The organism is Actinacidiphila yanglinensis, assembly GCF_900107965.1.
GTDB classification, from domain to species: Bacteria; Actinomycetota; Actinomycetes; order Streptomycetales; family Streptomycetaceae; genus Actinacidiphila; species Actinacidiphila yanglinensis.
In genome coordinates this window covers 225500-456185 of record NZ_FNVU01000001.1, presented here as the reverse complement: position 1 = coordinate 456185, position 230686 = coordinate 225500, and the positions used below count along the sequence as shown (strand labels likewise).

Sequence of the window (230686 nt, the reverse complement as noted above, 5' to 3'; positions counted from 1 at the left end):
ACCGGATTCGACTTCGCCACCAAGGCGTTCGGGGTGCCGACCGACCTGGAGCTCGGCACCCGCCGGGCGCGGGCCGCCGCCCTGCTGACGCTGGCGCTGCCCGGGTCGGTCTACCTCTACCAGGGCGAGGAGCTGGGGCTGCCCGAGGTCGAGGACATCCCGACCGACCGGTTGCAGGACCCGATGTACCTGCGCTCCCCCGGCACCAACCCCGGCCGCGACGGCTGCCGCGTGCCGCTGCCGTGGTCCGGCGACGCGTCGCCGTTCGGCTTCAGCCCGCCGGAGTCCGCCGAGCCGTGGCTGCCGCAGCCGGCCGGCTGGGCGGCGCGCACCGCGGAGATCCAGTCCGCCGACCCGGCCTCCATGCTCTCGCTCTACCGGGCGGCGATCCGGCTGCGCGGCGAGGAGCCGGCGCTGGCCGGCGACGGCCCGCTGGAGTGGCTCGACACCGCTCCCGAGGTGCTGGCCTTCCGCCGCCCCGACCGGTTCGTCTGCCTGGTGAACCTCGGGGATACCGCCGCGGAACTGCCCGAGCACCAGGAGTTGCTGCTCACGTCGGGTCCGCTCGGCGAGGACAGCGGGGTCCCGCAGGACACGGCGGTGTGGCTGCGGGTGTGAGCGCGGTGGGATCGGGACCGGGGCGCCGCGCAGGGGCGCCCCGGACGCCCGCACCCCTGTTCCCCGTTGGCCGGAAACGGTTACGGTGGTCTCGTGCACCGCAAGCACGTGTGGGGTCGGCTCGCCTTGTCAGGGCCGGCCCCACACGTATGCCCGGGGTCCGCCGGGGACCGGTGTGTGCGGATCTTGTCACAGTCCGACCCATTCGTACCGGGCCGTGCAACCCGCCACCCCCACCCGCCCGTCGCTTCACATACGGATCCCCTAGGGTCGCCTAGGGTTCGGAAGCACCCGTAAGCGGCAGGCAAGGACCTCCATGACCCAGGCGCAGAACAGCACGGACGCGAGCACGGACGGCGAGGACCCGATGGGGTCGGGAGCCGCACCCGGGGCCCGAGCCCGGCTGGGCGCCAGGTTCCTGCGATGGTGGCGGCCGGCGGGGATGTGGCGGCGCGGCATCGCGACGGCGGTGGTCGCCGTCCTGCTGACCCTCCTGCTCGTCTTCCACGCGGACCTGCCGAACCGGGTCGGCAACCTCGGCAGCCTGCTGGAGACGTTCCTGCCGTGGCTGGGACTGGCCGTGCCGGTGCTGCTGGTGGTGGCGGTCCTGCGCCGCTCGGTGACGGCGCTGATCGCGGTGGTGCTGCCGGCCGCGGTGTGGCTCAACCTCTTCGGCGGGCTGCTCACCGACAAGGCCGGCTCCGGCGGCGACCTGACGGTGCTCACCCACAACGTCAACGCGGAGAACCCCGATCCCGACGGCACCGCCCGCGACCTCGTCGCCGCGCACGCCGGCCTCGTCGCCCTGGAGGAGCTGCCCTCCGAGCAGGTCTCCCGCTACAGCCACGACCTCGCGGCCGCCTACCCATACCACTCGGTGCAGGGCACCGTGGGGCTGTGGAGCAAGTACCCGCTCAGCTCGGTGCGTCCGGTCGACATCCGCCTCGGCTGGGTCCGGGCGATGCGCGCCACCGCCTCCACCCCGCACGGCCAGGTCGCGGTGTACGTCGCCCATCTGCCCTCCGTCCGGGTGAAGTTCGACGCCGGGTTCACGGCCGGGCAGCGCGACCAGGCCGCCGACGCGCTCGGCGAGGCGATCGCCGGGGAGCGGCTGCCCGACGTGGTGCTGCTCGGCGATCTGAACGGCACGATGAATGATCGTGCGCTCGCCTCGGTGACGTCGCAGATGCGGTCCACCCAGGGCGCGGCCGGCAACGGCATGGGCTTCAGCTGGCCCGCGTCCTTCCCGATGGCCCGCATCGACCAGATCATGGTGAAGGGGATCGAGCCGGTGTCCTCCTGGACCCTCCCCAGAACCACCAGCGACCACCTCCCCGTCGCGGCCCGCCTTGAGCTCCCCTGATCACCGGGGTGCCCCTGACCCCCCAGGGTGCCCCGTCCTGTGAGTTGCGGGACCTTGCGGTCCGGCCGTGGTTGTTCGCGCAGTTCCCCGCGCCCCTTGGTGGTTGCCCTCTTTTCGCGGAGGGACCCGCACAAACCAGGGGCGCGGGGAACTGCGCGCTCAGCAGGCCACCGACAGGTGGTCCCTCAACCGGCAGAACGGGCCACCCCGGGGGGTCAGGGGCACCCGGGAGGGGCAGGGTCATCCCCCTTCGCGCCACCGGTTGGTGATGGGCAGCCGCCGATCCTTGCCGAACCCCTTCGCCGAGATCTTGGTCCCCGGCGGGTACTGCCGCCGCTTGTACTCCGCCGCGTCAGTCAACTTCAGCACGCGGGTGACCAGCTCCGCGTCGAACCCGGCGGCGACGATCTCCTCGCGGCCCTGGTCCCGGTCCACGTAGAGCTCCAGCACGCGGTCGAGGACGTCGTAGTCCGGCAGGGAGTCCGTGTCGACCTGGCCGGGCCGCAGTTCGGCGCTGGGCGGCTTGGAGATCGAGTTCTCCGGGATCGGCGGGACCTCGCCGCGCGCGGTGGCATCGGCGTTGCGCCAGCGGGCCAGCCGGAAGACGGTGGTCTTGTAGACGTCCTTGATCGGGCCGTACGCCCCGACCGAGTCGCCGTACAGCGTCGAGTAACCCACCGCCAGCTCGCTCTTGTTGCCCGGGGCGAGCACGATCTGGCCCTCCTGGTTGGAGATGCCCATCAGCGTCACGCCGCGCAGCCGCGACTGGAGGTTCTCCTCGGCGAGCCCGGTGAGCTTCAGGGACTCCATGTACGCGTCGAACATCGGGGCGATCGGCACCGTACGGAAGTTGAGCCCGGTGCGGCGGGCCAGCTCGGCCGCGTCGTCCTTGGAGTGCTCCGAGGAGTAGCCCGAGGGCATCGAAACTCCGTACACGTGCTCCGCGCCGAGCGCGTCGCAGGCCACGGCCGCCACGAGCGCGGAGTCGATGCCGCCGGACAGGCCGATCAGCGCGGAGCCGAGGCCGTTCTTGGCGGCGTACGCGCGCAGGCCGGTGACCAGGGCGCCGTAGATCTCCGCCTCGTCGCTCAGTGGCGCCGCCTCGCTGCCGGGGTACTCCGGCCGGTAAGGGGCGACCGGCTCGGCGGACAGCGTGACGTGCCGCAGCTCCAGGCCGTCGGCGACCCGCCCGGCGGGCACCTCGGCGGCGGCCGCGGGCAGGTCCAGGTCGAGCAGCACGCATTCCTCGGCGAACTGCGGCGCCCGGGCGATCACGTCGCCCTCCGGCCCGACCACGATGGTGTCGCCGTCGAAGACCAGCTCGTCCTGCCCGCCGACCATCGCCAGGTAGGCCAGCGTGCAGCCGGCCTCCCGGGCGCGCTTGCGGACCAGCTCCAGCCGGGTGTCGTCCTTGTCCCGTTCGTACGGCGAGGCGTTGATCGACAGCAGCAGGCCCGCGCCGGCCTCCCGGGCGCCGGGCACGCGGCCGCCGTCCTGCCACAGGTCCTCGCAGATCGCCAGCGCCACGTCGACGCCGCCGACCCGGATCACCGGCATGGTGTCGCCCGGCACGAAGTAGCGGAACTCGTCGAAGACCCCGTAGTTCGGCAGGTGGTGCTTGGCGAAGCGCAGCGCGACCTTGCCGTCGTGCAGCACCGCGGCGCAGTTCTGCGGGGCACCGGCGGGCTGGCCGTACTTCGGCTGGGCGTCGGCGCTGCGGCCCAGGTAGCCGACCACGACCGGCAGGCCGCCGAGCCCCGCCGCGGCCAGGTCGCGCGCGAGGTCCACCAGGGCCGTCCGGCTCGCCTGGAGGAAGGACGAGCGCAGGGCCAGGTCCTCCACCGGGTAGCCGGTCAGCATCATCTCGGGGAAGGCGACCAGGTGCGCGCCGTGCTCGGCCGCGTACCGGGTGCGGCGCAGCACCTCCGCGCTGTTCCCGGCGATGTCGCCGACGCGGGAGTCGACCTGGTTCAGTGCGAGGCGTAGTTGAGGCACGTCACCAGTGTAATCGTCAACCCGACGCGATGTCGCTGTCGTCCTCCCCACACCGCGCCGGGCCGCCGGTCAGTCGCGCGGGCGCATGCCCTCCAGGAGGGTGTCCACCACGCGTTCGGCGAGGTCGTCCGGGAGCGGGGCGTCGGGGCGGAGGGTGGCGCGGGCCAGCACCGGGCCGACCACCATGTCCGTGAGGAGGTCGAGGTCGGCGCCGAGCTCGGGCCGGATCTGGCCGCTGGTGACCGCGTCCTCCAGCAGCGAGGTGAGCATCCGGCGGCGAGCGGCCACGACGGTGTCGTGGTAGCGCTTCCACAGCTCGGGGCTGCTCTCCATCTGGGTGACCATGCTCCGCATGAGCGCGGACTCGCGCTTGGCGAGGCTGCGCCGGCGGATGTAGTCGATCGCCAGGATCAGGTCGTGCCGCAGGTCGCCGCTGCGGCAGCCCAGCGGCGGCGGCGAGTCGACGGCGGTGAGCACGTCGAGCAGCAGCGCGTCCTTGCCGGGCCAGCGGCGGTAGACCGTGGCCTTCCCGACGCCGGCCTCGCGGGCGATGCCCTCCATGGTGAGGTCACCGATGGAGGCACCGTCCGCGATCAGCCGCAGCACGGTGTCGATGACCGTACGGTCGACGGCCGCGTTGCGCGGGCGTCCGCGCGGGGCCGCTGTCGCCGGACCGTTGGTCGTCACTTCTCCGCACCCACCATTTCCCGTTCCTCGGAGCCGCCGGCGGCGGGCGCCGGACCGGCCTGCGCCGGCAGGAAGACCAGGGCGATGATGCCACCGAGGATCGCCACCCCGGCGGAGGAGGCGGCCGTGATGTGCATGGCGTGGATGAAGGCGTGGTCGGCGGGCTGCACCAGCACCCGGCCGCGCGGGCCGAGCTTCTGGGCGAAGCCGAGGGTGGCCTCGATCGACTCGGCCGCCGAGCCGCGCTGCGCGGCGGGCAGGCTGCCGAGGTGGCCGTTGATGCCGTTGCGGTAGACCGTCGACATCACCGAGCCGAGCACGGCCACCCCGAGGGCGCCGCCGACCTGCCGGAAGATGTTGTTGACCGCCGACCCGGAGCCGGCCTTCTCCCGCGGCAGCGACGACATGATCATCACCGTGGCGGGCGGCATGACGTGTGCCATCGCCGTGCCCATCAGGAAGAACAGCACTTCCAGCACCCAGATCGGGGTGCTCTCGCCGAGCAGCAGGAAGCCGAGGAAGGACACCCCGGTGAGCATCATGCCGCCGGCGCACACCAGCCGGGCGCCGAACCGGTCGACCAGCAGCCGGGCGCGCGGCGCGAACACCATCTGCGCGGCGGCCAGCGGGAGCAGCAGCAGGCCGGACTGGAGCGGGCTGTAGCCGCGGACGGACTGGGTGTAGAAGATGATGAAGAAGGTCACGCCCAGCAGCGCGAAGAAGACCAGGCCGATCGCGGCGACCGAGGCGGAGAACTCCCGCTTCTTGAAGTAGCTGATGTCCAGGGCCGGATGGTCGCTGCGCCGCTCGTACAGCACGAAGGCGATCAGGATGACCAGGCCGCCGACCGCGGTGGCCCACACCCCGGTGCGGGTGAAGTCGCCGTACTGGCCGCCCTTGATGATGCCGTAGATCAGCAGCACCAGGCCGGCGATGGACAGCAGCACGCCGATCGGGTCGAGCCGGCCGGGCCGCGGGTCCTTGGAGTCGGGCACGATCAGGAACATCGCGATCAGGCCGGCGATCACGATCGGCACGTTGACCAGGAAGACCGAGCCCCACCAGAAGTGCTGGAGCAGCAGGCCGCCGGTGATCGGGCCGACCGCGATGGCCAGGCCGACCACACCGGCCCAGATGCCGATCGCCCGCGGCTGCTCCTCGCGCTCGAAGACGTTCATGATGATGGCGAGCGTGGCGGGCATGATGAGCGCGCCGCCCAGGCCCATCACCCCGCGCCAGGCGATGAGTTCGCCCGCGGATCCGGCGAAGGCCGACAGCGCGGAGCCGCCGCCGAACACGAACATGCCGAGGAGCAGCACCTTCTTGCGGCCGAGCCGGTCACCGAGCAGGCCCGCGGTGAACAGCAGTCCGGCGAAGACCAGGGTGTAGGAGTTGATCGCCCATTCCAGCTCGCTCTGGCTGGCGCCGAGTCCGGTCGGGGCAGGCTGGGCGATGGTCTTCATCGCCACGTTGAGGATCGAGTTGTCCAGCACGACGACGAGCAGGCTGAACAGCAGCACGGTGAGGATCGCCCAGCGGCGGCGGTGGACCGCCTCGGGCACTTTCGCGACTATCGCATCAGCGGCCATACGGATGAGCGTACACGCTTTACGATACGGCCCCGTCTCGTATCGTAAAGCCCCGGCAAAGGCCGCACGTCAAGGGAGATCGGGCCGGCGGGCGCCCGGGCGCGGGGCGGGGCAGCGCCGCCCAGGGGTTTCGGGTCGGCGCCCCGCGTGTCAGCATGGAAGTGGTCCGGGGACGCCGTCGGGGCGCCTCGAGATGACATGAAGGAGCCGTCACCATGACGCAACTTCCGGCTGCCCAGACGTCGGCCGACAACCCCAAGGCCCTCTACGGCGGCAGCGGCACCCGCCGGATCACCGTGCGCGACCTGGGCGCGGCCAAGGAGCGCGGCGAGAAGTGGCCGATGCTCACCGCGTACGACGCGATGACCGCGTCCGTGTTCGACGAGGCCGGCATCCCGGTGCTGCTCGTCGGCGACTCGATGGGCAACTGCCACCTGGGCTACGACTCCACGGTGCCGGTCACCCTCGACCACATGACGATGCTGTCCGCCGCCGTGGTGCGCGGCACCCGGCGGGCGCTGATCGTCGCCGACCTGACCTTCGGCTCCTACCAGGAGGGTCCGGTGCAGGCGCTGCGCAGCGCGACCCGGCTGGTGAAGGAGGCCGGGGTCGGCGCGGTGAAGCTGGAGGGCGGCAGGCGCTCGCTGGCGCAGACCGAGACGCTGGTCGAGGCCGGCATCCCGGTCATGGCCCACATGGGCCTGACCCCGCAGTCCGTGCACACCCTGGGCTACCGCGTGCAGGGCCGCGGCGACGAGGCGGCCCACCGGCTGGTCCAGGACGCCAAGGCGGCCCAGGACGCGGGCGCCTTCGCGCTGGTGCTGGAGCTGGTGCCGGCCGAGGTGGCCGCCGAGATCACCCGCTCGCTGGACATCCCCGTGATCGGCATCGGGGCCGGCCCGGACACCGACGCGCAGGTGCTGGTGTGGACCGACATGGCCGGGATGACCGGCGGGAAGGTGCCGCGCTTCACCAAGCAGTACGCCGACCTGCGCCGCACCCTCGGCGACGCGGCGAAGGCGTACGCGTCGGACGTGGTGGGCGGGGCGTTCCCTGCCGAGGAGCACACCTTCCACTGAGGTCCGGTCCACGGGACGGTCCGGCCCGGTCTGCCGGGTCCGGTCCGGCCCTGATCAGCCTCTGGGACCCCCGCGGGGACACGGGGCGGCGGGGCCCGGTTCGCCGGGTTCCCGCCGCCCTGCGCAGAATGTGGCGCGCACTTTGAGACATTCCGGCCGCGGCTGCGTACGTGGGGATGAGCGCCGCTGAGCGGCGAACTTCCACCCTTCGGGATGTCATCATGACCGTTTCCCCGCGCGGTCGTCACGCGGCAGGCGGCGCCCTCGTGGCGGCGCTGGCACTCACCCTCGCCGCGTGCGGCTCGTCCTCCTCCGGTTCGTCCGGCGCGTCCGGCTCCTCGGCCTCGTCCCCTTCGGCGGGCTCCTCCGCGGGGGCCGCCGCGGGCGCCTCCGCCGCCGGGACGCACACCGTGCGGGACGCCTCGCTCGGCACGATCGTCGTCGACGGCAAGGGCTTCACGCTCTACCGCTTCGACATGGACACCAGCAAGCCGTCGAAGTCGAACTGCACCGGCCAGTGCGCCGCGCTGTGGCCCGCCGTGCCCGCCACCGACGCCACGCACGTCACCGGCATCGACCCGAAGCTGCTCGGCAGCGTGGCCGGTTCCGGCGGTGTGAAGCAACTCACCCTCGACGGCTGGCCGCTGTACACCTACGCCCAGGACAGCAAGGCCGGCGACACCACCGGCCAGGGCGTCCTCGGCACCTGGTGGGCGGTGACCCCGACCGGCGCGAAGGCCAAGGCGGGCGGCGGATCGGGCGCCGCCACCACCTCCGCACCGGCCACGACAGGGACGTCGTCCGGCGGGTCGTACGGCTACTGATGTCCCGATCGGCGATACGCGAACTCGACCGGGAGCCGCGGGTGCGGCAAGATGCGCGCGTGGACGGTCCCTCTCCGGAAACCCCGGACCAGTCCGGCGCGCCGCGGCACGCCGGGCCCGGCGGCCCTGCGCGCGCGGACCGGACCGAGGCCGCCGCCCCCGAGGAAGACCTCATGCGGGCGCTGTACCAGGAGCACGCCGGCGCGCTGTTCGCCTACGTGCTCAAGCTCGTGGCGGGCGACCGCTACCTCGCCGAGGACGTGGTCCAGGAGACGCTGCTGCGGGCCTGGAAGAGCGCGTCCCAGCTCGACCCGGCGGCCAGGTCGCTGCGGCCGTGGCTGGTCACCGTCGCCCGGCGGATCGTGATCGACGGCCACCGCAGCCGGCAGGCCCGGCCGCCCGAGACCTCGCCCGCCGCGCTCGACCTGCTGCCCGCGCGCGACGAGCTGGACCGTACGCTGCGCCTGATGACGATCTCCGACGCGCTGCAGGACCTGTCGGCCGCGCACCGCGAGGCACTCGTCGAGACGTATTTCAAGGGCCGCACCGTCAACGAGGCGGCCGAGGAGCTGGGACTGCCGCCCGGGACGGTGCGGTCGCGGGTGTTCTACGCCCTGCGCGCCGCACGGAACGCGCTGGAGGAGAGAGGGGTGACCACGTCATGACACCGATGACACCTCATGTCGACGTGGGCGCCTACCTGCTCGGGGCCCTGGACGACGCGGAGATGACCGCGTTCGAGGCCCACCTGGCCGAGTGCGAGGCCTGCGGGCAGGAGCTGGACGAGCTGAGCGGCGTGGTGCCGGTCCTCGCGGAGCTGCGCGAGGACGGGATCGGCATCCCCGAACCGCCCGGGGACGCCCTGCTGGACCGGCTGCTGCGGCAGGTCGCGGCCGAGCGCCGGACCCGCCGCCGGCGCCGGCTGCTGGCGGTGGCCGCGGCCGCCGTGCTGGTCGTCGGCGGGCCCACCATCGCGGTGATCGCCACCCAGGACGGCGGCGGCTCGTCCACGTCGGCGAGCGCCTTCCCGTCCGAGCGGCACTCGGCGAGCAACCCGGCGACGGGAGTGTCCGCGGTCGTCGGGGTCACCGACAGGACCTGGGGCACCGCCGTCGACCTGCGGCTCAGCGGGGTGCGCGGCCCGCTGCACTGCCACCTGGACGCCGTCGGCCCCGGCAGCACCCGGGAGACCGTCGCCAACTGGTCGGTGCCGGCGGCCGGGTACGGCACCGGCGAGCAGCCGAAGCCGCTCACCGTGCACGGCGCGACCAGCATGCCGAAGAACTCGATCAGCCGCTTCGAGGTGCGCACCGACGACGGCGCGCTGCTGGTGAGCGTCCCGCAGTCGGGCACCCAGCCCACCGACCGGCCGCGCGGCGCCACCAGCTGACCCGCGCCACCACCCGACGCGCGGCGGCACCGGGCCCGCGGTGCCGGACCGACCCTGCGGCGCGGCGCGCAAACGACCCGCGGCACGGTCCTGACCTGCGGCGCGGACCGCCGATACGCCGCCGACACCTCGCTGTCGGTGGGATATCGGTGGCGTGTCGGTGAGGTCGTGCAGTGTGGTGGACATGACGACGCGACTGACAGAAGACGGTGGGACCACCGCCGTCGAGGTGCGCGGTCTGGTCAAGCACTACGGCCCGACCAAAGCGCTCGACGGGGTGGATCTGGACGTGCGCCGGGGCACGGTTCTCGGTGTGCTCGGCCCGAACGGGGCCGGCAAGACCACGCTGGTGCGGGTGCTGTCCACGCTGGTGCAGCCGGACGCCGGCACCGCCCGCGTGGCGGGGTTCGACGTACTCAAGCAGCCCCGGCAGCTGCGCCGGGTGATCGGCCTGACCGGGCAGTACGCCTCGGTCGACGAGAAGCTGTCCGGCCGGGAGAACCTCTACATGATCGGGCGGCTGCTCGACCTCCCGGCCAAGGCGGCCAGGGCGCGCGCCGACGAGCTGCTGGAGCGGTTCTCGCTCACCGAGGCGGCCAAGCGGCCCGCGATGCAGTACTCCGGCGGGATGCGCCGCCGCCTCGACCTGGCGGCCAGCATGATCGGCCACCCCGCGGTGCTCTACCTCGACGAGCCGACCACCGGCCTCGACCCGCGCACCCGCAACGAGGTGTGGGAGGAGGTGCAGCGGATGGTCGCCGACGGCGCGACCGTGCTGCTCACCACCCAGTACATGGAGGAGGCCGAGCAGCTCGCCCACGAGCTGACGATCATCGACCGCGGCCGGATCATCGCCGGTGGCAAGGTCGCCGAGCTCAAGGCGAAGGTCGGCGGGCGGACCCTGCTGATCCGGCCGAGCCGGTCCTCGGCCGCCCCGGCGATGGTCGCGGCGATCGCCGAGGCCGGTCTCGACGGGGTCGCCGGCGCGCGTGCCGACGACAGCGGCCTGGTCAGCGTGCCGATCCTCAGCGACGACCAGCTCACCGCCGTGGTCGGCATGCTCGGCGGGCGGGGCTTCGGCATCGCCCACATCGAAACGCACCTGCCCAGCCTGGACGAGGTGTTCCTGGCCGTGACCGGCGAGAAGGCGTCGGCACCCCAGGACGCGCAGGACGCGCAGGACCCCGGCAGCAGCGGCCACGCGGCGGACGGCGCGGCGGGCACCGACCAGAAGGTGGAGGTCTCGGTATGAGCGCGGCTACGGCCACACTGACCGGCGCGCCGGCGAAGGCCGCCGGGAGCGAGGGCAGGATCGGCCTGCGGGCCAACATGCGGCACATCGGCGCACTGGCGCGCCGCAACATGCTGCAGATCAAGCAGGACCCGGAGTCGATGTTCGACGTCCTGCTGATGCCGGTGATCTTCACCCTGCTGTTCGTCTACGTCTTCGGCGGCGCGGTCTCCGGCAAGGGGCACCAGCACGATTACGTGGACTACGTGGTGCCCGGGCTGATGGCGATGATGGGCATGAACATCTCCATGGCGGTCGGCACCGGGATCAACGACGACTTCCAGAAGGGGGTCATGGACCGGTTCCGGACGATGCCGATCGCCCGGTCCTCGGTGCTGATCGCGAAGATCCTGGTCGAGGTCGGCCGGATGGTGATCGCCATCGGGATCCTGCTCGGCATGGGCTTCGCGCTCGGCATGAACATCGGCACGGACGTACCGCACCTGCTGATGGCGATCGTGCTGTCGCTGTTCTTCGGTGCCTCACTGATGTGGATCTTCATTCTGTTGGGCCTGACGATGAAGACGGCCCAGGCGGTCCAGGGGGTGGCCATGCTCGTGCTCATGCCGCTGCAGTTCGGCAGCTCGATCTTCGCCAAGCCGACCACGATGCCGGGCTGGCTGGAGAGCTTCACCAAGTTCAACCCGCTGTCCAACCTCGCCGACGCCTCCAGGGCGCTGATCAACGGCGGCGCGGTGGCGCACTCGGTGTGGATGGTGGTGGCCTGGTCGGTCGGCATCACCGTGGTCACGGCGCCGCTGGCGGTCGCCCGGTTCCGCAAGAGGACCTGACCGGCCCTCCCCGCCGCGTCAGTCCACGTCGCGCATCAGGGCGACGGTCTCGGGCACCCCGAGGCCGTCGCCCTTCGCGTACGCGGCGGTGTACCCGTCCTCGCCGAGCAGCGCGCGCAGCCGGTCGCGGACGCCCGCGATGTCGCGGGCCTCCAGCGGCGCGATCGCCAGCGGGCGGAGCCGGTCATGGGCGGAGAGCAGTACCGCGGCGCGGGTCAGCCGCTCCGGCTTGGCGCCGGGCTCGGCCTCGGCCTCGGCGAGCATCACCAGCAGCTCCACCGCGCCGGGCACCATCACGATCGCGATCCGGGGGGTGATCACGTTGGCCAGCGGGTGGCGGCCCAGCTCGGCCATGCCGTCGGCCAGCAGGGCGAGGCCGCCGGCCGGGTCTCCCAGGCGGCCGATCAGGTAGCCCCGCATCCCGTTGAGCATCCCGACCACGAACCCGGGGACGCCGGAACTCGCGGCGATGGTGTCCTCGATCAGCCGGATCGCCTCGGGCACCCGGTCCAGGCGGCTGATCAGCCCCGCGAGCAGCACCTTGCCATAGAAGGCGGCGCCGTCGCCGGACGAGCCGAACCGCTCGGCGTCCGCGATGCCCTCGCGCAGCACCTGCTCGCCCTCCTCCAGCCGGCCGGTGTCGGCCATCGCCTCGCCGAGCCGGACGGTCAGCACCGGCACGTGCTGGTGCGCGCCCATCTTGCGGGCCAGCGCGATGCCCTCCCGGCAGCAGCGGATGGCCCGTTCCCAGTCGCCCGCGTTGCCCGCGGCCTCCGCCTCGGCCGACATCGTCTCGGCGGTGCCCCACTCGTCGCCGAGCTGCTCGAACAGCCGGCGGCTCTCCACGATGTCCGCCATCGACTGGTCGATCCGCTCGCTGACGTCGTTGTTGATCTTCGCGCGCAGTTGCAGGACGTAGGCGAGTTCCCAGGTACGGCCGAAGGTGCGGCAGCACTCGATGGTCTCGTCCACGAGGACGGGCAGCCGCTCGAAGTCACCGGAGAAGAAGGCACCGAAGGGGCGGGAGATGCCCGGCTGCCGGGCGGACTGCGGCAGGTTCCCGGGGTAGGTCGCGATCAGGGCGGCGCCGATCCGGGCCACGTCGGGGTCGTTCCACCAGTCGGACTCGCCTTCGTGGGAGGCCATTTCGATCACCCGGAGGTGCCGGCGCGCCTCGAGCAGCCGCTCGCCCGTCAGCGGCGGCGGGTCGTCCAGCGGGCCGCGCTCCAGCGGCTCCAGGCTCGGCGGCGCCTCGAACGGGTCCGGGCCGAGCGCGGCCACCGCGGCCGGCCAGTGGCGGCGCTCCGAGGCGTAGTCGCGCACCTCCCAGAACCAGGCGCAGCCGATCACGAGCATCAGCCCCTCCTGCTCGTCACCGGCGTCCACCGCCCTTCGCAGCGCCGCCCGCAGGTTGTCGTGCTCGCGCTCCAGCCGCTCGAACCACACCAGTTGGCCGCGCCCGCGCAGCTTCGGGTCGGCGGTGCGGACGTACTCGCGGAAGTAGCCGACGTGGCGGCGCTCGACCCGGGCGCGCTCGCCGGACGCGTCGAGGCGCTCGGCGGCGTACTCGGAGATGGTCTCCAGCATCCGGTAGCGGGAGCCGTCCTCGTCCCGGTCGGCCAGGACGAGCGACTTGTCGACAAGGGAGGCGAGGAGGGCGGCGGCGTCCGGTGACGTTATCCGCTCCGCGGAGGGGGCGCCGTCCGGGGCGCCGGGGGCCGCGGGCTCCTCGGGGTCCGCGGAAGGCGCTGAGTCCTCGGCGTCCCCCGCATTCTCGGTGTCCTCCGGGTCCCCTGGCTCCTCCGGGTCCGCGCAGACCGCCTCGACCGCGTCGAGGGTCCAGCCGCCGCGGAAGACGGCAAGCCGGCGCAGCAGGACGCGCTCCGCGGGGTCGAGCAGGTCCCAGGACCAGTCGACCACGGCGCGCAGGGTCTGCTGCCGGGGCAGCAGGGTGCGGCTGCCCCCGGTGAGCAGGCGGAAGCGGTCGTCGAGGCGGTCGGCGAGCTGCCGGGGCGACAGGCTGCGCAGGCGGGCCGCGGCGAGCTCGATCGCCAGCGGCAGGCCGTCCAGCCGCCGGCACAGCTCGGCGCACGCCACCGGGTCGTCGTCCACGGAGAAGCCGGGGCGGGCCGCGGCGCCCCGGTCGGCGAGCAGGCGCAGCGCGGTCGGGTCCGGCAGCGGGTCCAGCGGCCGCACCAACTCCCCCGGTACGCCGAGCGGTTCGCGGCTGGTGGCCAGCACCGACAGGCCGGGGCAGTTCGCCAGCAGCGACTCCGCGAGGGTCGCCGCGGCGTCGATGACGTGCTCGCAGTTGTCCAGGACGAGCAGCAGTTCGCGGCCGACGCAGTAGTCGGTGAGCTGCCGCGTGGCGTCGCGCGGGCCGGTCTCCGCCGCGATCGCCGCCTCGGCCGCGCTGCCGGAGTGCAGCAGCGTCTCGCGCAGCCCGAGCGAGCTGATCACCGCCTCGGGGAGGGTGCGCGGGTCGCTCACCGGGGCCAGCTCGGCATACCAGACGCCGTCCGCCCAGCGGCCGCCCACCAGGTCCCCGGCCTCCTGGGAGAGCCGGGTCTTCCCGGTGCCGCCCGGGCCGGTGATCGTCACCAGCCGCCCCTGCGCCAGGTCCTGCCGTACCGCCGCGAGGTCCCTCTCGCGCCCGACGAAACTCGTCAGCCGGGCCCGGGCGTTGCCGGCGCCGCGGGCGGGCGCGGCGGCCCGGGGCGGCTCGCGGCCGGTCCGGCCGGGGCCGTCCGCCGGAACGGGCAGCGCGCGGTCGTACCTCCACCCGGCCGGGGCGCCGTCGCCGGCCGGCTGCACGAGGCGGCCGTCCCCGCCGTTCGAGACGGGGGGCGCGGGCTCCGGTGGCGCCGGGCGGAGCAGTTCGGCGTGCAGCCGGCGCAGCTCGCCACCGGGATCGGTGCCGAGCCGGTCGGCGAGGTCGCGGCGGACCGCTTCGTACGCGGTGAGTGCCTCGGCGGTGCGTCCGGCGGCGCGCAGGGCCCGGATGTGCAGGGCGCGAAGCGGCTCGTCCAGCGGGTGGGCGGCGGCCAGTTCGGCGAGTTCGGGCAGCACCTGCGCGGCCCGGCCGAGGGCGAGTTCCGCGGTGAGCCGCTGCCGGCGGGCGTCCAGCCGCAGGGCCTCGCTGCGTACCGCGGCGGTTCCCCGGTCCGGCAGGTCGGACAGGGCGGGGCCGCGCCACAGCGCGAGCGCGTCGCCGAGCAGGCCCACCGCCTTCACCGCGTCGCCGTCGGCCAGCGCCCGGGCACCCTCCTCGGCCAGCCGTTCGAAGCGGTAGAGATCCACGTCGTCGCGGGCGGCCTCCAGCCGGTAGCCGCCCTCGAAGGAGCCGACCGCGTCGTGCCCCAGCGCCCGCCGCAGCCGCCCGACCAGCGCCTGGAGCGCCCCGACGGCCCCCGCGGGCGGTGCGCCGTCCCACACCTCGTCGATGAGGACGTCCGTGCCGACCACCCGGCCGGGCCGCAGCGCCAGCGAGGTCAGCAGCGCGCGCAGGCGTCCGCCGGCCAGGGCGACGGCCCCGCCGTCGTCCCGCAGGGCCTGGGTGGGGCCGAGGATCGTGTATCGCACGGCCCCATTCTTACGGAGTCGGCGTGGCCGGTGTCACGACGTGCGCGGACCGCCCGCCGGGGCCGATGCCGGTGTGCCGCCTGGTGACGGCCGGGACGCCGCGGGTTCTCCGGGGGAGCCGGCCGGTGCTTTCCGTGCGACAGGTGTACGAACGGGGCACGTCCGCCGGTTTCCGGCCCGGCGTGCCGGAACCGATGGCGTGCTCCGTCCGTTTTGCGGTGGTGGAGCGTGTCCGGACCGGGTCCCGGGATGGCATGATCGGGCGGCACCACAGCACACCCGCCCCGCAAGGAGCCCGTTCATGACCGTCACCCCGCTGCGCATGACCCGACGAGGCGAGAACCGCCGGATCAGCCCGGTGTTCCTCGGGATCACCGCGGTGATGCTGGTCTCCGGCTGGGCCGTGTGGACCGGTTACGCGTCCGACGGCGGCTTCGCGGTGTTCCTCTTCGTCGTCTCCGGCTGGCTGTTCTCGCTGTGCCTGCACGAGTACGCGCACGCGCGCACCGCCTGGCACAGCGGCGACACCAGCGTCGAGGCCAAGGGCTACCTCACCCTGAACCCGCTGAAGTACGCCAACGCGGCGCTGTCGATAGTGCTTCCGGTGATCTTCGTGATCATGGGCGGTATCGGCCTGCCCGGCGGCGCCGTCCTCATCGAGCGGCACCGCATCCCCGGCCGGGTCCGGCACAGCCTGATCTCCGCGGCGGGCCCGCTCACCAACGTGCTCTTCGCCGTCGCCCTGATGCTGCCCTTCGCCTTCGGCGTGACCGACTCCTGGCCGCAGGAGTTCCGGGCCGCCTTCGGGTTCCTCGCGCTGCTCCAGGTAACCGCGGCCATCCTGAACTTCCTGCCCATCCCCGGGCTGGACGGCTACGGCGTGATCGAGCCCTGGCTGTCGTACGAGGTGCGCCGCCAGGTCCAGCCGTTCGCGCCGTTCGGCCTGCTCGCCGTCTTCGGGGTGCTCTACATCCACTCGGTGAACGTCAAGTTCTTCAGCGCGATGTACACGGTGATGACGTGGTTCAACGTGCCCGACTGGCTGTCGGGGTACGGCTACTTCCTTTTCCAGTTCTGGAAGCACTGAGCCGGCCCGGGCCCGCCGGTCGAGCCGGTCCGGGCCCGGACCGGGTCAGGCGGCGGGCCGCTGCGCGGCGGCGTCCTGCTTGGCCTTGCGGTAGTAGTACCAGCACATGTTGCTGGTGACCCCGGCCAGCAGGATCCAGACCACGCCGATCCAGCTGCCGTTGACGAAGGAGACCACCGCGGCTGCCACGGCCAGCAGGCACACGATGAGGGCGTAGAGGGCGAGGCGGGGCATCGGGGTGGGGCTCCTGTGCTGGTGGGGATGATCAGGCGGTGCCGCGGAACGATCAGACGTCGGTGACGCGCAGGCCGGCGTGGGCCTTGTAACGGCGGTTCACGGAGATCAGGTTGGCGACCAGGGACTCGACCTGGTGCGCGTTGCGCAGCCGGCCCGCGAAGACGCCGCGCATGCCGGGGATGCGGGAGGCCAGCGCCTGCACCAGGTCGGTGTCCGCGCGGGACTCACCGAGCACCATGACGTCGGTGTCGATCGTCTCGACCTCGGGGTTCTGGAGGAGGACGGCGGACAGGTGGTGGAAGGCGGCGGTCACCCGCGAGTCCGGCAGCAGCGCGGCGGCCTGCTGGGCGGCGCTGCCCTCGTCGGGGACCAGTGCGTAGGCGCCCTGCTTGTCGAAGCCGAGGGGGTTGACGCAGTCCACCACGAGCTTGCCCGCGAGGGGTTCGCGCAGCGATTCCAGGGTCTTCGCGTGGCCCTCCCACGGCACCGCCACGATCACGATGTCGCTGCGGCGGGCGCACTCGTCGTTCGCCGCGCCGCTGATGGTGGCTCCGCCGAGTTCCGCCGCGGCGGCCTCCGCTCGGGCGGCGTCCCGCGAGCCGATCACCACGGACTGGCCGGCCCGGCCCAGACGGTAGGCCAGCCCCCGCCCCTGGTCCCCCGTCCCGCCCAGCACTCCCACGGTCATCCCGGACACGTCCGGCAGCGCCCAAGGGTCCTTCGCAGCGGGCTTCGTCGCATCAGTCATGCGTATATCTTCGCACCCACCCCCCGGCTGCCCCGTCCTCGCCGGTCGAGGGACCACCTCCCGGTGGGGGGTGCCCCCGGGCTGCCCCGCCCTGTGCGCTACGGGACCTTGCGGTCCGGCTGTGGTTGTTCGCGCAGTTCTCCCCCAGCCTGGCGGCTGGGAGGGGCCCCCACGCGCCCCTTGGGGGTGAGCCTCTTTTCGCGGAGGGACCCGCACATACCCAGGGGCGCGGGGAACTGCGCGACAAGCCCACCACCGGCAGGTGGTCCCTCAACCGGCGAACAGGGGCACCCCGGAGGGTCAAGGACGCGAATCCCACTCCTCGTTGCGCTCCGCCACCCTCTCCATCGCGTGCGCCGCCTCCTCCCGGGACGAGTACGGCCCGAAGCGGTCCTTCGCCGGACACTCCGGCCCCTCCTCCACCTTCTTGTGCTTGAGGCAGTAGAACCACTCCCCCGGCTTCCCCGCGGGCTTGTTCGCCTTGTGAAAGGCCATCGCACTCTCCCTCGCTCGTCCCCGGCTCCGGGCCCCCCGCCCGGCCGACCCCGTCCCGTCGCCGGGCGCAGCCCATCCCATCGTGCCCGATCTCCCGCGGATACACTCGTCGGCATGTCTGGTCAGTCGCTGCTCGTGCCCGGCACCCTCTCCCCCACCCGCCAGGTGCCCGGGTCGATCCCGCGCCCGGAGTACGTGGGCAAGCCGGGTCCGGCCCCGTACACAGGCCCCGAAGTGCAGGACGAGGAGACGATCGAGCGGATGCGGATCGCCTCGCGGATCGCCGCGCGGGCGATGGAGGAGGCCGCGAAGGCGGTGGCCCCCGGGGTGACCACGGACGAGCTGGACCGGATCGCCCACACCTACATGGTCGACCACAAGGCGTACCCGTCGGACCTGGGCTACCGCGGCTTCCCGAAGTCCCTGTGCACCTCGGTGAACGAGGTGATCTGCCACGGCATCCCCGACTCGACCGTGCTGCGGGACGGCGACATCGTCAACCTGGACGTGACCGCGTACATCCACGGCGTGCACGGCGACTGCAACGCGACGTACTTCGTCGGGGACGTCGACGAGGAGTCGCGGCTGCTGGTGGAGCGCACCCGCGAGTCCCTGGACCGCGCGATCAAGGCGGTCCGGCCGGGGCGCCGGATCAACGTGATCGGCCGGGTGATCGAGTCGTACGCGAAGCGCTTCGGGTACGGCGTGGTGCGCGACTTCACCGGCCACGGCATCAACACCTCCTTCCACTCGGGCCTGGTGATCCCGCACTACGACGACCCGCGGGCCACCACGATGATGCGGCCGGGGATGACGTTCACCATCGAACCGATGCTGACGCTGGGCACCCACGCGTACGACCTGTGGGAGGACGGCTGGACGGTCGTCACCAAGGACCGCAAGCGCACGGCCCAGTTCGAGCACACGCTGGTCGTCACCACCGACGGAGCAGAGGTCCTCACGCTCCCCTGAGGGGCGGCGCCCGGTAGTGTTTGCGCGATCCCACCGGGTACGAAGGAGAGCCGACGCGCCATGATCCGCCGCAGGTTGTGCCTCGGGGCCGCCGCCATCGCGCTGACCGTGCCGCTGGCCGGTTGCGTGACGGTGCACGGCGAGCGCGCACTCATCCCGTCGATACGGCCCGCCGAGGCGGCCAAGGTGCTGGCGAACTTCGCCACGCAGAACAACAAGGCGACCAAGTCGTACGACCAGCAGGCGATCACGTCGATCGAGGCGGGCCCGCTCGGTGCGATCGACGAGGCCGGGGTGCGGGCCAAGCACGCCAACAACCCCCAGGGGAACCCGAAGTACTCGGCGCTGAAGTTCTCCGACCAGAAGTACTTCATCCCCGAGCAGCGCGGCTGGCCGAAGTTCTTCGTCGCCGAGGCCCTCACCAACCGCAGCACGAACGAGCGGTGGCTGCTCGCCTTCCGCCGCGGCGCCCCCACCGATCCGTGGAAGGCGGACTACCTCGGGGTGGCGGTGCCCGGCTCGCTGCCGGACTTCGCGGTCGACAAGCACGGCCACGCGGAGTCGGTGCCGCTGGCGGGCACCGATCTGCTGGTCCAGCCAGGGCAGTTGAGCGCCCAGTACGCCGACTACCTGGACGGCGGGAAGGACGCGCCGCAGGTGTTCGCCGACGGGCCGGCCACCTCCGGGCTCAGGACGAACCGCGCGAGTGCCGCGCGCACCGCGAACACGGTCACCCAGTACGCCGATCAGCCCGACTCCTCGGGGGACTTCAGCCCGATCGCGCTGCGCACCACCGACGGCGGCGCCGTGGTCTTCTTCGGCTCCCGCCACCAGTCCCGCGCGACCTTCCGCGCGAGCTACCACCTCAGCCTCGACAAGGACACTCAAGCGCTGACCTCGGGCACCCCCAGGACGTCGATCACCCTCGCCCGCGTCTCCCAGAACATGGTGACCGTTCCTCGGAAGACGTCCACGGCGAAGGTGGGCTTTCTGAGCAATCTGACCGGGCTGGTCTCAGCGAAGGGGTCGTAGCCCGGGTGCCCCTGACCCTCCGGGGTGCCCCGTCTCGTTGCTACGGGACCTTGCGGTCCGCGGCGGTTGATCGCGCAGTTCCCGGCGCCCCCCGGTTTGTGACCCTCTTTTCGCGGAAGGAGCCGCACCTACCCAGGGGCGCGTGGGGGCACCTCCCAGCCGCCAGGCTGGGGGAGAACTGCGCGAGCAACCTCCCACCGGCAGGTGGTCCCTCGACCGGCGGAACGGGGCAGGCGGGTGGGTCCGTCAACGCCCCCACGCGAGTGGCGCCTCGGGCTCGTAGCCGAACTGCGCGCACGCGTCGGTGAGGACGGCGAGGACCGGGAGCGGGTCGGGAAGAGGCAGATCGGGGCCGTGGCCGTCGAGCCATTCGACGGAGTGCCCGGAGGGCAGTCGCGCGGGGGGCAGGAGGACGTAGCTGCCGCGGCAGTGCCAGCGGATACCGGGGTGCTCGTCGGCCGTCTCCGGGTGGGAGTCCAGCACGCACGGCCACCACTCGTCCTCGTCGGCGGGCGTGCCCCGGGTGGCCGTGAAGAACAGCAGCCGGTCCTCGCCCAGCGCGGCGACGGGTCCGAGAGTCGCCCCGTCGACGATCAGCCGCTCCAGGGCGAGCCGGCCCGCCTCCGCGGGCACGTCGAGCACATCGTGGTCGATGCCGGTCGCGGTGACGAAGTTGGCCAGCGGATGGGCGCGCAGCCAGTCCTCGACGCGCTGCGGCTCGGTGGACGCCTGGGTCTGCCAGGCGAGCGAGACGGGGTGGAGGCCCGGGATGGGACAGCCGATCCGCTCGCACGAACAGCCGAAACCGTCGGGGTGGGCGGCGGGGACCAGCCGGAAACCGGCCTGCGCGGCGGCCCGGACCAGGTCGTCGCGGCGGGGGTCGTGCACGGACGGGCGCGGGCGCGAACCGCGGGAGGTGCGCGAGGCCCTGGCGGGGCGGGGAGCGGCGTAGGAGGACGATGCGCTGTCCGCGCCGCGGCGCAGCCAACCGGACAACCTTTTCCTGCCTGCCATCGAGCTCCTTCCCTCTCCCCCGGGCCCGCCGCGCGGTACTCGACACGGTACGCGGGCGGTGGAGGCAATCCTGCCTCTTGCCAGGATTGAACGCCCACTCGGGGTGGAAGTCTTCCCGCGCATCCTTTACCGACGGGCTGTCGGCAAAGGATGCGCGTGCCGCGCGGCACGCCAGCTCAGGGACATCCACGACGCCCCAGGAGTTCACCGTGTCCACGCCACCCTCCGTCGCCGCCCCCTTCTCCGCCGTGATCCGCTCCGCGAGCCAGGACCAGCACACCGAGGCGGAGAACTCGCCCTTCATGAGCGACCTCTTCGGCGGCCGCCTCGATGTCGAGGCGTACACCCGCTACACCGAGCAACTGTGGTTCGTGTACCGCGCGTTGGAGGACGGCGCCGCCACCCTCGCGGGTGATCCGGTGGCCGGGCCCTTCCTCCACCCCGCGCTCCTGCGGGTGCCCGCGCTGGAGCGCGACCTCGATCATCTGCGGGGCCCCGGGGCATGGCGGGACGCCGTTCCCCTGCCCGCCACCGCCGCGTACGCCGCGCGGATCCGCGAGGTCGCGGGGACCTGGCCGGCGGGCTATGTCGCACATCACTACACCCGCTACCTCGGCGACCTCTCGGGCGGGCAGGTGATCCGTGACACGGCGGAGAAGAGGTGGGGCTTCGCCCACAAGGGGGACGGCGTCCGCTTCTACGTCTTCGACGCCATCGGCAATCCCGCCGCCTTCAAGCGGGGCTACCGCGCCCTCCTCGACGCGATGCCCCTCAACAGCAGCGAACGCGAGAGGGTCCTCCGCGAGTGCGGTCGCGCTTTCCAGCTCAACACCACGCTCTTCGCCGAGCTCGGCCGCCCCTGACCCCGCGGGCTGCCCCGTCCTGTGGGTTCCGGGACCTTGCGGTCCGGCTGTGGTCGGCCGCGCAGTTCTCCCCCAGCCTGGCGGCTGGGTGGGGGTGCCCCCGGCGAAGCCAGGGGGAGTGCCCCCACGCGCCCCTGGTTTGTGACCCTCCTTTCGCGGGGGGACCCGCACAAACCAGGGGCGGGGGGAACTGCGCGAGCAACCCACCACCGGCAGGTGGTCCCGCACCCCACAGAACGCACCACCCCCGGGGCACCCCCACCGGCAGGTGGTCCCTCAACAGACAAGAACAAGCCACCCGAACGGGTCAGGGACATCCCGCGAAGCGAAGCGCACAATTCTGGTGGAAGACCCCGCGTCCTCCCCCCGGACCGACCGTCCGGCGGGAGGACGCTGCGTTCCGGTCAGGCACTCAACCACCCTTCGAGGAGCCCCCATTGCGCACTGCTTCACCCCGCCGGTACCTGATGTGCCCACCGGCGCACTACCGCGTGACGTACTGCATCAACCCGTGGATGGACCCGAGGAAACCGGTGGACCCGGCGTTCGCCCTGTTCCAGTGGGAGGACCTCCGCGACCGTTACCGCGCGCTCGGCCACACCGTCGAGGTGATGGACGCGCTGCCCGGGCTGCCCGACATGGTCTTCGCGGCGAACGGCGCGACCGTCGTGGACGGCCGGGTGCTGGGCGCGAGGTTCGCCAATCCCGAGCGGGCCGCGGAGGCGCCGGCGCACCTGGAATGGTTCCGCGGGCACGGCCACACCGACATCCAGGAGCCGGACCACGTCAACGAGGGCGAGGGCGACTTCGCGGTGACGTCCTCCTGGCTGCTGGCCGGGCAGGGGTTCCGCAGCAGCCCGCTGGCGCACGACGAGGCGCAGGAGTTCTTCCGGCGCCCGGTGATAAGTCTCGAACTCACCGACCCCCGCTACTACCATCTCGACACCGCGCTGGCCGTGCTCGACGACACGGCCGACGAGATCATGTACTTCCCGGGTGCCTTCTCCCCGGGCAGCCGTGCGGTCCTCCAGCGCCTCTTCCCCCGCGCCCTCCTCGCCACCGAGGAGGATGCCGCCGGCTTCGGGCTCAACGCGGTCAGTGACGGGCTCAACGTCCTGCTGCCGCGTGCCGCCGCCGGCCTCTTCGCGCCCCTCCGCTCCCGCGGGTTCGTCCCCCACGCCGTCGACCTCTCCGAGTTCCACAAAGCCGGCGGCAGCGTCAAGTGCTGCACCCAGGAACTCCGCCCCTGACCCACCCGGCTGCCCCGCCCCGCCCGTTCGAGGGACCACCCGCCGGTGAGGGGCTGGGGGTACCTCCCAGGCGGAGCTCTGGGGGAGCGCAGTTCTCCCCCAGCCTGGCGGCTGGGAGGTGGCCCCACGCGCCCCTGGATTTGTGCGGCTCCCTCCGCGAAAGGAGGGTCACAAACCAGGGGCGCGGGGAACTGCGCGACAAGCCACCGCGGACCGCAAGGTCCCGCAAACCACAGGACGGGGCACCACGGAGGGCACCCCCCACCGGCAGGTGGTCCCGGAACCGGCAGGACGGGGCACCCCGGCGGGTCAGGGGCACCCGTACAGTGCGGGGATGGACGTATCGAGCAGCCCTGCACAGCAGGACGTCGTGGTCGTGGGCGGCGGCCACAACGGCCTGGTCGCCGCGACCTACCTCGCCAAGGCGGGCCGCAGCGTACTGCTGCTGGAACGCCTCCCGGCGACCGGTGGCGCCGCGGTGTCGACGCGGGCGTTCCACGGCGTGGACGCCCGCCTCTCCCGCTACTCCTACCTCGTCAGCCTCCTGCCGAGGAAGATCGTCGACGACCTGGACCTGCGCTTCGCGGTGCGCCGCCGCCGCATCTCCTCGTACACCCCGCACGGCGACGCCGGCCTCCTCGTGGACGCGGAGGACTCCGCCCGCACCCGGGAGCAGTTCGTCCGACTGACCGGTTCGGAGCGGGACTTCGACGCGTGGCAGCGGTTCTACGCGATGACCGGGGAGGTCGCGCGGCGGGTCTTCCCGACGCTCACCGAGCCGCTGCCGACCCGCGCGGAACTGGAACGCAGGGTCGGTGACGCCACGGCGTGGGAAGCGCTGTTCGAGCGGCCGCTCGGCGAGACCGTGGAAGCGACGTTCAGCGACGACGTGGTGCGGGGCGTGGTCCTCACCGACGCGCTGATCGGCACCTTCACGCACGCCCACGACCCGTCGCTGCGGCAGAACCGCTGCTTCGTGTACCACGTGATCGGCGGCGGCACCGGGGACTGGGACGTGCCGATCGGGGGGATGGGCGCGTTCACGGACGCGCTGGCGGCGGCCGCCCGCGCGGCGGGCGTCCGGATCGTCACCGGCGCGGAGGTGACCGCGATCGCCACGGACGGCAAGGTCGCGGAGGTGACGTACGAGGACGTCGAGGGCGGCGGCACCAGGACCGTCGGCGCCCGCGATGTGCTGGTCAACGCCTCCCCGCACGCGCTCGCCGGGCTGCTGGGCGCCGAGCGGCCGCCCCGGCCGGAGGGCGCGCAGCTGAAGGTCAACATGCTGCTGCGCCGCCTGCCGCGGCTGCGGGACACCTCGGTGGACCCGCGGGAGGCGTTCGCGGGCACCTTCCACATCGCCGAGGGCTACCGGCAGTTGCAGACGGCCTACGAGCAGGCGGCGGCCGGGCGGGTGCCGGACGCGCCGCCGTCGGAGATCTACTGCCACTCCCTGACCGACCCGTCGATCCTCTCGCCCGAACTCGCCGCCGCCGGCACGCACACGCTCACCCTGTTCGGGCTGCACGCGCCCGCGCGGCTGTTCGCGACGGACCCGCAGCGCGTGAAGGAGGAGCTGCTCGCGGCGACGCTCGCCCAGCTCGACGCGGTGCTCGCCGAGCCGCTGGCGGACTGCCTGGCCACCGACGCGGACGGGCGGCCGTGCCTGGAGGCGAAGTCCCCGCTCGACCTGGAGCGGGAGGTGGGCCTGCCCGGCGGGCACATCTTCCACCGCGACCTGTCCTGGCCCTACGCAGACGAGGATGCGGACGCGGACAGGGGCGGGAATGCGGACGCGGCGGGCGGGAACGGTGAACGGCTCGCGCACGTCGACGTGACGCAGGCCACGGGACGTTGGGGTGTCGGCACCGGATATGCGAACGTCTTCCTCTGCGGCGCGGGCGCGGTCCGCGGCGGCGGGGTCAGCGGTGTCCCCGGTCACAACGCGGCGCGAGCGGTACTGGAGAGGGCACGATGACGGACAGGTCCGCGGTGGTCCAGCGCAAGGACGGTTCCCGGCGCGGCTTCGGCCGCCAGTGGCGGCGCGGCGGCCGCTGGCACTCGCTGGACGCGGAGGGTCAGGACGTCCCGGAGCAGCGGCGCTGCACCGCCGACGTGGTGGTGGACTGCGCGGTGTACGAGGACGGCTGCCGGGCCGCCTCGCTGCCGCCGCAGCAGGCGCTGGACGAGGCCCGCAAGCGCGGCGGCTTCGCGTGGATCGGGCTGCACGAGCCGGACGCGGAGCACCTGGAGGAGATCGCGCAGGTCTTCGGGCTGCACGCGCTCGCGGTCGAGGACGCGGTGCAGGCGCACCAGCGGCCGAAGCTGGAACGGTACGGCGACACGCTGTTCCTGGTGCTGAAGACGATCGTCTTCGTCGAGCACGAGAAGCTCACCGCGACCAGCGAGGTGGTGGACACCGGCGAGGTGATGATCTTCCTGGGCCCGGACTTCGTGGTCGTGGTCCGGCACGGCAGCGCGCCCGGGCTGGCCCGGGTGCGGCGGGCCCTGGAGTGCCGCCCCGAGATGCTCTCCCACGGCCCGGCCGCGGTGCTGCACGCCATCACCGACCAGGTCGTCGACGACTACCTCGACGTCGCCGACGCGGTCGAACTCGACGTGGACGCCCTGGAGTCCGACGTCTTCTCGGCCGGGCACGGCGACGACGCGGAGCGCATCTACCAGCTCAAGCGCGAGCTGATCGAGTTCAAGCACGCCGTCTACCCGATGGCCCGCCCGCTCGAACGCCTCACGGAGGGCGCCGACGGTCTGGTCAGCGCCGAGATGGGCCGCTACTTCCGGGACGTCTCCGACCACGTCTCGCACGTCCGCGAGCGCCTGGTCGCCTACGGCGAGCTGGTGGACGGCCTGCTTTCGGCCAACCTCAGCCAGCTGGCCGTCCAGCAGAACGTCGACATGCGCCGGATCAGCGCGGCCGCCGCGATCCTCGCCATCCCGACGATGATCGCGGGCTTCTACGGCATGAACTTCGAGCACATGCCCGAGCTGCACTGGACCTTCGGCTATCCCCTCATGCTCGCGGTCACCGCCACGCTCTCCGCCTTCTGCTACCGCGCCTTCCGCCGGGTCGGCTGGCTGTAGCCCGCCACGGCATCCGGCCACCGCGCTCCCTGCGGGCCGACCCGATCAGCGCCGCGCGGCCGGTCGCCGTCCGATCACCCTCCCACCGGCCGGTCGCCGCGCGGTCACTCGCCGTCCGGGCTGCCGCCGGAAGCACCGCCCTGCTCGTCCCGCGGCGGCCACGGGTCGCCCCAACGGGCGTCGCGGACCGCGCGGTACAGCGGCCCCTGGCGCTTGCTGACCGTCGTACGGGTCAGGTCGCCCGAGGCGGCGCACAGGTCGAGGAGCACCTGGCCCTTGCGGGTCTGCGGGTGGCGGACGATGCGCGCGGGGGCGGGGGCCGCCGCGGCGGCGCGGGTCGCGGCGACGTAGCTGAACTTCTCGTCCTCGTACGGGAGGGTGCCGCCCTTGACCTGGCGGTGGAGGGCGGAGCGCGGGACGCGCGCGGCGAAGTGGCACCAGTCGGTGCCGGTGATCGGGCACGTGCCGCTGTGCGGGCAGGGCGCGAGGACGGTCAGCCCGTCCGCGACGAGGCGGTCGCGGGCGGCGATGATCCGGGCGTAGCCGTCGGGGGTGCCGGGTTCGGCGACCAGCAGGACGCCGCCGGGCGAGGTCGCGGCGGTGGCGGCGGCGACCACCGCGGCCCGGTCGGCGGGGGTGAGTTCGCCCAGGACGTAGGAGACGGTGACGAGGTCGGCGGGCGGCAGCGCGGGCCCGCCGGACAGCGGGGACCGGGTCCAGGTGGTGGCGCGGACCGCGGGCGTGACCGCGTCGGCGGCGAGTGCCCGGCCGAGGTCGAGGGCGGCCTGGGACCAGTCGAGTACGGTGCCGGCCGGGCTGTCGTGCGCCGGCCAGGCGTCGGCGACGGCCCACCGCGCGGCGCCGGTGCCGCCGCCGAGGTCGAGATGCGTCGCGGGGGTCCAGGCGCCGGTGCGGTCCCGGAGGGCGGCGAGCGCGGAGCGTACGGCGGCGTAGGTGGCGGGCATCCGGTACGCGGCGTAGGCGGCCGCGTCGGCGGCGTCCCGCAGGACGGGTGCGGCGGTCGGGGTGCTGCCGCGGTACTTCTCGATCAGCCGGTCGACCTGGGCGGATGCCTGGGCCGGGGCGGTCGCGGCGAGCCTGCGGGTGAGCGCCGCGGCGAGATCGTCGGGCAGATGCACGGTGGGAACGAGGGACACGAGGCCCTACTGTAAGGGGCCGTCCTCATGCGTTGCGCCCCTTACCGCGCCCCGGGCGCCGCCCCCGCTACGCCCTACATCCGCAAGCTGACCACACGTGACACACAGGTTAACGGTGTCATGACATCGGCTCGAATATGCGCAATCAGCAGCGCAACGGGCCCCCGGTGGCTTAGCGTTCGCTGGTGTCACGGTGTGCCAGCACTTGGGGAAGTGCTGGGGCGCCAATAGGTCGCGATGTGCCAGGGGGGTCCATGCGGCGTATCGAAACAACCCCGGCAACACCTGCCATACCCGTCATATCCGTCGAGGGCGAACCACGAACGCGATCCGCGCGGGGCAGGGCCCGGCGCGGGGTCGACACCAGGGCATCGGGAACCACCGATGCCCTTGCCATGCCTGGGGTTTCCGGGGTTTCGGGCCGGTCCGGACCGTCCGGCAGGCCCGGACCGTCCGGCGCGCCCGGGCCGTCCGGCGGGCCCGGCGGGTCCTACCGGGCGCGCGCCGCGCACGCCCTGCACGGCTGGCACGGCGTCCACCGGGTGCACAGCACCTACGGCGACAAGGCGCCCTGGTACCTGCCGTTGACCCTGACCGCGGACGCGGTGGGTGCCGCCGTCCCGGTCGCCCTGCTCCTGCACCGCGCCGGGGAGCCGCACGCCACCGCGTGCGGTGCGGTCGCCGCGGCGTCCTGGCTCGCGGTGCGCGCCTACCGCCGCCGCTACGCCGCCGACGTGCTCGGGGAGAGCAGCGGCCCGGCCGCCCTGATCGGCGACTGGCTGGTGCTGCTCGGCGTGCTGGCGGTGCTGCGCACCGCGTTCCAGGAGAGCGCGAGCGCGTCCGTGGCGCTGGCCGGGGTCGCCGTCGCGCCGCTTCTCACCGGCGCCGCGCGGGTGGTCACCCACCAGCACCTGACCGCCGCGCGCCGCTTCGCGCAGGCCGTCCGCAGGGTGCTGGTGATCGGCGAGCCGAGCGCAGCCGACCGCGTGGTGGACCACCTCGCGGCCAGGACCGACCACGCCTACGTGGTGGTCGGGGTGGTCCCGGTGGGCGGCGCGAAGCTGGAGTGCGGGGCGCCGGTCACCTCCCGGCTGGGGCCGGTCGCGCCGAGCGGGCCGGCCGAGGACGCGGGCATCGTGCTGGGCGCGGTCCGCGAGCACCGGGCCGAGCTCGTGCTGGTCGCGCCGGGCGCGCGGATGACCGCGGAGCGGCTGCGCCGCCTCGCGTGGGCGCTGCACGACGCGGGCGTGCCGATGGCGGTGGTCCCCGGTCTGGTCGACGTGGGGGTGCGCCGCATCCAGCTCGACGCGCCGGCCGGACTGGCGATGCTGCACATCGCCCCGCCGACCAGGAACGGCGCCCCGGTCGCGCTGAAGACCGCGGTGGACCGGGCCGGCGCGGCGCTCGGACTGCTCCTGCTCGCGCCGCTGTTCGCGGTACTGGCCACGGCGATCCGGCTCACCTCGCCGGGTCCCGCCTTCCACCGTCAGGTCCGCTACGGGCGGGCCGGCGAGCCGTTCACCATGTGGAAGTTCCGCACGATGGTGGTCGACGCGGAGTCCCGCAAGGCCGAGTTGGAGCGGGCCGGCGGCAACGAGCACGACGGCCTGATGTTCAAGATGCGCCGCGACCCGCGGGTCACCCGGATCGGCCGGGTGCTGCGCCGCTGCTCGCTGGACGAGCTGCCGCAGCTGCTGAACGTGCTGCGCGGCGACATGTCGCTGGTCGGCCCGCGCCCGCCGCTGCCCGACGAGGTGGCGCGCTACGACGAGATGGCCCGCCGCCGGCTGGCGGTACGGCCGGGCATCACCGGGCTGTGGCAGGTCAGCGGGCGCAGCGAGCTGTCCTGGGACGAGACGCTCGCGATCGACCTGCGGTACGTCGACAACTGGTCGCTGGCCGGCGACGTGGACGTGATGGCCCGCACCCTGCGGGCGGTCGTCGACGGACGCGGGGCCTACTGATGGAGCTGCCAAGAACCGGCGGACCGGGCGATCACCGCACCGGTTGCCGCGGCGCGGGCCGCACCCGTGGCCGCGGCTGCGGTCCGGACGGCACCGCCGAGCTCGGCGAGGACCCGCACAGACCCGCCGCGCCGGTCCGCCCGCGCGGCGGCGCGGACGCCGTGCGGAGCGCCGCCCGGGGGCCGCGTTCACGCGGCCGCCGGGCTGCCCTGCCGCCAGTCCGCGTAGACCGCCGCGATGCCGTCCCGCAGCGCGATCCTCGGCTGCCAGCCCAGGGCGCGCAGCCGGGAGATGTCCAGCAGCTTGCGCGGGGTCCCGTCGGGCTTGCCGGTGTCCCAGCCGATGGAGCCGCGGTAGCCGACCACGTCCCGTACCGTCTCGGCGAGTTCACGGATCGTCAGGTCCTCGCCGCAGCCGACGTTGACCGGCTCGTCCGCGTCGTACGCCCGCAGCAGCAGCGCGCAGGCCGAGGCGAGGTCGTCCACGTGCAGGAACTCGCGGCGCGGGGTACCGCTGCCCCACAGCACCAGTTCGGGCAGACCGTCCCGCTCCGCCTCGTGGAAGCGGCGGATCAGCGCCGGCAGCACGTGCGAGGTCGCGAGGTCGAAGTTGTCGCCCGGGCCGTAGAGGTTGGTGGGCATCGCCGAGACGAACCCGGCGCCGTACTGCCGACGGTAGGACTGGACCTGGACGATGCCGGCGATCTTCGCCAGCGCGTAGGCCTCGTTGGTGGGCTCCAACGCGCCGGTGAGCAGGGCCTCTTCGCGGATGGGCTGCGCGGCCAGCCGCGGGTAGATGCAGCTGGAGCCGAGGAAGAGCAGCCGGCGTACGCCCGCCTCGTGGGCGCCGGCGATCACGCTGAGCTGGATTCTGAGGTTGTCCTCGAGGAACTGCACCGGGTAGGTCGAGTTGGCCATGATCCCCCCGACCCGGGCGGCGGCGAGCACCACCGCGTCGGGCCGTGCCGTGCGCAGGTAGGCGGCGGTGCCGGCGGCGTCGCGCAGGTCGAGTTCGGCGCGGGTCCTGGTCAGCACCTGGTGGCCGTCCGCGGTGAGCCTGCGGGCGATCGCGGAGCCGACCAGTCCGCGGTGGCCGGCGACGAATATCCGGGCGCCGGGCGGCAGCAGTTCGGTCATGGCGGCGATTGTGCCAGCCGGTCCGGGCGGCGCGGGGCCGATCCCATCATTCCGTCAATTCCCTGAATTCGGGCGAGTTGTCCTGGCACCCTGACCCGGGTGCCCGCTCGACCCTTCTCCTGACCGTTTCCTGAACGTTCCCGACCACTTGCTCGACCACACCACCCTGGGGGGACACACGTGGCCAAAACCGCTCTCATCACGGGAGTCACCGGGCAGGACGGCTCGTACCTGGCCGAACTGCTGCTGTCGAAGGGCTACACCGTGCACGGCATCGTGCGCCGCTCGTCGTCCTTCAACACCGAGCGGATCGACCACATCTACCAGGACCCGCAGCAGGCGGACCGCTCGCTGGTCCTGCACCACGCCGACCTGTCCGACGGGGTGGCGCTGGTGAACATGCTGCGCGACATCCAGCCGGACGAGATCTACAACCTGGGCGCCCAGTCGCACGTGCGGGTCTCCTTCGACGCGCCGCTGTACACCGGGGACGTGACCGGGCTCGGCTCGCTGCGGCTGCTGGAGGCGGTCCGGGCCAGCGGCACCGACGCCCGCGTCTACCAGGCGTCCTCCTCCGAGATGTTCGGCGCCACCCCGCCGCCGCAGAACGAGCACACGCCCTTCCACCCGCGCAGCCCGTACGCCTGCGCGAAGGTCTTCGGCTACTGGGCGACGGTCAACTACCGTGAGGCGTACGGGATGTACGCCGTCAACGGGATCCTGTTCAACCACGAGTCACCGCGCCGCGGCGAGACCTTCGTGACCCGGAAGATCACCCGCGCGGTGGCCCGGATCAAGGCGGGGCTGCAGGACCGGCTCTACCTCGGCAACCTGGACGCGGTGCGGGACTGGGGCTACGCGCCGGAGTACGTCGAGGCGATGTGGCGGATGCTCCAGCGTGACGAACCCGAGGACTACGTGGTGGCCACCGGACGCGCGGCCACCGTACGGCAGTTCCTCGACACGGCCTTCGCGCACGCCGGCCTCGATTCGGCCCGGTACGTGCGCTACGACCCCAAGTACGAGCGGCCCAGTGAAGTGGACGCGCTCATCGGCGACGCCTCCAAGGCCCGTGACCTGCTCGGCTGGCAGGCCCAGGTCAGGGTGGAGGAGCTCGCCCGGCTCATGGTGGACGCCGACGTCCGGCAGGTCGAGGACCAGCTCGCGGGTGCGGGCGTCCGGATCGACAGGTGATCACGAGTTCCCGCAGTTCCATCACGGTCGGACCCGTCCGGCACGCCGGTATGTCCGGTACGCCGGGCGGCCCGACCGGCACTACTCCGCAGGGGGAGAGCAACACATGCGCACATGGCCGGTGTTGACGGCTGCCTTGGCTTTGGCAGCCGCAGCGTTGGGGGCGGTGGGGTCGCCGTCGGCGACCGCGCTGCAAGCACCTGTCGGCATCACCGCCGACAACCTGTCCACCTATCAGACCAACGGCGTGGTCTGGGCGATGGCCCAGGCCGGCGGCGACGTGTTCGCCGGCGGCACCTTCTCCGCGATCCGCCCGCCCGGGGCGGCCGCGGGCACCAGTGAGACGGCCGTCGCGAACTTCGCGTCGTTCGACGCGGCCACCGGCCAACCGGCCGGCTGCCAGCTGAACTTCACGGTCGGCTCCAACGACGCGACGGTCCGCGCGCTCGCGGTCTCGCCCGACGGCAGGACCCTCTACGCGGGCGGCTTCTTCGGCACGGTCGGCGGCACCGGAGTGAGCAGCCTGGCGGCGATCGACCTGGCCACCTGCACCGTGAGCACCACGTTCCGCCCGGCGGTCAGCGGCACGGTGCGCACCATCGTGGCCACCGACGACGCGGTGTACTTCGGCGGCGACGTCACCTCGGTCGGCGGCACCACCCGGCACCGCTACGCGGCGGTCAGCGCCTCCGACGGCTCGCTGCTGCCGTGGGCGCCGAACGTCGACAACCCGGGCCGGGCGCTCGCGCTCACCCCGGACGGCCAGGACGCCATCCTGGGCGGCGACTTCAACACCGTCGACGGCGTCAACTCGCACTCGCTGGCCGTGGTCGACGCCTCCACCGGCGCGCTGGTGAAGGCGTACCCGACCGGCTTCATCGACGCGACGTCGGTCACCAAGGACATCTACGTCGACCCGGCCAGCAACAGCTTCTACACCGCCAACGAGGGCACCGGCGGCGGCGTGTTCGACGGCCGCATCCGCTTCAGACTCACCGACTTCAACCAGGTCTGGCGCGACACCTGCCTGGGCGCCACCCAGGCCGTGGCGGTCTACCAGACGGTGCTGTACAGCGGCAGCCACGCCCACGACTGCTCCAGCATGGGCGAGTACCCCGACGAGACGCGCAAGCACCTGCTCGCCGAGTCCGTCGACGACCCGCACCTGCTGTCCTTCTTCCCCGACACCAACGACGGGATCGGCGAGAAGATCGGCCCGCGCGTCATGGCGTTCACGTCGGTCGGCAGCACCGAGTACCTGTGGGTCGGCGGGGAGTTCACCACCGTCAACGGCGGGGCGCAGCAGGGCCTGACCCGCTTCGCCAGCGGCCCGGACACCGGGGCGCCCACCCTGCCGCAGACCTCGGTGACCAGCATCGATCCCGGCTCGGTGCAGGTGAGTTGGCAGTCCAGTACCGACAACGACGACGGCACGCTGACCTACCGGGTCTACCGCAACGGCTCCACCACCCCGATCTACACCACCACGGGCGCGTCCCTGCCCTGGGTGCGGCCGCAGATCACCTTCACCGACACCAGCGTCACGCCGGGCGTGAAGTACACCTACCGGGTCTCTGCGAGCGACGGCACCAACACCAGTGCCCTGTCGCCGAACGCGTCCGCGACGGTGCCGACCGCGCCCGAGGCGTACCCGACGCAGGTGCTCGCCGACGGCGCGAGCCTGTACTGGCGGTACGACGCCGCGTCCGGCTCGTACAACGCGGACTCCTCGGCGTCGAACGACAGCGGGATCAGCGTCGGCGGACCCGTGCACGGCGTGACGCCGGGTGCGGTGCCGGGGTCCAAGGCGTACACCTTCAACGGCAGTTCGCAGTGGACCTACAGCGACCGGCTGCACCCGCAGCCGACGCAGTACAGCGTCGAGGCGTGGTTCAGGACCACCAGCACCTCGGGCGGCAAGATCATCGGCTTCGGCAGCAACACCACCGAGGCCAGCGCCAATTACGACAAGCACGTCTACATGACCAACAGCGGCCAGCTGATCTTCGGCGTGTACACCGGCGCCACCCAGACGATCACCGCCCCGGGCTCGTACAACGACGGCGCCTGGCACCAGGTGGTCGCCACCCAGGGCAGCGACGGATCGAAGCTGTACGTTGACGGGGTGCTGAAGGCGTCGAACGCGTTCATGACCAACAACCAAGCGTACTCCGGGTACTGGCGGGTGGGGGGCGACAACCTCAGCGGGTGGCCGTCCCAGCCCAGCAGCGCCTACTTCGGCGGCTCGATCGACGAGGCCGCCGTCTACCCGGGCGTGCTCACCGCAGCGCAGGTCGCCAACCACTACGCGCTGGGGACCGCCGGATGATCCATCCTCTGAGCCTCGTCCGGGAGCCCTCCCGGCGCCGCTCGGCCGTCGCCGCCGCCGTCCTCGTGACGGCGGCGGCGGTGCTGCTCGGCGGCTGCGGCAGCGGTGGCGGTGGCGGGCAGCACCGGCCGAGCGCTTCGGCCGCCGCCCCGAGCACTTCCGGTGCCGCCGGCGCCGGTCCCACCGGCTCGGCCGGCAGCGGCCCGTCGAAGGCGGCCGGCTCCGCGGCCGACGCGCCCAAGGTGCCCGACGCCCAGCTCACCCCGCCCGGCGGCGGCACCTTCACGAAGAAGGAGAAGAAGTACCTGTCCGGCCGGGTGCCGAAGGGCGACGACCCGGTCGCGGTGCTGGAAGGCGGCCAGGAGGTGTGCGAGCGGCTCACCCGCACCTCGGCGATCGACCCGAACGCCTCCGCCAGCGCCATCGTCACCGGCGACATCAGCACGTCCGGCGCCACCGCGGCCGTCCGCGCGCTCTGCCCCGACCAGGAGTACGTCCTGGCCGCGGCAGCCCGCGGCTTCGCCGACGGCAGCTTCACGGTCGCCGCGCGGCCCGTCGCCGGGAAGTCGGTCGCCCCGGGCCGCTACCACGCGCCGAACCCCTCGCCCGGCTGCACCTGGCGGGTGGCCGGCGCGGGCGGGAAGACCCTGGCCTCGGGCAAGGCGGGCGCGGCGGCCAAGGCCACGTTGACGGTTCCGTCCGGCGCCCGCACGGTCACCTCCAGCGGCTGCTACGCGTGGCTGCCGCCGATCGCCGCACCGCCGAAGAAGTCCGCCGGCTCGACGCCGACCCCCTGAGGAGGTCCCCGTGAACAAGCTCCCCCTGGTCGTGGCCATCCCGACCAAGAACGAGGCGGAGAACATCGCCCGTACGGTCTCCTCCGTCATCGACCACGTGGAGGCCGTGGTCGTGGTGGACTCGCACAGCACCGACGACACCTGCAAGATCGCCGCCGAACTCGGCGCGGAGGTGGTCGAGTACACCTGGGACGGCAGGTACCCCAAGAAGAAGCAGTGGTGCCTGGACCGGGTCCGCACCGAGATACCGTGGCTGCTCTTCCTGGACGGCGACGAGACGCCCAGCCCCGAGCTGCTCGCCGAGCTGCGGGGCGTGTTCGCGGCCGGGCCGCCCTCGGTCGCGGCGTTCGACATCCCGCTCGGCTACTGGTTCGCCGGGCGGCGGCTGCGGCACGGCTACACCATCGTCAAGCGCGCCCTGCTCGACCGCACCCGCTGCCACTTCCCGGAACTCGGCGACCTGGACGCCCCGGGCATGGGCGAGCAGGAGGGCCACTACCAGCCGGTCGCCCCGTCCGCGGCGCGGCTGCGCTCGCCCATCGAGCACGAGGACCTCGACCCGGTCCGGACCTGGTTCGACCGCCACAACCGCTACTCCGACTGGGAGGCGTGGCTGGAACTGAACCCCGCGGTCAAGGAGGACATCCGCAAGGTCAAGTCCCGGCAGGGCCAGCTCTTCCACCAGGCCCCCTTCAAGCCGCTCGTCTCCTTCGCCTACGCGTACGTCTACCGTCGCGGCTTCCTCGACGGCCGCGCCGGTCTGGACTACGCGCTGGCAATGAGCTTCTACCGCTGGCAGATCGGCCTGAAGACCCGGGAGAACCAGCGGGAGGGCGGGCTGCGTTGACGCGCGTCGCCCCGGCCGGCCCTGAGGCGGCCGGGGCGACGGGAGCGCGCGGTCCGCCCTCCGGGGGCGGCTCAGGGCAGGGAGACCGGGGCGGCGAGGTAGGACTGGGTGCGGGTCACCCAGTAGCCGAAGTCGCCGGGGCCGGTCTGGTCGGTGCCGACCATCTCCGGGACACCGTAGGTGCCGGTGCCGGTGCCCGCGCCGAACAGGATCGCGACGACCCCGGCCGCGGCGGCCTCCTGAATGTGCGAACCCCAGGTGACCGTGCTGCCGTTGACCGAGACCTTCGGGTCGGCGCCCGGATTGCTGCCGTAGAAGGCCAGGTTGTTGCCGCTGCTGGTGAAGGTGTCGCCGAAGAAGAAGGTGGACGCGGAGTCCTCGTCCTGCTCGGCCGTCACGTCGTCGAGGTCGGGGAACGTACCGGAGGAGTTCCAGTACGTCGGGCTGGGCGTATGTGTGGAGTTGAGGTGGCCGACAGGGATCTGCCAGAGCACCGCGGGCAGTTGCAGGGACTGGCGGACGGTCTGCACGTAGAGCAGGTAGTTGCTCCAGTGCGCCGCGTTCAGGTAGCGGATGTCGGCCGCCGGGTTGGGGTCGCGCAGCACGCCGAAGTCCTGGCCCCACTGGTCGAAGGCGATGAAGTCGGCGTGGTAGCCGATGTCGGCGGTCTTCACGAAGTCGGCGACCTGCGTGGCGACGCTCGCGACCGACTGCCGCCCGGCCGTCCACCCTTGCGTGTCGGTGTCCTTCAACGCGTCCCGCACGCCCCAGGTGTTGACCTGCCAGCCGACGAAGGCCGACGGGTCGTACTTCTTGATGGTGTAGTTGATCGCCTCGGTCAGGCCCTTCAGGTTGTTCCCGAAGGCGGGGTCGCTGCCACTGGCCAGCACTCCGGCGGAGTAGGCGGCGCTCGTCGCGGCGGGCATGTTCGCCGCGTCGTCGCCGTAGCTCGCCGCGTAGTTCTGCTGGAGGTAGCCGAGCATGTCGGGTTCGATCACCCAGCCGACGGGGGCGCCCGGTGCGGCCGCGGCGGCGGCCGAGGCCGCGTTCTTCAGGGCGGTGAAGTAGGTCGTGAGCCAGCCGGAGTTCTGCATGTTGGTGAAGTCGACGCCGGTGCCGTCGACGTTGCCGTTCATGCCGTAGTCGACGAGCACCGGTGTCATGCCGTGCTGCCGGGCGTGGGTGACCATGGTGGTGGTCGTGGCCGCCCAGTTCGAGAAGTCGCCGCCGATCAGGTACTCGTACCCGTAGTCGGGGACCTTGCCGTGCGAGGCGAGCGTGGTGAAGAAGGTGTCGACGGTGCTGCCCGGCGTGTACACGGAGCCGATCGACAGGTAGGAGGGGTGCCAGGCCGCGGTGCCGCCGCTGCCTCCGCCTGAGGGCTGGGTGGTCGCGCTGACGGCGGCCGAACGCGCCGACTCCCCCGCGCTGTTGGTGGCGCTCACCGAGAACGCGTACGACGTGGCGGCCGCGAGCCCGCTGACCGTGGTGGATGTCCCGCTCGCCGAGGCGACCTGGGTGCCGCCCTGGTAGACGCGGTAGCCGGTGGCCCCGGCCGAGGCGTTCCAGCTCAGGGACGCGGTGCTGCTGGTCGTCCCGGTCACCGCGAGCCCGGTCGGCGTGGCGGGAGCGGTGGCGCCGCTGCCGGCCGGGCCGGTCAGCGAGACGTCGTCGGCGTCGTACGTCCCCTCGCCGTACCAGCCGTGCAGGTAGAGCGTGACCGAGGTGGTGGAGGCGCCGGTGGTGAAGGAGGTGGACAGCTGCTGCCAACTCGTGGCGGACGGCGTCCAGGTCGAGCTGTAACCGGTCGCGCCCAGGTACACGTACGCGCCTTCGACGTAAGCCGTCAGCGTGTAGGCCGAGTCGGGCTGCACCGGGACGGTCTGCGTGCACTGCGCGGTGTCCGACGCGGTGGCGGCCGCGGCCAGGGCGTGGGTGCCGGTGTGGACGGGCGAGGTGACCGCGCTCGCGGTCGGGCCGCAGCTCCAGCCGGCCGTGCCGCCCGACTCGAACCCCGGGTTGGCGACCAGGTTCGAGGTGTCGGCCCGCGCGGTGGCCGACAGCGCCACCGAGCCGAACAGTAAGAGGGCGAATGTGACGAATACGGTCCAGAGTCTGCGGGCCATGCGCTTCCCTCGTCTCGTGCGTGACAGCGAACGGGATGGGTGCGGCACGTTCTCCACGAGAATGGTCTGGACGTTTGCGGGGCGTCAATCCCCGGGGAGGCCCGCCGCCGCCCCTCGGACCGTCCGGTCCGGTGCGGGATTCGGCCGCACGCAGGCCCCTGGATGACGGAATCCCGCGTGCGGGACGCCTTTTCGGCGCCGATACGACGCCCGGGCGGCTCCCTCGCGGTCCCGCGCTCCCGGCTGCCGAAGACTGGAGGGGCGGACCGCGGCACCAGGGCGGGTCCGCGGCGCCGCGCAGGGCGGCGCGAGGGAGAAGGAGCACCGATGACCACCGCATCCACACCGCTCGGCCGGGCCCGGGCCGTCCGCTTCGACCGCTACGGCGGGCGCGAGGTCCTGGACGTGCGCGACGTCCCGATGCCGCGTCCCGGCGAGGGCGAGGTACTCGTCGAGGTCCGCGCCGCCGCCATCAACCCGGGCGAGACGACGATCCGTTCGGGCGCGCTGCACGACCTGCTGCCCGCCACCTTCCCCTCCGGCCAAGGCAGCGACCTCGCCGGGATCGTGCGCGAAACCGGCCCCGGCATACGGGAGTTCGGGCCGGGCGACGCGGTCCTCGGCTTCTCCTGGACCCGCTCCAGCCACGCGACGCACACCGTCGTCCCGGCCGCCCAGTTGCTGGCCAAGCCCGAAGCTCTGCCGTGGGAGGTCGCGGGCGCGCTGTCGGTCGCAGGCCCCTCCGCCTACGCCGCGATCCAGGCCGTGGACCCGCACCCGGGCGAGGCCGTCGCCGTCTCGGGCGCGACCGGCGGGGTCGGCACGCTGGTGGTGCAGTTGCTCGCCCGCCGCGGGGTGACGGTGCTCGGCATCGCCTCCGCCGCGAGCGCCGGGTGGCTGAGCGCGCACGGCGCGATCCCGGTCGCCTACGGCGACGGCGTGGGCGACCGGCTGCGCGCGGCGGCGCCGCGGGGGATCGACGCCTTCATCGACCTCTTCGGACCGGAGTACGTCCGCCTCGCCGTCGGCCTCGGGGTGAAGCCCGACCGCGTCGACACCATCGTCCCCTCGTCCGCCGCGGTGGAGTGCGGCGTGCGGCAGGAGGGCGCCGCGGTGGCCGACACCCCGGCGGTGCTGCGGGACCTGTCGGCCCTGCTCGCCTCGGGCGCCGTCGAGCTGCCGATCGCCGCGACCTACCCGCTCGATCGGGTCGCCGACGCGTTCGAGGAGTTGGAGCGCCGGCACACGCGCGGCAAGATCGTGCTGCTCCCCCAGGACCGCGGCTGACGCCTCCGGTCCGCCCGTCCGGGCGGCGGCGCGAGCCGCGCGGGGCACCCTATTGGCGGCGGCGCGGGCTCGGCGGCGGGGTGGCGAGGTGGTCGCCGGACACGCGCGTGCCGGCCTGCTTGACCTGGCGGAAGACCGGGCTGACCTCCATGCCCTCCACGCCCGGGAGGACGCCCACCCGGTCGGAGGTGAAGTCGAACAGCTCGTCGAGGTCGCGGCAGTGCACCGTCGCGTGGACGTTGTCCCGGCCGGTCAGTGCCCCGGAGAACCCCACCTCCGGCATCCGGGCCAGCGCCGTCCCGACCGCCTTGACCTCCGAAGGCCGCACCCGCAGCCACAGGTTGGCCTGGACCCGGTAGCCCAGCGCCGCCGGGGCGACCTCGACGTGGAGGTACACCAGCCCGCTCGCGAGCAGCGCCTGGAGCCGGCGTCCGGCCCGCCCGGCGGTCAGGTCGGCGGCGGCTCCGAGGGCGACCAGGCCGGCCCGCCCGTCGGTGGCAAGCGCGGCGAGCAGCTTCTCGTCCTGCGGGTCGAGCCGGACCGGCTCCCGCGTGGTCATCGGCCCCTCGGTGAAGGGGTTCTCGCTCGAACCGAGCGCCGACTCCTCCGCCGCGGTCAGCACCCCGCTCAGCGCGGCCCAGTAACTCCCCCGCCCGCCCAGGAACTTGCGCAGCACGAGGGATGCCTGGAGGTCGATCACCGAAGCGGCGCGCGGCAGTTTGCGGCCGAGCAGGTCGTCGCGCTGCTCCTGCGACCGCGAGCGGACCGCGCAGGTGACCTCGGAACCGGCGGCGCCCAGCACCACCCAGCTGACGTCCTCGCGATCCGCGAGTGCCTCCGCGAGGGCGGTGCCGCCGCCGGGGCGGCAGCGCAGCCGCACCATCCAGTGGCTCTGCCCGAGCGCTCCCGGGTCCACCACCCCGGTCACGCGCACGACGCCCTGCCGCACCATGCGCCGGTAGCGGCGCCCGACGGTCGCCTCGGACAGCCCGAGCACGGCCGCCATCGCCGCGAACCCGCCGCGGGGGTCGATCTGCAGCGCGCGAAGGATCCGCACGTCGTCCGGCTCCAACGTGACGGAATCCGTTGCTTTCGCCCGCTCCACGGCCCCGACCCTACACACAGCGGCCGCCTGCACCGCCGCTCGGATCTTGCCCGGGCCAGAAGTAAACGGTACGGTAGAGTTTACTTGCAGACCGAGGAGCAGGAGGATCGGCCATGATCGTCGTCACCGCACCGACCGGACACATCGGCAGCCAGGTGGTGGAGGAACTGCTGCGGCAGGGCGAGGAGGTCCGCGTCGTCGTACGCGACCCGGACCGGCTCCCGGCGCATGTGCGCGAGCGGGTGGAGGTCGTCACCGGCTCGCACCGCGACCGCGCCGTGGTCGACGCCGCCTTCGAGGGCGCCGAGTCCGTGTTCTGGCTGGTGCCGTCGGACCCGCGGGCCGAAAGCGTCTACGACGCGTACGTGACGTTCAGCATCCCCGCCGCCGACGCGCTCGTGCGGCACGGCGTGCGCCGGGTCGTCACCGTCTCGGCGCTCGGCCGCGGCCGGCAGCTGTACGCGGGCCACGTCTCGGGGTCGCTCGCGATGGAGGACCTCATCCGCAGCACGGGCGTGGACTTCCGCGCGCTGGCCATGCCGTCGTTCATGGACAACACGCTCTGGCAGGTGGACGCGCTCCGGAAGGACGGCGTCCTCAGCGGCAACCTCCCGGCGGACCGCCGGCTGCCGCTCACCGCCACCCGCGACATCGCCGCGGTCGCCTCCCGGCTGCTGCTCGACCGCACCTGGACCGGGCAGGACACCCTCGACGTCCTCGGCCCGGAGGACCTGTCGGCGAACGACATGGCCGCGATCCTCACCGACGTGCTCGGCACCCCGGTCCGCTACGAGCGGGGCGACCGCGAGGAGCACAGGAAGCACCTCATCGGCTACGGCATGTCGGAGGCGATGGCGGCGAGCATGATCGCGATGGACGTCGCCAAGGAGCGCGGCCTGGACGACGGCGCCGCGCGCGCCTCGGAGCAGACCGCGCCGACCACCTTCCGGCAGTGGGCGGAGGATGTCCTCAAGCCCGCGTTCGACGCCAAGTAGCCGCGGGGAAGCGGGCGCGGGAGTTCACGCGCCGACGCGGGTCAGCGTGCTCGGTCGTAGACGGCCCGCAACCACGGTTCCCTGACGGCGGGCATCCGCGCGAGCGTGTAGCGGAACGCCTCCCTGGACGGCTGGAACGGGTACCCGGGGTGCGGCGGCAGCGGGTCGTCCCGCTCGACGCCTGACGGTAGCCCGCCGACCACCGGCAGCCTGGTCCGGTGGGGCGGGAAGGCCAACTCGGCCCAGAGCGCGGCATCCACCGGTACCGGTACCGCCCCGGCACGTGGCTGCCACATCTCTCCGGTCTGCGGATGGATCGGTACCAGCAGCAGATCAGCGGCCGGCTCGCCGAACTCCGGTCCCGCCAGGTGCAGCCGCTTCGCGCCCTCCCCGGCGGGCAGCAGCGCGCCGAGTGCCCGGCCGAGGAGTTCGGCGACCGGTCCGGGTGCGATCTCGACCGGCGCGCCCCCGGCGGTCACCACTAGCTGCGCGAGGGCCACGCCCGCCGGGATGTCCCGGTACTCGCTCAGCCGGTGCCAGAGCGCGCCGGTGGCCAGCAGTTCCGCCCAATCCATGATCGGGCGCTCCGGCGGGCCGGGCAGCCGCACCACTGCCCGCGGAAGGAGCCGGACGACCTGCCAGCACCCGCAGTCGTCCATCCGCGTGCCGACCGGCAGATCGCAGCCCAGGCAGGCGAGGTTGGGCCCGTCCCTCCCGTCGATCCCCCTGCAGTAGCCCGCGGCCCGCTCCAGGATCAGCCTGGTGCCGCGCATGTCGCCGGGCGCGAGGACGATCGTGTCGGACGGCCCGCCGGACAGCGCGCCGAACGGTGCGAAGCGGCCTCGCTCAGCAGCCTCGTGCGCCCCGACCTCGTCCCACTGCCGCCACGGCGGCCCGTACGGCGCGGGGTCGACGGCGTAACACCCCGCCTCCAGCAGTGGTGGGTGCAGAGTCTCCCAGTGCGCGTCGGCCAGATGGACCGGCAACGCCACCTCCGACACCGCCGCGGTCAGGACCGCACCGCAGCCCGCACACCCGAAGACCGCCAAACCGTCCCCTCCCGCCGTCGAGCCCCTGCATCCCACCAAGCAGGCGGACCGGTGAGCAAGGGGTTTTCAGGAGCGGCCCCGACCGGGCGGTTCGGCTGGGGAACGGCGGCTCCAGGGCGCCCAGATCCTCAGCTGTACTCCGGGCGTTGGAGCTCGGCGCGCACCATCCCGACGACCTGCTCCGTGACCAGCAGGTCATGGGAGTCACGGGAGTTCAGGCAGCACATCCGGTGGAAGGCGAGCCGGAACTCGTCCTGCTCGGACGGCTGAAGCCGGGCGATCACCGCCTTCATCGCCTCGGCGGTCCGCCGCGCCCCGACCTCCGCCTCCCACGGCGGGACGGAGGCCGCCTCGCTGTCCTCCCGTTCCGCCGTCAGGATGACCGGTTCGCACTCCCGCCAGTGGTGCGGGCTCGCGGCCAGCCCTTCCGGCCAGGGGTCGGGGGTGTACCCCCGCATGCTGTCGGCCCGGGGTTCCGGACCGCGCTTCGACCCCCACATGTGGTCGGGCTCGGGTCCCGCCCCGCCACCGGTCAACCGGCGGGCGCGTGCCCCGAGCCGTCCCAGAAATCCCTCACCCACGGTCCCCAGTCCCCTCAGGCGCCGGACCGAGTGTGCCCGGCATCGTCTCCTGTCCGTATCACCTCAACGACGGTGATACGCCATCGGACACGGCGGGAACGGGCCCGGTTTCGGTCAGTCCAGGCGCCCGCTCTTGATGTCCGCGATGAAGGCGGTCCAGGAGGCGGCGGGGAAGAGGAGCGCGGGACCGTGCGGGTCCTTGGAGTCCCGTACCGGGATGTCCCGGTGGCCGTCTGCGACCTCGACGCAACTGCCGTTGTCGTGCCCGCTGTAGCTGGACTTGCGCCAGCCCGTCAATGAAGAGGCGGTGGAGATCGCGACGTCAGTGGTATGCATGTTCGTAATCATTCGCCGTCGCCCTCAAGAGGGCAAGTGACTCTCGCATGGGCAGCGCGTCACCCAGGGCAGCGTCGTACGCGGCCTGCATCCGCTGGACCATCGCCGGGCTGTCATGCAATTTGCCGGTGTACAGCGCTTCGACGTAGGCCGCGGGTGGTTGGTCCTCGAACCACATCAGGGACAGCATGCTGTGGAGGAGCGGATGCATGCCGACGGCGAACGGCAGGATATGCAGCCGAATGCGCTCGGTCTCCACCAAGGCCGCCACATGGGCGAGTTGTACGGCCATGACTTCGGGGCCCCCGATCGGACGGCGCAGAACTCCCTCGTCCAGCAACACCCAGATGATCGGCGTGGTCTCGTTCGCGAGCAGACCGGCCCGCTCCATTCGCGTGACGACCCTCAGGTCACGGTCCGTTCGACTCAGAGGCGGATAGGCCGAGCGAAGTACCGCATGCGTGTACGCCTCCGTCTGGAGGATTCCCGGAACGTAGGACAACGCGAACTCGCGGATGACTGTGGCCTGTTGTTCCAGTTGCCGTGCCGTCTCGAAGTGGTCCGCGACGGGCGCCCCTTTTCCGGTGGGCAGGAAACTCGTCAGCACGTCACCGGTGTTCAGGGCGGCGTCGAGGCGTCGGGCGTCCTCCTCGGAGGGCCAGCGGCGGCCGGCCTCGATGTGGGCGATGTGGGTCCGCGTCATGGTCGCCGCCCGCGCCAGCTCCTCCTGAGTCATCCCGGCTTTCTTGCGCTGCTCGCGCAGCCACTGACCGTAAGCCATGGCCATGACTCAACTCCCTTTCGTGCCGCGTCATTTGTCACTCGCCGCGACTTGTTGCCCGTCCTTCGCGCGCCCCACGCTTGGGCACGGAAAGCAAAGTAGCCGTCACGCAGCGACAGGAACACCCGCGCGGACCGGCCGCACGCTTGTCTCTGAAGCCGGACAACTTCTCGAAGGAGTTCCACCGATGGCCAATCCCGGCCGATTCACCGCGAGGAAACTGGACCCGTCGCTGTCCGCCCGGGCCCTGTACGGGGCGGAGTTGCGGTATTACCGCGAGCGCGGCGGGCTGACGCTGGGCGAGCTGGCGGAGAAGCTGCACATCGAGTTGTCGTTCCTGGCCCGCATCGAGCAGGGCGAGCGGCGCTTCGACCCGGAACTGGCCGCCGCGCTGGACGAGTTGCTGGACACCGGCGGGTTCTTCACCCGGAACATCAGCGCGGGCCGCTCCGCGCCCAACCCCGACCGGCTGACCCCGCTCGCCGACTGGGAACGGCTCGCGGCCACCATCAAGGAGTGGGACGCCGCGCTCGTCCCGGGCCTGCTCCAGACCGACGCGTACGCGGCGGCCGTAGCGGACACGTACGCGCCGCTGCTCTCCGACCGTCCCACCCGCTACCGGTGGGAGGCGCGGCTGTCCCGTACGCCGGTGCTGCACGACCCGCACGGCCCCCGCTACCTCGTCGTGCTGGGCGAGACGGCGCTCCGCCGCGTGCTCGGCAGCCCGGCCACGATGGCCGAGCAACTGCACGGCATCGCCACGCTCGTACGGCGCCAGCGCATCACCGTGCGCGTCCTCCCCCTCGGCGCGACCCCGCACCCGACCGGCACCGACGGCGCCCTGCGCCTGATGACGTACGCGGACGAGACCCCCACGCTCCACTTCACCACCCATGACACCGGGACCCACTACACCGATCCCGGCGCCGTCAACCTCGCCCACCTCACCCACGACCTGCTCTGCGCGGCAGCCCTTCCCCCGGACGCGTCGCTGGCCCTCGTCGAGGCGGCGGCCCTCGGCTTCCGGGCCCAGGCACCGGAGGCGGAGGCGGAGGCGGGCCGCGAGCACGCCCGCCCGCTGCCGGGCGGCGCGTACGACCCGGCGGGCGATCCGCCGCCCGGCCGTGATCGGCGATACTCGCCGCATGACTGACCAGGGCGCGGACAAGGGGTACCTGCTCGACAACCAGCAGTCGGAGGCGGGCATCCGGTTCGCCGCGCTGGCCGAGCTGTTCGATCCCGTGACCTTCCGGCACGTCGACCGGCTCGGCATCACCGCGGGCATGCGGTGCTGGGAGATCGGCGCCGGGGGCGCGAGCGTGCCGCTGGGACTGGCGGCGCGCGTCGGCCCGGGCGGTTCCGTCGTGGCCACCGACATCGACACCTCGTGGACCGAGTCCGCCCGGGACGCCGACGCGGACGGGGTGGTCGAGGTGCTGCGGCACGACGTCGCCGCCGACCCGCCGCCGCCCGGCGGGTTCGACCTGGTCCACGCTCGCCTGGTGCTGGTCCACGTCACCGACCGCGCGGAGGCGCTGCGCCGGATGGTCCAGGCGTTGCGCCCCGGGGGTGTGCTGCTGGTCGAGGACGCCGACCCCGGGCTCCAACCGCTGCTGTGCCCGGACGAGTCGGGGCCCGAGCAGCGGCTCGCCAACCGGCTGCGCACCGGCTTCCGCGAGCTGATGGCCGCGCGCGGCGCCGACCTCGCCTACGGGCGCACCCTCCCGCGCCGCCTGCGCGAGGCCGGCCTCGACGATGTCCGCGCCGACGCGTACTTCCCGATCACGTCGCCCGCCTGCACGACCCTCGAAGCCGCCACCGTGCGCCAGATCCGCACCCGCCTGGTGTCGGCCGGGCTCGCCACCGACCAGGAGATCGACCGGCACCTCGCCAACGTCTCCACCGGCCGCCTCGACCTCGCGACCTCCCCCATGATCTCCGCCTGGGGCCGCCGCCCCCGGTAGGCCCTGTCCGGCGGATCATGTGACGATCGCCTCGCGCGGGGGCCATGGTTCGGTTCATGGGGCGGGGCGATCCGACGAATGACGAGTGGGCGCGGCTTACGCCCCATCTGCCGAAGTCCGGAGGCCGGGGCGGGCGTTGGAACGACCACCGAACAGTGATCAATGGGATCTTGTTCCGGATCCGCACGGGAGTCCCGTGGCGGGATCCGCCGAACCGGTTCGGCAGCTGGAAGACGGTCCATGAGCGTCATCGCCGGTGGTCGGCGGACGTCACCTGGGAGCGGATCCTGCAAGCTGTCCAGGCCGATGCCGGCGCCCGGGGTCGGATCGACTGGCGCATGGTGAGTGTGGACTCCACCTCGTGCCGAGCCCATCAGCACGCACCGAAGGACCAGCGGGCCAACCGCAGGCGCCGAGGAAGTCGAGGAGGCCAGCCTGCGGGCTTCGACAAGGAGAGATACAAGCGCCGGAACGAGGTCGAACGCACGATCAACCGGCTCAAGCACTTCCGCGTCGTGGCTACGCGCTACGGCAAGCGCGCCCACGTCTTCCACGGCACTGTCACCGTGGCCTCCATCCGCCTGTGGCTCAGCCTGTGATCGGGCAGACGAAACGGTGGTCGCCTGATCGGCTTCCCTGCCACGATCTGGTGTGACCACGTTATTCCTGATGGTCGGCCTGCCAGGGGCCGGAAAGACCACGCGGGCTCGGCAACTCGCCGCGGAACACGGCGCGCTGCGTCTGACGCCCGACGACTGGATGATTCCCCTGTTCGGCGAGGCGGAGGCGGACGGGAAGCGCGACGTGCTGGAGGGGCGCATGCTCTGGCTCGCCTTGGAGGCGCTCAGACTGGGCACCAACGTCGTCGTGGACTACGGCTGCTGGTCACGCGACGAACGGTCTGCGATCCGCTGGCTGGCGGAGGCCGAGGAGGCGCGCTTCCACATGGTCTACCTGCCGGTGGACGATGAGACCCAACGCGCTCGTATCGCCCACCGCTGGGCGACCACCCCCCAGGAGACGTTGCCGATGTCCGAGGCCGATGTCCTGCACGGGCGGGCGCATTTTGAGGAGCCCGACGCGGCGGAGCTGGAGGGCCGCAGGGTCGCTGGCCCCCCGCCTGGCTGGGTCGACTGGCGGGAATGGGCCGCCGACCGGTGGCCGTCGTTCGCGTGACTGCTGCGGCCCACGACAACTCATCCGCACCGGGCATGCCTGCAAGCCCGAAATGATCCGCCGGACAGGACCTCGCCCCCGCCCCCGCCCCCGGGCCCACTCCCCGACCCGCCCCCACGTGACCCTCGTCCACGAAGTGACCGCCGCCGGCGTCCGCTCAGAGTTCCTGCGTCCACACCCCGACGGGGTGGTCGTCGGGATGCAGGTCCAGCCTGGGCTGGTGGCTCAGCAGTCCCTCCCCGCCGGGCTGCCAGGGGAAGACTCCGTCGCGGGACCAGACGACTTGGAGGACCGGGAACGGCGGCTTGCGGTAGTAGCCGATCGCGGTTCCGAAGAACGCCTTGTACCAGCGGTAGCCGACGGTCCTGAGCGCGACGGGGACACTCGCGACGTCGTGCCGCTCCTGGCCGGCCTCCAGGGACCGTCCCTCGACGGCTTGCCTGCCGAGGTCGTTGAGCACTGTCTGCATGAGGCCGACGTCCAGGCCGAACATCGCCAGTTCGGGCATCCGGTGGGTGTGCCACAGGCCGATCGTGTAGGCCCAGCCGGGTCCCAGGTCGTCGGCGGGGATCATGACGACCTGCCACCCGTGCTGCCGGATGACGTCGACGGTCGACCGGGTCCGTGGGTCCGGTTCGTCGATGTCCTGGCAGAGGACGCAGTGGCAGGCGGCGCTGTCGGTGGGCACAGTCGCGAGGTTAGGGGACGCGCCGGCCTCACGGGGGAGCCGCCGGGTTCGGCTTCAGCGGGCCGGTGCGAGACGTTCGGTGCCCAGGTGGGTGGTGAGGAAGCGGGCGGCGCGGTCGAGTGCGGCGTCGGCCTCGTCGAGGCGGTCGTAGTGGTGCTGGAAGACGTGGGGCAGGCCGGGCCCGACGTCGAGGGTGACCTCGATGTCGTCGGCGGCGGCGCGGCCGGCCAGCCGGACCGCGTCGTCGAGCAGCACCTCGTTCGCCCCGACCTGCACGAGGAGCGGGGGCAGCCCGGCGAGGTCGGCGAACAGCGGGCTGGCCAGGGGATGCGCCCGGTCGCCCGCGCCGACGTAGAGATCGGCGTAGGCGCGCAGGTCGGCTCCGGTGAAGATCGGGTCGGCGTCGTCCTTGGAATGGATGCTCGCTCCGCCGAGGGTGAGGTCGACCCAGGGGGAGAAGAGGACCACGGCGGCCGGTTGCGGCAGCCCGGCCTCGCGGGCCGCGAGCAGCGTGGCGATGCTCAGGCCGGCGCCGGCGGAGTCGCCGGCCATGACGAGGTTCCGCGGGTCGGTGTCCGCCGCCAGCAGCTCGCGATAGGCGGCGAGTCCGTCGTCGACGGCCGCGGGGAAGGCGTGTTCGGGGGCCAGCCGGTAGTCCACCGACATCGCTCGGAGCCCGGCGCGGCGGGCCAGTTCGCCGGCCAGGCCGGCGTGGGTGTCGGGTGAGCCGATGACGTAACCGCCGCCGTGCAGGTAGAGCAGCCGGCCGCGGCCGGAGGCTCCGGCCGGCTCCAGCTCCAGGGTGGGCCGTCCTCCCAGGAGGGTCCTGCGGGTGGCCACGTCCTGCGGTGCGGGGCGGGTCATGGCTGCGGCGAAGCCGTCGCGCTGCTCCTGGGGCGTGGGCGGGGTCTCCGCGCGGGGCGCGGTGCGGAGCATGGCGTCCAGGGCGTCGCGCTGCTGTCGTGACATGGGGGCCTCCATGGGTCGGGATGCGAGGATGGATTCCGGGGAATCCATCCACCTGGACCCAACCACATTCCACGGAAGATGATTCCCAGGAATCTATTGGAGCAACTGTGAGCCACGTCACCCCGATCTTCGCCGACCTCGTCCGCGTCGAGACCCGGCTGTACAACGCGGTGAGCGCACGACTGCGCGCCGAACAAGGGCTGGGACTCGGGCAGTTCGAGTTCCTGGAGATCATCGACCGGGTGCCGGGATGCCGCGTGCTCGACATCGTCGGCGAGGTCGCGATCACCGTGGGGGCCGTCAGCAAGGCGGTCGACCGGCTGGTGGCCGCGGGCTGGTGCGTGCGAGCGGCGCACCCCCAGGACCGCCGCTCGTCCGTCCTCCGCCTCACACCCGAGGGCGAGAAACAGTTGGCCGCATCCCGCCCCGTCGTCGAAAGCGCACTCGGCTCACTGACCGCGTCGATCCCCCCCGACGACCTGACCCGCATCGCCTCGACCCTGGCCACCCTCCGCGCGACCCTCGAAGCAGGCGCCCAAGGCCACCAACCGGGCTGAGGGGACGAGCGGTCCGCGGCGGAGGTCGGCGGGATCGCTCGGACCGAGGGGCCCCGCGCCTTCGTGCGCCGGGGGCAACCGGGGCCGGGTGCAAGGGGGGTGGAGATGCGGGTTCCACCCGCGTTCCATCCGTGGGTTGAAGGAAGCGGGGCCGTCGAAGCGGATGCTCGTTGCCATGACCACCACCGACTGGATCCTCGACATCGTCCTCGTCCTCATCGTCTTCCGGCAGATGCGCGAGGAGCGGCTGACCGCCCGGACTGTGCTGCTGCCGCTGGCCATCATCGGCTGGGCGGCGACCACCTACCTCCACCACATCCCGACCGCGGGCAACGACCTGGAGCTCGCAGGGACGTTCGCCGCCACCGGCATCGTCTTCGGCCTCTTCGGCGGCCTCCTCACCCGGGTGCGGGTGGCCGACGGCCAGGTCCGCATCCGCGCCTCGCTCAGCGCCGCCGCCCTGTGGGTGGCCAGCATGGGCTTCCGCCTCGGCTTCGCCGTCTGGTCCTCCCACGCCTCCGGCGAGACCCACCTCGCCCACTTCTCCGCCACCCACCACATCACCAGCGCGCAGGCGTGGGTCGTCGCGCTGATCCTGATGGCCTTCGGTGAGGTCGTGGTCCGCCTCGGCACCATCGTCGTCCGCGGACAGCTCCACCTCGCCCGGGCCCGCCGGGACACCGCGGTCGCCCCCGCGCCGCAGCCCCGCCCGCACGCGTACGTGTGATGCCGATCAGGACAACGTCCCCCTGCGGCCGCGAAGGAAGCGGCCCCAGGGGGACGTTCGTGTCCGGGTACGGGCAGCCGCTCCTCAGGTGGCGGCCTGCGCGGGCACGGCCAGCAGATCCGCCTCCCCCGAGCGCCGCAGGAACAAGCGTGCGGCGTACGCCGGTTCGCCCGCCTGGACCTCCCAGGTCAGCCCCGTGACCGTCAGCGCGTCACCTTCCGCGAGCCAGTCCGCGGCAGCCTGGAACACATCCACAGGGTTGTTGGCCGCCAGCAGGAGCGTCGCGTCGTCCTCCACCGCCACCCACAAGCCGACGTGGTTGTTGACGAAGGATCCCGCCCGCTCCCTCAACTCGTCCGCCAGGGTGGGAACCCCGGGACCGTCACTCATGGGACCGTCACTCATCGTCGACCTCCTCGACCGTCGTTCACTACCGCCCGTGTGCCCCCTTCACCCTCTGTCAGTCCTCCTCCCTGGTGTCGTCCCCCACGCGGGTGACGCGTACGGGTCGCGAGCGACGGGGAGTTGCCCGAGCCCGGGGGATGCCGCCCGCGCACCCGCGGCGCATGGCACGCTGCCCCGGTGAGATCCGACCTGTGGCCCTTCCTGCTGAGCTGGGACGAGGTGGACCCCCGGCGGCACGCCTTCTACCCCGCGTCGGTGGCCGAGGTGGTGGGCTCCTCAGGGCCGGCCGGTCGGGTGCCGCCGCGCCCGGCGGTACGTCCGACATCACCTCGGAGGCCGCACCCGACGCCGTGGCCGAGGACATCCGCGACTTCGACGGCGCCCTGGACCCGGCCCGGGCACGGGGCCTGCTCGCGGCGCTGGAACGGGTACGGGCCGACGCGGAACGCGGCGCGACGCTCGACGTCGAGCTGCTGCGCGGCTGGCAGCGGCACGTCCTGGGCACGGCCCGGCCGCCGGAGTTCCGCACGCAGCCCGCCTTCGCCAAGGAAGGGCGCAAGCGCTACGGCATCGGCCCCGACACCCGCGCCCGCCTCGATGCCTGCCTGGCCGAGAGCGCATCGGGCGCCGGGCGGCCCCGGCTGACCGCCCGCGCCGCCCGGGCGTACCTCGACGTCTGCTTCTTCCACCCCTTCGACGACGGCAACGCCCGGGCGGCCTTCCTCACCCTCGTCTTCGTCCTCGCCCGCGAGCGGGTTCCGCTGCGCCACGTCGGCCTGCTGCGCCGGGTCTCCTTCCAGGCCGGCGACCCCGAAGGCGCGCTGGTCTTCGCCCGGTTCGTCGAGAACGCCGCCGGCTGAACGGTTCCCCGCGCGCCCGGCCCGCCGGGGCTACCACTGGGTCCGCAGGTATGCCGCCACGCAGGCCCGGTCGATCCTCGGCGACGTCACCGGCCCTGCAGGACACGATCCAGGGCGGACCGGCCCGCGGGCCCCCAGTTCGACTTGCCGCCGGGCAGCCCGCGGTCCCCGGCCTGACCCATCGACATCAGGAACAGGCTCTTCATCGCGGCCAGTCCGCGCGCCCGTCGCAACGCCGCCTCGTCCGCCTGCGCGTAGCTGTCGAAGAAGCGCGCGGCACCACCCGCGGGAAGCAGCAGCCAGGCGGCTGCGAGGTCCCACGCCGGGTCGCCGGCGAAGACCGCGCCGAAGTCGACGACACCCGCCAATGTCCCGTCCGAGACGACGACGTTCGCGGGATGGAGGTCGCCGTGCACCCACACCGGCGGACCCTCCCACTCCGGGGCGGCCACCGCTTCCCCCCAGACCTCTCGGATCCGGTCGGCGAGGTCGGTGGGGGCAGCGGCCTGGAAGAAGTGGTCGAAGCCTTCCGTGCAGTCCTTGGGGTGCGCGCCGAAGTCCGAAGCGGTCGGTGCGTCGGCGGGCGCCTCCACGTGCAGCGCCCTGAGGAAGCTCGCCAGCGTCTCGGCCGCGTGATCGCCGCGAGTGATCGAACCGTGGTCCAGCGGGGTGCCCTCCACCCATGTCATGACGGTCCAGACCTTGGGAAAGCGCTCGGACGGCGCGCCGTTCCGCAGCGGAACGGGAATCGGCAGCGGCAGGCGCGGGGCCAGCGTCGGCAGCCACCGGCGCTCCTTGAGCTGCAGGTCGGGGCTCGTGTCCATCCGCTGCATCCGGACGGCCAGCTCGCTCCCGAGGCGCCACATCTGGTTGCCCCAGCCGCCCGCCACCTCGCGGATGGGCAACTCGGCCAGATCCGGATGCTGTTCCCGGAGCAGGTCACGGACCAGATCTTCGCTGATCTCGATCTCGGGCTCGATCATGCCGATTCACAGTACCGGTGCGACGCGGATGCCACCGTGCCCCACGGCAACCGGCTCCCGGCCGGATCCCGAGTTCCAGGTCGTCCCGGGCGGGGCTCCTGGGGCTCGGTCGGTCCGTCCTCGCGCCCGCCGTCCCGGGCCGGCCTCAGCGCGACGGGCTCCGCCCCAGGTCGCGCCGGGGGACGTCCCGTCCTCCCCTCATTCGCCGCCCGGCCATGGCACTCCCCCGCCGGGCGCGCCGAGACTCGGTCGTCGTCAGAGCTTCAACGGGGCGCGGGGCCGGGCCGGTCCGCGCCGGAGGGGAACGATCATGACCGCGATGAGAGGGACGGCCCGCGCCGGGGCGCTCGCCGGAGCGCTCCTGGCAGCCGCGTCGATGGCGCTGACGGGAACCGCGCACGCCTCGACCGGTGCCGGCTGGATCGGCTACGGCTATGCGAACACCCACAACGGGGTGCTGTGCGTCCAGGAGGCCATCGACAACTCGCCCGCGCCCTACCACGTCGGCACCGACGGGTTGTTCGGGCCGGAGACCCATGCCGGCATCAAGGCGTTCCAGAGCTGGTGGAACCAGCACTACAGCCCGCATCTGAGCGTGGACGGCGTCGTCGGCCCGCAGACGGGCGACCAGATCCTCGGCTGGGTGGGCGCCGGCTGCTCCCTCTACGTACCCACCACCGACTGAGCCCGGCCGCCGTTCACGCACGCACAGGCCGGCCGAACCCACCCACCCGCGCCGCGCCGCGCGGAACTCCCGCCCGACAGCCCCGTCCCGGGCGGGAGTTCCCCTCCGCGGGGCTCAACCGCCGGAGGGGGCCCGCGCGGCGAAGCACTGGCCCGCGCCCGTGGACGGCCGCAGGCACACGGTCACCTTGCGGTGCGCGTCCACCACTGCCATCGGGGTGTACACGTAGCCCTGCGCGTCGTATCCGTCGGTGACCCGCACGTCCCAACTGCGGCCCGTGCCGGCCGAGACGGTGATCCGGTCGCCGACCCTGGATCGGCTCAGGCGCGCCCAGGCCGTGTCGCAGGACCGGCTGTAGTGGATGTCGATCCGCTCGCGGCCGGTCGCCCGGAAGGTCGTCAGGTTGACGAGGTGGACGCCGCAGAAGGTGCTGGCCGGTGACTTGCCGTCGCAGGCCGGGCCCTGGCAGGTGGCGGCCGGTCCGGGCGCCGGGCCGGAGGACGGCCACAGCGCGTAGCACAGGCCCGCGGCCAGCACGCAGCCCAGCGCGACCACGACGGCGGGCCGCCGGACGCCGCGCCACCGGACGGAGGCCGGGCCGGAGGGTGCGGGCCGCCCGGGGGGACCGGGTGCGCTCGGCGGCGGCACCGTCGTCACCGCCGAAGTGCCGTTGCGCGACACGATGTTCGGCGCGGCGGAGTCCGCCACGGCGCCCGCCCGGGCCGCCGGTGCGCTCGCCCCCACCGGGCCGGCATCCTCCGGCCCGGCCGCGGCATGCGAGGACCGGGTGGCGAGTTGGAGCAGGACCGTCAGGCGCCGCGGCGGCTCGTCCGCCAGCGCGCACAGCTCGGTGACCGCCGAACGCGGGGGCAGCGCCTTGCCATTGAGATAGCGCTCCCAGGACGACTTGCTGTAGGTGGTGCGGGCGGCGAGAGCGGCCAGGGTGAGGCCGGTGCGCTCCCGCAGCCCGCGCAACTCCCGTGCCAGGCGCGCGGCTTCTGGCGACAGGCCGCGGCCGTCGATCATGCCCGTAGCGCCCCCCAGGTCTGCGGGCCGACCATGCCGTCGACGGGCAGCCCGTGCGCGGCCTGGATGCGCTGCACCGCCCGCTGCGTCAACACACCGAAGATGCCGTCGATCTCCCCCGGGGAGAAGCCCGCCCGCCGCAGCAGGCACTGCACCTCGGCGACCTGGGGACCGGCCATGCCCTGCTGGACCAGCGCGGTCCTGGTCCGGGTCATCCCCGCGTACCAGCCGTCGGTGGCCCGGGTGACGTGGCAGGTGTAGGACGGCGCCGCGGCGGCGGTCGACGCGTGGTGCCAGGGCCGTACGACCAGGAGGGTCGTCCCGGCGGCCACCACGAGGACGAGGCACACGCCGGCGGCGTACAGCGGGCGCAGCCGCAGGCGTTTCCGCGGCCCGGCCGCGACGTGCGGTCGGTCGGAGCCGGACTCCCCCGCCGCTGCCTCCGCCTCCGCAGCCGCCTCCGCCTCGGGCGCTGTCTCCGCCCCCTCGGCCGCTGCCTCCGGCTCGGCCGTCCGCGCCCTGGCCCGGGCGTCCGCGGCCACGTCGTAGAGCGCGAGCAGCCGGGTCCCGTCCGCCCCGCACATCCGCACGAACGCCTCGACGGCCTCGCGCGGCGGCAGCGTACGGCCGGCGAAGTACCGCTCCCAGGACGCCCTGCTGTAGCCCGTCTTGGCCGCCACCTGGGGCAGCGTGAACCCGCTCGTGTCCTTCCAGTCCCGTAACTGCGCGACGAACTCGCGCATGCGGGGGTCCGTGTCGGACGGTAGCGGCTTACGACCCGGCATAGCCCACCCCCGCGTGCGTCACAGCGTTCTCACAAGAAGGTACCGAAGCACGGCCCCCCGCACCCCGCCCTGCACGGTATTTCAGTCAGCGCGCGGGCCAAGGGGGCGCATTGGCAAGGCCGTTCACGCCGGGACCGGACGCCCTCCCTCCGCCGGAAACGGTGCGCCACACGTCCCGGGGACACCTCAACGGCATCGGGGTTCCCGCAGGTCACCCGCCGGGACGTCCCGGGTTCCCCTCATCGGCAGGGCGGCCCTGGCCCGGCCGATCGCCCGGCCCGCATGCTCGATCCGCAACCAGGCAGCGCCCACCGAGCAGTGCGGCATCCCGCACCCCCCGTGCCGGCGCCGTCCCCGACCGAGAGGAAGAACCCATGCGCGCCAACCTCCTGACCAGGACGCTCGTCGGCGTCACCGCCCTCGCCGGCATCGCCGCCGGCGCTCTCGCGGGTGCGAGCACCGGCTTCGCGGCGCCGGTGCCCGCCTCGCAGCCGGCCGCGAGCTCCGTCGTGGCCGCCCCGGCCGCGGTGGACAACCTCGGCCTGAACTACCACCGGGCCACCGGCCTCCAGTGCTGGCTGCACAACAACGACTGGGGCTACAACGGCGCCATCGACGGGCAGTTGGGCACCGCCAGCTGGATGGCGATGCAGCGCTACCTGCGCTTCAACGACGGGTACACCGGCCCGATCGACGGGATCGTCGGCAGCGGCACCATCTCGGCGCTGCAGCGCGCCCTGCGCGGCGACTACGGCTACACCGGGGGGATCGACGGCATCGCGGGCTCGGGCACCAAGGCGGCGTTCGCGCGGTTCGCCGACGACATGTGGGAGGAGTGCTGACGCCCCGGCGGCCCGCCCCTCACACGGTGGCGCCCACCTTCGCGTAGACGCCCAGCAGTTCCTCCACCACGGCCTCGATCGAGAAGCGGTCGCGGACGAGCTGCCAGGCCGCCTCCGACGCGACCTCGTTCTCCTCGGGTTCGAGCAGGTCGAGGACGGCCGCGGCGACGAGAGCACCGTTGTCGGCGTCGGGGCGGCTGGGGGTGATCCGGCCGGCGCCGGCGGCCTCGATATCGGGGGAGAGGCCGCCGGTGGCGGTCGCCACGACCGGGACGCCGACGGACATCGCCTCCAGCAGGGAGACCGCGAAGGGCTCCACCACGGAGGGCAGGACGTAGACGTCGGCCTCGCGCAGGCGGCGCAGGACGTCGTCGTGGCCGAGCGGACCGGGGATCTCCAGGGCGTGGTCGACACCGAGTTCGGCCGCGAGCGCCTTCAGCGGCCCGACCAGCCCGCCGGTGTCGGGCCCCGCCAGCACGAAGCGGGCGTCGGGGTGGATGGCGAGCACGGCGGGCATGGCGCTGACGAAGTCCTCGGGGCGCTTCCGCTTCTGGACCCGGGCGAGGTAGAGGACCGTCGGGGGACGGTCGGTGCGCTGCGGGCGGCGGTCCTGGAGGGCGACGCCGTTGACGAGGCGGTGGAAGGTCGTCAGCGGGGTGTCGGGCACCACCGCCTGCACCCCGTCCCGCTCCATCCCGGTGAGGTGCAGGATCGCGTCGGCCCGGCGCAGCACGCGCTTCATGCCAAGCACGTCGACGGCCCGGGCGAAGACCTTCTCGGTGGGGTCGATCATGCCGTGCGTCTGGACCACCAGCGGCACCCCGGCCTCCAGCGCGATGAGCGCGAAGGGCAGCGTGATCAGATCCCGCATCAGGTGGACGTGCACCACGTCCGCGCCCTTGACCATGCGGCGCGCCTTCGCCAGCAGCCCCGGCGAGGTGATCCCGCTGACCTCGAACGCGGGCAGCACGTGCCGCGCCTGGTGGACGAAGGACGGCACCCCTTCGAGTTCGGTCGGCAGCGGACCGGTGAACCCGTCGCCGAGCGTGGCGATCCGGGCGTCGACTCCCTTGGCCCGCAACCCGCGTGACAGGTTCAGCGCGACCCTCGTCGGCCCGCCGAAGTCGTTGGTGGGCGTGTGCAGGGTGACCACATGCAAGACCCTCACGTACGCGACGCCTCCCCCTGTGCTGCTCCCCTGGTACGGCGCCCGCGCGCCGCCCCCGGCACCCCCCGGCACCGTCCGTACAGACTAGCGGCGGGGGGGCTCGTAAGGTGGGGCATCCCGGTGATCGGGGACGCATGGGACAAGGCGGCGAGTTGGTGCGACGCCGTGCCAACACCGTTCGGGCGAGGATCAGTTGTTCCAGGCGAGCCAGGTCTGGACCGCCGCCGCGGGCAGGTTCGCGTCCTGGCCGAACGCCACCAGCGCGTTCCCGACGGCCTGGCTGCCGGCGCTCGGCCCGAACAGCTGCTGGGCGGCGGCCGCCGCGATGCTCATCGCCGGCGCGACGGTGCCGCCGGCCAGGAGCGCGCCGACCCCGCCGGTGGCCCGCACCACCTGCTCCAGCCGCCGGCGGTTCTCCGCCCGGGCCGCCTCGTAGGGGTCGAACCGCACGACCCGTCCCGCGGCCTCGGTGATGACGTCCAGCGGGAGGAACAGGCGGTGGCCGATCCCGATCACGGCGAGCTCCAGCACCCGGTAGTGGTGCGACAGCGGGACGCGCTCCGAGCGGTAGTCGTCCCGCGTCACCCGGGCGAAGTGCTCCCCGCCGCTCCTGGACATGCCCAGCCGCATCAGCAGCGGGCCGATCCGGCGGGCCGCCTCCATCTCGCCGACCGCGTTCGCGTACGCGTGGAAGGCGTACGTCGCCACCGCGTCGCGCGCGGCCTCGCTCAGCGGGGGAACCTGCAGCGCCTGGTAGTCGGCCGGCAACGGCGACGCGGCGAGCTGGTCGCGGGCCCGCACGTTCAGCGCCATCGCGTCCAGCACCCGCCAGCGCAGCGCGTCGTTGTACTCGTTCACCCTTCCCTCGGCCAGCGCCGCGAGGTTGACCACCTGCCACACGAGCCGGCCGACCGCCTCCCGCCGCCTGCGGTCGTCGTAGCGCACCTTCGCCCGGACCAGGGTGCCGCCGACCGCGCCGCCGATCAGGGCGAGGGCCTCGACCACCTCCTGCTCCTCCGCGCGCTTGCGCGCCGACACCCCGAACGTGCGGCCCCAGGGCGACCGGGCCTGCTCGTTGAGCCGCTGGGCGACGATGCCCCCGGTGGTGGTGCCGACCGCCGAACCGTTGTCCACCTGCCGCTGCGCCGCCTGCACCTCCTCCGGCGACCGGTCCAGCATCCGCCGCATCTCGCCGAAGACCGTGGACCCGCGCGTGCTCGGCAGGTAGCTCTCCAGCCGGGTCAGCCCGCGACCCATCGTCCGTACGACCTCGGTCGTCATCACACAGCCCCCTGTCCCTCGATGAAGCCCTGCTCCGGGCCCCGCCCGCCGGCCCCGCCCCCGGGGGCCCGGCGGTCCTCACGATAAGGGCACGAATCATCACCAACCCATCCCAGATCCCTGGGATGTTTCTTACGCTGAGTGCATGTCAGGACACATAACGGAGGGCCCCGGCGGCACGGCCGCGAGCCGTCCCGAGGAGCCGCTGGCCGCCCTCGGCGCCGCCAGCACCGCACTGCTACGGCGCGTCCCCGCCGACGTGTGGTGCGCCGTCATGCTCGACCCCGCCACCCTGCTCGACACCGGCGGGCTGCACGAGCACGGCTTCCCGTCCCACCTCATGCCGCGGCTGTTCGAGATCGAGCACGGCACCCAGGAGGGCACCGAGCACATCCGCGCCCTCGCCGCCCGGCCGGGCACGGCCCACCTCCACGGCCGCCCGCCGCACGGCGCCGCACCGGGCGACGTCTACCACCGCGACATCCTGGCCCCGGCGGGCCTGGCCGACGAGCTGCGGGTGACCCTCAAGGCCGACGGCCACACGTGGGGACTGCTCGTCCTGTGCCGCACACCGGACTCCCGCCCCTTCACCGCGGGCGACGTGCGGGTGGCGGCGGAGCTGAGCGCGCCCGCCGCCACCCGGTTGCGCCGGGCCCTGCTGCTCAGCGGCGTCGACAGCGCCGACGCCCCCGGGGCGCCGGGGCTCGTCGTCACCGACCGGGACGGCGGCATCAGTTCCGTCAGCGCGACGGCGGCCTACTGGCTCGACCAGCTGGCCGAGGACCACCGCTCCGGGCAGAAGTCCGGGTGGTACACGCTCTCCGCGATCCTCCAGCAGGTCCGCCATGCTGGCCCGGATTCCGGCCCGGATTCCGGCCCGGGCTCCGGCCCGGCGACCGCCTCGGCCCGCGTCCGCGCCCGCAACGGCCGCTGGGTCACCCTCAGCGCGTGGCGCCAGGGCCTCGCGGGAGAGGAGCTCAGCTACGCGGCGCTGACGCCCAGCACTCCCAGCGAACTGGCCGCGCTCGTCCTGGACTCCTACGGCCTCACCCAGCGGGAGCGCGACGTGACCCAGCAGGTGCTGCTCGGGCGGTCGGGCGCCGAGATCTCGGCGGCGCTGCACATCACCGAGTACACCGTGCAGGACCACCTGCGGAAGGTGTTCGACAAGATCGGGGTCCGCAGCCGGCGCGAGATCACCGGCACCCTGTTCCTGCGCCACTACCTGCCCGCGCTGCCGCGTCCTTCGCTGTCCACGGACGGGCGGCTGGTGGACGGCGCGGCGGCCCCGCCCCCTCCGCCCGCTCCCCCCGCACGGCCCGCGCGGGGCAATCGGGCGACTGCCGGGACCCGTGCCGCGCGCGCCGATGAGTTTTGCCGGGCCGATCCGTCTTAGTGGAGGGGAGGCGGTGACAGGCGACCGCACCCCACGACGACGACGGAGGACGAGATGACGAGCGGAAGACTCACCACGTGCCTGTGGTTCGACGGGAACGCTGAGGAGGCGGTCGACTTCTACCTGTCGGTGTTCAAGGACGCCTCGCGCGGCCGGATCGGCCGCTACACCGAGGACGGCCCGGGCGAGACCGGCTCGGTGGTCACCGTCGAGTTCACCCTCAACGGCCAGCAGTTCCTCGGGCTCAACGGCGGACCGCAGTTCACCTTCAGCGAGGCGATCTCGTTCCAGATCGACTGCGCCGACCAGGCCGAGGTCGACCTGTACTGGTCGCGGCTGACCGAGGGCGGCGGCGAGGAGGGCCCCTGCGGGTGGCTCAAGGACCGGTTCGGGGTCTCCTGGCAGGTCGTGCCGAGGGTGCTGGGCGAGATGCTCACCGACCCGGACCGCGAGAAGGCCAACCGCGCGATGAAGAAGATGATGACGATGGGCAAGCTCGACATCGCCCCGCTCCAGGAGGCGTACGAGGGCGCCTGAGCCGGGTGGTTACGGCCCCATTCCCCCACCCGCGCGCCTAGACTCGCCGGAGGGGAAGGGGGGCCATGGCGCTCGACGTATCGCGGGGCGTGCCGGGCGGGCCGGGTGCGCCGGACGGGCCCGGTGTGCCGAGAGTGCCCGGGGCGCCGGACCGCGGGAGCCGGGCGCGGCGGGGGTGGCCGCGCGGGGTACCGCGGGCCGTGCTGTCCCGGGCCCTGGCCGTACCCCTGGTCATCTCCCTGGTGGTGCTGCTGCCCGGGTACGTCCTGACGCAGCCGGGCCCAGGCCAGCGGGACGCCGGTTTCTGGCTCCAACTGGCGCTGACCGGCTACGCGGGCGCCCGGCTGTGCGCGATGGCGCTGACCCGGCGGCGGCGCCTGGTGCAGGGCGCGTTCTGGCTGTTCTGCTACGTGGCGATGGGGGTCGCGCCGCTCGCCCAGGAGGTGATCGGGCAGGTGCCGACCCCGGTGGTCGGCGCCCGGTCGGACACCGTGCTGGCGATCTCGCTCACGCTGGTGGGCTGCGTCGCCTACGACGTGGGCGCGCTGGTCGCCAGGTTCCAGCCGCCGGACCGGTCCCGGCGGCCGCGCCCGCAGGCCCAAGTGGCCCGGCGGCGCCTGTGGTTGCTGATCCTCGTTGCCTACGCGGGCAGCGCGCTGTGCATCCTCAAGCTGGGCGGGCCCGCGGTGTTCTTCACCAGCCGGCAGGACATCAGCGAGACCGTGCAGGCCAGCGGGCTGACCGGGAGCAGCGGTGACAGCCACGTCGGTTCGGCGTTCATCCGCGGCTTCGGCACGGTACCGGCGCTGCTGGCGCTGCTGATCCTGATGCGCTGGATGATCACCTCCCGCCGCGCCCGCCGCAACGTGCCCGCGCTGGTCGCGCTCGGCGGCCTGGTGCTCATCAACGTCATCGTCAACAACCCCGTCTCCAACCCGCGGTACTGGTTCCTGACGGTGGTGTTCTCGATCCTGTTCACCGCGTTCCCGCGCAGCCCCGCGGTCTACCGCACCGCGCTGGTCGGCGGCGTCGTGGCGGCCCTGCTGCTCTTCCCGTTCCTCGACCGCTTCCGGTACGACTCCGGCGGCTACCACCCGGTGCAGTCCACGTCCGTGCTGGACCCGTTGACCATCAAGGACTACGACCAGATCGGCATGTTCGCCAACACGCTGACGTACGTGGAGTCCGGCACCGGGCACGCGCACGGCCGCCAACTCGCCGCGGACGTCTTCTTCTTCGTGCCGCGCTCGGTGTGGCACGGCAAGCCGCTGGACTCCGGGGTGCTGGTCGGCCGCTGGATGGGCATGACCAACACGAACCTGTCCTCGCCCCTGTGGGCCGAACTCTGGCTGGACTTCGGCCCGTTGGGCATGACCGGGGGCTTCCTGGTACTCGGGTACGCCTGCGCGCGGGTCGACATCCGCTACGCCCGGCGCACCCTTGAGGGCAGCCGCCCGGGCACGCTGGCGGCCGTCCTGGTCCCCGTGGCCGCGGGCTACTCCTTCATCCTCCTGCGCGGCCCCCTCCTCCAGGCCGCCGGCCGCATCGGCATCACCCTCGTCTGCCTCGCCCTGGTCACGACCTTCACCGCCTCCCCCCGCAAAACGCTGCGCTAGGCCCAGCCGTTCCACGTCCCGCGCCTGCGCCGGGCTCGGGCCGATAGTGTGACGCCACTTTGCGACCGGCGGGTGCACAGGGAACCGGGGGGACGACATGCCGGCGATCAACGGGGACACGGTTCGGATCGTGGGTGCCCACGAGGGAGCCGCCGGGCCGGTGCTCGTGGTGGTCGATCCGGCAGGTGGGGTGCTGCTGTTTTCCAGCAGCACCGGCCAGGACGGTGTGTCCCGTTGGGATGCGGACAGCGGTGCGCTGGTGTGGCGTTCGCAGGATGCCTCGGTGGGCGGAAACGCGCTCGCCGCGGCGCGGCCGGCCGGCGGGCGCTGGGTGCTTGCGGCGGCCGGCGAGGACGGCGTTGTCAGGTGGGACGGGCTCACCGGACAGGTGCTGCCCGGATGCGACTCGGGTGGCGACGCGGTGTGGGGCCTCGCCGCGACGTGTCTGCCTGATGGTCGCGCGGTACTGGTAGGAGCGGGCAACGGGGGTGGGGTGCACCGTTGGGACGCGGAGACCGGCGCCGCCCTGGGGGCACCGCTCGTCGGGCACGGGATCAGCGTCAAATGTGTCGCGGTACAGCCGCTCACCGGCGATACGGTGATGATCGCGTCGGGCGGCGACGACGGATGCGTCCGCCGGTGGGACGCCGCCACCGGCCGGGCCCTGGGGAACCCGCTGGAAGCCTCCGGCGGGGTCGTCGAGGTCGTGATGCTCCCTCTGGGAGGAGGGAGGACCCTCATCGCGGCCGGCGACAACGAGGGCTTCCTGTACCGATGGGACGCCGGGAGCGGGGAGCCCCTGGGGCATCCCGTCGAGATCGGCGCGTACACGGTGCCGGCCTCGGCGGTCCACCTTGCGGGCCGGCCGACTCTGTTCACCTTCGGTGCCGACGAGGTCGTCCGCCAGTGGCACGCGGTCACGGGCGAACCCACCGGCGGCTCCTGGAAGGGCCAGGCCGCCTCCTGTGCGGTGCGGGCGGACGGAACGGTACTGCTCGCCACAGGTACCTTCACCGGGGACATCGTCGTTCGGACGCTTGGCCGTTGACGCCGGGCGGGCGATTCCTGACCCGCGAGTCGCCTGATCGGATCATCCGGCCTCGGGCCGCAGGCGGGCGTGGACGTGGACGTCGTGGCGGCCGTCCAGTTGGAGCCAGGCGCTTCGGTGGATGCCCTCCGTGGCGAAGCCGGTCTTATGGGCCACCCGGCAGGACGCGGCGTTGTCCAGGGCGTGGTGGAGGACGAGCCGCTGGAAGCCCGCGGCGAAGGCCCAGGCCGCCATCGCGTCCATCGCGCGGGGACAGACGCCCCGTCCTCGCGCGGCCGGCACGGTCCAGTAGGCGACCTCGGCCGATCCGTCGGTGAGGTCGAGTCCCTTCAAGGCGGCGCGGCCGAGCAGGAGGTCGCTCGCGGGGTCGACCACCGCCCAGTGGGCCGCCGACTCCTCGGCCCAACCGGCCTGCCAGGCCGCGATCCACTCGGCCGCCTCCGCCACGGAGTCCGCCCGCCGCAGGTGCCAGTGCTGGATCTCCGGGTCCTCGTACGCGTCCCGCACGGCCGGAGCGTCGCGCAGGGCCCAGGGCCGCAGGCGCACGCGATCCCCGGCCGGTAAGGAGGGCTGGGATCGCCCGGCGAGGGAGCCGGGCGGGACCGTCGGCGGAACGAGAAGCGGCATGGCCCCGATGATGCCGCCTACCGGCCGGCGGCGGCCGGGGGTTCGGCGATGCCGACGAAGTTCGCGCCCAGGGTGCGGACGTGGACCGACCAGCCCCGGGCGGTGAGGTCGTCCGCGAGGGTCCGGACGTCGTGGAAGACCTTCACGACGCGGTAGCGGCTGCCGTCATCGAGCCGGCGGACCGCGGTCGGGGTCGGCCCGTCTGCCCGCGCCTCCTCGTGGGCGGCCGCGGCGGGGCCGTCGTCGACGAAGACCGCCTTGCCGCCGGGCGCGAGGGCGGCGGCGACGGTGGTCCAGAAGGCGGGCAGCCGCGCCGGCGGGACGTGGGAGAGCCAGAAGGCGAAGAACACGGTGTCGTAGCGCCGGGGCGGCCGCCACGTGAACAGGTCGGCCTCGACGAACCGGACGGTGGGGGACGCGGTGCGCGCCCGCGCGAGGGCCAGCACCTCCGGGGAGGCGTCGACCGCCGTCACGGACCGGGCCCGGGCGGCGAGTCCGGGGGTCCACTGGCCCGTCCCGCAGGCCAGTTCCAGCACATCGCCGGAGATCGGGAGATCGTCGACGGCGGCCAGCAGGTTCCGCAGGCCCTCGTACTCCGTGTACGGCCGGTCGTACTCCTCCGCGCCGGCCTGGTAGTAGGCCCTCTGCTCGGCCAGGAGAGCGTCGTCGTCCATGCGGGGTCCTCTCGTGCGGGATCGGCCGGCGCCCGGTGCGCCCGGCTCGGCGACCTGGTCGCCACCGACACCGTCGGCCTTCACCCAGGGAGAAGGTCAAGTCCCCCGCGACCGCGCCCCGTCCGGCCCGGGCCGGGTCCACCGCGCTTCTCCGTCGCCCGGTTGGGCCGCGCCGAGCCAGGCGAGAACGACCGCGACGGCCTCGTCGACGTCCGAGGTCGTACGCCGCTCGTCGGCCTCGATCAGGAAGGGCGGCCGGCCGTGGGGCCACGTGTCGAGCCGGACACGGTCCGGGGCCGACGCGTCGCCCAGGAAGTACACGTTGTCGTCGTCGGCGGCGTGCGGGACCGCCAGACGTGCGAGGGCCACCCCGGGCACGGCGCGGCGCACCCGGGCGAAGACCTCGTCCACCGGCCCGCCCGTCGACTCGCCCGGTCCCCACGCACGGGTACGGCTCCTCCCCGTTCTCCCCATGGCACCGAGTATCACAGGGCGCCGACGCTATTGGGGGGCGGCGGCGGGGGTCTCCGCCGGGGAGGGAGCGGGGGCCGCCGCCCCGTGCGGTGCCGCACGGCGCTCCGCGCCGATCCGCAGCCACAGGGCCACCGCCTTGAGCGCGGAACCGAGCGCGAGCCCCCAGGCGGCGCCGAGCACCCCGTCGAGCCGGTACCCGCCCAGCATGAAGAGAACGGAGGCGAGCGAGAAGACCACCTGGATCGGCAGCGTCGCGCGCGGCCTGAGCACGCGCAGCGTCAGCAGCGCGCTGGTGCCGAGCGCGATGCACGCGTACTGGCTCCCCGACGCGGGCAGCAGCGCCGAGGACGCCGCCCAGGTGTCACCGAGCAACGCCCGCCCCGCGTGCGGCGGCAGCAGCATCAGCACGGCCGTCCACGCCACCGCCACCCCGGCCAGCATGACCGCGAGCGCGGCGGTCGCGCGGACCTTCCGGTCGGTGCCGCGCACCCGGTTCAGCAGCGGCGGGCCGAACGCCGTCGCCGAGTTGAACAGCACGTTCATCGGCCCGAACAGGGTGGTCGCCCCGCGCAGCGCGCCCACGGCGAGCGGCGCCGCGAACAACCCGAGCCCGACCACGGCGAGTTGGCTGGTGGCGTTGCCGACGCCGAACTCGACCACGAAGCGCTGCCCGAGGTGGCCGCGCCGCACGTAGGACCGGATGTCGACCGGTGGCCGCACCTCGCCGGGGGCGGGCCGCAGCCGGCGTCGCAGCAGCACGGCCCCCACCAGCAGGGCGGGCACCCCGGACACACCCCACACGGCCACCAGCCGTACCGCCCCGGTGCCGTGCGGCTGCACGGCCAGCGCGGGCACCGCCACCAGCAGCCGGAGGGTGTCGGCGGCCAGCGCGAGGTGGGGCAGGCGCAGCGCGGAGAAGCAGTACCGCATGCCGTCCTGGGTGAGCACCACCGGCAGCACCAGGCCGAGGACGGCCAGGCCGCGCGCGGTGGAGCCGTGCACGAACAGCAGCGCCGCCGCCATGCCCCAGCCCAGCACGGCGGACGCCGTCGCGGTGAACGCCACCGCGGACCGGCAGGCGGCCCGCACCCGGCGCGAGCCGCGCTCCAGCACGAGCGCCTGGCCGACGTAGGAGACGTTCACCCCGAGCAGCACCGTGAAGATCATGTAGACCATCGAGAACACGGAGAAGCCGGCCGCCGAGGAGAGCCGCGCGGCGACCACCAGCACGATGATGTTGGTGAACGCCGCGACGCCCTGGTCGGCGACGGAACTGGCGACGGCGGCCACCCCGCGGCGCTTCCCGTCCGGCCCGTCCGGTTCCATGTCGGCGTCCGGGTCCGAGTGTTGGGATGTATCCGGTGCGTCGGGCGTGCCGGTCGGGTCGGTCGGGTTCAGGTCGGTGTCGGGGCCGGGAGCGGCGTCCGGACCCGGGGGCGGGTCGAGACCGGCGTCCGCGGCGAGGTCGCCGTAGGGATCGGGTCGCAGCACCGGACCGGTCCTGCGGCGGTGCGGGAGGTGGGCCCCGGAAGCCGCGGCGGAGCGCGGGGCGGGGCCGCTCAAGGGACCGGGTGGCGCTCCGGTGCCGTGGTGGTGGCGGGCTCGACGGCCGGCTCGGTACGGGCGTTCGCGGATGTGGGGGTGCGGTGGCCGGTACCGGAGCGGCGCAGCCCGAACCGGGAGCGGCCGGCTTCCGGGGCGGTGCGGTGCAGCACGGTGCCGAGGACCGCGCCCCCGGCTCCCTCGATCAGCTCGCGGACCCGGACCAGGTCGTCGCGGTGCACCTCGGCCGGGTCGCAGACCACGACCACACCGTCCACCCGGTCGGCGAGCGCGAGCGCGTCGGCGTAGGAGAGGACGGCCGGGGCCAGCACGACGACGGCGGTGCCGGGTTCGTCGGCCTCGGCGAAGAGCCGGCCGGCCGGGCCGGAGGTCAGCGCGCGGGCCACGTTGCGCACCCGGCGGCCGGGGACCAGGTCGAACGAGCCGTACTCCCCCGCATCGACCGGCAGTTGGAGCCCTGCGGGCCAGCCGCCGTCGCCCAGCCCGGGGGTGCGGGCCCAGCCGGGACGGCCGGGGTCGGCCGAGCGCAGCCGCCCGGACAGCGACGGGGTGCGCAGGTCGGCCTCGACCAGCAGCACCTCCTTGCCCATCTCGGCGAACGACGCGGACAGGTTGACCGCGACGGCCGCCGCGACGTCGCTGTCGCCGCGCGGCGCCACCACCAGCAGCCGGCGGCGCTCGGAGAACCGCCGGTCGTGGCTGAGCCGGAAGGCGATCGCCCGGTACTCCTCGGCGAGGCGCCCGCCGGACTGGCCCTCGGCGAGCAGCGGTTGGGCCTCCCGCCGGGCCCGCCGGCCGCGCCTGCGCGGCAGGGTGCCGAGCACCGGCGCGTCCATCGCCCGGGTGACCTCGCCCTCCGAGCGCGGGCGCGGATCGAAGACCAGCCGCAGCCACGCGGCAAGCAGGCCGAGCGCCAGCCCGACACCCGTGCCGAGCCCCAGCATGAGCGGCAGCCCCGGGCCGGTCGGCGCCTCCGGCACCGTGCCGGGCTTGATGACCACGCCCGGGGTGGTGTCCAGTGCCCTCAACCCGCTGATGTCGCCGTTGAGTTCGGTGATCCGGCTGAGCAGGTTGGTCTGCACCGACACGAGGGTGCCGATCACCTGGCTGTCGCTGGTGCCGTTGATCTGGTCGAGCAGGTCGTTGCGCTGCTTGACGAGCGGGTTGAGCTGGTCCTGGTAGCCCTTCACCATCTTCTTGATGGTGGTCCTGGTCTCCGACTCCCGGCTGTCCAGGTAGGACTTGGTGAACGCGTTGACCCACGCGGCCGCGTCCTTGCCGTTCGCCGCGCTGCAGGTGAAGCGCAGCACCAGCGTGTTGGGCGGATTGGTCACCTGGATGCAGTGCTGGAGCTTCCTGACCGGCTGCTTCACGGCCTTCGCGGCGCCCGCGGCGACGCTCGTGCTCATCGCGGTCTGCCGCTCGGTGCCGATGTCGATGCCCTTGTCGGGCGTCGCCCCCGCCGCGAACGGGTCCGCGGTCGCCGCCCGCACCATCACCTCGCTGCTCGCGGCATACGTGTCCGAACCGCCGAGGGCGAGGTACGCGCCGCCCAGCAGCCCGACGACCAGCCCGGCCGCGATCAGGCCCTTGTACCGCACGATCTGGCGTACCTGGTCCCGGACGAGGTCGACTTCCTCCCCGTCGTCCCGCAGCTCACCGCTCACTTCTTACCCCCATCCTCCTGCGCGCGCACGGCGCCACCCCCCTCCGGGTCCGCGTCACCGGAGGGCGGTTCCGCCCCTTCGGCGTCGGCCGGAGCTTCTTCCCCCGCCTGACCGGCGTCCGGCTCCCCAACCGGAACGGCCCCCGGGTCAGCGGGAGTTGCTGTGTCAGCGGACTCAGTCGCGCCCTCCGCCGGAGCGCCGCCCGCGGCCTCGCCCGTGTCGGGCTCCTCGGGCGCGACGGGCTCCGTACGGGCAGCCGCTGACGGTTCCGCAGTCGTCGTTCCCTCGATGCCCGCCGCCGGCTCCTCGACCTCGCGCGCTTCCGGCTCCGGGTCGGCCGCCGGCCGGGCACCCTCGGTCCCCTCCGCCGCGCGGGGCGGAGCGGGAGGCAGCGGCGGGGCCGCGGGGCGCGGCGGCGCGGCCGGTTGAGGCGGCGCAACCGGGCGCGGCGGTGAGGGAGTCGCGGTGGCCTTCGGCGGTACGGAGGGGCGGCTCGGCGCGCCCGGAGCGTCCGCCGCGCTTGAAGAGGCGGGAGAGGCGGCCGGTACGGTCGGCGGCTCGGCCGGTGGTTCGGCCGGCACCTTCGGCTCGGCGCTCTCGGGCTCGGGCGCCGCCTCCGTCACGGGCTCGGCACCGGTCACCGCAGGCGGACCCTCGGGGGCCGGCGCGGCCTCGGACTCGGTGGCCGCAGCACCAGGTACCCCCTCGGACGCCGGCTCGGGCGGCTCGGCGGGCGCGCTCGGCGTCTCATCCGGCGCCGTAACCGCTCCCTCGGGCGCGGGGGCCGCGCCGTCGGCCAGCACCTCGGAGAGCAGCGCGTCCATCCGGGCCAGACCGGCCTCGCGGGACAGGTGGGCGTCGACGTAGACGGGCCCGGCGGCGGCGAGCACGGCGGCGCGGGCGGTGTCGGCGGTGAGCGCGCGGACGGCGGCGAGCAACTCCGCCGCGGACTCGGGGGCGACCACGACGCCCGCGCCGGAGCGGACGACCTCCTGGGCGGTGCCGCTGTCCTCGGCCACCGAGGCAATCACGGGACGCCCGGCCGCGAAGTAGGAGGTGAGCTTGGACGGCAGGCTCATGTCGCGGACCGACGCGCGCTGGGTGACCAGGAGGAAGTCCGCGGCGGCCAGCACGTCGGCGAACTCCTCGTCGGCGGCCGGGGCGAGGAAGTCGAGGTTGGGCAGGCCGCCGGCGAGCGTCCGCAGCTGCTCGCGCTGGTTGCCGTCGCCCATCAGGACCACCCGGGTCTCGGGCGACGAACGCGCCGTCTCGACCAGGACCTCCAGTCCCTGTTTGAGCCCCATGTTCCCGGAGTGCAGGAGCACGGTCTGCCCGGGACGCCAGCCCAGCCGGGCCCGCATCTCCTCGCGCGGGCGCGAAGGGCGGCGTACGTGCGACCAGTTCGGCACCACGCGGATGCGCTCGCGCGGCACTCCCATCGCGGCCACCTTCGCGGCGAACGACTCGTGGATCACCCCGACGAGCGCGGCCCGCCGCAAGGCGTACTTCTCGACGAGCCCGGCGGCCAGCGCGGCGGGCCCGCCGCCGCGTATGCCGCTCTGCGCGGCCGCCGCACCCATCAGGTCCTGCACGATCGGCACGAAGGGCACCTGATGGCGCTCCGCCAGCCGCGCGGCGAGCACCCCGCCGGCCAGGCTCGGCATCTGCGCGAACACCGCGTCGGGCCGCCCCATCCCGGCGGGCTCGTCACGCCCGCCGCGCAGCACGCTCGCCTCGAACGCGGCCCGGCTCAGGGCGGTCTGACGCGCCGGCACCGCGTGCCCGCGCCGGTGCAGCCGTACCCCGGCCCGCTCCTCCTCGACGCGCGGCACCCCGACGTACGCGGGGTCGAGCTTCCACGCCGGGTAGTGCGGCATGCCGGTGAGCACGTGCACCTCGGCGCCGCCGGCCGCCCAGTGCTCGGCGATCTGCGTCGCGTACGGCCCTATCCCGGCGTGCTCCGGCGCGTAGTTGGTGGAGACCAGCAGCAGCCGGCGGCGCCGACCCGTCGAAGCCACGAAGCGTTCCTTCCCCCCACGATGAACCCCCGGATCCAGACAAGTGCACACCTTAGTCGTTCACCTGCTCTCCACACCGGCGCTTGCGAAGCGTTGGACTTTCGCAAATCCCGCTTTGACCGCGATACGTCCGGCTATCGTCTAAGACTCCGCGACGCTGGGGAGCGTTGTACGGCTGGGGGGTCGTCTCATGTTGCATCGTGTCGGCTACGCACCGGGGGTCTACGACCTCTTCCACGTGGGCCATCTGAACATCCTGCGGCACGCCCGCAGCCAGTGCGACTACCTGGTGGCGGGGGTGGTCTCGGACGAGATGGCCGAACTCGCCAAGGGGCGCCGCCCGGTGGTGCCGCTGGTGGAGCGGCTGGAGATCGTGCGCAGCGTGCGCTTCGTGGACGCCGCGTTCGTCGAGACCGTGCCGGACAAGCTGGAGACCTGGCACCAGGTGCGGTTCGACGTGCTGTTCAAGGGCGACGACTGGCGCGGCACCGACAAGGGGCGCCGGCTGGAGGAGAAGTTCGCGGCGGTCGGCGTGGAGATCGTCTACTTCCCCTACACCGTGCACACCTCCAGCACCCAGTTGCGCCGCGCACTCGACGTCCTCACCAGCCCCGGCCCGGGCAACGGCGCCAACGCCGGCGCCCCGCAGCTCAGTTCGCCGGAAGCGCGCTGAGCTCGCGGAACCACTTCGTGAGGAAGGCCGCGAGGAAGACGACGTGCACCGCGAACAGCACGGTGTACCCGTAGCGGAACGCCCGCTCGCTGCCGAGCAGCAGGAACACCGCGCACATCACGCCGTAGTCGACCGGCAGCAGCGCCACCGCCCGCACGCGTGACGGGGCGGCCGGCACGGCCTGAGCTGCCGAACTCCGCTTCGGCTTCAGCTTGTCCGTCAGCAGCCCGCCGAAGAAGATCAGCACCGCGGCGAGCTGGAAGCCGAGCGGCAGCAGCAGCCATCCGTCGCCGGGCAGGGCGAAGTGGCGGTAGAACGTGACGAGTACGGCGGCGTGCAGCGCGGTGATCTTCGCGCAGTCCACGACGTGGTCCAGCCACTCCCCCGCGGGGCCGCCCTTCCGCAACAGCCGGGCGAGTTGGCCGTCGGCCGAGTCGAAGGCGAACCCGATGACGAGGGCGGCGTAGACCGCGACGGCCAGTCCCCACGACGGGGGTTCCGTCGCCACCAGGGCGATGGCCGCGCCGCTGAACGCCGCGCTGATCAGGGTCACCTGGTTCGGGCTCAGACCTGCGCGGTAGGCGCCCGCCGCGAGGACCCGGCCCACCGGGCGGTTCACGTACCGCGAGTAGAGGGAGACGCCTTTCGCAGATTTTTGCGCGTCGCGCAGCTCACGGAGTGCTCCGGTGTACGTGAGCGAGCGTGTGAGCGCCTCACCTGTCTCGACCGCCATCCGGCTCCCCCTCACCTACCGGTCCCACCTGCCCCCACCCGTATCCTGCCCGACCTTGCGGTCCGCGGTGGCCGATCGCGCAGTTCCCCGCGCCCCTTGGCTGGTGCGGCTCCTTCCGTGAAAGGAGGGTCAGTAACCAGGGGCGCGGGCAACCGGCCACCGGGGGGTGGTCCGGGAGGAGACAGGAAGGGGCTACCCGGGCGGACCGGCCGCACGCGCCAAGCGCGTGGCCGCGCAAGCGCGGGGAACGCTGCCCTCGCGCCAACTCCGAACGGGGTGAACGGAGTTCGTGAGAAGGACGAGAAACGTGTCGGTCGCGGGGTCGAGGACGACGCTCGTCCCGGTGAACCCGGAGTGCCCGATGGCGCCGCGACCGGCCAACTCCCCCATGAGAGACGGCAGATCACGCTCGAACCCGAGCGGAGCGGCCCCCTCGGTGCCGAGCAGGAGCGCGACCGCGGCGGGTGGGAGGAACGCGTCGTCGGTGCCCGCGGCGGCATCGAGGATCGCGCGGCAGAAGACCGCCAGGTCCCACGCGGTGGAGAAGAGCCCGGCGTGGCCGGCCACCCCGCCCATGGCGTGGGCGTTCTCGTCGTGCACGGCACCGTGCACCATGCCCCGGTCGAGCTTGCCCCACGGCCTGCGCTGGTCCTCGGTGGCGGCGATCCTCGGCAGCCAGGATGCCGGCGGGTTGTAGCGGGTGCCGGTCATGCCCAGCGGTGTGGTGATCCCGTCGGCGATGAGCCGGTCGACGGGGTGGCCGGTGGCGCGTTCGAGGGCGACCTGGAGGAGCAGGAGGTTGAGGTCGGAGTAGATCCGCTGGGTACCGGGCGGGGCGAGCGGGGGCTCGGCGGCGAGCCGGGCGGCCCGGGCGGCGGCGTCGGGCTCGTCGTAGAGCGGGAGTTCCGGTTGCAGCCCGGAGGTGTGGGTGAGCAGGTGCCGCAGGGTGATCCCGTGCACGGCGGCGGCGGTCAGCTCGGGTGCGTACGACGCGACGGGCTCGTCCAGGCGGAGGGTGCCGCGGTCGATCTGCTGGACGGCCGCGACAGCCGTGAAGAGCTTCGTCACCGACGCGAGGTCGAAGACGGTGTCGGGCCGGGCGGGCACCCACCGCTCGCGCGGCAGCTCCACCCCGCGGTCGGCGTGCGCGTCGTACGCCGCGTAGCGGACCGCCCACCCCACGGCTTCGTGCAGGGCGACGGTCCGGCCGCGGCCGGCGAGGACGACGGCGCCCGCGCACCAGGGGTGCGGGCGGTCGGGTTCGGCGCCCGGCTCCAGCCAGGCGGTCAGTTCCGGGACGATCCGGTGCAGCTCGTCGGTGTCGAGGCCCGCCTCACGGCAAGAACCTCTCGACAGCGGCGGGGCCATGTTCCTCCAGTGCCTTGCGGGCCTTCTCGATGAGCTCCGGGGTGCAGTCCTGGCCGGAGGCCATCACCAGGTCCTCCGGGTCCACCGAGTGCTCGGAACCCGTGTGCAGTGTGCTGTCCGCTGTCTTGAACGCCCAGGTCTTCTCCGGATCGTCGGACATCGCAACCTCCCGAGGGTCTACGGTCCCTCCACGGTACGCCGCCCGCGCAGGCACAGCCCAACGAAGCAGCCGACGGCCACCAGCACGCAGCTGAGCTGCGTGATCGCCATCGGGACGGCGGTTCCGTCGCCCGCCACGCCCGACAGCGGGGACAGGGCCGCGCCGATCAGGAAGGACGAGGTGCCGATCAGCGCCGAGGCCGATCCGGCGTGCCGCCGGGTGCGCAGCAGCGCCCTGGTGTTCGCGGTCGGCAGCACCAGGCCCATCGCCGCCATCAGCACGAACAGCGCGGCCGCGATCTCGGGCAGCGTCGCACGGCCGAGGGCGCCGGTGGTGAGCAGCACCAGCGCGGTGGCGGCCAGCGTGATCAGGGCGAGCCCGGCGCCGATCACCTTGTCCATGTCGACCCGGCCGACCAGCACCTTGCCGTTGAGCTGCCCGACGCCGACGATGCCGACCGAGTTCAGGCCGAAGAGCAGGCCGAAGGTCTGCGGGGAGGCACCGTAGATGTCCTGGACGACGAACGACGACGCGGACACGTACGTGAACAGCGCGGCGAAGCCGAAGCTGCCGACGAGGACGTACCCGGCGAAGACCCGGTCGGCGAGCAGTCCGCGCATCGCGCCGAAGGTGGAGAGCAGCGCGCCCTTGTGGCGGCGCTCGGGCGGCAGGGTCTCGTGCAGGCGGCGCCAGGCGACGGCGGTGAGCAGCGCGCCGACGGCGGCGCAGACCACGAAGATCCCGCGCCACTCGGTGAGCCGCAGGATCTGGCCGCCGATCGCGGGCGCGATGATCGGGGCCACCCCGGAGATGAGCTGGAGGGTGGAGAAGAACCGGGCCATCGCCAGGCCGTCGTAGAGGTCGCGGACCACGGCCCGGGCGATCACGATGCCCGCGGAGCCGGCCAGCCCCTGGAGCAGCCGGAAGCCGATCAGCACCGGCGCGGTGGCCGCGAACACGCAGGCCACGGTCGCCACCACGTAGATCATCATGCCGGCGAGCAGCGGGCGGCGGCGGCCCCAGCGGTCACTGAGCGGCCCGACCACGAGCTGGCCGAGCGCCATGCCGCCCAGGCACGCGGTGAGGGTGAGCTGCACGGTCGCGGACGGCGCGTGCAGCGCGCTGGAGACCCGCGGCAGGGCGGGCAGGTACATGTCCATCGACAGCGGCGGGAGCGCGGTGAGCCCGCCCAGGACAAGGGTGACGACGAGGCCGGTACGGGCCTGCGCTTCGCGGGAGCCATGAGGGCCGTACCCGCGGGAAGGAGCTGGAGGAGTGGGGTGGGTCGGGGGGTGAGCGGGGGTGGGGGTGGCGGTGAACTGGGCGGGGGTATCCGGCCCGGCGTCCTGCACGTCGGCACTCTCCATCAGAAGTCGTTGAAGCGTTGCCTATCCTTTCAGTCGGCGGGGAGCACGAGGCACCAATATCCGGGGACCGAGATGTGAGGTCCGCAACGAGCGAGGGCGCAGGCACGATGAGCGAGCACACGACGGGCGCGCACGCGCGCAAGGTCCGCTGGGGCATCCTGGCCACCGGCGGAATAGCCGCCACCTTCACCGAGGCACTGCTGTCACTGCCGGAGGACGCCGAGGTCGTCGCGGTCGGCTCGCGCACCGCCGAGTCCGCGAAGACCTTCGCCGAGCGGTACGGCATCCCGCGCGCCTACGGCACCTGGGCCGAGCTCGCCGCGGACGAGGAGGTGGACGTGGTGTACGTCGCCACGCCGCACTCCGCGCACCGCGCCGCGGCCGGGCTGTGCCTGGAGGCGGGGAAGGCGGTGCTGTGCGAGAAGGCGTTCACCCTCAACTCCCGCGAGGCGCGCGAGCTGGTCGGGCTGGCCCGCGAGCGCGGCCTGTTCCTGATGGAGGCGATGTGGACGTACTGCAACCCGCTGATCCGGCACCTGCTGGCGCTGGTCGAGGGCGGCGTGATCGGTGAAGTGCGGCACGTCGGGGCGAACTTCGGGTTCCACGCCGACTTCCCGCCCGAGCACCGCATGCGCGACCCCGAGCTGGGCGGCGGGGCGCTGCTCGACCTGGGTGTCTACCCGGTGTCCTTCGCGCAACTCCTCCTCGGCGAGCCCGACACGGTCGAGGCGTGGGCGCAGCTCACCCCCGAGCGGGTCGACGCGGCCACCGGGATCGTGCTCGGCTGGAACGACGGTGCGCTCGCCACGCTGGCGTGCGGCTTCACCGCGGACATCGGCGCGGCCGCGTCGATCGCCGGGACCGGCGGGCGGATCGAGATTCCCGACGGGTTCTTCAACGCGGAACGCTTCGTCATCCACCGGGACGGGGTTGAGCCGGTGACGGTGCGGCTCGCGGAGGTCAGCGAGGACCACGACCGCGGGAGCATGCGGCATGAGGCGGCCGAGGTGATGAGGGCGCTCCGCGCCGGGGAGACGGAGTCGCCGCTGGTGCCGCTGGAAGGGTCGCTGTCGATCATGCGGACGTTGGACCGGTTGCGGGAGCGGATCGACGTTCGCTATCCCGGGGTCGACTGACCCGCCCGGCTGCCCCGTCCTGTTGCCACGGGACCTTGCGGTCCGCGGTGGCTTGTCGCGCAGTTCCCCGCGCCCCTGGTTGGTGACCCTCTTTTCGCAGAAAGAGCCGCACACACTCAGGGGCGCGGGACAGTCCGGCGGTGGTGCGGGTTGATCGCGGGGCCCCGGCCCACCCCCGGCACCCTCCACCCTCCGTCATCGCCCGTCACGCGGCGCGGTACGCCGGGACCGATCGTCCCGGCCGGATCGTTTCGCCCGCCGGCGGGCCCGCCAGGTCCCGACCGGGTCCGCGCCCGCGCCCGTCCCCCTCGCGCCCGGCCCGCGCCCTGCGCCTGACGGCGCGCACGCGACGCCCCCGGCCCTTCGCCCTCCCTCGCCCCTCGGTGCGGCCGTCCGGCCGGCACCCCTTCGTTCGCAGGGTCTCCGGCCACCGCCCCGACCTGCCGCGTTGCCGTCCGGCCCGGTGCGCGCGCGGTGGCGCGAACACCTGGACGCGGATGGACGCGGACCGTCGGGCGCGGCCGTCAACAGGCATGCCCGCCGGTCGAAGTGACGATCCGTCATGGCCCGGACCGTTCGAGCGCCCGGCGACAAACTTTGCGCAATGCATTGCGCATTCCTTTGCCCCTGTGGGACACCTGTCTCCCGAGGCGCCGTCACCACCGTCCGGAACCGGCGCCGTCGGCACACCCAACTGGCTGGAGGGCACCATGAAGCGACGTGACTACCTGAAGCTCGGGGCAACGGTGACCAGCGGGGCCCTGCTTCCGACGGTGGTCGGCGGGCAGGCGTCCGCCGACGACGGGACGGCCTCCGGTGGATCCGCTCCCCACCCGCCCGCCGCCGGGCACCACGACCACGCGGCACGTCCGGACCTCGTCGTGGCGGACTTCGAGAACCGGGACTGGGCCGGCTGGACGGTGACGGGCAGCGCCTTCGGTTCCGGGCCCATCCACGGCGCGGCCCAGCTGGCCTCGATGGACGTGGAAGGCTACTTCGGCGACGGCGTGGCCAGCAGCGAGGGCGCCGGCGACGGCCCGACCGGTTCGCTCACCTCGCCGCCCTTCACCATCCAGCGCGACTACCTCGCCTACGGCATCGGCGGCGGCGACTACGAGCGGGTGACCTGCCTCAACCTCCTGGTCGACGGCACGACCGTGCGCAGCGCCACCGGCCGCACCACGGACACGCTGCAGCAGGGCAGTTGGGACGTCAGCGCCTGGACGGGCCGGTCCGCGCGGATCGAGATCGTCGACACCTCGGCCGGCGACGACTGGGGTCACGTCATCGTGGACCGGGTCGTACAGACCGACGTGCCCCTGAAGCCGCCGGAGACCACGCAGCCGCTGTATCAGGAGACCTGGCGCCCCCAGGTGCACTTCACCGCGCGCCAGTGGACCATGGACCGGCTCAACCCCGGCCAGCGGCAGGAAGGCTGGCTCAACGACCTCAACGGCCTCATCTACTACGAGGGCGAGTGGCATCTGTTCGCGCAGCGCTGGAACAAGTGCTGGATCCACGCGATCAGCAAGGACCTGGTGCACTGGACCGAGCAGCAGCCGGCGTTCTGGGAGGAGCACCTGGGCAGCGGCGTCCAGTCCGGCGGATGCGTGATCGACTATCACAACACCTCGGGGCTGGGTTCGGCCTCAAACCCCGCGATGGTCGCGTTGTGGTCGCGCAACGACAACGCGAGCCAGTGCATCACCTACAGCCTCGACCGCGGCCGGACCTGGAGCTTCTACGCCGGCAACCCGGTGCTGACCGAGCCCGAGCGCGACCCGATGGTCTTCTGGTACGCCCCGGACGGCCATTGGGTGATGATGCTCTACGGCAGTGGCACCTACAAGATCCTCACCTCCCCCGACCTCCTGCACTGGACCGACACGGGCAACTCGGTGCCCGACAGCTTCGAGTGCCCCGACTTCTTCCAGCTCCCGCTCGACGGCGACACCTCCCGGATGAAGTGGGTCCTGATCCGGGGCAACGGCAAGTACTCCGTCGGTTCCTTCGACGGGAAGCAGTTCGCCGAGGAGACCCCGCAGTTCCTCTCGGACTCCGGCACGAACTTCTACGCCACCAAGACCTGGGCGAACACCGAGACCGGTGACGGGCGCCGCATCCAGGCCGCCTGGATGCGCGGCGGCGCCTACCCCGAGATGCCCTTCAACCAGCAGGTCACCTTCCCGTGCGAGTTGACCCTTCGCTCCACGGCGAACGGACCCCGCGTCTTCCGGCGGCCGGTCGCCGAACTCGCCCTGCTGCACGGGACGACGTCGCGGCTCGGCCGGATCTCCCTGTCCCCGGGCGGGTCGAAGCTCGTCGACACGGCGTCGGACGCTGCCCGCTACACGTTCGGGGGTGTCTCGGTGGCGGCGGGCGCCACCCTCACCCTGACGGTGCGGGGCGTTCCCGTCACCGTCACGTCCCAGGCGATCGCGTGCGGCGGCGACCCGCAGCCCACCGCGGGGCCGGTGACCGCGATCGACGTGCTCGTGGACCGCACGTCCGTCGAGGTCTTCGCGAACGACGGGGAGGTGTCCCTCTCCCGGTGCTACCTGCCGTCGAACGGCACCACGACCCTCACGGCCGGTGGCGGCGAGGTCGTCATCGGTTCCGCCACCGTCCGTCCCCTCACGTCCATCTGGCCCGCGTGAGCCCCGGCGCGGGACGTCGCGTGCCGCACCGCTCCCCCACTCCGGCCTCCCCCGTGCACCACCCTCGACTCGCCCCTGCGGAGAAAGCAATGAACCTGGTGAGAAAACCCGCCCGATCCCTGGCCGTGGCCGCCGTCGCCGTCTCGCTCGTCTCGGCGGCCGCGTGCTCCTCCACCAAGAGCGGTGGATCCGACACCGGGTCCAGCGGTGGCAAGGTGACCATCGGCCTGGTCACCAAGACCAACAGCAACCCCTACTTCGTCCGGCTGCGCGCGTCCGCGCAGGCGGAGGCGAAGCGCAAGGGGGCCCACCTCGTGGCCCTGGCAGGCAAGTTCGACGGAGACAACCAGGGCCAGGTCGACGCGATCAACAACCTGGTGGCGCAGCACGTCAACGGGATCCTGATCACCCCGAGCAGTTCCAAGGGCGTGCTGGGCGCCATCGCGGCGGCGCGGTCCCGGGGCATCCTGGTGATCGCCCTGGACACCGCGACCGATCCCGCCGACGCAGTGGACGCGACCTTCGCCACCGACAACGAGGCCGCCGGCGTCACCGAGGGGAAGTACGTGCACGCGGCCCTCGGCTCCGCCGCCCCCAACGTGCTCCTGCTGGACGGTACTCCGGGCTCCAGCGTCGACGACCTGCGGCACGACGGTTTCCTCCAGGGCTTCGGCATCACGGCCAAAGCGCCGGCGGTCAAGGGGACGGCGGTGACGAACGGCGACCAGACCAAGGCGCAGACCGCGATGGAGAACCTCCTGCAGCGCGACCCGGGCGCCAACGCCGTCTACACCATCAACGAGCCGGCCGCCGCGGGCGCCGCCCAGGCCCTCGCCGGGAAGCCCGCGGCCGGCAAGGTCGTCATCGGCTCGATCGACGGTTCGTGCACCGGGGTGCGGAACGTACGGAGCGGCAGGTTCGCCGCCACCGTCATGCAGTTCCCCACGAAGATGGCCACCATGGGCGTCGACGCGGTGGTGACGTACGCCGCGTCCAAGGCGAAGCCGTCGGGCTTCGTCAACACCGGCTCGCAGCTGATCACGGACAAGGCCGTGGCGGGTGTCCCCTCGAAGGACACCGCCTGGGGCCTGAAGAACTGCTGGGGCTGAGGGATGAGCGCACTCGATGTCCGAGCCGACCTCGCCGCCCCGACGCGCGGCCGGCGGCCCTCCCTCCTGACCTGGACGGCCAGGAGCACCACGGCCGGCCCGCTGGCCGCCCTCGTCCTCGCTGTCGTGGTCTTCTCGCTGACCACGGACACCTTCCTCACCCTGGACAACGGCTCCCTTGTGGTGGAGCAGGTGCTGGTGACCGGCACGCTGGCGATGGGCCAGACGCTGGTCATCCTCACCGCGGGGATCGACCTCGCCAACGCCATGATCATGGTGCTCGGCACCCTGGTCATGGCCAGGCTCGCGGGCGGCGGCGGGCTGCCGGGCCTCCTCGCCCTCCTGGTCGGCGCCGCCCTGTGCGCCGCCCTGGGGGCGGTGTCGGGCACGCTGGTCACCCGGCTGAAACTCCCGCCGTTCATCGTCACCCTGGGCCTGCTCAGCGTGCTGACCGCGGTGTCGCAGCTCTACGCCGACGGTGAGAGCTTCGCCGTGACGTCCTCGACGCTGACCGCCCTCGGCCATCGCAGTTACCTGTTCGGCCGGATCGAGGTCACCACGGGTATGGCCGTGCTGGCGGTGATGGTGGCCGGCCTGTGGTTCGCGCTCACCCAGACCGCCTGGGGCCGCAACGTGCGCGCGGTCGGCGACGACGCGGAAGCGACCCGGCTGACCGGCGTCAACACCCGCAGGACCGTGCTCAGCGTGTACGTGATCGCCGGCCTGGTCTACGCGGTCGGCGCATGGCAGGCGCTCGGCCGGATCCCCAACGCGGACCCCAACGCCTTCCAGACCGGCAACCTCGACAGCATCACCGCCGTGGTGATCGGCGGGACCAGCCTGTTCGGCGGCCGCGGCGGGGTGCCGGGCACGATTCTCGGCACGCTGGTCGTCACGGTCCTCGCCAACGGGCTGACCCAGGCCGGAATCGACAGCCTCTACCAGCAGGTCGCCACCGGCGTGCTCGTCATCGCCGCCGTCGCGGTCGACCGCCTCGTCCGGGGGAGGGCCGTATGAACGGCGGGAACGGCAACCGCACGGCGGGCGCGGACCAGGACGCGGCCGCCGTCCCGCGGGCGGACGTCCTGCCGGCCGGCGGCGCGACGCCCGAGGGCGAGCCGCGATGCGTCCTGCGCGCCACCGGTCTGGTCAAGCGCTACGGGAACGTGGTGGCCATCCGCGCCTCGGACTTCGACCTGCGCGCCGGCGAGGTGCTGGCCGTCGTGGGAGACAACGGCGCCGGCAAGTCCAGCCTGATCAAGGCGCTGTCGGGCGCCCTGGTCCCCGATGCCGGGGTGATCGAGCTGGACGGGCGGCCGGTCGCGTTCCGCTCGCCCCACGAGGCGCGGGAGGCGGGCATCGAAACCGTCTACCAGACCCTCGCGATGGCTCCGCAGATGGACATCGCCGCCAATCTGTACCTCGGCCGCCCGCTCCGGCGCGCCGGCACCCTCGGCCTGCTGCGCATGCTCGACCACCGCCGCATGCGCGAGGAGGCCGCCAGGCAGCTGGACGCGCTGGGCATCGCCACCGTCCAGGACATCGGGCAGGTGGTCGGCTCACTGTCCGGAGGGCAGCGGCAGGCCGTGGCGGTGGCCCGGGCAGCCATGTTCGGCAGCCGGGTGATCATCATGGACGAACCGACCGCCGCGCTGGGCGTCCGCGAGTCGCGCCAGGTGCTCGAACTCATCGCCCGTATCCGGGACCGGGGCGTTCCCGTGGTCCTCATCAGCCACGACATGCCGCAGGTCTTCGAGATCGCCGACCGGATCCACATCCACCGGCTCGGCCGCCGCACTGCGGTCGTCGAACCCGCGCGGTGCTCCATGACCGAGGTCGTCGGCCTGATGACCGGCGCGCTGCGGGTCACGGAGGACGGGACGATCACCGAGCAGGCCCTGTCCGCGCCGCACCGCAAGGAAGGAACCGCATGAGTCCCGCCGAGGCCGGCCAGGTGGCCGGCCACGGCCCGGCCGCTCCGCTCTATCCGCACCCGCCGATCCGCGCCCTCGCCGAACGGGCCCTCGAACTGGCCCGCCCACGGCGGGCGTTGCTGGGAATCGTGGGCGAACCGGGCGCCGGCAAGTCGACGTTCGCCGAGCAGCTCCTGGCCGAGATGGATCGGGTGCGACCGGGCGTCTCCGTGGGTGTCTCGATGGACGGGTTCCACCTCGCCCAACAGGTCATCGACCGGCAGGGCAAGGGCGCCCGCAAAGGGGCCATCGACACCTTCGACGCCCGCGGATTCGTCGCGATGCTGCGCCGTACCGTACGGGAGGCCGACGCACCGCTGTGGTGGCCGGAGTTCCGCAGGGAGATCGAGGAACCCGTCGCGCAGGCGGTGGAGCTGAACGCAGCGCACCGTGTGGTCGTGGTCGACGGCAACTTCCTGCTCTCGACTGCTCCCGACTGGCGCGAGGTCCGGATGCTGCTGACCGAGACCTGGTTCCTCGACGCCGATCCCGGCGCTCGCCGGGAGCGGCTGGTACGCCGCTACGTCCGCTACGGCTTCACCGAGGAGCGGGCCCGGGCCAAGGTCGAGGGGGTCGACGAGGTCAGCAGCGCCGACATCCGGCGTACGTGCGGGGCCGCGGACCTCACGCTGCCCGAGGGGGGTGGGAGCCTGCGGTAGCGACGCGCTCGCGCGGGGTGCCGGCCGAAGGGAGGGGGCCGGCCGCCCTCGGCACGGGCAGGTTCCTCAGCCGGCCGGAGATGCGGGCGCCCCGGCGTCGTGCGTCTCCGGCCGGCATCCGCACGACTCCCGGTGCATGAAGTCGGGGCGGATCAGCACCCTGCGCGGCGGTGTCGCGGGGGCCCTGATCCGGGACAGGGCCAGGCCGAACGCCTGCTCTCCGATGGCCAGCGTCGGCTGCGCGATCGCGGTCAGCCGCGGGTGGAAGAGGTCCGACCACTCGAAGTCGTCGAACGCGACGAGCGCGATGTCGTCGGGCACCGTCAGTCCCTCTGCCCGCAATTGCCGCATGGCGCCGATCGTCATGCGGTTGTTGCCCACCACGATGGCCGTCGGCGGTTCGGGCAGCCGCAGGAGCGCCGCGACGGCCGCCTCGGCGGGCTGGGCGTGCGAGTCCCCGGCGGCCACGAGTTCCGGCCGTTCGGCAACGCCGTTGCGCCGCAGGCCGAGACGGTAGCCCTCGGTGCGCTCGGTGCTGGTGGCGAGGCCGGCCCGGCCGGCCACCATGGCGATGCGGCGGTGGCCGATCGCCACGAGGTGGTCGACGAGCTGTGCCGTCGCTTCGACGTTCTCCACGCCGATCTGGTCGACGTCCTGCTCGACGAAGCGGTCCAGCACCACCACTGGCACCTGTGCCTGGCGGATGTAGGTCAGCGTGCGCTCGCCGTCCCCCGACGGCGCCAGGATCACGGCGCTGACCCGCCGGCGCAACAGTTCGCCGACGGCGCGCAGTTCGGTGTCCTCGTCGTCGTGGGTGTCCGCCAGCAGCAGGGAGTACCCGGCGGCCACGGAATGCCGGTCTATGCCGTGCACGACGTCACTGAAGTAAGGGTTGGACATGGCCGACATGGCCAGACCGATGGTGCCCAGACCCTCGTTCTGCAACCGGGCGACCTTCTCGGGGACGTAGCCGCAGGCCGCCACCGCGTTCTGCACGGCGCGGACCGTATCGGGCAGGACCGGACGGGTCTTGTTGAGCACATGCGACACGGTCGTCACCGACACGCCCGCCGCCCGGGCGACGTCCGCCATGGTCGCCCCCTGGCGGGGTCTTCTCCCTGACATGGCCGGATTGTAGCAATTTTTGCGCAACTCTTGCCTGGTGCAACCTTGCCGGTCAGGCGCCCGAACGCTCTTCCGGTTCCGCCCGCGGGGCGCCGTCGAGGTCCAGGTCGAGACGGATCGCGCGGGTGGCGAAGCCTTGGCGTTCGTAGAAGCGGCGCCCCGCGACGTTCTCGGCGTACGCGTTGACCTCGGCGCGGACCGCGCCCTTCTCCCGGGCCCAGCCGAAGAAGTCGGCGGTGAGGCGGGCACCGGTGCCGCCGCCGCGGCGCTCGGGGGCGACATAGAGAGCGCGCAGCGTCGCACTGCGGATGGGGAGGACGCCGACGGGTTCGGCGAGCACGCCGATCAGGTACCCCACGACCCTCCCGGAGGGATCCGCGGCCACCAGCAGGAGGCACGCCGGGTCCGCCAGGGTCGCCTCGAACGACTCCCTGCCGTGCCGCAGCGCCCACAACGGCTCCACCCGCGGGTCGCGGACCGCGGCGTCCTCCGTCAGCAGCGCCACGCTGCACGTGACGATGCCCTCGATGTCCTCGGTGGTGGCGGTACGCACGGCTACGGAGTCGTTCATACCGCAGAGGCTACGGCGTCGCCTGCCGGGCGGCCGTACCGTGCGTACCGCGCGTCAGGACGCGGAGGTCAGGCGACCGGCTGGGTGGGACGGGTCGCGGTCACCCCGATCTGTCCCTTGAGCATGCGCCCGCCGTCACCGGTCAGCCGCAGGTAGTAGTCGGAGGAGCAGGGCGTGCCGTCCTCGTCGAGTGCCCACAGGCCGGAGCCGGAGGGCACCATCGAGGCGTTCTCGGCGGTCTTGGCGATCTGGTTGCCCTCGCCGTACTCGTCGAACATCGAGATGTAGACGCCCTGCACCCCGGCTCGGCACACGTTGTAGAACTGCCGCCACATGAAGTCGCCGTGCGCGCGCTGCCGGGCGGAGACGTCGCCGGGCAGCACGCACGGCTGGTAGTCGACGCCGTGCGCGTTGCAGTCCGCCTGGTCGGGGACGGTGTACGTGGTGTACGCGTTGTCGGAGTCACCCGCGTTGCCGATCGCGCCGACCATCCAGGGCGAGATCATGTTGAGCGCGTGATAGACGTCGGCGTACCCGGCGCGTGAGCCGCCGGTGCCCGTGCGCCACTCGCGCGGCACCCCGCCGATGACGTAACAGCCCTGCCCCTTGAACCAGTTGATGACGTCCAGGCAGGCGTCGGCGCTGAACGGGTGGTTGTCGTCGTTGAAGCCGAAGCCCCAGATGCACACGACCGGCTTGCCGTTCTGCCGGGCGTACGCCGAACTCCCGGTGTGCGTCTTCATCTTGTTCGTCCAGTCGGTCTTGATCTCCGACTGCATGTTCGTCCACCCGGAGACGTCGTACATGACGTAGAACTTCACGCCCTTGGACTCGGCGGAGTTGCGCACCTTCTGCGCCATCGCGTCGCGGGTCGGGCCCTCGCTGCTGTTGGGGTTGAAGCGCTGGAGGGCGGCGGTGTCGCAACCGTAGGTCTTCATCCACGCGAAGTGGGTGTCGACGGTCTGCTGGTCGTAGGAGGAGAAGAGGGTGGCGGCCCCGCCGCCGTTGAGGTTGGCGTAGGCGGTCGGGTAGCCCTTGGCGTACTCGCGCATGTCCGGCCAGGCCTTGATGGCGTTGTTGGACGTGGAGGGGGCCTGGCCCCAGTTCTGGCTCCAGTGCCACCAGCCGTTGATCGGCGCGCCGTCCCCGGCGCAGGCGAACCAGCCCTGGTACCCGACGGTGATCTTGCCGACGACGTCGCCGGCCCCGCTGGCCGCGGGCTGCGCGGCCGCCGGTTCCGGTGTCGCCGCTCCCGCGGTCCTCGCGCCCAGGCCGACGGCCGCGATCCCGGCAGCGGCCGACCCGCCGGCGACGGTGGTGAGGAAGGTACGACGTGACACACCCATGACGATGACTCCGATGTTCAGTGGTTGAACCCAGGCCCCGCGGCAGGGCATGTCGTGGTGTCGCGGCTCGCCGGTGTTTTCCGCGCCATGTGCGCATGCTTGCGGTGGGGGCTGGCGTGGAGTCTCGCCACTCACGCCACACTGAGCACTTCTGGCAATGCGGTTGACGTACATCGGGGATTCAACTGCTGAACCAAACATCCCGTCAAGGGTCCAGACCAGATCCGGAGTTCCGTCTCCTTTGCCCGGATACGGGCCAGTGCGTGGGGCGTTGAGCGTTCCCTTCCGGCGGCAGAGATCGGATGACCGCCTTCACGGCTCAGCGCCGTGGAGACGTCGTGGTCACCTCAGCCGTCCGCGCCCGTGCGCAGCCCGTCGACGACGATGCCGAGCATGTGGCGGGTGCGCTCCTGCCAGTCGGGGCCGCCGTCGGCCCTCCACAGGAAGGACACGAGCAGCAGTACCTCGTCCGCGTCGGCATCGGGCCGCAGGCTCCCGGCGTCCTTGCCCGCGGCCAGCAGGGCGCCCAGCGCGGCGATCACCGGCGGGTAGTACTGGCTGCCGAGGTCCGCGCGAGTGGCGGCCTCGACGGCGAGCGACGCGCCGTGCTTGATGCGGCCGTACGCGGCGAGCCGGGCGAACCAGCGGCGGAGCGCCTCCAGTGGCTCGTACTCCGCCAGCAGCCGCGGGGCGGCCCCGATCAGCGCCTCGACGTCCTCCCGGTAGACCGCCAGCAGCAGTGCCTCGCGGTGGGCGAAGTGCCGGTACATCGTGCCCTGGCCGACGCCCGCCGCCTTCGCGATCGACTGGAGGGTCGCGTCCGGGGCGTCGGTGAAGGCCGCGCGCGCGATCTCGATGATCCGCGCGCGGTTGTCCTGCGCGTCCGCGCGCGTCGCGCGCCGGCGGGGTGGCGCCATCTGCTGCCTCCGCATCCGGGCAGCGAGCCCGTTTGCCTATCCGGACACACGTCCGTTACCGTCGAATGAGAGGCGGACACACGTCCGCTTAAGCTCATTCTAGAACGGCGGTACCCATGTCAGGCATCAACGGCAAGGTCGTGGCGATCACCGGGGCGAGCAGCGGCGTCGGGGCCGCCACCGCCCGCCTGCTGGCCAGGGGCGGAGCGAAGCTCGTGCTCGGGGCGCGCCGGGAGGACCGGCTGGCCGGCCTGGCCGCCGACCTGCGCGGGGACGGCGCCGAGGTGGCGTACCGCAGGGTGGACGTCCGCGACCGCGCGGACCAGGCCGCCCTGGTGGAGCTGGCACGGGAGCGGTTCGGCCGGCTGGACGTCCTGGTGGGCAACGCCGGGATCGGACCGATCTCGCCCCTGGACGACCTGCGGGTGGACGACTGGGACACGATGATCGACGTCAACGTCAAGGGCCTGCTCCACGGCATCGCCGCCGCGCTGCCGGTCTTCCGCGCGCAGGGGCACGGCCAGTTCGTGCACACCGCCTCCACCGCCGCGTACAGGACGGTCCCCGGGCAGGCGGTGTACTCCGCCTCCAAGGCCGCCGCGCGCACCCTCACCGAGGGGCTGCGGCAGGAGGCCGGGCCCTCGATCCGGGTCTCCACGGTCTCGCCGGGCTTCGTGGCCACCGAGTTCCTGAAGTCCGTCCCCGACCCGGAGACGCGCGCGAGCATGACGGAGACGATGGACGCGATCGCCATCCCGCCGGAGGCGGTCGCCCGCGCGATCCGCTTCGCGATCGAGCAGCCCGCCGAGGTGGACGTCAACGAGATCGTCGTCCGCCCCACCGCCCAGGGCTGATCCCGGCCCGGCCCGACGTACCGGCCGGGCCGGCTCCCCGTCGCGCGCCCCCGCACCGGCGGCCGGGGCACCGGGGGTCAGGCGGTCTGCGGCGCCTCCTCCCCCAGCAGCATCGGCAGCGCCGGATGCCGGGCGATGTCGTCGGGATGCATGAACAGCGGGGTCAACTCGATGCCGGTGCCGGGCAGCAGGATCGGCGGCCGGATCGGCAGCGACCCGAAGCGCTGCCACAGCGCGGCGCTGGAGTCGGAGGACGCCTCGCAGTAGACGCCCAGCCTGTTCCGGTACAGGTGCAGCAGCATGCCCGCGGCCAGCCGCAGGAACGCGCCCGGGGCGGCGCCGGGGCGCACCGCGGCCAGCGCGCCGTGGACGTGCGGGGGCAGGTCGGTCGGGTAGTGGCTGTCGAGCAGGTCGACGAGCTGCCGGCAGCGCTCGGCGGCGGGGCCGGTCGCCTCGGTGATCGCCGCCTCGAACGCCCGGTGTTCGGCGTCGGTGACCGGGGCGTCCCGCGCGGAGGGCTCCCAGACCAGCGCGGCGTCGCGGCCGGGCGACATCAGCGCGGTGCCGCCGTGCCCGACCATGAAGCCGACCCAGGCGTGCATGAAGCCCCTGACGTACCTGTCCCGCCCGGGCAGCGTGTGCGGGACCATCCAGCCGATCACCGGGTCCTCGTGGAACGCGGCGGTGAGGATGTCGGCCACCTCGTCGACGTCGTCGGTCGGTTCCATCTCGTACGTCACTGCGTCTCCTGCGGTGGCTCGGTGCCGTGGGGGGCGGTGGATGTGGTTGGTGCCAAGTGGGCGGTCCCAGCGGGGCGCGGGCATGTGGGGCACGGGGTCCGTGCGGAACAGGGGGTCCGCGGGGGCGGCGCCCGGACGGGCGCGGTGGGCGGCGAGGAAGGCGGCGACCGCGGGCTCGGTCGCCGCCTCGTCGGTACGCCAGCTGCACACCGACAGCCGTACGGCGCCGCGCCCCTTCCACTGGGTGGGCGTCACCCAGCAGGCGCCCTCGGAGTTGACCCGCTCCACCACCCGGCGCGTGTGGGTGTCGTCGCCGATCCGTAGCAGCACCTGGTTGAGCCGGACCGGGACCAGGAGGTCGATGCCGGGTTCGGCGCCGAGCCGCCGGGCGAGGTGGCGGGCGGCGGCGCAGTTGCGGTCGACCAGGTCCGCGATGCCCTGCCGCCCGAGGTGGTGCAGCACCGCCCACAGCGTCAGCGAGCGGGCCCGCTGGGACATCTCCACCCGGTAGTTCATCGGGTCGCGGCCGGTGCGCTCGGTGCTGTGGATGTAGTCGGCCTGGATGCCGACCGCCTGGTGGAAGGGCTCGGGCCGGGCGCAGAAGGCCAGCCCGCTGTCATAGGGCGTGTTCAGCCACTTGTGGCCGTCGCAGGACCAGGAGTCGGCCCGCTCCACGCCGTCCAGCGGCGCCCGGTGCCGCGGGGACGCGGCGGCCCACAGGCCGAAGGCGCCGTCCAGGTGCAGCCAGCCGCCGTGCTCGTGCGTGATGTCGGCGATCTCCCGCAACGGGTCCACCGAGCCGCAGTTGGTGGAGCCGACCTGGCCGCACACGATCAGCCCGCCGGGAGCCGCCGCGGCCAGCTCGCGCAGGTGGCGCGGCTCCATCCGCCCCTCGTCGTCGGCCTCGACGTGGCGGATCGCGCCGCCCAGTCCGAGCAGGCGCAGGCAGCGCAGCACGGAGATGTGGGTCTCCTTGCCGACCAGCACGGTCAGCGCGGGTGCGGCCGTCATGCCCCGCTCGTTGACGGCCCAGCCGGCCCGGTGCAGCTGGTGCTCCCTGGCGGCGGCCAGGCAGACCAGGTTGGCGGTGGTGCAGCCGGAGGTCAGGCCCATCACGGTGCCGGCCGGCAGGCCCAGCAGGTCGACCAGCCAGCGCTCGCAGACCTCCTCGGCGACCGCGGACAGCGGGCTGAGGTCGTGGAAGACGTCGCACTGGTCCCAGACGCTGGTCAGCCAGTCCGCGGCCACCCCGACCGGAAGGGCGCCGCCGACCGCGTACCCGAAGCTGCGGGCCGCCCCGGAGGCGAGCGCGCCGGCCTCGCCGGCCCTGATCAGCCGCCGCACCGTGGCCAGTTCGGGATGCCCGGTGTCCGGCAGCGGCCCGCCGAGCAGGTCGGCCAGCCGGTCGGGGTGCCGGGCCCGCACCGGCCGATCGCCGGTCAGGAAGGAGTGTGCGTACCCGGCGACCTCGGCGAGCACCCCGCGGTGTTCCTGGTCCGGCGGGTTCCTCGGCGTGGCATGCGCGTGGGCCGTCACCACTGGCTGTCCCCTCACGTCGTACGCCCTCTCTCGTCTCGCGTGCTGCGCCCAGCAGATTAGGGCGGTTCTTTCCGGGCTGTCCGCCCGATGCGCACCAGGAGCGGGACTTTCATTCCTACGAGGTAAACCCTGTGGTGATTCGGTGATATTCCGGCGCCGAAGGGTATCGCGGCCGTATGGAAGACGCGCGAATGCACAAGAGGAAACAACATAGCACCTGGGGCAATTATGCGGCACCGCACAATTGCTCCGCACGTGGGTCCGATGCTATTGGCTGAATGGTCGGGGCGGGCGCGGCGCGATGTAGACCGTTCGGGTGACGTCCCGGCAACAGCTAGCGCGTGTCGTGCAGTTCGCTGCTTCACTTGGTGGCATCCGGTCACTTCCCGACGGAATCCCGACCGGTCGCTCGCCAGGATTTTCGATCTTTGAGGACCCCCGAGAGGCTGTCCCATTCCGGCTCGACCGGAAATTCAGCTTCCCGCTGACCGCCCTCGTCCGGGCCCTATTCACTTCGCCGCGCATGGTCGACGGCATCCCAGGAAAGCATTCCGGAAATCGCGTCACGGACCCTTCCGGCCGCCGTCGTGATGGCGCATACCGAAAGCACGCCGGCGGAAATCCGCGGCGTCTCCCGTCTTCGAAGGAGAGCACGAGTTGGAAACAGAACCCATCGCCGTCGTCGGGGTCGGCTGCACCCTGCCCGGAAGCGTGCACACCCTGGAGGAGGCCCGCGCCGTCTTCGAGGAGGGCCGCGACTGCATCCGCGAGGTGCCGCCCGAGCGCTGGGACGTCGACGCGCTCTACGACCCGGACCCGCTGCAGCCCGGCCGCACCTACGTCAGGCACGGCGGCTTCGTCGACGACGTCGACCGGTTCGACGCGGCCTTCTTCGGCGTCTCCGACGTGGAGGCCGTGCACATGGACCCGCAGCAGCGCATCCTGCTGCAGACCGTGTGGCACGCCCTGGAGAACGCCGGGCAGAACCCCGAGGAGCTGTCGGGCGGCAACACCGGGGTGTTCCTGGCGCTGATGTCCTACGACTACTCGATGATGAAGAACCGCGGCGGCCTGGAGAAGATCAGCGCCTACGAGGCGATGGACACCGACAGCATCTCCGCGGGCCGGATCGCGCACTTCCTGGGCCTGCGCGGCCCGTGCCTGACCGTGGACACCGCCTGCTCGGGCTCGCTGGTCGCCCTGCACCTGGCCCGGCAGTCCATCCTCACCGGCGAGTGCGACACCGCGATCGTGGCCGGCGCCAACGCGATCCTCGCGCCCAACGTGCACATCTCCTTCTCCAAGCTCGGCCTGTTCTCCCGGGCCGGCCAGTGCCGCACCTTCGACGCCGAGGCCGACGGATACGTCCGCAGCGAGGGCTGCGTGGCGGTCCTGCTCAAGCGGCAGTCCCTCGCCGAGGAGCAGGGCGACCCGATCCTCGCCAGCGTGGTGGGCACCGCCCTCAACCACACCGGCCGCACCCGCACCCTCACCACACCGGACGGCAGCAGCCAGCAGCGGGTGATCCGGGCCGCGCTGACCGGCGCCGGCGTGCAGCCGGGCCAGGTCGACTACGTGGAGGCGCACGGCACCGGCACCCCGGTCGGCGACCCGATCGAGATGGACGCCATCATCCGCACCTACGGCGCCGGCCGCCCCACCGACCAGCCGCTCTACGTGAGTTCGGGCAAGAGCAACGTCGGGCACATCGAGGCCGGCGCGGGCCTGCTCGGCGTGGTCAGGGCCGCGCTGTCGCTCGACCGCGAGACCATCTACCCGAGCCTGCACCTGAACCGGCTGCACCCGAAGATCGACCTGACCGGCACCCCCGTCACGATCCCTGCCGAGGCGGTGAGCTGGCCGCGCCGCGACACGCCCCGGATGGCCGCGGTCAACTCCTTCGGCTACAGCGGCACCAACGCCCACGCGCTGCTGCGCGAGGCCCCCCTGCGCCGTCCGGCGGAGGGGAAGAGCCCCACCACCGCCGGACCGCGCGCGGACGAACTCCTGGTGCTGTCCGCGAAGTCCGCCGACAGCCTCCAGGAACTCGCCGGTCGCTGGGCGGACTTCCTGTCCCGCACCAAGCAGCAGGAGCTGCCCGCCGCGGTGTTCACCGCCGCCGCCGGACGCGCCTCGCTGCGGCACCGGATCGCGGTGACCGGCCGCACCGGCGGCCAGCTCGCGAACAGCCTGCGGCAGTGGCAGACCGGGCGCACCCCGGCCGCCGTCTCCAGCGGCCACCCGCTCAAGACCGCCCGGGTCGCCTTCGCCTTCTCCGGCCAGGGCACCCAGTACCCGCGAATGGCCCGCGAACTGTACACGCGGGAACCGGCGTTCGCCGAGGCGATCGACCGCTGCGCGGCGGCGATGGAGGGCACCCTGGACGTGCCGCTGCGCGAGCTGCTGTTCGGCGGCGGGGACGCGGGCGCGGTCACCGAGGCGGGTGCGGCCGCGGGTACGGGCGGCAAGGGAGCCACCGCAGGCACCACCGAGGGCGCCGGACCCGACATCCACGACACCCGGTACGCCCAGCCGGCGCTCTTCGCGGTCGAGTACGGCCTCGCCGAACTCCTGCGCTCCTGGGGCGTGCGCCCCACCGTGGTCACCGGGCACAGCATCGGCGAGGTCGTCGCCGCCTGCGTCGGCGGCATGCTGACGCTGGAGGACGCCGCCCGCTTCAGCGTGCAGCGCGGCCGAGTGATGGCCGAACTGCCCCGCGGGGGGCGGATGCTGGCGATCTCCACCGACCCGGACACGGTCACCGGCTGGCTCGCCGGGCGGGAGCAGCGGGCCGGGCTCGCCGCGGTGAACGGACCGCGCAGCGTGGTGGTCTCCGGCGCGGCCGACGCCGTCGAGGAGATCGCCGAACTCGCCGCGAAGGCCCGGGTGGACACCGCCTGGCTGCGCACCTCGCACGCCTTCCACTCACCGCTGATGGACCCCGCCCTGCCCCAACTGCGCCAGCATGCGGCAGAGTTGAAGCCCAGCCGACCCGACGTCACGGTGCTCTCCGGAGCCACCGCGCAGCCGCTGACCGGCGAGGAAGGCCCGGAGCACTGGACCGGTCAGGCCCGCGAGGCGGTCCGCTTCCACGACGCGGTGGGCGCCGCCGTCGACGCCGGCTGCACCGTCGTCGTGGAGATCGGGCCGCACGCCGCGCTGACCCCGCACGTCGCCGAGGCGTTCGCCGGCCGCGGTGTGACCGCGGTCCCGACCCTCGACCGCGACGGGCAGGACGTACGGCGGCTGCTGACCGCCGCCGGCACCCTGTTCACCGCGGGCGCCGAGCTCACGGTGTGCCGGCTCTACCGGGGCGACGCGTACCAGCGCACCCCGGACGCGCCGCAGTACCCGTTCCGCAAGGACCGCTACTGGTGGGGCGACGCCGCCGCACCGACCGAGACGGCGACCGCCACCCGATCCACCGCCCCCGCGGGCCCGCCCGCCACCGCCCCAACCTCCCAGGCATCCCCCGCGCCCTCGGTCCCGACGGCCGCCACGACCGCACGCACCGCCGCGATCCCCGCCCCGCGCGCCGAGACGAGCGTCCACGACCACGGCCTCCTCGCCGCCGCACCCTGGTCCGACCACCGCGTGCACGGCGCGACCGTCTTCCCCGCCACCGGCTACCTCACCCTGGCCGTCCGCGCGTTCACCGAGGCCAACGCGGGCGCCGCCACCAACGCCGCCGCCCGCAACGGCACCACCCCGGCCGAACCGGTACCTCCCCTCGTCCTGTCCGACCTGGAGTTCACCCGCCCGCTGGTCCTCGTCCCCGACACGCCGACGACCGCCCGGGTCACCCTGGCCGCCGCCGAGCCGGGCGGCGGACGCCGCTTCACCGTCACCGGCAGCGCCGCCACCGGGGCCGCCCGCAACGGCACGCCGGCCGGTACCGGGGGCGGCTGGTCCGAGCACTGCCAGGGCACCATCGTCCAGGTCCCGCCCACCGAACGGGCCGGGCGGCTGCCGGACGCGCTGCGCGAGGAGGCACCCCACCGGCTCAGCCCCGCGCAGCTCTACGGCATGCTGCGCGACGGCGGCCTCGAACACGGCTTCCACTTCGCCACCGTCCGCGAACTGCGCCTCGCCGACCCCGGCCGCGAGGAGGCCCTCGGCCGGATCACCGCGGTCCCGGACGGCGCCCCCGCCGAACCCCACCCGTACCGGCTCGCCACCATGCTCGACGGCGCGCTCCAGCTCGCCGCCGCGCTCTTCCTCACCCCCGCGGGCGCCGACGCCGCCGCGACCCCGGCGGCCGGCGCGCTGCTGCCCGGCGGCTACATCCCGGTGGCGCTGCGCCGGCTCACCCTGCCCGGCCCGCTGCCCGGCGAGGTCTGGGCGCACGTCCGGCGCCGCCCGCACGACGCGCCGACCGGCTTCGTGGTCGACCTGCGGCTGACCGACGCGGACGGCCGGATCGTCGCCGACCTCGAAGGCGTCGAGTTCCGGCACGCCGGTGCGCTGGCCGGCGGCGACCTGCCCGACCCGGCCGAGGCCGGCGCGCGCGGGGGCCGCTCCCGCCGCGAACTGCTGGACGCCCTGGAGCCGTTGGGACCCGACGAGCGCCGGCAGGAGGTCATCCGGTGGCTCTCGGAAGAGGTCCGGGAGACGCTCGGCAAGGCGTCCGAGGAGATGGAGATGGTCGCCGACGGCATCGACCCGTCGCTCGCGCTGCTGGAGATCGGCCTGGACTCCCTCCGCGTCACCGCGCTCCAACGGCGCATCCAGGAAAAGCTGGAGTTCCGCTACAAGGCGATGGAAGCCCTCGACTACCAGACCATCGAAGGGCTCGCCGAGTTCCTGCTGGAGCGGGTGCTGGCCCTCGAACCCGCGACCGCGACCGTCTGAACGCGGGACGCGGCAGCCCCCGCGCCCCGCGCCCCGTCCCGTACGCCCGGCCCCCTGCCGCCGCCCGTGCGGCCGGCGCCGTCCCGAACCGATCGGCCCCGCAGGAAACCCCTCCCGGAGGAATGAGCCCGACCATGCTGGACGCCACCTACGTCACGGACTACATCGACAGCCATCTCGAACAGCGCCAGGTCAACAAGATCCAGCACGGCTTCCCATCGCCGCGCTACTGGACCGAACCCACCATCGCCGCCGACGAGATCACCGAGGACCGCCGCAAGCTGCGCGCCGCCGGCCAGGCACCCGACGTGTTCCTGTACATCGGCGTGCCGTACTGCATCAAGACCGACCCGGGCAAGTGCGGCTACTGCCTGTTCCCGGTCGAGGAGTTCAAGGGCAACGACGCCCTGGAGGACTACTACGGCTACGTCGAGCGCGAGGCGGAGCTGCACCGGGACCGGTTGAGCGGCGCCCGGCTCGGCTCCGCGTACTTCGGCGGCGGCACCTCCAACCTGTACCGCCCCGCCCACTACCTGAAGATCATGAAGCTGGTGAACCGGCTCTTCCCGGAGATCGCCGAAGGCGCCGACCTCACCCTCGAAGGCATCCCCCAGCTCTTCACCCGCGACAAGATGCAGGCCATCCGCGACTCCGGGATGAACCGCATCAGCATGGGTGTCCAGCAGGTCAACGAGCGGCTGAACAGCCTCAGCGGCCGCAAGCAGACCACCCGGCACGTGATCCAGAGCCTGGACTGGGCCCGCGAGTTCGGCCTCGCCGCCAACGTCGACGTGATCTTCGGCTGGCCGCAGCAGACCGTCGAGACCATGCTCGAGGACCTCAAGACCCTCGTGTCCTGGGACGTCTACGACATCACCCACTACGAGCTGAACGTCGGCGGCCCCACCGACTTCGCGCTCAACCGCTTCCACGAACTGCCCAGCACCCTGAGCAACCTGGAGATGTACCGGGTCGGCCGGGACTTCCTGCTCGACCAGGGCTACGAGCAGCACGGCGCGTACAGCTTCCGCAAGCCGGGCGACCCGACGAGCAAGGACTTCCGCGAGGGCTACCGCCCCCAACTGCACGACGTCGCCGACGCGGTGGGCCTGGGCTACGCGGCCATCTCCTTCTTCGGCGCCGCGACCCTCGGCGCCGGCCGCTCCTGGTCGTACATCAACCAGCGCAACCTGTCGCTGTACAAGGCCGCGATCGACGAGGGCCGGCTGCCGGTCGAGCGCGCCTTCCGCCACCAGCCCGACGACTGGGTGCTCGCCACCCTCTTCCGCCACCTGCTGGGCATGGAGCTGGACCGGGTCGGGCTGCGCACCGCGATGGGCGTCGACGTGTACGAGGAGTTCGCCACCGTCTGGGACGGGCTGGCCTCGCGAGGGCTGGCCGAGATCACCCCGGAGAGGATCACCCTGGTCGGCGACGGGCCCTTCTACACCCCGATGGTCTCCACCCTGCTCGCCGAGGAGCGCTACCGCGCCCTGCGCGAGCAGGCGGTCGACCAGAAGAAGGCGACGCTCGTCATGGCCGGGGAGGGGGCCGGCGATGGCCGATGACCTCCCGCTGAGCGGCCGCAGGTGCGTGGTGACCGGCGGCGCGCGCGGCATCGGGGCCGCCGTGGTCCGGCTCGCCCTCGCCCAGGGCGCCGACGTGGTCTTCGGCTACCACTCCAGCGGGGCCGCGGCCGCCGACCTGGCCGAGGAGATGAACACCGCCTACCCCGAGCAGCGGTGCACCGCGCTGCCCGGCCGGGTCGGCGACACCGAGGACGCGGCCCGGTTCGCCGCGGAGGCGCTGCGCACCCTCGGCGGGGAGCTGGACGTGCTGGTCAACAACGCCGGCATCACGCACGACGTCACCTTCGCCCGGATGCGCCGCGAGCAGTGGGACGAGGTGGTGGACACCAACCTCGGCTCGATGTTCAACGTGACCCGGCCGCTGGTGATGCCGCTGGTACGGCGGCGCAGCGGCACCGTCGTCAACGTCACCTCCGCCTCCGGAATCCACGGCGCGCCGGGCCAGACCGCGTACTCCGCCTCCAAGTCCGGGGTGATCGGCTTCACCAAGGCGCTGGCCAAGGAGGTCGGCGGCCTCGGGGTGACGGTCAACGCGGTCGCCCCCGGCTTCATCGCCACGGACATGACCGCCGCCATCCCCGGTCCGCAGGCCGAGCACGTCAGAAGCCTCATCCCGTCGCGGGAGTTCGGCTCCGCCGAGGACGTCGCCGCGCTGGTGTGCTTCCTCGCCTCGGACCGCGCCCGCTACATCACCGGCCAGGTCATCGAGATGTCCGGCGGCCTGACCCTCTGATCCCCTCCCCCCCGTCCATCCCCTCCACCACCGATCAGGAGAGACCCCATGGCCTCCACGTTCGACACCTTCAAGGACCTCATCGGCGACGTCACCGACGACTACAAGAAAGCCGTCGACGAGTTCCTCGACCGCGACGACGACGATGACGACGACGACAGGAGCAGCAGGAAGTCCAAGAACAAGAAGAAGAGCGGCGACAGCGACGCCACGCTCGCGGCGCTGGCGAAGCTGCCCGGAATCGCCGGGCTGCCGCTGGGAGCCGTGCAGGCCCTGGTGGACGCCGGCCCCGCCGCCCCGGCCCTGGCCGGCCTGATGGCCGGCGCCGCCAATCCGCTGGCCGCACTGGGCGGCGGAGCGGGCGCGGCCAACCCGCTGGCGGCACTGTCCGGAGGGGCCGGCGGCGCGGCCAACCCGCTCGCCGCCCTCACCGGAGGCGGCGGTCTTCCCGGGATCCCAGGCATCCCCGGGCTGGACGCGCTCGGCAACATCGCCGGCGCCGCCGGCAACGCCGCCTCGCTTGCCGAGACGCTGCTCGCCCTGCCCGGCCAGATCGCCAAACTCACCGAGGCGGTGACCAAGTTGATGGACGTCCTGCCGGGCGCGGGGGCCCTCGGCGGCACCACCGGCGGCCGCAAGAGCTAGCACCCCCCATCGGACCGGGCCCGAGCCCGGTCACCGACCGCTGTCCGTCCGGGGCCGGGCTGATGCCCCCCGGCTCCGGACGGGCAGTGCACGAGAGCGAGGCCGCACCCTATTGGCGCCCGTCATCCGCAACCGGCTGCGTACCGTGACGTCCGTGCTCGGCGACCTGGTCGTGCACGAGTCCCGCCGATCGGCCCGCGCGCACCCGGACGCCGAGCGGCGCCGTGCCGTCGCCGTCCGGGAGGCGCTGGAACGGCTGGGCCCGTTCTACATCAAGATGGGGCAGATGCTCGCCACCCGCCCCGACCTGGCGTCGCCCGCCCTGACCGCGGAGCTGGAGAACCTGCACGACAAGGTGGAGGCGATGCCCTTCCACCTGCTGGAGCCGCAGCTGGAGCGGGACCTCGGCCCGGACTGGAAGCTGCGGTTCGACGACATCGACACCATCCGCCCGCTCGGCACCGCCTCGGTCGCCCAGGTGCACCGGGTCACCCTGGCGGACGGGCGGCCCGGGGTGGTGAAGATCCAGCGCCCCGGCATCCGGGAGTCGGTGGCCGCCGACATGGCGCTGATGCGCAAGGCCGCCCGGCTGCTCGGCCGGGCCGCGCCGCGGTTCAGCGCCGTGATCGACCTCGAAGCGATGCTGGGCAGCCTCTTCGACGCGATGGAGCCCGAACTCGACTTCACCGGCGAGGCCGCGAACATGGACCGGGCCCGCGACGCGATCGCCTCGTACGGCACGCTGCGGGTGCCGAAGGTGCTGCACGCCACCCCCCGGGTGCTGGTGCAGTCGCTCGCCGGGGGCGAGTCGATCCGGACGGTCGACCGCGACGCGATCCCGGCCCGCCGGCGCGAGGAGATCTGCAAGGACCTGCTGCGGTTCATGTACCGGGGCTACTTCGTCGACCGGTTCTTCCACGCCGACCCGCACCCGGGGAACGTCTTCGTCTCCGAGGACGGCCGGGCCACCCTGATCGACTGGGGCATGGTCGGCCGGATCGACAAGCGCACCAGCATGCACCTGGCCCTGGTGCTGATGGCCATCGCCCGCAACGACGGGCACAGCCTGGCCAGCACCTGGACGGCGATGGGCCACGCCACGCCCTGGGCCGACATGGCCGGCTTCGCCTCGGACATGGCCGCGCTCACCCCGCGGCTGGCCGGCGCCAGCCTCCAGGAGCTCAACTTCGGCGCGGCGCTCACCTCGGTGCTGGAGAAGGCGTCCCGGCGCGGCATCGCCTCCGCGCCGTCCACCTCGCTGCTCGGCAAGTCCTTCGGCAACCTGGAGGGCTCGGTCCGCCACCTCTATCCGGACATCGTGGTCGGCGACGTGTTCCGGAAGGAGGTCAACGGCATCCTGCGGCACATGATCTCCGAGCAGGTCTCGGGCGAGCAGATGGCCGCGAACCTCACCGAACTCCTCCTGGGCGGCACCTCCGTCCTCGAGCAGTGGCGCGCCGCCGCCGGCGACGCCGCCCGCCGCGACCTCACCCTGCGCGTGCACGGCACCCGCCTGCCCCGGGGCCGGGGCGGCGGCGCCTCCCCCTCGACGCAGACCCTGCTGGCCCTGGCCGCCGCGGCCTACCTGCTGGGGCGCAGGGCCCGCCCCGGCAACTGCGGCTGAGCAAGGGGCGGTTCGGGCCGCGGCTACTCCATCCCGTGCTTCGCGCGCAGGGCGAGCAGCCGGGCCCGGAGCGTCTCGGCCTCCGCGGTGGAGCCCTGCTGCCGGCGCAGGTCGGCGAGCGCCTTGAGGGTCTCGGTCTCCTCCACGGGCGCCTGGATGCGCTCGGCGATGGCGAGGCTGTCCTGCAGGTGCCGCGCCGCCTGCGCGATCCGGCCGACGCGGTGTTCGGCGATGCCCAGGTCGCGCAGCGTCTCGGCCTCCTCGTGCGCGACGCCGATCCGGCGTGCCACGGCGAGCGCGGCCGTGTAGTGGGTGATCGACTCGGCGAGCCGGCCGCCGGACTGGAGGGTCCGGCCGATGCCGTGCAGGGCGATCGCCTCGTTGCGCCGGTCGCCCACGCTGCGCAGCACGGGAAGGACCTCCTGGTAGAGGGTGAGGGCCTGGTCGGCCTTGCCGGCCGACAGCAGCGCCGCCGCCAGGTTCATCTGGAGGGTGGCGCAGTCCACCCGGCTCTCGACCTGGCGGGCGAGGGCGAGCGCCTGCCGGTAGGCGGCGTCGGCGCGTTCGGGGTCGCCGAGTTTCTGGTGGGTCTCGCCGAGGTTGTTCAGCGCCCGCCACTCGCCGCGCCGGTCCCCCACCTCGCGGAACTTCCGCAGCACGTCGTGGAACGCCGTCAGCGCCTGCCGGTGCTCGCCGCCTTCGAGCAGCGCGATGGCCAGCATGTTGAGGCTGCGCGCCTGTTGCAGCGCGGGCCCGTCCGCGCGCAGCGCGAGCGCGGCGCGGTGGCGGTCGACGGCCTGCGCGTACTGCCCGCTGTGCCAGTGGCAGATACCCAGTTGATGCAGGGCCTCGGCCTCGATCGCGCGGTCGGCCGCCGCCCGGGCCAGTTCCAGCGCCCTGCCCGCGGCCTCGCTCGCCTGCGGGTACTGCCCGGCGTGGATCGACACCGCGCACAGGTCCAGCAGCCCGCAGGCGTACGCCCTCGGGTCGGCCGCGGCGCGCCAGTGCTCCACGGCCCGGCGCAACGCGGCCTCGGCTGTCGCCAAGTACCCCTCGCTGTCGAGGAATCCGGCCAGGACGTGGGCCAGCACCGCCGGGCGCCGCGGCGCGTCGTGCACGAGGGACCAGGCCAGGACGGCGAGCAGGTTGGGGCCTTCGAGGACGAGCCACCGGGTGGGGTCGCCGCGGGTGCCCCAGGGGGCGGGCGCCGTACGCGGGAAGCCGGGGTCGATCCGGCAGCGGAACGGGTACGCCTGCCGGTCGGCCAGATCGGCCGAGGACAGGTAGAAGTCGAGCAGCCGCGAGAGGGCCGCCGCACCTTCCTGCGGCCCGTCCTCGGCGGTGGCCAGGCCTTGGGCGTACTCGCGCAGCAGGTCGTGCAACCGGTAGCGGTGCGGGGCGGGTTCCTCGATCAGGTGGCAGGCGAGCAGTCCCTCCAGGGCGCGGTCGGTGTCCTCGACCGACAGCCCGCTGAGGACCGCGGCGGCGTGCGGCCCGAACTCCGGTCCCAGGTGGGCGCCCAGGCGGCGGAAGACCATCTGCTGCAACGGCGTCAGCGCGCGGTAGGACAGCTCGAACGCCGCGACCAGCTCGCGGTGGCCGTCGCGGATCTCCAGCAGGCGGGTGCCGGGGTGGGCGAGGCGGTCGACGAGTACCGCGGCGCTCCAGGACGGCCGGGACAGGAATCGGCTCGCGACGATCTCGATGGCGAGCGGCAGGCAGCCGCACAATCGGACGATCCGCGCCGACGCCTCGGCCGTCGGCGCCCGTTCGGCCCCGACCCGGCGCCGGAACATGCGGACCGCGTCCGGCAGCGGCATGACGTCCAGCGACACCGGCCGGATGCCTGGGATGCCGGTGAGCCGGTGCCGGCTGGTGAGGATGACCAGGGACGGCGACACACCCGGGAGCAGCCGGCGGACCTGGTCGGCGTCCGCGACGTTGTCGAGGATCACGATGAGGCGGCGGGCGGCCAGCGCGGTGCGCCAGGCGGAGGCCAGCGCCTCGGGGTGCTGCGGAATGCTCGGTTCGGGGACGCCGACCAGGTGCAGCAGCGTGTCCAGCGCCTCCGTGGTGCCCATCGCGTCGGCCGGGGCGTGGGTCCCGCGCAGGTCGAGGAAGGCGCAGCCGTCGGGGTAGTGCTCGCGCAGGCGGTGGGCGACGTGCACGGCGAGCGAGGTCTTCCCGACCCCGGGCATCCCGTCCACGGCTTCGAGCGCGACCACGGCGCCCGGGCCGCCGGGTGCGGCGATGCTCCGGGTGAGCCGGCGGATCTCCTCCTCGCGGCCGATCCACTCGATGTCGTGCGGCAGGTTGTCGGCGCGCTCGGAGGTGCGGTCCTCGTCCGCCGCGCCGGCGAACCGCGGTGCGGACGCCAGGAGTTCGGCAACCGGAGTCCGGTTGAGGATGCCCTGCTGGACGGTCTGCAGCCGGTGCCCCGGGCCGGTCCCGAAGTCCCGCCCGAGCCGGCGCAGGAAGCGGCGCAGGACGTCGGCGGCCTCCACGGTGCGCCCGCTGCCGTAGAGGGCCAGCGCGAGCAGTTCCACCAGCGCCTCGTGCGTGGGGTGCGCCTCGACCAGCGACGCGAGGCGCGGGCCCGGATCGGAGTAGCGTCCCAGCCGGAGCGCGACGCGGGCCTGGAGGGTCGCGGCGTCCAGGCCCCTCTCGTCCATCGCGGCGCGGACGTCCGCCGCCCAGGTGCCGGACAGCCCCGCCATCGGTTCGCCGCGCTGCAGCCCCTCCGCCTCGCGCAGCAGGCGCAGCGCCTCGTGGCCGTCGTCGTGCGGGGCGACCGCGTGGGCCCGGTCGACCAGGCCCACGTACCGGTGCAGGTCGACCGCCGACCGGTCGACGTCGAGCAGGTAGGTGTGCGTACGCCGCTCCAGCAGCGGGGCGGCGGCGCCCCCGATCTCGTGCAGGGCGCGGCGGATCCGGGAGACGTAGGCGTACAGGGCGTCGCGCGGCTTGCCCGGCGGGCTGTCGTCCCAGACCCTGCTGACCAGGGTGTCCACGCCGACCGCGCGCCCCGCGTCCCATGCGAGAGCGGCGAGCACGGCGCGCTCCTTGGTCGACCCGAGGGTGCTCCGGCGTTCCCCGGCGCGCAGTTCGACCGGACCCAGGACGCGTATCTGGAACTCCATCCGTGTCTCCCCACCCCGATGGTTTCCGCAGCACACGCAGCAGCGCACGCGGGACGTCGCCGCCCGGGCCGGCGCGGGGTGCGGACCGCGACCGAAAGCGGGTGCCGCGCCGGAACGAAAAGCTCACATACCGCCATCGCAGGGTATTCCTTGGAACCGGAGCTGCGGAACGTGCCGTCCCGCAAGGGCGCCTGGCGTCAGGGCGGAGCCGCACGGCTGCGAGGCGGGGGGAGAAGATGGTGGACGTGCGCGTGGTCGAGGCGTTGTTATCGGCCAAGGTTTCCCACGCCGTCGGACGGGATCCGGCGGCCTGGCAGGCGCTGACCGAGGCGATGGGGTCCCTGACCGGATTGGACCCCGAACTCGCCGCGGCATGGCGCGACCTGCGGACGGAGGGCGTCGCCGGGGCGGTGGAAGCCGCTGGGCCGGCCGGCGCCGCCACCGCGGCGACTCTACGCGCCCGCGCCGCGCGCCTCACCGCCGTGGCGGCCCGCAACGGCCCGTCGCTGGACCGGTTGCGGCGCTGGGCGCTGCGGTATCCGGCGCCGGAAGTGCGCGGCGACACGGTGAACAATCGCCTGGACGGCGGCGCGCAAGTGCACGGCCCGGTCGTGCAGGCGCGGGACATCACCGGCGGCATCCACGTCCACCACGCCCCCGTGGCCGCCGCTCCGAAGCGCCCGATACCGCGCCAACTCCTCCCAGCGTCGCCGTACTTCACCGGCCGAGGACTCGATCTGAGGGCGCTGGACGAGCTGCGGGAGGAGCGCGACCCGAGCGCCGCCCAGGTGATCGTGGTCAGCGGGCAGGCCGGGGTGGGAAAGACCGCGCTGGCGTCGCGGTGGCTCGGCGCGCGGGTGGCGGAGTTCCCCGACGGCCAGCTCTACGTGAACCTGGGCGGGGGTGCGCCCGGCGGCCCGGCGCACCCGGGGGACGTGCTCGGATACCTGCTGCGTGCCTTCGGCGAGAGCATCGAGCCGGCCGACCTGGCCGAGCGAGCGGCGCTGTGGCGGTCCGTCACGGCGACGCTGCGGTTCGCCGTCATGGTGGACGACGCGCTGAGCGCCGCCGAGGTCCGGCTGCTGCTGCCCAACGCGCCCGGCAGCCTCGTCCTGGCCACCAGCCGGCAGCGGCTGACCGGCCTGGCTGTCGACGGGGCCGGGTTCTGGCCGCTCGGGGTGCTCGACACCGAGGCGGCCGAGGAACTGTTCACGCGCGGCACCGGCCGGACGCGGGCCGCGCGCGAGCCGGCGGCGGTGCGCGAGGTCGTCGCCCTGTGCGCGGGCCTCCCGCTGGCGGTACGCCTCGCCTCGGCCCGGCTCGCGTCGCGGCCGGACCAGCCGGTGGCGTCGCTGCGGGACGCGCTGACCGGCGGTGCGGGGCCGCTGGGGGTGCTGCGGGCGGAGGGCGCCGGCACGGTCCAGGCGGTCCTGGACGCCTCGTACGGCGTGCTGCCGCCGGACGCGGCCCGCCTCTACCGCCGGCTCGGCCTGCTGCCCGCGGTGGTGTTCGACACCGCGCTTGCGGCGGCGGCCGCGGCCCTGCGGCCCGACGAGGCCGAGGGCCTCATCGACGTGCTGGTGGAGGCGAGCCTCCTGGAACCGGCGGGAGGGGGCCAGTTCCGTTTCCACGCCCTGGTGCGCCTGCACGCCGCGCAGCGCGCGGAGTCCGACGAGACGGCGCCGGCGCGCGAGGACACCGTGCGCCGTCACGTGGACTGGTGCCTGGCCACGGCCACCTCCGCCGAAGCGCTGCTGTCCCCCAGCCACCGCACCCTGGAGCGCACCTACCGCTTCCCCGCCGAGCCACCGCCCGCGTTCACCGGCGAGGACGCGGCCCTGGCCTGGCTGGAGGCGCACCGCGACGCCCTCATCGCGGCGGTGCGGCAGGCCGCGCGGGCCCGGTGGCACGACACCGCCTGGCAACTCGTCGATGCGCTGTGGCCCATGTTCCTGCGGCTGCGGATGTACGACACGTGGATCGCGTCCCACGAGATCGGGCTGGCCGCCGCGCGCGACAGCGGAAATCCCGCCGCGCAGGCCCGCATGCTCACCTCCGGGGGCATCGGGCTGCGCAGCGCGGGACGCCACGAAGAGGCCGTGCGGTGGTTCTCCCAGGCCCTCGACCTCGCCCGACAGCAGGGTGACCTCCGCGACGAGGCGCAGGCGCTCAGCGGCCTGGGCAGCTCCTACCGCGCCGCCGGCCACCTCGAGCTTGCCGAGGAGATGTTCCTCCAGGCGCTCCGGCTGCGCGAGGCCGTCGGCTATCACCGCGGGGCGGCCCTCTCCCGGCTGCGGCTGGGCGAACTCGCCCTGGAGCGGGACGACTTCGCCACCGCCTCCAGGCGTCTCGCCCGCGCGCAAGCCGAGTTGACGGCCGAGCGCGACCCCTACGACGCCGCGCGGGCCCGCGCCCTGTTCGGGTACGCCCTCGCGGGAGCGGGCCGGCGCGACGACGGGGTGCGCGAACTCCGTCTCGCGCTGGACGAGTTCGATGCCGCGGGATCGCCCTTCTGGCGGGCCAGGACCCTGGAGATGCTGGGCCGGGTGGCCGAGCGCGACGGCGACGCGACCGCCGCGCGGCAGCTGTACGAGGACGCGCTGCGGATCTTCACCGGTGCCGGCCCGGTCGATGCCCGGCGTGTGGAAGGGCGCCTCCGTGGCCTGCGACCTGAAGACGCCCCGCCCTGACGCCGGTTCAGGTGAGGGCCCGGCGGGCGGCTCCTGCCGCCGCCGGGGGTGCGATCGGCCGCAGCCGTACCCGGGTGAGCCGGGTGGCCACGGTCGCCCGCGTGGCGCGGCCCGCCGGGGGCACGACGGACACGCCGATCGACCGCAGTGCGGACCACCTCACGCCGAGGACGAGCGTCGCGTGCAGGAACGACGCAAGCGCGGCGCGATCGGTGCGCGTCATCGTCCGGCCGCCACGCTCGGGAACCGCCAGCACCCGCCCGCCGTCCCTGGCGCCCAGCACGCAGCCGCCCGCACGGGTGGCGACCGCCGCGACGAGGCACCCGGGAAAGCCCGCGAGCAGCTCGTCCACCGTCCGCAGCGCCCCGCCGCCCGGCTGCGGCCGTCCCTGCCGAAGCACGTCCGCGTGCTGCGGGCAGCACCCGCCGGCGAGGTCCGGGTCCGCGCTCAGGTGCGCGTCCACGAGCCGCCGCCCGTGCCGCGACCGCAGGTACACGGCCACCTGTGCGCACGCCGCCGCGCGGTGGTGCGCCACCTCCCCGACGACGACCAGGGCGACCGCGGAATCGGAAGTACGGCGACCCCTCACGCCGCCTCCCCGACCGCGCCCACCGTCCACCGGTCCAGCGCGGCCGGGAGCGGGACCGGCGCGGGCCGCACGCGGTGCGCGGGCCGCCCGATGCCCAGCAGCCCGTAGACCAGAGCGCGGATGTGCTGGTTGAACCGGCCGGGCTCGGAGGACAGCCGGGCCGCGATCCCCTCGTACTCCTCGCGCCGGTACTCCTCCGCCGCGTAACGGAGTTGGGCCTCCAAGGGGTGGGCCGAGGACAACGCCGGGGCGAGCCGGGCCAGCGCCGCGGCCGGCGAGGCGTGGTGCACCCGGTCGTGCGGGTAGCGGGCCAGCAGGATCGGCGCCGGAGTCAGGGTGGCGTACGACGTCACCGATCCGTGGTCGCCCAGCACCCAGTCGGCCGCGGCCAGCACCGCCCGCCAGTCGGCCTCCGGCGGCACCAGCGCGATCCCCCGGCGCCGGTACGCCGACAGCCAGGCGGCCACCTGCCACCAGCCGTGCCCGGCCCAGATGTTGGGGTGGGTCAGGACCGCCACGCGGTACGCCCGGCGCGGTAACTCGCTGAGCAGGCGCGGCAGGAGCTCGTCCAGGGCCGCGAACGACGCGCCCTGCCCCCAGGTGCTGCTGACCACCACCAGCTTCTGCCCGGCCCGCAGTCCGAGCGCGTCCCGGTACGCCTTGCGGCGCGGCAGGCTGACGGCGAGCCGGTCGTACACGGGGTCACCCACGACCGTCGCGACGGGCACGCCTTCCGGGCAGTTGCGGGCGAGGGTCGCCAGGTCGTCCCGGTGGGCGAGCGCGACCGCGGCGGGCACCACCCGCCCGCCCCGGGTGAGGTTGTCCCGGCTGAGCATCCCCGGCGGGCGCTCCTGGCTCGGCGCCCCGTGCCAGATCCGCTGCAGCTTGATGTGCCCCGCCCCGTGGGAGAACAGCACCAGCGGGGCCCGGACCTGGTCGATGTGCTCCCACCCGGCCGCCAGCGCCAGGTCGAAGTCCCGGCGCACCGCTTCCTCCCACGGGATGACCGGGCTGCCCAGCCGGCTCAGGAACCGGGTCACCCCCTCACCGAACGCGTGCGGCGCCACGGTGAAGAACAGCTGGACCCTCATGTCGGAGTCAAAGAGCGAGAACACGTCGGACAGCCGTTGCCCGTACGTCAGTGTCTGGGCGATCACCAGCACCTTCTTGCAGCCGCGCACCGTCAGCCATTGTTCGCGTTCCCCTTCCATCGGCCTGCCCGGGCCGATATCGGCACCCATAGCGAATTCCCTCCGCGTTTCCCGGACCCCGTGATCCGGGCGGCCCGACCGCGCCTGCACCGTCGGTTTCAGCGCCGTGGCCGGGCCGTGTTCGGGGAATTACCCGGGGGGTGCGGAGGAAGTCTTGCAGGGACCTTGCAGTTGCCTTGACGCGCGGGTGGCGGGGGCGGGCGGCCGGGGGCGCGGAGCTCTGGCCATGGTTGCATGGGCGGCGGGCCCCGTGAGGGCCGGCGGCGTGCGCCCACGGTAGCGCACACCGCCCTGTACTGGCCTTGCCCGCAGGGGAGTTGGGATCTTGAGGGCTGTGTGCGCTAGTCTCCCGACAACCCTCGGGGGGCCGGCGGATCGCGTAGGCCGCAAGCTCGCGACCGGTACCGTTTCTTGATCGAACCGCGACGCGGAGACGGCCGGAGGTGTGGTCGACCATCAACGACCAAGCCGTTCCGTACCTTGCACCACCGCTCAGTAGGAGAAACGTCGCAGTGAGCCGAACCCTGTCTTTTCCGCGCCGAGCTGCCCTGCTCGCCGTCCTTTCCGGCGTGTTTACCGTGGTGCTCTATTCGGCGATATCGGTGGCGGTTCCCCAGAGCGCAAGCGCCGCGGCGGCGCCCAGCGTCTGCATGGCGTACTGACGGTCAACGGTCCCGCACCGGTCACCGGGAACATCGCACCCGGCCAGGGCCGGTAACAGACCCCCGGGCGGCACAGGCCGGCCGCGGTGGCGGGCGGCGGCCCGTCACGGCAACCGGCCCGGCCGCCCGGGCACTTCCCGCATCAACAGAGCGGGAGCCGCCTCACCAGACCAGGACGCCGCCGTCCTCACGCAGGGCGCGGCGGGCGGCCGCCTCGATGTTCGCGAGGCGCGCGGAGATGCGCCGCCGGTGCTCGGCGGGCGCACGGCCCGGGTCCGCGCCGGCGAGGCCGGGCACGAGAGCGTCGAGCCCCGCCCGCAGCAGCGCACACTCGTCCAGGAACTCGCCCACCTGGCCCGGCCATACGTACAGGTCGCCCTCGGCGAGCACGGGCAGGAACCGCGCGCCCAGCGAGCGGGCCGCGTCCGATCCCCACACCGTCGTCCGCCAGCGCTCGAACCCGGCCAGGTCGGAGCAGCCCGGCGGCACGTCCAGCACCTGCGCCGCGCCGCCGGGGCCGACCTGGAACACGTCCACCGCGAGACTCACCCCGGCAGTGGACCACCGTCACCCCCGGCCGGTCCACCCGATTGACGGCGCCGTGCCGCACCCCGGTTCACACCCGCACGCCGAGTTCCGCGAACCGCCCCGCGAGGTCGTCCAGCCACTCCGGCACGGTGCGAGCGAGCGCAGGTCGTACGCGGGCTCGGCCAGGCCGAGGGTCTCCCGGTCCAGGACCGTGGTCAGGCGGGGTGAAGGTCCGGGCGCCCAGAGCTGGTTGTGGCCGTGCAGGTCGCCTGACGGCTTTCCTCGTCCACCCCGCACATCGCGAACATCCCGCCCGTTCCAGCACAGCCGCCCGCCCCGCACGGGAACTCCGTGCGGGGCGGGCGTTGTCGGGGCGGGTGAGGGTTACAGCTTGACCGTGAAGTGCCAGTCGCCGGAGCCCACGGCGTAGCGGGCGACGCCGTTCGCGACCGTCAGCAGCTTCGCGCCGTGGACCGGGTGGAGGCTGCCGGCCGGGTGGCCGAGGAGCGGGACGGAGACGGTCGCGGTGCTGTTGACCGGGATCGCCACGTCGAGCGTGAACGCGTGGGCACTGCGCGTCCAGGACGAGGAGACCTGGCCGCGGACGGTCCGCACCGAGGCGGACACGTGGTCCAGCCCGGCCGGGACCTGGGGCGCGATGTCCACGCTGCCGTAGCCGGCGCCCGTCGCGCCGATCCCGCCGAGCACGCTGGTGAACGACGCGTTGATGCCGCTGAACATCGCGTGGTCGTGGGACTCCATGCTGGAGGCGTAGGTCCACTCCTCCCAGTCGGTGGTCGCCCCCTGGCTGATCTCGTACCCGAATCCGGGGTAGGTCTTCTGGTCCAGAACGCTCGTCGCCAGGTCCGTGCGGCCGATCGCGGACAGGGCGTCCATGAGGTAGCGGGTGCCGAAGATGCCCGTGTCCAGGTGGCCCTGGTTGGTGACCGTGATGGTGTGGACGAGCTGGTCGCCGACCGCGGTGAGGTCGGCGGCGGGCACCATGCCGAACGCGAGCGGCAGGATGCTGGTGGTCTGCCGGCCGTCCGCGTAGCCGTCGTGCGCGGAGTTGAGGAACGCCGCGTTGAACGCGTCCTTGATGTCCGAGGCGAGGGCCGTGTAGTGCGCGGCGTCCGCGGGCTGGCCGAGCGCCTGCGCGGCCAGCGCGGTGTCGGTCGCCTGGAGGTAGGACAGCGAGGTGTTGACCAGCGACACCTCGCTCGTGCAGGAACCGACGCCCGGGCTGCCGAGGCCGCCGTTCACGCCGGGGCCGTACACCGGCGGGCACCAGTCGCCGAAGCCGTGGTCGGCCGGCCAGATGTGCCCGGGCACGTCGGTCGCGTTCTTGTCCACGAACGCCTTCATCGCCGGGTACATCGCGGCCAGCGTGGCCTTGTCGCCGTAGGTCTGGTAAAGCGTCCAGGCCAGCGAGATCTGGTCGCCGCCCATGTCCGGGTTCTGGGCGTTGCCCGCGTCGTTGGGCAGCGCCGTGCCCGGCGGCATGTCGCGCAGGTAGCTCGCGTAGAAGCGGTCCATGCCGAACTCGCCGGTGGACGCGTCGTGGTACGCCTGCACGTCCATACCGGGGGGCGTGCGCTCGTCGCGGACCGGGTTGTCGGTGGGCAGGCTCATCGAGTTGTTCAGGATGGTGTGCTGGTTGTTCTGCCAGATGCGGTCGAGCATCGGGTCGGAGGAGCTGAACGTGGCGGTGGACGCCACGTCCGCGTGCACGACCCGGCCGGCGATCGAGTCCAGGGTCGGCGTGCCCGGGTAACCGGTCACCTCGACGTAGCGGAAGCCGTGGTAGGTGAAGCGCGGTTCGTACGTCTCGGTGCCTCCGGTGCCCGCCAGCGTGTACCGGTCGGTGGACGCGGCGCTGCGGTTGGTCGTGGTGTCGAGCATGCCGTCGGCGCCGACCTCCTCGGCCGTGCGCATCCGCACCGTGGTGCCGGCCGGGCCGGCCACCTTCAACTGCTCCCAGCCCGCGATGTCCTGGCCGAGGTCGTAGACGTAGACGCCGGGTTGCGGCTGCGTCATCCGCACCGGCCGCAGGGTCTGGGTGACCCGTACCGGTGGCACGTCGTCCGCGACGAGGCTGCCGCCCGGCGCGGCCACGGTGGTGACCGGGTGCTCGCCGGACGCGTCGAAGCCGGGGAGGTCCCAGCCGGGGCTCGCCAGCCGGGCGTCGTACGTCTCGCCGGCGTACATGTCGTTGGCCGTGATCGGGCCGTTCGCCCAGGTCCAGCCGGAGCCGGTGGTGATCGCCTGCCGGGTGCCGTCGGTGTAGGTGACCTCCAGCAGCATCGTCGCCTGCTTCGGGCCGGTCCACCGGAAGCCGTACGGGCTGAACTGCGTCCCGTAGCCGTTGCCGAGCCAGATGCCGACCGCGTTCGCGCCGTTGCGCACCGCGCTGGTCACGTCATACGTCCGGTACAGGTCGCGCTGGTCGTACGGGGTGTCGGCGGGGCTGAGGACGTCGTCGCCGATCTTCTTGCCGTTGACGTGCAGTTCGTACAGGCCCAGGCCGTCGACGTAGGCGCGGGCCTGCGCGATCTTCTTGCCGCCGAGGGTGAAGTCGTGGCGCAGCATCGGGGCGTCGGCGCTGGAGTCGAGCAGTTCGATCCCGGACCGCGGCTCCAACTGGCCGCCGGTGACGCCCGCCTGCGGGAAGGAGGGGTCGGGGTCGGCGGAGAAGTCGTCGGAGAACAGCGGGCTGCCGTCGAGCCCATGCACGGCCAGCGCGCCGTAGAGGGAGTCCTCGGTCGAGTCACCGACCCGGAAGCCGATCGTGCCCTGGGTGAAGGTGGAGTCCGTGAGGGTGGAGACCTGGGTGCCGTCGATCCAGGTGGTGATCGTCGGACCGTCGGCCTCGATCCGCAGGTGGTGCTTGTCGTTGACGTTCGCCTGTGTGACGACCTGGCTGATATCGATGTCGGGCACGACGTGGGCGAAGGAGCCGTTCACCTCGACGTGCGGGCGCAGCATCACCTTGCCCGGGTCGACCTCCGAATTGACCTGCCACATGTAGAGGTTGTTGGCGTCCTTCGCGCGGAAGACCACGCTGGCCGCGCCCTTGACGATGGTGAAGTCCGTGTCGAGGTCGAAGTCCGACCAGACGCCCTGCCCCGCGGTGTCCGGGCTGATCCACTGCGCGCCCTGCCAGTCCGCCGCGGTGAGCAGTCCCGTCTCCCACCAGGTGGACGCGGCCCAGCCGGACCCGTTGCCCTGCGCGTCCCACGCCTGGACCGTCCAGTAGTAGCGCTGCGCCGACCGCAGCGCCGGCCCGCCGTAGGCGACCCCCACCGACGCGGCCGAGGCGACCTTGCCGCTGTCCCAGACGTCGGCGCGGCCCGGGGTGAGCCGGTCCGGGGTGGTCGCGACGAGGATACGGTACGCGGCCTGGCGCGCGCCGTTGGCCGACGCGCCCAACTGCCAGCTCAGGCTCGGGTGCGCGTCGTCGATCCCCAACGGGTGGGTGGCGTAGTCGGCCTGAAGGGCCGACACGGTCAGCCGTGGTTGGGCCGCGACGGCGCCGGCGGCCGGGAGGAAGAGGGCGAGCACCGCGCACAGCAGCGCGGCGACGGTGAACCTGCCGCGGCCGCGGAAGCGGGCGCGGCCGCGGGGCGGGGGCCCGGCTGCGAACGGGGCTGCGGATCTCGCCCGGACGCGGCGCCGGGCCGCTCCCGGCTTCTGTTCTGACGGCGGCACGACGGCACCTCCGGGGACGGGTGACGAGGCTGAATCCGGGATTGAATCGATTCAAGCCCCATGTACGTCGGCGACGTTACATCAGCCTCACAGCGCCCGTACAGAGAAAGCGCAGGCCGGATTCCGGATCGGGTCCGCGGGAAAGCGCAGGTGCGTGGCGGGGCGGACCCTGGGCCGGGTGGCGCGGCCGCGCGGCGGGTGAACGCCCGACGCGCGCGGCGGGGCCCGAACGCGGCTGCCGGGCACCGCGGTTGGCGGGACCCGGGCGGGCGGCGGGACGCCTCACCCGGCCGCCCGGCCGCCTCCGCCGGGCCTCAGGCGTCGTACTCGTCCGGGAACCGCATCCCGGGGCCGCCCACTTGGCGCCCGAGCGGGACCGCGCGGTCCTTCGGCTCCTCCCACGCCTCCTGGCGGCCGAGCGCGGTCAGGTCGAGGTACGGGTAGCCGTTGTGGAACTCCTCGATGCCCCGGCCGAAGGTCGCGTACGTGTGGAAGACCTCGTCCCCGACGCGCAGGAACGCGCTGATCCCGGGCCAGTCGCCGCGCATCTCCGCCGACCAGGGGGTCCCGGCCGCGGCGAGTTCGGCCTCGGTGCGGTGGAAGACCTCGACCGGCGCGACCCGGTCGTCGACGGTCGCGTGGAAGTCGTGGTTGAAGTCGCTGCCGGCCGAGGAGTACCAGGGGGACGTCCAGCCCATCCGGTCGCGGAAGGCGGCGAGTTTCGGGTAGGGGGCGCGCGTGATCGCGGCCAGCGTGGTGTTGCGGGCGTGCAACGCCCGCAGTCCGGCGATCCCGTCGGCCGCGGACGCGCAGCTGGGGCAGCCCGTGTCGCGGGGCTGCTCGACGCCGTTCTCGTCGGTGTCGTAGGCCCACATGAAGTGGTGGACGACCAGTTGCGGCCGCCCCTCGAACAGGTCGAGCAGTCCCACCTCGCCGTCCGGGCCCCGGAAGGTGTACGGCTTGTCGATCCGGACCATCGGCAGCCGGCGGCGGGCGGCGTTGACGCGGTCGCGCGCCCGGGTGAGCTGCTTCTCCTCGGCCAGGAGTTCCTTGCGGGCGGCGCGCCACTCCTCGCGCGACACCACGTCGGGCAGGTTCGTCATCGTCGTCTCCCCTTGTCCAGCGGCGGGTTCGGGTTCCCGGCGGGGCGCCGCGGCCCCGCGGGTCCGGTAACGCCCCACCGGACCCGCGCGTCACGCGCCGCGGGGCAACCGGGTCAGGTCGCGCGCCAGCCGGTCCACGCGGTGACGGCGATCTCCACGACCTCGCCCTCCGGATGCCGTCCGGTGTACTGCCGCGGGTACTTGGCCGCGAGCAGTTCCGTCCAGCGGGCGGACGCGGCGGCGTCCGGGGCGGCGGGTTCCGCGGCGGACCCCGCGACCGTCTCCGCCGCGGGCTCCGCGACGGTTTCCGCGGCGGGCGGCAGGACGCGGGCCGAACCGTCGGCCCGGACCCACCACAGCCGGTCCCAGTCCTCGTCGTACGCGTCGGCGAGCAGGCACACGGCGGGGTTGGCACGGATGTTGGCCAGCCGTTTGAGCCGGGGCGACCGCTTGGGCTTGTGGTCGACGGCCATGGCCACCCGGTCGCCGTCCACCACGAAGACGACCGGCACCAGGTGCGGGCGGCCCGCGGCATCCGCGGTCGCCAGGCGGGCGATCCGGGATGCCGCGAACCGTGCGCGGGCCTCGGCCGGAGCGAGGCCGGGCATCAGCGGTAGCGGGCCGCGAGCTCGGCGAACGCGTCGAGGCGCTCCAGCGCGGCCGGCTCGGCAACCGACGGCAGCATGAACTGCACCCGCTCCACGCCGAGCTCGGCGTACCCCTCGACCGTCTCGGGCTCGGCCTTCGCCCCGTACACCGTGACGGGGATGTCGCGGCCCGCGACCGCGCGCAGTTCCTTCATCCGCTCCCCCATCACCTTCGGCGGGAGGCTGTTGGCCAGCCAGGCATCGCCGAACTCGGCGACCCTGGGGAAGGCGGCCTGGCCGCCGCCGACGTAGATCGGAGGGTGCGGCCGCCGGACCGGCTTCGGCCAGGCGTAGACCGGGTCGAAGTCGACGAACTCGCCGTGGAACTCGGCCTTCTCCTGCGTCCACAGCTCGATCATCGCGCGCAGCCGCTCGTTGGCGAGCCGGCCGCGGCTGGCGGGGTCGGTGCCGTGGTTGGCCATCTCCTCGCGGTTCCAGCCGACGCCGACGCCGAAGACGAACCGCCCGCCGGAGACCAGGTCGAGTGAGGCGACCTCCTTCGCCATGTGGATCGGGTCGCGCTGGGCGATCAGCGCGATACCGGTGCCCACCAGCAGCTCCTCGGTGACCGAGGCGACCGCGGTCAGTGCCACGAAGGGGTCCAGCGTGCGGTAGTACATCTCCGGCAGCTCGCCGCCGCCGGGGTACTCCGAACTCCGGTCGGCCGGGATGTGGCTGTGCTCCGCGATGAACAGGGAGTCGAACGCGCGCTCCTCCAGGGCCCGCCCGAGGGGGGCGGGCCGGATGCTCCGGTCGGTGATGAAGGTGGAGATCCCGAACTTCACTGTGGCTCCTCGTCGCTGCCTCCCGCCGGGCCTTCCGGACCGGCGGATTCCCTCCCCCGCACAGGCATATCACCCGGGTCCCGCGCGGCACGATCGGACCCGTCCCCCGGCGCCCGCGAGGTGCCCGCGACGCGCCTGAGTGGTGCCCGGGAGTCGCCCGCGCCGTGCCCGCCAGGTGCGACAGCACGACCGGCTCGGACCGCCCCGGCGATCCGGGTACGGGCGCGGATCGCCGGGGATGTCGTCAGGACGGACACCGCGGCGGTCCGGAACCTGTCGTCCGGGCGGAGATCCGTACGCTCCGCGGGCGCGGCCTCGTACGGACCCGGGCGGACGGGTGCCCTCCGACGCCGGCGCGGCGGCGGCCACCGCCTAGAGGCGGGTGCGCGGCGGGCCGCCGTGGCGGTCCCGGTCCGCTCCCGGCCGCCCGCCGGTGGTGGGCTCTCGTGCGGTTTCCCACGCACCCCCAGGGACGCGTGCGGCCTCACCGGGCGCACAGCCGGTCCAGGGCCGACCGGCTCTCCTCGTCCGCGGGGCGGAAGACGAGCAGCCGCTGGTTCGGGTCCTGGAGCGGAACCAGCAGGTCGAAGTTCACCGTCAGCACGCCGGCCTCGGGGTGCCGCAGGGCCTTGTGCCCGCGGCCGTTGACCCGGATGTCGCGCTCGTCCCACAGCCGCGCGAACTCCTCGTCGTGGGTGAGGAACCCGGCGATGAGGCCGCTCAGCGCCCGGTCGTCGGGGTGCGCCGCCCACGCGGTGCGCAGATGGGCGACGCCGTCCCGGACGACGCGCTCGCGGTCGACGTAGAGCCCGCGGATCCGCGGATGCCGCAGGCACAGCCACATCGCGTTGCGCTGCTCCGGGGGCAGGGTGCCGAAGTCCAGCAGCAGCCGGGTCATCTCGCGGTTCCAGGCGAGGATGTCGTACCGGTGGTTCGTCAGCATGGCCGGCAGGGGTGACAGGTCGGCGACCAGCCCGGCCAGCGGGGGCGCCGCGGTGGTGTCGGGCGCGTCCGCGCCGCGGGCTCGGTGCCCGGCCAGACCGAAGAGGTAGGCACGCTCGACCGGGGTCAGGCGCAGCGCCCGGGCCAGCCCCTCCACCACGTCCGCCGACGGCCGCAGCCCGCGCCCCTGCTCCAGCCGCACGACGTAGTCGACGCTCACCCCGGCCAGCTCGGCGACCTCCTCGCGGCGCAGCCCCGGGGTCCGCCGGGCCTGCCGCCGCGTGGGCAGCCCGACCTCGCCCGGGTCCAGGCCCTCGCGCCGGGACCGCAGGAAGGCGGCCAGCTCCCGCGTGCTGTCGACGGTCCGAGTCATCACGCTCGTGCAACACCGAGGGTGGGACCCGTCTTCCCAGGAAGCTCCCTCCCTTACCCCTGGCGCGCGGCCGGCACAGGCTCGTTCCCGACGACGATCACCACCCCAGGAGGACACGATGCCGCTCACCCTCGACACCTACCGGCTGCTGGGCCGCTCCGGGCTGCGGGTCTCACCGCTGGCCCTGGGCGCGGCGACCTTCGGCACCGAGTGGGGCTGGGGCGCAGAGAAGGACGAGGCACGCAAGCTGTTCGACCGCTACGTCGAGGGGGGCGGCAACTTCGTCGACACCGCCGACACGTACACCGGCGGCACCTCGGAGCGGATGCTGGGCGAGTTCGCCCGCGACAGCCGCGAGCGCCTGGTGCTGGCGACGAAGTACACCACCCTGCGCCGGCCCGGCGACCCGAACTCCGGCGGCGCGCACCGCAAGAACCTGTTCGCGGCGGTGGAGTCGAGCCTGCGGCGGCTCGGCACGGACTACATCGACCTGCTCTACCTGCACGTGTGGGACCCCACCACGCCGGTCGAGGAGATCCTGCGCGGCATGGACGACCTCGTACGGCAGGGCAAGATCCTGTACGTGGGGATCTCCAGCGCCCCGGCCTGGCAGATCGCGCGCATGCAGACGATCGCGGACCTGCGCGGCTGGTCGCCGCTGGTCGCGCTCCAGCTGGAGTACAACCTGATCGAGCGCACCGGGGAGCGCGACCTGATCCCCATGGCCCGCGCGATGGGGCTGGGCGTGGTGCCGTTCTCCCCGCTGGCCGGCGGGGTGCTCGCCGGCACGTACCGCCGCGAGGACCTGACCGCGGCGAACGTCGCGTCCGGCGACGGCACCCGCAGGAGCTTCAACGCCGCGCTGGGCACGCTCACCGCGCGCAACCTGGACATCGCCGACGTCGTGAAGGAGGTCGCCGCGGAGACGGGCCGCACCCCCGCGCAGGTCGGGCTGGCCTGGACCCTGCGGAACCCGGGCGTGACGGCACCGATCGTCGGCGCCCGCACCCTCGGTCAACTGGAGGGCAACCTGGGGGCGTTGGAGGTCGATTTCACCGCGGCCCAGCTCGCCCGCCTCGACACGGCCAGTGCGGTCGCGCTCGGCTTCCCGCACGACATGCTCGCCGGCGCCCACATCCGCAACGTCACCCAGGGCGGCCTGACGATCGAGGCCCGCCGCTGACGCCGCACCCGGCGCCGGTGCGGTCGCCGTCCCCACCGGCGGCCAGGGCACGCCGGCAGCCGGGGCCCGCCCCTTCGCGGCCCCCTCAGCCGACGAGGGTCCGCTTCGGGCGCACCACGCAGAACTCGTTCCCCTCCGGATCGGCCAGCACCGTCCACGACTCCTCGCCGCTCTGCCCGACATCCGCCCTGCGGGCACCGAGCGCGAGGAGGCGCGCGATCTCCGCGTCCCGGTCCTCCGCGGTGGTCGTCAGGTCCAGGTGCAACCGGTTCTTGACGACCTTGGGGTCGGTCACCGGCATGAAGCAGATCCCCACCGGCGCGTTCTCGTCCGGGCCGATCACGATCTCCCGCTCCCGCTCGGACAGCACCCGCCAGTGCAGTGCCTCGGACCAGAACCGGGCCAGGGCGGGCAGGTCGTGGGCGTCGATGACGATGTGGTGCAGCGCGACGGGCATGCCGCCCAGTCTGCCCGACCCCCGCCCCGACCGGCAGGAGTCGGCGCCGCGTTCAGGGGCGGCCGGTCCTGCTGCCGGGCAGGGGCGGCGTGGGGGGTTCGGGTTCGGTGAAGAGGTGCTGGGTCAGCTCGTTGCCGGTCTCCGGGGAGAGCAGGCCGGTGACGTCGAGACCCAGATGCCGGGCGAGATCGGCGGCGTGGAGGCCGACGGCCGCCTCGCGGAGGAGGAGGCCGCGCGAGCCGGGCGCCAGGAGGCCCAGCGCGTCCCCGGCCCGGACCAGCGCGGCGTCCAGGTCGTGCAGCGGCGCGGGCAGGTCCCGCCGGTCCGCGACCGCCGCGAGCAGGCGCCGCACCGCGCCGTCGTCGCCGTACGCATCGACGCAGACGGCGCGGATGTCGTCCAGGTCCTGGCAGGCCCGGGCGAGCCCGTCCGCGTCCTGCCGGGTCACCGCCACCGCCCCGTCCCCTGCTCTGCGCTGTCGCGGATGTCTCCGAAGCATCCTCCCATCAAGGGCATTCGGCGTACGTTCCTTCGCCCGTTTCCCGGCGGACACGACGCGACCGGACGCGTACCGGACCCGGGGCGCCGTACGAGCGGCGAGCGCACGGGCCGCACACGAAGCGGAAGCCGCACCGCCAACTGCCGCCACTCCCCTGACAAGTGATCCACCGGCCCCGCCGCCCGCCACCCCCTCATCCCCTGACCTGCGGAAACCGGCCGCACGTGGTGGACCGCACCCCACCCGCCAAGCCGCCTCCACCGCGGGCACTTGACAGAAACCGGCGGCGGACGGAGCCTATGGCAACGTTGTCAGGTGCGCTCCGGACCGCCGCCTGCTCCGCTCCCCCGAGCTCGTTCGCACATGGATTCGCAATGGAGTCGCCGCGCATGCCGAACCCGCCTGCCCAGCCCCCGCGCCACCCGTCCAGACGCTCCGTCGTCGCCACCGGTTCCACCCTCCTCGCCGGCTTCGGCCTCGGACTCGCGCTGCCCGGCACCAGCTTCGCCGCGGGCTCCGCCAAGCCGGGCGCTTCCACCGGAACCGGTGAACTCGCCGCGTACCGCCCGATATCCGTCTCCTCCACCGACTACGCCCCGACGCCCGGGGCGTTCGTCGTCGACCGGCTCACCTCGGCGGGCGTGAAGGGCAGCGGGTGGCGCGCGGCCGACGGCGACCCGCAATGGATCTCGGTGGACCTGGAGGCGAACTGCCAGGTCTCCTCGCTGCGGCTGACCTTCGAGGCCAAGGATGGCGACCCGGTCTTCCTGGAGGGCCCGAGCGGCAACCGCTGGGACGGCACCACCGGGCAGGAGATCCTGTCCAGTTACGCGGTGGACTTCGTCGTCGAGACGTCGACCGACCACACCTCCTGGACCAGCGTGTACCGGACCACCGCCGGGACCGGCGGCGTGGTGGACATCGCGCTGGACAAGCCGGTCGCGGCGCGCTGGGTGCGGCTGACCGTGCGCAAGCGCTCCACCGCCAACCCGCTGGGCCTGAACGGCTTCGAGGTGTACGGAACGGCCCCCGGCCACCGCCCCGACGCCACCGGCTGGACGGACTGGGGCACCCACCACCACGACGCCCCCGCGCTGAAGGTCGCCGACGACGGCACCGTGCCGCTGGAGTCCGGCTGGACGCTCACCCTGGACGACTGGGCCGGCGCCGAGGGCGCGGACCTGTCCCGGGCCGGCCTCGACGACAGCGCGTGGCTGCCCGCGACCGTCCCCGGCACCGTGCTGACCTCGCTGGTGGACCAGGGCAAGCTGCCCGACCCGGTGGCGGGCATGAACAACCTGCAGATCCCCGAGGCGCTCTCCCGCCACTCCTGGTGGTACCGCCGCGGCTTCGACCTGCCGCGCGGGCTGCGCACCGGCGCCGGCCGGCACGTCTGGCTGGAGTTCGACGGCATCAACCACCAGGCCGACATCTGGCTCAACGGCACGCAGGTGGGCACCATGGCCCACCCGTTCGCCCGGTCCGCCGTCGACGTGACCGGTCAACTGGCCGCCAAGGGCGCGCAGGCGCTCGCGGTGCGGATCACCCCGATGCCGGTGCCCGGCAGCCCCGGCGACAAGGGCCCGCTGGGCCAGTCGTTCGTGGACGCGGGCGCGAACCAGATGAACCTCAACTCCCCGACGTACCTGTCCGTTTCGGGCTGGGACTGGATGCCCGCGGTGCGCGACCGCGCCTCCGGGATCTGGAACCACGTGCGGCTGCGCTCCACCGGCCACGCGGTCGTCGGCGACGCGCGGGTGGACACCAAGCTGCCCGGGCTGCCCGCCACGAACAGCGCGGAACTGACCATCACCGTCCCGGTGCGCAACGCCGACACCGCGTCCCAACGGATCACGGTCACCGCGTCGTTCGACGGCATCACGCTCTCCCAGGCGGTCACCGTGGCCGGGGGCGCGAGCACCGACGTGGTCTTCGCCCCGGACTCCTTCTCGCGCCTGCGGCTGAGCGACCCGAAGCTGTGGTGGCCCAACGGGTACGGCGACGCAGCCCTGCACGACCTCACGCTCGTCGCCTCGATCGGCGGCCAGGAGAGCGACCGCCGCACCACCCGGTTCGGCATCCGGCAGTTCGGCTACGAGGGCGACCTGCCGATCACGTTCGGGGCGAGCACCGACTCGTACACCCAGCCGGTCGAGGTCGGTGACCAGCAGGCCCGCTACGTGCGGGTCAAGTGCCTGACGCGGGCCACCGGTTGGGGCTACTCGCTGTGGACGTTCGCGGTGGTGGACAGCACCTCCGGCACGGACCTGGCGCTGCACGCGACGGCCACCGCCTCCTCCACCGAGGACGGCAGCGGCAACGTGGCGTCCCACGTGACCGACGGCGACCCCACCACCCGCTGGGCCTCGGCCGCGCAGGACGACGTGTGGATCCAGGTGGACCTGGGCTCCTCGGTCGCCTTCGACCGCGTCGACCTCACCTGGGAGCAGGCCTACGCGCAGTCGTACGTGGTGCAGGTCTCCGGCGACGGATCGACCTGGACCGACGCCAAGGCGGTCGACAACACCGCGGTGCCGCTGCCGTTCAACGCCGGTGACGCCAGCCTGCAGACCGAGGACTTCGACGCCCGGACCGCGCGCTACGTGCGGCTCGCGCTGGCGACCCGGGCCACCGGTTACGGCTTCTCGCTGTGGTCCCTCTCGGTGATCGACAGCACCTCCGCGGGCACCGACCTCGCCCTGCACAAGACCGCCACCTCCTCCAGCGACGAGGACGGCTCCGGGAACGTCGCGGCGCACGCCACCGACGGCAACCCCGGCACCCGCTGGTCCTCCGCCTACCAGGACGACCAGTGGATCCAGGTCGACCTCGGCGCGTCGGTCGCCTTCGACCGGATCGTCGTCCTGTGGGAGGCGGCCTACGCCAAGACGTACACGATCCAGGTGTCGGACGACGGCACGACGTGGACGGACGTGACGTCCGTCGACAACTCGCCCCAGCCGCTGAAGATCAGCGTGAACGGCGTGCGCGTCTTCGCCCGCGGCGGCAACTGGGGCTATGACGAGTTGCTGCGCCGCATGCCCGCCGAGCGGATGGACGCGGCGGTGCGCATGCACCGCGACATGAACTTCACGATGATCCGCAACTGGGTGGGCTGCAGCGACCGCGAGGAGTTCTTCGCGGCCTGCGACGAGCACGGCATCCTGGTGTGGAACGACTTCCCCAACGCCTGGGGCATGGACCCGCCGGACCACGACGTCTACAACGCGCAGGCGCGGGACACCGTGCTGCGCTACCGCATCCACCCCAGCGTCGTCGTCTGGTGCGGCGCCAACGAGGGCAATCCGCCCGCCGCCATCGACGACGGCATGCGCGACGCGGTCACCGACCTCGCCCCCGGCACCCTGTACCAGAACAACTCCGCGGGCGGCATCATCACCGGCGGCGGCCCCTACAACTGGGTCGACCCGACGAAGTACTTCGACCCGTCGACCTACGGCAGCCACAGCTTCGGCTTCCACACCGAGATCGGCATGCCGGTGGTGTCCACCGCGGAGAGCATGCGCAACCTCGTCGGCGACTCCACCGAGTGGCCGATCGGCACCGTGTGGTACCACCACGACTGGAGCACCAACGGCAACCAGCAGCCGCAGCACTACGCCGAGGCGATCGAGGCCCGCCTCGACACCGCGACGGACCTGGACGACTTCACGCGCAAGGCCCAGTTCGTCAACTACGAGAACACCCGGGCCATGTTCGAGGCGTGGAACGCCAACCTGTGGCAGGACGCCACCGGCCTGATGCTGTGGATGTCCCACCCGGCCTGGCACAGCACCGTGTGGCAGACGTACGACTACGACTTCGACGTCAACGGCGTCTACTACGGGGCGCGCAAGGCGTGCGAGCCCTTCCACGTGCAGGCCGACCTGAGCAAGTGGCAGGTTGTCGCGGTCAACCACACCCCGAACGCGGTCAAGGGCGCGACGGTCACCGCGCGGCTGTACGACCTGGACGGCCACCGGCTCGGGGCCGTCCGCACCGCGAAGGTGGACGTCGCCGCGTCCGGCACCGCGCCGGCGTTCACCGCCGGCTGGACCGACGACCTGCCCGATCTGCACCTGCTGCGGCTGGAGTTCGCCGACGCCAAGGGCCACGTGCTGTCGCAGAACACGTACTGGCGCTACCGCGAGACGGCCGACCTGAAGGGGCTCAACTCGGCGAAGAAGACGAAGGTGTCGGCCGACGTCGGCCGGGTGACCGGTGCCGGCGACGGGCGGCAGCAGCTCACCGCGACGGTCCGCAACACCGGTGCCTCGGTCGCGGCGATGGTCCGGCTCTCGCTGCTGGACGACAAGAGCGGGCAGCGGGTCCTGCCGACGCTGTACGGCGACAACTACCTGTGGCTGCTGCCCGGTGAGTCCCGCACGCTCACGCTGTCCTGGCCGTCGGGCGCGCTTCCGTCGGGCCACCCGGCCCTGCGGGTGGAGGGCTACAACGCGCCGCGCACGGTGGCGCGCGGCTGAGCGCTCCTCCGCGTCCCCGCTCCCGGTGCCGCGCGCGTACGCCGCGCGCGGCACCGGTGACCTGCCGGTCGACCGGCCGGACCCGACCCGCCCGGAAGCCCCCGGGCGGGTCGGTCCGTTCGGGCCGGGTCCGGCTGCCCGGTCAGCCGGCCGTCGTGAGGCCGGCGAGGGGGAGGGCGACCATCCTGCGGGCGTCGTAGCGCGCGTCGTCCTTCGCGCCGATGCACAGGTTGCCGATCGCGCGCATGAACGCGAGCGCCTGGATGTCGGAGCGGACGATTTCTCCCGAGCGCGCGGCGGCGGCCAGCAGTTCGCCGCACACCGGCACGAGCGTGTCGAGGCAGTAGGCGTGCAGGGTCTCGGAGCCCTCACCCTGGCCGAGCACGTCGGGCAGTCCGTGCTCGGTCGCGAGGAAGTCCACGAACCCGTCGACCAGCGGTCAGCGCCGCGAAGGGGCTCGGCTCGCCGGCCAGGTAGTGCGGGCCCGCCACGGCGAGCGCCTGGACCTGGTGCCGGTAGGCGGCGACCACCGGATCGGCGCGGGTCGGGAAGTGCCGGTGGACCGTCCCCACGCCGACCCCGGCCCGGGCGGCGACGTCGCGCACCGGCGCGTCGATCCCGACCTCGGCGAAGGCCGCCGCGGCGGCCTCCAGCAGTGCCCCCTCGTTGCGGCGGACATCGGCCCGCCGCCGGCGGGTGCCGCCGTCCCCGCCTGCTCCAGAGGTCGCCACGTGATCCTCCTTGCAAAGCGGAACAAGGTTCCGTATTGTCGAGAACGGAGCGTCGTTCCGTTTCGCTCCCATCATGACATTGTCCGGGATGGAAGGAGAAACCCATGCGGTACCGCACCCTCGGGCGCACCGGGGTCCAGGTCAGCGCGCTGGGTCTGGGCGCGATGAACTTCGGGGCGCTCGGGCGCACCACCCAGGCCGAGGTGACCGCGCTGGTCGACACGGCCCTCGCCGCCGGGGTCAACCTGATCGACACCGCCGACGCGTACTCCGCCGGCCAGTCCGAGGAGATGGTCGGCAAGGCCCTCGCCGGGCGCCGCGACGACGTGGTGCTCGCCACCAAGGCCGGCCTGCCGATGGGCGAGGAGCGCAACCGGCGGGGCGGCTCGCGGCGCTGGCTGACCACCGCCGTCGAGAACAGCCTGCGCCGGCTGGACGTCGAGCACATCGACCTCTACCAGTTGCACCGCTGGGACCCGGCCACCAGCGACGAGGAGACCCTCTCGGCGCTGACCGACCTGCGGCAGGCCGGCAAGATCCGCTCCTTCGGCACCTCGGAGTACCCGGCCCACCGGCTGGTGGAGGCCCAGTGGGCGGCCCGCGAGCACCACCTGGGCCGCTTCGTCAGCGAGCAGCCCGGCTACTCGATCCTCCAGCGCGGCGCCGAGGCCGAAGTGCTGCCGGTCGCCGAGCGGTACGGCCTCGGGGTCCTGACGTGGAGCCCGCTGGCCTCGGGCTGGCTGTCGGGCGCGGTGCGCGCGGGCCGGCCGGTGACCACCAGCCGCTCCGGGTTCATGCCCCAGCGCTTCGACACCGGCATCCCGGCCAACGCCGCCAAGCAGGACGCCGTCGAGCAACTTGCGAAGCTCGCCGAGCAGTCCGGACTGACCCTCATCCAGCTCGCGCTCGGCTTCGTCACCGCGCACCGCGGGGTCACCAGCGCGCTGATCGGCCCCCGCACCGCCGCGCACCTGGACTCCCAACTGGCCGCCGCCGACACGGTGCTGCCCGCCGACGTCCTCGACGCCATCGACACGATCGTGCCGCCCGGGGTCGACCTGGCCGCGCAGGAGAAGAACGCCGTCCTGCCCGCACTGACCGACCCTTCCCTGCGACGGAGGTGACGCGATGACCCCCGTGAGCTTCGGCATCATGACCCCGCCCATGCAGGTCGACCACGCCGACCTGCTGCGGGTGTGGCAGGAGGCCGACACCGTCCCGGAGATCGAGCACGCCTGGGTGTTCGACCACCTCATGCCCATCGGTGGCGACCCCGACGGCCCCGCCCTGGAGGGCTGGACCCTCCTGTCCGCCCTGGCCGCCCGCACCACGCGGCTGCGGGTCGGGGTCATGGTCACCAGCAACCGCTTCCGTCCGCCCGCGATGCTGGCCAAGATCGCCACGACCGTCGACATCGTCTCGGGCGGGCGGCTGGACTTCGGGATCGGCGCCGGTTCGCGGCCGAGCCACCCGCTCGCGCGCCGTGAGTACGACGGCCACGGCCTGCCCTACCACGACTTCGGCGACTCCGTGGACGCGCTCGCCGAGGCGTGCACCGTCATCCGCCGGCTGTGGACGGAGACCGAGCCCTTCGACTTCCAGGGCACGCACGTGCGGCTCACCGGGGCGCTCGGCAACCCCCGGCCGGTGCAGCGGCCGCACCCGCCGGTGCTGATCGGCGGGCGCTCGTCCCGGACGCTGCGGGTGGTCGCCGAGCACGCCGACCTGTGGAACTTCCCCGGGGACACCGGGCTCGCCGACGGCATCGAGCGCAGCGGCCTGCTCGACCGCTACTGCCGCGAGATCGGCCGCGATCCCGCGACCGTCACCCGCTCGATCGCCCTGCCCGTGTCCTACGACGATCCCGCGTCCACCCGGGAGGCCGCGAGCGCGGCGATCGACGCGGGGTTCACCCACCTCGTGCTCATCCTCCCGTCACCCTGGCCGCAGGGGGTGGCCCGGTGGCTCACGAAGGAGGTCATCACCCCGCTGCGCCCGGGCGCCTCCATCGCCTGACGACGCGCGGGCGGCGCGGTGCTCCGGGTGGCGCCGGCTGAAGGGCAACTGCGTACCGGAACCGGGCAATGCCGACGTGGCGGTACCCGCGGCGGCGCTGCGACGGTGGAGTCCGGAAACCCGACCGCCCGGAGCGCGAGGAGCACGAGTCACATGACGACCCCGACGCAGACATCTGCCGACGAACTGGGCACCCCCTACGGGGGGTTGACCCCGACCGCGACCGCCGACCTCAACCGCGACGGCTTCGTCCACCTCTCCGGTGTGCTGTCGCCGGAGACGATCGCGCGCTACGAGCCGACCATCACCTCCGAGGTGATCCGGCTGAACACCCAGCACCTGCCGCTGGCCGAGCGCGACACCTACGGCAAGGCGTTCCTCCAGGTGTCGAACCTGTGGCGGGAGAACGAGCGGGTGAAGGAGCTGGTGTTCTCGCCCCGGCTCGCCGCGATCGCGGCCCGGCTCCTCGGAGTGCACGCCGTGCGCCTTTACCACGACCAGGCCCTGTACAAGGAGCCCAGCGGCGGCATCACCCCCTGGCACGCCGATCAGTACTACTGGCCACTGTCCTCCGACCGGACCATCACGCTCTGGCTGCCCCTCCAGGAGACCGGTTCCGACCTGGGTCCGCTGGCCTTCGCCCGCGGCAGCCACCACTTCTCCTCCGGCCGCGACCTGCCCATCTCCGACGAGTCGGAGCGGGTGATCGAGCAGGCCGTGGCCGAGCAGGACTTCGAGGACGTCGTCGAACCCTTCGCCCTGGGCGACGCCAGCTTCCACCACGGCTGGACCTTCCACCACGCGGGCCCGAACCGCGGCGCCGTACCGCGCCGCGTGATGACCGTCATCTACATGGACGCCGACATCCGCGTCACCGAACCCACCAACGCCCACCAGGTCAACGACCGGGCGTGGATGCCCGGCACCGGCATCGGCCAGGTCCCCGACACCCCGCTCAACCCGGTCCTGTTCGACGGCCGGAGCTCCTGACCGCACCCCGCGGACCGCGGTCCGTCCGGTCCGCGGGCGCCGTGACGTGCGCGGCGACCTCACCTCTCCCGGCATCGGCGGCAGCCCGGTGGCCCCCGCTTCACGTGGGCATGCTCTCCAGGGCGGTCGCGGGTCGGCTGCCGCCGGCCGGGGTCGGGCGGGACCGCTCGCCCGGGCCGCGGCACCTGCATGACATCGACCTGGGTTACTGTGCGGAATCACGTGATGTTTGCGTTCAGTGGTACATATCGGCGAGCGGGGTGCGGTGACGGTTGGTGAGACGGTGGATCGGCACGCGTGCGCGTCGCGAGGCGGACGGCGGACAGGCGGACGCGGTGGAGTCCGGGGGCACCCGGGGTCCTGAGGGTGCCGAGGCCGCCAAGGATTCGGTCCATGTCGAGGAGATCGACGGCGTCCACGTGGTGCGGACGGTCGGTGAGCCGCCGCTCGATCCGATGTCGGTCGCCGAACTCGGCTACGCCATGGCCGCGCGGGGCGACACGACCCTCACCGTGGTGATCGGCACCGAGGGCGACCGCGCGTGGGCGGGCCTGGACGAGGTGCTGCGGGCCCAACGTCCCGGTTCCTACGAGGAGTTGCTGCTGGTGCTCTCGCACGCGGCGGCACCCCGCGGTGAAGGCCGCGCCGTGGCCCACAACATCGCCGAGCGCCTGCGCGTGCGGGTGGTCGCGCCCGACGGGCCCGCGCTGCTGGTGCCGGGCGGTTCGCTGTTCGTACCCGAACGCGCGGACCGGGAGGAGGCTGCGGCAAGCGCCGGGTCCGGGGCCGGGGCCGAACGGGACCGCGGCTGGTGGCGGTTCACGCCGGGCGGTGAACCCGAGGCACTGGGACGGCAATTGCCCGCACCCGCATGGCAGGCGGACCTGGACCGGCTGCCGCGTACCGCCGCCGCGAGCGGGGAGACAGCGGTGCACCGCATACCGGCGGGGATCGCGTTGCGCCCGATCGACGCCCCCGCGCCGCTCCCCGGCGACCTGGCCTTCGCCGTGCCGGTCAGCCCCGACCGCCCGGTGGTGCTGGTGGGCGCCCCCGGCGACGAGATCGAACTGACACCGCACGACGTGGTCGGCGTCCTGTCCTCCCTGCCCGCGCCCGTGCGGTCCGCGGTCCGCCTCGCGCCCGGCGGCAACAGCGACCTGCTGCCCGCCGGCCAACTCGCCGCCGACACCTTCCGCCTGGAGGTCGAGGTGCTGACCGGCTCGCCGCTCATGACCGACGACCTCACCCCCGGGAGCGACGCCCACCAGGCCCGCACCGTGCTGATCGGCACCGACGGCACCCCGGCGTGGCGCCCCTTCGTCGAGGCGGTCGCCTGCCGTCCTGGCGTCGACGGTCCGCCGCCCGCGCCGCAACTGCTGCGCTGGCAGCCGCCGTTGCCGGGGGTCGGCACCGCGCGGACGGGCGTGCTGCGGATCTCCGACACCTGGCAGGTCGCGGTCACCCGGGCCGGCCTGCGGGTCACCCGTGTCGGCACCGCGCCGGTCGCGCTCGCCGAACGCCCGGTCGACGCCGACGCCCCCGCGATCGAGGTGGGCACGCCCGGCCGGCCGATCGGCCCGGACGCCCTGCCCGCCCTGCGGACCCTGCTCACGGCGCTCAGCCCGGAAGTACGCGAGCGCGCCGTGCTCCACCTCTACGGCGAGTGCGGCACCGAGCAGGCCCGCGAGTTGAGCCGCCTGCTGTCCGAGCACGGCGTCAAGCGGCTCCGTACGAGGCCGCCCCGCGCCGCCGCGCCCGCCCGTCCCGCCGCACGTCCCCCCGCTCTCCCGGCGCCGCCGCGAAGGCCGGTCAAGGCGTCCCCGGGGGCGATCGCGCCCGGCCCGTCCGCCCGCCCCGCCCTGGCGAGCGCCTCGGCCGCTCCGGCTGTCCCGGCTCCCCCGGCCGCGCCCGCACCCGACGCACCCGGTCCGGCGCCGCGCCGCGACGCCCCACCGGCACCCGCGCAACCCGTACCCGTACCGCCCGAGGCGCCCGCACCCGCGGCGCCTCCCGCGAAAACCGCCGCCGCACCCGGCGCCGTACCCCCGCGGAAGGCGGAGACCGCACCGGCACCCGTCCCCGCGGCCTTCCCCGCCGTGCTGCCGCGCCCCGTGCTGGCCCCCACCTTCGGCCCCCGGTACCGCAGTTCGGCCGCCGAGCGCGACGCGTTCCGGGAACTCGTCCCCGACGACGTGTGGGACCCGCAGGAGAAGGCGGTGCAGCGGATGCTGGGCGCGCCACCGGGCGAGGGCGGGCAGAAGTGGGCGCCGAACCCGGTGGACGTCCTCGCCGTGCACCTCTATCTCACCTCCCGGAGCGGCCCGCTCGCCCACGAGGCCGTGCGCACCGCCCTGCGCGCGGGCGACCCGCGCCTGCGCCCGTACGCCGCGTGCATCGCCTCCGGGCTGGCCCGCATGATGCCCTACCAGGGCCCGGCGTTCCGGAGCGGCGACCCGCTGCCCAAGGAACTGGCCGCCCCCGGACGGCTGTTGCGCGCACCCGGCCCGGTCAGCGCGCTGGCCGGGAACCTGCGCGGCCCGTCCGAGGCCACCCGCTACGCCGTCTGGTCCGAGTACGGCCGGCGGGTCCACCTGGAGCGCGACCCCGCCCTGCCCGGCGTCCCGCCACCGATCCCCGACGAGGTCCTCTTCGCCCCGGGCACCGCCTTCCGCGTCCTCGGGGTGCACGCGGCGCGCGGCACGGACGTGGTGCTGCTCCGGGAGGTCACCGGCGGCGCGTCCACTCGGGGAGCCGCCGCGGACGACCAGGACCGCACCGCGCTGCGCTCCCTCACCGAGGCGCTGGAGGAGGACGTCCCGGCGGGCAGCAGGGGGCGCGTCCACCACTGGCCGCCGCGCTGCACCGGCCCGGCGGGCTGGGCGTAGGAGGCGCGGGCCGTCCGGCGGCCGCGGTGATCGGGCGGCCGCCGGAAGGTCAGCCGGAGGTCAGCGGAAGGTCCAGCGGAAGTCGTCGCCCGGGTTGTCATAGCACACGTCCTGTTCGAGGCGGACGTCCTCGCGGGCGGTGCCGACGCCCGGCAGGTTCAGGCACTGGCCGCTGCTGTAGTCGCGGATCCAGTAGGTGCCGTCCGCGACGGGGTCGAGCCAGAACAGCTGGTTGTCCGCCTTGGTGGCGTTGCAGGCGAACTCCTCGATCTTCGTACCCGCCGGCTCAGGACCGTAGTTGGGAATGTCCATGCACAGGCCGTCCTTGTGGTTCTTGATCACGAACAGGCTCGCGCCCTGCGGCCCGCCGCTCTTGAACGCGACCCGCAGGTCCCACAGTTGGTTGTCGGCGCTGGTGCCGTTGCAGTCGTACTGGTTGACCGGGCCGTCACTCGTCCCGTTGCCGTAGTTGGGAATGTCCGCGCACAGGTGCGTGGTCGCGTTCTCGATCAGCACCTTGCTCGCCGAGGAGGCGGCGTTCGCGCGGGCCCGGGCGGTGACGGCCGGGGAGACCTTCTTCGGCGCCTTCGTGGCCTTCGGCTTCGCCCCGGCCGGTTTCGCGGGCGACGTGCCCTTCGCCGGGGTGTGCGACGGGCCCGAGGTCGTCCGCGGGTGGGCGGCGCTCTTCTTCTTCGACGGGTGGGGGGAGGGCTTCGCGCCGCGGGTGGCACCGGCGGAGGAGGCGGTGGCCGTCCCGGGCACGGGCAGCGGCTTGCCGACCGTGCCGCCGGTCGCCACGTCGTCCGTCTTCGCGACGGGCGCCGGGTCGTGCTGCCGCAGACCGCTGACCACGAAGGGAGTGGCGGCGCCGATCGCCACCACCGCCGCCACGACGATCGGCACCGTGAACGTCCTCTTCCGCGGCGGCTGTCGGGCCGGCCGGGTGCCGACGGTCAGCGGCGCGGCGGACGGGGTGGGCGCGACGGGCTTCCCGGGTTCGGCGGGCTTCACACGCTTGGTGGGCCTGGCCGGTTTGGCGGGCTTGGCGGGCTTCACACGCTTGGCGGGCTCGGCCGGTTCGGCGGGTGCCTCGACACCGGGTGCTTCGGCGCGGGCGGGAACACCTTCCGGGGCGGGAGTACGTGTCTCGGCGGAAGCGCCTCCCGCGGCGGCCTCGGCACCTTCCTCCGCGGAAGCACCTCCCACGGCGGCCTGAGCACCCTCCCCCGCGGCTGCGCCCTCCCCGGCAGCCGGACCCTCCTCCGCCGCCGGAACCTCCGCCTTCCGCTCGCTCAACGGCCGTTCGGCGCGCCGGACGGGTACGGACACGGGCGGGGCCGCCGGGCGCGGGCGGCGGCCCTCGGCCGCGGCACTGTCGGGCGGCGGCACGTCCGGCGCCGCCGGCATCGCGACGGCCCGGCGCACCGACACCGCGGGCGGTTCGCCGTCCTCGGTGCGCCGGCCGCCGGCCGAGGGATCCTGCGGGGAGTGCGAGGAGGGCATCCTGGTCTCCGTCACGGTCTCGGGCGGAAATGTCCGGTGCGGAACCCGCTGAACTCCCGGCCCGGGACGGGCAGAAGCACGACGGGCAGGGGGGCGACGGGCAACGGGACGACGAGCCGGGGGACGCGGACGATCAGCTCCGGCACGGGATCACTCCGCCGTCTTCGGCGGGTGGACGATCGTCCACTCCTGGTCGTCGGTGTCGGAGCAGCTGTAGATCGTCAGCGGGGTGTTGTCGCCGCCGGTGCTGAACCCCGACACGTCCAGGCAGGCGTTGTCGCTGGCGTAGTTGCGGATCCAGTAGTAGCCGTCCGGCTGCTTCGCCAGCCACCACAGCTGGTTGTCGCCGGTGGTGCCGTCGCACTTGAACTCGGAGATGTGCGTCTCCAGCGGCTCCGCGCCGTTGTACGGCAGATCCATGCACAACTGGTCCTTGGAATTGCGGATCTGGAAGAGCGGGGTGCCGCCGGGGCCCAGCTCGGGATAGCGGACCTCCAGGTCCCACAGCTGGTTGTCGCTGGCCTTCGGGTCGCAGGTGTACTCGTTGACGGGACCGTTGGTCTTCCCGTCACCGTTCTCCGGGAGGTCGGCGCACTTGTTGGTGGTGGTGTTCCGCAACAGGATGTCCGTCGCGGGCACCGGGCTGGCCGGCTTCTTCTTCGCCGGGGCGCCGCCGCCACCGCCCGATCCGCTCTGGGGCTGGGTCGTCTGCGGTGCGCTGGTGGTGGGTTGGGTGGTCGGCGGCGGGGAGGGCGGCGACGGCGAGGGGGTGAGCGTGCTGAAGCCGGCCTCGTTGACCTTGGGCGTGGCCAGGCTGGAGACCGCGGGCTTGTGGGTCAGCCAGAGCATCGTGAACACGACCGCGAGGGCGGCCAGCGCGCAGACGACGCTGGCGATCCAGCGCGGCAGGAACCCGCGCTGGACGTACTTGCCGTCGACGGTCAGCGGCGTCACCCCGGAGCGCACCACGTCGACGCTGTACGGGCGTTGCTGGCTGGCGCCGAACCAGATGATCTGCCGCGGCCGCAGCGTCGCCTTGACGAACGCGGCGCGCCCCGGCTCGATCTGGACGTTCGCCGGGTGGATGTCGTACGCGAGCTGGTCGCCGTTGTCGGTGCCTCGGAGGGAGGCGGTGAGCTTGGTGTTGCCGAGGTTGTCCACCGCGATCCTGGGCCGGCCGCGGAAGCGGCCCTTGACGGTGGGCGGCAGGAGCTCGGCGCGGACCTCGACGAAGGGCGTGATGACGAGGTTGCCCTCGGGGACCGTGGTGGCCTCGGGCGACTCGGTCGGCGTGATGCGCACCGCGTACGGGTTCGGGCCGGCGGTCGCGTCGGGGGTGCGCGGCGGCATGAAGGTCAGCTCGACCGTGCCGGTGGTGCCCGGGTAGAGCCGCAACACCTCCGGCTCCACCCTGATCCAGGGCGCGATGCCCCCCACGGGTTCGAAGCGGTACTCGTCGACCACGTCACCGGTGTTGCGCAACCGCAGTCGTGCCGTGGTGGTCCCGCCGGCGTCGACGGTCGTCGAGGCGGGTTCCAAGGAGGTCCAGAGGCTCACTTGTGCCACCTTACGATCTGCCCGCGCCCCACGTCAGCGACCTCATGGGCAGTCCGGGGCGCCACAGGGGCGAAGGAGACTGCCCTTGCGTCCGAACGGTCACAGGAACGCGCCCGCCACGGAGTCCCGCCGGGGCGGGGGGAATCCGGGTGCCCGGGGCCCGACCCGCGGGTAACTTGTGCCGGACGGCACCGCGAAGTCCGGGGAGGCGAGGGCGAGATGAAGACGGTCCACGGCGTCGAACGGGCACGGCGGGCGGCCGCACGCGGGGCCCGTCCATGACCGGCCCCGCCCCGGACGACGAGCCTCCCGAGCACCTGCGCTATGCCCGCTACCTGGAGGAACTCGAAGCCGTCGCCGATTCCGACGCGTGCGCCCTCGTCGCCGCCGTACTGGAGGACGAGGACGCGCTGATGGCGGAGAGCGCGGTGTGCCGCCACCTGGACCGCAGGGCCGAACGGGCGCTCACCGACCCTGCGTTCACCGACTGGGCGCGCGGCATGGCCGCGGTGGTCGCCGATCGCCCCTTCCTCGCCCGGCGGTTGGGCGAGTGGGGCCTGCTGCGCGCCCTCGCGCTGGACGAGCCCTGGGCCGCCGAGGAACTCACCGGAGCGTCCGACTGGTTCCAGCGGACCGTCACGACCACGCCGGCCGTCACCTCACGTGACGCGCTCGGCCTGCTGGCCGCGCGTGGGCGCACCCGCCGGATCCGGAACGCGGCGAGCCTGCGGCTGCGGCTGCGGCTGCGGCAGCCGAACGGCCCGCGCTGACCCACGGGTTCGTGTCGGGAGCGGGCGGGCGGCCCGTGCGGCCGGACGAGTGCCGGCCCCGGGCGCCCTCCGTTAGGCTCGCCCCGCAGCCACGGGTGACGCCCGGACGCCCGGAGAGATCTGGAGGCACCGGCATGACCGACCTCGACGCCACCGGCGAGGAGCCCGAGTCCGCGCGTGGGCACGGCCCCGGATCCGGCACGACCCGTGTGGTGTCCTCCGGCCCCGTCCGGCTGCACGTCGAGGAGTTCGCCGCCGCGTCCACCGGGATGACCACCGGGGAGTCCGCCGGGGACGTACCGCAGCAGACCCCCGTGCTGCTGATGCACGGCTGGCCGGACTCCGGACGCCTGTGGCGGCACCAGATCCCGGTGCTGGTCGCCGCGGGCTTCCGGGTGATCGTCCCGGACCTGCGCGGCTTCGGCCGGTCCGACCGGCCAGGCGCGGTGGAGGACTACCGGCTGTCCCGTTCCGTGGCGGACATGGTGGAGGTGCTCGACGCGTGCGACGCGACGGCCGCCCACGTGGTCGCGCACGACTGGGGGGCCGCCGTCGCCTGGCAGCTGGCGATGTTCCACCCCGAACGGGTGCGCACGCTGGCCGCGCTGTCCGTGGCGCACCCGCGTGCCCCGCAGAGCCTGCGGCAGGCCGAGATGGGCTGGTACCAGCTCTTCTTCCAGTTCGAGGGCATCGCCGAGGCCACACTCGCCGCCGACGACTGGGCGCTGCTGCGCCGGCTGACCCGCAACCGGGGCGACATCGACCGGGCGGTCCGCGACCTGTCCCGCCCGGGCGCGCTGACCGCGTCGCTGAACTGGTACCGGGCCAACCTGGCGCCCCGCATGCCCGGCCCCGCGCGGGACCTGCCGCCGGTCACCGCGCCGACGTTGGGCGTCTGGTCGACCGGCGACCACCACCTCGACGGCCAGTCGATGGAACGCTCGGGCGCCTGTGTCAGCGGTCCCTGGCGGCACGAGGTCATCGCGGGCGCGAGCCACTGGATCCCGGTGGACGCCCCGGACCGGCTCAACCGCCTCCTCCTCGACTGGCTCCCGGCACCCTCCACCCCAGCGATCGCCCCTCCCCCCGCCTGAACGCCCCCGGCCCGCCGGGCGGTACGACCCCCGCCCCGCGGCAGCGCGCCCTCCCCGGGCCCCGCGGAAATGGCCGCCCCTCTGTCGTGGCCTGCGCCTAGAATCCGGCGGTGCCCGCGCGACAGCTCCCGCCGCTCGCGGATCAGGGCGAATCCCAGGGGGGGACATGAGAGAACTCGAAGGCGCCGCCATGCCGCGGCCCGGCCTGCGGAGGAGACGACGGACGGCTCGGGCGGTGCACGGCACCCTCGCGCTGGTCGCGGCCCTCGCCACGGCGACCACGCTGTGGCTCGCACCCGTGGCGACGGCCGCCACGCCCACCGCCGCACCGGCGGTACCCTCCGCGAGCGCGGGGACCGGAACGGACGCGACGCACGCCTCCGCCGCCAAGCCCGTACCCGGCTCGGCCGCGGCGAAGGCCGCGCGCGCCGGGACCACCGCGACGTCCCGTGCGAAGGCACCCGCGCCGTCCACCACGAACTCCTCCACGGCAGCGCACGCGAACTCCGCTACGGCGGCGCGGACCTGGAGCAAGGCCGCCGCCGCGAAGGCGCACACCACCGCGGTACGCCAGACCGCCGCCGCCGACCTGCCCGATGCCTGTTCCGGCGCGCTGGACCCGCACACCGTCTATTCCTGCGCCGACACGCAGGGCGGGGACGCCTCCTACACCCTCGACGTGCCGCAGCCGAAGGACCTGCTCTTCGTGCAGGTCGTCGCGCAGAACACCTTCGGCCCGCAGCCGGTGCTCACCGCGCCCGACGGCACCACGGTGACCTGCGACCACCCCGACGACCCGCAGCAGCACGTGTACGGCGCCCTGCGCTGCCCGGCCGCGCAGGCCGGCACGTACACCCTGACCGTCCCCGGCGGCGGCTTCACCGTCGCCTGGAACGCCCTGCTCTCGGACACCTCCTGCACCGCGCTGACCGCCCAGGACACCGCGCTGGGCGCGCCCGCCGCGCTGAGCCGCTCGCTGGCCGCGGGTGCGCCCGGCGACTGCTACCGGCTGCCGCTGGCGTCCGGGGACGTCCTGCGCTCGCGGGTGTCGGACTGGACCGACAACGCCTGGGTCTACGACGCCGACGGCACCCAGGTGTGCGCGAAGGCCGAGGGCGCCTTCGAGATGGACTGCACCCTGACCGGCGCCGCGCCGTACCGGGTCCAGCTCGACCAGCGGGAGGCCGAACAGAGCGACTACACCGTGGAGTTCGCGCGGCTGTCCACGCCGGACGGCTGCCCCGCACTCCAGCCGCAGGCGTACGGCACCGTCCCGGACGCGTCGTCCACCACGCGCTGCCGCCAGCTGCACGTACCGTCCGCCGGGCCGTATGTGTTCGGCACGGCAGCCGCCGACCACGGCGTCGACGGCGCCCTGTACCGCGCCGACGGCACCGAGATCTGCACCGAGGACCAGAGCGCCGACTGCGTGCTGACCGCGGGTGACTACACCTGGGCCCGGGCCCTGCAGGACGACGGGCCCGACGCGTACGGCGTGTGGTTCCGCGCCGCGGCGAGCACCGACGGCTGCACCGCCGGCCGCGACGACGACTTCGCCTCCGGCGCGCTCACCGGCGCCTTCGACGGCACCGGCGAGGAGTTGTGCTGGACGCTGCCGACGGCGAGCGGCCAGGGCCTGTACCTGCTGGACCAGCAGGAGGACCGGGGCGCGCAGCTGGCGCAGGCGGTCTACGACGCCCAGGGTGTCCGGCAGTGCGCCGACGACACCGTCTACCTCGTCTGCAAGCTGACCGGCACCGCACCCTTCCACCTCGCGCTCGCCAACACCGCGACCGGCACGGACTCCGGTGCGGGCAACGGAAGTTACGTCTTCACCGTCCAGCGCACCGGCAGCACCAGCGGCTGCACCGCCTGGCCGCAGTCCGCGTTCGGCGGTTCCTACGGCGCCGAGGTCTCCCTCTCCGCCACGCAGCAGATGCGCTGCCTCGCCCTCCCGGCGAACGGCCACTCCACGGCCGAGATGTTCGACTACACCAACTCCAGCGGGCGACTGAACGCCTCGTACCAGGTGTACGACGCGGCGGGTGACAAGGTCTGCGCCAGTTCGGGCAGTTCGCTGACCGTCTGCCGCTTCGCCGCCGGTACCGCCTACCAGGTCCTGCTGGTCGGCACCGGCTACGACGACACTTACGACGTGGTCCGGCGGGACATCTCCTCGACGGCGTCCTGCAAGGCGCCCGCCTCCCTCGCCGCCGGTGGCGCGGCGACCGCCTACTCCTTCGACTCCGCCCTGGACAGCGGCTGCCTGCGGGTGTCCGCGGCGGCCACCGACAAGCTGTGGCTGTCCGTCCGCACACCGAACCCGGAGTACGAGACGGGGGCCGACCTCTTCGTCACGGACGCCACCGGCACCGTCGTGTGCTGGCAGCAGGGAGTCGAGTGCCGCGTCACCGGCTCGACCTCCTATGTCGTCGGCGTCGTCGCCGCCGGCTACGACGGCACCGCCATCCAGGCGCGGGTGGACACCTGGAAGGTGGGCACCGCTTCCGGCTGGGCGTCCCAGTGCACCGCCAACCACCTGTCCCCGGACGGCTTCCCGGTCCACAGCGGCACCCTGACGGAATCCGCGGCAGGCTACTGCGCCGTGATGGACCTCGGCCCCTCGGAGTACTTCCACATCTCCGGCACCGACAGCGACACGAACGGTTACGCCCCCGCGATCACCCTGCTCGGCACTCCGGGCTTCGCGGGCACCTCGATCAACGCCGCCTACCAGTGCGGGATGTCCACTCCCGGGTTCAACGCGTACTGCTCGACGTCCGCCTCCATGGTGCCCGGACAGTACGTCTTGGTGGTCTCCGCCGACATGTCCACCACGCCCGTCGAGTACTCGATCCAGGGCGTGTGCAAAGACGAATGCTCCCCTCTTCCCCCGCCCGCCGACGTCAGCTCGCTGACTCCGGCCACCGGGCCGGCCGGCACCGCGACCCAGGTCGTCCTGCACGGCTCGGGCCTGACGCTGGGCACCTCCGTCCAACTGGCGGCCAACGCCTCGACGCCCTCGGGTTCGTGGGCCGAGCCGGTGTCGGTCAACGCCGCGGGCACCGCCCTGACGGTGCTGCTGAATCCGGGATCCGCTGATCCGGGCAGCTACGACGTGGTCGTCGACCAGCCCGGCTACACCGTCGGCACGAGGTCGACCGGCTACCTGCCGGACGGCTTCACGGTCACCGCGGCCCCCGCGGCGACGCACAGCCGGCTCGTGCCGATCACGCCGACCCGCTTCCTCGACACCCGGAACGGCACCGGCGCTCCGAAGGCACGGGTCGGGGCCGGCGGGACGGTGCGCCTCACGGTCGCCGGCGCGCACGGCGTCCCGGCATCGGGCGTCACCGCGGTCACCATGAACGTCACCGCGGTCCAGCCGACCGCCGGCGGCTACGTCACGGTCTACCCCGACGGGCAGCCGCGGCCGGCCGCCTCCAACGTCAACTACCGTGCCGGGCACACCATCGCGGGCCTGGTGACGGTGCCGGTGCACGACGGTGTCGTCGACCTCTACAGCAACGCGGGCACGATCGACCTCGTCGCCGACGTCACCGGCTACTACACCGCCGACGGCACCGGATCGGCCCTGACCACGATCACGCCGACGCGCTTCCTGGACACCCGCGACGGGACCGGCGCGCCCAAGGCGCGGGTCGCCAGTGGCGGCACGGTCCGGCTGACGGTCGCGGGCGTGCGCGGCGTGCCCGCGTCGGGCGTGACCGCGGTGACCATGAACGTCACGGCGGTCCGGCCGACCGCCGGCGGCTACGTCACCGTCTACCCCGACGGGCAGTCGCGGCCGGCGGCCTCCAACCTCAACTACGGCACCGGCCAGACCATCCCCAACCTGGTGACCGTGCCCGTGCACGACGGCGTGGTCGACCTCTACAACAGCGGTGGGACGATCGATCTCGTCGCCGATGTGACGGGCTACTACTCCCCGGCGGGCGCCACCTTCACCCCGGTCGACCCGGTGCGCCTGCTGGACACGCGCAGCGGGCTCGGCGCCCGTACCGGCCAGGTCGGCCCGGGCGGGACGGTGAGCTTCGAGGTGGCCGGAGTCGACGGCCTGCCGTCCACCGGCCTGACGGCGGTCACCCTCAACGTCACGGTCACCGCCCCCACCGCCAACAGCTACCTGACCGTCTACCCGCACGGCACGCCGCTGCCGGGCGTGTCGAACCTCAACTACCCGGCGAGCACGACCATCGCCAACCAGGTGGTGGTGCCCGTGCTCGACGGCAGGGTCTCGCTGACCAACCACACGGGTGACGTCCAGGTCGTCGCCGACCTCGACGGCTACTCCAGCACCTGACACCCGCCGCGCCCCTGCCGGACGGCGGGGGCGCGGCACCTCCCGCCTCCGGCCCGCACCCCGCGCAGGGGTGCGGGCCGCGGTCGTCTCCCCGGCCGATCCCCGTGCGGGGCCGGGCTGATGGCGGTGATCGGGTGGTCCCGGGCGCGTTCCGGGTGTCGCGGGCGGCGACCGGGGCCGCGGGCGGATGTCATACGTCCGCGGGGCGGGGTCCGGTGTCGGGCGCGCGCTCGCGAGAGCCCGGCCGCGGAAGCCCGCCTTCGCGCCTCCCGCACCGCCGGACGGGCTCCCCGGAGTCCGCCGGCCCCCTCCGGACAGGAGAAATCACCGCCCATGAACCTCAAGGACTCTGTCGCCCTCGTGACCGGGGGCAACCGCGGCCTCGGCGCCCACCTCGTCCGCGCCCTGGTCGATGCCGGGGCGAGCAAGGTGTACGCGGCCGCGCGCGATCCGCGGACCGTGGCGGCCGGGGGCGTCGTCGTCCCGGTCCGGCTCGACATCACCGACCACGCCTCGGTCCTCGCCGCCGCCGAGCAGGCGCAGGACGTCACCCTGCTGGTCAACAACGCCGGCATCCTCACGCTCACCGGCATCCTGGACGGCGACCTCGACGCCTTCCGGCACGAGTACGACACCAACGTGCTCGGCACGCTCGACGTGACCCGCGCCTTCGCGCCGGTCCTCGCGCGGGGCGGGGGCGGCGCGGTCCTCAACGTGCTGTCCGTGCTGTCCTGGGTGTCGCTCCCGCAGGAGGCGGCGTATTGCGCGTCCAAGGCCGCCGAGTGGTCCGTCACCAACTCCCTGCGGGTGGAACTGGCCGGCCAGAAGACCCAGGTGACCGCGCTGCACGTCGGCTACATGGACACCGAGATGGTCGCCGGGCTGGAAGGCGTGGAGAAGGCCGACCCGGCCGGGATCGCCAGGATCGCCCTCGACGGCGTGCAGCAGGGCCGGTTGGAGGTGGTCGCCGACGCCTTCACCCAGCAGGTCAAGGCAGGGCTGGCGCTCACCATCGAGACCCTGTACCCGCAGCTCGCGCGGCCCTGACCGGCGCCCGGGAGCGCGGTACCGGGTGGCGGGCGACTTCGTAAAACGTATTGACAAACTTGTCGCACGGTTCGTAGATTTCACTCGCCCCACGCCGGTGCCGGGCGCCCGGAGGACTGCCGGGGGCGGTCCGGCGCCTGGCCGGCCTGCGGGCCGAGGCCGTCCGAACCCGACCGCCGTGCCGTCGCCGCACGGCGCCGATGGGAGCGTGCAATCGCCTTGACCACGAACACCCGGCGGACACCGGCCACCCGCGGTGGCCGGCACGGTCACCGGCCCCCGACGACGGCCGGCGACGGCTTCCCCCCGTTCCCCGCGGCTGACGGCGCCCCGCACCCGCACCGGCCCTGAACCGCGCCGCCGCCCCTCGTCTCCGGCAGACCCACCCGCCCCGGCACCCGGCCGTCACATCCGCCCGCCCGACAGCCCGAACGGCATGTCGGCAGCCCCCAGGAGACCTCGTCATGCACGACGACCGCCAGCTGGTCGAGGCCCGCCTCGACCGCGTCCTCCGCGAGCGCATCCGTCCGGCCATCCATCCCGAGACGACACCCCTGGACGTGGAGATCTGGTCCGCGCCGGGCGAACCCGTGCCCGTAGCGGAGGGCCTCTCCGCGCCGACCCGGCCCATCACCGCCGGCACGCCGTGGGGTTCGCCCTGGGGGACGAGCTGGTTCAAGGTCACCGGCACCGTGCCCGCCGCCTGGGCCGGGCGCACCGTCGAGGCCGTGCTCGACCTGGGATTCACCCCCCGCTCCCCCGGCTTCCAGTGCGAGGGCCTGGTCTACCGTCCCGACGGCACCCCGGTGAAGGGACTGCACCCGCGCAACTCCTACGTCAGGGTGGGCGCGCCGGTCGCGGGCGGCGAGCAGGTCCACTGGCACGTCGAGGCCGCCTCCAACCCCGACCTGGACGCGGGCGGGGTGCCCTTCCAGCCCACCCGGCTCGGCGACCGCTCGACCGCCGGGGACGCGCCGCAGTACGTCCTCGGGCGGCTGGAACTGGCCGTCTTCGACGAGACGGTGTGGAACCTGGTGCTCGACCTGGAGGTCCTCGGGGAGCTGATGGCCGAGCTGCCGGTCGACGGGGCCCGCCGCTGGGAGATCGTGCGCGCGGTCGGCCGGGCGCTGGACGCGGTGGACCTGGGCGACGTCAACGGCACCGCCCAGGCCGCACGCGACGAGCTGGCCGGCGTGCTGGCCGCGCCCGCCGTGCCCGCGGCGCACCGGATCAGCGCGGTCGGCCACGCCCACATCGACTCGGCCTGGCTGTGGCCGCTGCGCGAGACCGTCCGCAAGGTCGCCCGCACCACCGCCAACATGACCGCCCTGCTGGAGGACGAGCCGGATTTCGTCTACGCGATGTCGCAGGCCCAGCAGTACGCGTGGATCAAGGAGCACCGTCCGGAGGTGTACGCCCGGGTCAAGAAGGCCGTGTCGGACGGGAGGTTCGTACCGGCCGGCGGCATGTGGGTGGAGTCGGACACCAACATGCCCGGATCCGAGGCGATGGCCCGCCAGTTCGTGCACGGCAAGCGCTTCTTCCTCGACGAGTTCGGCGTGGAGAACGAGGAGGTGTGGCTCCCCGACACCTTCGGCTTCGCCGCCGGGCTGCCGCAGATCATCAAGGCCGCGGGCGCCAAGTGGCTGCTCACCCAGAAGATCTCGTGGAGCCGGGTCAACGTCTTCCCGCACCACACCTTCACCTGGGAGGGCATCGACGGCAGCCGCGTCTTCACCCACTTCCCGCCCGTCGACACCTACAACTGCTCGATGGACGGCCGCGAGATCGCGCACGCGGCACGCAACTTCAAGGAGAAGGGTGTCGCCACCCGCTCGCTGGCGCCGACCGGGTACGGCGACGGCGGTGGCGGCACCACCCGCGAGATGGTCGCCAAGGCGGCCCGGTTGCGGAACCTGGAAGGGTCGGCGGCCGTCACGTGGGAGGCGCCTGCGGAGTTCTTCGCCAAGGCGGAGGCGGAGTACCCCGATCCGCCGGTGTGGGTCGGTGAGCTGTACCTGGAACTGCACCGCGCCACCCTGACCAGCCAGGCGCAGACCAAGCGGGGCAACCGCCGCAGCGAACACCTGCTGTACGAGGCGGAGTTGTGGGCGACCACCGCCGCCGTGCGGGCCGGGGCGCCGTACCCCTACGAGGACCTGGACCGGCTGTGGAAGACGGTGCTGCTGCACCAGTTCCACGACATCCTGCCGGGCTCCTCGATCGCCTGGGTGCACCGCGAGGCGCGGCAGACCTACGCGCGGGTGGCCGAGGAGCTGGAGGGCATCATCGCCGCGGCGCTGCGGGCGCTGGGCGGCGACGGTTCGGGCGCGGCCGAGTTGGTGTTCAACTCGGCGCCGCACGGCCGCCGGGGCGTCCCGGCGGGCGGCGCGGTCGCGGCGGGCCCGGCGGGCGCGGCGGCCCCGGTCGCCCGCGAGGGCGGCGGCTACGTGCTGGACAACGGCCAGCTGCGGGTGGAGATCGACGGCCGCGGCCTGGTGGTGAGCGCGTACGACCTCGCGGCCGGGCGCGAGTCGATCGCCCCCGGGCAGGCCGCCAACCTGCTCCAGTTGCACCCCGACTTCCCGAACCAGTGGGACGCGTGGGACGTCGACGTCTTCTACCGGAACGTCGGCACCGACCTCACGGACGTCACGGATCTGCGGGCCGAGGGCGACGCGGTGCGCGTCGAGCGGGCGTTCGGCGGCTCCCGCGTGGTGCAGCTCCTGTCGCTGCCGGCGGACGCCAAGCGGCTCGACATCGACACCGAGGTCGACTGGCACGAGACGGAGAAGTTCCTGAAGCTGGCCTTCCCGCTGGACGTGAAGGCCGACCGCTACGCCTCGGAGACGCAGTTCGGCCACGTCCACCGGCCCACCCACCAGAACACCAGTTGGGAGTGGGCGAAGTTCGAGGCGTGCAACCACCGGTTCGTGCACCTCGACGAGCCGGGCTGGGGTGTCGCGCTGGCCAACGACTCCACCTACGGCCACGACGTGACCCGGTCGGTGCGCACCGGCGGCGACCGCGGCACCACGACCACGGTGCGGGCCTCGCTGCTGCGGGCGCCGCGCTTCCCCGATCCGGAGACCGACCAGGGCGTGCACCGGTTCCGGCACGCGCTCGCGCCGGGTGCCGCGATCGGCGACGCGGTCCGCGAGGGCTTCCGCGCCAACCTGCCCGAGCGCCGGGTGGCCGGGACGGCGGCCGACGTGGCGCCGCTGGTGACCGTCGACGAGGACGCGGTGGTGGTGAGCGCGGTGAAGCTGGCCGACGACCGCAGCGGCGACCTCGTGGTACGCCTCTACGAGAGCAACGGCGCCCGGGGCCGGGCGACCGTGCGCGCGGACGGCTTCGCGGCCGGCCGGGCGGAGCTGACGGACCTGCTGGAGCGCCCGCTCGCGGACGCCGGACGGCCCGAAGCGGCCGGCGACGGCGCCGCGGTGGTCGCCCTGCGGCCCTTCCAGATGGTGACGTTGCGCCTGCCGCGCGCCTGACCGCTGGACCGCACGAGGCCGCCCGGCACGTCGGCACGCCGCCGGGCGGCCCGCAACCCGCGTACCCCTGGAAGGACCCGTACCGTGCACGACGACCGCCGGACCGTCGAGGACCGGATCACCAAGCTGCTCGACCACGTCATCCGCCCGGCCCTCTACAGCGCGTCCCACCCCCTCGCGCTCGGCGCCTGGCGGGTGGAGGGCGAGCCGGTCCCCGTCGCCGACGCGCTGAACGCCGATTACGCGCCCTTCGCCGCCGGCGAGCCCTGGGGCGGGCCCTGGTCCACCACCTGGCTGCGCGCGACCGCGGAGATACCCGCGCAGTGGTCCGGGCGGCGCGTCGAGGCGGTCTTCGACCTCGGCTTCGACCTGACCAAGGGACCGGGCGGCCAGGCGGAGGGCCTGGTGCACGACGCCCAGGGCACGCCCCTGCAAGGGCTGCACCCCTACAGCCGCAGCGTGCTGCTGTCGGCGCACGCGACCGGCGGGGAGCGGGTCGACCTGCTCGTCGAACTCGCCGCCAACCCGCCCATCGTCGGCAGCCTGGGCCTCAACACCCATTACGGATCACGGGAGACCGCGGGGAGCGCCGACCTCTACCGGCTCGCGCAGGCCGAGATCGCGGTGCGCGAGGAGGACGTCTGGCAGCTGATCCACGACATGGAGGTGCTCGACGAGCTGATGCACCGGCTCCCCGAGAGCTCCTCGCGCCGGCACGGGATCCGGCACGCGCTGCGTCGCGCCGCCGACGCCGTCGACCCGGCCGACGTGCCCGGTACGGCCGCGGCGGCCCGCGACCGGCTGGCCGAGGTGCTGTCGCGGCCCGCCCACGCCTCCGCGCACACCGTCAGCGCGGTCGGCCACGCCCACATCGACTCGGCCTGGCTGTGGCCGGTCCGCGAGACCGTCCGCAAGTGCGCCCGCACCTTCACCAACATGACGACACTCGCGCGGGAGTACCCGGAACTGGTCTTCGCCTGCTCCTCCGCCCAGCAGTACGCCTGGATGAAGGAGCAGCGCCCGGAGATCTACGCCCGCATCCAGGAGGCGGCCGCCGCCGGCACCTGGGTACCGGTCGGCGGCATGTGGGTGGAGTCGGACGGCAACCTGCCCGGCGGCGAGGCGCTGGCCCGCCAACTCGTGTACGGGCGAAGGTTCTTCGCCGCGGAGTTCGGCATCGAGCAGGACGGCGTCTGGCTGCCCGACTCGTTCGGCTGCACCGCGGCCTTCCCTCAGCTCGCGCGGCTGGCGGGGGCCAGCTGGTTCCTCACCCAGAAGCTCTCCTGGAACGACACCAACAAGCTGCCGCACCACACGTTCGACTGGGAGGGCATCGACGGCACCCGGATCTTCACCCACTTCCCGCCCGTCGACACCTACAACGCGTCCCTGACCGCCGCCGAACTCGCCCACGCCGAGAGCAACTTCGCGGACAAGGAGGTGGCGACCCGGTCGCTGGCTCCGTTCGGCTTCGGCGACGGCGGGGGCGGCCCCACCCGCTCGATGCTGGAGAAGGCCCGCAGGCTGCGCGACCTCGAAGGGTCGCCGAAGGTGGAGGTTGTCGCCCCGTCGGAGTTCTTCGCCGCGGCCCGCGCGGAACGCGACCGGCTGCCGGTGTGGCGGGGCGAGCTGTACCTGGAGAACCACCGCGGCACCTACACCAGCCAGGCCCGCACCAAGCGCGGCAACCGGCGCGGCGAGGCGCTGCTGCGCGAGGCCGAGTTGTGGGCCGCCACCGCCTCGGTCCACGCCGGCGCGCCGTACCCGTACGAGCGGCTGGAGTCGGTGTGGCGGCGGGTGCTGCTCCACCAGTTCCACGACATCCTGCCGGGCTCCTCCATCGCCTGGGTGCACCAGGAGGCGGAGCGGGAGTACGCCGCGATCCACGCCGAGTTGGAGGAGGTGATCGGCGACGCGGCGGCCCGGCTGCCCGGCCCGCCGGCCCTGCTCAACGCCGGCCCCTACCGGCGGCGCGAGGTCGCCGTGGTGCCCGGCGGTGGTCAACTTCCGGGCGCGCAGGCGCTGTCGGACGGCCGCAGCGCGGTCCTGGCCGACGTCGCGGCGCTGGCGTCGGGCGGTACGGTGCCCGCGCCCGAGGCCCCGGTGACCGCCTCCCCCGCGACCTCTCCCGCGGACGGCGGGTTCGTCCTCGGCAACGGCCTGCTGACCGTCACGGTGGACCGCCGCGGCCTGGTCACCTCGGTGTACGACCACACCGCCCGCCGCGAGGCGATCGCCCCGGGCGCCGCGGGCAACCTGCTCCAGCTCCACCCGGACGACCCGAACCTGTGGTCGGCGTGGAACATCGACTCCACCTACCGCGACACCGTGCGCGACCTGGACGAGGCCGCGTCGGTGACACTGGCGGACGCCGGGCCGCTGCTGGCCTCGGTGCGCGTGGAGCGGGTCTTCGGCGCCTCCCGGCTGGTCCAGCACATCGAACTGGCCGCGGAGAGCCGGCAGGTGGACGTCCGCACCGACATCGACTGGCAGGAGCGCGACACCGTGCTCAAGGCGGCCTGGCCGCTGGACGTGCACGCCGAACGCGAGAGCGCGGAGATCCAGTTCGGCCACGTGACGCGGCCCACCCACGAGAACACCAGCTGGGACGCGGCGCGTTTCGAGCTGTGGGCGCACCGCTGGGTGCACGTCGGCGAGCGGCACTGGGGCGCCGCGGTGCTCAACGACTCGACCTACGGCCACGACGTCCGCCGGGACACCCGCGCGGACGGCGGCACCACCACGACGGTGCGGCTCTCCCTGCTGCGCGCGCCGCACAGCCCCGACCCGCAGGCCGACCGCGGGCACCACGCGTTCCGCTACGCGCTGCTCGCGGGGGCCGGGATCGAGGAGGCGATCGCCGGCGGCTACGCCCTGAACCTCCCGCTGCGCCCGGCCCCGGCCCAGGCGGCGGCCCTGGTCGCGCTGGACACCACCGATGTCGTGGTGGAGTCGGTCAAGCTGGCGGACGACCGGAGCGGCGACGTCGTCGTCCGGCTGTACGAGGCGTGCGGGGGCGCGGTCCGGGCCCGGCTGACCGCGGGCTTCCCGCTCGCCGCCGCCTTCGACTGCGACCTGCTGGAGCAGCCGGAGCGGGAGCCGGCACCGGTGCCGGAGGGCGGCGGCGTGGAGCTGCGTCTGCGGCCCTTCCAGATCCGCACGCTGCGGCTGCGCCCGGCGGACGGTTCGGCCGGCCTGTCCGGCCCTCCGGCCGGGGACCGGCGGTAGGGCGTGTCCGCGCGGTCCCGCCGCGCCCGCGGGCGGGCGCCGGCACCGTTTCCGCCCAGGTCCCGCGAACCGGGCCGGGTGGAGGGGGCAGGTGCCGTACCATTCGTTCGATCGACGCCGCCGGGAGGGCGACGGCACCGCGCCACCCCCTACCGTCCAGGGTTGGGAGAGGTACGTTGACGACCGAGAGCGCGAGGGCGGGGAAGCCCACCATCCGGCGCGGCACCAACATGCCGCGCATGGGGGACTTCAACGAGTCGGTGCTGCTGGACGCGATCCGCAGGCACTCCGCGGGGCTGAGCCGGGTCGAACTCGCCCAGGCCACCGGACTGTCCGGGCAGACCGTCTCCAACATCACCCGCCGGCTGCTGGACCAGGGCGTGGTGCGCGAGTCGGGGAAGCAGAGCACCGGCAACGGCAAGCCCCGCACCCTGCTGGAGATCGTGCCCAGCGCCCGCTACGCGGTGGGCGTCCACCTCGACCCGGCGGTGGTCACCTACGTCCTGGTGGACCTGCTCGGCACCGTCGTGGCGCAGCACAGCGAGCGCACCCCGAGCGGAGTCGGTTCCGACCGGATCGTGGCGGACATGGCCGCCTCGGTGACCGCGCTGGTGGCCGGGTCCGGCGCCGGCACCGAGCGGGTGCTGGGCGTCGGCGTCGCCGCGCCCGGGCCCATCGACGCGGCGGCGGGCCGGGTGCTGGCCCCGCCGGAACTGCCGCGCTGGGGCAGCTTCCCGCTGCGCGACCGGCTGAGCGAGGCCACCGGGTACCCGGTCCTGCTCGACAAGGACGTCACCGCCGCGGTCGTCGCCGAGCGCTGGGCCGGTACCGCGACCGACAGCCGCAACCTGCTCTTCTTCTACCTGGGCACCGGCTCGGGCATGGGGCTGGTGGTGGACGACACGGTGCTGCGCGGGGTCTCCGGGAACGCGGGCGAGGTCGGCGGGCTGGGCGCGGGCTGCTCGATCCGGACCCTGGTCGACGAGGGCATCGCCCTCGGGGTGCTCGGCGCCGAGTTCACCATCATGGACCCGGCCGACGCCCCGCGCGGCGTGGAGCGGCTGGCCGAACTCGCGGCCGCCGGCGAGGAACGGGCCGGGGACATCATCTCCCGCCTGGCGGTGCGGATCGGACGCGGTGTCTGCGCGGCGGCCACCCTCCTCGACGTCGACACGATCGTCTTCGGCGGTCCGACCTGGCACATCTTCGCCGACCGGATGCTCCCGGTGATCGAACCGATGGTGGCCCGCTCGCTGTTCGTCAAGGCCACCCACCCCACCGCGGTCGTCTCCACCACTCTCGGTGAGAACGTCGCCGCCGTCGGCGCGGCCTCCCTGGTCCTGGACCATGCCCTGTCGGCCCGGCCCACCTCGCTCCTGCTGACCTGAGGCCGCCGGAACACGGTGTTCCGGCGGCCGCGGGAATGACGGCCGCCGCCTTTCGGATTTCCCGCTCCGGGGCGGGAGTTCGCCCAGTTCCTTACCCGGCGTGATTGCGCCCGGAGGCGGCGGCGGGCCATGATGATGATGAAAACGGTGTCCCGCCGACAGGACGGTACGACGATTTCGCCGGCCATTCGCCGTCGGCCGCGCGCCACCAATCGCCACCGTTCACCGACACGTCGCCGAATCCTCACGGCACCTCATGCGCTGCGCTACCGGAAGTTCCCGATCTCGTCACGTCACGAAAGGTGAGTGCGGTATGTTCGTCCCCAGTCAGTACCGGGAACCGGACGTCTCTTGGATGGTCGACCTGATGCGCGACAACCCGCTCGCGCTGATGGCCAGCAACGGAACCGCTGCTGACGGACCGTACGCCACCCACCTTCCGGTCATCACCGACCCCGGGTGGGAAGGTCCTCCCGCCGCCGACCTGGCCGGCATGCTTTTGCTGGGTCATATGAACCGGGCCAATCCGCACTGGTCCGCGCTGGAGGACGGGCAGACGATCCTGCTCACCTTCACCGGCCCGCACGCCTATGTCTCCCCCACCGTCTACGACATCACGCCCGCCGCACCCACCTGGAATTTCACCTCGGTGCACGTGCGCGGAACGGTGGAGAAGATCGCGACGACCGAAGAGACACTGGAGGTCGTGAAATCCACCGTGCGGGCGTACGAGAAGGAATTCGGCGACAGCTGGGACATGAACGCGTCCCTCGACTACTTCCGGAAGATCGTGCCGGGCGTCGGCGCCTTCCACGTCCGGGTGACCAGGGCCGAGGCGATGTTCAAGCTCAGCCAGGAGCAGAGCCCCGAGGTGCGTGACCGGGTGGTGCGGTCCTTCGCCGGGCGCGGCTGCACCCGGCACGCGCAGGCCGCGGATCTGATGACCCGCCTGCCGTAGCGCACCCGGACGTGCCGCGGGGTCCGCACCCCTGGGAGTGCGGACCCCGCGACGTTCGCCTTGCGCCGGACGGACACCTCCGCTTGCCTCCGACGCGACGGCCGTTCGGACCGCCGGCTGCGTGCCGGTCATTCGAGCGGCAGCGGCCCTTCGGCTTCCTTGAGCAGCTGGTCGGCGGCCGCGTCGAGGGTGGCCGTCACCCACTCGCCCAATTCGGTGCCGGCGTGGGCCGCGGCCTTGTGCCACCAGTTCAGCCGGCTGTCCGGCACGGCGAGCCGGCGGGTGGCCGCCACGACGCTCGCCGGCTGCGCGATGCCCTCGCGTTCGGCCCGGATGGCGTTGCGCAGCTGCTTGGTGGTCCACTTCATGCGCTCGGCGCGATCGAGCCAGATCTCCTGCTCGTCCAGCGGCAGCGACGCCAGCTCGGCGTGGTGCTGGAAGCTGAGCGCCGGCCGCCGCCGCTGCAGCTCGAACCGGCGCGAGACCCAGGCATAGTTGCGCAGGGTCTGGTACTGCAGGCCGGCCGCGCGGATGCCGCGCTCGTAGCGGTCGGCGTACTGGTCCTTCCCGTAGACGAGCCAGTCACCGAGCCACCAGGACGAGGAGTTGAGCAGTCCGGACAGCTGGCGTCCGGCCTTCTCCCACTCCTCGAAGGCGAGTCCCACGGGTATGTGCAGCCCCACTTTCGTGGTCAGCACCTGGTCACGCCGTGCTTCCGCCCTGCCGGCTCTTCGCTGCCTCGGCACGCTCTGTGCGTTCTTGTCCAGCATGAGCGCCTTGGAGTCTTCGCACTCCTCGACCTGATTCGCCATTTACGCCTCCGTGTCAACACGCGTATAAAACTGGCGGGTTCGCGGTGGCTCCCCATGGAATACAGAAAGCGCTCACCCCCGTGTTACTTCGGCCCAGAGCGTTGGCCATCGCCCGCAGAAGGTGCAGGCGACCTGTTTGAACCGGCGATTCGCGGTTCCCCGTTGTGGTCGAGATGGCCGAACGCCGCGCCATCGAGTAGATCCCGGCACCATTGCGAGTGCAAGGATCATGGCGCCATCGAGCACTACTTTGCGGAGTCCTAACGTCTGCGAATCAAAGTGGTCCAGTCCAGTGATTGGCGCGTTTTGAGGATGCGCGTGCGGGCCGGAACGCCCTACGTTGGACCTCCTCCGGCACACCACGGTCCGGCCTGGTCAGGGGCATCGGCCGGGCCGGGGCACTGTTGCTCGTGGGACAGCAGGGGCGACCCCGACATATCGGCCCATGCCCTCCCCGCCCGGCGCTCCACGGCACCGCGCGCCGCACTCCGCTCCGGCCGGCACCCGCTCCCCCGCCACGGCGAACCGGTCGGCGGGACACCGCAGGCGCCAGGCGCACGCCAGTCACTGCCATCACCGGAAGCGCGCCCGAATCCGCACCACTCGCGCATCAGCCGCAGGTCAACGGCCTTACGGCCGCGCCATTCGCACTCCCCGGCCGGCGTGAACGGTGAGCGCCCCGCACCGTCGACAAATCGGCAGCAGCGAGATCCGGCCGTCACTCTGGCGCCTGGTACCCGCGGGATGTGCCATTCACGACACCACAGCCAGTGACCGGCTCCGGAGAGTGGCGCCACACCGGAACGCGCCTTAGACTCTCCCCGGCAACGCTCAGTAACGTCGGGGGAGTTATTGCGGCATGAACATGCGCCAATCGGGCACCTCGCCGACTTCACCAGGCGGGGCATACGCCGACGATTCCGAATTACTTCTGGACCATTACAGCAGAACGATCTTCAGGAGCTTACGCCGAATCGATCAACGGAAATGGGCTCGTGCCTATCTGAAGGCGCTGCTCCACACTCCCGGCAAGAAGTCGGTGCGCCGCCTCGCCACCGCGATCTCGCGTGACCCGTCCGTCGCGCAGTCGCTGCGCCAGTTCGTCAGCCTCAGCCCCTGGGACTTCGACGAGGTGGTGGAGGAGCTCACCCACTGGGTGGCGGGGCACCGGCCCGATCCGGTCTGGGCGATCAGCCGGGCCGTCCTGCCCAAGCGCGGCGACCGCTCGGTCGGCGTGCACCGCTACTTCGACCTGTCGTCGGGCCGCACCCTCAACTGCCAGCTGGGACTGGGTACTTTCCTGTGCGTGGGCACCGCCCAGGTTCCCGTCGACTGGTGCCTGCACCTGTCGGCGGCCTGGACCCAGGACCCGCAGCGGCGCAGGGACGCACGGATACCGGACTCCGAGCCGTACCGGCCGCTGTGGGCGCAGACGCTCCGGCTCGTCGACCGGCTCTCGGCGCGTACGGACTCCCCGTCCTCGGTCGTCCTGGTCGACATGAGCGACGAACTGGACGTGGGGTACCTGCTGCACGGACTCGCCAAGCGGCGCCGCGACTTCGTCGTCGCGGTGCCGCCCCACCTGGCGGTGCAGCCCGCCGGTGAGAACGGCTCGGCTCCGTTGAGCGCGAGGACCCTGGTCTGCGCGCAGGGCACGGAGACGGCCGAGGTCCCGCTGACCCGCGGGCAGCGGCGCACCGCACGCCTCCAGACCTCGCTCGTCCGGCTGCCGGGCGGCCCACCGGGCCGCTTCCCCGGCACCCCCTACCGGCTCTTCACCGAAGTGGGGCCGGCGCGCGCGCCCTATCCGCTGTGGCTGACCAGCCTCACCCACCACACGCTGGCGGAGGTCGGCTCCATCGCCGCGCTGAGCACCGGGACCCTGGAGGCGATCGGCTCCATGGAACAGCACTTCGGGTTGCGGGACTTCGAGGGGCGCTCGTTCCACGGCTGGTACCACCACGTGGCCCTGGTCTCGGCGGCGTACACCTACTGGCGGCTGCACGTGCTCCCCGCCGTGCCGATCCTCGACGCGGCGCAGCCGGTGCCGTAGCGACACGAGGATCACCTGACCGCGACGGACACGGGGCGCGGCGCGCGGGCCCGCAACCACGGCGGCAGCACGGCCTGCCACAGCGCTCCGCGCCCGCGCGCCTCCCGTCCGGTCGCGGCGTCCCGCGCGGGCACGGAGCCGGCGGCCACGGCCGGGCCGCGGGCGCCGTCGTCCACGAGCGAGGCGAGGACGTCCTCGAGTCCCGGGCTGTGCACGGTGAGCCGCCGGGGCTCCACGGCGGCGTCCTCCAGGACGTCGAGCACGGCGCGCATCAGGCCGACGCTCCCGTCACCGGGGATCTGCAGGGTGAGCGCGGTGTCGTCCCGGATCGCCGTGTCCAGGCCGAACCGCGCGGTGGCCGCGGCCAGTTCGGCCACGCTCGCGAAGTGCAGGCGGATGTGACCGCCCGGGATCAGCCGCAGCAGCTCGTCCTGCGTGCCCGCCGCGACCAGCCGGCCGCGGTGCATGATGCCGATCCGGTCGGCGATCAGACCCGCCTCCTGCGGCGAGCGGGTGGCGAGCAGCACGGTGATGCCGTCTGCGGCCAGCGCGCGCAGCGCGTCCCGCACGATGCCGCGGCCCTCCGCGTCGAGGGGGTCGACGGGCTCGTCCATCAGGACGCAGCTCGGCTCCCCGGCCAGCACCCCCGCCAGGTCGAGCAGCCGCCGGCGGCCGCTGGACAGGGTCCCGGCCGGCTCGGCGGCGACCTCCGACAGGCCCAGCCTGTCGAGGAGTTCGGCGGCCCGCGCGACGCCGGCGGAGCGCGGCAGCCGGCACAGCGCGGATCCCCGCAGCAGGTTCTCCTCGCAGGTGCGGCCGGCGTCCACCACCGTCGTCCGACCGGCCAGCCCGACGGCGGCGCGCACCGCAGCCGCTTCCGTCCGCGGGTCGCGGCCGCCGACGCACAGGTCGCCGCCGTCGGCTTCGGCGCGCGCCGCGAGGATCCGCAGCACGGTCGCCTTGCCGGCGCCCGCGGGTCCCAGCAGGGCGTGGACGGTCCCGTGCGGGACATCCAGGTCGAGGTCCTCGACCGCGACCGTCGATCCGTACACCTTCCGCAGGCCGCGGACCCGGATCGCCGGGGAGCGGTCCGGTCCGGACGCCAGGAGGTGCTGCCCCGCGGCGGCCGCCGCCGGGCTCATGACCCGACCCGCCCGGTGCGCGGCGGCCCGGGGCGCCGGACGCGGGCTTCCGGGGCTCGCCGCGGGTCTTCGAGCCGGGCGATCGGAGGGCTGGGCGATCGCAGGTACGTCATAACGCCATGATGGCATCATCTGGCGCCATGTCTACCCCATCGTGCGCCACTTCCGCCGGCGTGGCGTGCGACGCCAGGGCGGCGGCCGCCCGCCCGTGGCCGCGCGGCCACGGGTGACCTGCGCGAACGCGCCGGCGCAGCCGCCTCCCCGGCGGGACAGCCGGCGCGCCAAGTCGGCCGGAAGGAAGCGGTGTTGTCCTGCAAGACCGGACGAGTACCGGACGAGCAAAGCGCCCCCCGTGTCGCCCCTGAGGGCGCTGGTGCGAGAGTGGTTCCGGCAGGCCCGACCCGGGGCCCGCCGATGCGCGGATCATCCCGCCGCGCGCGACCGCCGCGGGCGACCGACGGGCGGCCCGCGGGGCCCACCGGCCCCCATCCGGGCCGCTTTCAGGCCCTCTTGGCCGACCGCCTCCGGCGACGACCGAGCCCGGGCCCCACCCGCCCGGACACCCATGCAACCGATTTCGCCCGCCGTCACCCAGGGTTTCGAGCCGAGTCGGACCCGAGCATCGCGTTATGGCACTAATGTGGCACCACATGGCATCAGCGGAGAATTGCGCCCCCCGGGCCGCGCGGCACACCCACCGGTTCTCTCCCGGCCAGTGCCGGAAAGGAGAGCCCGGACCGTGGGCGAGACGTGGCAGGCAGGCACCGGACGTGGCATGCGCACGGCAGGATCCGGCACATGCGACGCGGGCTGCGCGGGCGCGGGCATCGCGGGGAGCGCGGGCGACCGGTCCGGCGCGGGCGACGCGTCCGACGCGCTGAGTGCGGGACGGCATCCGCTGCGGCTCCCCGCGCTACGGGCCCGCGCCCCGGTGACCCGCGCGCGGGGAGACGAACCCCACGACGAAACGCGTACCCGCGTCGTTCCGGCTTCCGTCCGCACCGGATCGGCGGCCGCAGACTCACCGAAGGCGGCTCGCCATGCCACGGTTCGACACACCCGCACCGGTCAGCGTGGTGCTCGACCTGATGTTCGGCCAGGCCAGAATAGTGGCGCGCGACCTCGCCGAGACGACGGTGGAGGCGTATCCGCGCGACAGCGGGGACCGCGACGACGTGCACGCCGCCGAGCGGCTGCACATCGAGTACACCGACGGCCGGTTGACGGTGAACGTGCCCGCCCCCTGCGGGAACGAGGGCGCGGTCATCGTGGCGCTGGCGGTGCCCACCGGATCGAGCCTGCACGGCCGCGGCACGGCGGCGGACTTCCTCGGGACGGGCGAGCTGGGTACGTGCGAACTCCGCACCGGCCTGGGCCACATCACGCTCGGCCGCACCGGGAGCCTGCAACTGGCCGCCTCCCTCGGTGACATCAGCGTCGACCACGCGGCCGGCAGCGTCGAGGTCACCGCGGAGCGCGGCCACGTCCATCTGGGGACGGTCGAGGGCAGGGCCACGGTCAGGGCGATGAGCGAGGGCGACGCCTGCGTGGACGAGGTGCTCGGCGACGCGCGCCTGCAGACCGAGAAGGGAGCCGTCAGGGTCAGCCGGGCGCACGCCGACGTGGAGGCCCGGACGGTGCAGGGCGACATCGACCTCGAAGAGGTGGCGCGGGGGTCGGTGCTGGCCAGCTCCACCTCCGGCAGCATCCGGATCGGGGTGGCCGAGACCAGCGGCGCCCTCCTGGACCTCGACTCCGTGGCGGGCACCGTCTACACCTCCCTCTCGCTGCTGGAGACGTGGGAGCAGGCCGACGAGGTGGTGCACGTCGAGGCCCGGACGGTCGTCGGCGACGTCCTGGTGGAGCGCTCCCACCGCGAGTGAGCCATCCCGGCGCATCAAGGCGCCGCGATGGCGCAGAATCAACGGTGCGGCTACGTCGAGCGACCCGTTCACTGCGCAGAGGCACGCCCGGCGGAGCGCGCGGTTCCGCCTGCCACCTGGCCAAAGGGTTTCTGCGAGAACAATGCGTCGGGTAGGTGCCGCGCGGCGCAATCTGCGTGCCATGATGGGTCGATGGAACTACGGGTGTACGTCGAGGCCCTGCGCGGAGAGCTGGTCGCAGCCTCCGCGGCGGGAGATGCCGAAACCCGCGCGGTGGCCGAGCGACTCCTCGCCCCCCTGGAGTCGGCCGTCCGGCTCACCCTGCTCAACGTCCTGTCCGCCGCCGCCGAGGAGATCAGCCAGGAGTTGGCCCCCGGTTCCGTGGACCTGCGCCTGCGCGGCATGGAGCCCGGTTTCGTGGTGACGCCGCCCTCCGACGACAGCGGGAGCGGCGAGGACGCCTCGGAGGCGACCGCCGACGAGGAGAACGAGTGGTCGGCCGGAGCGCTCTCGGGCGCCGCCGGCGGCGCCACGGCGCGGATCAACTTCCGCCCGCCACAGGCGATGAAGGAGCAGATCGAGGAGGCCGCGTCCCGGCAGGGCGTCTCGGTCAACGCGTGGATGGTCCGCGCCTCCGCCGCGGCGCTGGCCGGCACCAAGCGGTCCCCGCGCGGCAAGCAGCAGTTCAACGGCTGGGTCCGCTAGGGCCTGTCCGGCGGATCTTGCCGGTCGAGCTCGCGGCGTCCGGTGCCGTGCATCGCAAGGCGGAGAATCCTCCTCGTACCGGGTCGTCCATGGATGATTCGACAACGCCGGGAGGTGCGGTGCCGGGCGCCGCGGGCCCGGCAGGATCCGCCGGACCGGCACGAGCCCCATCGAGCGGGCAGGGGCGGGCCCGGGCACGCGCGCGACGCGGCCCGGGCGGGGTGCGCGATCAGGGCCCGGACGCCGGACTTCCCGGCGGTCCGGCCGCCGGGAAGATCCCGTACCCTCGTCCGCGCCCGTTGCCCGCGCGACCTCAACCGCGGTGGATGGTGATGTCTCCGTAGGAGGTCTTGCCCCGCACGTCGATCGCGGCGCCGGCCGGCTTCTCCAGCGACTTGTCGAGCGACGTCTCGGCCGCGTCCCCGGCGTTCTCCAGCATGTTGTGCACCCGCCCGAACCCGGTGGTCAGGTCGAGCTTCGCCGGCTGCCCCGCGCCGATGCCGATCTCCAGGTCACCGGTCGCGGTCTTGAGCACGACCGCGCCGCGGGTCACCTCGCCGATCCGGATGCTGCCGTTGGCGGTGTCGGCATCGGTCCTGAGACCCGAGGCGTGGCCGACGGAGATGTCGCCGTTGGCGTTGTGGACGCGGACGTCGCCGAGGGAACGGCCGATCTCCGTCACGCCGTTGGAGTTCTTGGTCGTGGCGGTGCCGTGGACCTCGCCGACCCGGATCCGCCCGGTGCCGGTACTGACGTCGAGGTCGCCCTCGGCCTGGCCCACGGTGACGTTGCCGGCCGACGTCCGCAGCCGGGACGGGCCGACGCGGTCGACCTGGATGTGCCCGGCGGCCGTCTTGAACGTGCACTCGCCGAGGCGGCCGGTGGTGCGCAGGTCCCCCATCGACGCGTCGCCCCGCACGTGCGAGCCCGCGGGCAGCACGATGGTCACGTCGACCGAGCGGCTCTTGCGGGAGAAGTCCATCGCCCCGGGCTTCGGCGTCTTGACCACCAGCCGGCCGTCGGCGTACTTGACGCTCGACTGCGCCGCGGCCTTCACGTCGGAGCTGTCGCTCTCGTCCGTCGGCCGTACCTCGACGACGGTGTCGGTCCGGTCCTCGGCGGTGATCCGCACGTCGCCGGCGCCGATCTCCAGGGTGACGGAGATCGCTTCAGGAGTGTCGAATGCAGGCATTTCTGACCCTTCTCATGAGGTCTGACGGGAGTCCCCGCGGTGCGGGAGGAAGAGAAGTGCGGTGGCGGCCAGGCCGGCTCAGCGTACCCAGGCGGTGTAACGCTGCCGGCCCCGCTTGCCGCGCCGGTCGGCGGGGCAGAGGGCGGGGTCGTGCCGCACCGCGGCGGCGGCCAGCCCGGCCAGCCACGCGTCCACCGCGCGCCCTTCACGGCCGGCGGCATGGTCCATGGCCGCCTTCAACTGCCGGGAGACGCGTACCGCGACGAGCGTCGCGTCCCCGGCGTGCGGCGCCCCGGCGTCCACGGCGGCCGCGGACGGCGCCGGGGTCAGGACGAACCTGGCTTCGTCGCCGTCGATCCGGAGTGCGACCGTGTCCGGGGCGATGCCGCGGCCGATCTCCTCCGCCGCCGCGGCCAGTACGTCGACCAGCGTGGCCCGGATCGCGGGCTCCGGTCGTGCCGCCGGCGCGCCGGGATCCTCGCCGCCGGCCCGGGCGAGCGCCAGGAACTCGCGCTCGAGTCTTTCCACAAACACGCGTACATCCATGGCGCCATCATGGCGCACTCATTGCGCCATGGCAAGCGGGGGTGACCCGAATGGCGCCAGCGGAGTCCTGCGCAGCCCGACGATCCGGGCCGCCGGGCGCTACGGAGCGTGACGCTGCCACGGCGACGAAACGGGTGAACGCCCGCTCCGGAGAGGGCACTCGGGCGGTGGCTGGCGCCACGCAGCCAGGTGGGTGCGATCCCTGGCAGCCCCGGCCCGCGCCGGGCCGGGCATGGCGCCACATGCTGAAGGGGGCGCCCGTGGGCGCCCCCTTCAGCATGTGACACGCGACGGCTCAGAAGGCGGGCTCCGTGCGCTGCGCCAGGCCGTCCAGGACGCCGCCCAGGTCCGCCAGGAGCGCGGCCTCCTCCGGCCTGAGGTAGAAGTGGCCGCCGGGCAGCACCCGGAGCCGGAAGGCGCCGCGCGTCGTGTCGGCCCAGCCGCGCATCTGCTCGGGGGTCACCTCGGAGTCCTCGTCACCGGTGTAGCCGTACACCGGGCACCGCAGCGGGGGCCGGGGGCCGCCGGGGTACTCGTACACCAGGCGGTAGTCCGCGCGGACCGCGGGGAGCACGACCTCGCGCAGGCCCGGGTCCGCGAAGACCGCGGCGCGGGTCTCGTCGAAGCGCACGACCTCGGCGATGTACTCCTCGTCGGTGTCGAAGCGCGTGCGCCGGTCCAGCAGGTGCGGGGGGCGCCTGCCGGACACGCACAGGGCGGCCGGCGGGCACCCGCGCTCCTGGAGGCGCAGCGCCACCTCGTGCGCCACCGACGCCCCCATGCTGTGGCCGAACAGCACCAGCCGGTGCCGGGTCAGCCCGCCGAGCGCGTCGGCGACGTCGTCGGCGAGGGTCTCCAGCCCGGACGGGAACGGGTCGTTGAGACGGTCCTCCCGGCCCGGGTACCGGACGGCGAGCACGCCGACGTCCGACGGCAGCCCCGCGGGCCAGGTGCGGTACGCGCTCGCCCAGCCGCCGGCGTGCGGGAAGCAGACGAGTTTCGTCGTGCACGCCCCGTCGTCGCGGAAGCGGCGCACCCATCGCTCCTCCACCGGACTCCTCATCCACCCTCCCCTTTCGAACACCGCCGGCGCAGGGCCCGTGCGGCAGGCGTACGCGCGGCCACGGGCCGTCAGGCGATGTCGCCGCCGATCTTGGCGAGGACCTCCCGCTCGGCGCCGTACCCCGCGCGCCGGGCGATGATCGAGTCGGCGATCTCGCCGCTGCGGACCGCGAGGTTCGACAGGAGCGAGGAGGTCAGGCCGTGGGTGTGCTCGGTGCCGCCCTGCAGGTAGATGCCGCACCGCAGTTCGGGGGTGGTGACGATGCGGTAGTCCCGCTCCACCCGGTAGCGGCCCGCCTCGTCGCGCAGGCAGTACCGGTCCAGCTCGCCGAGCAGGCCGGTGGGCTCCATCCCGTCGTAGCCGGTGGCGCAGACGAGGAGGTCGAAGTCGAGCTCGCGCAGCTCCGCGTCGGGGCCCACCTGCAGGCTGACGCGGGTCTCGGCGCCGGCGCGCTTCACCCCGGTGACCCGGGTGAGGTTGAGGAGCTGCAGGCGGGTGACGCCGCGCACCTCGTCGTCGTAGGACCGGCGGTACAGGTCCCTGATCACCTCGTCGTCGACGACCGAGTAGTTGGTGTTGCGGTGGTAGCGCCAGAACGACTCGCGGGTCTGCTCGGTGCCGAAGTAGTAGTCGTCGACGGCCGACGGGTCGAAGATCCGGTTGGCGAAGGGGGTGTCGTCGGCGACGGCGTAGCCGTAGGACGGGATGATCGCCGAGACCTGGGCATGCGGCAGCTCGTCGTACAGGAACCGGGCGATCTCCGCGGCGCTCTGGCCCGCGCCCACCACCGCGACCCGGCGCAGCTCCCGGTGGTCGGTCCGGCGGTACTTGTCGAGGAACTCCGAGCTGTGCCAGACGCGTTCGTCGCGTTCGGCGCCCGCGGGCATGCTCGGCACCAGGCCCGTCGAGATGACCACGTTGCGGGCCTCGACCGCGCGACCGGTCCGGCCGGCGCCCTCGGCCACCTCCAGGACCAGCCGGTCCGCGCCCTCCTGCGGGGCGGTGCCCGACGGCAGCCGGATCGACGTCACCTCCGCGCCGTACTCGATGCGACCGGCGACCTGGGCCTGGGCCCATTCGAGGTACTGGTGGAACTCCTGGCGGGTGGGGAAGAAGTCCTGGTTGTTGACGAACTGGGGAAGGCGCCCCGAGGCGTGCAGGTACGCGATGAAGCTGAAACCCGACGTCGGATTGCGGAAGGTGACCAGGTCCTTGAGGAAGGATATCTGCATGGTCGCCGACGGCAGCAGCATGTTCCGGTGCCATCCGAAGGAGGGCTGGCGCTCCAGGAAGAGGCTGCTGATCTCATTCTCCATGCCATGCGCCCCGAACTCCTCCAGGGCGATGGCGAGCGAAAGGTTGGACGGGCCGAAACCGATGCCGACCACGTCGTAGGTCTGTTCGCGATTACTCATAGAGAATTCTCCCGCTCGCATGGCTGCGCGATGCGTTGTCCGCATCTTCGAATGGTTCTCTCCCGCTCCCGGAAATCCTGCAGGACCCACGTCCGGGCGGGCCGGCATCTCCATCGGTCGCGCCGTCAACGTAGCCCCGGCACGGTGCACCGTTCAAGTACACCGGGCCCGGGGCGACATCGACGTATCGCCCGTCCCGCGCCGGACCGCGCATTCGCGTCCCGCCGGCGGGACGCCAGGAATTGCCGCGCGTAATCCCGGCGGGCGCGGAAAAGGGAACGACGGCATGTCCGGGCCTGCTTTTGCGGGCCCGGCGCACCTCTCGGACGGCTCCCGGAGGGGTTCCGCTCGGAACTCCTGAGCGCTTCCTCAGTGCTTCCTCAGCGCTTCCTCAAAGGGATTCGCCCTCCTTCGTCCGCCGGCGCAGGGCCGGCCTGCTGGACCGCGCGAGGTCGTCCCACATGTCCGACAGGCCGGTGATGGTGCGCGCCGTGAACAGCTTGCGGATCGACACCTCCAGGTTCAGCTCCGCACGGATCAGGCCGACCAGCCTGATCGCCCGCAGCGAGTTGCCGCCGAGGTCGAAGAAGTCCTCGTCGATGCCGACCCGGTCCACTTCGAGCACGTCGGCGAACACCTGGGCCAGCACCCGCTCGGTGTGGGTGCGCGGTGCCCGGTACTGACCGGTGTCGACCCGGGGCGCCGGCAGCGATGCCCGGTCCACCCGCCCGTTGGCCGTGACCGGCAGGGCCTCCAGGGCCACACACACCGGCGGCACCATGGAATCCGGCAGCCGTTCCACGGCGAACCGGCGCAGGTCCTCGGTGTCCGGGGCGCCGGCGACCCGGCCGCCGGCCGGCACCACGTACGCCAGCAGCCGGTGCTGCCCGGCGTCGTCCGCGCCCGTGACCACCACCGCCTGGGCCACGCCGGGGTGTTCGGCCAGCACCTCCTCGATCACGCCCGACTCGACCAGGGTGCCGCGGATGTCCGCCTGGGCGTCGGACCGGCCCAGGTACTCGAGCCCCCCGTCGGCGCCCCACCGCACCCGGTCCCCGGTCCGGTACATCCGGGCGCCGGGCGGGCCGAACGGGCAGGGCACGAAGCGCTGGACGGTCTGCCCGGGCCGCCCGGGGCAGCCGCGGGCCAGGCCGGGCCCGGCCGCGTACAGCTCGCCGGTCACGCCCGCGGGGACCGGGGCCAGACCCGGGCCCAGGACATAGAGGTCGGTGCCGTCCATCGGGCGGCCGAGGGCGCCCGCGGGGTGCGCGGGCTCGTCCGGGGCAAGGCGGTCGCCCGCGGCGCACACGGTCGTCTCGGTGGGGCCGTGCAACCGGACGACCGCCAGTTCGGGGCAGGCATCCCGCATCCGCCGCAGCGCGGCCGCGGACACGCGGTCGCCACCGGTCAGCACCTCGCGCAACCCGGCCAGCCGCTCCGGGCGTTCGGCGGCGATCGCCGAGAACAGCCCCGCGGGCAGCCAGAGCGTGGTGATCCCGTGCGCCGCCCGCACGTCGGCGAGCGCGTCGATGTCCAGGTCCGGCGGAGCCACGACGACCCGGCCGCCGTTGAGCAGCGGCACCCACACGTCGAGGGGGAGCGCGTCGGAGGCGTGCGGCGCGTGCCACAGCACGGTGCTGTCACCGGCCTCCCGCCACCGGCGGTCCCGCGCGAACCCCGCCATGTTCCGGTGGGTCACGGCGACCGCGCCGGGCGCGCCGGCCGGTTCGGAACCGTACATGACGGCCAGCAGGTTGTCCGGGCGCGGCGGCACCACGCTGCCCGGCCCGCCCTCGCCGCCAGAACCGTCGGAGCCGTCGGACCCGTCCTCCTGGCACAGCTCGTCGAACAGCAGCCGCGGCAGGTCCGGTTCAGCGCCGGACTCCGCCGTGCCCGCCGTGCCGGTGAGCAGGACGCGCGCGGTGGAGTCCGCCACCACCGGCCCGATCTGCGCGGCCGGCCCCGCGGGGTCGATCGGCAGGTACGCCCCGCCCGCCTTCGCCACCCCCAGCAGGGCGACGACCAGGTCCACCGAGCGGGGCAGCGCCACGGCCACCACCGTCTCGGGTCCGACGTCCCGGCGCCGCAACGCCGCGGCGAGCCGGCTCGACCGCTCGTCCAGCACCCGGTACGAGACCTCCGCGGCACCGCTCACCACCGCGACCGCGTCGGGGGTGCGGGCCACCTGCCGGGCGAACAGTTCGGGCACGGTCAGCTCCGGCAGCGGCGTCTCGGTGTCCGCCGGCGCCGCGAGCACCCGCTCCCGCTCGGTCCCGGCCACCACGTCCACCGCACCGATCGGCACCTGCGAGTCGGCGGCGATCACGGCCCGCATGTGTGCGATCAACTCCGTCCCGATGATCCGCAGTTCCGCGCCGGAGTACATGCTCGCGGGGGCGTCGAGCCGGAAGAACAGGTCGCTGTCGGGGCTCCCGTCGGTGTAGACGTCGACCGAGAGCTCGTCGAACGCCCCGGTCGTCCCGCCGAGGTGGTGTGCCTGGAGACCGTCGAAGTCGAGGATCTCCGCGAACTCCACGACGTTCATGACCGCCCCGAAACTGCCGCGGTTGTTCAGGGTGGTGCCGCTCGCACGCTGGATGTCGGAGTAGTGGCAGGCGGTGTGCCCGAAGATCTCGTACGTCTCGTCGACCACCGCGTCGGCGATCTCGGTGAAGGTCGCGGTGAGCGGGACCTTCATCCGCAGCGGCACCACGTTCACCGCCAGGCCGGGAGTCGTGGCCGCGACCCCGGTCCGGTTGCCCACGGCGAGCGAGAAGACGAACTCGGGGCGGTCGCAGCGGTGCCGGAAGTACACCGCGGCGGCCCCGGCCAGCAGCGACGACATCCACACGCCCAGCGACTTCGCCGCCTCCGTCCAGGCGTCGGCCTCGGCGCGCGGCACGCTGAGCGTCCGGCTCACCATGCCGATGGCGCCGGCCAGTTGCCCCCATCGGTCACGGGGGCCCATCGGCTCGTCGAGCGCGGCCCGCTCCGACGCGGGCACCACCACCCGCGGCACCTGCGCGGGTCCGGGCGCGTCCGCCAGGTAACTGCCCCAGAACTCGGTGTCCTCGGCGAACTGCTCGGACGCCCGGTACGCGGCCGTCTCGGCGGCGAAGGACTCGGCGTCCCAGGCGTGCGGCAGCTCCGGTATCCGCGTCCCCCGCGCGAGCGCCGTGTAGACCTCGGCGAGGCGCCGGGAGAGCAGGCCGCCGGCGCCGTACCCGTCCGACACGAGGTGGTGGTAGGCGATCACCACCAGGAAGCGGTCCGCCGCGAGCTTCACCACGCCCAGCCGGAGCAGCAGATCCCGCCCGACGTCGAACGGCTGCCGTACGATGCCGGCCAGCATCTCGCGGGCCGCCTGTTCCGGATCGGCCGCCTCGCCGAAATCCCGGAAGAAAGGCTGCCAGTCGCCCAATTCCCTTGGCACCAGACGGAGATCGCCGTCCTCGTCGACGAAGGTGACCCGCAGCACCTCGGCTTCGCCCAGCACGTGCCGGAATGCGGATTCCATGACCGCGACGTCCAGCTCACCGTCCACGTCCCACATGAGCAGCGCATGGTTCAGTAATTCGGGAGCCATGTTCTGCGCCATCCACAGCCCTTTTTGCGCAGACGACGCATCGAACGAACGCACACAGATCATCCCCTTGGAAAACGGGCCCGGGAACCGGGGAATTCACAGATCGCTTCCACCCTCACGGATGGGGGAACAGCCGGTCAAGACAACGGCGTTCGGGACACGGCGGGGCCGCGGGAGCCTGCGCCGTGTCCCGCCGACGGGACGGTCCCGGTGGGCGGAGAAACGGCCGCCGGGACCGGGGATCACCGCGGATCGGCCATCGAGGAGATGATGTGGCCGGTGACCAGTCGCGCGGTCGGGAAACGCAGTGCGAGATTCGCCCGCAGTTTGAGTCCGGTTTCCGCGGCGAGGCGCTTGCTCAGCTCCACCGACAGCAGCGAGTCGAATCCGAGGTGCCGGAATTCCTGGTCCGGGTCCACCGTCTCGCCGGCGGCGTGGCCGAGGACGACGGCGATCTTGCCGAGGACCCGGTCCAGCACCAGCGCCTCCGCGTCGTCGTCGGAGAGGGTGGGCAGCAACTCCGCCAGTGGGATGGGGAGTTCGTCGGCCTCGGCCTCGGCCGTCGCCGTGCCGGACACCTCGGCGGTGGCCAGGTGCGAGGAGTTCAGCCAGTACCGCTGCCGCTGGAACGCGTAGGTCGGCAGCTCCACCCGCCGGCGCGCCCCGAACACCGACGCCCAGTCCACGCTGCCGCCCCGGACGTACAGCTGGGCCAGCGAACCGACCACGGCCTCCACCTCTCCCCGGTCCCGCCGGGCCGAGGACAGCACCACCGCGTCGTCCAGCTCCTCGACCATCTCCTGCACCGGGACGGTCAGCACCGGATGCGGGCTCATCTCGACGAACACCCGGAAACCGTCCTCGACCAGCCGCCGGACGGACGACGCGAAGGCCACCTTCTCGCGCAGGTTGGTGTACCAGTAGCCGGCGTCCAGCCCCGCTGTGTCGATCACCTCGCCGTACAGCGTGGAGTAGAAGGGCAGTCGGGACGTCCTCGGGCCCACGTCGGCCAGCGCGCCGACCACCTGCTCGCGGACCCGCGTCACCTGGGGTGAGTGGGAGGCGTAGTCCACGGATATCCGCCGCGCCTGCACCCCTTCGGCCTTCATCTTCCCCACGAACTCGTCGAGCGCGTCCGGTTCGCCCGACACCACCACCGAGCGGGGCCCGTTGACGACGGCGATGCTCACCCGGTCCTGCCACGGCAGCAGCCCGGCCGCCACGAACTCCTCGGACTCCGCGACCGACGCCATCCCGCCGTGGCCGATCAGGCTCACCAGGGACTGGCTGCGCAGGGCGACGATCCTGGCGGCGTCCCGCAGCGACAGCGCGCCGCACACGTGGGCGGCGGCGATCTCGCCCTGGCTGTGCCCCACCACCGCGGCCGGTTCCACGCCCCAGGACCGCCACAGGGCGGCCAGGGACACCATCACCGAGAACAGCGCCGGCTGGACCACGTCGACCCGGTCCAGGCCGGGCGCGCCCTCCACCCCGCGCAGCACGTCGAGCAGCGACCAGTCGACCCACTCGGCCAGCGCGGCCGCGCACGCGTCGAGGCTCTGCGCGAAGACCGGGAAGGCGCCGTAGAGTTCGCGGCCCATCCCGACCCACTGCGAGCCCTGCCCCGGGAACATGAACACCACGCCGCCCGCGCTCCCGGCCACCCCGCGGACCACCGCGGCCGACTCCTCGCCCTCGCTCAACGAGGCGAGCGCGCCCAGCAGTTCGTCGCGGTCTCGGCCCAGCACCACCGCGCGGTGCTCGAACCGCGACCGGCTCGACAGCAGCGACCAGCCGACGTCGGCGGGATCCAGGTGCGGATCGGCGGCGGCGAACGCGCGCAGCCTGCCCGCCTGCCGGGCCAGCGCCGCCGGGCTCCGGCCCGACAGCGCCCACGGCACCAGCCCGCCGAGGACCGCGGAGCCCGGACCGCCGGCGCCGTCCTGCTCCCGGGCCGGCTCCTCCTCCAGGATCACGTGGGCGTTGGTGCCGCTGACCCCGAACGACGACACCCCCGCGCGCCGCGGGCCGTCCGAGCGCGTCCACTCGCGCCCCTCCACCAGGAGTTCGAGCGCGCCGGAGGACCAGTCCACGTGCGGGGAGGGCTCCCGCACGTGCAGGGTCTTCGGCAGGAACCCGTGCCGGAGGGCCATCACCGCCTTGATCACCCCGGCCACGCCGGCAGCGGCCTGCGCGTGGCCCATGTTCGACTTCAGGGAGCCGAGCCAGAGCGGCCTGCCCTCGGCCCGCTCCCGGCCGTAGGTCGCCAGCAGGGCACCCGCCTCGATCGGGTCGCCCAGCACCGTCCCGGTGCCGTGCGCCTCGACCAGGTCCACCTCTGCGGGCGAGACCCCGGCACTCGTCAGGGCCCGCCGGATCACCTTCTCCTGGGCGCGGCCGTTGGGAGCGGTCAACCCGTTGCTGGCGCCGTCCTGGTTGACGGCAGAACCGCGGACGACGGCCAGCACCGGGTGGCCGTTGCGTCGGGCGTCGGACAGCCGCTCCAGCAGCAGCACCCCCACCCCCTCGGCCCAGCCGGTCCCGTCGGCGCCGTCCGCGAAGGACTTGCACCGGCCGTCGGGCGACAGGCCGCGCTGCCGGGAGAACTCCACGAAGATCGCGGGCGTCGCCATCACCGACACCCCGCCCGCCAGAGCGAGCGAGCACTCCCCCGCGCGCAGCGACTGCGCCGCCAGGTGCAGGGCCACCAGCGACGACGAGCACGCCGTGTCCACGGACAGCGCCGGCCCGGTCAGCCCCAGCTCGTAGGCAACACGGCCGGAGGCGACGCTCAGCGCGCTGCCGTGCAGCAGATAGCCCTCCAGCTCGCCCTGGTCGCCCTCCAGGAAACGCAGGCCGTACTCGGAGGAGGCCACGCCGGTGAAGACACCGACCTCGGACCCGCGGACGTCGGCAGGCACGATGCCGGCCCGCTCGAAGACCTCCCAGGAGGTCTCCAGCAGCAGGCGGTGCTGGGGGTCGACCGCCAGCGCCTCCCGCGGGCTGATGCCGAAGAACTCCGCGTCGAACCCGGCGACGTCCGCCAGGAACCCGCCGTGCCGCACCGAGGAGCGGCCGGCCGCGTCCGGGTCCGGGTCGAACACGTCCCGCCAGCCGCGGTCCGCCGGGAAGTCGTCCACCACGTCCCGGCCGTCGCGGACCACGTCCCACAGCTCCTCGGGCGAGGTGACCCCGCCCGGGTAGCGGCAGGCCATGGCCACCACGGCGATCGGCTCGACCCGGCCGGCCTTCAGGGCGTCGTTCTCCTGCCGGAGGCGGTCGCGCTCCTCCAGCAGCATCCGCAGCGCCCGCTCGACCCGTTCGCCGCCCCCTGCCGCGCCCTCCGCGAGGTTGTTCATGTCACTTGCCCCTCTCATCCAGCGCCAGGTCGACGAGCGCTTCCAGGTCCATGGCGGCCAGTTCGTCCGCTTCGGCGTCCGCCGCCGGCGCCTGCGCGCCGTCGCCGTCCGGCTGCGGCAGGTCGGCGCACGCCAGCACCGCCGCGAGGATGCCCGCGCTGCGCAGGCGGTCGATCGGTACGGTTCGCAGCAGTTCGCGGATCTCCGCGTCCTCGGCGGCGCCGCCGCCCGCGGGCCCCTCCGCCGGCTCCGGGCGCAGCAGGCCGTACAGGTGCCGGCCCAGCTCGCCCGGCGTGGGGTAGCTGAAGACGAGGGTCGACGGCAGGCGCAGTCCGGTCGAGGACGCCAGCCGGTTGCAGAGTTCGACGGACGTGAGCGAGTCGAACCCGAGCTGGGTGAACGCCTGGTCGGTGTCGACGGCCGCCCGGGACGGGTGCCCGAGCACGACGGCGACCTGGTCGCGGACCCAGTCCAGCACCGCCTCCTCGGCCGCGGCCGCCGGCAGGGCGCCCAGCGTGGCGGGCAGGCCGAGCGGGCCGCCGTTCCCGGTCCCGCCCGTCCGCTCGCGCGGGGGACGGCCGTTCTCGACGAGGCCGCGCAGGAGCAGCGGCACCTCGCCGGCGGTCCGGCCGCCGAGCGCGGCGAGGTCCAGCCGGGCCGGGATGAGCACCGGGTCGCCGATCGCCCGCGCCGTGTCGAACAGGGCGAGCGCTTCGGCCGTCGGCATCTCGGCGACGCCCAGCCGCCGGACCCGCGCGAGGTCCGCGTCGTCGAGGTGCCCGGTCATGCCGCTGCGCTGCTCCCACCAGCCCCAGCACAGGGACGTGCCGACCAGCCCGGACGCCCGGCGCCGCGCCGCCAGACCGTCCAGGAAGCCGTTCGCCGCGGCGTAGTTCGCCTGTCCCCCGGTGCCGAGCTGGCCCGCCAGCGCGGAGAACAGGACGAACGCCGACAGGGTGTGGTCCCGGGTCAGCTCGTGCAGGTTGACCGCGCCGCCGACCTTGGCCCGCAGCACCTGGTCGAGGCTCTCCGCGGTCAGCGACTCGACGGTGCCGTCGGCCAGCGTGCCGGCCGCGTGCAGGACCGCCGTCAGCGGGTACTCCGGCGGCAGGTCCGCGAGCAGGCCGGCCACCGCCGCCCGGTCCGCGACGTCGCAGGCCGCCACCCTGACCCGGGCCCCGGCCCGCTCCAGGTCCGCGACCAGCTCGCCGACCCCGGCCGCGGCCGGTCCGCGGCGGCCGGCCAGCACCAGGCTCCGCACGCCGTGCCGGGCGACCAGATGGCGTGCCACCAGCGAGCCCACCCCGCCGGTCCCGCCGGTGACCAGCACGGTGCCGCCGCCGAGGCCGCCGTCCATCTCCAGGACGATCTTCCCGACGTGGCGGCCCTGGCTCATCTCGCGGAACGCCTTGCGCGCGTCGCGGATGTGGCGGACCGAGATCGGGTTCCGCCGCACCCGCCCCTCGGCGAACAGCTCCATCACGGTCCGGAACATCGCGTGGATGGCGTCCGGGCCCGCGTCGTAGAGGTCGAACGCCCGGTAGTCCACGCCGGGGTGGTCGGCGGCCACCCGCGCGGGGTCGCGGATGTCCGTCTTCCCCATCTCGACGAAGTCCCCGCCCCGCGGGAGCAGGGTCAGCGAGGCGTCGACGAAGCGGTGCGCGAGGGAGTTGAGCACGACGTCCACCCCGCGGCCGCCGGTGGCGCCGAGGAACCGGTCCGCGAACTCCAGGTCCCGCGAGGACGCCAGGTGGTCGTCGTCCAGTCCCAGCCCGCGCAGCGTGGGCCACTTGGCCGGGCTCGCGGTCGCGTAGACCTCGGCGCCGACGTGCTGCGCCAGCCGGACGGCGGCCATGCCCACCCCGCCCGCCGCGGCGTGGATGAGGATCCGCTGGCCCTTCCTGAGGCGCGTCACGTGGAAGAGCGCGTAGTACGCGGTCAGGAAGGTGCCCGGCACGGACGCCGCCTCGGCGTAGTTCCACCCGTCGGGCACCGGCATGAGCATCCGGTGGTCGGCCACCGCCACGCGGCCGAAGGCGCCGGAGAAGACGCCCGTCACCCGGTCCCCCGCGGCGAACTCCGTGACGTCACCGGCCACTTCCAGCACGGTGCCGGCGCCCTCGCTGCCGAGCCCGGCGTCGATGGCCGTCCGCGCCACCAGCCCCAGCGCGATGGTGACGTCACGGAAGTTGAGCCCGGCGGCGCGGACGGCGACCCGCACCTGCCCGCTCTCCAGCGGGGCCTCCACCTCGGGGCAGGGAATCCATTCCAGGTTCTCCAGCGTGCCCTTGCGCGGAATGCCCAGCCGGTGGGCGCCGGTCGCCGGCGGCTCCGTCAGGCCGTCCGCGGCCGGGGCCGGTGCCATCCGCGGGACGAGGAACGCGCCCCCGCGCACGGCCAGTTGGTCCTCGTCGAGGGCGAGCGCGTCGGGGAGGGCCGCCCACGACGCCTCCTCCCCGTCGACGTCCACCAGCCGGAACCTGCCGGGGTGCTCCGTCTGGGCGGAGCGGACCAGGCCCCACACGGACGCGCCGGGCAGGCTCTCGACACTCTCCTTCCCCCCGGTGCCGAAGGCCCGCCGGGTCAGGAGCACCAGCGTGGCGCGGGCGAGCGGTTCCTCGGCGAGGAAGCGCTGCACCCAGCCGAGCGCCCGCGCGTCCGCGCCTGCCACCGAGGCGAGCAGATCGGTGCCCCCGGTGGCGAAGTCGTCCAGGCAGACCACGACGTGCTCGGGCACCTCGTCCGACAGGACGCCGTCCAGGGACGGGTGCAGCCGCGGTCCGGTGCTTCCGCCGTGGGCCGCGCGGAGCCGGCCGGCCAGGCCGGTCCCGGTGCCGACGACCGCCCACGGCCCGCGGTGGGTTCCCCGCCGGCCCGGCCGGACCGGCCGCCACTCCAGCGCGAACAGCGAGTCCTCGGGCCCGCCTTGCGCCGCGCGCAGTTGTTCGGCACTCGCCGGGCGGAAGGTCAGCGCCTCGACGCGGGCGAGCGGGGCGCCGTGCTCGTCGGCGACCGCCACGGCCACCACGCCCTCGCCGGCCGGCGTGATCCGGACCCGCACGGTCCCGCCGCAGGCGCCGGCCTGTTCCACCCCCGACCACGAGAAGGGCATCCACCCCTGGCCGCCCGCCAGCTCGACCAGCCCGCCGCCCACCACCGCGTGCAGCGCCGCGTCGAACAGCGCCGGGTGCAGGGTAAACCCGGCCCCGGCCCCGGCCGATCCGCCGCCGGACGGCCCTTCGCCGGACCCCTCGCCCTCCGCCGGCAGCGTGGCCAGCGCGAAGAGGTCGTCACCGCGCCGCCAGACCTCGCGCAGCCCGCGGAAGGCCGGCCCGTAGCGGAAGCCCGCGGCGGCGAAGGCGTCGTAGAGGCCGTCGACGTCGACCCGGGTCGCTCCGGCCGGCGGCCACACGGCGAGCGAGGCCGCGTCATCGCCGTGCGGGGCGGCGGACGGCGGCGCTGCCGGTGCCAGGTTTCCCGTCGCGTGCCGGGTCCATCCGCCCGCGGTCCGGGTGTCGGCGCCGGGACGCGCGTACACGATCAGGGAGCGGCGCCCCGTGCCGTCCGCCGCTCCGGCGACGACCCGCACCCGCATGTCGCCCGAGCGGGGCAGGACCAGCGGGACCTCCAGGGAGAGGTCCTCCACCGCCGCGCAGCCGAGCAGGTCGCCCACCGTGAGCGCCAGGTCGAGGTAGGCCGTCGCGGGGACCACGACCGCGCCGAAGACGGCGTGGCCGGCCAGCCAGCCGTGGGTCCGCAGGGACCACAGTCCGGTGAACACCACCTCGTCGGTGCCCGGATGGTCCACCACCGCACCCAGCAGCGGGTGCCCGGCGGAGGACAGCCCCGCGGAGCCGACGTCCGCCGCCCCCGCGCCGGACACGAAGTCCAGCCAGTACCGCTGCCGCTGGAACGCGTACGTCGGGAGGTCCACCTGCGGGCGCGCCCCGAACAGGGCCGCCCAGTCCACGTCCTCGCCCCTGACGTGCAGTTGGGCGAGGGCACCGACCAGCGCCTCCGCCGCGCCGCGGTCACGGCGCGCGGTGGAGACCACCACGGCGTCGTCGGCCCCCTGGGCGGCGAAGCCGTCCTTGACGATCGGGGCCAGTGTCGATCCCGGGCCCACGTCGAGGAAGAGGCTGCCGCCGGCCGCACGCGCGTGCGCGACCGCGGCGGCGAAGCGGACCGGTTCGCGCACGTGGCGCACCCAGTGGTCGGTGGAGGTCAGCTCCTCGCGGGTGACCGGGCGCCCGGTGCGCGAGGAGACGACGGGGACGGCCGGCTCGCCTCCTGACAGCGTGCCGATCGCCGCCGCGAAGTCGTCCAGGATCGGTTCCATCAGCGGCGAGTGGAACGCGTGGCCGACGTCGAGCAGCTTCGCCGAGGTGCCGGCCGCGACGAACCGGTCGCGCAGGGCCAGGAGTTCCTCGCGCAGGCCCGAGACCACCACCGACTCCGGGCCGTTGACGGCGCCGACACCGATGCCGTCGTACCCGCCGAGCAGGGCGGTCACCGCCTCCTCCGAGGCGCGGACCGCGAGCATCCCGCCCTGCGCGCCGACCGTCTGCATGAGCCGCCCGCGCGCGGCCACGAGGCGGGTCGCGCTGTCCAGGTCCAGCGCTCCGGACACGTGGGCGGCGGCGATCTCGCCGACGGAGTGGCCGATCAGCCGGTTCGGCTGCCGGCAGAGCGTCATGAGGAGCCGGTACCGCGCGACCTGGAGGGCGAACAACGCCGGCTGCGCGATGTCCGTCCGGCCGGACCCGGCCTCCTCGGGCGCGTCGGAGAGCAGCAACGGCCTCAGGGCGAAGGGGAGATGCGCGTCGAAGCGCGCGCAGGTCCCGTCGAGGCTGTCCGCGAAGACCGGAAAGGCGTCGTACAACTGCCGTGCCTGGCCCGCCCACCGCGTGCCCTGCCCCGGGAACAGGTGGACGGCGCCGCCCAGCGCGGCGGCCGTCCCGCGCACGACGCCCGCGGCCTCCCCGCCGTCGCTCAACGAGGCGAGGCCGCCCAGCAGTTCGTCCCGGTCACGGCCCAGCACCACCGCACGGTGATCGAACCGGGTCCGGCTCGACACCAGCGACCAGCCGACGTCGGTGGGATCCGGGTCCGTTTCGGCGGCGGCGAAGGCGCGCAGCTTCTCCGCCTGCGCCCGCAGCGCGCTCTCCGACCGGGCCGACACGACCCACGGGACCGGCGCCCCGGCGCCGCCGAACACCCGCCGGGCCGCGCCCTCTTCGACCGTCGCTCCACCTCGGGGCGCCGCCCCGTCCTCGGGCGCCGCTTCGGCTCCGGCCGCCTGCTCCGCGCCCGGCGCGGGCCCGTCGTCGGGTGCCTGCTCCAGGATCAGGTGCGCGTTGGTGCCGCTGGCGCCGAAGGCGGACACGCCCGCGCGCCGGGGCCGTCCCGGGGCGCTCGGCCACGGCCTGGCCTCGGTCAGCAGCTCCACCGCCCCGGCCGCCCAGTCCACATGCGTCGACGGGCGGTCCACGTGCAGCGTCCTGGGCAGCACCCCGTGCCGCATCGCCATGATCATCTTGATCATCCCGCCGACGCCCGCGGCCGCCTGCGCGTGGCCGATGTTAGACTTCAACGAGCCGAGCCACAAGGGCCGTTCGGTGTCCCGCCGCTGGCCGTAGGTGGCCAGCACCGCCTGGGCCTCGATCGGATCGCCCAGCGTGGTGCCGGTGCCGTGGCCCTCCACCGCGTCCACCTCGCCGGCCTGCAGCCGGGCGTTGGCCAGCGCCGCGAGGATCACCCGTTGCTGCGCGGGACCGTTCGGCGCGGTCTGCCCGTTGGACGCGCCGTCCTGGTTGATCGCCGACCCGCGGATCACCGCCCAGATCCGGCGCCCGTTGCGGCGCGCGTCCGACAGCCGCTCCAGCACCAGGACCCCGGCGCCCTCGGAGAACCCGGTGCCGTCGGCCGCCTCGGCGAACGCCTTGCACCGGCCGTCCTCCGCCAGGCCCCGCTGCCGCGACATCTCCCGCAGCACCTGAGAGGTCGCCATGACGGTGGCGCCGCCGGCCAGCGCCAGCGTGCACTCGCCCTGTCGCAGGGACTGCACCGCCTGGTGCACCGCCACCAGCGACGACGAGCACGCGGTGTCGGTCGACACCGCCGGGCCCTCCAGGCCCAGCGCGTAGGACACCCGCCCGGAGCCCATGCTCAGCAGGGCGCCGGTCTGCCCGTAGCCGGCGATGGCCTCGGGGGTGAAGAGGTGGTTGCCGTAGCCGAAGTACGCCATCCCCGCGAAGACGCCGGTGCTGCTGCCGCGCAGGGTCTGCGGGTCGATGCCGGCCCGCTCCAGGGACTCCCACGAGGTCTCCAGCAGCAACCGCTGCTGCGGGTCCGCGGCGAGCGCCTCGCGCGGGTTGATCCCGAAGAACTCCGCGTCGAAGTCGCCCGCGTCGTACAGGAATCCCCCGGAGCGGGAGGAGCAGGTGTTGGGGTGGTCCGGGTCCGGGTCGTACAGGGCCTCCAGGTCCCAGTTGCGGTCGTCCGGGAAGTCCGACACCGCGTCGCCGCCGGCCGCCACCAGGTCCCACAGCGCCTCCGGGGTGGCCACCCCGCCCGGGAACCGGCAGGCGGCGCCCACGACCGCGATCGGCTCGGCCGCGGCCTCCGTCAGGTCCTGCAGCCGCTGCCGTGTCTCGATCAGCTCGATCGACGTCCGCCGGAGGTAGTCGAGAAGTTCGGCGTCGTTGTCCTGTGTCATCGCTCTCCCCTAGCCGAGCTCTTTGTCCAGCAGCGAGAGAAGCTCGCCGGCTGATGCCGAACCGATCCGGTCGACGATGCCGTCCGGTGAGCCCTCGCCCCCCATCGAGCGGACCCGGCCCTGCAACGCGCCGAGCAGTGCGGAGACGGTGGACCTGTCGTCCGCCGCGAGATCGGCGAACGCGCCCTCCAGCCGGGCGCCCAGGGCTTCGATCTCCTTCGCCAGCAGGTCGGCCGCGGACCGTGGGCCGGTGTCGGCCCCGGGGTGCATCCGGGCGGTCAGGGACCGGGCGAGGCTGCCCGCGTTCGGGAAGTCGAAGGCGAGGGTGGCGGGCAGGGTCAGGCCGGTCACCGCCGCCAGCCTGTTCCGCAGTTCCAGCGCCGTGAGGGAGTCGATCCCCAGGTCCCGGAAGGCCACGTCGGGACCGAGCCGGCCGGTGTCGGCGTGGCCCAGGACGAGCGCCGTCTGGGTCCGGACGGCGTCCAGCAGCAGCGCCTCGGCGTCGGCCGCGGGCAGCGACCTGACCTGCTGGACGAGTGCGTCCTCGACGGGCTCCGGGCGGTCCGGTCCCGAGAGGGCGGAGGTTCCCGAGAGGCGGGTGGAGCCGGCGGGACCGGTGGAGCCGCCGGAACCGCCCGGACCGCCGGGCGCCCCGATCAGCCCGCGCAGCAGCGGTGAGGGGGCCGGGCCGGCCTGCGGCGCACCGGGCGCCGCGAGGTGCAGGCGCGCGGGCACCAGCACCGGCTCGTCCCGCGCGAGCACGGCGTCGAAGAGCGCCAGCCCCTCGTTCGACGCCATCGGCTGCAGGCCCTGCCGCCGCAGGCGCACGACGTCCATGTCCGCCAAGGCGGCGCCCATCTCGGTCCGTTCGGCCCACAGGCCCCAGCACAGCGCGGTGGCCGGCAGCCCCTCGGCGCGGCGGGCCGCCGCCAGCCCGTTGAGGAACGCGTTGGCCGCCGCGTAGTTGGCCTGCCCCGCCATCCCGAGCACGCTCGTGACCGAGGAGAACAGCACGAAGGCGGAGAGGTCCAGCCCCCTGGTCAGCTCGTGCAGGTACCAGGCGCCGCGCACCTTCGGCGCCAGCACCGCGTCGACGCGCTCCTCGGTCAGCGCCCCGACGATCCCGTCGTCCAGCACCGCCGCGCAGTGGATCACCGCCGTCAGCGGGTGGGCCTGGGGTACCGAGGCGATCAGCGCGGCGACGGACGCGCGGTCCGTCACATCGCAGGCGACCACGTCGACATGGGCTCCCGCGGCGCTCAGCTCCTCGCGCAGTCCTGTGGCTGCCGGGGCGGCGGGTCCCCGCCTGCTGGTCAGCAGCAGCCGGTCGACCCCGTGCCGCGCCACGAGGTGCCGGGCGAGCAGGGCCCCCAGGCCGCTGACGCCGCCGGTGATCAGGACCGTGCCGGAGAAGGCCCCGGACCCGGGAGCGGCTTCCGCGCCGCCGAACGGACGACCGGAGAGGGCCGGTGCGCGCCGGACGCGGGCCAGCCGGGGAACGGTCACGACGCCGTCCCGGAGCGTCAGTTGGGGCTCGCCGGTCAGCACCGCCGGGAGGAGGCGGGCGCGGGAGGCGGGCCGGTCGTCGGTGTCCACGAGCGTGAACCGGCCCGGGTTCTCGGTCTGCACGGTCCGGACGAACCCCCAGACCGCCGCCGCCACGGGATCCGCGCCGGGGGACCGCGCGTCCTGGACCGCCCCGCGGGTCACGACGACGAGGCGCGCGCCGGAGAACCGGTCGTCGGAGAGCCAGTCCCGTGTCCACCGCAGCACGCGGTGCACGGTCCGCTCGACGGCGGCAGGCGTGTCACCGGCGCCCGCGCCGTCCCGGTCCACACCGGCGACGACGAGCGGGGGGATCGGCCCCTCGGCGGCGGCGAGTTCGCCGAGGCCGGCGTGGATCGTCCGGCCCCGCGCCAGGAACGCGGTGGCGTCGGCGGCGCCCAGCAGCGCGTACGGGCCCGCGGGGTCCTCGGGCCGGACCGGGACGGGCACCTGGTCCACCTGGAACAGCGCGTCCTGGTGGTCGAAGCCGAGGGCGGCGAGCTGCCCGGCGTCCGCGGACCGCAGGCTCAGGGCGGCGACCCCACCGACGGGCGCGCCGTTCCCGTCGGCGAGGGTCACGGACAGCGCGTCCTCCCCCGCGGGAGCCAGCCGCACGCGCAGCACGCCCGGCCCCGTCGACCCGCTCGTCCCGGCCCCTGCCACGGAGTCGACCCGGAGCCGCGTGCAGCGGAAGGGCAGCCCGGCGCCCGGCCGGGCTTCGTCGTTGCTCCCGCCGAGGCCGGCCGGGAGCAACGCGGCCTGCAGCAGCGCCGGGTGGAGCAGGAAGCGGCCCTGGGCCGTGCCGCCGGGAGCCGGCAGCTCCACCTCCGCGAACGCGGCACCGTCGTGGCGCCACACCCGCTTCAGGCCGCGGAAGGCGGGCCCGTACGCGAAGCCGAGGGCGGCCGACCCGGCGTACACGTCCTCGAACGGCACCTCGTCCGCGCCCGGTGGGGGCCACGAGACGAGCCAGTCCTCCGCGCGGGCTCCCCGGGTGGAGGTGTCGGAACCGACGGCTCCCACGGCGTTCCGCGTCCAGCCGTCCTCGCCCTCGGCCCGCGAGTGCACGCTGAGCCCGCGCTTGCCGTCGACCATGACGCGGATCTCGCGAGCGGCCTGCCGGGACAGCACCAGCGGTGTCTCCAGGGTGAGTTCGTCGACGACGTCGCCCCCGGTACGGTGCGCCGCCCATGCCGCCATCTCCATCAGCACGGCCGCGGGCACCAGGACGGCGCCGTGGACCACGTGGTCGGCGAGCCACGGGTGGCGCTCCAGCGACAGCCGGCCGCCCGCCACCACGCCGCCGTGCTCCCCGTCGTCGGGCAGGTCGATCACGACGTCCAGCAGCGGGTGGTCCGACATGCCGGCGACGCCGCCCTCCTGAGGCGTGTTCAGCCAGTAGCGCTGCCGCTGGAAGGCATAGGTCGGCAACTCGACCCACGGGCCGCCCTGGTCCGGGAACGCCGCCCGCCAGGACACGTCGACGCCCGCCACGAAGACCTCGGCCGCGGACCGGTACAGGCGGGCGAGCCCGCCGTCGCCGCGGCGCAGCGTACCGACCGCGACACCGGGGGCGCCGCCGGCGCCCGCGGCGGTGTCGAGCATCTGCTGGATGTTCACCATGAGCAGCGGATGCGGGCTGACCTCGACGAACGCGCGGTAGTCCGCGGCGAGCAGCCCCTCCATCGTCGCCTCGAACCGGACCGGTTCGCGCATGTTGCGGAACCAGTAGGCCGCGTCCAGCTCCGCGGTGTCGATCCGCCCCCCGGTCACCGTCGAGTGGAACTCCACCGCGGTCGGCAGCGGGGTGATCCGGCCCAGCTCGTCCAGCAGCCGGGTCTCGAAGCGGTCCATCAGCGGGGAGTGCCCGGGCACGCTGGCCGGGATCCAGCGGGCGCGGACCCCCTCGGCCTCGCAGGCCGCGACCAGTTCCCGGACGGCCTCGGCCTCGCCCGCGACGGTGGTCGAGTACGGCCCGTTGACGGCCGCGATCACCGCCCGGGACCCGGTCCGCGCGAGCAGTTCCCGTACCCGGTCGGCGGGGAGCACGATCCCGGCCATGCCACCGTCCTGCGTGAGTGTGGCCAGCATCGCGGACCGCAGCGCCACGATCTTGGCGCCGTCCGCCAGGCTCAGGGCGCCGGCCGCGCAGGCCGCGGCGATCTCGCCCTGGGAGTGGCCGATCACCGCGTCCGGTTCCACTCCCAGCGCGCGCCACACCCTGGCGAGCGACACCATCACCGCGAACAGCAGCGGCTGCACGACCTCGATCCGGTCGACGTCGGCCGCCTCCGGCCCCCCGCACAGGGTGTCGATCAACGACCAGTCCGTCCACGGCTCCAGCGCCTCGGCGCAGGCCCGCACCTGCTCGGCGAACACCGGGCAGGTGTCCCACAACTCCCGCCCCATGCCGACCCACTGGCCGCCCTGCCCGGGGAAGACGAACACCGTCCTGCCCACCGGCCGTGCCGCTCCGGCCACGGCACCGGCGAAGCTCCGGTCCCCCTCGACCACGGCGGTCAGCCCGGCGAGCAGCGCTTCGCGGTCCGCGCCGACCACCACCTGGCGGTGCTCGAACAGCGAGCGGGTCGCCACGAGCGCGTGCCCGACACCCTCGACCGGCAGGTCCGGGTCCGCCGCCACGCTGTCGCGCAGCCGCAGCACCTGGGCGCGCAGCGCGTCCGCGGACCGGGCCGACAGCACCCACGGCACCGCGGCGGGGGCGCCGCCCGTCACCCGGCCGGTCCCGGGAGCCACGGACTCGGAAGCGGTCCCGGGAGTTGCCTCGGGCTCGGACCCGGGCTCGGTGCCGGAGGTGTCCTCGGGCGCCTCCTCCGGCGCCTCCTCCAGGATGAGGTGCGCGTTCGTCCCGCTGACCCCGAAGGACGACACGCCCGCCCGCCGCGGTCGTCCCGGGCTGCTCGGCCAGGGCCTCGCCTCGTTCAGCAACTCCACCGCACCCGACGACCAGTCCACATGTGTCGAGGGGTGCGCGGCGTGCAGCGTCCTGGGCAGCACCCCGTGCCGCATCGCCATGATCATCTTGATCACCCCGCCGACGCCCGCGGCCGCCTGCGTGTGCCCGATGTTCGACTTCAACGAGCCCAGCCAGAGCGGGCTGCCGCCCTCCCGCTCCTGCCCGTAGGTGGCCAGCAGCGCCTCCGCCTCGATCGGGTCGCCCAGCTTCGTGCCGGTCCCGTGGGCCTCCACCGCGTCCACCGCGCCGAGCGGCAGCCCCGCGTCGGCCACCGCCGCCCGGATGACCCGCTGCTGGGCGAGCTCGCTCGGCGCGGTCAACCCGTTGGACGCGCCGTCCTGGTTGATCGCCGAGCCGCGGATCACCGCGAGGATCCGGCGGTTGTTGCGGCGGGCGTCCGACAGCCGCTCCAGCACCAGCACGCCCGCGCCCTCGCCCCAGCCGGTTCCGTCGGCCTCCTCCGCGAACGACTTGCACCGCCCGTCGGCCGACAGGCCCCGCTGCCGGGCGACCTCCACGAACATCCCCGGGGTCGGCAGCGCCGCCACCCCGCCGGCCAGCGCCAGGCTCGTCTCTCCCGCACGCAGGGACCGCACGGCCTGGTGGACGGCGACCAGCGACGAGGAGCACGCGGTGTCCACCGACACCGCGGGACCTTCCAGCCCCAGGACGTACGCCACCCGGCCCGAGGCCACGCTGGTGTACGTCCCCGCGATCGCGAAACCCTCCACCTCAGCGGCCGAACCGCCGCCCAGCCGCGGGCCGTAGTCCACCGCGTAGATCCCGGTGAACACCCCCGTCGACGACCCCCGCAACCCGGCCGGGTCGATGCCCGCCCGCTCCAGCGCCTCCCACGACGTCTCCAGCATCAACCGCTGCTGCGGGTCCATCGCCAGCGCCTCGCGCGGGCTGATCCCGAAGAAGGCGGCGTCGAACTCCGCGAGATCCGGCAGGAATCCGCCCGAGCGGGTGTAGGTCTTCCCGCGCGCCTCCGGGTCCGGGTCGTACACCGCCTCCACGTCCCAGCCGCGGTCCAGCGGGAAGCCGCCCATCGCGTCCACCCCGCCGGACACCACCCCCCACAGCCCTTCGGGGGACGTCACCCCACCCGGGAAGCGGCACCCCACGCCCACGACCGCGATCGGCTCGCGGGCGGACTCCTCCAGCTCGCGCACCCGCTCGCGCAGCGCCCGCGCATCGCCGACGGCGCGTCGCAGGTAGGAACGGAGCTTGTCGACATCCTCCACGAGTGCCTCTCCCAAAGGTCGGTGCGAAAGAAGAGCGGCCAGTGCCGTGGCCGGAACTAGACGTAACCGCGGTCGATCAGTGCGTACAGCTCGTCGTCGCCGCCGGCTGGGCCGGCCGGACGCGGCTCCTCCGCGGGCTCCGGGGCGGCGGCGGGCGCCGGCGGTTCCAGGAGGGAGAACAGGTGGCGGCCGAGCCGCTGCGGCGTGGGATGGGTGAAGGCCACGGTGGCCGGGAGGCGCACGCCCACCGCCGCGGTGAGCCGGTTGCGCAGCCGCACCGCCATCGACGACTCGAATCCCAGGTCCTTGAAGGTCTCGGTGGCCCGTGCCGCGAGGTCGTCGCCGGTCAGGTCCTCCGCGTCCGCGTCCGTCGCGCTCAGCACCGCCGCCGTCTCGGCGCACACCAGCGCGAGGACCGACCGTTCCGAACTCAGCTCCGCCGCAAGAGCGTTGGGCACGGCGGGCCGGTGCGCGGCGCTGCCTCCCCCGCCTGCGAAGGAGCCCGGGGCCGGGATCGTCGTGTGCGTGTCGTCGGGCGCGGCCAGCCAGTACGGCTGCCGCTGGAACGCGTACGTCGGCAGGCCGATCCGAGGCGGCCGGTGCGCGGCGAACGGCGCCTTCCAGTCCACCGGCACGCCCCGCACGTGGAGTTCGGCCAGCGAGGCCAGGATCCGGCCCGCGCTCCCGTCGTCCTTGTGCAGGGTGCCGACGAGCACCGGCGAGGTGGTCAGCGTGTCGGCGGTCTCCTCCATCGCCACCGCGAGCACCGGGTGCGGGCTGACCTCCACGAACGCGCCGCCGGGTGCGCGCATCAGCTGCTCCACCACCTCGCCGAAGCGCACCTTGGAGCGGAGGTTGTCGTACCAGTACGAGCTGCCGAGCAGTTGGGGGTCGAGCACCCCGCCGGTGACGGTGGAGTGGAACGCCACCGCCGTCCTCGCGGGCACCACATCCGCGGCGGCCTCCAGCACCCGGTCACGGATGCGTTCGACCTGGTGGGAGTGCGACGCGTAGGCGATCCTGACCCGCCGCACCCGCACCCCGTCGCCCGCCGCCATCGCGGCGAACCCGTCCAGCGCTTCGAGGTCCCCGGAGATCACCACCGAGCCGGGCCCGTTCACCGCGGCCACCGAGAGCCGCCCGGGCCAGCGCGCGACGCGTTCCTCGACCCAGTCCAGCGGCGCGGAGACGGCGTTCATCCCGCCCAGGCCGGCCAGATCGGTCAGCACCTTGCTGCGCAGGGCGACGATCCGGGCCGCGTCCTCCAGCGAGAGCGCGCCCGCCACGCAGGCCGCGGCGATCTCGCCCTGCGAGTGGCCCACCACCGCGTCGGGGACCACGCCCAGCGACCGCCACACCCGGGCCAGGGACACCATCATCGCGAACAGCGCCGGCTGGACCACGTCGTCGCGGTGCTCCAGGGAGGCGGCCGACTCCGCGCCGGTCAGCACGTCCACCAGCGACCAGTCCAGCCATGGGTCCAGTGCCCGCGCGCACGCCTCGACCGCCTCCGCGAAGACCGGTGACTCCGCGTACAACCGCCGTCCCATGCCCGCCCATTGGGATCCCTGGCCGGGGAAGACGAAGACCACAGGACCCGTCGGCGCCGAGGCCGCCCCGCGGACCACCCGCGCCGCGTCGCCGCCGGCCGCCAGCACGTCGAGACCGGCCAGCGCGTCGTCCCGGCCGCTGCCGAGCACCACCGCCCGGTGCGCGAACGCCGACCGCGTGGTGGCCAGCGCGTATCCCACCTCGGCCGCCGTCAGCGACGCGTCCGCGGCCAGGCGGTCACGCAACCGCGCGGCCTGCTCGCGCAGGGCCGGCTCCGTGCGCGCCGACAGCACCCACGGCACCACCCCGGAAGCGACCGCGGGGGCCGACTCCGTCTCGGCGGAGGAGGGTTCGGGCCGCGCGTCAGGTGCCTGCTCCAGGACCACATGGGCGTTGGTGCCGCCCAGGCCGAACGCGGAGACGCCCGCCCGCCGCGGCCGGCCGGATGTGTCCGGCCAGGGCCGCGGCGCCCGGGGGACGTCGAAGTCCCGCGGGAAGTCCGGGATGGCGGGGTTCGCGGCCCGGAAGTTCAGGTGCGGGACCAGCCGGGCCCGCTCCACGCACAGGGCCGCCTTCACGAAGCCGACGATCCCCGCGGCCGGTTCGAGGTGCCCGACGTTCGTCTTCGCCGAGCCGATCGCCAGCGGGCGGCTGCGCCCGGTCGTCCGGAACACCTCGCGCAGGCCGGCGATCTCGGCCGGGTCGCCGACCCGGGTGCCGGTGCCGTGCGCCTCGACGTAGTCCACCGTGTCGAACGGGACGCCGGAGCGCTCCAGCGCGGACAGCACGGTCGCCGCCTGCGCGCCGGGGCTGGGGTCGGGCATCCGCGCGGACGCCCCGCCGCTGCCGACACTCCAGCCGCGCACCACCGCGTAGACGTGGTCGCCGTCTGCGACGGCGAGGTCCGACCGCTTCAGCACCACGAACGCGCCGCCCTCGCCGCGGACGAACCCGCTGGCGCGCTCGTCGAAGGTGAAGCAGCGCCCGTCGGGCGAGAGGGCGCCCAGGTTGGCCAGGCCGAGCCCCGCCTCCGGGTCGACGATCAGGTTCACGCCGCCCACGATCGCCATGTCGACCGTGCCGCCGCGGATCCGGTCGCAGGCCAGCGCGAGCGACACCAGGGAGGAGGACTGGCCCGAGTCCGCGCACAGGCTCATGCCGCGGACGTCGAGCAGGTGCGAGATCCGGTTGGCGATCAGCGCGCCGCTCGACCCGAGGGCGGCGTAGTGGTCGTCGCGGTCGCTGCCCGACAGCCGGCGCAGCACGTCGTAGCCGGAGGGCGCGGCACCGACCAGGACGTCGATCGCGCGGCCGGCGAGCGCGGCCGCCGGGACGCGCGCGTCCTCGACGGCCTCCCAGGCGAGCTCCAGCCCGAGCCGCTGCACGGGGTCCATGGCGGCCGCCTCGGCCGGGCCGGCGCCGAAGAACTCCGCGTCGAAGCCGTCGACGGCGTCGAAGAACGACCCCGCGGCCACGGTCGCGGCGTCCGGGTGGGGGGCGGGCTGCGCGCCGGCCCGCCGGGACAGGGGGAACGTGCCGACGGTCGACCTGCCGTCGAGCAGCAGGCGCCAGAACTCCTCCGGGCCGCCCACGCCGGGGAAGCGGCAGGCCATCCCGATGACGGCCACGTCGGTGGCTGCCCCACTCATGCGAACCCCTTCCGGTCTCCTCGGTCCGCGGCCTCGACGGGCCGCCCCGCTCCCACCGCTCTCACCGCCGTCACCGCCAGCCGGCCAGCAGCGTCCTCAGCCGGTCGGGCGCGTTCATGAAGTCGTGGTGGCCGCCGTCGACCACCTGGACGTCGACGGAGTCCGCGTACGCACGCCAGCCTTCGAGCAGGTCGAGGGTGACGTCGGGGTCGTCGCGCCAGTGCAGCACCACGATCGGGCAGCGCACCCGGACAGGCTCGGTACGCCGGTACGCGCGGGCGGCGTCCAGGTCGCGGAGCAGCACGACCATGCCCAACTCGACCATGTCCGGCCGCGGTTCGATCCCGCGGCCGCGGACGACCGACTCCAGGTCGGCGCGCAACTCCTCCTCGGTCATGCCGAGCATCCGGTCGCGCGCGGCGTCGTGCGGGGCGGGCTGGCCCGACACGAAGAGGACTTCCGGTGCCGGCAGGCCGAGTTCGGCGAGCCGGAGCACGGTCTCGAACGCGGGCAGCGCGCCCGCGCAGTGCGCGAAGAACGCGAACGGCCGGTCCAGCCGCGGCGCCAGGGCGCCGGCCAGCTCCGCGGCGAGGTTCTCGTAGCTGCGGTAGTGCGGGTGGGCGAGCCGGTTCTCGCGGCCGGGGAACTGCACCGGGCAGACCTCGGCGTCGCCGATGACGGCCGGCCAGGCGCTGAACGCCGAGGCGCCCGAACCGGCGTAGGGGAAGCAGAAGATCCGGGCGGGGTGGTCGGCCGACGGCTCCCGGACGAACCACGGTGAGGTGTCGGTGGTGGCGGAGCCGGAGGTCATGGCGTCTTTCGTTTCTGGGCGACGAGGGGCAGATGGGTCATCCCGGCGATGAAGTACGACCGCAGGTGCTGCGGTTCGCCGGCGAGCTCGATCGAGCCGAACCGCTGGAGCAGTTCCTCGAAGAAGATCCGCAGGGTCAGCCGGGCCAGCGGGGCGCCGATGCAGAAGTGCGGCCCGTACCCGAAGGCGACCTGGCGCTTGGCGTTGGCCCGCGTGATGTCGAAGACGTGCGGGTCGGCGAACCGCGCCGCGTCGCGGTTGGCCGACCCGATCCAGGCGACGACCGCGCCGCGGGCCGGGATCGTGCCGCCACCGATCGTCACGTCGGCGACCGCGTACCGCATGAAGTTGCAGGCGGCCGAGGTCCAGCGCAGCCCTTCCTCGACCAGGTTCGGCACCAGCGACGGGTCGGCCTGCGCCTTCTCGAACTGCTCGGGCCGCTCCACGAGCGCGTGCACCGTGCCGGAGACGGTGTGCGGGGTCGTCACGTTGGCACCCAGCAGGATGCTGTAGCCGTCGAGCGCGATCTCCTCGTCGGTCAGCGGCGCGTCTCCGGCGCGGACGCTCATCAGGTGGTCGAGCAGGCTGCCGTCCTCGTCCCCGGCCGCCCGGCGGCGTTTCACCCACTGGGTGACGTAGGTGACCAGTTCGTGGTGGGAGATGGCCAGCGTCGCGGCCTCGCTGCCGTGCTGGAAGTGCGGGTCCGAGGGGGCGGTGACCATCGCGGTCAGCTGGACGAGCTCGTCCCAGTCCCGTTCCGGTATCCCCAGCAGCGGGCCGGTGACGATCGCCGGCAGCCGCAGCGCCCGCTCGGCCAGGTCGAAGGTGCCGCCGTCCAGAGCCGGTTCGAGGAAGCGCACGATCGCGTGCCGGATCCGGTCCTCCCAGACCGCCACCGCCCGTGCGGTGAGGCGGGAGTTGATCGCCCGGCGGACCTGGGTGTGCCGCGGCGGGTCGGTCGAGGTCATCAGCGCCCCCGCCGCGACGTCGTCCGTACCGAGGTGGGTGACCACGGTGCCCCGCTCGGACGTGAACTCCTGGTGCTCGCCGAGAACGCGGCACACGTCGTCGTAGCGGGTCACCGACCAGAACTCCCGGCCGTCCGGCAGGACTTGGTGGTGCAGCGGGGCCTTCGCCCGCATCACGTCCCAGATCGGGTGCGGGTCGCCCGACGTGTAGAGGTCCAGGTCGAACAGGTCGACCCGGTCGAGGTCGACGTCGCGTGCGGCGCCCGGCGTCAACCTCACGTCCGCGCCCTCCCCTGCTCGATCAGCTCGGCGACCCGGGTCGGGGTCCCGGCCAGGTAGAAGTCGCGCACGGACAGCCCGACGCCGTAGTCCTGGGAGACCCGGTCGATGATCCGGATCCCGATCAGCGAGTTGCCGCCGAGTTCGAAGAAGTCGTCGTCCGGCCCGACCGCACGGCCGTCGAGGTACTCCCCCCACAGCGCCGAGACCTCCGTCACGAGCGCGGCCGGCGCACCCGACGGCGCGGCCTGCTGCTGCGGCGCCTCGTCCTGTCCACCTCGCGGGTGGACGCGCGACGATTCCATTGCCAGCCTCTCCTTCTTCGCTGAGCTCTTCGCCGAACCACTGCGCTGAACCTCTGAGCCGGACCTCTGCGTTGGACGGGCGAGTTCCGGGCGGGACCGCGCTCCCGCCCGGGCCGGCCCGCTCCGGATCGGGCCCGGTACCGCCGCCGGCCCCCTTTTCCGGTCCCGCCGGCGGGACGCGTCCCGCGCACGGCGGAAACACGTGTCCGGTGATTCCAGGAGTGAAGAGGGAGCGCGGGGACCCGGCGGTCCGGCAGGGTGGGGGCCACCCGGACGCGGGCCGCCATTCGCATGTGACGCCGCGCCGAGCGGCTGTCGGTGCATTCTCTCGTTGCCAACATAAATGCCCCGGGAAACCCGGGGCAAGGGACGGCGGTACGCGACGCACCCCGGGCACCCTTGTCCCGCCGACGGGACAGCAACGCGGCTGCCTGCGACGTCCGTTCGCGACGGCCACGCGGCCGGCCGGAAGCGGAACCGGGCGAACGGCCGGCCGCCGCCCGCGTCCTGGGCCGGTGCGAACTGCCCGTTCCCGGCCGCGCCCCCGCGTTACCGGACCGCTGTTCCTTTTCCGTCCGGAACCCCGCGGGAATTGTTCGGGAATTCACGACCACACACCGACGGAAGGGAACCGAAGTGCCGCACATGGAGCCGGAACGGACGGCGCGGGAAAAGCGGGAGGCCGCACCGCGCCAATACCTGATGTGCCGTCCCACGTACTTCGACGTCACGTACTCGATCAATCCGTGGATGGACCCGAACCGCCCCACCTCGCCGCAGACCGGACTCGCCCAGTGGAAGGGGCTGTCCGACACCTTCGCGGCCCTGGGCCACGACGTACGGCTGATCGAGCCGGTACCGGGACTGCCCGACATGGTCTTCGCCGCGAACGGCGCCATCGTCGTGGACGGCAAGGCGCTCGTCGCCCGCTTCCGGCACGCACAGCGCCAGGGCGAGTCCGCCGCCTACCTGGAGTGGTTCGGCCGCGGCGGCTGGTCCGCGGTCGGGCAGGCGGAGTACGTCAACGAGGGCGAGGGCGACTTCCTGTTCACCGGCCGGGAGTTCCTGGCCGGCACCGGCTTCCGCTCCGACCCGCGGGCGCACGACGAGGTGGCCGCGTTCTTCGGACGGCCGGTGATCAGCCTGACCCTGGTCGACCCGCGCTTCTACCACCTCGACACGGCGCTGGCGGTGCTCGGCGACGGGGAGGTCATGTACCACCCGGCGGCGTTCTCCGCCGCGAGCCGGGCGGTGCTCGCCGAGCGGTTCCCGGACGCGATCCTCGCCGAGGAGGCGGACGCCGCGGTCTTCGGCCTCAACGCGCTGTCGGACGGCCGCAACGTGGTCCTGCCCCGGCAGGCCACCGGCCTCGCGGCGCGGTTGCGCGAGCGCGGCTACCACCCGCACGGCGCCGATCTCACCGAACTCCTCAAGGCGGGCGGCAGCGTGAAGTGCTGCACCCTCGAACTGCGCAGGTGAAACGGGCCCCGGGACCGGATCCCTCTCCCCCGGCACCCGAATACCACCCCAATGTCCCGCAGAACGCACGAAAGTGGTTGCCTGCCGAATGCCATGGCAAAATCAGCAGGTGCAGATCGCGATGCTGGGGCCGTTCCAGGCTTCCACGGACGACGGCGGTTCGGCCGACGTACCGGGTGCCCGGCTGCGCGCGCTGCTGATCGCCCTCGCGCTCCGGCCGGGACAGGCCGTCCCGAAGGCCACCCTGGTGCACTGGATCTGGGGCGAGCACCCGCCGGCCGACGCGACGAACGCCCTGCAGCGCCTGGTCTCGCGGCTGCGCAAGGTCCTGCCGGACGGGACGGTCGAGGGACGGACGGACGGCTACCGGCTGACCGTGGCGCCCGACGCCGTCGACGCCGTGCGGTTCGAACGCCTCGTCGCCGCGGCCCAGGCGCAGTCCGAGGACGCCGCCCGGCGGGTGCGGCTGCTGCGCGAGGCCCTCGACCTGTGGCGCGGCGCGGCCATGCAGGACGTCGGCCTCCAGGACAGTACGGCGTTCGACGCCGCGGTCGCCCGGCTGGAGGGGCTGCGGCTGACAGCGACCGAGGAGTGGTGCGACGCCGAACTCGCCCTCGGACGCGGCGCCGAGCTGGTCACCGAGCTCACCGACCTGGTGGCCGCGCACCCGCTGCGGGAACGGCCGGCCGCCGCGCTGATGCGCGCCCTGGCCGCGGCCGGCCGCGACAGCGAGGCGCTGCTGGTCTACCAGCAGGCCCGGGAGGCCCTGGCGGACGCGCTGGGCGCCGACCCCTCACCGGAGCTGTCGGCGGTGCATGTCGCTCTGCTGCGCGGGGAGTTGGGGCGGCGGGAGGAGACCCGCAGGACCAATCTGCGGGCGGAGCTGACCACGTTCGTCGGCCGGGGCCGCGACGTCGCCGCGGTCCGCGACCTCATCGCCGAGCACCGGCTCACCACCGTGATCGGGCCGGGCGGTTCGGGCAAGACGCGGCTGGCCACGGAGACCGCCCGCACCCTGCTCGGCGACCTGCCGGACGGCGCCTGGCTGGTGGAGCTGGCCGCCGTCGGCGCCGAGGGCGACGTGGCGCAGGCGACGCTGGCCGGGCTGGGCCTGCGGGACGCCCTGCTCGGCGGGGCGCCGAGCACGGAACTGACGGACCGTCTCATCACCGCGATCCGGGACCGGGAGGCGCTGCTGATCCTGGACAACACCGAGCACGTCATCGAGTCGGCGGCGGTGTTCGCCCACCGGGTGCTCGGGGAGTGCCGGCGGCTGCGGATCCTGGCCACCAGCCGGGAGCCGCTCGGCATCACCGGGGAGGCGCTGTGGCTGGTCGAGCCGCTGGCCCTGCCGGACGCCTATCCCGGCCGCGCCGAGATGGAGTCCTCGCCGGCCGTCCAGCTGCTGCGGGACCGGGCCGGGGCGGTGCGCCGGGACCTGGCGGTCGACGCCCAGACGCTGTCGACGATGGTGCGCGTCTGCCGGGCGCTGGACGGGATGCCGCTGGCGATCGAGCTGGCCGCGGCCCGGCTGCGCACCATGTCCATCGACCAGCTCGCCAACCGGCTGGACGACCGGTTCCGCCTGCTCACCAGCGGCAGCCGGACCGCGCTGCCCCGGCACAAGACGCTGCGCGCGGTGGTCGACTGGAGCTGGCAACTGCTCACCGACGCCGAGCGCGTGGTGCTGCGCAGGCTCTCGGTGTTCACCGGCGGGGCGAGCCTGGAGGCGGCCGAGCGGGTCTGCGCGGGCGAGGAGGTCGCGGCCGAGCAGGTACTCGAACTGCTCACCGCGCTCACCGAGAAGTCGCTGCTGCTCGCCGAGGGCGACAGCGCGCCGCGCTACCGCATGCTCGGCACGATCAGGGAGTACGCCGGGCAGCGCCTCGACGAGGCGGGCGAGACCGACCTGGCCCGTTCCGCGCACCTGGCGTGCTTCACCGAACTCGCCGAGACCGCCGAGCCCCACCTGCGCCGCGCCGAGCAGTTGGAGTGGCTCGCCACGCTGGAGACCGACCACGACAACATCAGCGCGGCGATGCGCGGGGCGCTGGCCGCCGGGGAGGCGCAGGCCGCGATGCGGCTCGCGGCGGGCGCCGGCTGGTACTGGTGGCTCGGCGGGCACCGCACCGAGGGGCTCGAACTGATCATCGCCGCGACCAGGACGCCGGGTCCGGCCGCGGACGAGCTGCGCGCCGCGGTGTACGCGCTGGTCGTGCTGTACGTGGGCGACGGGCGCGGTGACGAGCACCAGGCCGCGGAATGGATCCACCAGGCGCACGAGCTGATCCAGCGCGGCCCGCGCGGCGAGCGCCGCTACCCGCAACTGGGGTTCGTGGCCCCGCTGCAGCGCATGCTGCAGGCGCCCGACGCGTTCCTGCCCGCGTTCGAGCCGCTGCTGGACGACGAGGACCCGTGGGTGCGCGCGCTGGCCCGGCTGCACCTGGGCAAGATGCGGATCATGCTGGGCCAGGGCGGGCGGGACGCCGATGCGTACCTGGAGATGGCGCTCGCGGAGTTCCGCGCGCTGGGCGAGCGGTTCGGGATCTCGTTCGCGCTGAGCGAGCTGGCCGACCGGATCGCCGTGCGCGGCGAGTTCGCCGGGGCGTGCGAGCACTACGAGCAGGCGGTGGAGGTGCTCACCGAGGTCGGTGCCACCGAGGACCTCATCCGGGTGTGGTCGCGGCAGGCGCAGCTGTACTGGCTGCTGGGCGACGAGGACGCCAGCGCCGCCGCCCTCGCCGAGGCGCAGCGCTGCGCGAAGCGGGTGGCCTGGCCGGACGCGCTGGCCGAACTCGCCCTGTCCCGGGCGGAACTGGCCCGCTGGGGTGGCGACGCGCAGGAGGCGCACAAGCAGGTCGGAGTCGCGATGGCCGTGCTGGGCGACGAGGCGGACCAGGCCAGCATCCGGGCGGTGACGCACGACCTGCTCGGCTACCTCGCCGACGACCTGGGTACGGCCCGGGAGCACCGCGCGGCGGCCTGCGGGGCGGCGGCCGAGGCCGGACACGCGCCCCTGATCGCCCAGGTACTGGTGGGGGTGGCGGACCTGGCGCTGCGCCGCGACGAGCACGAGCAGGCCGCCCGGCTGCTCGCGGCGAGCGCGGGGGTGCGGGGACTGCGGGACCGCTCGCACCCGGACGTCGCCCGGATCGAGCAGACCGCGCGCCGCCGCCTCGGCGACGCGCGGTTCGCCGAGGCGTCCCGGGAGGGTGCGGGGACCGGCTGGGGTCAGCTGGTCGAGGTCACGCTCGCTTCTTGAACGTGGAGACCGCCCACACGTACCCGACCAGGGCGAGCCCGACGCACCAGGCGAGGGCCGCCAGCGTGTCGTGGGCCTTCGGGTCGCCCGCCAGCAGCCCGCGCAGCGTCTCGATGATCGGCGTGAAGGGCTGGTACTGCGCGAACTGCCGCACCCCGGCCCCCATCGTGTCCGCGGGCACGAACGCGCTGCTCAGGAAGGGCAGCATGATCAGCGGTACCGTGGCCAGGCCGGCCGACTCCGCGGTCTTGGCGGCCAGTCCCATGGCGACCGCGAGCCAGCTGGTCGCGATGGTGAGCAGCAGGACCAGGCCGACCACGCCGAGCCACTGGAGGGCGCTGGCGCCCGGGTCGAAGCCCATCGCGAAGGCGACGCCGATGATGGCCGCGTCGGCCACCAGGCAGCGCACGGTGGTGACGACCACCTGCCCGGTCAGCACCGCGCCGCGGGAGACGTCCATGGCCTTGAAGCGGTTGATGATGCCCTTGGTCATGTCGTCGTTCACGGCCGTCGCGGTGGACCCCAGCCCGTAGCTGACGGCCATCACCAGCAGGCCCGGCGTCGCGTAGTCGATGTAGCTCTCGCCGACGTTGAAGCCGCCGCCGAGCACCTTGACGAACATGAGCATCAGCACGATCGGGAACAGCACCGCGTTGAAGAGCACCAGCGGGTTGCGCAGGGTGTGCTTGAGGTTGCGGCGCAGCATGATCGCCGAGTCGGCCAACGCCGTCGAGACGCTGTTCACTGTGCGACCACCTCTGCGCTGGTGCGCCCGGTCAGGGCGAGGAAGACGTCGTCGAGGTCCGGCGTGTGCACCGAGAACTCCAGGGCGTTGATCATGTGCTCGTCGAGCGTGTCCAGCAGGGCCCGCAGCGACCGCGAGTCGCCCTCGCTGGGCACCCGCAGGGTCAGCTCCTGGTCGTCCCGGGTGGAACCGGCCAGGGCCCGCGCCGCCGTGTCGAGGTCGTCGAGACCGCCGAACCGGAGCCGGACGTGGGTGCCGGGGACCTGCCGCTTGAGCTCCTCGGGGGTGCCCTGGGCGACCAGCCGGCCGTCGTCGAGGACCACGATCCGGTCGGAGAGGTGGTCCGCCTCGTCGAGGTACTGGGTGGTGAGGAAGATGGTCGTGCCGTCGGCCACCAGTTCCCGGACGATCCCCCACATCGTGCGCCTGCTGCGCGGGTCCAGCCCGGTCGTGGGCTCGTCGAGGAAGATGATCTGCGGCCGCCCGACCAGCGTCATCGCCAGGTCCAGCTTCCTGCGCATGCCGCCGGAGTAGGTCGACGACGCCTTGTCCGCCGACTCCACCAGGTCGAACCGCTCCAGCAGCTGGGTGACGGTGTCACGACCGGAGCGCACCCGCTTGAGGTCCGCCATCAGCTGGAGGTTCTCCCGGCCGGTCAGCAGCTCGTCCACCGCCGCGAACTGGCCGGTCACGCCGATGGACGCGCGCACCTTCTTGGTCGCGGTCGCCACGTCGTGCCCGGCGACGACGACCGTCCCGGCGTCCGCCTTCAGCAGGGTCGCCATGACGTTCACCGTCGTCGTCTTGCCCGCCCCGTTGGGGCCGAGCATGGAAAAGACCGATCCCTGGGCGACCTCGAAGTCGATGCCGTCCAGCACGACCTTGTCCCCGTATGCCTTCCGCAGCCCTGAGACTGCGATCGCCGAACTGCTCATGCCTCCACCACTGCCCTTGCCGCGCTTGTCATGGCTCCACCTTCCCAACCGGGCCTGACACCCACCTGTCACACCGCTGACACGGCGTTACCGGGGGCCGGCCGACTCCGCCTCGATCAGGTCCAGCACCTCCCGGGCGCGGTCGACGAGGTACATGTGGTCGCCCGGGAACTCCGCGTAGCCGAACCCGCCCGTGGTCGCGTGCCGCCACTCGCGGCCCTGGTCCGCGCTGACCAGGCCGTCCGAGCTGCCCCGCAGCGAGCAGATCGGCACGGAGACCGGGTCGTCGGTGCTCGGCACGTAGTTCTCGTGCATCTCGCAGTCGGCCTGCAGCACCGGGAGGATCAGCTCGCGCATCTCCGGGTGGTCGAGGGCCTCGTGCCGGAACCCCGCGAACTCCTCGACCCGGGCCAGGAACTCCTCGTCCGGCAGGCCGGTCGCCCGCCGCTCGCGCTGCGTCCACGGCCCCGGGGAGCCGCTGACCACCAACCGTTCGACGCGCACGTCACGCGTGCCCAGCAGGTGCACCAGCTCGTAGGCGAGGACCGCACCCAGGCTGTGCCCGAACAGCACGGTCCGGGCGCCGGCGCCGAGTTCGGCGACGATGTCGTCCACCGAGTTCTTCGCCGCCTCCACCACGTTGCGGTACGGCGTCTCCAGGAACCGCCGCTCCCTGCCGGGCAGTTCGACCGGGACCACCCGCCACCGGTCGCCGGCCAGCTCCCGCCACGGGTGGAAGAACGACGGTCCCGCCCCCGCGAAGGGCACGCACAGCAGCACGGTCCGATCCCGGTCCCGCGCGGACCTGCCGGGCTCGCTCACCCCGACCAACCCCAATCATCCATTCGACGGCGACATTCTTCGACGGCACCCCGCCACCGCTCCTTGCGAGGGCGCGGTGCGACGGCGTTGCGACGGCACGGTGGAACGGCCCCGGGAGACCGGTGTCCGGTCACCCCGCCGCGAGCTTGCGGTTGACGACCTCCATGACCTCGGCCACCGGCGCGGGCATGTTCATGTCGTGGTGCATGGCGCGCACGTCGTGCACCTCGATGTCACCGAGGACGTACGGCCGCCACAGGTGCCCGTACCGCTCGTCCTTGAGGGTCGCGCTGAAGAACAGCACGTCGCCGCGGTAGACCGGGGACTCGAAGTCCATGATGTGGTGGGTGTTGTTGGCCAGCACCTTCGACATGGTGTCCAGGAAGTTCTGCTGGTTGTCGGTGACGATGTACTGCCCGAAGAAGACCTCGAGTTCGGCCCGGTAGTCCGCCAGGGTCTTGCCGGCGTGGATCTCGGTGAAGCCGTGCCCGCCCGGCTGGGAGTCCAGGATGGCCGCGAGGGCGACCTCGTGGCCGCGCCGGTCGAGGCCCGCCGCGACGGCCTGGACCACCGTGCCGCCGTAGGACCAGCCGATGAGGTGGAAGGGCCCCTCGGGCTGGATCCTCAGCATCTCCTCGATGTAGTCGTCGACCATCTCCTCCACCGACCCCGCCAGCGTGTCCACGCCGTCGGAGCCGCGGGACTGCAGGGCGTAGGCCGGCCGGTCCTGCACGTGCGTGACGAAGCTGAAGTACGCCCAGCCGAGGCCGCCTCCGCCGTGGAAGAACCACAGCGGCTCCTTCCCGGTGCCGGGGTCGGTGTTCAGCGGCAGCACGACCGCGAACGGGTCGGCGTTGTCCAGCGGGATGCCGCCGATGAGCACCAGCGAGGCCAGCTCGGCCACCGTGGGGAACTTGATGATCGTCCGCAGCGGGATGTCGACGTCGAAGTCCTTGCGGAGGCGGACGCTGAGCCGGGTGGCCATCAGCGAGTGGCCGCCGAGCGCGAAGAAGTCGTCGTGGATGCCGACCCGCTCCCTGCCGAGCAACTCGCGGAACAGCGCGCAGAGTTTCTCCTCGTTGACGTCGCGCGGCTCGCCGCCGCCCTCGGTCGGCGCGTGCTCCGACGGCAGGGCCTGCCGGTCGAGCTTCCCGTTCGGGGTGAGCGGGATCTCCGCCAGCGGGATCACCGCGGCGGGCACCATGTAGTCCGGCAGGCGCTCCCGCAAGTACCCCGACAGCTGGTCCGCCAGCGGTTCGCCGGATGCCTCGGCCTGCGCCGAGGGCACCACGTAGCCCATGACGCGCCTGTCGCCCTCCTGGTCCTCGCGCACCACGACCACCGCCTGGGCCACGCCGGGATGCCCGGCCAGCACGTGCTCGACCTCGCCCAGCTCGATCCGGAACCCCCGGACCTTGACCTGGTGGTCGGTACGCGCGATGTACTCCAGCCGGCCGTCCCGGTTCCACCGCGCCAGGTCGCCGGTGCGGTACATCCTCCCTCCCGGCCCGCCGTCGGCCGGGCCGAACGGGCAGGCCACGAAACGCTCCGCGGTCAGGTCCGGGCGGCCCTGGTAGCCGCGGGCCACCCCTGCGCCGGAGATGTACAGCTCGCCCTGGACCCCGCGGGGCACCGGGCGCATCCGCGTGTCGAGCAGGTACACCTGGGTGTTGCCGACCGGCGTCCCGATCGCCACCCCGGCCCCGGTCCGCACCGGCGCCATGGTGGACCAGGTCGTCGTCTCGGTCGGGCCGTACCAGTTGCCCACCTCGGCGGCCTGCTCGGCCAGCGTCTCGGCCAGCCGGGCCGGCACCGCCTCCGCGCCGGTGATGATCCGCAGGCCCTTCGCAGCGTCCGGCGCGTAGGTGAGCAGCATCTGCCAGAACCCGGGCGTGGCCTGCACCGCGGAGACCTCGTGCCGGCGGATCAGCGCCAGCACGGCCGACGGGTCGGTGACGGTGTCCTTCCTGGCCATCACCATGGTCGCGCCGCACACGAAGGGAAGGTAGAGCTCGGTGTTCGCCATGTCGAAGGACACGGTGGTGCTGAACAGCATCCGTTCCCCCACCGACAGCGGGAACCGCCGCCGGGTCGCGGCCACGAAGTTCGCCACCGCGCCGCGCGGCACCGCGACCCCCTTCGGGGTCCCGGTCGAACCCGAGGTGTAGATGACGTACTGGGTGGTGTCCGGACGGACCGTCACCTCGGGTGCGGTGCCCGGACATCCCGAGCAGTCCGCGCCGTCCAGCGTGGCCGCGTCGAGCACCAGTACCGGATCGGCCTGGCGCAGGACATGGTCGATCCGGGAGCGCGGGTGGTCCGGGTCGACGGGCACGTAGGCGCCGCCGGCCTTCAGCACCGCCAGCAGCGCGACCATGAGGTTCACCGTCCGGGGCAGGCACACCGCGACCAGCGACTCCGGCCGCACCCCGCGGTCGACCAGCCAGTGCGCCAGCCGGTTCGCCCGGGTGTCCAGCTCCCGGTAGCTGAGCGACTCGTCCTCGCCGATCACGGCCAGGGCCTCCGGCGCCGCTCGCACCTGCTCGTCCACCGCCGCCAGCAGCCCCTGTTCCAGGGTCGGTTCGGCGGTGGCGTTCACCTCGACCAGCAGCCGGTGCCGCTCCTGCGGGCTCAGCACGTCGACGTTCCCGACCCGCACGCCCGGGTCGGCGACCACCTGCTCCAGCACCCGCTCGAAGCGGGCGGCCATGTCCTCCACGGTGTCCCGGTCGAACAGCCGGGTGCCGTACTGGATGTCGCCGTGCAGCGTTCCCGACTCGTCCAGGCCCATGCTGAAGTAGACGTCGACCATGGTCTTGGCGGTCAGGGCCTGCTGGAACTCCACCTGCAATCCGGGCAGTTCGAAGGTCGGCCGGTCGTAGTTCTGCCAGCCGCACATCACCTGGAACAGCGGCCGGTAGGCGGCGGAGCGGTCCGGGTTGATCGACTCGACCAGCACGTCGAAGGGCACGTCCTGGTGCTCGTAGGCCGACAGCGCCTTGTTGCGCACCTGGGTGAGCAGGTCGGCGAAGGACGGGTCGCCGGAGAGGTTCACCCGCAGCATCAGGTTGTTGACGAAGCACCCGATCAGGTCGGCCAGCGCCTCGTCGGTGCGTCCGGCGATCGGGCTGGCGATCGGCACGTCGTCCCCGGCGCCGAGCTTGGACAGCAGCACCGCCAAGGCGGCCTGCAGGACCATCGACATGGTGGTGCCGCGCTCGGCGGCCAGCTTCTCCAGCCCGGCCGTCACCTCCGGCTGCACCGCGAAGGGGACCGCGTCGCCGTGCGTGATCACCTCGTCGGTCCGCGGACGGTCCAGCGGCAGCGTCAACGGCTGCGGTATCCCGGCCAGTTCCTCGCGCCAGTACTCGATCTGCGACGCGGCGAGGCTGTCCGGGTCCGCGACGTCGCCGAGCACCTCGCGCTGCCAGAGCGTGTAGTCCTTGTACTGCACGGGGAGCGGCTCCCACTGCGGCGCCCCGCCGTCCCGGCGCGCGGTGTAGGCGGCGGCCAGGTCCCTCGCGAGCGGGGCGCCGGAGCTGCCGTCCGTGGCGATGTGATGGATGATCATGACCAGCACGTGCTCGCGCGGCGAGCAGCGCAGCAGGCTCGCCCGGAAGGGGATCTCGGTCGCCAGGTCGAAGCCGTGCGCGACGGCCCGGTCGACCGCGCCGGACACGTCCTGCGGCGCCACGTCCGTCACCGGCAGCCGCACCTGCCGCAACGCGTCCGCCGGCGGGAGGATCCGCTGGTGCGGCTCACCGTCGTCGTCCGCCACGTACACCGTGCGCAGGATCTCGTGCCGCTCCACCACGTCGCGGATCGCCGCGTCGAGGGCGGCCTCGTCCAGTGACCCGGTCAGCCGGAACGCCGCCGACATGTTCCAGGTCTCCCCGCCCTCCAGTTGGTGCAGGAACCAGTAACGCCGTTGGGCGTATGACAGCGGAATCATTGCTTCACTCCTCTACGATCATCTTGCGCAGCTTGGGTCGACGGGGAGCAGCCGGTTCCTCCAGCCACGGGGCGAGCGCCGCCACCGTCGGCAGGTCGAAGATCTTGCGGATGGGTATCTCCGTCCCCATCTCGGCGCGTGCGCGGCTGATCAGGCGGGTGGCGAGCAGCGAGTGCCCGCCGAGCTCGAAGAAGCTGTCGTCGATGCCGACCCGTTCCAGGCCCAGCACCTCGGCGAACAGCGCGGCCAGGGTCTCCTCGCGGGAGGTGCGCGGCGCACGGTAGGGGGCGCCGGCGAACTCCGGCTCGGGCAGCGCGGCCCGGTCCAGCTTGCCGTTGGGCATCAGCGGCAGCCGGTCCAGCAGCACCACCGCGGACGGCACCATGAACTCCGGCAGCCGCTCGGCGACGAACCGGCGGACCTCCTCCGCGCCGACCTCCCCCGACTCCCCCGACGGCACCGCGTAGCCGACGAGTTGGCTACTCCCCCCGGCGGCCCGGCGGGCAACGACGGCCGCATGGGCGACCGCGGGGTGCGCGCCGAGCGCGGCCTCGACCTCGGCGGGCTCGATCCGGAAGCCGCGCACCTTGACCTGCGCGTCCCCGCGGCCCGCGTACTCCAGTTGTCCGGAGTCGTTCCAGCGGGCCAGGTCACCGGTGCGGTAGACGCGCGCTCCCGGCGGCCCGAACGGGTCGGCGACGAAGCGCTCGGCGGTCAGCTCCGGCCGTCCCCGGTAGCCGCGGCCGATGTTGCCGCCGACGTACAACTCGCCGACCGCGCCCTGCGGCAGCAGGTCCAGGCCGGGGCCGAGGACATAGGCCCGCATGTTGCCCAGCGGGGTCCCGACGGGCGCGCTGCCCGCCCGGCCCCGCGGCGCGGCGGCGGTGTCGGCGGCGCCGCCCGGTTCGCCGACGGTGAAGGCGGTGGCGTAGAAGGACTCGCTCTGCCCGTAGGCGTTGACGACGCGCACTCCCGGGAAGGCCGCGCGGACCTTGCCGACGAGCGCGGAGGGCAGCGCCTCTCCGGCGAAGACGAGCGTCTCGACGGCGACCCGGTCCCGGATGCCGTCGACGAGTTCGGCGAAGGCGGACGGCACGGTGGAGATGACGCCACCGCTCCAGCGCTCCCGCTCGCCGAGCACCAGGACGTCCCTGACCAGCTCGACGATCCCGCCGTGGGCGAGGGTGGTGAAGATCTCGAACACCGAGACGTCGAAGTTGACCGACGTGCCGGCGAGCAGCCGCCGGCCCTGCTCCATGCCCACCCGGGGGGCCAGCCGGAGCAGGCCGTTGACCACGTTCGCGTGGGTGATGGCGACGCCCTTGGGCTTGCCGCTGGAGCCGGAGGTGTACATCACGTACGCCAACTGGTCCGGGTGCACCGCGCGTTCGAGGGGCGGAACGTCCTCGGACAGGTCGAGTGTGTCCAGCAGGAGGTCGGGGGCGTCGTGCGGCGGCAGTACCGGGACCGTCCCGGTGTCGGTCAGGACCAGGCCGGGGCGGGCCTCCCCAAAGATCGCCGCCAGCCGGTGGCTGGGGTACCTCGGGTCGACCGGCAGGTAGGCGGCGCCCGCCTTGAGGATCGCCAGCAGCCCGACGACGAGGTCCGCCGACCGCGGCAGCGCCACCGCGACCACCGACTCCGGTCCCACGCCGCGCCCGGCCAGTGCGCACGCCAACCGGTCAGCCCGGGCGTTCACCTCGCGGTACGTCAGCGACGCGCCCTCGGCGACGACGGCGACCGCGTCCGGGGTGCGCTCCGCCTGCGCCTCGACCGAACCGTGGACGGCGACGGCGGGCGTCGGGGCCGCGGTGTCGTTGAACTCCCCGAGCAGCCGGGCGCGTTCGGCCGGCTCCAGCACGTCGACGTCCGCGGTCCTGAGGTCGGGGGTGTCGGCCAGATGCCGCAGGACCCGCGCGAAGCGGTCCGCGTAGACCTCGACCGTGTCCCGCGCGAAGACCCCGGGCGCGTACTGGAGGACGAACTGGAGGTGCGGGTCGGCCGCCGCCATCAGGGCCAGCGGGTAGTGGGTGCCGTTGGAGGGGCGCAGGCCGGTGAAGGTGATCCCGTCCGCGGCGCGGGCGGCGGCGCTGAGGCCCTCCTGGTCGATGGGGTAGGACTCGAAGACGACCAGCGTGTCGAAGAGCGACGGCAGGCCCACGGACTGCTGGATCTCCGTGAGGCCCTGGTGGTGGTGCTCCATCAGGGCGGCCTGTCGGCCCTGCACGCGGGTGAGGACGTCGGCGAGGGAGTCGCCGGGCGCGTACCCGACGCGTACGGGCACGGTGTTGATGAACATCCCGACCATCGTCTCGACGCCGGCCACCGCGGGCGGGCGCCCGGAGACGGTGGTGCCGAACACCACGTCCTGGCGGCCCGTGAGCCGGCCGAGCAGCAGCCCCCAGGCGCCCTGGACCAGGCTGTTGACGGTCACGCCGAGCTCGGCGGCACGCCGGGCCAGCCGGCGCGCCTCCTCCGGTGCGAGCGCGACGTCGACCTGGGCGACGCCCTCGGGGTCCGCGTTCTCCGAGCCCGGGGCGAGCAGGGTCGGCTCCTCGATCCCGTCGAGTTCGGCCGCCCACGCGCGGGCCGCCTCGTCCTGGTCCTGCCGGGCCCGCCAGGCCAGGAACTCGCCGTAGCCGCGCGTGGCGGGCAGGCCGGCCGGGTCGCCGTGCGACGCGTAGAGCAGCAGCAGGTCCCGCATCAGCAGCGGCATCGACCAGCCGTCGAACAGCGCGTGGTGGGCGGTCACCACGAGTTCGGCCCGGCCGGGCTCCAGGACGGCGAGGGCCATCCGCATCAGCGGGGGGCTGCCGAGGTCGAAGTGGGCGGCGCGGTCCCGGGCCAGGAACCGCTCGAACGCCTCGCTCCCGTCCGGCTCACCGGTCGCGCCGGTCGCGCCGGTCGCGCCGGTGAGGTCGAGGTACTGCCAGGGCAGCTCCACCCGCCGGGCCGTCACCACCTGCACGACGCCGCCGTCCGCCCGGTCGACGAACGCCGCGCGGAGGTTGGCGTAACGCTCCAGCAGTGCCTGCCCGGCCCGGCGCATCCGGTCCGGGTCGACCTCGCCGGAGAGGTGGAACACCAGTTGCATGTGGTAGGCGTCGAACGACGTCCCGGCCAGCAGGGTGTGGAACAGGATGCCGGACTGCGCCGGGGTCGCCGGCCAGATCTCCGCGAGCGTGCCGAACCGGTCCTCCCAGGTGTCGATCTCCTCCTGGCGCACGCCGACCAGCGGGGCGTCGCTCGGCGTCAGCCCGCCGGCACCGGGCGTCCGGGCGTGCCGGGCCAGGGCGGTCACCGCCTCGGTCCACAGCCCGGCCAGCTCGGCGACCTCGTCGCGGGCGAACGCACCGGTGGCGAAGGCGAAGGAGGCGGTCAGCACGTCCCCTGCGGGGGTGGCTGCGGCGTGCACCTCGATCTCCAGGTCCGACGCCGCCGCCATGTCCCGGTCCGGCAGGGCGATCAGGTCCGCGTGTGCCGGGTCCGGTGTCCCGCCCGCGGCGAGCAGGTCGGCGGGGACGTCCGCGCCGGAGGTGCGGCCGAGATGGCGGAAGCCGATCCGCGGCACACGCGCCGCGGCCAGCACCTCGGCCGTCCCGGAGTTGAGGTGGCGGAGCAGGCCGTAGCCGATGCCGTGGTCCGGTATCGCCCGCAGCAGCTCCTTGATGGCCTTGACCGCCCGTCCGGCGGCCGGACCGCCGGCGAAGGCGTCCGCCACGTCGATCCCGGGCAGCTCAAGCCGCACCGGGAAGGACACGGCAAGCGGTCCGGCCGTGCCCGACAGGGCGGCGCCGGGGGCCAGCTGCTCCTCCCGGCCGTGCCCTTCCATCCGTACCAGCGGCGAGAAGCCGGAGGTCCTCCCCGCACGGTGTCGGCGGGCCAGCGCCAGCGCGAGCCCGGCCAGCAGCGCGTCGCAGGCGCCGGTGCGGAACAGCGCGGGCACCGCGGTCAGCAGCGTCTCCGTGACCTCCGGCGGCAGCTGGACCCGGACCGTGTCCGCGGTGCCGGCGGCTTCGCCGGAAGCCCGCGCCCGATCCGGCCCGCGCCCTCCCGGCTGCGGCTCGCCGCCGTCCAGGACGCCCTGCCAGAAGGGAAGTTCGGCCACCCGACGAGGGTCGACCGCCTCGTCGGCCAGGACATGCGCCCACCGGCGGAACGACGTGCCCGGCGCGGCCGGTTCCGGATCGCGCCCGTCCCGGACCGCCCGCAGGGCGGACACCAGGTCCGCGACGAGTATCCGCCAGGATTCCCGGTCCACGACCAGCTGGTGCAGCACGATCAGCAGCCGGTCGGGACCGGTGCCGGACGGGCACCGCACGAACTGGGCCATGACCCCCGCGTCCGGGTCCAACCGGCCGTCCGCCGCCTCCCGTTCGGCCGCGACTCCGGCGTCGCCGCCGGCGGCCTGCCGCAGCAGCGGCCCGGCGTCCAGGCCGCCGGGCGGCTCGATCCACAGGCCGGGCCGGGCCCGGTCCAGCCGCGCACGCAGCACGTCGTGCCGGTCCAGCAGCCCCTGCACCACCCGCAGCAGCCCGGCGCGGTCGATGCCGTCGGGCAGGGTCAGCACGCCGGCCCGGGACAGCCGGCCGAGGTCACCGCCCCGCGCGAGGAGCCGGGCCGCGTCCGGGGTCAGCGGGGTCCGACCGGTACCCCCGCCCGGCAGTTCGGCCAGCGCCGGCGCCGCGGCGTCCCGCTCGCCGTCGCGCTCCGCCAGCAGTCCGGCGATCCGGGCGACGGTGCGGTACTCGAAGATCTCCCGCACGCTGACCGCCATGCCGCGGGACTTGGCGCGCGCGACGACCTGGACGGAGCGGATGCTGTCCCCGCCCAGGGCGAAGTAGTCGTCGTCGATGCCGACGTCGCCCAGGCCGAGCACCTCGGCGAAGAGCGCGCACAGCTCCTCCTCGCGCCGGTCGCGCGGCGCCCGGCCGGCCGATGCCTGCGCGTAGTCCGGTGCCGGCAACGCCCGCTGGTCCACCTTCCCGTTCGGGGTCAGCGGGACCCGCGCGAGCGGCACGAAGGCGGACGGCACCATGTAGTCCGGCAGCCGCCCGCGCAGGTGGCCGGGCAGCTCGGCGAGCAGCGCGCTCACGGGATCGGTGCCGGCCGGTGCGCCGGTCGCGCCGGCCTCGGCCGGTACGCCGGTCGCCGCGGCCGCGGGGCACGGCGCGGGCACCACGTAGCCGACCAGGCGCTTGTCGTCCTGCCGGTCCTCGCGCACCACGACCACGGCCTGGGCCACGCCGGGATGCCCGGCCAGCGCGTGCTCGACCTCGCCCAGCTCGATCCGGAAGCCCCGGACCTTCACCTGGAAGTCGGTACGCCCGACGTACTCCAGCCGGCCGTCCCCGCTCCAGCGCACCAGGTCACCGGTGCGGTACATCCTCCCTCCCGGCCCGCTGTCGGGCAGGAGGGGCCCATCGGCCGGGCCGAACGGGCAGGCCACGAAACGCTCCGCGGTCAGCTCCGGGCGGCCGAAGTAGCCGCGGGCCAGCCCGTCGCCGGCGATGTACAGGTCGCCGTTCACCCCGCGCGGGACCGGCCGCAAGGCCGCGTCGAGCACGTACACCCGGGTGTTCCCGATCGGCGACCCGATCGCCACGCCCGTGCCGGGCACGACGGCGGCCATCGTCGACCAGATGGTGGTCTCGGTCGGGCCGTAGACGTTGAACACCTCGCCCGCGGCGCCGGCCAGGGTCGCGGCCAGCCGGGCCGGCAGCGCCTCGCCGCCGACCAGCACCCGCACGCCCCGCGCCGCGTCGGGCTCGTGGGTCACCAGCATCCGCCAGAAGGACGGCGTCGCCTGAACGGCACTGACCTGGTGACGGCGCATCAGCGCCACGACGGCCGCTGGGTCGGAGACGGTGTCCTTGCCCGCGAGCACCACCGCCGCTCCCGAGACCAGCGGCAGGTACAGCTCCAGTCCCGCGATGTCGAAGGAGATGGTGGTCACCGCGAGCCAGCGGTCCGCGGCCGTCAGCGGGACCCTGCGGCCCATCGTGGCAAGGAAGTTCGCGAGCGCGCCGCGCGAGATCGCGACGCCTTTCGGGTTGCCGGTCGAGCCGGAGGTGTAGATGACGTACGCGGTGTTCTGCGGCGAGACGCGGACCGGCAGGGCCGGCTCCCCGGCATCGTCGGTACCGGCCGACGCATCGGAGGCACGGGAGGAGGCACCGGAGGCACCGGCCAGCGTGCCGGCGTCCAGCACGAGGGCCGGCCGGGAGTCCCGGAGGATGTGGTCGATCCGGGCCCGCGGGTGGTCCGGGTCGATCGGGACGTAGGCCGCGCCCGCCTTCAGCACCGCCAGCAGCGCGACCACGAGATCCACCGACCGGGGCAGCCGGACGGCGACCAGCGACTCCGGCCGCACGCCGAGGCCGATCAGCCAGTGCGCCAACCGGTCGGCTCGCGCGTCCAGTTCACGGTAGGTCAGCGACTCCCCCTCGCCGATGACGGCGAGCGCGTCCGGGGTGGCCCGCGCGTGCCGGGCCACCGTCTCCACCAGGCCGGGCTCCAGGGTCGGCTCGGCCGTGTCGTTCGCCGTGCGCAGCAGCCAGCTCCGCTCGTCCTCGCCGAGCACGTCGAGGTCGGCGAGGGCCACGGCCGGGTCGGCGACCACGTGCCGCAGGACGCGCACGAACCGGTCCACCATGGCCATGGCCGTGGCCGGGTCGAACAGGTCGGCCGCGTACTCCAGCCGGCCGTGCGCCCGCCCGGACGCGTCCGGGACGATGTTGACGTACAGGTCGAACTTCGCGGTCCCGGTGCCGGCCGGCACCGGGGTGGCGCGCAGACCCGGCAGCTCGATCCGCGGCCAGACGAACTGCCAGGCCAGCATCACCTGGAACAGCGGCTGGTAGGCGGTGGACCGCTCCACGTCGAGGAGCTCCACCAGCCGCTCGAACGGGACGTCCTGGTTGTCGTACGCGGCCAGGGACTTGTCCCGCACCTGCTCCAGCAGCTCGCCGAACGACGGGTTCCCCGACAGGTCGGCGCGCAGCACCCAGGTGTTGATGAAGGAGCCGATCAGGTCGGCCAGGGCCTCGTCGGTGCGCCCCTCGATCGGGCTGCCGATCGTCACGTCCGGCCCGCCGCCGAGCTTCTGCAGCAGCACCGCCAGGGCCGCCTGGGCCACCATCGGCGCCGTCGCGCCGTGGTCCGCGGCCAGTTTTCCGAGGCCCGCGACGACCTCCGGGTCCAGCTCGAAGGAGACGTGGCCGCCGCGATGGCCGGCGACGGCCGGCCGGGGCCGGTCCAGCGGCAACTGCACCGGCTGCGGCACCCCGGCCAGTTCCCCTCGCCAGTAGTCGAGTTGGGACGCGGCGATGCTCTCCGGGTCGGCCTCGTCGCCCAGCAGCTGCTGCTGCCACAGCGTGTAGTCCTTGTACTGCACCGGCAGCGGCGTCCACTGCGGCGCGCTCCCCTGGTGGCGGGCGGTGTACGCCGACACCAGGTCCCGCAGGAACGGCGCCATCGACGACCCGTCCGCGGCGATGTGGTGGAACACGAACACCAGCAGGTGGTCCTGCTCGGCGGTCCGGAACACCGTGGCCCGCAGCGGCAGTTCGGTGTCCAGCGCGAACCCCTCGCGCGCCGCCGCGTGCAGCGCGGCGTCGACCGCGTCCGCGGCCACGTCGACCACCGGGAACGGGAGGACCGCCTCGTGCGGGGGCAGGATGCGCTGCTCCGGGGTGCCGTCCGCGTCCTCCACGATCAGGGTGCGCAGACTCTCGTGCCGGGTGACGACGTCGGTCACCGCCGCGGCCAGGGCCGCCGTGTCCAGCGCCCCCTCCAGGCGCAGCACGAACGGGATGTTGTAGGTCGCGGAGGGGCCCTCCAGACGCTGGAGGAACCACAGCCGGCGCTGGGCGAAGGACAACGGGATCATCGACGCTACTCCTGCACGTTCATCGGTCGCAGTTGCGGGCGTTTCGAGGTGGTGAGCTTCTCCATCCGGCCCGCGAGCTGGGCGACGGACGGATGGCGGAACACCGTCGTGACCTTCACGTCGACGTCGAGCTCCGCGCGGATGCGGCCGACCAGCCGGGTGGCCAGCAGCGAGTGCCCGCCGTGGTCGAAGAAGTCGACGTCGATGCCGACCTCCGCCACGCCGAGCAGCTCGGCGAACAGCCGGCAGAGGACCTCCTCGGTGCGGTTGCGCGGGCCGCGTCCGGTGGCGGCCGCGGCGCGGTCGGGTGCGGGCAGCGCCTTGCGGTCGAGCTTCCCGCTGGAGGTCAGGGGGAGTTCGGCGAGCGGCACGATCGCCGAGGGGACCATGTACTCCGGCAGCCGCTCCCGCGCCAGGTCCGTCAGCGCCGCCAGGTCCGGCCCGGACCCGCCCGCCGTGCCGTCGCGGGGCACCACGTACGCGACCAGCCGCTGGTCGCCGGCGTGCTCCTCGCGCACCACGACCACCGCGCTGTCGACGTCCGGGTGCGCGGTCAGTGCCGCCTCCACCTCGCCCAGCTCGATCCGGAAGCCGCGGACCTTGACCTGGAAGTCGGTGCGGCCGATGTACTCGACCTGGCCGTCCTCGGTCCACCGGACCAGGTCGCCGGTGCGGTACATCCGGGTTCCGGGTGCGCCGTAGGGGCAGGCGACGAAGCGGTGCGCGGTCAGGTCGGTCCGGCCGAGGTAGCCGCGGGCCAGGCCGGCCCCGGCCAGGTACAGCTCGCCGGCCACGCCGGTCGGGACCGGGCGCAGGGCCGCGTCCAGCACGTACACCTGGGTGTTCCAGATGGGGGTGCCGATCGGCACCTTGTCCGCGCCGGGCACGTGCCGCCCCGCCGTCACCTCCACCGAGGCCTCGGTGGGCCCGTAGAGGTTGTGCACCCCGCACCCGGGCAGCAGGTCGGCGAACCGGTTCGCCAGCGCGGCCGGGAACGCCTCGCCCGCGACCTCGATCCAGCGCAGCGTGGTGCACTCCTTCGCCGAGGGCTCGGCGACGAACGCCTCCAGCAGCGAGGGCACGAAGTCCGCCCCGGTCACCCGCTCCCGCCGGATCAGCTCGGCCAGGTACGCCGGGTCCCGGCGGCCGTCCGGCCGCGCGATCACCACGGCCGCGCCGACCTGGAGGGGGGCGAACAGCTCCGGCACCGACACGTCGAAGCTCGCCGACGTGCTGAGCAGCACCCGGTCCTCCGGGCCGACCTCGAAGTGTCCGATCCCCCACGCCAGCCGGTTCATGATCGAACGGTGCGCCACCGGCACGCCCTTGGGCCCGCCGGTGGACCCGGAGGTGTAGATGACGTAGGCGGCGTTGTCCGGGGTCAGGGTCCGCCGCGGGTCGTCCGCCGGCCGGCCGGACACGTCCGGCAGCGCCGCGTCGAGCACCAGCAGCGGCCGCGCGCTGTCCAGCACGTGCCGCACCCGGTCCTCGGGCAGGTCGGTGTCGATCGGCAGGTACGCCGCGCCGGCCTTGACCACCGCGTAGATCGCCACCATCAGGTCGACCGAGCGCGGTAGGCGCACCGCGACCAGCCGTTCGGGCCCCGCGCCCTGCTCGACCAGCCAGTGCGCGAGCCGGTTGGCGCGCGCGTTGAACTCCCGGTAGGTCAGCGTCTCGTGCTCGCCGATCAGGGCCACACGGTCGGGGTCGCGCGCCACCTGGGCCTCGAACGCGCCCGGCAGGGTGCCGGCGGCCACCGGGCGGGCGGTGTCGTTGACCCGCCGCACCAGCAGGTCGCGCTCGTCGTCCGCCAGCACCTCGACGGCACCGACAGGCACCGTCGGATCGGCCAGCACCTGTTCCAGCACACGGGCCAGCCGGACCGCGATCACCTCGGCCGCGGCGCGGTCGTAGAGGTTGTCCTGGTAGTCCAGGGAAGTCCGCAGGTAGGGGTCGGAGGAGTTGAGGGTGAGGGCGTAGTGCGAGCCGGCGAACGGGCGGATGCCGTCGATGGTGAACCCCGCGGAGGTGTTCGCCTCGACCATGCCCTCGCGGTCGATCGGGTAGGACTGGAACACCACGATCGTGTCGAACAGCGCGGGCAGCCCGACCCCGCGCTGGATGTCCCCCAGCCCGTAGTAGTTGTGGTCCAGCAGCGCGGTCTGCCGCTGCTGGAGCGTGGTGACGACCTCGGCCACGCTCTGCTCCGGCCGGCAGAACACCCGGATCGGCAGGGTGTTGATGAACAGGCCGACCATCTCGTCCGAACCCGCCAGGTCCGCCGGGCGGCCGTTGACGGCGGCGCCGAACACCACGTCCTGCTGCCCGGTCAGCTTCGACAGCAGGATGGCCCACGCAGCCTGCAGGAGGGTGTTGAGGGTGACCCCGAGTTCCGCGGCCCGCCGGGCGAGTTCGCGCCCCTGGTCGATCGACAGCGGCACCTCGACCCGCCCGAGGGCGGACGCCGTCTCCTTGAGCGGGGTGTTCGGCGCCACCAGGGTCGGCTGGTCGAATCCGGCGAGCTCCTCCGCCCAGCGGGCGGCCGACGCGTCCCGGTCCCGGGCGGACAGCCACGCCAGGTAGTCGCCGTAGCTGCGGACCGGCGACAGCTCGTGGGCCGCGGCGTACAGCCGGATCAGGTCGGTGATCACCGACGGCGACGACCAGCCGTCGAACAGGGCGTGGTGCGCGGTGATGACGAGCTTCGCCCGCTGCGGCCCGACCGTGAGCAGGGCCAGCCGCATCAGCGGCGGCCGGGTGGGGTCGAGCTGATCGGCGCGGTCCTCGGCGAGGAAGGCGTCGAGCGCCGCGTCCTGCTCGGACGCGGGCCGGCCGGTCAGGTCGACGTGCCGCCACGGCATGGCCACGTGCTCCGCCACCACCTGCACCCCGTCGCCGCCCGTCCCGGTGACGAACGCCGAGCGCAGGTTCGGGTACCGCTCCAGCAGTGCCTGCCCGGCGGCCCGCATCCGCGCCGGGTCCACGTGCCCGGTCAGGTGCAGCACGAACTGCATGTGGTAGACGTCGAAGGTGCCGTCGGCGAGCGCGGCCTGGAACAGGATGCCGGACTGCGACGGCGGCATCGGCCACACCTCGGCCAGCCGGCCGTAGCGGGTCTCCCACGCCTCGATCTCCTCCTGCCGGACCCGGACCAGCGGGGTGTCGGAGGGGGTGAGCCCGCCGATGCCGGGGCGGGCGGCGTACGCGGCCATGCCGTGCAGCACCTCGACCCACAGCTCGGCCAGCGCGCGGGTCCGCTCGCGGGACAGCAGCCCGGTGGGGAACATGAAGGCGGCCTGCAGCCGGACGCCGTCGGCGGTGTCCGTGGCCACCGAGTTGACCTCCAGCGCGGACAGCGCCGGCAGGTCCGGGTCGGGCGCCGGCACCAGCTCGGCGGACCAGGACGCCGGGCCCCAGCCCTGGGCCCGCAGGTGCTCGGGCACGTCGGAGCCGGAGATCCGGCCGAGGTAGTTGAACCCGATCTGCGGCACCGGGTGTTCGGCGAGCTGCGGGCCGGTCTCCGGGTTCAGGTAGCGCAGCAGCCCGTACCCGACGCCCTTGTCGGGGACCGTGCGCAGCTGCTCCTTGACCCGCTTGACCGCCCGCCCGGCGGCGGGGCCGCCTGCGAGCACGTCCGCCAGGTCCACCCCGCGCACGTCGACCCGGGCCGGGTACATGCTGGTGAACCATCCGACGGTGCGGGACAGGTCGGCGCCGGGGACGACGTGCTCCTCGCGGCCGTGTCCTTCCAGGCGCACCAGGGTCGAGCGCTCCTCGCCGCGCCACCGGTCCACCGCCAGGGCGAGCGCGGCGAGCAGCACGTCGGTCCCGGTGCCCTTGAACACCGCGGGCAGCGTGGTCAGGACCGCCTCGGTGACGTCGGCGGGCAGCTGCACCCGCACGGTGTCGACCGTGGACATCACGTCCACCGCGGGGTCGAACGCCCGGCCGCCCAGCGGGGGGTTGGGCGCGGCGAGCAGGTCCCGCCAGTACGCCACCTCCGCCTCCCGCTCGGTGCTGAGGGCCTCGGACCGCAGCGCCGAGGCCCAGCGGCGGGCCGAGGTGCCGACCGCGGGCAGCTCCGGCGCCTTGCCTGCGGCGACCTGCTGCCATGCCTCGGCGAGGTCCGACATGAGGATCCGCCAGGAGACGCCGTCCACGACCAGGTGGTGCAGCACGATCAGCAGCCGGCCCGCACCGGTGCCGGGGGCGAACCAGACGAAGTCCGCCATGGTGCCGGCCTCGGGGTCCAACCGCCCCACGGCTTCGTCCAGTTCCGCCTTCGCCGCCTCCAGCGCGGACGGCTCGTCCCACCGGCCGTCGCAGGCGACCCGGTGGACGAGGTCCGCCGCCCGCACCGCGCCGGCCGGGCGGACCAGGAGGGAGGGTTCCTCACCGCGGACCAGCCGCGCGCGCAGCAGGTCGTGCCGGTCGAGCACGGCCTCCAGGGTCGCGGCGAGGCCGTCGGCGTCGATGCCCGCGGGCAGTTCCAGGACCATCGCCATCGCGAACCGGTCCGTGCCGCCGCCGTGGTCGAACACCTGCCGCGCCACGGGCTGCAACGGCATCGGGCCGATGCCGCCGCCCGGCTCCTCCGCGAGCGCGGGCGCCGGGTCCTGCCGGGCGGCGATCGCCTCGGCCAGCCGGGCCGCGGTGCGGCACTCGAAGATCTCCCGCGTGGTCAGCTCCAGGCCCCGGGCCCGCGCCCGCGCCACCACCTGGATCGACCGCAGGCTGTCGCCGCCCACCGCGAAGAAGTCGTCCTCGATCCCGACCCGGTCCACGCCGAGCACGTCCGCGTACGCCGCGGTGATGACCGCCTCGGTCCCGTTCCGTGGCTCCTGGTAACCCTCGCCCACGAACTCGGGTTCGGGCAGGGCCGAGCGGTCCAGCTTGCCGGTCGGGCCGAGCGGCATCCGGCCGAGGACCACGAAGGCCGACGGCACCATGTAGTCGGGCAGCCGGGCCGCCACGAACCGGCGCAGCTCGGCGGCCGACGCCCCCGCCTGCACGTCCACGTCGCCGATACCGCCGGCGCCGTCGTCGCCGACCGCGCCCTCGCCGACGTGCACCACGTACGCGACCAGCCGGCGCCCGCCGGAGGGCGCCTCGCGGCTGACCACCACCGCCTCGCTGATCCCGGGGTGCTGGGTGCAGGCCGCCTCGACCTCGGCGGTCTCGATGCGGAAGCCGCGGACCTTGACCTGGCCGTCGCTCCGGCCCACGCACTCCAACCGGCCGCGCGCGTTCCACCGGGCGAGGTCGCCCGTGCGGTACATCCTCCCTCCTCGCCCGCCAGGCAGGAGCGGCCCGTCCCCGGAGCCGAACGGGTTCGCCACGAAGCGCTCGGCGGTCAGGCCGGGGCGGTCGTGGTAGCCGCGGCCGAGGCAGGTCCCCGCCACGTACAGCTCGCCGATCACGCCCTGCGGGACCGGGGCGAGTCCCGGGCCGAGGACGTAGGCGCGCATGTTGCCCAGCGGGGTGCCGATCGGCGCGACCTCGTGCTGCGGCCACTCCTCGGCCCCGGCGAGGGAGAAGGTGGTGGCGTAGAAACTCTCGCTCTGCCCGTAGGAGTTGACCACCTGCACGCCGGGCAGCGCCTCGCGTACCTGCCGTACCAGCCGGGCCGGCAGCACGTCGCCGGCGAAGACAACCGTGCGCACGCCGGTGGTCTTCGGCAGGTGCCCGACGAGTTCGCCGAGCACCGTGGGGACCGCACTGATCACCTGGCCGTCCCAGGTGTCCCGCTCGGCCAGCGCCAGCGCGTTGGGCACCAGCTCGGCGGTGCCGCCGGTGGACAGGGTGGACAGCAGCTCGAAGACCGAGACGTCGAAGTTCACCGAGGTGCCCGCCAGCATGCGCCAGCCGGGCGGCGGCGCGCCCAGCACGCGGACGAGTTCGCGTACCCCGTTGACGACGTTCCGGTGGGTGATCGCCGCGCCCTTCGGCTTGCCCGTTGAACCGGAGGTGTACATCACGTACGCGAGGTTGTCCGGGGTCGGCGGCGCGCTTCGCCCGGCGTCGTCCGGCGGCGCCCACTGCTCCCGGTGGTCGAGGTTCACGGCCGTGAGGCCGGCCTGCGGCAGCTCCCGCCAGGTCGCGGTGTCCGTGACGGCGAACCGCGCGCCCGCCTCGGCCAGCACGACCTCCGCCCGCCCGCTGAGGTACTGCGGGTCCATCGGCAGGTAGCCGGCACCGGACTTGAGGATGCCGAGCAGGCCGGCCACCAGGTCCTCGGTGCGCGGCAGCGCCAGCACCACGAGGTCCTCGGGGCCGGCGCCGCGGCGGACCAGCTCCCTCGCGACGGCGTTCGCCCGCTGGTCCAGCTGCCGGTAGCTGAGGGTCCGGTCGCCGCAGACCAGCGCGGGTGCGTCCGGTGTCCTGGCGACCTGCTCCTCGAACATCTCGGGGACGGTCTGCTCGGGCACCGCCGCGGAATCGGCGTCGAACCGGGTGAGCAACTGCCGCCGCTCGTCCGCGTCGAGCACGTCGATGCCGCCGACCCGGCCTCCGGCGTCGGCCACCAGCCGGCCCAGCACCCGGACGAACCGGCCGGCCAGCCGCTCGACGGTGTCCCGGTCGAACAGGTCGGTGGCGTACTCCAGCCGGCAGCGCGCCCCGCCCGAGGCGTGCGGGAGCATGTCGAAGAACAGGTCGAACTTGGCGGTGCCGGTCTCCAGCCGCTCGGCCGCGACCTCCAGGCCCGGGAGTTCCAGGTCCGGCACCGGCGGCTGCCAGGAGAGCATCACCTGGAAGAACGGGTTGTAGGCGGTCGACCGGTCCGGGTTCAGCAGCTCCACCAGCCGCTCGAACGGCATGTCCTGGTTGTCGTACGCCGCCAGGGCCCGGTCCCGCACCCGCTGCAGCAGCTCGCGGAAGGTCGGGTTCCCGGACAGGTCGACGCGCAGCACCCAGGTGTTGACGAAGAAGCCGATGAGGTCGCGCAGTTCCTCGTCGGTGCGGCCGGCGATCGGCGCGCCGATGGGCACGTCGTCACCGCACCCGAGGTGGTGGAGCAGGACCGCCAGTGCGGCGTGCATCACCATCGAGACCGTGGTGTCCGCCTGCGCGGCCAGCCGCTCCACGGAGCGCAGCAGGTCGGGGTCGATGGAGAAGGCGACCTGGTCGCCGCGGTGGCTCATCGCCTTCGGGCGCGGGCGGTCGGTGGGCACCGCCAGCGGCTGCACCAGGTCGGCCAGCGTCTCCCGCCAGTACTCCAGTTGCCCGGCGGCCAGGCTGTCCGGATCGGCGTCGTCGCCGAGCAGGTCACGCTGCCACAGCGTGTAGTCCGCGTACTGCACCGGCAGCGGCTCCCACGCCGGGGCGCCGCCGGCCGCACGGGCCGCGTACGCCGTGGTGAGGTCGCGGAACAGCGGTCCGAAGGACTCCCCGTCCACGGCGACGTGGTGGGCGACGAGGACCAGGGTGTGCTCGCGCGGCCCGCACCGCAGCAGCCTGGCGCGGATCGGCACGTCGGCGGCCAGGTCGAAGGTCCCGGTGGCGACCTCGTCGACCGCCGCCGCCCGCTCCCGGGCGGTGACGTCGACCACGGGCAGCTCGAACGGCCTGCGGTCGGAGGCCAGTACCTGCTGGTGCGGGACGCCGTCGTCGCCCTCGACGATCACCGTGCGGAGGACCTCGTGCCTGGCGACGACGTCACGGAGCGCCGACTCCATCGCGGCCACGTCCAGCTCGCCGGTCAGCCGCAGGGCGAAGGCGCCGTTGTAGGTGGCCGAAGGGCCTTCGAAGCGGTCCACGAACCACAGCCGGCGCTGCGCGAACGACAACGGGATCATTGTGTCTCCAAATCGGCAGGACTGCCCGGGGGCGCCCCGCCACTCAGCTCTGGTCGAGAACCGTCAAGAGTTCGGCGTTGTAGAAGTCGTCGAAGGTGCAGGCGCCCGACACCGTGGAGAAGTACCGGTCGATCAGGCCCTGGTGGCCGACGAGCTTGCGCAGCATCTCCGTGCGCCCCTCGGGCTTGAGTTCGGCCACGTTGAGGACGCCCTGGTAGAAGTTGAGGAAGACGTCGTGCAGGTCGGCCTCGTAGCGGCGCAGCGCGGCCTGCACCGCGGTGTCGTCGTGCAGCCCCTCGCCGATGAGGTCGGTGAGCGACTGGGCCTGGATGAAGGCGTCGGTGATACCGCGGGCGGTGATGGAGTCCTTGTGGTGTACCGCGTCGCCGAGCAGCACCCACCCGGGGCCGTACGCCTTGCGGAAGTAGTTCTCCTGGTGGCCCGTGCCGTACATCTGCTCCTCGCGGGTGCCCGCCGACATCCGCTCGTACAGCGCGGGGGTGGTGCTGCGGACTGCTTCGAGGTAGTGCGTCTCCACCGCGTGGCGGACCTCGGAGAACTCGCCCTGCGGGAAGTAGGTCATGATCAGCGTGAGGTCGTCGTTGGTGGGGAGCGCGGCGACCCAGCGCCCCGGCCGCTCGGAGAGCTCGAAGCCCGTGTTCACCCCGGACCAGTAGCTGTAGTAGACGCAGGTCATCCGCGGGTGCTCGACGACGTTCTGCGCGCCGACCTTGCGGGCCACCAGGGACCGCATGCCGTCGGCGCCGACCACCAGCCGGGCCCGCTCGGTCGCCTCGGTGCCTTCGGGCGTGGTGTACCGCACCCCGACGACGCGGTCGTCCTCCCAGAGCAGGTCGGTGACCGCGCAGGACTCCCGGAAGTCCGCACCGGAGTCCACCGCACCGGCCGCCAGGATCGGGTCCAGCACGAACCGCCGCGGCGCGTAGGTCGTCCGGTAGCCGTCGACGGGCAGCGAGAAGCCGTCCATCCGGACCCCGGGACCCTGGTAGCTCTCCCGGTCGATCGGCGGGCAGCCCGCGTCGCGCAGCCGGTCGAGCAGCCCCCACCGGCCCAGCAACGCCACGCCCGGCTGGTGGATGTAGTGCGAGGACAGCGTGTCCTGCGGGAAGCGCGCTTTCTCCAGGAGCAGGACCCGGTATCCCTGCCGGGCGAACAACATGGCCGCTGGCGAACCCGCACAACGGGCACCGATGACAATGACGTCGTACATGGCGCCTCTCTTACTCGGTGGTCTTCTGTATCCCAATGCGGCCGCAGCCGGAGAATTCGCCGTGGTGGAACGTCTGGTGGAACTTCTGGTGGAACTTCCGGTGGAATCGGGGTGGGAACTCCGGTGAAATCCGCGGGGGAAGAACGGTGGAGCGGAAATGCGTCCCACCGCTAGGGAGTTGCCGCGCCCAGCGATTCGATGTACGCGGAGATCGACGCCACCGTCGGGTTGAGGAACATCTGGTCGATCGGGACCTCGACGTCCAGCTCGTCGAGGAAAGCGCCCTGGATTCTCGCCATGATGACGGACTGGCCGCCGAGGGCGAAGAAATCGTCGTCGGGCGACAGGTCGTCGCGCTGGAGCTCCCGGCACCAGATGGCGCGCACGTGGTCGGCAATCATCACAGTCCTCCGGTGGTCGTCGGAATCCGTCGGCTAGGCCGTGGTGCCGCTGCCGGCGTACTGGTCGAGGAACTCCGCGGTCAGCGCGGCGCGATCGACCTTCCCGTGCGGGCTCAACGGGATCTGCGGGATGCTCAGGAACCTGGCCGGGACCATGTTCCGCGGCAGCGCCTCCAGCAGCCGGGCCCGCACGTCGTTCTCGTCGAGACCGTCGCCGGACGGCACGAGGAACGCCATCAGTTCGGCCTCGCCGTCGTCGGTGTGCCGGAGCACCACGGCGGCCTGCCGGACGCCGTCCAGCCGGCCCAGCGCGCGCTCGATGTCGGCGGGGTCGATGCGCATGCCGCGCACCTTGACCTGCGCGTCCATCCGGCCGGCGACGACGAGGTCGCCGTCCTCGGTCACGCGTCCGCGGTCGCCGGTTCGGTACATCCGCCGCGGCTCGCCGTCGACCACGACGGTGGTGAACCGTTCGTTCTCGGGGCCGGTGCTGTTGAGGTAGCCCGCGCCGACGCCGGTCCCGCAGATGAAGACCTGGCCGTACTCGCCCACCCCGACGCCGCGCATCCCCTCGTCGAGGAGGTGGATCTCGGTGTTGTACGCCGGGGTGCCGACCGGCGCGATGTCGTCCCCGGCCGGGCGGTGGCCGGCGAGGTCGTACGACGTCGCGACGTCCGTGCACTCCGCGACGCCGTACTGGTGCAGGAGGGTGCAGGTGTTGCCCGGGCGGCGGGCCCAGTCGGCGATCCGCTCGAAGTGCAGCGGCTCCCCGCCGAAGAGCACGTAGTCCAGCGTGGTGAGCTCGCTGCCGCGCCGGGCGGTCTCCCAGTCCACCAGCAGGTAGAGCGTGCTGGAGGCGCAGTGCACCACGCGGATGTCGTGCCGCGTCAGCATCCGGTAGGCCATCGCGGCGTCGAAGTTCCGGCTCGCCATCAGGTACTGGGTGGCGCCGCAGAACAGCGGCATCATCAGGCTGCGCTGCGACAGGTCGAAGCCGAACGCGCTGACCACCAGGTTGTGGGACCCGGAGTGCAGGCCGTACTCGAGCATCAGCCAGTTCAGCAGGTTGAACCAGCCCTCGTGGCGGACCGCGGTGAGCTTCGGGGTGCCGGTCGACCCGGAGGTGAACACCGCGTAGCACACGTCGTCCCCGGTGACCTCGACGTCGGGGCCGGTCGCCGGGAGGACCGCCAGCCGGTCGGCCAGTTCCTCGATCACCACGGTCCGCACGGCCGCCGTCTCCACCAGTCCCGCCGTCGCCGGGGAGACCACGATCAGGGCGAGGTCGGGGACCTGGCCGAGCAGCAACTCCAGCCGCGCCGACGGGTAGGCGGGGTCGAACGGCACGTAGGCCGCGCCCGCCTTCAGCGTGCCGAGGATGGCGACGAGCAGGTCGACCGAGTAGTCGAGGCAGACGCCGATCTTCGCCCCCCGGCCGTGCCCGTCCGCGATCAGGAAGTGCGCGAACCGGTTGGCGCGCGCGTCCAGTTCGGCGTACGTCAGCTGCCGTCCGGCGCAGAGGACCGCGACGGCGTCGGGAGTGGTCCGGGCGTGCGCCTCGAACTGCCGGTGCACGACGGGTGACGGGGGCAGGGCGACCCGCTTTCCCTGAAGGATCATCAACTGACTCCGATGTGACGGGTGTCCGGTCGGGCAGGCCGACGGCACACCGCGGGCGAACGGCGCCGGTCCGGCACCTCTGGGGCACGGTGGTGGAGGGGCGCACCGGCGAGCGGTGCGGCCGGGGGAAGGGCGGGCCGGGGCGGTGGGGCAGGGCGGATGGGGCCGGGGGCCTGGGAGCCGTGCGGCCGGGGGGGCGGGGGAACCGTGGGCGCGGGGAGCCGTGGATACGGGAGCCGTGGGCCAACGCGGCCTGGGTGGTGGGTCGTTACGCGGTGCGGCGGTCGGCCGCGTCGAGCACCTGGGTCACCCACTTGTCGACGGGCAGGCCGTGCGCCGCGGCGACCTTCGCGTAGGCGTCCAGCTGGCCGGCCGACAGCTCGATGGTGAGCGTGGTGACCTGCGGGAGCTGTCCGTCGCCTTCCGGTCCGGCCGGCCCGGCCGCCTCGCGCCGCCCGCCGCCGGCGCTCGCGGGCACGCCGGCCGCGCGGGACTGCTCGGCCAGGCCGGCGCGTACCGCCCTGCGCAGTTCGTTGCGGGACCACTTCTGCTGTTCGGCTCTGCGCAGCCAGTAGTCCTGCTCCGGCGGCGACAGCGGGGTCACCTCGGCGTGGTGGGCGAAGCTGAGCCCATCGCGCCTGCGGTGGTGCTCGAACCGCCGTGCCACCCATGCGTAGTTGCGCAGGGTCTGGTACTCCAGGCCGGTCCGCTCGATCGCCTCGCGGTACCGCCGCCACCCGTACGCGGTCTCCCCGAAGATCAGCCAGTCGGCGAGCCACCACGCGGAGGAGTTGGTGAGATCCCGGAGGTTGGCCCCGATCCGCTCCCAGGCGCGTTCGGACAGGTTCGTCGGGAAGGTCATTCCCGACTTCTGCACCTCCGCTTCCTTTCCCACGAAGGTCAGCACGCCGTCGTGCCGTACGGGCTCATCGCCGGTGCCCACCGGCCGCGTCCTGATACTGCTCGCGGTTCTCACCGGGCCACCCACACCTTTCATCTCCTCATCCGAGTGTTCGCCTGCGCGTCAACAGCCCTTTGCGCACAGGTTCGTTGAGCCGGTCCCGGCCGGCCGGCGGGGATCCGCAGGTCGGGGCCGCCGGCAGGTCGTGCCGTACGGCCCCTCCCCGCTGCCGCAACCGGCCGCGAGCGGTGCCGACGGGTCGCGCCGCATCGGCTCGGCGGCCCTACGGCGTTCAGTCCGCCGCCATGGCCTCGCGCAGGCTCCGCGGGCGCATGTCGGTCCAGTTCTTCTCGACGTACTCCAGGCACTCCGCCCGGGCCGCCTCACCGAAAGCCACCCGCCAGCCGGCGGGCACTTCGGCGAACACCGGCCACAGCGAGTGCTGGTCCTCGTCATTGACCACAACGTAGAAGCGGCCGTCCTCGTCGTCGAAGGGGTTCGTGCTCACTGCCACCGTCCTTATCCGTCACGGGTGACTTGAGAAAGGGATTCTCAGGGGTCGGCGCGGCGAATCGCAGTTCGGTGTCGTCCTGTCGACAGGACACCCCGCATCCGCAGCCACCTGGAATGCTGATGCCACGCTAGGTGCCGACCACCGGCGCCACAAGAGAACACCGATGCCACAAGGCCGACGGGGCACGCATGCCTCCGGGGCGCCGTCCGTACCTGTACCGCACTGGGGTCGTGTGCCACGATGACCGGGCAATGGCCCGTCGACGGGTCCGCTCGAATTTCGGGTTCGGCGCTTCTCCCGGCCGGGTTGATCGGGAGCACGCGCGATTCGACGGCATTCGAGGGCAACGGAAATTCCTGAGGGCCGCACGGGCCGAAGCCCGTGTGCGCGGGTGCCCTCTTCCGCTCCGGGCCCGGTGACGCACCACGACAGAAAGCTCATCGACGAACCTGCGACTGGTGATCCATGGTCTTGAAGTCAGAATCCGCACACGCGACAGATCCCGACGACGACACCCGGCGTTCGCTGTTGCGTCACATGCTGGTGGTCCGGGGGCTCGACGAGGAGGCCCACCGGCTGCAGAAGCAGGGCTCGATCGACCTGTGGGCGTCCTGCCAGGGCCAGGAGGCCGCGCAGGTGGGTTCCGCCCTCGCGGTGGGCCCGGACCCGGCGGTCTTCCCCAGTTACCGCGAGCACGCGGTCGCGCTCCTGCGCGGGGTGGCCCCCGACGAGTTGATGGCGCAGTGGGCCGGCCGGACGTTCTGCGGGTGGGACCCGCACCGGGTGCGGTTCTTCCCGTACACGCTGGTGCTGGCCGCGCAGACGCTGCACGCCGTCGGCTACTCGATCGGGCAGCGGCTGCAGGGCCGGGAGGACTTCGTGGTCGTCTACATCGGCGACGGGGCCACCAGCGAGGGCGACATGTCGGAGGCGATGAACCTCGCCGCCGTGGAGTCGGCATCGGTGCTGTTCGTCTGCCAGAACAACGGCTGGGCCATCTCGAAGCCGGCCGAGGAGCAGATGCGCACCTCGCTGGCCGAGCGCGCCCGGGGTTTCGGGATCGCGTCCGCCCGGCTGCCGGGCGACGACCCGGAGGCGGTCTTCTCGGCGTGCGCCCGGGCGGCCGCCCACATCCGCGGCGAGCGGGCGCCGTACCTCGTCGAGATCCAGGTGGGGCGCATCCAGGGCCACACCACCTCCGACGCCCAGGAGGCGTACCGCACCCCCGATGACCTCGCGCGGACCCGCGCCGCGGACCCGGTGACCGCCTACGCGGCGCGGCTGAGCGACCGGGGCCTGGTGGACTCCGCCTGGCTGGACGGCGTCGACGCGGAGGTGCGCGAGATGCGCGAGCTACTGGTGAAGGAGTACGCGTGATGAGCACGGTGCGGTCCACCGGCCTGGCGGAGTCGATCAACGCGACGCTCGCCGACCTGCTCGACAGCGATCCGAGGCTGCTCCTGCTCGGCGAGGACATCGGGCGCCTCGGCGGCGTCTTCCGGGTCACCCGGGACCTGCAGCGGCGCTTCGGCGCGGACCGGGTGCGCGACTCGCTGCTGGCCGAGTCCACCATCATCGGCCAGGCCGTCGGGATGGCGATCAGCGGGCTGGTGCCGGTCTGCGAGATCCAGTTCGACGGGTTCAGCTACCCGGCGGTGAACCAGCTGGTGACCCAGGCCGCCCGGATCGGCGGCCGGTGGAACGGCAGGGTGAGCCCGAGCCTGGTGGTGCGGATCCCGACCGGCGGCGGATTCCGCGGCGTCGAGCACCACAACGAGTCCAACGAGGCGCTCTTCGCCCGCTATCCGGGGATCTCGGTGGCGTGCCCGTCCACCGGCGAGGACGCCGACCAGATCCTGCGGCACGCGGTGACCCTCGGCTCGCCCGTGGTGATGTACGAGCCGATCCGGCTGTACTGGCGGCGCAGCGCCCCGGCCCGCGATCCCGAGCCGGCGAGGTCGCCGTCGGCGGCCCGGATCGTCCGGCGCGGCACGGACCTGACCGTCGCCACCTTCGGTGCGATCACGCACGAGGTGCTGGAGGCGGCGCACGCGCTCGCCCCCGACGTCGACGTCGAGGTGGTGGACCTGCGCTGGGTGGCGCCGATCGACATGAACACGGTGCTGGAGTCCGTCGCCCGCACCGGGCGGCTGCTCGTCGTGCACGAGGCGTCCAAGGACCTGGGGATCGGTGCCGAGATCGCCGCGTCGGTGGCCGAGCACGGTTTCGACGCGCTCCGCGGCCCGGTCCGCCGGCTGGCGCCGGACCGCCGCACGTATCCCCCGGCGAACTTCGAGAAGGACTATCTGATCGGTGTGCAGGAGATCAAGGACGAGGTGCTGGTGATGACGAAGTGAGCGGTTCGCCCGTGGACATGCACGTTCCCGGCTTCGGGCACGCCCTGGACGAGGCACTGCTGGTCGAGTGGGTCGCCAAGGTCGGCGACCGGGTGGAGCGGGGCGACGTGGTCGCCGTCGTCGAGACCGACAAGGCCAGCACGGAGATCGAGGCCGAGCGCAGCGGGCGGATCACGGCCCACTCCGCGACGGTCGGCACGATCCTCAGGTCCGGTGAGGTGCTGTACCGGCTGGCGGAGGACTGACGGCGCGCGCCGTCCCTCCCGCGCGCCCGCCGGAGATCCCCCGATCCCGTCACCCGTCACCCGTCACGCGTCAACGCGTCACCTGTCACCTTGAACGGAGAAGGAACATGAGCGACATCGAAGGCCGGATCGCGGACACCATGCTGGCCAAACTGCGCCAGCGCGACCCGTCGTTGGGCCCCGACGACCTCACCCGGCCGATCGCCGACCTCGACCTGGACTCCCTCGACCTGGTCGAACTGCACCAGCAGCTGGAGCGCGAGCTCCAGGTCAAGGGGGACCTGCGGGAGACCGCGGGCTTCGCGTTCCTGGACGACTTCAGCACCTACTTCGTGAAGCTGGCGAGCGGGGAATGAGCGCGGGCATCGTCGACGTCGCCACCGCGAAGCCGGGCCGGACGGTCGACAACGAGCACTTCACGTCGATCGGTCTCACCGACGAGTGGATCCGGCGGCGCAGCGGCATCGCGACCCGCTCCTGGCTGCCGGACGAGACCCCGCTGGCGGAGGTGGCGGCGGAGGCGTGCGCGCCGATCGTGACCAGGATGGGCACGCCCTCCTCGATCGGCGCGCTGATCGTGGTCAGCACCTCGTCGCGGCAGCGCATCCCGGGTGTCGCGCAGAAGGTGGCCCAACTCGTCGGCCTGGGGCCCTCGGTGCTGACCTTCGACATGAACGCGGCCTGCTGCGGCTTCGTCTACGGCCTGGTCACCGGGCTCTCGCTGTGCGACGCGGGCGGCGCGCGGTCGGTCCTGGTGTGCTCGGTGGAGGCCATGTCCCGGATGGTGGACCGCACGGACCGGCAGACGGCGTGCATCTTCGCCGACGGCTGCGCGGCCGTCCTGCTGGAGGACCGCGCGGAGTTCACCGGCTTCCGCCACGTCGCCGGCTGCGACGGCTCCCAGGAGTCGCTGATGCGGGAGACCGACGCGGGCGGCATCCACCTGGACGGGATGCAGGTGTACGACCGGGCGGTGCGCCGCATGGCGGAGTCGGCGCAGTACCTCTTCGACCACGGGCCCGCGCCGACCGTACTGGTCGGCCACCAGGCGAACGGCCGCATCCTGGAAGGGGTGCGCGGCTTCACCACCCATCTCGGCGTGCCCTTCGTGAACCGGATCGAGCACTCCGGGAACACCTCGTCCGCCACCATCCCGCTCGCCTTCGCCGGGGAACTGGACGCGGGTTCCCTCCCTGCCGAGGGCCGGCTCGGCGCCGTGGCCTACGGCGCGGGCGAGGCGTGGGGCGGGGTCGCGGTGGACTACCGGGTACCGGCCGCCACCGCGCCCTGACCGCTCCGCGCACCCGGCCACGTCGTCATCACAGGAGGTTGTCATCTACTCACCAGAAGCCTGGGTCCTGCACTCCGGTGCAGTGACCGGCGCGCACGTCGGCGGACCGGGCAGCGCGCTGCGGCACGAACCGTTCACCTTCGGTCCGCTGGAGGAGGGCGAGGCACTGGTGGAGCCGATCCTCGGCTCCTGGGAAGCCAACATGGACCACGCGCTGGCCCGTACCCCGATCGACGTGTGCAGCAGCCGCGGCGAGGACGCGGTGGTCCTGGGCAACCTGGGCGTGGTGCGGGTGCTCAAGGTCAACGGGGGCGGCCCGGAGGTCCGGGTCCGCGAGGGCGACCTGTGCCTGCTCATGCCGTTCGGCGTGCTCGACCGGCTGGGCTACGCCGAACTCGCCTACGCCTACGACGCCCCCGGCACCATCGGGCTGCTGACCAAGCGGTCGAAGCTCGACGCGCGGCTGCTGCTGCCGATCCCGGACGGCACACCGTACGGGCTGCCCCAATGGGCCACCTACGGGCGGTACTTCACCGCCTGGGACAACTGGCGCAAGGCCTACGGGTGCTGGCGGAGCCAGGTCGGCGACGACGATCCGGGCAAGCAGCTGGTGTTCGGCTGGGGTGGCGGCGTGGCCTTCGCCGAGCTGCTGCTGGCGCAGAAGGCCGGGTTCCGCGTGGCGATGACGGCCGGCTCGGACGAGCGGCTCGCCTTCCTGCGGGAGCACGGCATCATCCCGGTCGACCGCCGCCTGTTCCCCGCCCTCTCGCTGCCCACCCGGGAGCAGCGCGCGGACCGGGAGCGGCACGCGCAGCGCCGCACGTCCACCGAGGCCTTCCTGACCCTGGTCAACGAGCTCAGCGACGGCCAGGGCGCGGCGATCTTCGTGGACAACATCGGCGAGCCCCTGTACGACATCACCCTGACCGCCCTGGCCCGCGAGGGGGTCGTCACCACCTGCGGCTGGAAGGCCGGGATGCGCGTGTCGCATCTGCGCGGCGCGGAGTGCATCAGCCGGCACATCCATGTGAACACGCACGTGTGGCGGATCCACGACTCGCGGGAGATCCGGGACTTCATGGAGAGCGAGGGCTGGATCGCGCCGAAGGAGTCGGACACGATCTACGACTTCGACCGGGTGCCGGAGCTGGCCGAGGACTACCTGAACGGCAGGATCGGTTCGTACTTCCCGATGTACCGGGTGAACCCGCTCTGACCGGCCCGGCCGGGTGACGTCCCGGTCCGAGGTGGCCCGGACCGGTTGCGGTCCGGCCGGGTGAGGGGACGGCCCCGGTGTCCGCGCGGGCACCGGAGCCGTCCGACGTGTGCGGCCGTCAGCCCGGCCCGACGCGGGCCGCCCGCCCCTGCGGCAGGCGCAGGACGCGCAGGCCGGCGAGCCCCTGCAGCGCCATCACGGCGGCGGCCGCGGCGGCGACGGTGAATCCGCCGCGTGACCCCAGCGCGTCGATCGCCCAGCCGGAGACCCCCGCCGCGGTGGCCGAACCCGCCGCGCTCGCCGAGCCGAGCCAGGAGAACGCCTGGGTCAGCACGTCCCGGTGGACGGTCGCCTCGGTGAGCACGGAGAAGAGCACCAGCAGGCGCGGGACGGCCGCACCGGTCAGCACCACGACCAGGCCGAGCCCGAGCGGCGAGCCCACCGTCAGCATCAGCAGCGTGCCGAGCAGCAACGCGCAGGTCGCCGCGAAGAGTTGAACCTGCAGGGCGGCGCGCCACCGGCGCAGGCCGTACAGCCATCCCGCCAGCAGCTCGCTGCAACTGGAGACGGCGAGGATGACGGCCGCGGCGCCCGGCGCGCCGTGCTCGACCGCGAAGGCGGTCACCGACACCTGCATGGCACCGAAGAAGACGCCGATGGCGAGGTTGAGCCCCATCAGCACGGCGACACCCCCGCGCAGCAGCGACCGGTCGCCGCGCTCGTGCGCGGCGCCGCCGGTCGGCGGTGCGGTCGCGGGCGCGCTGCCGCGCTGCGCGGCGAGCAGCAGGCCGCCGGACACGGACAGGGAGGCGGCCAGCACCGTGCCGGCCGCGGGATGCCCCGCCGCCGCGAGCGTGCTGACCAGCGCCGGGCCCACCAGGTAGCCGACCGAGTTGCTGACCGACTCCAGCGCGAAGGCGGTGGGCAGTTCGCCCGCCCGGTCGCCGCGCAGCAGCGCCGCCCAGCGGGCCGCCGACATCGCGCCGAGCTGGGGGACGCTGACGCCGACCAGCACGCCGCCCGCGGCGAGCAGGGCGTCGGGGGCGCCCGCGGTGACCAGGACCACGAGGGCGGCCATCGCCAGGGCGTGCGCGAGCAGCGCGGGCGGCAGCACCCGGCTCTGCCCGAACCGGTCGACCAGCCGGGCCACTTGGGGCGCGCCGACCGCCTCGGCCACCGCGCACCCGCCGCTGACCAGACCGGCCGAGGCGAAGGTGCCGGTGTGCGCGTGCACGAGCCAGACGATGCTGAGGCTGGTCATCGCGACGCCGACGCGTCCGCACGATGCCGGCAGGAAGAAGGCAGCGGCGCCCGTGGTACGCAGCAGGGCGCGGTAGTTCGCCGAAGGCACGGCGAATCCCTTTCGCTGCCCGGCGGGGCGGCCCACCTGGGTCGCCGGTGCCCGGGGTACCGACCCGTGGTAGCCGCCTGAAACCGTCCAGTGGTGGCGCGGAGTGGGGGCACGCGCCCCGCACCGACTCCATCACCGGGCAGAAGTCAGGTGAGTTGATCGAATCGCATCGATTCTCGTCGGCCGGGCCGAGGATGTCCAGCACGGCGGCGGCCTCCCCGTACCCGCCGCTCAGTCGTGCGGGGATGCCTTCGCGCCGTCACGAATCCTGGCACCGTAGGAGCGGTCCTTGCGGGAATCAGGTGGACCTCGGCAGGTCCGGGGAGCCGGATCCGGCGCCGGGCGCGGCTCCGGCGCACGCCACCCGCCCGCATAGGCTGGCCGTCCCATCCACCGCCCGCGACGAGGACCAGCCCGTGCGCAGCACCACCCGGATCCGCCTGATCGAGCCCGCCGACGCCGCCCCGATCGCCGCGCACCGGGTGCGGGACGCCGAGGCCTTCCAGCGGTGGGAACCGGCCCAGCCGGCCCGCTACTTCACCTCGGAGGGCCAGGCGGAGCGGATCGACCGCCTGCTGGCCGGACACCGAACCGGCTCGGTCTGGCCGGGCGTGGTGCTCGCCGACGACCAGGTGATCGGGCAGGTCACCATCGGGGGCATCCTGCCGCAGCCGCACCTGCGCCGTGCCTCCGTCGGCTACTGGATCGGCAGCGTCGCCCAGAACCAGGGGCACGCCGGTCGGGCGGTCGGGCTCGCCCTGCGGTTGATGACCGGCGAACTCGGGGTGCGCCGCGCCGAGGCGTCCACCCATCTGGAGAACCTGCCGTCGCAGCGGGTGCTGCGCCGCAACGGGTTCACCCCGTACGGCGTCGCGCACGCCGCGATCCTCCTCGACGGGGACTGGTGCGACAGCCTGCTGTGGGAACGGATCCTCGAGGACTGACCCCGCGGCACGGGCGGGCGCACGACCTGTCCCCCGCCTGCCGTACGACGGCGGGGGCGCCGTGCCGTACCGCCGTGTCGTCCGGTCGATCCGCGCCTTTCCTCACCTATTGTCCTGCCGGGGAGTGCGCCGAGGCCGCCGCCCGGCCCCCTCGCGTCGCACGGCACCCGGCAAGGCGTCGCGTGCCGACCGGACCCTCAGGGAGGACGAGCAACCGTGACCGATCTGACCTTGCAGGAAGCCATGAACCGCACCGCGGCGGGCCTCGCGAAGGCCGCGGAGATGGGCGTGCCGCAGAACATCGCGATCGTGGACGCCGGCGGGAACCTGCTGCACTTCTCCCGGATGGAGGAGGCGTGGCTGGGCTCCGTCGACATCGCGATCAAGAAGGCCCGGACCGCCGCCTTCTTCCGGATGCCGACCGCCTCGATCGGCGAACTGTCCCAGCCGGGCGGCGAGTTGTACAACGTCGAGGTCACCAACGGCGGGCTGGTGACGTTCGGCGGCGGCCTGCCCATCACCGGGGCGGGCGGCCGCGTGATCGGCGCGGTCGGGGTGTCCGGCGGCCGGGTCCCCGAGGACGTCGCCGTCGCCGAGGCCTGCCTGGCCTGACCCGCCCGCTCCCTCCCGGACGACCCGAGACGCCCGGGAGGGAGCGAGCGCCCTTTTCACTCTCGGTGCGGCGCCCTTCTACGCGGAGTCGCACCCTCCGAGCCCTCTCCACCACAAACCCGGCCCCCGACTCGGCCCCTCAACTCGGCTCGCGCCCGGCAGGATTGGCACACGGCGCCGCCCGCCACCCGTCCACGTGCGTCCACTCCGCCTCCTGCCTACGCTGGAGACGTTGGAAATCAGACCACTCGGGGGTGTCTGCGCAGCGGAGGCTGATACGCGATGGCGAAGGTACTTTTCATCGTGAGCGGAGCGACGTACTGGGTGCTCAAGGACGGGACCAGGTACGCCACGGGCTACTGGGCCGAGGAGTTCGCGAACCCGTACAAGATCCTGACGGACGCCGGTCACCGGATCACCGTGGCGACGCCGGGCGGCACCACCCCGAACGTCGACATGATGAGCCTGCGCCCGGCCATGGCGGGCGGGGAGAAGGGTGCCCTGGAGCTGGAGGCGATCATCCGCGACGCCGAGGTCATGCGGCGCCCGCTCCAGCTGTCGGACGTGCGCCTGGAGGACTACGACGCGGTCTACCTGCCCGGCGGCCACGGCCCGATGTCGGACCTGGCGTTCGACGCCGACGCGGGGCGCCTCCTCACGGCGCAGCTCGAGTCGGGGAACCCGCTGTTCATCGTGTGCCACGCACCGGCCTCGCTGCTGGCCACGCGGATCCACGGCGTCTCGCCCTTCAAGGGCTACAAGGTCACCGGCTTCACCAACGAGGAGGAGGAGGCCGTCGGCCTCGCCTCCCGGGCGACCTGGCTGCTGGAGACCGACCTCAAGGAGAAGGTCGAGGTCGAGTACAGCCGCGGCCCGATCTGGGAGCCCTACATGGTGGAGGACCGCAACCTCGTCACCGGGCAGAACCCCCACTCCGCCGCGGTCCTCGGCAACCGCATGCTCGAAATCCTCGCCTAGCCGCACGCCCCCTCGCGCCCCGGCGACGGTTGCCCGCGGAGGAGCCGCACCTGCCCAGGGGGCGCTGGGGGCGCCCCCACACCACGGTGAACCGCAAGGTCCCGAGAACCACGGGCAGAGGCACCCCGGCGGGCTGGCCCGCAGCCGGAACGAGCGCCGCGCCCACTACCGCGCCGGAGCAATCTGAGCCTCGTCCGCGCGACCGGGCGCCTGCCCCGTGAAGAGTTCGATCAGCCCGAAAGGAGCCCGCTCACCGAGGCAGAGCTCCTGGATCTCGACCGCGTCGGCGTGGAAGGACGTGCTGCGCGGAAAAAGTTCCGCCTCGTACGCGGCGAGCGCCGCTTCGAGGTCGCCGGGGTGCGCGACGATCGCCCGCGCCAGCTCCGCACCGTCGAACATCGCCAGGTTCGCGCCGTCACCGGACGGCGGCATCAGGTGCGCGGCGTCGCCGAGCAGCGTCACCCCGGGCACGCGGTCCCACCGGTGCCCGCCCGGGAGGGTGTGGATCATGCGGGCGACCGGCGCGGTCTCGCCGTCGGTGATCAGCGCGGTGAGTTCCGGCGCCCACCCCTCGAACTCGGCCGCGATCCTGGCGGCCGCCGAAGCGGCATCGGTGAAGTCGATCGCGGCGATCCACTCGGCGGAGCGGTTCAGCTGGACGTAGGTGTGCAGGACGCCGCCCGCCTCGCGGTGCGCGGTGATGCCCTTCCCGGGGGTCAGCGCGTACATCGCGCCCGCTCCCACGGTCGCGGCCGCAGCTGCGTGCCGCTCGTCGGCGTCGAACAGGTAGGTCTCGACGAAGGCTGTGCCGGTGTACTCGGGCGTCGCGTCGGACAGCAGCGGACGGACCCTCGACCAGGCACCGTCGGCGCCGACGAGGAGGTCGGTGATCGCGGTCGAGCCGTCGCCGAAGGTCAGCTCGTGCCGGCCCTCGCCGAGCGGGCGGACGGCGGTGACCTTGTGCCCCCATCGGACCGTGCCCTCGGGGAGCGAGTCGAGCAGGATCCGGCGCAGGTCGCCGCGCAGCACCTCGGGGCGCCGGGACGTGCCGTCGTCGGGCTCGTCGTGCAGCAGGCCGCCGTCCGGGGCGAGGGCGCGCGTCGCCTCGGCCCCCTCGTGGATGATCGCGCGGAACTCGCCGGTGAGGCCGGCCGCCGCGAGCGCGCGCTGCCCGTCGTCCTCGTGGATGTCCAGCCGGCCGCCCTGCGTGCGGGACCCGGCCGCGGGGTCGGCCTCGTAGACCGTGGCGGGGATGCCGTGGACGTGCAGGACCCGGGCAAGGGTCAGGCCGCCGAGGCCGGCACCGACGACGGCGATCGAGGGGTGGCTGGTGTGCATGGCTTCCTCATTCCTGGGCGGTATTCGCGTGGTGGCTCCGGTGCGGGCGGGCCTGGGCTGTTCCGCTTGCCGGTCGCTAATGGACCGTGGTTCCAATAAGAGTATGGAACGCCGTTCCAGGTATGTCAAAATGAGGTCATGCCACGGACCCGAGGACGCGCACCCGCCGGCGGCCGCGCCGACGCCCTCTCACCCGAGATCGTCGTCGGCGCGGCCGTCGCGCTGCTGGACGAGCGCGGCGAGCGCGGGCTCACCTTCCGGTTGCTGGCCGAGCGGCTGAACACCGGCGCCGGCGCCCTGTACTGGCACGTGGCGAACAAGGACGAGCTCGTCGCGCTGGCCGCGGACCAGGTGCTCGGCCAAGCCCTGGCCGCGGTCCCGCGCCCGGAGAACGGCACCGGGCTGCGTGCCCTCGCCGTCGCCGTCTTCGACGGCCTCGACCGGCACCCGTGGGCCGCGTCCCACGTCACCGCGCCCGCCAGCCTGCCCAACGGGCTGCGCCTGTTCGACCGCATCGGCACCCTGGTCGCGCGCACCGGACTGCCCGCCGAGCGGCACTTCGCCGTCGCCACCGCGGTCTTCTACTACGTCACCGGCGTCAGCGCCCAGATCATCGCCCCGGCCGTCACCGTCGGCGCGACCACCGACCGCGCGTCCTTCCTCGCGCGGACCGCCGAGCGCTGGGGACGGCTCGATCCGGCCGCCTACCCCTTCCTGACCGGCGCCACCGCGGCCCTGCGCGACCACGACGACCGCGACCAGTTCCTGGCCGGGCTCGACCTGCTGCTGGACGGCCTCTCCGCGAGCGGACGGTCCACCGCCGCGGACCCGCGTCCACCCACGTGATCCGGCGGGTCGGGCGGCTCCGGCCCCGTGGCTACGACTCGCGCACGTCCGCGTCGGCGTCGGCGCCCGTACCGGCGTCCGTGCCCGTACCCGCACCGTCGTCCCCGTCCACCGCGGTCGCGGACGCGGGCTGCGCGCTGACTATGTCGAGCAGGACCATCGCGTCGTGGTCGGGGCTCGCCACGTCGGCGTAGTACACGTCGGCATAGTGGACGACGAGGCGGTGCCCGGGGGTGCCGAGTTCTCGCTGTGGACCCGGGACGTGCAGGCCGAGGTGCTGCCGTATTGCGTCGAGCAGGGCATCGGCCTGCTGCCGTACTCGCCGCTGGGCCGCGGCTTCCCCGCCGGCCGGTTCGCCTCCTTCGACGACCTGCCCGAGAAGGACCAGCGGCGCCGGCTGCCCCGTTTCCAGCAGGACAACCTCCAGGCGAACCTCGCATCGCGGCCCAGGTCCGCGCGGTCGCCGACCGGATCGGCGCGACCCCCGCCCAGGTCGCCCTCGCCTGGCTGACCGCCCAGGGGCCGCACGTCGTGCCGATCCCCGGCACGAAGACCCCGGCGTACCTGGCCGACAACGCGGGAGCCGCGGAGGTCGAGCCGTCCGGAACGGACCTCGCCGACCTCGACGCGATCCAGCCCCCGGTCGGTGCGCGCTACTGACGCCCGCCCTCCGGTGACCGCGCGCCGGCCGTCCCGGCCTCCCCCACACCGGCGGTCTCCGCCGCCAGCTCCGTCACCCGCGCCCGCGCGGCGGCCAGCGAGTCCGCCGCCGCGGGGCGGTGACGGGACAGGTGCGGCACCAGCCCGGCCAGCGTCATCTCGGCGCTGACGAAGCGGATGTTCTCCTCGGCGACCCCCTGCTTGCCGAAGTACGTCCGCAGGTAGGCCGTCTGGAAGTCCCACGCCTCGCGCGGGGTCCCCGGACCGTACGCACCGCCGCGCGTGGTGACCACCACCAGGCGGGTGCCGCGCAGCAGGCTCTCCCCGGTGTGCGGGTCGGTGAACGCACCGGGGAATCCCACCCGGTCGATCCACGCCTTCAGCAGGGCGGACACCGCGTAGTTGTACATCGGCGCCCCGATCAGCACGGTGCCGGCCGCCAGCAGCTCGGTGACCAGCGGGCGGGTCAGCGCCCACTCCCGTTCCTCGGCGGGACAGCGCGTCCAGGCGCCGACCTCGTCCAAGGGGGGCAGGCCGTTCTGCTCCAGCCGCCGGCCCAGGGTGCAGTAGCCGGTGTCCAGCGGCGGCACGGGATCGGCGGCCAGGTCCCGGTACCGGTACCCGGCCGGGCCGTGCCGGGCCCGCCAGGTCTCCGCGAACAGCGCGGTCAGCTCCCTGCTGACCGAGTCACCACGGCGGTTGGCGCTGGAATCCAGATGCAGCAAGGACGCCGCGGGCTCCCCCGGCACGTCCGCCGGCACATCCTTCCCGTGTGCCCTCACGTCTGTGGTCACCTTCGTCGTCACTCCAGTCGTCACCGCTGCCGTCACTTTCGTGGGGTGGTGTTCGTCAGACATCTGACGGACCGGACCGACGGAAGGTGACCAGTGGACGAGCACGACGGCCTGGCGGACCGCTTCGAGGCGCAGCGCGGCAGGCTCCTGGCGGTGGCCTACCGGCTGCTCGGCTCCCCGGCCGAGGCCGAGGACGCCGTGCAGGAGGCGTGGCTGCGGCTGAGCAGGGCCGGCGCCGCCGACGTGGACAACCTGGCCGGCTGGCTGCACACGGTGGTGACACGCATCTGCCTGGACATGCTGCGCTCGCGCCGGTCGCGGCGGGAGGAGCTCACGGACCAGCCGGACCTCGACCTGGTCGCGGAGCCGGCCGGTCCGGGCGGGCCGGAGGAGCAGGCACTGCTGGCCGACTCCGTGAGCCGTGCGCTGCTCGTGGTGCTGAACACGCTGGAGCCCGCCGAACGCGTCGCCTTCGTCCTGCACGACATGTTCGCCGTGCCCTTCGACCGGATCGCGCCCATGGTGGACCGCACCCCCGTCGCAGCGAAGAAACTCGCCAGCCGCGCCCGCCGCAAGGTGCGGGGCACCCCCGCGGTCCCGGCGGAGGAGCTGGCCCGCCAGCGGGAGGTCGTCTCGGCGTTCCTGTCGGCCGCCCGGGCCGGTGACCTCACGGCGATCCTCGCGGTACTCGCCCCCGACGTGGTGCGGCGCAGCGACCCCGCGGCCCTGGCACCCGGTGCGGCGGCCGAACTGCGCGGCGCCCGGGCGGTCGCGGAGGGCACCGTGCTCCTCGCGAGCCGCGCGCGGACCGCCGAACTCGCCCTGGTCGACGGCCGGGTGGGACTCCTGGTGGCTCCCCGCGGCCGGCTGCTGGTCGCGCTCACCTTCACCGTCGAGGACGGCCGGATCACGGCGTACGAGGCGATCGCCGATCCGGCCCGGCTGGAGCGGGTGAGCGTGGCCCTCCTGCCGGAGTGAGGGGCGCGGTCCTGCCGGGCTGAGCGGCGCCCGGCTCCGTACGGTACGGGGCCGGGCGCCATCCACGCGTCGCCTCAATGGGGTCCGGCGGCTCCTCAGCGCGGGCCGAGCACGCAGAACTCGTGGCCCTCCGGGTCGGATAGGCACGTCCACGGCACGTCGCCCTGGCCGAGGTCGAGATCGGTGGCACCCAGGGCCCGCAGCCGGTCCACCTCCGCCGCCTTGTCGTCACCGGGGTACGGCAGCAGGTCGAGGTGGACGCGGTCCGGCACGGTCTTCCCCTCCGGCCTGCGGAGGAACTCCAGATACGGGCCGACGCCCCCGGCCGAGCGCAACGTCGCGTGGTCGTCGGCCACTTCGTGCAGGGTCCAGTCCGTCGCCTCGTCCCAGAACCGGGCCGTGGCCCGCGGATCGGTGCAGTCGACCACGACTGCGGCGATCGGCCCGGTGTCCCGGTAGACCTCCCGGGGCTCCAGCACGCAGAACTCGTTGCCCTCCGGGTCGGCGAGGACTGTCCACGGCACGTCGCCCTGGCCGATGTCGACGGGCGTCGCCCCCAACGCCAGCAGCCGCTCGACCAGTTCGGCCTGGTGGGCGGCGGACGTGCTGGCGAGATCGAGGTGCACCCGGTTCTTCGTCGCCGACTTGGCCTCCGGGACGGCGACGACGTCGATGCAGAGCGCGACCGGGTCGGGCCAGACGAACGAGCCGCCGGGCTCGACGTTGGTGACGCCCGGCGCCTCGCTGGACACGCCCCAGCCGAGGGCGTCCGCCCAGAACCGGCCGACGACCGCGTCGTCGAGGGCCTTGAAGTTCACCTGTACAGGTCGCAGTGCCATGCCGGCGATCCTATGCACCCGCCTCCCGCTCCCCGCCACGAGCGGCTGCCGGCACGTCCACGCGCGGTCACCGCGAGGCCCTCAGGCGCCCGCGGCTCGGTTGCTGCGCGGCTCACCGGAAGTCGGGCGCGTGCGTGCGGGTGCGCTTGATCTCGTAGAAACCGGGGGTGGTGGCGACGGCGAGCACGCCGTCCCAGAGCCGGGCGGCCTCCTCGCCCTTGGGGGCCGGGCTGACGACGGGGCCGAAGAAGGCGACGGGGTCGGCGCCCTCGGCCGGGCCCGGCACGGCGAGGATCGGGCTGCCGACGTCCTGGCCGACCAGGGTGATGCCGCGGCTGTGCGACGCGCGCAGTTCCGTGTCGTAACGGTCGGTGTCGCCGGCGTCGGCGAGTTCCACCGGCAGTCCGACCTCGCGCAGCGCGCTCTCCAGCGTCGCCCGGTTCTTGGGCTGGTGCTTCAGGTGGTAGCGGCTGCCGAGCGCGGTGTAGAGGGGCCCGAGCCACTCGGGTCCTCGGGTGAGTTCGACCGCGGTCAGCACGCGCACCGGCGCCCAGGCGTCGCCCATCAGCGTGCGGACCGGCGGGGGCAGTTCGTCCAGCCGGTTCTCGTTCAGCACGGACAGGCTCATCACGTGCCAGGCGATCGTGACGGGCCGGGTCCCGGCGACGTTCAGCATCCAGCGGGAGGTCAGCCAGGTCCACGGGCAGACCGGGTCGAACCAGAAGTCGACGGTGGTCGGGGGCGCGGGAGGGGTCGACGGGGACACGGATCACTCCAAAGATGACCTCTTGCGAAGACCCGGTGCGGGCCTTCCCACGATGGTTCTCATGTATTCCATAGTAGGTTCGGCCACTTCGATGGGCCGGTGAGGCGGGGCGAGGCGGCGGGCCCGGTGACGCGAGCCCGGGTACGGCAGGGGCGCTGCGCCAGGCGCGGCGGCTTCGATCCTGCGGTGCGGCCGCTTACGGCCTGGACACCCACAGCTCCCAGGCGATGCCGTCCGGGTCGGTCAGGGTGACGAACTCCGCGTAACCGGTGTCCCGCACCGGTGAATGGGCCACCCCGAGCCCGTCCAGGTGCCGGACCCAGCCGTCGAGGGCCGCGCGGTCGGGAACGGCGAGCGAGAAGTGGTCGAGCCCGGTGCGAGACGGGTCGAACCGGTCGCCGCTGCGGCGCAGGGGCTCGTGCACGGCCAGCGCGAGCCCGCTGCCGGCGTGGCGCAGGACCTGTCGCGGATGCCCCGCCTCGGCGGGGCCGGGCACCACCGCGCCGACCGGTTCGAATCCCAGCGCACGCCGGTACCAGTCGACGCTGGCGGCCAGGTCGCGCACCACGACGGCGACGTGGGCGATGCCGGTGAACGTACTCATGCGGGGTGATCCTCTTGGCGCGGAGGGACGTTGGCTGCCGACCGGCCGGCCGTGGATAGTCGGTCGGTCGGCTACCCGAGTAAACGCGCGCGCCGCGGATGAAGTCAAAGGTCAGTGGGGTGCCGGGCGGGACCGGCTTCCTCCCACGTACGAGGCCGGGCCTTCCAGCGCCGGGGTTCCGGCACCGGGAGGTTCGGGCAACGCGGCGTCCGGCACCGGGCGTTCAGCTCTCCGCGCGGGCGATCTCCCGCTCCCCGGCGGAGGACGTGACGGAGTGCGGGCGCTTCTTCCGGCGCGCGAGGTGGGCGAGGCGCCGTCCCGGATCGGGGAAGGTCGGGATCAGGTGCCGCCCCCAGGTGTTGGTGATGACGCCCGCGAAGGATCCGTACAGGGCGATCGCCGCCGTGGCCAGACCGGTGAGAGGCTGCGCAGGAAGGTCGTCACTCCGAAGGCGGCCAGGCCCAGCGGAGCGGGGTCGACGGCGACGCGCGGTGAGGGCTCCGGCATGACAACTCCCGTGTGGGCGACCCCGGCAGGTTGCCACCGGGCGTCACCGAAGTGCGGCCGCTGCGCTGCGTGGCACCCCACTCCGACCGGATGGCGCAAAGGTGCTGGTCAAGCCGATGCACGGACCGGAGCGGCAGCGACCGTACGCCGACGGTCGGCGGCCCGCATGCGACCGGAAAGCCCGCTGCCTATCGTGGGTCGGGGCGGGGTGACCCCGA

At 73.5% G+C, this 230686-nt stretch carries 164 protein-coding genes and 3 pseudogenes (1 of these 167 only partly in view); 82 read left to right on the top strand and 85 right to left on the bottom strand.

Annotated features, from left to right (window positions below; all coding sequences use genetic code 11):
- Together C4U44_RS01850 and C4U44_RS01845 are read left to right on the top strand one after the other, a co-directional pair.
- Positions 1-618, top strand: the 3' portion of a protein-coding gene (locus C4U44_RS01850; protein WP_235031735.1) for a glycoside hydrolase family 13 protein. It extends 1044 nt beyond the left edge of the window; 618 of the gene's 1662 nt are visible here — the last part of the coding sequence; the start codon falls outside the window, past its left edge; the stop codon is at positions 616-618.
- A gap of 442 nt (positions 619-1060) precedes the next feature.
- A complete protein-coding gene (locus C4U44_RS01845) occupies positions 1061-1981 on the top strand; it encodes an endonuclease/exonuclease/phosphatase family protein (RefSeq protein ID WP_407642765.1) in 921 nt (306 codons plus the stop codon).
- Positions 1982-2221: 240 nt separating this feature from the next.
- Here C4U44_RS01845 and C4U44_RS01840 read toward each other — a convergent pair whose 3' ends face one another.
- The 3 genes from C4U44_RS01840 to C4U44_RS01830 form a co-directional block, all read right to left on the bottom strand.
- Entirely contained in the window at positions 2222-3976 is a 1755-nt protein-coding gene (locus tag C4U44_RS01840; RefSeq protein WP_103883769.1) for an NAD+ synthase, read from the bottom strand.
- Between the two features lie 69 nt (positions 3977-4045).
- Positions 4046-4663, bottom strand: a complete 618-nt coding sequence (locus C4U44_RS01835) for a TetR/AcrR family transcriptional regulator (RefSeq protein ID WP_103883768.1) — start codon at positions 4661-4663, stop codon at positions 4046-4048.
- Positions 4660-6252 (bottom strand): DHA2 family efflux MFS transporter permease subunit, encoded by a 1593-nt coding sequence (locus tag C4U44_RS01830; protein WP_103883767.1) that lies wholly within the window; start codon positions 6250-6252, stop codon positions 4660-4662. Before C4U44_RS01830 ends, C4U44_RS01835 begins: the two co-directional genes overlap by 4 nt.
- 215 nt (positions 6253-6467) lie before the next feature.
- Between C4U44_RS01830 and panB the strand changes: the two genes are divergently transcribed.
- The 6 genes from panB (at position 6468) to C4U44_RS01800 (ending at position 11627) form a co-directional block, all read left to right on the top strand.
- Positions 6468-7331 (top strand): 3-methyl-2-oxobutanoate hydroxymethyltransferase, encoded by an 864-nt coding sequence (gene panB / locus C4U44_RS01825; protein ID WP_103883766.1) that lies wholly within the window; start codon positions 6468-6470, stop codon positions 7329-7331.
- A 221-nt stretch (positions 7332-7552) separates the two neighbouring features.
- Positions 7553-8155 carry a hypothetical protein gene (locus C4U44_RS01820; protein ID WP_160144966.1) on the top strand — a complete coding sequence of 201 codons (603 nt, stop codon included), beginning with the start codon at positions 7553-7555 and terminating at the stop codon, positions 8153-8155.
- Positions 8156-8328: 173 nt separating this feature from the next.
- Positions 8329-8820, top strand: coding sequence for a sigma-70 family RNA polymerase sigma factor (locus tag C4U44_RS01815; protein WP_235031781.1), 492 nt, complete (start codon positions 8329-8331; stop codon positions 8818-8820).
- The gene (locus tag C4U44_RS01810) at positions 8817-9545 is read left to right on the top strand and encodes an anti-sigma factor family protein (protein WP_103883763.1); all 729 of its coding nucleotides are present in this window, start codon (positions 8817-8819) and stop codon (positions 9543-9545) included. Before C4U44_RS01815 ends, C4U44_RS01810 begins: the two co-directional genes overlap by 4 nt.
- Before the next feature lie 184 nt (positions 9546-9729).
- Positions 9730-10797 carry an ATP-binding cassette domain-containing protein gene (locus C4U44_RS01805; RefSeq protein ID WP_103884153.1) on the top strand — a complete coding sequence of 356 codons (1068 nt, stop codon included), beginning with the start codon at positions 9730-9732 and terminating at the stop codon, positions 10795-10797.
- Entirely contained in the window at positions 10794-11627 is an 834-nt protein-coding gene (locus tag C4U44_RS01800) for an ABC transporter permease (RefSeq protein WP_103883762.1), read from the top strand. Before C4U44_RS01805 ends, C4U44_RS01800 begins: the two co-directional genes overlap by 4 nt.
- A gap of 18 nt (positions 11628-11645) precedes the next feature.
- On the opposite strand, the gene C4U44_RS01795 is transcribed toward C4U44_RS01800, so the two are convergent.
- Positions 11646-15209, bottom strand: coding sequence for an AfsR/SARP family transcriptional regulator (locus C4U44_RS01795; RefSeq protein ID WP_103883761.1), 3564 nt, complete (start codon positions 15207-15209; stop codon positions 11646-11648).
- A 301-nt stretch (positions 15210-15510) separates the two neighbouring features.
- Between C4U44_RS01795 and C4U44_RS01790 the strand changes: the two genes are divergently transcribed.
- Positions 15511-16296 carry a site-2 protease family protein gene (locus C4U44_RS01790; RefSeq protein WP_235031734.1) on the top strand — a complete coding sequence of 262 codons (786 nt, stop codon included), beginning with the start codon at positions 15511-15513 and terminating at the stop codon, positions 16294-16296.
- Between the two features lie 45 nt (positions 16297-16341).
- On the opposite strand, the gene C4U44_RS01785 is transcribed toward C4U44_RS01790, so the two are convergent.
- The 3 genes from C4U44_RS01785 to C4U44_RS01775 all read right to left on the bottom strand — a co-directional run bounded on the left by C4U44_RS01785 (position 16342) and on the right by C4U44_RS01775 (position 17776).
- The gene (locus tag C4U44_RS01785; protein WP_103883760.1) at positions 16342-16530 is read right to left on the bottom strand and encodes a hypothetical protein; all 189 of its coding nucleotides are present in this window, start codon (positions 16528-16530) and stop codon (positions 16342-16344) included.
- 52 nt (positions 16531-16582) lie between these two features.
- A complete protein-coding gene (gene npdG / locus C4U44_RS01780) occupies positions 16583-17281 on the bottom strand; it encodes an NADPH-dependent F420 reductase (protein WP_103883759.1) in 699 nt (232 codons plus the stop codon).
- A 300-nt stretch (positions 17282-17581) separates the two neighbouring features.
- Positions 17582-17776 carry a hypothetical protein gene (locus C4U44_RS01775; RefSeq protein ID WP_103883758.1) on the bottom strand — a complete coding sequence of 65 codons (195 nt, stop codon included), beginning with the start codon at positions 17774-17776 and terminating at the stop codon, positions 17582-17584.
- Between the two features lie 114 nt (positions 17777-17890).
- Between C4U44_RS01775 and map the strand changes: the two genes are divergently transcribed.
- Both map and C4U44_RS01765 read left to right on the top strand, forming a co-directional pair.
- A complete protein-coding gene (gene map, locus C4U44_RS01770; protein ID WP_103883757.1) occupies positions 17891-18748 on the top strand; it encodes a type I methionyl aminopeptidase in 858 nt (285 codons plus the stop codon).
- A gap of 60 nt (positions 18749-18808) precedes the next feature.
- The gene (locus C4U44_RS01765) at positions 18809-19780 is read left to right on the top strand and encodes a hypothetical protein (protein WP_103883756.1); all 972 of its coding nucleotides are present in this window, start codon (positions 18809-18811) and stop codon (positions 19778-19780) included.
- Positions 19781-20026: 246 nt separating this feature from the next.
- Here the strand turns inward: C4U44_RS01765 and C4U44_RS01760 are convergent, their stop codons facing one another.
- Positions 20027-20794, bottom strand: a complete 768-nt coding sequence (locus C4U44_RS01760) for a bifunctional DNA primase/polymerase (protein WP_200823105.1) — start codon at positions 20792-20794, stop codon at positions 20027-20029.
- A gap of 209 nt (positions 20795-21003) precedes the next feature.
- Here C4U44_RS01760 and C4U44_RS01755 point away from each other — a divergent pair, with 209 nt between their 5' ends.
- The 4 genes from C4U44_RS01755 to corA all read left to right on the top strand — a co-directional run bounded on the left by C4U44_RS01755 (position 21004) and on the right by corA (position 26009).
- Entirely contained in the window at positions 21004-21657 is a 654-nt protein-coding gene (locus C4U44_RS01755; protein ID WP_235031733.1) for a biliverdin-producing heme oxygenase, read from the top strand.
- Positions 21658-22094: 437 nt separating this feature from the next.
- Positions 22095-22907: a dimethylargininase gene (gene ddaH / locus C4U44_RS01750; protein WP_407642759.1), complete on the top strand. Its 813-nt coding sequence runs from the start codon at positions 22095-22097 to the stop codon at positions 22905-22907.
- A gap of 334 nt (positions 22908-23241) precedes the next feature.
- Positions 23242-24885 carry a phytoene desaturase family protein gene (locus C4U44_RS01745; protein WP_103883753.1) on the top strand — a complete coding sequence of 548 codons (1644 nt, stop codon included), beginning with the start codon at positions 23242-23244 and terminating at the stop codon, positions 24883-24885.
- Positions 24882-26009, top strand: a complete 1128-nt coding sequence (gene corA / locus C4U44_RS01740; protein WP_103883752.1) for a magnesium/cobalt transporter CorA — start codon at positions 24882-24884, stop codon at positions 26007-26009. The genes C4U44_RS01745 and corA overlap by 4 nt, the downstream gene beginning before the upstream one ends.
- 104 nt (positions 26010-26113) lie before the next feature.
- Here corA and C4U44_RS01735 read toward each other — a convergent pair whose 3' ends face one another.
- Positions 26114-27166, bottom strand: coding sequence for a small ribosomal subunit Rsm22 family protein (locus tag C4U44_RS01735; RefSeq protein ID WP_103883751.1), 1053 nt, complete (start codon positions 27164-27166; stop codon positions 26114-26116).
- A 395-nt stretch (positions 27167-27561) separates the two neighbouring features.
- Here C4U44_RS01735 and C4U44_RS01730 point away from each other — a divergent pair, with 395 nt between their 5' ends.
- Entirely contained in the window at positions 27562-29130 is a 1569-nt protein-coding gene (locus C4U44_RS01730) for a sugar transferase (protein WP_103883750.1), read from the top strand.
- A 188-nt stretch (positions 29131-29318) separates the two neighbouring features.
- Here the strand turns inward: C4U44_RS01730 and C4U44_RS01725 are convergent, their stop codons facing one another.
- A complete protein-coding gene (locus tag C4U44_RS01725; RefSeq protein WP_103883749.1) occupies positions 29319-30266 on the bottom strand; it encodes a GDP-L-fucose synthase family protein in 948 nt (315 codons plus the stop codon).
- A gap of 180 nt (positions 30267-30446) precedes the next feature.
- Here C4U44_RS01725 and gmd point away from each other — a divergent pair, with 180 nt between their 5' ends.
- The 4 genes from gmd (at position 30447) to C4U44_RS01705 (ending at position 35433) form a co-directional block, all read left to right on the top strand.
- The gene (gene gmd, locus C4U44_RS01720) at positions 30447-31460 is read left to right on the top strand and encodes a GDP-mannose 4,6-dehydratase (protein WP_103883748.1); all 1014 of its coding nucleotides are present in this window, start codon (positions 30447-30449) and stop codon (positions 31458-31460) included.
- 106 nt (positions 31461-31566) lie between these two features.
- Positions 31567-33789, top strand: a complete 2223-nt coding sequence (locus C4U44_RS01715) for a LamG-like jellyroll fold domain-containing protein (RefSeq protein WP_103883747.1) — start codon at positions 31567-31569, stop codon at positions 33787-33789.
- Positions 33786-34586, top strand: coding sequence for a hypothetical protein (locus C4U44_RS01710; protein WP_103883746.1), 801 nt, complete (start codon positions 33786-33788; stop codon positions 34584-34586). Before C4U44_RS01715 ends, C4U44_RS01710 begins: the two co-directional genes overlap by 4 nt.
- Positions 34587-34596: 10 nt before the next feature.
- On the top strand, positions 34597-35433 hold the full coding sequence (locus C4U44_RS01705) for a glycosyltransferase family 2 protein (protein WP_103883745.1): 837 nt from the start codon (positions 34597-34599) through the stop codon (positions 35431-35433).
- Between the two features lie 71 nt (positions 35434-35504).
- Here C4U44_RS01705 and C4U44_RS41835 read toward each other — a convergent pair whose 3' ends face one another.
- Positions 35505-37559: a carbohydrate binding domain-containing protein gene (locus C4U44_RS41835; RefSeq protein ID WP_200823104.1), complete on the bottom strand. Its 2055-nt coding sequence runs from the start codon at positions 37557-37559 to the stop codon at positions 35505-35507.
- A 327-nt stretch (positions 37560-37886) separates the two neighbouring features.
- On the opposite strand from C4U44_RS41835, the gene C4U44_RS01695 reads away from it, so the two are divergent.
- Positions 37887-38846, top strand: a complete 960-nt coding sequence (locus C4U44_RS01695; RefSeq protein WP_103883744.1) for an NADP-dependent oxidoreductase — start codon at positions 37887-37889, stop codon at positions 38844-38846.
- 49 nt (positions 38847-38895) lie between these two features.
- Here the strand turns inward: C4U44_RS01695 and C4U44_RS01690 are convergent, their stop codons facing one another.
- Positions 38896-39903 carry an Lrp/AsnC family transcriptional regulator gene (locus C4U44_RS01690; protein WP_235031732.1) on the bottom strand — a complete coding sequence of 336 codons (1008 nt, stop codon included), beginning with the start codon at positions 39901-39903 and terminating at the stop codon, positions 38896-38898.
- Between the two features lie 161 nt (positions 39904-40064).
- Here C4U44_RS01690 and C4U44_RS01685 point away from each other — a divergent pair, with 161 nt between their 5' ends.
- Positions 40065-40946 (top strand): NmrA family NAD(P)-binding protein, encoded by an 882-nt coding sequence (locus C4U44_RS01685; RefSeq protein ID WP_103883742.1) that lies wholly within the window; start codon positions 40065-40067, stop codon positions 40944-40946.
- 41 nt (positions 40947-40987) lie between these two features.
- Here the strand turns inward: C4U44_RS01685 and C4U44_RS01680 are convergent, their stop codons facing one another.
- The 4 genes from C4U44_RS01680 to C4U44_RS01665 form a co-directional block, all read right to left on the bottom strand.
- Positions 40988-41995 carry a hypothetical protein gene (locus tag C4U44_RS01680; RefSeq protein WP_103883741.1) on the bottom strand — a complete coding sequence of 336 codons (1008 nt, stop codon included), beginning with the start codon at positions 41993-41995 and terminating at the stop codon, positions 40988-40990.
- A 128-nt stretch (positions 41996-42123) separates the two neighbouring features.
- A complete protein-coding gene (locus C4U44_RS01675; RefSeq protein WP_146088182.1) occupies positions 42124-42576 on the bottom strand; it encodes a hypothetical protein in 453 nt (150 codons plus the stop codon).
- Positions 42577-42690: 114 nt separating this feature from the next.
- Positions 42691-42912: a DUF397 domain-containing protein gene (locus C4U44_RS01670; protein WP_103883739.1), complete on the bottom strand. Its 222-nt coding sequence runs from the start codon at positions 42910-42912 to the stop codon at positions 42691-42693.
- The gene (locus C4U44_RS01665; protein ID WP_103883738.1) at positions 42899-43699 is read right to left on the bottom strand and encodes a helix-turn-helix domain-containing protein; all 801 of its coding nucleotides are present in this window, start codon (positions 43697-43699) and stop codon (positions 42899-42901) included. Before C4U44_RS01665 ends, C4U44_RS01670 begins: the two co-directional genes overlap by 14 nt.
- A gap of 181 nt (positions 43700-43880) precedes the next feature.
- On the opposite strand from C4U44_RS01665, the gene C4U44_RS01660 reads away from it, so the two are divergent.
- Genes C4U44_RS01660 through C4U44_RS01645 form a run of 4 tightly spaced genes read left to right on the top strand, consistent with a single transcriptional unit; the run spans position 43881 to position 46833 of the window.
- Positions 43881-44846, top strand: a complete 966-nt coding sequence (locus C4U44_RS01660) for a helix-turn-helix domain-containing protein (protein WP_160144965.1) — start codon at positions 43881-43883, stop codon at positions 44844-44846.
- Complete coding sequence (locus C4U44_RS01655) at positions 44839-45657, top strand: class I SAM-dependent methyltransferase (protein ID WP_103883736.1); 819 nt, start codon at positions 44839-44841, stop codon at positions 45655-45657. Before C4U44_RS01660 ends, C4U44_RS01655 begins: the two co-directional genes overlap by 8 nt.
- Before the next feature lie 56 nt (positions 45658-45713).
- The gene (locus tag C4U44_RS01650) at positions 45714-46256 is read left to right on the top strand and encodes an IS5 family transposase (RefSeq protein ID WP_103884151.1); all 543 of its coding nucleotides are present in this window, start codon (positions 45714-45716) and stop codon (positions 46254-46256) included.
- Positions 46257-46308: 52 nt separating this feature from the next.
- Positions 46309-46833: an AAA family ATPase gene (locus C4U44_RS01645; protein WP_103883735.1), complete on the top strand. Its 525-nt coding sequence runs from the start codon at positions 46309-46311 to the stop codon at positions 46831-46833.
- Between the two features lie 157 nt (positions 46834-46990).
- Here the strand turns inward: C4U44_RS01645 and C4U44_RS01640 are convergent, their stop codons facing one another.
- Together C4U44_RS01640 and C4U44_RS01635 are read right to left on the bottom strand one after the other, a co-directional pair.
- Positions 46991-47521 carry a DUF4262 domain-containing protein gene (locus tag C4U44_RS01640; protein WP_103883734.1) on the bottom strand — a complete coding sequence of 177 codons (531 nt, stop codon included), beginning with the start codon at positions 47519-47521 and terminating at the stop codon, positions 46991-46993.
- 54 nt (positions 47522-47575) lie between these two features.
- On the bottom strand, positions 47576-48490 hold the full coding sequence (locus C4U44_RS01635) for an alpha/beta hydrolase (protein WP_103883733.1): 915 nt from the start codon (positions 48488-48490) through the stop codon (positions 47576-47578).
- A 107-nt stretch (positions 48491-48597) separates the two neighbouring features.
- Here C4U44_RS01635 and C4U44_RS01630 point away from each other — a divergent pair, with 107 nt between their 5' ends.
- Positions 48598-49047 carry a MarR family winged helix-turn-helix transcriptional regulator gene (locus tag C4U44_RS01630; RefSeq protein WP_103883732.1) on the top strand — a complete coding sequence of 150 codons (450 nt, stop codon included), beginning with the start codon at positions 48598-48600 and terminating at the stop codon, positions 49045-49047.
- A gap of 175 nt (positions 49048-49222) precedes the next feature.
- Positions 49223-49774: a hypothetical protein gene (locus tag C4U44_RS01625; RefSeq protein ID WP_235031731.1), complete on the top strand. Its 552-nt coding sequence runs from the start codon at positions 49223-49225 to the stop codon at positions 49772-49774.
- 84 nt (positions 49775-49858) lie between these two features.
- On the opposite strand, the gene C4U44_RS01620 is transcribed toward C4U44_RS01625, so the two are convergent.
- Positions 49859-50179: a hypothetical protein gene (locus C4U44_RS01620; RefSeq protein WP_146088181.1), complete on the bottom strand. Its 321-nt coding sequence runs from the start codon at positions 50177-50179 to the stop codon at positions 49859-49861.
- A 350-nt stretch (positions 50180-50529) separates the two neighbouring features.
- On the opposite strand from C4U44_RS01620, the gene C4U44_RS01615 reads away from it, so the two are divergent.
- A complete protein-coding gene (locus tag C4U44_RS01615) occupies positions 50530-51039 on the top strand; it encodes a Fic family protein (protein ID WP_235031730.1) in 510 nt (169 codons plus the stop codon).
- An 86-nt stretch (positions 51040-51125) separates the two neighbouring features.
- Here the strand turns inward: C4U44_RS01615 and C4U44_RS01610 are convergent, their stop codons facing one another.
- Positions 51126-52022, bottom strand: coding sequence for an aminoglycoside phosphotransferase family protein (locus C4U44_RS01610; RefSeq protein WP_103883728.1), 897 nt, complete (start codon positions 52020-52022; stop codon positions 51126-51128).
- A 310-nt stretch (positions 52023-52332) separates the two neighbouring features.
- Here C4U44_RS01610 and C4U44_RS01605 point away from each other — a divergent pair, with 310 nt between their 5' ends.
- Positions 52333-52707, top strand: a complete 375-nt coding sequence (locus tag C4U44_RS01605) for a peptidoglycan-binding domain-containing protein (RefSeq protein ID WP_103883727.1) — start codon at positions 52333-52335, stop codon at positions 52705-52707.
- Between the two features lie 114 nt (positions 52708-52821).
- On the opposite strand, the gene C4U44_RS41405 is transcribed toward C4U44_RS01605, so the two are convergent.
- On the bottom strand, positions 52822-53733 hold the full coding sequence (locus tag C4U44_RS41405; protein ID WP_160144964.1) for a helix-turn-helix domain-containing protein: 912 nt from the start codon (positions 53731-53733) through the stop codon (positions 52822-52824).
- Positions 53730-54476 carry a peptidoglycan-binding protein gene (locus tag C4U44_RS01595; protein ID WP_235031729.1) on the bottom strand — a complete coding sequence of 249 codons (747 nt, stop codon included), beginning with the start codon at positions 54474-54476 and terminating at the stop codon, positions 53730-53732. The genes C4U44_RS41405 and C4U44_RS01595 overlap by 4 nt, the downstream gene beginning before the upstream one ends.
- A gap of 416 nt (positions 54477-54892) precedes the next feature.
- Between C4U44_RS01595 and C4U44_RS01590 the strand changes: the two genes are divergently transcribed.
- The gene (locus C4U44_RS01590; protein ID WP_103883725.1) at positions 54893-55360 is read left to right on the top strand and encodes a peptidoglycan-binding domain-containing protein; all 468 of its coding nucleotides are present in this window, start codon (positions 54893-54895) and stop codon (positions 55358-55360) included.
- A gap of 19 nt (positions 55361-55379) precedes the next feature.
- Here the strand turns inward: C4U44_RS01590 and C4U44_RS01585 are convergent, their stop codons facing one another.
- Positions 55380-56528 (bottom strand): glycosyltransferase, encoded by a 1149-nt coding sequence (locus C4U44_RS01585; protein ID WP_103883724.1) that lies wholly within the window; start codon positions 56526-56528, stop codon positions 55380-55382.
- A gap of 189 nt (positions 56529-56717) precedes the next feature.
- On the bottom strand, positions 56718-57809 hold the full coding sequence (locus C4U44_RS01580) for a hypothetical protein (protein ID WP_103883723.1): 1092 nt from the start codon (positions 57807-57809) through the stop codon (positions 56718-56720).
- 145 nt (positions 57810-57954) lie between these two features.
- Here C4U44_RS01580 and C4U44_RS01575 point away from each other — a divergent pair, with 145 nt between their 5' ends.
- From C4U44_RS01575 to C4U44_RS01560, 4 genes are all read left to right on the top strand, one after another.
- Positions 57955-59205: a LuxR C-terminal-related transcriptional regulator gene (locus C4U44_RS01575; RefSeq protein ID WP_107503970.1), complete on the top strand. Its 1251-nt coding sequence runs from the start codon at positions 57955-57957 to the stop codon at positions 59203-59205.
- A gap of 54 nt (positions 59206-59259) precedes the next feature.
- Positions 59260-59742 carry a VOC family protein gene (locus C4U44_RS01570; protein WP_103883721.1) on the top strand — a complete coding sequence of 161 codons (483 nt, stop codon included), beginning with the start codon at positions 59260-59262 and terminating at the stop codon, positions 59740-59742.
- 65 nt (positions 59743-59807) lie between these two features.
- Complete coding sequence (locus C4U44_RS01565; RefSeq protein WP_235031728.1) at positions 59808-61358, top strand: O-antigen polymerase; 1551 nt, start codon at positions 59808-59810, stop codon at positions 61356-61358.
- A 130-nt stretch (positions 61359-61488) separates the two neighbouring features.
- Entirely contained in the window at positions 61489-62406 is a 918-nt protein-coding gene (locus C4U44_RS01560; RefSeq protein WP_146088180.1) for a WD40 repeat domain-containing protein, read from the top strand.
- Positions 62407-62448: 42 nt separating this feature from the next.
- Here C4U44_RS01560 and C4U44_RS01555 read toward each other — a convergent pair whose 3' ends face one another.
- From C4U44_RS01555 to C4U44_RS41830, 6 genes and pseudogenes are all read right to left on the bottom strand, one after another.
- The gene (locus tag C4U44_RS01555; protein ID WP_103883719.1) at positions 62449-63033 is read right to left on the bottom strand and encodes a GNAT family N-acetyltransferase; all 585 of its coding nucleotides are present in this window, start codon (positions 63031-63033) and stop codon (positions 62449-62451) included.
- 17 nt (positions 63034-63050) lie between these two features.
- Complete coding sequence (locus C4U44_RS01550; protein ID WP_103883718.1) at positions 63051-63707, bottom strand: class I SAM-dependent methyltransferase; 657 nt, start codon at positions 63705-63707, stop codon at positions 63051-63053.
- A 96-nt stretch (positions 63708-63803) separates the two neighbouring features.
- Entirely contained in the window at positions 63804-64181 is a 378-nt protein-coding gene (locus C4U44_RS01545; RefSeq protein ID WP_146088179.1) for a hypothetical protein, read from the bottom strand.
- 27 nt (positions 64182-64208) lie between these two features.
- On the bottom strand, positions 64209-65507 hold the full coding sequence (locus C4U44_RS01540; protein ID WP_103884149.1) for an MATE family efflux transporter: 1299 nt from the start codon (positions 65505-65507) through the stop codon (positions 64209-64211).
- Positions 65508-65740: 233 nt separating this feature from the next.
- Positions 65741-67411 carry a tyrosine-protein kinase domain-containing protein gene (locus tag C4U44_RS01535; protein ID WP_103883716.1) on the bottom strand — a complete coding sequence of 557 codons (1671 nt, stop codon included), beginning with the start codon at positions 67409-67411 and terminating at the stop codon, positions 65741-65743.
- A 788-nt stretch (positions 67412-68199) separates the two neighbouring features.
- Positions 68200-69396, bottom strand: a pseudogene (locus C4U44_RS41830) (glycosyltransferase family 4 protein); the annotation flags it as partial.
- A gap of 223 nt (positions 69397-69619) precedes the next feature.
- Between C4U44_RS41830 and C4U44_RS01525 the strand changes: the two are divergent.
- A complete protein-coding gene (locus C4U44_RS01525; RefSeq protein ID WP_103883715.1) occupies positions 69620-70102 on the top strand; it encodes an adenylyltransferase/cytidyltransferase family protein in 483 nt (160 codons plus the stop codon).
- Here C4U44_RS01525 and C4U44_RS01520 read toward each other — a convergent pair.
- The 4 genes from C4U44_RS01520 to C4U44_RS01505 all read right to left on the bottom strand — a co-directional run bounded on the left by C4U44_RS01520 (position 70080) and on the right by C4U44_RS01505 (position 73730).
- Positions 70080-70835, bottom strand: a complete 756-nt coding sequence (locus C4U44_RS01520) for a CDP-alcohol phosphatidyltransferase family protein (RefSeq protein ID WP_103883714.1) — start codon at positions 70833-70835, stop codon at positions 70080-70082. The two genes, C4U44_RS01525 and C4U44_RS01520, sit on opposite strands and share 23 nt — an antisense overlap.
- A 192-nt stretch (positions 70836-71027) precedes the next feature.
- Positions 71028-72203, bottom strand: a complete 1176-nt coding sequence (locus C4U44_RS01515; RefSeq protein ID WP_103883713.1) for a serine hydrolase domain-containing protein — start codon at positions 72201-72203, stop codon at positions 71028-71030.
- Positions 72169-72363, bottom strand: coding sequence for a hypothetical protein (locus C4U44_RS01510; protein WP_103883712.1), 195 nt, complete (start codon positions 72361-72363; stop codon positions 72169-72171). The genes C4U44_RS01515 and C4U44_RS01510 overlap by 35 nt, the downstream gene beginning before the upstream one ends.
- A 17-nt stretch (positions 72364-72380) precedes the next feature.
- Complete coding sequence (locus tag C4U44_RS01505) at positions 72381-73730, bottom strand: multidrug effflux MFS transporter (protein WP_103883711.1); 1350 nt, start codon at positions 73728-73730, stop codon at positions 72381-72383.
- A gap of 107 nt (positions 73731-73837) precedes the next feature.
- On the opposite strand from C4U44_RS01505, the gene C4U44_RS01500 reads away from it, so the two are divergent.
- The 6 genes from C4U44_RS01500 to C4U44_RS01475 all read left to right on the top strand — a co-directional run bounded on the left by C4U44_RS01500 (position 73838) and on the right by C4U44_RS01475 (position 81264).
- The gene (locus C4U44_RS01500) at positions 73838-74866 is read left to right on the top strand and encodes a Gfo/Idh/MocA family protein (RefSeq protein WP_103883710.1); all 1029 of its coding nucleotides are present in this window, start codon (positions 73838-73840) and stop codon (positions 74864-74866) included.
- A 710-nt stretch (positions 74867-75576) separates the two neighbouring features.
- A complete protein-coding gene (locus tag C4U44_RS01495) occupies positions 75577-77523 on the top strand; it encodes a glycoside hydrolase family 32 protein (protein WP_160144963.1) in 1947 nt (648 codons plus the stop codon).
- 89 nt (positions 77524-77612) lie between these two features.
- Positions 77613-78632, top strand: coding sequence for a substrate-binding domain-containing protein (locus tag C4U44_RS01490; RefSeq protein ID WP_103883708.1), 1020 nt, complete (start codon positions 77613-77615; stop codon positions 78630-78632).
- 3 nt (positions 78633-78635) lie between these two features.
- Positions 78636-79649, top strand: coding sequence for an ABC transporter permease (locus C4U44_RS01485; protein ID WP_103883707.1), 1014 nt, complete (start codon positions 78636-78638; stop codon positions 79647-79649).
- The gene (locus C4U44_RS01480; protein ID WP_103883706.1) at positions 79646-80566 is read left to right on the top strand and encodes an ATP-binding cassette domain-containing protein; all 921 of its coding nucleotides are present in this window, start codon (positions 79646-79648) and stop codon (positions 80564-80566) included. The genes C4U44_RS01485 and C4U44_RS01480 overlap by 4 nt, the downstream gene beginning before the upstream one ends.
- On the top strand, positions 80563-81264 hold the full coding sequence (locus C4U44_RS01475) for a nucleoside/nucleotide kinase family protein (RefSeq protein WP_103883705.1): 702 nt from the start codon (positions 80563-80565) through the stop codon (positions 81262-81264). Before C4U44_RS01480 ends, C4U44_RS01475 begins: the two co-directional genes overlap by 4 nt.
- A 66-nt stretch (positions 81265-81330) precedes the next feature.
- On the opposite strand, the gene C4U44_RS01470 is transcribed toward C4U44_RS01475, so the two are convergent.
- The 4 genes from C4U44_RS01470 to C4U44_RS01455 form a co-directional block, all read right to left on the bottom strand.
- Entirely contained in the window at positions 81331-82389 is a 1059-nt protein-coding gene (locus C4U44_RS01470) for a LacI family DNA-binding transcriptional regulator (protein WP_235031727.1), read from the bottom strand.
- 52 nt (positions 82390-82441) lie between these two features.
- The gene (locus C4U44_RS01465; RefSeq protein WP_103883703.1) at positions 82442-82960 is read right to left on the bottom strand and encodes a GNAT family N-acetyltransferase; all 519 of its coding nucleotides are present in this window, start codon (positions 82958-82960) and stop codon (positions 82442-82444) included.
- Between the two features lie 68 nt (positions 82961-83028).
- Positions 83029-84306, bottom strand: coding sequence for a glycoside hydrolase family 71/99-like protein (locus C4U44_RS01460; RefSeq protein WP_103883702.1), 1278 nt, complete (start codon positions 84304-84306; stop codon positions 83029-83031).
- 347 nt (positions 84307-84653) lie between these two features.
- On the bottom strand, positions 84654-85223 hold the full coding sequence (locus C4U44_RS01455) for a TetR/AcrR family transcriptional regulator (protein ID WP_103883701.1): 570 nt from the start codon (positions 85221-85223) through the stop codon (positions 84654-84656).
- A gap of 116 nt (positions 85224-85339) precedes the next feature.
- Here C4U44_RS01455 and C4U44_RS01450 point away from each other — a divergent pair, with 116 nt between their 5' ends.
- Positions 85340-86077 (top strand): SDR family oxidoreductase, encoded by a 738-nt coding sequence (locus C4U44_RS01450; RefSeq protein WP_103883700.1) that lies wholly within the window; start codon positions 85340-85342, stop codon positions 86075-86077.
- Between the two features lie 77 nt (positions 86078-86154).
- On the opposite strand, the gene C4U44_RS01445 is transcribed toward C4U44_RS01450, so the two are convergent.
- On the bottom strand, positions 86155-88371 hold the full coding sequence (locus C4U44_RS01445; protein WP_160144962.1) for a pyridoxal phosphate-dependent decarboxylase family protein: 2217 nt from the start codon (positions 88369-88371) through the stop codon (positions 86155-86157).
- A gap of 642 nt (positions 88372-89013) precedes the next feature.
- Between C4U44_RS01445 and C4U44_RS01440 the strand changes: the two genes are divergently transcribed.
- The 5 genes from C4U44_RS01440 to C4U44_RS01420 all read left to right on the top strand — a co-directional run bounded on the left by C4U44_RS01440 (position 89014) and on the right by C4U44_RS01420 (position 97798).
- Complete coding sequence (locus C4U44_RS01440; protein WP_103883698.1) at positions 89014-93207, top strand: type I polyketide synthase; 4194 nt, start codon at positions 89014-89016, stop codon at positions 93205-93207.
- Between the two features lie 134 nt (positions 93208-93341).
- Positions 93342-94775, top strand: coding sequence for a coproporphyrinogen-III oxidase family protein (locus C4U44_RS01435; protein WP_160144961.1), 1434 nt, complete (start codon positions 93342-93344; stop codon positions 94773-94775).
- Positions 94765-95529 (top strand): 3-oxoacyl-ACP reductase FabG, encoded by a 765-nt coding sequence (fabG, locus tag C4U44_RS01430; protein ID WP_103883696.1) that lies wholly within the window; start codon positions 94765-94767, stop codon positions 95527-95529. Before C4U44_RS01435 ends, fabG begins: the two co-directional genes overlap by 11 nt.
- A 48-nt stretch (positions 95530-95577) precedes the next feature.
- A complete protein-coding gene (locus C4U44_RS01425) occupies positions 95578-96174 on the top strand; it encodes a hypothetical protein (protein ID WP_103883695.1) in 597 nt (198 codons plus the stop codon).
- A 145-nt stretch (positions 96175-96319) separates the two neighbouring features.
- The gene (locus tag C4U44_RS01420; protein WP_322973528.1) at positions 96320-97798 is read left to right on the top strand and encodes an ABC1 kinase family protein; all 1479 of its coding nucleotides are present in this window, start codon (positions 96320-96322) and stop codon (positions 97796-97798) included.
- 23 nt (positions 97799-97821) lie between these two features.
- On the opposite strand, the gene C4U44_RS01415 is transcribed toward C4U44_RS01420, so the two are convergent.
- Positions 97822-100938 (bottom strand): AfsR/SARP family transcriptional regulator, encoded by a 3117-nt coding sequence (locus tag C4U44_RS01415; RefSeq protein WP_103883693.1) that lies wholly within the window; start codon positions 100936-100938, stop codon positions 97822-97824.
- Between the two features lie 236 nt (positions 100939-101174).
- Here C4U44_RS01415 and C4U44_RS01410 point away from each other — a divergent pair, with 236 nt between their 5' ends.
- Entirely contained in the window at positions 101175-103628 is a 2454-nt protein-coding gene (locus tag C4U44_RS01410) for an ATP-binding protein (protein WP_235031726.1), read from the top strand.
- Positions 103629-103635: 7 nt separating this feature from the next.
- Here C4U44_RS01410 and C4U44_RS01405 read toward each other — a convergent pair whose 3' ends face one another.
- Positions 103636-104217, bottom strand: a complete 582-nt coding sequence (locus C4U44_RS01405; RefSeq protein ID WP_103883692.1) for a hypothetical protein — start codon at positions 104215-104217, stop codon at positions 103636-103638.
- A complete protein-coding gene (locus C4U44_RS01400) occupies positions 104214-105458 on the bottom strand; it encodes a glycosyltransferase family 28 protein (RefSeq protein WP_235031725.1) in 1245 nt (414 codons plus the stop codon). The genes C4U44_RS01405 and C4U44_RS01400 overlap by 4 nt, the downstream gene beginning before the upstream one ends.
- A gap of 482 nt (positions 105459-105940) precedes the next feature.
- On the opposite strand from C4U44_RS01400, the gene C4U44_RS41400 reads away from it, so the two are divergent.
- Complete coding sequence (locus C4U44_RS41400) at positions 105941-106090, top strand: hypothetical protein (RefSeq protein WP_160144960.1); 150 nt, start codon at positions 105941-105943, stop codon at positions 106088-106090.
- Positions 106091-106252: 162 nt separating this feature from the next.
- Here C4U44_RS41400 and C4U44_RS01395 read toward each other — a convergent pair whose 3' ends face one another.
- The 6 genes from C4U44_RS01395 to C4U44_RS01370 form a co-directional block, all read right to left on the bottom strand.
- On the bottom strand, positions 106253-106639 hold the full coding sequence (locus C4U44_RS01395; protein ID WP_103883691.1) for a hypothetical protein: 387 nt from the start codon (positions 106637-106639) through the stop codon (positions 106253-106255).
- 363 nt (positions 106640-107002) lie between these two features.
- Positions 107003-110326, bottom strand: coding sequence for a family 78 glycoside hydrolase catalytic domain (locus C4U44_RS01390; protein ID WP_200823103.1), 3324 nt, complete (start codon positions 110324-110326; stop codon positions 107003-107005).
- 314 nt (positions 110327-110640) lie between these two features.
- The gene (locus C4U44_RS01385) at positions 110641-111429 is read right to left on the bottom strand and encodes a DUF899 domain-containing protein (protein WP_103883690.1); all 789 of its coding nucleotides are present in this window, start codon (positions 111427-111429) and stop codon (positions 110641-110643) included.
- Positions 111430-111542: 113 nt separating this feature from the next.
- Entirely contained in the window at positions 111543-112037 is a 495-nt protein-coding gene (locus tag C4U44_RS01380; protein WP_103883689.1) for a TIGR03668 family PPOX class F420-dependent oxidoreductase, read from the bottom strand.
- Positions 112037-112861 (bottom strand): LLM class F420-dependent oxidoreductase, encoded by an 825-nt coding sequence (locus C4U44_RS01375; RefSeq protein WP_103883688.1) that lies wholly within the window; start codon positions 112859-112861, stop codon positions 112037-112039. The genes C4U44_RS01380 and C4U44_RS01375 overlap by 1 nt, the downstream gene beginning before the upstream one ends.
- A gap of 484 nt (positions 112862-113345) precedes the next feature.
- On the bottom strand, positions 113346-114176 hold the full coding sequence (locus C4U44_RS01370) for a helix-turn-helix domain-containing protein (RefSeq protein ID WP_235031724.1): 831 nt from the start codon (positions 114174-114176) through the stop codon (positions 113346-113348).
- 118 nt (positions 114177-114294) lie between these two features.
- Here C4U44_RS01370 and C4U44_RS01365 point away from each other — a divergent pair, with 118 nt between their 5' ends.
- A complete protein-coding gene (locus C4U44_RS01365; protein WP_103883686.1) occupies positions 114295-115359 on the top strand; it encodes an aldo/keto reductase in 1065 nt (354 codons plus the stop codon).
- 85 nt (positions 115360-115444) lie between these two features.
- Here C4U44_RS01365 and C4U44_RS01360 read toward each other — a convergent pair whose 3' ends face one another.
- Together C4U44_RS01360 and C4U44_RS01355 are read right to left on the bottom strand one after the other, a co-directional pair.
- Positions 115445-115816, bottom strand: coding sequence for a VOC family protein (locus C4U44_RS01360; RefSeq protein ID WP_103883685.1), 372 nt, complete (start codon positions 115814-115816; stop codon positions 115445-115447).
- A gap of 52 nt (positions 115817-115868) precedes the next feature.
- Positions 115869-116270 carry a hypothetical protein gene (locus C4U44_RS01355; RefSeq protein WP_103883684.1) on the bottom strand — a complete coding sequence of 134 codons (402 nt, stop codon included), beginning with the start codon at positions 116268-116270 and terminating at the stop codon, positions 115869-115871.
- A 434-nt stretch (positions 116271-116704) separates the two neighbouring features.
- On the opposite strand from C4U44_RS01355, the gene C4U44_RS01350 reads away from it, so the two are divergent.
- Entirely contained in the window at positions 116705-120799 is a 4095-nt protein-coding gene (locus tag C4U44_RS01350) for a discoidin domain-containing protein (protein WP_103884144.1), read from the top strand.
- Between the two features lie 142 nt (positions 120800-120941).
- Here C4U44_RS01350 and C4U44_RS01345 read toward each other — a convergent pair.
- Positions 120942-121530 (bottom strand): annotated as a pseudogene (locus C4U44_RS01345) (TetR/AcrR family transcriptional regulator).
- Positions 121531-121634: 104 nt separating this feature from the next.
- On the opposite strand from C4U44_RS01345, the gene C4U44_RS01340 reads away from it, so the two are divergent.
- The 4 genes from C4U44_RS01340 (at position 121635) to C4U44_RS01325 (ending at position 127421) form a co-directional block, all read left to right on the top strand.
- Positions 121635-122654, top strand: coding sequence for an aldo/keto reductase (locus tag C4U44_RS01340; RefSeq protein ID WP_103883683.1), 1020 nt, complete (start codon positions 121635-121637; stop codon positions 122652-122654).
- A 4-nt stretch (positions 122655-122658) separates the two neighbouring features.
- A complete protein-coding gene (locus C4U44_RS01335) occupies positions 122659-123546 on the top strand; it encodes an LLM class flavin-dependent oxidoreductase (protein WP_103883682.1) in 888 nt (295 codons plus the stop codon).
- A 153-nt stretch (positions 123547-123699) separates the two neighbouring features.
- Positions 123700-124536, top strand: coding sequence for a phytanoyl-CoA dioxygenase family protein (locus tag C4U44_RS01330; RefSeq protein WP_103883681.1), 837 nt, complete (start codon positions 123700-123702; stop codon positions 124534-124536).
- A gap of 275 nt (positions 124537-124811) precedes the next feature.
- On the top strand, positions 124812-127421 hold the full coding sequence (locus tag C4U44_RS01325; protein WP_146088178.1) for a hypothetical protein: 2610 nt from the start codon (positions 124812-124814) through the stop codon (positions 127419-127421).
- Between the two features lie 60 nt (positions 127422-127481).
- Here the strand turns inward: C4U44_RS01325 and C4U44_RS01320 are convergent, their stop codons facing one another.
- Positions 127482-128924 carry an RICIN domain-containing protein gene (locus C4U44_RS01320; protein WP_103883679.1) on the bottom strand — a complete coding sequence of 481 codons (1443 nt, stop codon included), beginning with the start codon at positions 128922-128924 and terminating at the stop codon, positions 127482-127484.
- Between the two features lie 150 nt (positions 128925-129074).
- Complete coding sequence (locus C4U44_RS01315) at positions 129075-130481, bottom strand: RICIN domain-containing protein (RefSeq protein ID WP_103883678.1); 1407 nt, start codon at positions 130479-130481, stop codon at positions 129075-129077.
- 278 nt (positions 130482-130759) lie between these two features.
- Here C4U44_RS01315 and C4U44_RS01310 point away from each other — a divergent pair, with 278 nt between their 5' ends.
- The 8 genes from C4U44_RS01310 (at position 130760) to C4U44_RS01275 (ending at position 146787) form a co-directional block, all read left to right on the top strand.
- Entirely contained in the window at positions 130760-131251 is a 492-nt protein-coding gene (locus tag C4U44_RS01310) for a hypothetical protein (protein ID WP_103883677.1), read from the top strand.
- Positions 131252-131385: 134 nt separating this feature from the next.
- Entirely contained in the window at positions 131386-132345 is a 960-nt protein-coding gene (locus C4U44_RS01305) for an alpha/beta fold hydrolase (RefSeq protein WP_103883676.1), read from the top strand.
- A gap of 166 nt (positions 132346-132511) precedes the next feature.
- Complete coding sequence (locus tag C4U44_RS01300) at positions 132512-136669, top strand: hypothetical protein (RefSeq protein ID WP_146088177.1); 4158 nt, start codon at positions 132512-132514, stop codon at positions 136667-136669.
- Between the two features lie 333 nt (positions 136670-137002).
- Positions 137003-137716: an SDR family oxidoreductase gene (locus tag C4U44_RS01295; RefSeq protein WP_103883674.1), complete on the top strand. Its 714-nt coding sequence runs from the start codon at positions 137003-137005 to the stop codon at positions 137714-137716.
- A 464-nt stretch (positions 137717-138180) separates the two neighbouring features.
- The gene (locus C4U44_RS01290) at positions 138181-141213 is read left to right on the top strand and encodes an alpha-mannosidase (protein ID WP_103883673.1); all 3033 of its coding nucleotides are present in this window, start codon (positions 138181-138183) and stop codon (positions 141211-141213) included.
- A gap of 84 nt (positions 141214-141297) precedes the next feature.
- Positions 141298-144441 (top strand): alpha-mannosidase, encoded by a 3144-nt coding sequence (locus tag C4U44_RS01285; RefSeq protein WP_103883672.1) that lies wholly within the window; start codon positions 141298-141300, stop codon positions 144439-144441.
- A 176-nt stretch (positions 144442-144617) separates the two neighbouring features.
- Positions 144618-145829 (top strand): ROK family transcriptional regulator, encoded by a 1212-nt coding sequence (locus C4U44_RS01280; RefSeq protein WP_103883671.1) that lies wholly within the window; start codon positions 144618-144620, stop codon positions 145827-145829.
- 313 nt (positions 145830-146142) lie between these two features.
- The gene (locus C4U44_RS01275) at positions 146143-146787 is read left to right on the top strand and encodes an FMN-binding negative transcriptional regulator (protein WP_103883670.1); all 645 of its coding nucleotides are present in this window, start codon (positions 146143-146145) and stop codon (positions 146785-146787) included.
- 128 nt (positions 146788-146915) lie between these two features.
- Here the strand turns inward: C4U44_RS01275 and C4U44_RS01270 are convergent, their stop codons facing one another.
- The gene (locus tag C4U44_RS01270; RefSeq protein ID WP_103883669.1) at positions 146916-147599 is read right to left on the bottom strand and encodes an LmbU family transcriptional regulator; all 684 of its coding nucleotides are present in this window, start codon (positions 147597-147599) and stop codon (positions 146916-146918) included.
- Positions 147600-148458: 859 nt separating this feature from the next.
- Here C4U44_RS01270 and C4U44_RS01265 point away from each other — a divergent pair.
- Positions 148459-149652 carry an IS701 family transposase gene (locus C4U44_RS01265; RefSeq protein WP_103883668.1) on the top strand — a complete coding sequence of 398 codons (1194 nt, stop codon included), beginning with the start codon at positions 148459-148461 and terminating at the stop codon, positions 149650-149652.
- Between the two features lie 11 nt (positions 149653-149663).
- Here C4U44_RS01265 and C4U44_RS01260 read toward each other — a convergent pair whose 3' ends face one another.
- Positions 149664-150794, bottom strand: a complete 1131-nt coding sequence (locus C4U44_RS01260; protein ID WP_146088176.1) for an ABC transporter ATP-binding protein — start codon at positions 150792-150794, stop codon at positions 149664-149666.
- A gap of 1040 nt (positions 150795-151834) precedes the next feature.
- Between C4U44_RS01260 and C4U44_RS01255 the strand changes: the two genes are divergently transcribed.
- On the top strand, positions 151835-152677 hold the full coding sequence (locus C4U44_RS01255) for a DUF4097 family beta strand repeat-containing protein (protein WP_103883667.1): 843 nt from the start codon (positions 151835-151837) through the stop codon (positions 152675-152677).
- A gap of 192 nt (positions 152678-152869) precedes the next feature.
- Positions 152870-153382, top strand: a complete 513-nt coding sequence (locus C4U44_RS01250; protein WP_103883666.1) for a hypothetical protein — start codon at positions 152870-152872, stop codon at positions 153380-153382.
- 313 nt (positions 153383-153695) lie between these two features.
- Here C4U44_RS01250 and C4U44_RS01245 read toward each other — a convergent pair whose 3' ends face one another.
- The 12 genes and pseudogenes from C4U44_RS01245 to C4U44_RS01190 all read right to left on the bottom strand — a co-directional run bounded on the left by C4U44_RS01245 (position 153696) and on the right by C4U44_RS01190 (position 182593).
- The gene (locus C4U44_RS01245) at positions 153696-154574 is read right to left on the bottom strand and encodes a DUF4097 family beta strand repeat-containing protein (protein WP_103883665.1); all 879 of its coding nucleotides are present in this window, start codon (positions 154572-154574) and stop codon (positions 153696-153698) included.
- Positions 154575-154652: 78 nt separating this feature from the next.
- On the bottom strand, positions 154653-155120 hold the full coding sequence (locus tag C4U44_RS01240) for a hypothetical protein (protein WP_200823102.1): 468 nt from the start codon (positions 155118-155120) through the stop codon (positions 154653-154655).
- A gap of 295 nt (positions 155121-155415) precedes the next feature.
- Positions 155416-156183, bottom strand: coding sequence for a thioesterase II family protein (locus tag C4U44_RS01235; RefSeq protein WP_103883663.1), 768 nt, complete (start codon positions 156181-156183; stop codon positions 155416-155418).
- Positions 156184-156251: 68 nt separating this feature from the next.
- On the bottom strand, positions 156252-157598 hold the full coding sequence (locus C4U44_RS01230) for a lysine N(6)-hydroxylase/L-ornithine N(5)-oxygenase family protein (protein WP_103883662.1): 1347 nt from the start codon (positions 157596-157598) through the stop codon (positions 156252-156254).
- A gap of 391 nt (positions 157599-157989) precedes the next feature.
- On the bottom strand, positions 157990-161247 hold the full coding sequence (locus C4U44_RS01225; protein WP_103883661.1) for a non-ribosomal peptide synthetase: 3258 nt from the start codon (positions 161245-161247) through the stop codon (positions 157990-157992).
- 179 nt (positions 161248-161426) lie between these two features.
- A complete protein-coding gene (locus C4U44_RS01220) occupies positions 161427-164543 on the bottom strand; it encodes a type I polyketide synthase (RefSeq protein WP_103883660.1) in 3117 nt (1038 codons plus the stop codon).
- Between the two features lies 1 nt (position 164544).
- Entirely contained in the window at positions 164545-171261 is a 6717-nt protein-coding gene (locus C4U44_RS01215) for a type I polyketide synthase (protein WP_103883659.1), read from the bottom strand.
- Positions 171262-171270: 9 nt separating this feature from the next.
- Positions 171271-177012: pseudogene (locus C4U44_RS01210) on the bottom strand (SDR family NAD(P)-dependent oxidoreductase); the annotation flags it as partial.
- Positions 177013-177086: 74 nt separating this feature from the next.
- On the bottom strand, positions 177087-180230 hold the full coding sequence (locus C4U44_RS01205; protein WP_103883657.1) for a type I polyketide synthase: 3144 nt from the start codon (positions 180228-180230) through the stop codon (positions 177087-177089).
- A 70-nt stretch (positions 180231-180300) separates the two neighbouring features.
- On the bottom strand, positions 180301-181041 hold the full coding sequence (locus tag C4U44_RS01200; protein WP_103883656.1) for a thioesterase II family protein: 741 nt from the start codon (positions 181039-181041) through the stop codon (positions 180301-180303).
- Positions 181038-182288, bottom strand: a complete 1251-nt coding sequence (locus C4U44_RS01195) for a cytochrome P450 (RefSeq protein ID WP_103883655.1) — start codon at positions 182286-182288, stop codon at positions 181038-181040. Before C4U44_RS01195 ends, C4U44_RS01200 begins: the two co-directional genes overlap by 4 nt.
- The gene (locus C4U44_RS01190; RefSeq protein WP_103883654.1) at positions 182285-182593 is read right to left on the bottom strand and encodes an acyl carrier protein; all 309 of its coding nucleotides are present in this window, start codon (positions 182591-182593) and stop codon (positions 182285-182287) included. The genes C4U44_RS01195 and C4U44_RS01190 overlap by 4 nt, the downstream gene beginning before the upstream one ends.
- 645 nt (positions 182594-183238) lie before the next feature.
- On the opposite strand from C4U44_RS01190, the gene ddaH (C4U44_RS01185) reads away from it, so the two are divergent.
- Together ddaH (C4U44_RS01185) and C4U44_RS01180 are read left to right on the top strand one after the other, a co-directional pair.
- Positions 183239-184072, top strand: coding sequence for a dimethylargininase (ddaH, locus tag C4U44_RS01185; protein ID WP_200823125.1), 834 nt, complete (start codon positions 183239-183241; stop codon positions 184070-184072).
- Positions 184073-184181: 109 nt separating this feature from the next.
- A complete protein-coding gene (locus tag C4U44_RS01180; RefSeq protein ID WP_103883653.1) occupies positions 184182-187334 on the top strand; it encodes a BTAD domain-containing putative transcriptional regulator in 3153 nt (1050 codons plus the stop codon).
- On the opposite strand, the gene C4U44_RS01175 is transcribed toward C4U44_RS01180, so the two are convergent.
- From C4U44_RS01175 to C4U44_RS01125, 11 genes are all read right to left on the bottom strand, one after another.
- A complete protein-coding gene (locus C4U44_RS01175; protein ID WP_103883652.1) occupies positions 187318-188079 on the bottom strand; it encodes an ABC transporter permease in 762 nt (253 codons plus the stop codon). The genes C4U44_RS01180 and C4U44_RS01175 overlap by 17 nt on opposite strands.
- Positions 188076-189014: an ATP-binding cassette domain-containing protein gene (locus C4U44_RS01170; protein WP_103883651.1), complete on the bottom strand. Its 939-nt coding sequence runs from the start codon at positions 189012-189014 to the stop codon at positions 188076-188078. Before C4U44_RS01170 ends, C4U44_RS01175 begins: the two co-directional genes overlap by 4 nt.
- A gap of 87 nt (positions 189015-189101) precedes the next feature.
- Positions 189102-189836, bottom strand: a complete 735-nt coding sequence (locus tag C4U44_RS01165) for a thioesterase II family protein (RefSeq protein ID WP_235031721.1) — start codon at positions 189834-189836, stop codon at positions 189102-189104.
- A gap of 130 nt (positions 189837-189966) precedes the next feature.
- The gene (locus C4U44_RS01160; protein WP_103883649.1) at positions 189967-193788 is read right to left on the bottom strand and encodes a non-ribosomal peptide synthetase; all 3822 of its coding nucleotides are present in this window, start codon (positions 193786-193788) and stop codon (positions 189967-189969) included.
- A gap of 4 nt (positions 193789-193792) precedes the next feature.
- Positions 193793-201679 carry a non-ribosomal peptide synthetase gene (locus C4U44_RS01155; RefSeq protein WP_103883648.1) on the bottom strand — a complete coding sequence of 2629 codons (7887 nt, stop codon included), beginning with the start codon at positions 201677-201679 and terminating at the stop codon, positions 193793-193795.
- Between the two features lie 5 nt (positions 201680-201684).
- Entirely contained in the window at positions 201685-209475 is a 7791-nt protein-coding gene (locus tag C4U44_RS01150; protein ID WP_103883647.1) for a non-ribosomal peptide synthetase, read from the bottom strand.
- 43 nt (positions 209476-209518) lie between these two features.
- The gene (locus C4U44_RS01145) at positions 209519-210706 is read right to left on the bottom strand and encodes an NAD(P)/FAD-dependent oxidoreductase (protein WP_103883646.1); all 1188 of its coding nucleotides are present in this window, start codon (positions 210704-210706) and stop codon (positions 209519-209521) included.
- A gap of 170 nt (positions 210707-210876) precedes the next feature.
- Positions 210877-211107, bottom strand: a complete 231-nt coding sequence (locus tag C4U44_RS01140) for a phosphopantetheine-binding protein (RefSeq protein WP_103883645.1) — start codon at positions 211105-211107, stop codon at positions 210877-210879.
- 33 nt (positions 211108-211140) lie between these two features.
- Positions 211141-212727: an amino acid adenylation domain-containing protein gene (locus C4U44_RS01135; RefSeq protein WP_103883644.1), complete on the bottom strand. Its 1587-nt coding sequence runs from the start codon at positions 212725-212727 to the stop codon at positions 211141-211143.
- Between the two features lie 268 nt (positions 212728-212995).
- The gene (locus C4U44_RS01130) at positions 212996-213670 is read right to left on the bottom strand and encodes an LmbU family transcriptional regulator (RefSeq protein ID WP_235031719.1); all 675 of its coding nucleotides are present in this window, start codon (positions 213668-213670) and stop codon (positions 212996-212998) included.
- Positions 213671-213920: 250 nt separating this feature from the next.
- Positions 213921-214136 carry an MbtH family protein gene (locus tag C4U44_RS01125; RefSeq protein ID WP_103883643.1) on the bottom strand — a complete coding sequence of 72 codons (216 nt, stop codon included), beginning with the start codon at positions 214134-214136 and terminating at the stop codon, positions 213921-213923.
- Positions 214137-214613: 477 nt separating this feature from the next.
- Between C4U44_RS01125 and C4U44_RS01120 the strand changes: the two genes are divergently transcribed.
- The 6 genes from C4U44_RS01120 (at position 214614) to C4U44_RS01095 (ending at position 219251) form a co-directional block, all read left to right on the top strand.
- Positions 214614-215519, top strand: coding sequence for a thiamine pyrophosphate-dependent dehydrogenase E1 component subunit alpha (locus tag C4U44_RS01120; RefSeq protein ID WP_235031718.1), 906 nt, complete (start codon positions 214614-214616; stop codon positions 215517-215519).
- A complete protein-coding gene (locus C4U44_RS01115) occupies positions 215519-216499 on the top strand; it encodes an alpha-ketoacid dehydrogenase subunit beta (RefSeq protein ID WP_103883641.1) in 981 nt (326 codons plus the stop codon). The genes C4U44_RS01120 and C4U44_RS01115 overlap by 1 nt, the downstream gene beginning before the upstream one ends.
- A gap of 17 nt (positions 216500-216516) precedes the next feature.
- Entirely contained in the window at positions 216517-216744 is a 228-nt protein-coding gene (locus tag C4U44_RS01110) for a biotin/lipoyl-containing protein (RefSeq protein ID WP_103884141.1), read from the top strand.
- 107 nt (positions 216745-216851) lie between these two features.
- Positions 216852-217100 carry a phosphopantetheine-binding protein gene (locus C4U44_RS01105; RefSeq protein WP_103883640.1) on the top strand — a complete coding sequence of 83 codons (249 nt, stop codon included), beginning with the start codon at positions 216852-216854 and terminating at the stop codon, positions 217098-217100.
- Positions 217097-218035 carry a ketoacyl-ACP synthase III gene (locus C4U44_RS01100; RefSeq protein WP_103883639.1) on the top strand — a complete coding sequence of 313 codons (939 nt, stop codon included), beginning with the start codon at positions 217097-217099 and terminating at the stop codon, positions 218033-218035. The genes C4U44_RS01105 and C4U44_RS01100 overlap by 4 nt, the downstream gene beginning before the upstream one ends.
- Positions 218036-218117: 82 nt before the next feature.
- Entirely contained in the window at positions 218118-219251 is a 1134-nt protein-coding gene (locus tag C4U44_RS01095; RefSeq protein ID WP_103883638.1) for an MDR/zinc-dependent alcohol dehydrogenase-like family protein, read from the top strand.
- Positions 219252-219369: 118 nt separating this feature from the next.
- Here C4U44_RS01095 and C4U44_RS01090 read toward each other — a convergent pair whose 3' ends face one another.
- Positions 219370-220602: an MFS transporter gene (locus C4U44_RS01090; RefSeq protein ID WP_103883637.1), complete on the bottom strand. Its 1233-nt coding sequence runs from the start codon at positions 220600-220602 to the stop codon at positions 219370-219372.
- A gap of 416 nt (positions 220603-221018) precedes the next feature.
- Here C4U44_RS01090 and C4U44_RS01085 point away from each other — a divergent pair, with 416 nt between their 5' ends.
- The 3 genes from C4U44_RS01085 (at position 221019) to C4U44_RS01075 (ending at position 223136) form a co-directional block, all read left to right on the top strand.
- Complete coding sequence (locus C4U44_RS01085) at positions 221019-221546, top strand: GNAT family N-acetyltransferase (protein ID WP_103884140.1); 528 nt, start codon at positions 221019-221021, stop codon at positions 221544-221546.
- Positions 221547-221762: 216 nt separating this feature from the next.
- Positions 221763-222158, top strand: coding sequence for a GlcG/HbpS family heme-binding protein (locus C4U44_RS01080; protein ID WP_103883636.1), 396 nt, complete (start codon positions 221763-221765; stop codon positions 222156-222158).
- A gap of 282 nt (positions 222159-222440) precedes the next feature.
- A complete protein-coding gene (locus C4U44_RS01075) occupies positions 222441-223136 on the top strand; it encodes a type 1 glutamine amidotransferase domain-containing protein (protein ID WP_103883635.1) in 696 nt (231 codons plus the stop codon).
- Positions 223137-223301: 165 nt separating this feature from the next.
- On the opposite strand, the gene C4U44_RS01070 is transcribed toward C4U44_RS01075, so the two are convergent.
- A complete protein-coding gene (locus tag C4U44_RS01070) occupies positions 223302-224474 on the bottom strand; it encodes an FAD-dependent oxidoreductase (protein WP_103883634.1) in 1173 nt (390 codons plus the stop codon).
- A 138-nt stretch (positions 224475-224612) separates the two neighbouring features.
- Between C4U44_RS01070 and C4U44_RS01065 the strand changes: the two genes are divergently transcribed.
- Positions 224613-225320, top strand: coding sequence for a TetR/AcrR family transcriptional regulator (locus C4U44_RS01065; RefSeq protein WP_103883633.1), 708 nt, complete (start codon positions 224613-224615; stop codon positions 225318-225320).
- A 31-nt stretch (positions 225321-225351) separates the two neighbouring features.
- Here C4U44_RS01065 and C4U44_RS41395 read toward each other — a convergent pair whose 3' ends face one another.
- Positions 225352-225519, bottom strand: a complete 168-nt coding sequence (locus tag C4U44_RS41395) for a hypothetical protein (RefSeq protein WP_160144959.1) — start codon at positions 225517-225519, stop codon at positions 225352-225354.
- Between the two features lie 9 nt (positions 225520-225528).
- On the opposite strand from C4U44_RS41395, the gene C4U44_RS42225 reads away from it, so the two are divergent.
- Both C4U44_RS42225 and C4U44_RS42220 read left to right on the top strand, forming a co-directional pair.
- Positions 225529-225831: an aldo/keto reductase gene (locus C4U44_RS42225; protein ID WP_235031717.1), complete on the top strand. Its 303-nt coding sequence runs from the start codon at positions 225529-225531 to the stop codon at positions 225829-225831.
- Complete coding sequence (locus tag C4U44_RS42220) at positions 225759-225980, top strand: aldo/keto reductase (RefSeq protein WP_235031778.1); 222 nt, start codon at positions 225759-225761, stop codon at positions 225978-225980. The genes C4U44_RS42225 and C4U44_RS42220 overlap by 73 nt, the downstream gene beginning before the upstream one ends.
- Here the strand turns inward: C4U44_RS42220 and C4U44_RS01055 are convergent.
- Positions 225974-226762 carry an FMN-dependent NADH-azoreductase gene (locus C4U44_RS01055; RefSeq protein ID WP_235031716.1) on the bottom strand — a complete coding sequence of 263 codons (789 nt, stop codon included), beginning with the start codon at positions 226760-226762 and terminating at the stop codon, positions 225974-225976. The genes C4U44_RS42220 and C4U44_RS01055 overlap by 7 nt on opposite strands.
- 105 nt (positions 226763-226867) lie before the next feature.
- Between C4U44_RS01055 and C4U44_RS01050 the strand changes: the two genes are divergently transcribed.
- Entirely contained in the window at positions 226868-227752 is an 885-nt protein-coding gene (locus C4U44_RS01050; RefSeq protein ID WP_103883631.1) for a sigma-70 family RNA polymerase sigma factor, read from the top strand.
- 95 nt (positions 227753-227847) lie between these two features.
- On the opposite strand, the gene C4U44_RS01045 is transcribed toward C4U44_RS01050, so the two are convergent.
- The 3 genes from C4U44_RS01045 to C4U44_RS01035 form a co-directional block, all read right to left on the bottom strand.
- Complete coding sequence (locus C4U44_RS01045; RefSeq protein WP_103883630.1) at positions 227848-228591, bottom strand: VOC family protein; 744 nt, start codon at positions 228589-228591, stop codon at positions 227848-227850.
- A gap of 112 nt (positions 228592-228703) precedes the next feature.
- The gene (locus C4U44_RS01040; RefSeq protein ID WP_103883629.1) at positions 228704-229357 is read right to left on the bottom strand and encodes a mycothiol-dependent nitroreductase Rv2466c family protein; all 654 of its coding nucleotides are present in this window, start codon (positions 229355-229357) and stop codon (positions 228704-228706) included.
- Positions 229358-229553: 196 nt separating this feature from the next.
- A complete protein-coding gene (locus C4U44_RS01035; protein ID WP_103883628.1) occupies positions 229554-229961 on the bottom strand; it encodes a VOC family protein in 408 nt (135 codons plus the stop codon).
- Positions 229962-230686: the final 725 nt, after the last annotated feature.

Excerpts from the sequence above, each read along its gene's own strand:
- C4U44_RS01845 (WP_407642765.1), top strand. The coding sequence starts at position 1,061 with ATGTGGCGGCGCGGCATCGCGACGGCGGTGGTCGCCGTCCTGCTGACC.
- C4U44_RS01830 (WP_103883767.1), bottom strand. The coding sequence starts at position 6,252 with ATGGCCGCTGATGCGATAGTCGCGAAAGTGCCCGAGGCGGTCCACCGC.
- panB (WP_103883766.1), top strand. The coding sequence starts at position 6,468 with ATGACGCAACTTCCGGCTGCCCAGACGTCGGCCGACAACCCCAAGGCC.
- C4U44_RS01820 (WP_160144966.1), top strand. The coding sequence starts at position 7,553 with ATGACCGTTTCCCCGCGCGGTCGTCACGCGGCAGGCGGCGCCCTCGTG.
- C4U44_RS01815 (WP_235031781.1), top strand. The coding sequence starts at position 8,329 with ATGCGGGCGCTGTACCAGGAGCACGCCGGCGCGCTGTTCGCCTACGTG.
- C4U44_RS01810 (WP_103883763.1), top strand. The coding sequence starts at position 8,817 with ATGACACCGATGACACCTCATGTCGACGTGGGCGCCTACCTGCTCGGG.
- C4U44_RS01805 (WP_103884153.1), top strand. The coding sequence starts at position 9,730 with ATGACGACGCGACTGACAGAAGACGGTGGGACCACCGCCGTCGAGGTG.
- C4U44_RS01800 (WP_103883762.1), top strand. The coding sequence starts at position 10,794 with ATGAGCGCGGCTACGGCCACACTGACCGGCGCGCCGGCGAAGGCCGCC.
- C4U44_RS01790 (WP_235031734.1), top strand. The coding sequence starts at position 15,511 with ATGACCGTCACCCCGCTGCGCATGACCCGACGAGGCGAGAACCGCCGG.
- C4U44_RS01785 (WP_103883760.1), bottom strand. The coding sequence starts at position 16,530 with ATGCCCCGCCTCGCCCTCTACGCCCTCATCGTGTGCCTGCTGGCCGTG.
- npdG (WP_103883759.1), bottom strand. The coding sequence starts at position 17,281 with ATGACTGATGCGACGAAGCCCGCTGCGAAGGACCCTTGGGCGCTGCCG.
- C4U44_RS01775 (WP_103883758.1), bottom strand. The coding sequence starts at position 17,776 with ATGGCCTTTCACAAGGCGAACAAGCCCGCGGGGAAGCCGGGGGAGTGG.
- map (WP_103883757.1), top strand. The coding sequence starts at position 17,891 with ATGTCTGGTCAGTCGCTGCTCGTGCCCGGCACCCTCTCCCCCACCCGC.
- C4U44_RS01765 (WP_103883756.1), top strand. The coding sequence starts at position 18,809 with ATGATCCGCCGCAGGTTGTGCCTCGGGGCCGCCGCCATCGCGCTGACC.
- C4U44_RS01760 (WP_200823105.1), bottom strand. The coding sequence starts at position 20,794 with ATGGCAGGCAGGAAAAGGTTGTCCGGTTGGCTGCGCCGCGGCGCGGAC.
- C4U44_RS01745 (WP_103883753.1), top strand. The coding sequence starts at position 23,242 with ATGGACGTATCGAGCAGCCCTGCACAGCAGGACGTCGTGGTCGTGGGC.
- corA (WP_103883752.1), top strand. The coding sequence starts at position 24,882 with ATGACGGACAGGTCCGCGGTGGTCCAGCGCAAGGACGGTTCCCGGCGC.
- C4U44_RS01730 (WP_103883750.1), top strand. The coding sequence starts at position 27,562 with ATGCCTGGGGTTTCCGGGGTTTCGGGCCGGTCCGGACCGTCCGGCAGG.
- C4U44_RS01725 (WP_103883749.1), bottom strand. The coding sequence starts at position 30,266 with ATGACCGAACTGCTGCCGCCCGGCGCCCGGATATTCGTCGCCGGCCAC.
- C4U44_RS01715 (WP_103883747.1), top strand. The coding sequence starts at position 31,567 with ATGCGCACATGGCCGGTGTTGACGGCTGCCTTGGCTTTGGCAGCCGCA.
- C4U44_RS01710 (WP_103883746.1), top strand. The coding sequence starts at position 33,786 with ATGATCCATCCTCTGAGCCTCGTCCGGGAGCCCTCCCGGCGCCGCTCG.
- C4U44_RS41835 (WP_200823104.1), bottom strand. The coding sequence starts at position 37,559 with ATGGCCCGCAGACTCTGGACCGTATTCGTCACATTCGCCCTCTTACTG.
- C4U44_RS01695 (WP_103883744.1), top strand. The coding sequence starts at position 37,887 with ATGACCACCGCATCCACACCGCTCGGCCGGGCCCGGGCCGTCCGCTTC.
- C4U44_RS01685 (WP_103883742.1), top strand. The coding sequence starts at position 40,065 with ATGATCGTCGTCACCGCACCGACCGGACACATCGGCAGCCAGGTGGTG.
- C4U44_RS01670 (WP_103883739.1), bottom strand. The coding sequence starts at position 42,912 with ATGCATACCACTGACGTCGCGATCTCCACCGCCTCTTCATTGACGGGC.
- C4U44_RS01665 (WP_103883738.1), bottom strand. The coding sequence starts at position 43,699 with ATGGCCATGGCTTACGGTCAGTGGCTGCGCGAGCAGCGCAAGAAAGCC.
- C4U44_RS01660 (WP_160144965.1), top strand. The coding sequence starts at position 43,881 with ATGGCCAATCCCGGCCGATTCACCGCGAGGAAACTGGACCCGTCGCTG.
- C4U44_RS01655 (WP_103883736.1), top strand. The coding sequence starts at position 44,839 with ATGACTGACCAGGGCGCGGACAAGGGGTACCTGCTCGACAACCAGCAG.
- C4U44_RS01650 (WP_103884151.1), top strand. The coding sequence starts at position 45,714 with ATGGGGCGGGGCGATCCGACGAATGACGAGTGGGCGCGGCTTACGCCC.
- C4U44_RS01635 (WP_103883733.1), bottom strand. The coding sequence starts at position 48,490 with ATGTCACGACAGCAGCGCGACGCCCTGGACGCCATGCTCCGCACCGCG.
- C4U44_RS01625 (WP_235031731.1), top strand. The coding sequence starts at position 49,223 with ATGACCACCACCGACTGGATCCTCGACATCGTCCTCGTCCTCATCGTC.
- C4U44_RS01620 (WP_146088181.1), bottom strand. The coding sequence starts at position 50,179 with ATGAGTGACGGTCCCATGAGTGACGGTCCCGGGGTTCCCACCCTGGCG.
- C4U44_RS01610 (WP_103883728.1), bottom strand. The coding sequence starts at position 52,022 with ATGATCGAGCCCGAGATCGAGATCAGCGAAGATCTGGTCCGTGACCTG.
- C4U44_RS01605 (WP_103883727.1), top strand. The coding sequence starts at position 52,333 with ATGACCGCGATGAGAGGGACGGCCCGCGCCGGGGCGCTCGCCGGAGCG.
- C4U44_RS41405 (WP_160144964.1), bottom strand. The coding sequence starts at position 53,733 with ATGATCGACGGCCGCGGCCTGTCGCCAGAAGCCGCGCGCCTGGCACGG.
- C4U44_RS01595 (WP_235031729.1), bottom strand. The coding sequence starts at position 54,476 with ATGCGCGAGTTCGTCGCGCAGTTACGGGACTGGAAGGACACGAGCGGG.
- C4U44_RS01590 (WP_103883725.1), top strand. The coding sequence starts at position 54,893 with ATGCGCGCCAACCTCCTGACCAGGACGCTCGTCGGCGTCACCGCCCTC.
- C4U44_RS01580 (WP_103883723.1), bottom strand. The coding sequence starts at position 57,809 with ATGACGACCGAGGTCGTACGGACGATGGGTCGCGGGCTGACCCGGCTG.
- C4U44_RS01575 (WP_107503970.1), top strand. The coding sequence starts at position 57,955 with ATGTCAGGACACATAACGGAGGGCCCCGGCGGCACGGCCGCGAGCCGT.
- C4U44_RS01570 (WP_103883721.1), top strand. The coding sequence starts at position 59,260 with ATGACGAGCGGAAGACTCACCACGTGCCTGTGGTTCGACGGGAACGCT.
- C4U44_RS01565 (WP_235031728.1), top strand. The coding sequence starts at position 59,808 with ATGGCGCTCGACGTATCGCGGGGCGTGCCGGGCGGGCCGGGTGCGCCG.
- C4U44_RS01555 (WP_103883719.1), bottom strand. The coding sequence starts at position 63,033 with ATGCCGCTTCTCGTTCCGCCGACGGTCCCGCCCGGCTCCCTCGCCGGG.
- C4U44_RS01550 (WP_103883718.1), bottom strand. The coding sequence starts at position 63,707 with ATGGACGACGACGCTCTCCTGGCCGAGCAGAGGGCCTACTACCAGGCC.
- C4U44_RS01545 (WP_146088179.1), bottom strand. The coding sequence starts at position 64,181 with ATGGGGAGAACGGGGAGGAGCCGTACCCGTGCGTGGGGACCGGGCGAG.
- C4U44_RS01540 (WP_103884149.1), bottom strand. The coding sequence starts at position 65,507 with ATGGAACCGGACGGGCCGGACGGGAAGCGCCGCGGGGTGGCCGCCGTC.
- C4U44_RS01525 (WP_103883715.1), top strand. The coding sequence starts at position 69,620 with ATGTTGCATCGTGTCGGCTACGCACCGGGGGTCTACGACCTCTTCCAC.
- C4U44_RS01520 (WP_103883714.1), bottom strand. The coding sequence starts at position 70,835 with ATGGCGGTCGAGACAGGTGAGGCGCTCACACGCTCGCTCACGTACACC.
- C4U44_RS01515 (WP_103883713.1), bottom strand. The coding sequence starts at position 72,203 with ATGGCCCCGCCGCTGTCGAGAGGTTCTTGCCGTGAGGCGGGCCTCGAC.
- C4U44_RS01510 (WP_103883712.1), bottom strand. The coding sequence starts at position 72,363 with ATGTCCGACGATCCGGAGAAGACCTGGGCGTTCAAGACAGCGGACAGC.
- C4U44_RS01505 (WP_103883711.1), bottom strand. The coding sequence starts at position 73,730 with ATGGAGAGTGCCGACGTGCAGGACGCCGGGCCGGATACCCCCGCCCAG.
- C4U44_RS01500 (WP_103883710.1), top strand. The coding sequence starts at position 73,838 with ATGAGCGAGCACACGACGGGCGCGCACGCGCGCAAGGTCCGCTGGGGC.
- C4U44_RS01495 (WP_160144963.1), top strand. The coding sequence starts at position 75,577 with ATGAAGCGACGTGACTACCTGAAGCTCGGGGCAACGGTGACCAGCGGG.
- C4U44_RS01490 (WP_103883708.1), top strand. The coding sequence starts at position 77,613 with ATGAACCTGGTGAGAAAACCCGCCCGATCCCTGGCCGTGGCCGCCGTC.
- C4U44_RS01485 (WP_103883707.1), top strand. The coding sequence starts at position 78,636 with ATGAGCGCACTCGATGTCCGAGCCGACCTCGCCGCCCCGACGCGCGGC.
- C4U44_RS01480 (WP_103883706.1), top strand. The coding sequence starts at position 79,646 with ATGAACGGCGGGAACGGCAACCGCACGGCGGGCGCGGACCAGGACGCG.
- C4U44_RS01475 (WP_103883705.1), top strand. The coding sequence starts at position 80,563 with ATGAGTCCCGCCGAGGCCGGCCAGGTGGCCGGCCACGGCCCGGCCGCT.
- C4U44_RS01470 (WP_235031727.1), bottom strand. The coding sequence starts at position 82,389 with ATGTCAGGGAGAAGACCCCGCCAGGGGGCGACCATGGCGGACGTCGCC.
- C4U44_RS01465 (WP_103883703.1), bottom strand. The coding sequence starts at position 82,960 with ATGAACGACTCCGTAGCCGTGCGTACCGCCACCACCGAGGACATCGAG.
- C4U44_RS01460 (WP_103883702.1), bottom strand. The coding sequence starts at position 84,306 with ATGGGTGTGTCACGTCGTACCTTCCTCACCACCGTCGCCGGCGGGTCG.
- C4U44_RS01455 (WP_103883701.1), bottom strand. The coding sequence starts at position 85,223 with ATGGCGCCACCCCGCCGGCGCGCGACGCGCGCGGACGCGCAGGACAAC.
- C4U44_RS01450 (WP_103883700.1), top strand. The coding sequence starts at position 85,340 with ATGTCAGGCATCAACGGCAAGGTCGTGGCGATCACCGGGGCGAGCAGC.
- C4U44_RS01435 (WP_160144961.1), top strand. The coding sequence starts at position 93,342 with ATGCTGGACGCCACCTACGTCACGGACTACATCGACAGCCATCTCGAA.
- fabG (WP_103883696.1), top strand. The coding sequence starts at position 94,765 with ATGGCCGATGACCTCCCGCTGAGCGGCCGCAGGTGCGTGGTGACCGGC.
- C4U44_RS01425 (WP_103883695.1), top strand. The coding sequence starts at position 95,578 with ATGGCCTCCACGTTCGACACCTTCAAGGACCTCATCGGCGACGTCACC.
- C4U44_RS01415 (WP_103883693.1), bottom strand. The coding sequence starts at position 100,938 with ATGGAGTTCCAGATACGCGTCCTGGGTCCGGTCGAACTGCGCGCCGGG.
- C4U44_RS01410 (WP_235031726.1), top strand. The coding sequence starts at position 101,175 with ATGGTGGACGTGCGCGTGGTCGAGGCGTTGTTATCGGCCAAGGTTTCC.
- C4U44_RS01400 (WP_235031725.1), bottom strand. The coding sequence starts at position 105,458 with ATGGGTGCCGATATCGGCCCGGGCAGGCCGATGGAAGGGGAACGCGAA.
- C4U44_RS01385 (WP_103883690.1), bottom strand. The coding sequence starts at position 111,429 with ATGACGAACCTGCCCGACGTGGTGTCGCGCGAGGAGTGGCGCGCCGCC.
- C4U44_RS01380 (WP_103883689.1), bottom strand. The coding sequence starts at position 112,037 with ATGCCCGGCCTCGCTCCGGCCGAGGCCCGCGCACGGTTCGCGGCATCC.
- C4U44_RS01370 (WP_235031724.1), bottom strand. The coding sequence starts at position 114,176 with ATGACTCGGACCGTCGACAGCACGCGGGAGCTGGCCGCCTTCCTGCGG.
- C4U44_RS01365 (WP_103883686.1), top strand. The coding sequence starts at position 114,295 with ATGCCGCTCACCCTCGACACCTACCGGCTGCTGGGCCGCTCCGGGCTG.
- C4U44_RS01360 (WP_103883685.1), bottom strand. The coding sequence starts at position 115,816 with ATGCCCGTCGCGCTGCACCACATCGTCATCGACGCCCACGACCTGCCC.
- C4U44_RS01350 (WP_103884144.1), top strand. The coding sequence starts at position 116,705 with ATGCCGAACCCGCCTGCCCAGCCCCCGCGCCACCCGTCCAGACGCTCC.
- C4U44_RS01340 (WP_103883683.1), top strand. The coding sequence starts at position 121,635 with ATGCGGTACCGCACCCTCGGGCGCACCGGGGTCCAGGTCAGCGCGCTG.
- C4U44_RS01335 (WP_103883682.1), top strand. The coding sequence starts at position 122,659 with ATGACCCCCGTGAGCTTCGGCATCATGACCCCGCCCATGCAGGTCGAC.
- C4U44_RS01330 (WP_103883681.1), top strand. The coding sequence starts at position 123,700 with ATGACGACCCCGACGCAGACATCTGCCGACGAACTGGGCACCCCCTAC.
- C4U44_RS01320 (WP_103883679.1), bottom strand. The coding sequence starts at position 128,924 with ATGCCCTCCTCGCACTCCCCGCAGGATCCCTCGGCCGGCGGCCGGCGC.
- C4U44_RS01310 (WP_103883677.1), top strand. The coding sequence starts at position 130,760 with ATGACCGGCCCCGCCCCGGACGACGAGCCTCCCGAGCACCTGCGCTAT.
- C4U44_RS01305 (WP_103883676.1), top strand. The coding sequence starts at position 131,386 with ATGACCGACCTCGACGCCACCGGCGAGGAGCCCGAGTCCGCGCGTGGG.
- C4U44_RS01300 (WP_146088177.1), top strand. The coding sequence starts at position 132,512 with ATGAGAGAACTCGAAGGCGCCGCCATGCCGCGGCCCGGCCTGCGGAGG.
- C4U44_RS01295 (WP_103883674.1), top strand. The coding sequence starts at position 137,003 with ATGAACCTCAAGGACTCTGTCGCCCTCGTGACCGGGGGCAACCGCGGC.
- C4U44_RS01290 (WP_103883673.1), top strand. The coding sequence starts at position 138,181 with ATGCACGACGACCGCCAGCTGGTCGAGGCCCGCCTCGACCGCGTCCTC.
- C4U44_RS01275 (WP_103883670.1), top strand. The coding sequence starts at position 146,143 with ATGTTCGTCCCCAGTCAGTACCGGGAACCGGACGTCTCTTGGATGGTC.
- C4U44_RS01270 (WP_103883669.1), bottom strand. The coding sequence starts at position 147,599 with ATGGCGAATCAGGTCGAGGAGTGCGAAGACTCCAAGGCGCTCATGCTG.
- C4U44_RS01265 (WP_103883668.1), top strand. The coding sequence starts at position 148,459 with ATGAACATGCGCCAATCGGGCACCTCGCCGACTTCACCAGGCGGGGCA.
- C4U44_RS01260 (WP_146088176.1), bottom strand. The coding sequence starts at position 150,794 with ATGAGCCCGGCGGCGGCCGCCGCGGGGCAGCACCTCCTGGCGTCCGGA.
- C4U44_RS01255 (WP_103883667.1), top strand. The coding sequence starts at position 151,835 with ATGCCACGGTTCGACACACCCGCACCGGTCAGCGTGGTGCTCGACCTG.
- C4U44_RS01250 (WP_103883666.1), top strand. The coding sequence starts at position 152,870 with ATGGAACTACGGGTGTACGTCGAGGCCCTGCGCGGAGAGCTGGTCGCA.
- C4U44_RS01245 (WP_103883665.1), bottom strand. The coding sequence starts at position 154,574 with ATGCCTGCATTCGACACTCCTGAAGCGATCTCCGTCACCCTGGAGATC.
- C4U44_RS01240 (WP_200823102.1), bottom strand. The coding sequence starts at position 155,120 with ATGGATGTACGCGTGTTTGTGGAAAGACTCGAGCGCGAGTTCCTGGCG.
- C4U44_RS01235 (WP_103883663.1), bottom strand. The coding sequence starts at position 156,183 with ATGAGGAGTCCGGTGGAGGAGCGATGGGTGCGCCGCTTCCGCGACGAC.
- C4U44_RS01230 (WP_103883662.1), bottom strand. The coding sequence starts at position 157,598 with ATGAGTAATCGCGAACAGACCTACGACGTGGTCGGCATCGGTTTCGGC.
- C4U44_RS01225 (WP_103883661.1), bottom strand. The coding sequence starts at position 161,247 with ATGATCTGTGTGCGTTCGTTCGATGCGTCGTCTGCGCAAAAAGGGCTG.
- C4U44_RS01220 (WP_103883660.1), bottom strand. The coding sequence starts at position 164,543 with ATGAACAACCTCGCGGAGGGCGCGGCAGGGGGCGGCGAACGGGTCGAG.
- C4U44_RS01215 (WP_103883659.1), bottom strand. The coding sequence starts at position 171,261 with ATGACACAGGACAACGACGCCGAACTTCTCGACTACCTCCGGCGGACG.
- C4U44_RS01205 (WP_103883657.1), bottom strand. The coding sequence starts at position 180,230 with ATGAGTGGGGCAGCCACCGACGTGGCCGTCATCGGGATGGCCTGCCGC.
- C4U44_RS01200 (WP_103883656.1), bottom strand. The coding sequence starts at position 181,041 with ATGACCTCCGGCTCCGCCACCACCGACACCTCACCGTGGTTCGTCCGG.
- C4U44_RS01190 (WP_103883654.1), bottom strand. The coding sequence starts at position 182,593 with ATGGAATCGTCGCGCGTCCACCCGCGAGGTGGACAGGACGAGGCGCCG.
- ddaH (WP_200823125.1), top strand. The coding sequence starts at position 183,239 with ATGGAGCCGGAACGGACGGCGCGGGAAAAGCGGGAGGCCGCACCGCGC.
- C4U44_RS01170 (WP_103883651.1), bottom strand. The coding sequence starts at position 189,014 with ATGAGCAGTTCGGCGATCGCAGTCTCAGGGCTGCGGAAGGCATACGGG.
- C4U44_RS01160 (WP_103883649.1), bottom strand. The coding sequence starts at position 193,788 with ATGATTCCGCTGTCATACGCCCAACGGCGTTACTGGTTCCTGCACCAA.
- C4U44_RS01155 (WP_103883648.1), bottom strand. The coding sequence starts at position 201,679 with ATGATCCCGTTGTCCTTCGCCCAGCGCCGGCTGTGGTTCCTCCAGCGT.
- C4U44_RS01150 (WP_103883647.1), bottom strand. The coding sequence starts at position 209,475 with ATGATCCCGTTGTCGTTCGCGCAGCGCCGGCTGTGGTTCGTGGACCGC.
- C4U44_RS01145 (WP_103883646.1), bottom strand. The coding sequence starts at position 210,706 with ATGTACGACGTCATTGTCATCGGTGCCCGTTGTGCGGGTTCGCCAGCG.
- C4U44_RS01140 (WP_103883645.1), bottom strand. The coding sequence starts at position 211,107 with ATGATTGCCGACCACGTGCGCGCCATCTGGTGCCGGGAGCTCCAGCGC.
- C4U44_RS01135 (WP_103883644.1), bottom strand. The coding sequence starts at position 212,727 with ATGATCCTTCAGGGAAAGCGGGTCGCCCTGCCCCCGTCACCCGTCGTG.
- C4U44_RS01115 (WP_103883641.1), top strand. The coding sequence starts at position 215,519 with ATGAGCACGGTGCGGTCCACCGGCCTGGCGGAGTCGATCAACGCGACG.
- C4U44_RS01110 (WP_103884141.1), top strand. The coding sequence starts at position 216,517 with ATGCACGTTCCCGGCTTCGGGCACGCCCTGGACGAGGCACTGCTGGTC.
- C4U44_RS01105 (WP_103883640.1), top strand. The coding sequence starts at position 216,852 with ATGAGCGACATCGAAGGCCGGATCGCGGACACCATGCTGGCCAAACTG.
- C4U44_RS01100 (WP_103883639.1), top strand. The coding sequence starts at position 217,097 with ATGAGCGCGGGCATCGTCGACGTCGCCACCGCGAAGCCGGGCCGGACG.
- C4U44_RS01075 (WP_103883635.1), top strand. The coding sequence starts at position 222,441 with ATGGCGAAGGTACTTTTCATCGTGAGCGGAGCGACGTACTGGGTGCTC.
- C4U44_RS01070 (WP_103883634.1), bottom strand. The coding sequence starts at position 224,474 with ATGCACACCAGCCACCCCTCGATCGCCGTCGTCGGTGCCGGCCTCGGC.
- C4U44_RS01065 (WP_103883633.1), top strand. The coding sequence starts at position 224,613 with ATGCCACGGACCCGAGGACGCGCACCCGCCGGCGGCCGCGCCGACGCC.
- C4U44_RS01045 (WP_103883630.1), bottom strand. The coding sequence starts at position 228,591 with ATGGCACTGCGACCTGTACAGGTGAACTTCAAGGCCCTCGACGACGCG.
- C4U44_RS01035 (WP_103883628.1), bottom strand. The coding sequence starts at position 229,961 with ATGAGTACGTTCACCGGCATCGCCCACGTCGCCGTCGTGGTGCGCGAC.